The sequence below is a fragment of the Vibrio sinaloensis genome (assembly GCF_023195835.1).
GTDB lineage: Bacteria > Pseudomonadota > Gammaproteobacteria > Enterobacterales > Vibrionaceae > Vibrio > Vibrio sinaloensis_C.
This window is the reverse complement of the sequence record NZ_CP096199.1, coordinates 749429-980114: the sequence shown is the minus strand read 5'-3', so window position 1 is coordinate 980114 and position 230686 is coordinate 749429. Positions and strand designations below refer to the sequence as shown.

Genomic DNA, 230686 nt, shown 5'->3' with positions numbered 1-230686 from the left:
ATTTCATTCACCAGGTTCTGATCAAGTACCCCTTCAGAAATGGAGATGTCGTAGTCGATAATTTGTGCCAGCACTTTTTCAACGTCGATAATTTCGACAATCTCTTTTTGCTTACCGTCTTTAATTTGTGTGATCGCAGTGAGGTAGTTAGAGCGTCCGGCCGTTTTAGGCGGCGGCTGGATTTCTGTCCATGCAGTATTCACGATGTTACGCACTTGTCCCACCAAGAAGCCCTGTATAGTCCGGTTATACTCAGTGATGATGAGATTCTCTTCTTGATTTTCAAGCCGTGATGGAGGAAAGCCAATCGCTGCTCTTAAGTCGATCACTGGGACAGACACACCGCGTAATGAGGCGACACCGGTGATGTGGTGATGCGAACCCGGCATTTTGGTCAGCGGTGGGACTTTAATCACTTCACGCACTTTAAACACGTTAATCGCGAATAGTTGCCTGCTGTTTAGACTGAATAACAACAACTCTAGGCGGTTTTCGCCCACAAGGTTTGTTCGTTGGTCGACGGTATTTAAAACTCCAGACATACTATTTCTCAACCGGTGTAGATATAACAAAAATAGTCTATTGCGAGACTAAGATAAAAAATAAACCCATATATCAAGTAAGATTATATGGGTTTATTACAAAGATAAAGGAGAGCTACTACTCAGAAAACATTATCCTTCGATAACCTTCATCAGCAACAGGCCATCATACAGAGCTTGCTTAATCAAGGCTGCACCTGGCATTGTCGCCTGTTTGTAGAAACGAGATTCAACCAGATCTAAATCTTGGTGATACACAGGTAAGCTCTGTTCTTCGATACAAGTTTGAATCGCAGGATATAAGACCTCTTTGGCCTGATTGATCACCCCGCCGATGAGCACTTTCTCTGGGTTGAACAGATTGATTACGATGGCGATGGCTGAGCCTAAGTAGCGACCGAGCTTTTCTATCACATCCACAGCAAGCGGATCACCGTTGGCGGCGGCTTCACAGATATCTTCAACCGATACCTCTTCGATTGCGGCCAGAGAAGACTCCTCACCTTGTGCAATACGTTCACTGACTTCATTGCGGATCGCTTGTGAGCTGGCCACCGTTTCTAGGCAGCCTCGATTACCACAGTGACAACGTTTTCCGTTCGGATCGATTTGGATATGGCCCAATTCGCCAATGTTCCCGTGTCGCCCTTGCAACACACGGCCATCAAGCACAATGCCTGCTCCCAAACCGTGGTGAATCGAGATCAGAACAGAGTTTTCGTTCTCTTGTGAGTGACCAAACAGTTTTTCAGCCAATGCCCAAGCACGGGTGTCATTGGCGATGAAAACAGGCAAGCCTGTGGCTTTGTAAATTTCAGGTCCGAGGGGTAAATTCTCGACATTGTAGTGCGGCATTTGCAGCACCACCCCTTGCTCAGAATTGACGAGGCCAGGCAAGGTAATCGCGATACTGGTGACACGATCAAGTTGATCAGAGTAAGTTTGAAAAAACTCGTCAATTTCATGCAGCAAACGCGCAAGTACGTCGTCTTGGTCCACTTCATGAATGTCGATTTTGGTATCGATCAGTACATCACCACCGAGCTCATGCAGTGCGATGGTCAGGTAGCCGCGCCCAAGGCGCATGGAAAGAAACTGCCAACCTTCGTTATTGACCTGCAATCCAACCGCAGGTCGGCCACGACTGGTCGCCTCTTGCACTGTCGTTTCATGAATCAGATGCGCCTCAATAAGCTCACGAGTAATTTTAGTGATACTCGCAGGCGCAAGCTCACTCTGCTTCGAGAGATCTATTCGAGAAATAGGACCTTTTTGATCAATGAGTTTATATACACGGCCAGCATTGACCTGCTTGATGTGATCAATATGGCCAGGTTGAGCCATGTACATAGAGTGCTCCGAATATCAACAACATGGTAATTTTTTTACTTTGCGAAGTAATTGTGAAGAGCTTTGATGAATCGCCGTGACAAGTGTCACGTATAAACATGTTTGTTTGTGTTCCGAATCAAATAGCGGACTCTTAATCACAAATCACATAGTATTTTTTTGCGTAAATAATTATGTCCCAAATCACGCTTCGCCAGACCGTCTAACTAATTTAAAAGCGAGCGGCTGACACGGGTATATACTTAATCTAACCGACCGATTGCACTCGCTGGACAATTCAGTGTACCTCGACCGTCACTGATACGGCATAGATTCATATCAAGGAGAACCGAATGACTGCCATTCAACGAAGAACAAAAATTGTTTCAACACTTGGACCTTCAACCGACAAACCCGGTGTACTTGAATCTATTCTCGAAGCTGGCGTAAACGTGGTACGAATGAACTTTTCTCACGGTACCGCCGACGATCATCGCCAGCGCGCCACCCGCGTACGCAATATTGCCGCTAAGCTCGGTACCCATGTGGCGATTTTGGGCGATCTGCAAGGGCCTAAAATTCGCGTATCGACCTTTAAAGAAGGTAAAGTACAGCTCAATATCGGCGATGTGTTTACCTTAGATAGTGCTCTGCCTGCTGGACACGGGGATAAAGATGCCGTCGGGCTTGACTATAAAGCCCTGCCCGACGATGTTTCAACCGGCGATGTTTTGCTGCTCGATGATGGGCGGGTCCAACTTCAAGTGATTGGTGTCAACGGCACTCAAGTAAGAACAAAAGTGATCATCGGTGGCGTGCTATCGAACAATAAAGGCATCAATAAAAAAGGGGGCGGTCTTTCCGCAGCGGCGTTGACCGAAAAAGATAAGCTCGACATCAACCTTGCCGCCGAAATCAAGGTCGACTACTTGGCGGTCTCTTTCCCACGTAATGGCGAGGACATGAAATACGCGCGTCGCCTCGCCACCGATGCAGGCTTGCAAGCTCGGCTGGTGGCCAAGGTAGAACGTGCTGAAACCGTCGCCACTCCCGAAAACATCGATGATATCATTCTTGCTTCCGATGCTGTCATGGTGGCCCGCGGCGATCTTGGGGTCGAAATCGGCGACCCTGAGTTGATTGGTGTACAGAAACAGCTGATACGCCGTGCCCGTTCGCTCAACCGCACTGTGATCACCGCGACTCAAATGATGGAGTCGATGATGGAAAACCCGATGCCCACCCGTGCTGAGGTGATGGATGTGGCAAATGCAGTTCTCGATGGCACCGACGCAGTGATGCTGTCAGGAGAAACCGCCGCCGGTAAATACCCGCTCGAAACCGTTCGTTCAATGGCAGAGGTATGTCTAGGGGCGGAAAAAATGGCAGCGATAAATCGCTCTGGTTATCGAATGGATTCGGTGTTTGAAAGTGGCGAGGAAACCATTGCAATGTCGACGATGTTTGCCGCCAATCACATGCGTGGCGTAAAAGGTATAGTGACTCTCACTGAGTCGGGACGTACCGCGTTGATGATGTCACGTCTTAGCTCAGGATTACCTATTTTTGCTCTGTCGCGTAACGAAAGCACTCTTAATCTTTCCGCGCTGTACCGCGGCGTGTTTCCGGTCTTTTTCCACGACAAATCGGATACGGGGCTCGCGACAGCGCAAGCGGCGGTTGCCACGCTTAAACAGCGAGGCCTTCTTGATGATGGAGACTTAGTGATCATTACCCAAGGCGATGTGATGGATGTGGTGGGTTCAACCAACTGTATGCGTATATTGGCCGCCTAAACACAGCCTTCACTAGGTCAAAAGGGAGCGGTCGCTCCCTTTTTTACTGGCTGATATCAACCTAAATAAGTATCTGTTCACCTAGGTATCCAGATTGGTGTAACAATCGTTTGTCATCGACACCGGTGGCGACGCACACTGCGAGAACACTTCGACAAAGCGATACCCAGCGTCTAAGCCCAACTGATAGTCGTGAAGTAAATCGGCCGTATCACTCATGAGCGAGCTCGATTTAAGTGCCTGTTCAGGACGAATCTGAATAATGTAGCAATCATCTGGCGGGGAGTTGAGAAAGTCTTGGGTCAAGGAATAGGTTTGATAATGCACCATCAGCATATCGGCTAAAGTCGAGTCAAATTTGTCACCAAGCAAATGACTAAGACGGTAGATCTCGTCAGCACCGAAAAGCCAACGCCCCCCGTTGAGTGACTCTGCTTTTCCGTCTTGATTTTTCTGTTGAATAGCCCGTTGCATCTGATAGTTAAAAAACGCGCCCCAGTCCTGCTTCCATTGGCCAATTTTTTCTTGCCACTGCTCCTGAATTACATTGAATGAATCTCTAAGCCAGGTCACTGGAGGCTCTTGATTAACCTCGACGGTTCCTGTTGCCAAATCATGCCCTTCGGTACGGATGACAACAATACAGCGCGCTTCACGTCGCCACGCTTCTTGTACCGGGATAGAAGCAGAGACACCACCATCAACATACTCGCCATGCGAAAAGCGTACAGGCTCGGCATACAAGCGGGGGATGGCACAGGTCGCCACCAACACTTGTTTCCAATCTTGGCCTAACATCGGCAAATAGTGATCGTGCAGCCGGGTGGTATCAGTAACCGCAGCAAAAGCCTGACGTCCGGCTAACATCTTTCTGCCCATATCAATATCAAGGCGATATGGGTAGTCGCTGATCTTATCCAGAGCCCAATCTAAGCCGAGGAACTGCTTACGTCTGATATAACGGAAAAGCTGAAAGAACTCGGGGTCAGTCGTCAAATCGAGAATAAAGGATCGGCCGATACCCCGTTGACGACACAAAAAGGCGCATAAGTTGAGTGCACCAGCTGAGGTGCCGTAGAAAGAGTGAAAAGGGTCGAAATTAGAGAGAAGAAATGCATCGAGTACGCCTGCGGTAAAAATCCCCCGCTGGCCACCACCTTGAGCGACCAGGGCATTTTTTCCGCCAGTGTACTTTTTAAGACGTTCAGTATCGAGATGTACAGCAGCGTTGCTAATAACACCGCAGTTCTTCATGCCAGTCCCTAGGCCGCAGTGACCGCGGTGATCGCGAATCCAAGCAGTACGGCAAAGGCGGTCGCAGTAATAACCAGAGCGAGCTTAAGATCGTTATTCATAAATGATCTCCTTAATGTGTAACAAAGTAATAACATCAGCGTGAAGCTTCTTCAAGATATAGCCTTTTTTCGTGCGAAATTATGGCGTTAGCATCACAATTAGTCATATACGCACAGCTGGAGTACACAAAATGAAGAGGATAACTCTATTATCACTGGCGATCACATTGCCTACTATTCACCCAGCAGCCGGCACCGAGCTTTATCTGACACCTTGGTTCGGTTACAGCGTTGGCGGAAGTGTCGAGGACCAAAACCAAAATGAGTTTGACTTAAAAGGCTCACAAACCTTTGCCGTTTCGATCGAGAGTCAATTTGACACTGGACGAGTGGGTCTGTTTTACGCCGGACTAAGTACCGACATTGAACAGCTAAATTCGGGTGTTAAGCTGCATTACCTGCACTTTCAAAGCAGTGTTTACTATCCAGTGCAAGACACGTTCTCTTCTTACTTGGGGATTGGAGTTGGCGGCTCATACATCGATGCCAACTGGGTAGGCAATGAGCTCGGATTTTCGGCCAGTGTTTTTGGTGGCTTCGAGTATCAAATCAACGATGCGCTCGCCGTCAACTCGCAACTGCGCTGGTTAGGTACCGTGGTGGATAACGATACCAGTGGTGTCTGCAACTTACCGACCAACGGCCAAGACTCGTGCATTGTGAAATTTAAAACCGATTGGATGAACCAGTTTTCTGCCAATATTGGCCTAACCCTGCGTTTTTGACGATTCTCAGCGACAAATCGAGGGGGTTTAGAAGCTGTATGTCATCCCTAAGGCACCACCGATTTGCAGCTCAGGTCCGCGGTACAAGTTTAGCTCAGGGTGCAGTTGTCCATACATGCTCCAGCCTTTACTAATATCCATGGTCAAACCTAACGGTACACGTGCGCCGAAGTCGTTCCCATCCCATTCACTCCAAGCACCCGCACCGACATACCAACTCACGGGAATTTCACTGTCAAACTGACCACGAGTAATGATGTAATCAAACGCGCCGCCATCATTACCGATTGTGAAACGGTATTGATGGTCAAGCTCGGCCACAACGCTTAACCCCTGATCAAGCGCCATACCCAAAGCGATCGGAGTCGCTTGCTGAGCCAACGCTGCGCCACTGACCATAAAGCCTAAAATGACACTTGTCTGTTTAATCATGATAATTATCCCTACAGATGTGAAAACAGGGACAAATTATCCAAACGTTGCAATCAACGATGTCATGACTAAGTCAGAGCCCAGAAAAACCAACATCAACAGAACGCAAAAAGGAGGCCGAAGCCTCCTTAGATATAATGGATAAGTGAGAATTAACCGTGGTTACGGATCCACTCGTCCATTTCAGTTTTTAGGTTGTCAGACTTAGTACCGAAAATGGCTTGCACACCACCCGCTACTACGACAACACCAGCCGCACCAAGTTGTTTCAGTTTAGCTTGGTCAACTTGAGCTGTGTCTGCAACGGCTACACGTAGACGTGTGATACATGCATCTAGACCAGTGATGTTGGCTTTACCACCAAACGCTGCCACTAGCTCGCCTGCCATGTCTGAACCAGAAGCTGCCGCAGCTTCTTCAGTTTCGTCTTCGCGACCCGGTGTTTTTAGATCCATCGCTTTGATCACTGCGCGGAATACTACGTAGTAAACCACAGCGTAAACAAGGCCAAGACCTACCATCAACAGCATGTTCTGCGCGTTACCTGAAAGAACAGTGAAGTCGATTAGGCCGTGCGAGAATGAAGTACCGTGTACAATTCCTAGCGTATTAGTTAGGAAGAACGCAGAGCCCGCTAGTAGAGCGTGGATAGCGTAAAGCACAGGAGCAACGAATAGGAATGAGAATTCGATTGGCTCAGTGATACCCGTTAGGAACGAAGTCAATGCCGCTGATGCCATGATACCCATTACTTTCGCACGGTTTTCTGGCTTAGCAGAGTGAGCGATAGCGATAGCCGCAGCAGGTAGACCGAACATCTTGAACATGTAACCACCAGCAAGTTGACCGAAGCCGTTACCCGCAGCGCGAGATGCTTCGTCAGCAGATAGGTAACAAGTCAATACGCCGTTTAGCGCGTCGCCATTTGCGTTCACACATGAACCCGCTTCGAAGAAGAAAGGTACGTTCCAGATATGGTGAAGACCGAATGGGATTAGAGAACGCTCAACGATACCGTAGATACCAAATGCCACTGTTGGGTTTTGGTCTGCAGCCCAGTGAGAGAAGCCACTGATCGCTGCGCCGATTGGCGGCCAAACGATAGAAAGAACGATACCAAGGCCGATCGCCGCGAAACCAGTGATGATTGGCACAGCACGCTTACCAGCGAAGAAACCAAGGTACTCTGGAAGTTGGATTTTGAAGAAACGGTTGAATGCCCATGCAGCAAGACCACCGACCAAGATACCACCTAGGACACCTGTGTCGATTTTTTCAACGCCCATAACACCTGCCATAACGCTAAGCGTTGCAGCCATGATGCCGTAACCGACGATAGCAGCAAGACCCGCTACACCATCGTTGTTAGTAAAGCCAAGTGCTACACCTACAGCAAATAGCAGTGCCATTTGACCGAATACTGAACCACCGGCTTGTTCCATTAGGTTAGAAACGATATCTGGAATGAAACCGAGGTCGGCAGCACCGACACCTAGTAGGATACCCGCAACAGGAAGTACTGATACTGGAAGCATCAGAGACTTACCTACCTTTTGCAGGCTTGCAAAAAGGTTCTTAAACATGTTTATGCTCCTGATAAGTTATAAGAATTATTGGGTTCTAACGGCACACCCCCGTAGCCTTTAATGTTAGCACCCAAAGAAAATGTAACCACGTATGACAGTATATTTTCTGCTTCTAAATATATATTGCGTGTCATCAAACTTTCTAGCCAGTTACGAAATTTAGTTTCAAACTAATATATAGATCACAATCCAGTTTCAGTTTTGAAATGCATTTCACGCCCTTAATCTATTGATTTAATTGAAAATAATATTATCGACTATTAATTTTGATGGGTGAATAAAATAGATCGGATTGTTATTTTATGTAACAAATTTACAGACAGCCAAATTTCGCTCTCAACTTCAACAATTTTGGTAAACACCTACTGATTTTTGATCTAATGCGATTTTTTGCACAAAAAAAAGGAGCAAGCGCTCCTTTTTTATCCAAATTTCATTTTTTATCTCAAAAAAAGATTTCTGAAGTTTTCGCTGGTTTTCTGCCCAACCTCGTGTAGGGGACACCCTTTAAGCTGCGCGATATATGCTGCAACCTCAACCACATAAGCAGGTTGATTCTGCTTGCCACGATGTGGCACCGGAGCCAGGTAAGGTGAATCGGTTTCAATCAACAAGCGTTCTAGCGGCAGCGCCTTCACTACCTGCTTCAGCTCTGTGGCTTGCCTAAAGGTCACTATCCCGGAGATAGAAATATAGAACCCCAGCTCCATCGCGGCTTCGGCAAACGCCAAATCTTCGGTGAAACAGTGAATCACCCCTCCACAGCGTTGTGCTTGGCCATTGCGCAAAATGTCGAGCGTATCTTCGCGAGCATTGCGAGTATGGATAATGAGCGGCTTGTTGAGTTTAACCGCAAGATCAACCTGCTGCTCGAAACGCAGTCTTTGTAACTCTGCGGTTTCAGGCTGGTAGTGATAGTCAAGCCCTGTTTCTCCGATCGCGACCACACGTGGGTGTGATGCGTATTCGTTGAGCGTATCTAAGGCAAAGTCGCTATCGACATCAAGTGGGTGAACACCACATGACGCATAGACATTATCGTAAGGTTCGATCATCTCCAGCATGTTGGGAAAAGAATCTAGCGTCACCCCAACCGAGAGCAGTTCCGTCACGTTTGCCGCTTTGGCTTTGGCTATGACGTCTTGGATGCCGTTGTGAAGTTCTTGATAATCCAGTTTGTCTAGATGGCAATGAGAGTCTACGAACATGTTTCCTCGTGAAATTTAAATAACCAATCTAAGATTAGCAGCTCCGCATTCAACCCCGTATGCAGACGAAGCTGCTCAAGTAAGGCAAGCAGTGCTTGTGATTGAGAGTATAGACGCTGATAGTCGAGCAAGTGGCAAAGCGATTGTGCTCCGGGAGTAAAAAAGGGCATCACTATACCGTAATGTACTTTCTGGGCATCGGTGAGCAAATACCACAACCACTGGAGGTGTGTAATAGGCTCTACTGAAAGCTCTTTCGCCAGTTTAAGCGCATCGCCACGCTGCTGACACCACTCAAGTAGCTGGGCCTCTAGTTTTAGATAGCCACTCATTTGATCTTGCTCAATAAAGGCGAGCGTCGATAACGGGGCGTTGGCATTAATATGCGCGGCATAAGCAGGGACCGCGCCGGCCAACTGCTCGCTAAGCCAACTGGCGACTGATTCTGACTCAGGTGCCGTTAAATGCCATTGCTGACAACGGCTGGTAATAGTAGGCAACAACCCATTGGCGCGGTGACTGACGAGCAAAAACAGGCAGTTGGCAGCAGGCTCTTCAAGTGTTTTTAATAACGCATTGGCCGCGGATTCGTTCATTGCTTCCGCAGGTTCAATCACAAACAGTCTCAACCCAGAAAGCTGTGACGATTCCTGAGCCAAGCGATTACATTGGCGAATCTGGTCAACGGTAATCGCCTTGCCCTCTTTCTCAGGCTTAACAAGATGAAAGTCGGGGTGGCTCGCAGAATTCATCAACTGACATCCATGACAAAAGCCACACGCCTCCGCTGGGTAGTTTTGACACATCACGGCACGACTAAAATGCTCCACCAACTGTTCTGAACCCATTCCAGGCTCGGCAATCAGCAAAGAAGCATTGGCAAAGCGTTCAGCCTCAAGACTAGATTGCCACTCTCGCCATAATGGTTTAAGCCAAGGATACAACTCACTCATCGTTTATCCGTTTAACCATTGTTCAAGGACCTGGCGAATATCTGCTGTCACCTGAGCGATCGATTGGTCCGCATTGACCACCACTATCGAGTCATCTTCATTGGCCAACTCAAGGTAACGCTCTCGAGTTCGGTCAAAAAAGCTCATGTCCATTTTTTCGATTCGATCAAGCTCTCCTCGACCGCGTGCACGCTCCAATCCAACGCGAGGATCAATATCGAGGTAAATGGTTAAATCAGGCTTAAACGTTCCTAGCGTGGTCTGTTTTAACGCCTGCATCGTAGAGCGGGCAATCTGACGACCTCCCCCTTGGTATGCTTGCGACGATAAATCGTGACGATCACCCACCACCCAAACACCCTCAGCCAAGGCAGGCTTGATGACATTTTCGACTAACTGGACGCGTGCTGCATACATCAACAGAAGCTCCGTCATATCTTGCAGTTGCTCACCTTCATGCTCTTGCTTGACCAAGGTACGTAGTTTTTCGGCAAGTGCTGTGCCACCAGGCTCGCGAGTGTGCTTAATCTGATGAATTCCGGCTTGATGTAAAGTATCAAGTACTGCGTTGATTGCGGTACTTTTACCGGCCCCTTCTAAGCCTTCAATCACGATAAATTGTGCGTTTTTCATTGTTTACTTCTTAATGTCTTGAGGTAGGCGCGAACCGCTCGATTGTGCTCGGCCAATGATTTAGAAAACACGTGTCCACCGTTACCACTGGCGACAAAATAGAGGTAACTACTTTGCTCTGGGTTAACCGCCGCCCTGATTGAGGCTTCGCCAGGCATAGCGATTGGCGTCGGGGGTAAGCCGAAAATGGTGTAGGTGTTGTAAGGCGTTGGAGTGCGTAAGTCTTTTTTGCGGATATTACCATCATACTTGTCGCCCATTCCGTAAATCACCGTCGGATCGGTTTGCAAACGCATACGTTTATTCAAGCGATTAACGAACACTGACGCCACGCGCTCGCGCTCAGATTCCACTGCCGTTTCCTTCTCGATGATCGACGCCAGAATCAGCGCTTCATAAGATGATTTGAGCGGCAAGTTGTCTTGACGCTCTGCCCAGTGCTTCTCTAGTACGTTGCGTAATTTCTCGCCGGCACGCTCGAGAATATCAAGGTCTGATGTGCCAAACGTATAGTGGTAGGTCTCGGCCAAAAACAGCCCTTCTAACTTCTGCTGCTCTAGCCCAAGCTTCTGACCAATCTCTGTCTCACTAAGCCCTTGCAGTTCATGCTCAAGATAAGGTGCGCTTGCCAGTATCTCTAACCACTCTTTAAATGTTGAGCCTTCGACAAAGGTAATCGCAAATTGATGCTCTTTTCCTTGCTTAAACTGCTCAAGCGCTTGGTTAAGAGTGAGCTCTGGTTGTAATAAGTATGTACCTGCGCGCAGTTGAGTCAGTTTAGGATGAAAACGGCGCACAAGTTTTACCCAGTCACTTGGGTTTACCCACCCTGCCTCAGTCAAATCGGCTAGCACGCGATTAAAACTGGTCCCCGACTTTATAGTAAAAATTTGCTCTTGTTCGAGCTGCAAAGGTTGGGTTATGTACTGCTCCACTTGTTTAGCTATGTAGGTATAGCTTGCCGTCAACATAACGGCGACAAAGAGCAACAAGAGAGCGATTTTTTTTATCACGACGCGATCAACTCCTGGATTCGTGTTGTTATTGTTCCAATATCAAAGTTATTTTGTTCTATTCGGCGTATCGGCGCTACGCCAAGCAAGCTGTTAACGATAAACACTTCATCAGCGTTCATCACTTCAGACAGATGATAGTCACCCACATTCACCAGGATACCGTGCTGCTCGGCCACCTTTAATACGACTCTTCGCATTACCCCGGCCACACCGCAACGGCTAAGATCTGGGGTATATAAGGTTTGATCATTTACCCAAAACAGATTAGCCATAGTGGTTTCGATGACACGCCCGTCAAGATCAAGCGCTAGCCCATCCTCAAATCCACGTTGTTCCATTTCGGCTTTTAACATCACCTGCTCTAGGCGGTTATTGTGCTTATGCCCCGCCAGTAGTGGGTTGTGTCCCAAGCGAGCGTCACACACACCCAGTGCAACCCCTTTACATCTCCATTGTTCATAGTGAGCAGGATAGTTAAAGTCGCTTATCGTAACATTTGGTGACGTCACTTGAGTAGGGCTATAACCTCGCCCACCCTCGCCACGACTAATGTGGAGCTTGAGTCCCGCCTTCGGAGCAGGTTGTGCCACGCGAAGCAGCCACTGGTGCACGAGCGTCCAATCAGGCTTGGTGATCTGCAACACCTCGAGACAGGCGTTCATACGTTCGATATGCATTGGCCAATGTTCAATCACACCGTGACGAGTCAACATAGTGGTAAAACAGCCGTCTCCATATTGAAACGAGCGATCGGTTAAACCTATCGAGTCGGCGGAAACACCATTGAGTAGTATCATACTGACTAAGCCTTTGCTCTATAAACAATCTGAGGTGGTATTAAATAACAAAACGGCTTAGTGCCAAAGCAGTAAGCCGTTTTTTTATCTTGTCGTTGAAGTCTAATTAGATCTTCTTAAACACAAGCGAACCGTTCGTGCCGCCGAAGCCGAATGAGTTACAGATGGCGTATTCCATCGATACCTCTTTGGCGGTGTGCGGTACTAAGTCGATATCTAGACCCTCTTCAGGGTTATCCAGGTTGATTGTCGGTGGGACAATTTGCTCAACCAAAGACATCACGGTAATAATCGCTTCGACAGAGCCTGCAGCTCCGAGTAAGTGGCCTGTCATCGATTTGGTGGAAGAGACCTTCACTTGCTTCGCACCTTCTTCGCCAAGTGCACGCTTCACACCTTTGATTTCTGCTACATCACCTGCTGGCGTGGACGTACCATGAGCATTGACATAACCCACCTGAGTACCTGTGATACCCGCATCGCGCATTGCCGCTTCCATCGCAAGCGCGCCGCCTGAGCCATCTTCGCTTGGAGACGTCATGTGGTAAGCATCACCAGACATACCAAAACCAACTAGCTCAGCGTAGATCTTGGCACCACGCGCTTTCGCCTGTTCGTATTCTTCTAGAACCATCATGCCTGCACCATCGCCTAGTACAAAGCCATCGCGGTCTTTGTCCCAAGGACGTGACGCTTTCTGAGGTTCATCGTTACGAGTCGACAAGGCTTTGGCCGCACCAAAACCTGCCATACCAAGTGGCGTCGATGCCTTCTCAGCACCACCCGCTACCATAGCATCAGCATCGCCATAAGCAATCATGCGAGCAGCATGACCGATGTTATGAAGACCTGTAGTACACGCCGTCGAGATCGCGATATTAGGACCGCGAAGACCACGCATAATAGATAAGTTACCTGCAACCATGTTTACGATGGTCGAGGGTACGAAGAATGGACTCACTTTACGCGGACCTTTTTCAACCAGCGCAGTATGACCAGCTTCGATAAGATCAAGGCCACCAATACCTGAACCGATGGCGACACCAACACGTGCAGCGTTTTCTTCATTAATTTGTAAACCAGAGTCATCTAGCGCTTGAATACCCGCGGCAATGCCGTACTGGATAAAGAGATCCATTTTACGCGCATCTTTCTTAGACATGTATTCAGTACAGTCAAAGTCTTTGACTAGGCCTGCAAAGCGAGTAGAGAAATTTTCGGTGTCAAAATGCTCGATATTCACGATACCACTTTGACCAGCTAGCAGGGCTTTCCAAGATGATTCTACAGTGTTGCCTACCGGTGACAACATACCCATGCCAGTGACAACAACACGACGCTTGGACACGATTTTATTCTCCGGAAATGAAATGATTCTATGGAAGGATAGAAGGGTTAAAAAGAACACAGGCGGCCAGAAGGCCGCCTGGGAGAGATATTACTGAGCGCTGTTTACGTAGTCGATAGCAGCTTGAACAGTAGTGATTTTCTCAGCTTCTTCGTCTGGAATCTCAGTGTCAAATTCTTCTTCTAGAGCCATTACTAGTTCAACAGTGTCTAGAGAATCAGCACCTAGATCATCAACGAATGAAGCTTCGTTTTTAACTTCAGCTTCGTCTACACCTAGCTGTTCAACAATGATTTTCTTTACGCGTTCTTCGATGTTGCTCATTTTTTCTTTTCCTTTACAGATTTCGCTCAATGCGATGATTCCGTAGTTTATTAGAACTACTGAAAGTTGCAAGTGGGACCTTGCTGGTCAAACCACAATTTTAGCGATTTTAACCGAAATTCAATACATTTTTGACTTAAATCATGCACAAATGTTGCGCATTTCTCTGTCGATAATCACAAACTATAGGCCATTTTTATGACAATAAGTAGCCCAGTTAGCGACATTATGGACAAATTCACTTCAGTTGCAGAAATTTGAGTGAAAATTAATGAAAAAGTTCACCGTTTCTGCACGAAAGCGATTTACACCATGTACATACCACCATTTACATGCAAAGTTTCGCCGGTAATGTATGCAGCCTCTGGAGAAGCGAGGAAAACAACCGCAGAGGCAATCTCACGTGGGTCACCAAGACGACCTGACGGAACGTTCGCTAGCGTTGCTGCACGTTGCTCTTCGTTGAGCGCTTTTGTCATATCAGTTTCGATAAAACCTGGAGCAACTGTGTTAACGGTCACGCCGCGAGAAGCCACTTCACGAGCCATGGATTTAGTAAAACCAATCACACCCGCTTTCGCTGCCGCATAGTTAGCTTGACCTGCGTTACCCATAGTACCGACAACAGAGCCAACGTTGATAATGCGACCAGCGCGTTTCTTCATCATGCCACGCAGTACGGCTTTAGACATACGGAAGATTGGCGTCAGGTTGGTATCAATGATGTCATCCCACTCAGAGTCTTTCATGCGCATTAGCAGGTTGTCACGAGTGATACCCGCGTTGTTCACCAGAATATCGATAACACCGAACTCTTCATTGATGGTTTTCAGCGTGGCTTCAATCGACTCAACGTCAGTCACGTTTAGTGCTAAGCCTTTACCATTGTCACCCAGATATTCGCTAATCGCTGCAGCACCGCTTTCAGAAGTCGCTGTGCCGATAACCGTTGCACCACGCTCAACAAGCAGCTCAGCAATCGCTCGGCCAATACCGCGGCTTGCACCGGTAACTAGGGCAATTTTGCCTTCTAGATTCATCATCTTCGTTATTCCTTAAGTTCTTATTTACTTAGCAGCGTCTAGAGATGCGGCGTCATTCACCGCTGCGCCGCTTAGCGTCTTAACAATACGTTTAGTCAGGCCGGTTAGAACTTTACCAGGGCCAAGCTCTAGTAGTTTCTCAACGCCTTGCTCGCTCATCAGTTGCACGCTTTCAGTCCAACGAACTGGGCTGTATAGCTGACGTACAAGCGCATCTTTGATTTTCGCTGGATCCGTTTCCGCGATCACATCAACGTTGTTGATAACAGGGATCTGAGGCGCGTTGAACTCGATCTCTTCCAGAGCGAGCGCAAGCTTATCTGCTGCTGGCTTCATTAGCGCACAGTGTGAAGGCACTGATACTGGTAGAGGAAGTGCACGCTTAGCGCCCGCTTCTTTACATAACGCACCAGCGCGCTCTACTGCATCTTTGCTACCAGCGATAACAACCTGACCTGGAGAGTTGAAGTTTACTGGAGAAACAACCTCACCTTGCGCCGCTTCTTCACACGCTTTAGCGATTGATTCGTCATCAAGACCAATGATGGCATACATCGCACCAGTACCCGCTGGAACCGCCTCTTGCATCAGTTGACCACGAAGCTCAACCAGTTTGATCGCAGCTTTAAAATCGATAACGCCCGCACACACCAACGCTGAGTACTCACCAAGGCTATGACCAGCAAGGTTTGCTGGCTGCTCTAGACCTTGCTCTTGCCATAGACGCCAAATCGCGACAGAAGAGGCAAGCAAAGCGGGTTGCGTCCTGTGAGTTTGGTTTAGGTCTTCTGCTGGGCCATTTTGTACTAAGGCCCAAAGATCGTAACCCAGTGCTTCAGACGCTTCTGCAAAAGTCTGTTTCACGACGTCATGCTGTTCACCAAGTTCAGCGAGCATGCCCACAGTTTGTGAGCCTTGACCCGGAAATACGATAGCAAACTTACTCATTTTCTTTTCCTTAAACTGGATTCTTTAAATAAAAGAAGAAAGAAAAGATGCCCTCACAGGCATCTTAATTTTGAATTCTATTTAGAACTTAACGAGCGCAGAGCCCCAAGTGAAGCCGCCACCAAAGGCCTCGAGCAGTAGAGTTTGACCACGTTGGATACGACCATCACGTACCGCCTCATCAAGTGCTGTCGGTACTGTGGCTGCGGATGTATTGCCATGGCGGTCTAGGGTCACCACAACTTGTTCCATTGACATCGCTAGTTTCTTAGCGGTCGCTGAAATGATGCGTAGATTCGCTTGATGCGGTACTAACCAATCAAGTTCAGATTTGTCCATGCCATTTTCTTTCAGCGTTTCTTTCACCAAGCGTGAAAGCTGAGTGACTGCCACTTTGAACACTTCGTTGCCTGCCATGTGCAACCAACTGTTAATGTCTTCGCTGTGCTCTGATGCGCTAGGTAACTTCTCATGACGATCAGGGAATTTAAGGCTAAGCAGCTCACCGAAACGACCGTCAGCGTTGATCGTGGTAGACAGAATACCCGGCTCTTCACTCGCGCCAACAACAACGGCCCCCGCTGCATCTCCAAACAAGATGATGGTTGAGCGGTCATTCGGATCACAAGTCTTAGACAAGGCATCTGCACCGATCACTAAGATATTCTTACAATGACCGGTTTTAATGTATTGATCGGCGACCGACAGCGCATAGATGAAACCCGAACATGCCGCTGCCATGTCAAAGGCTGGACAATGCTTAATTCCGAGCAAAGCTTGCACTTGACAAGCTGCAGATGGGAAAGCATGAGAACCACTGGTGGTCGCTACAAGAATCATATCGATATCGTTGTTGTCGATACCTGCCATCTCGATAGCATTCTTCGCCGCTTGATAACCCATATCTGCAACTGTTTCGTTTTCAGCTGCAATGCGGCGCTCTTTAATACCCGTGCGAGTGACAATCCACTCATCACTTGTATCTACCATTTTCTCCAAGTCTGCGTTTGAACGCACCTGAGATGGCAGGTAGCTGCCAGTACCTAATATTTTGCTATACATGAAGACTAATAATGCCTCTCGAGTAAAACCGCTTCCAAACGATCACTAATACGGGTGGGTACTTGTCGTTTGACCTCATGCAGTGCTTCACCAATCGCGTTGATGACTGCGTCTACATCAGCACTTCCGTGGCTTTTTATGACAATGCCGCGCAATCCTAGCAAACTTGCGCCATTATACTGGTCGGGGTTCAATGTTTTTAGCTCATTAAATAAGCCAGAAAATAATTTTCTTGCAATCCAACCCTTTATCGAAGAAGCCATCATGCTTGATTTCATCTTCTCAATAAAGAGCTGAGCCGTACCTTCACAAGCTTTTAAGCAGACATTGCCCACAAAACCATCACAGACAACAACGTCGGCGGCATCATGGAGTAATTGATTGCCCTCAATATAGCCAACAAAGTTGACAGATTGAGTCTGAGACAGCATTTCTGCACAGCGCTTGACAAGATCGTTGCCTTTTATTTCTTCAGCGCCAATATTCAAGATAGCAACACGAGGTGCTCTTTGCAGATACTGCTCAGCATGTGCACTTCCCATAACGGCAAATTGGAACAGAGAATCAGCGTCGCTCGACACATTCGCGCCCAAATCCAGCATCCATGTACGGCCACCAGAAACGGTAGGTAAGGCGGAAATCAACGCCGGACGCTCGATACCAGGTAGCAACTTCAGTTTGAAACGAGACAGTGCCATCAATGCGCCGGTATTGCCACCACTGACACAGGCATCAGCTTGGTTATCGGCCACCATTTCGATAGCGGTGCCCATCGAACTGCCGTGGCTGTTTCTCAATGCGAGAGAGGGTTTTTCTGAGTTGGAAATCACTCGGTCAGTATGCTCAATACTCAAACGAGTATCTGGCTGGTAACCAAGGGAAGATAATTGAGATGTGATCGCGGTTTGATCACCGACTAGGGTCACTTTTAGCTCTGGGAAATGCGACAGTGCCTGCACGGCGGCAGGCACTGTGACGCGAGGACCGAAATCCCCGCCCATTGCATCAAGTGCAACGGTTATATTATGCAAAGGTCAACCTTACTTGTTGATAACCTTTTTGCCACGGTAGTAACCTTCAGCAGTTACGTTGTGACGTAGGTGAGTTTCACCTGAAGTTGCGTCTACAGATAGTGCAGCTGTAGTTAGGGCATCGTGTGAACGACGCATACCACGCATTGAACGTGATTTCTTGCTCTTTTGTACGGCCATTGACCCTACTCCTATGTAAGTCCTTAAAGAATTACTTCTTTAAGCTTTTTAAAACATCAAATGGATTCGGCTTGTCTTCCACAATTTCTTCTGGGATCTCACCAAACACCATATTATCTGAATCAACGCTACAGTCCGCTTCATCATGCATTGCAATTTGAGGCAAGTTTAGAATGAACTCGTCTTCAACTAACTGTATTAGGTCTACTTCACCGTACTCGTTCAGATCTACCAAATCGTACTCTTCCGGTGCTTCCTCTTCAGTCTTTTCGCCGCGGTACGGCGTATAGGTGAATTGGACATCGCACTCATGTGCGAAAACCTCGTTACAGCGTTGACACTCTAAATCGACTACGATGTTAGCTTTACCAGAGATAACAACGAGTCGCTGCTCATCTAAGTCAAATGACAATGACACTTGAGCGTCGCGTTTTACGCCTTCGACCGATTCCTCTAAGCGCTTAAAGAGACTAACTTGAATGATACCTTCAAAGTCGAGTCGCTTCTGAGCAGCGCGTGCGGGATCAACCGTTCGCGGTATTTTTACCTTTTGCATAGGGCGCGAATTCTATCTTCCAAATCGTTTATAGTCAAAGAAAAAGGGCAAAAAGTTGTACTTTTTTTCCTTATCAGCGAGAGAGCTAGTATCACAACCATAATATCGATTAAGCTCACACTAACCCGCCGTTAGATTGTAAATTAAAATGCAGAATTACCAACTAGTTTTAGCCTCAACCTCACCATACCGCAGACAACTGCTCAACAAACTAGCAGTCGAGTTCGTCACCGAATCGCCCGAGTTTGATGAAACTCCACTCGAAAATGAAAGCCCAATCGAGCTCGTCAAACGCCTCGCTAAAGGCAAAGCGCAGTCGTGCCCACTAACGAAGCCAAGTTTAGTGGTTGGTAGCGATCAAGTTTGTGTGATCAACGGCAAAATCATCGGTAAACCTCACACGCGCGAAAAAGCCATTGAGCAGCTCACTCAACAAAGTGGTCAGTCGATCCAATTTTATACTGGTTTAGCCCTGTATAATTCGCACACCAATGAAACTGAAGTAAAAGTTGATACCTTTACCGTCCATTTTCGCAAGCTTTCTGCCGCGCAAATCGCCAATTATGTGGATAAAGAACAGCCATTCTTTTGCGCTGGTAGCTTTAAAAGTGAAGGGTTAGGCATCGCGCTGTTTGAGCGATTGGAGGGCAAGGATCCAAATACTTTGGTTGGACTGCCGCTGATCGACTTGATTGATATGCTCGAGGCACAGGGATTTCAGGTGCTTTAGCGAGATGCGAGATGCGAGATGCGAGATGCGAGAAAGTCGCGGAAGGCTTGACTGTATACGTCAAGCCTCTTTTCAAATTCAGACAATTAGAATTATAAATCAGCCAGCACTGCCTGCAATTATCGGCTAACTAACCACAAGAATCTCTCGCAGGACGAAGTCCGATCTCGATTCTCGAAGCGCAGCGTTCTAGCATCTCAGAGAACGGAGTCCGCCTTAAAGCTTACGCAACCCTGCCAACGCTTTCTCCAACTTTGGCTCCATCGGTGCGTTGATCTCCATCCACTCATCATTGGCTGGATGCTGAAACTTGATGTTGGCAGCATGGAGAAACAGTCGGTCTAGCCCTACTTTTGCCGTGTAGGCATCAAAACGACGATCACCGTAGCGGTCGTCCCAAGCAATAGGGTGCCCGGTGTACTGGGTATGGACGCGAATCTGGTGCGTTCGGCCAGTAATTGGGCTGGCTTGAACCAAGGTCGCATCGGCAAACTTCTCGACAATTTTAAACCGCGTCTCAGAGGGTTTTCCGTTTGGGTTAACGCGAACAATACTGTTCACTTCGTTTTTCAACAACGGCGCATCCACTTTTTTGCAACTTGCTTTCCACTCTCCCATGACCAACGCAAAATAGTATTTTTGTACCGTCTTCTCACGAAACTGAGCTTGCAGATGGCGCAGTGCAGAGCGTTTTTTTGCGACCAGAAGTATTCCCGACGTGTCGCGGTCAATACGATGAACCAGCTCTAGGAATCGTGCTTGGGGACGCAATGCACGCAGGGCTTCGATTGCCCCAAACTTTAGTCCACTGCCACCATGTACTGCGGTGCCGGACGGTTTATTTAGAATCAGCATATGCTCATCTTCATAGATGATCATATGTTCAAGCTCTGCCACCTTATTAAGCTTAGTGCTCGGCGCGACTTCGTCTGCTTTTTCTTCAATCGTCACCGGCGGGATTCTGACGAGATCGCCCGCTTTCAGTTTGTACTCTGCTTTAACCCGCTTCTTATTTACTCGAACTTCACCTTTACGCAAAATTCGGTAAACCATACTTTTCGGGATGCTTTTCAATTGGTTGCGTAAGAAATTATCAATACGCTGACCCGCCATATCATCGTCAATATCGACAAATTGGACTTTTGTTCTAATTTCACTCATGCGTTTATTCTAACACTCAAAAGTGCGCACAATCACATTTTCTGCGCAACAAATTGGAAAATTGGCTTATAAGAATGGTTTGCAAATCCGCTACGAATAAAAATCCATCAATTTTCTTACAAATCTCAAAAACACCCTGAATTAAATCTATAAAACAGTCACTTACGAAAAATAAAATCGGCTTTTTTAGCGTTTTATTATAAAGCAGATTGCTGAGTTTAATGGGTGCTGCTATAGTTCACACCTGCAATATATGATTTGGTTGCATTTTAAACAAACCACCTCATATCAGAGCATGAAATTGAGTAGCCCGTTAATTTAACAAAATGCAGCAAACGGCGTAAGACATTTTCACAATTAACACTCTTATCGTTCTACTCATCGCTCATCATGTTGAGTGTTTACCGCCACTAATGCGGCTCACAAGCGACACGAGAATCGCTTGTGAGACTGAAGTGCCCGAGAGCATCCCTCCAGCCGGGAGGCTGCACAGATTAAGCCATGGGATCAGGCACCATGACAGCGACTACAACGATAAGAATCAAAAATAAAGAATGACAACGAGATTTATCAATGAAAAGAATGTTAATTAACGCAACTCAAAAAGAAGAGTTGCGTGTTGCTTTGGTTGATGGTCAGCGCTTGTACGATTTGGATATCGAAAGCCCTGGTCACGAATCAAAGAAAGCAAATATCTACAAAGGACGTATCACACGCATCGAACCAAGCCTAGAAGCGGCTTTTGTTGACTACGGTGCAGAAAGACACGGTTTCCTCCCTCTCAAAGAAATTGCCCGCGAATACTTCCCCGAAGGTTACACTTACCAAGGCCGTCCAAGCATCAAAGAAGTGCTCAAGGAAGGTCAAGAAGTTATCGTACAAGTTGAAAAAGAAGAACGTGGTAGCAAGGGCGCAGCTCTAACCACTTTCATCTCTCTTGCGGGTAGCTACCTCGTTCTGATGCCAAACAACCCTCGTGCAGGCGGTATTTCACGCCGTATCGAAGGGGACGAACGTACTCAACTCAAAGCGGCATTGAGCACGCTTGAACTGCCACAAGGCATGGGCTTGATCGTTCGAACTGCTGGCGTTGGTAAGAGCGCAGAAGAACTTGAGTGGGATCTGAACGTTTTGATTAACCATTGGGGTGCGATCAAACAAGCGTCAGACGCCAATGCAGCGCCTTTCTTGATTCACCAAGAAAGTAACGTCATTGTTCGTGCGATTCGTGATTACCTACGTCGTGATATCGGTGAAATCCTTATCGATAGCAACACGATTTACGAACGTGCTCTTGATCATATCCGTCTGGTTCGCCCTGACTTCGTTAACCGAGTCAAGAAGTACGACGGTGAAGTGCCACTATTTAGTCACTACCAAATCGAGAGTCAAATCGAGTCAGCCTTCCAACGTGAAGTTCGTCTTCCTTCTGGCGGTTCAATCGTTATCGACCCAACAGAAGCCTTAACCTCTATCGATATCAACTCCGCTCGTGCAACCAAAGGCGGCGACATCGAAGAAACGGCGCTCAACACCAACTTAGAAGCGGCAGAAGAGATTGCTCGTCAATTACGCCTGCGTGACCTAGGTGGTTTGGTCGTTATCGACTTTATCGATATGACACCCGTGCGCCACCAACGCGAAGTCGAAAATCGCTTGCGTGACTCTGTAAGAATGGATCGCGCTCGCGTTCAAATTGGCCGAATTTCTCGTTTTGGTCTTCTTGAAATGTCGCGTCAGCGTTTAAGCCCATCACTTGCTGAGGCCAGCCATCATATTTGTCCACGCTGTACAGGTACCGGTGTTGTTCGTGACAACGAATCACTTGCCCTTTCTGTATTGCGTTTGATCGAAGAAGAAGCACTTAAAGACAACACCGCTCAAGTGGTTGCGGTTGTGCCTGTGCCAATCGCCTCTTACCTGCTTAACGAAAAGCGCCGCTCAGTCAATCATATTGAGCGCATTCAAGAAGTTAAGATCACAGTTGTGCCGAACTCAGAAATGGAAACGCCTCATTTCGACGTGATTCGCGTTCGTGACGGTGAGCAGTTCGATCTTCTCTCTTACCTACTGCCGCAAAAAATTGAGGCAATGAAAGAAGCAGAAGGCAAAGAACCATCAGACAGCGAAGCGAAGCCGAAAAGAATTGAAGAGCCAGCTCTGAAAGGGTTCGCCGCACCGTCACAATCAGCGCCAGCACCGAGTGCGCCTGTCGCCGCGAAACCGGTTGAGACTAAAGCTAAGGCTGACGACGCGCAAGAGTCACAACCTGGCTTGGTTAGCCGCTTCTTTAAAGCACTAGGCAGCTTCCTGTTTGGATCTTCAGACAATGAAGAGAAACAAGAAGAGCAGAAGCCTAAAGAGCGTCGCGAAGGCAATCGCAACAACCGTAACCGTCGCAATCGCAACGACAACCGCCGCCGTAACAACCGCGATAGTCGCAACGAAAATCGTGACGACAAACGCGACAACAAGCGTAAGAGTGCACGAGACGAAGCGTCGAATGAAGCGAAGTCAAACGACCGTAAGCAACAAAACCGCAAGCCTAAGCAGGACCGCCGTAATAAGCGTGACGACGTTAAAGCAAGCAAGGTTGCTGAAGAAGGTCTGAAACTAGCGGCAGATGCTCAGCAAAATGAGAAACCTGAAGCGCGTAAAGATCGTTCTGAAGAAAAAGCCGCTAAAGTGAAAGAGCGTCGTCAGCGTCGCAAGCTTTCGAAGCAAGTTCGCGTTAAAGATCAAGTAGCGCAAGCCAAAGCGGAAGAAGAAGCGAAACAAGTAGCAGTGGAAGCCAAGGCCGAAGCCGTTGAAGATAAAGCGCAAGATGCTGAAGCAGAGAACGCTGAAGAGCAACCTAAGCAGCGCCGCAATCGTCGCTCGCCACGTCACCTACGTGCTAGCGGACAACGTCGTCGTCGCGGTCGTGACCGTCGCCCTAACCCATTCCGTCTTCGTAAAGGTGGGGTTGCTTCACCAGAAATGGCGATGGGTAAAGTGATGCCAAGTTACGGCATTACTAAGCCGACACCAAAGCACAAAGCCAAAGCGGATATGAATAAAGCAGAGGCTCAAGTTTCAGTGGTTCTAGGTGGCTTTGCTTGTCCTGAAATGGCAATGGGTAAAGTGATTGTTCGTCGTGACCTACCTGCTGTAACAGAAGTTCAACAACAACCAGTGGTCACAGAGCCAGCCGTTGAGCTAAACTTACAACAGCCAGTGATCGAACAGCCTCAAACTAGCGAAGCGCCTGCCGCTAAGCCTGAAGAGCCGCAAGTTGAGAGCCCAGCCGTTGTAGAACAGCCAGTTGAGCCAACCTCTACTAGCGAGACGGTTGACCCTGCACCTGTTGCAGCTGAGCAGACTCCAATTGCTGTAGCGAAAAGTGCCGGGCATGCCTTTGCACCTATGGCTAAGGCACCTGGCAGTACTGAGATGCGCGAGATAAAAGTTGTCGCAGCTCCACTCAAGGCTGAACGTTACCAACCTCGTGGCGCTGGTAGCCAAGTGGCTCGCAATCAAGCCGGCGCAAGCATGACCAAACCTCAGTTCTAATTGGTCCCCAATAGGAAAACAGCCCCTACTGTGTAGGGGCTGTTTTTTTATCGACTCCACTCTAGAATCACATAAACCAGCAGCAGTTTTTTTCTGCTATTGATACATCACAAATATTGGTCAAAACCTGTATCAATCTTGAACTTAATCACACTTTTCGGTAGCATGCGCCGATTCGATCTGAATTGTTACATTTAGTCTCTGCTCTTTTACATTGCATTTTGCCCACCGGCGACTAACTAACGTTCAGAAATCTTTTAAACTCTTAGCCAAACTGAGCAAATATGTTTGAATTTCCTCAATTTTCTAAACACTCTGTCAAGAACGACGTTCTTTCAGGCCTGACCGTAGCGCTGGCTTTGGTCCCTGAGGCCGTCGCATTCGCCTTTGTTGCAGGTGTCGACCCTATGGTCGGTCTCTACGCCGCTTTCATCGTTGGTCTCATTACCTCTATCTTTGGTGGTCGACCAGGTATGATTTCCGGCGCAACAGGTGCGATGGCGGTGGTTATGGTGTCGTTGGTTGCGATGCACGGAGTACAATACTTGTTTGCGGCCATCTTGCTTGCCGGCATCTTGCAGGTAGCTGCAGGGCTATTCAAACTGGGTAAGTTTATCCGAATTGTCCCACACCCGGTGATGATAGGTTTCGTCAATGGTTTGGCAATTGTTATCTTCCTAGCGCAATTGGGTCAGTTCAAAGCGCCAGACATCAATGGCATGTTGACCTGGCTACCTCAAGACCAAATGATGCTGATGCTTGGTCTCGTAGCGCTGACGATGGCCATTATTCACTTCTTGCCTAAGTTTACTACCGCGGTCCCGTCATCTCTGGTTGCAATTGTTACCGTCACAGCACTTGTCGTTGGACTGGATCTAGAAACTCGCACTGTGGTTGACTTCCTGCGCACTATGTCAGGTAATGAAGCGGCGACCCTAGCCGGATCGCTACCTACATTCTCTATCCCAGCGGTGCCACTCACGCTTGAGACTCTACAGATTATTTTGCCTTATGCGATCATCTTGGCTGCAATCGGTCTGATTGAATCACTACTCACATTGACCGTTCTTGATGAGATGACCAACACGCGTGGCCAATCTAACCGTGAATGTATTGGTCAAGGTATGGCAAACATGACCTGTTCAGTGTTCGGCGCTATGGGCGGCTGTGCAATGATTGGTCAATCGATGATTAACGTAAACTCAGGTGGCCGTGGGCGCCTATCAGGTATCGTTGCCGCCGTTGCTCTACTGATGTTTATCTTGTTTGCTTCTTCTCTTATCGAGATGATCCCACTGGCAGCGCTGGTTGGTGTTATGTTTATGGTGGTCATTGGTACCTTTGAATGGGCAACGTTCAAGCTAGCTCGCCGCGTACCAAAACAAGATTTCTTTGTTATCGTGTTGGTCACTGTGGTCACGGTACTGACTGACCTTGCCATTGCGGTGTTTGTTGGTGTTATTGCATCGGCACTTATGTTCGCATGGCAGCACGCAAAGCATATCTACGCCGACACAAGCATCAATGCTGAAGGCTCGAAAGAGTACAAAATCCACGGCCCTGTCTTCTTCGGCTCTGTCGCAAACTTCCTTGAGATTTTTGACGCACACAAAGACCCGAAAGATGTGATTGTCGATTTCGCCGATTCGCGCGTCACCGACCACTCGGCCATTGAGGCAATTGAAACTTTGGCAGAACGATACTCGGCGCAAGGTAAAACGCTTCATCTACGTCATCTAAGCCCAGACTGTCGTAAACTGCTCGACAAAGCAGGCAGCTTGGTTGAAATCAATGTCAAAGAAGACCCAAGCTATAAGGTCGCGACCGACGTATTAGCTGGCTAATCAGCGCGTAAACACAAAAAGGGCTTCCAATCGGAAGCCCTTTTTTCGTCTCTTTGTCATACCAAGCTGTATAAATAGGTGTTCAGATAGTTGCGCTATTTGCTATCACAGCAATTTGTTGAGTTTTTCACCCATCAACGACAAACGCCAGCCTTGCATGATGTCTGGAAGTTTGGCCGGATCGCGATCTTTCTTCCACACCCAACTGATGAGCTGATTAAGTTGCTTTTTCGACGCCAAAAACTCTGTGGCTAGACCGCTGGCTTGCGACGCTTTTTTCACCTCATCTTTCAACACTTTAAAGGTCTGCTTGTACCCGGGCAGATCCATCAAACGCTCAATCTTATCGGGGTAATCTTCTACCGCCGTCATTTTAGCGGATTTTACCAATGCAATAATTCGCGCACTGTGACGCTGTACTGCACGCAAATCCATCCCCTCTTGCTCCATCATCTGGCGGTTTTGGATACCTTTTTTGGCAATGGTCAGCAGGTCATTCTCTTTAAAAACAAAGTTCAGCGCGAGATCGCGACGCAACGCTTCTTTTAAGCGCCAGGTAGCCAGCGGTTTCAAAACAGCTAACTCTCTAGGTTTGAGCTGCCATGCGCCTTTAATATCAAGGTAAGCCTTGTCCGGATTGATGGTTTTTATGCGTTTACTCGCTAACAAGTCACTTTCCTGCTGAGCAGCCTGCCACCACCCCGCTTGAGTCACTTTTTCAAACAACTGCTGATACAAAGGTTCCAGGTAGTATACGTCTGCAGCGGCGTACTCTAACTGCTTTTGCGACAACGGTCTGGCAAGCCAATCGGTTCTTGATTCACTTTTATCTAGCTCGACACCTAAGTATTCTTCAACCAAAGAAGCAAAACCGGTCGATAAGCCATGACCGAGAAATGCCGCAATCAGCTGAGTATCCACCATAGGGTATGGCAAACAACCAAAGCTATTGTGAAACACTTCCAAATCTTCACCGCATGCATGCAAGACTTTAAGCACTGAGGTGTCTTGCAGCAGTTGCTTGAACGCACTCATATCTTCAATAACCGTCGGGTCAATCAAACTGAGCTCTTGGCCATCAAACAGCTGAATAAGACCCAGCTGTGGGTAGTAAGTACGGGTGCGGACAAACTCGGTATCCAACATCACAACATCGGCTTGACGAGCGCGGGCAATGACACTGTCGAGTTGTTCAGATTCGGTAATAATTTGATAATTCACTAACTTCTCACTATGAGCGATTTGGGCAGCATAAAAAAATGCCGGCTTGTTAGCCGGCATTCTATCACTAATCCTATCCACTTGTTGAGTGAACTCGGTTAAGCTTGTTCTGCTTTCGCTAGGTTGGCATCGTTTTCTTCACGAAGCACTCGACGCAAGATTTTACCCACGTTGGTTTTAGGCAAATCTTCCCTAAACTCAACCAATTTCGGCACCTTGTAGCCTGTTAGGTGCTGACGACAGTGGGCAATGATTTCATCCTTGGTCAAGCTTGGATCGCGTTTCACCACATAGACTTTAACCACTTCGCCGGAAACAGGATGCTCTTGTCCGATTGCCGCCACTTCAAGCACTTTTCCGTGTAGCGCGACCACATCTTCAATTTCGTTCGGGTAAACATTAAAGCCAGAGACTAGAATCATATCTTTTTTGCGGTCAACAATATGAATCAAGCCTTCCTCATCAAACTTAACGATGTCCCCTGTCGACAACCATCCTTCTGCGTTAATCACCTCTTTGGTCGCTTCAGGGCGTTGCCAATAACCTTGCATCACTTGTGGACCACGCACTTGTAGCTCGCCTACCTCAGTATTGGCTAGCGGTTGCCCTTCATCATCGACGATACGCACTTCGGTCGAAGGTACAGGCAGACCAATCGCTCCCGTATAGTCAGTAAGATCATAAGGGTTACCGGTCACCAGCGGCGAACATTCGGTCAGACCGTAACCTTCCAGTAGATGGATACCTGTGGTCTTTTTCCATTGCTCAGCAACCGCGCGCTGTACAGCCATGCCACCACCAACTGCCAGTTTCAGCTTGCTGAAGTTAAGCTCATGGAAGTCTTCGTTATTGACCAAAGCATTAAACAGCGTATTCACCCCTGTGATAGCGGTAAACGGATACTTCTGTAGTTCTTTGACAAAGCCTGGAATATCGCGTGGGTTGGTGATGAGTAGGTTCTGCCCTCCCATCTCGATAAACAGTAGACAGTTTACTGTTAGGGCAAACACGTGATAGAGCGGCAGAGCCGTTACCACCAGCTCTCGACCTTCTGACAACACCGGGCCGTAGGCGCCCTTGGCTTGCAGAACGTTGGCAATCATATTGCGATGAGTCAAGATCGCCCCTTTTGCCACCCCGGTTGTTCCGCCTGTGTATTGTAGAAAGGCGATATCGTCGCCCGACATAAACGGCTTCACATATTGTAGACGTCGCCCTTTGTGCAAAGCCTGACGCATAGAGATGGCCCCTGGAAGGTCATACTTAGGTACCATGCCTTTGACGTACTTAACCACAAAGTCCACTAAGGTGCCTTTGGCGCGCGGCAACATCTGACCAAGACTGGTCAAGACCACATGCTTCACTGGCGTGTTGTCGACGATTTGTTCAAGCGTGTTGGCAAAGTTGGAGACGATAACAATCGCTGTGGCGTCAGCATCATTGAGCTGATGTTCTAACTCACGTGGCGTATAAAGTGGGTTCACGTTGACTGCAATCAAGCCAGCACGAAGCACACCAAACAAGGCCACTGGATACTGAAGAAGGTTCGGCATCATTAACGCAACACGATCGCCTTTCTTCAACTTGAGTTCATTTTGCAAGTAGGCAGCAAAGGCACGACTACGCTCTTCCAGTTTTCGGAAAGTCATTACCGAGCCCATATTCATAAATGCAGGCTGGTCAGCGTACTTGTGTACTGACTGTTCAAACATCTCAACTAAAGATGGGTATTGATCTGGGTTGATATGCTCAGGCACATCACTTGGATAACGCGATAACCAAGGTTTATCCACGGTAAAACTCCTCGAAATTAACTGGCTGTCATCGACGTGAAAAGCTCTATTTTTTAAACTCGACTATTACAGCACAGAGCGGCATTTTGAGCACGGAACACTCAAACACTTGTTTAAATTTTGTTAACTAAGCCAAAAATTAGGCTAGATACTCTAGAAGGGGACTGTAAGTGACAGTGATGACCGCCATTGACTTGGACAACTTGGGTGGTATTTGCTTCATCCATTTGGATTGACTGCAAATAATCAAAACCCTCGTGACCCAGTATGATCAACTGCGGGCAAACTACTTGCTTGCGGATGGTCTCTGCGTGCTGAAAAGACATTCGATACAGTGACTGACTTTGCAATTTGTTGTCATGGCGCCACTGCCACCCCATCTCTCGTTGCTCAATACCTCGCAAGACGACAGGGGCAATCAAGTCAGCCTCAAGTTGGTTCACTTTGGCTCGCCGTTGCAGCGCTTGTTGAAGTGAGCTCATGCTTCGCTCCGGTTTACGACGGATTCTTTGGCGACTTAATACACCCTCTCGCAAACGAGACACACACTGGTCACTACTTTCTGCTAACGGTCCATATCCTTCTATCTGAACCAGTCCACTGACTTGCTCAGGAAAGGCGGCACTATAACAACTTGCAATCAAAGCACCAAGCGAATGCCCGACTAACACCAGTCTGTTTGGTGATAACTTAGCCAAAAGTTGGTAAACATCATCAATATAGTCGTGAAATGGATAGAAATTGTGGTCATCTTTATGGCTCGACAGACCATGCCCAGGTAAATCGATTGCGCAAAGGTGGAGATGGGGAGCAAGCTTGTGTAAGTCAGCCATCACTGTGTTGAAACTGGCCGCGTTATCGAGCCAACCGTGCAGAAAAACTAGCGTCACACTTGCGCTGCGTCTATTGCCAAACTCCATACAGGCGATAGCGCCGGACGCAATAGAATAACGTGTTTCAACCATGTCTAGCGCACTTCTTTAACCACTATCCCCGTCCCGCCACCAAAATCGGAGTCTCGGCAGTAAAGGCCAAAACAGGGCTCAAGATAACGGTTGACTTCGTGGACAATGACCCGCTCTTCAATCCGCCATAAATGCCAGCCGAGTGCGTTGAGTACTGGAAACTCATACTCGAAATCACCGACGGATCCTTTTTCCTTAGCTTGACTATAGCCTAGTACCGAGATTAACCGTCCTTCGGCCAAAGTAACGGGGTCGGCGAAGCCATCAATGTATACCACAAAGCGACCACTTGGCTCTTGGCGAATATCGGGCTTACCCGATGAGCTGATCGGCAAGTTCACCACCTCAACACGAGTCTTGTCCTCCAGGTTGGAGACATTAGCGATAACGCCGCCTAATCGAATTTGACTGGCAGTGTCTGAATTAACTTGCCAAGTTTGATAGTCAGAAATCAGATTAGGGTCTTCACTAGCGAGTGGTTCCGGCAAGGTACTGCAACCAAAAAGGCTCACAGACAAAAATAGCAGAAGTAGTTGCGGCAACTTGGTTAGCATCATAGTAAGTCTAGCTTGAATTAGATGTAAATATCGACACCGAGCATTTGGGAAAGTTCATCGCGCTTGGCTTGATTGAGTACGTCCATATACTCCTGCATCGCTTTGCGACCACGCCCTTCGGGTAAATCATATTGCACTTGTGCTTTGTGCAGATCGGACTCGCTGACATGGCGGATAGAATGGGCAACAGCATTCGCCACTTTACTCGGCTGACTAACGATTGCATTTTGCTGCGACTTATTGGTCTGCTTGTTCTTGTTGGCCTTATTGGCGCGATTTGGGCCAGGAACCGGACCGGGCAATCCATTTATTGAAACCATACTATCCGCTTTTAGTTAAACAATGAACTACTCGCGACCCGGCAGTTTTTTCCACGCAACGGTATCGCGTAAGTAAACAGGGCTCGCCTCTTCAACACTGACTGTATTGCCTTTTTGCAGCTCAAACTTAGCGAGCTGGACAATGTCTTGTGCATCGGGGAACAAAACCTCACTCGGCTGGGTTGCAAATGCAATGCCTTCCAGCTCAGCACTATAGGCTTGCCAACCTGTCCCTGCTCGATACCAAGACAGTGCATCGGCTTCGCTGTTTTGCGCCACTAAAAGAGGCGGTGTCACACACTCCTCATCGCGCACCAGCCAACTGCCATCTTCTTGACGCACATAACGAGCCCAATAGACTTCACTCATACGCGCATCAATCGCAGTTGCGACCTGCTCTGCACCGTGTATACGATATGCGCCTTGGGCCATCGCAGCCAACGTCGAAACACCAATCATAGGCAAATCTGCACCGAACGCTAAACCTTGTGCAATACCAATGCCAATGCGTACACCGGTAAAACTTCCCGGTCCGCGACCAAAGGCCAGCGCGTCCAAGTCAGTCAGCGTTAATCCCGCCTCCTGCAACACTTCATCCACCATAGGTAGAACTTTTTTGGTATGGTCACGCGGCGCAACTTCACTGCGCACATAGACTTTGTCGTTGACCAAAAGCGCAACCGAACAGTTTTCGGTTGCCGTATCTAGAGCAAGAATCTTTGCACTCATTGGTATCTCTAATTTTTGATGGGTCATTAATGTTCAAGGAATTCTTGTACCACAGCTAAATCTCTGGTGCGTGGTATCGGTGGCAAACTTGCCAAAAAAACACCGCCATACTCGCGGGTGACCAAGCGATTGTCACAAATGATCAATGCGCCTTTGTCTTTCTTATCGCGGATAAGTCGCCCAACGCCCTGTTTTAGGGTGATCACCGCATCAGGGATTTGGACTTGAGCGAATGGGTCTCCCCCTTTGAGCTGACAATCTTCAATCCGCGCTTTCAGCAGGGGATCATCCGGCGCGGTAAACGGCAATTTGTCGATGATAACACAGCTAAGCGCGTCACCTCTAACATCGATCCCTTCCCAAAACGCCCCTGTTGCCACCAGCAGCGCATTACCCAGTTCCATAAACTCTGCCAACGTTTTCTGTTTGCTGGTTTCGCCTTGCATCAACACCGGAACACTCAGTGTCTGCCTAAAACGTTCACCAAGCTCTTTCATCATGCTGTGAGAAGTACATAGAAAGAAGCAGCGTCCTTGGTTTTGCTCAATCACTGGACTGAGCATGGAGACAAGCTTATTGGCCATTCCCGGGTTATTGGGCTCGGGCAAATATCTAGGCACACACAAGCGCGCCTGGCTTTGATAATCAAACGGACTTGGTAGCGACATTTGCGCTTGTGGCTTGAGCCCGAGCCGAGAAGTAAAGTGACCAAAGTCATTGTTCACCGCCAAGGTCGCTGAGGTAAAAATCCAAGCGCCCTGCTTAAGTTCTATCTGCTCATGAAACTTATCTGCCACACTAAGCGGGGTAATATGCAGGCTGAAATGCCTAGGTGTGGTGTCGTACCAATAAGAGTAACCCGTTATTGAGACATCACACACTCTGTCTAGTCGGGCTTTAATGGTATTGGCACGTTCAAATGCACTATCGAGTAATTGACTGCGCCCGAGCGCAAGTTTGAGTACTTCAATGACAAACTCAAGCGCTTCTTCCAGTCTGCGCAGTTCACGTCCGATTGAAGGTGAGGTCAACGCTTCACGCCAATTACCGCGAAAACCAGGTTCACCCAATACGATTCTCAGGTCCATGGCGGTTTGCAGCAACTTCTCGCCCGCTTTTTGCAGCTGACGCATATCTTTGGCTTCAGTGCGATACGCAATCTCGATATCTTTGCTGAGCTCTTGAATCTGACGGCTCGACAACGACTGACCGAAATACTGACTGGCAATATCAGGCAGTTGATGGGCCTCATCAAAAATAAATACTTCGGCTTCTGGTATCAGTTCGCCAAAGCCAGTCTCTTTGATGGCCAAATCGGCCAGAAATAGGTGATGGTTAACCACCACCACATCCGCATCCATGGCTTTTTTGCGCGCTTTTAGCACAAAACAATCTTGGTAACTGGGGCACTCTTTGCCTAAGCAGTTGTCGTTGGTTGACGTAATGGTGGGAATAACCGGGCTGTCTTCGGCAATCGCATCACACTCTCCCAAATCACCGCTTTTGGTTTCAGATACCCAACTACGCACTTTAACCAATTGACTGAGTAGGCTCGGATCCGCGCTTTGATGATGGCTTTCGACCATCTGGCGGCTCAGCCTGTCCAAGCATAAATAGTTGGCTCGTCCCTTGAGCAGTGCGACCTGACCATAAAAGCCAAGCGCATCGGTCATCAGCGGCAGGTCACGATGGAACAACTGCTCTTGCAGGTTCTTCGAACCAGTACTAATGATGGTTTTTTTACCACTGAGCAGTGCTGGCACTAGGTAAGCAAAGGTTTTTCCGGTTCCGGTCCCTGCCTCGACGACCACTTGGGTTTGCTCTTTTATGGCTTTCGCGACCGATTCTGCCATGTCAACTTGCGCTTGCCGAGGTTGAAAACCGGCGATGGCTTTACCCAGTGCGCCTTGCGCTGAAAAGGTCTTTGAAATCATGAGACGGTAGAGGTTGAGACTAAGAAAGGACTAATTATGGCAGCTTTCGACGTGAGGCGCGAATAGGATTTTCGCGCCGTAGCCAATCGGGAGGTTAACGTTTATTGAGATAGCGACTGAGCCAAGCAGGGCCTGAAAAGCCATCTTGCTCCACTTCGGTCATCGCGCGTGCGGCTTCGCTAGGAGACGCTTTGTTTTCCCACATTTGATCGAGAATGTCTTCATCCAATGCCTTGCCACCAGTGAGCGCACTGACACGCTCGCCATATAATTTACGGGCTAATAGCTCTTTATCCATAAATACCACCTAGAAACACGCTAAAGAGGGCAAAAAATTCAATCAAATCGCTGAGCCAAACGGTTAACTCAGATTATTTGTTGAAACCTATTCGATATTAGTTTAATTGTAGCTTCAATAATGCGGGTGAGCTCACCGTTCGGGTTACCCCAAAAAATTCACCATACGAAAAAAATAATTCACGGAAGTTTTAATTAAATGGAAAAGAAAACACTGCTAACGCACTGTACAGACGCACCGGGGCTGATTTCAAAGATCACCAACATCTGTTACAAACACCAACTCAACATCATTCATAACAACGAGTTTGTTGATAACACCAGTGGCCACTTCTTTATGCGTACCGAACTAGAAGGCTACTTCAACGATGACACCTTTCTGGCCGATCTCGATCAAGCGTTACCGCAAGGCGCCAAACGCAAGCTCAAAGGATCGGACCGTAAACGCATCGTTATTTTGGTAACAAAAGAAGCACACTGTCTGGGCGACATTCTAATGAAGAACTATGACGGCAGCCTAGATGTCGAAATCGCGGCCGTGGTAGGCAACTATGATACCTTACAGGGTCTAACCGAAAGGTTTGATATTCCTTACCATCATGTGTCACATGAGGGACTCAATCGCGAAGAGCACGAAAAAGAGATGCTCAAAGTGATTGATCAATACCAAACTGACTATTTAGTTCTCGCCAAGTACATGCGCGTGCTCACACCTTCTTTTGTCGAGAAGTATCACCACAAGATCATTAATATTCACCACAGCTTCCTACCCGCTTTTATTGGTGCCAAGCCCTATCAGCAGGCGTACGAGCGCGGGGTGAAAATCATCGGCGCGACCGCCCACTTTGTGACCAATGATCTCGATGAAGGTCCGATCATTAAACAAGACGTGATTCCGGTTGACCACAACTTCAATGCCCAAGATATGGCGCAAGCCGGTCGAGATGTAGAGAAAAACGTGTTGAGCAAAGCGCTGAATAAGGTGCTCAACGATCATGTGTTTGTCTACGGCAACAAGACTGTTATCCTTTAACTCTCCTTCATTTAAAAGGCCTCCAAGTTGGAGGCCTTTCTGTTTCATTGCCAAGTGACTAGAGTTTGACAGCTAACTCGACACCTTGCTTAATCGCGCGCACCGCATCAAGCTCTCCGGCGTAATCAGCGCCACCGATGACGTGCAGCTTATCACCCAGTAAGTGCCACTGACTTTCAAACGGTCGAACCGACTCTTGCCCAGCACAAATAATCACCTTATCGGCTTCCAGCAGTTGCTGTTTGTTATCGATGCTAATATGCAAGCCTTGCGGATCTATTTTGTCGTAGCTGACACCACCGAGTAGATTGACTCCTCGTTTTTCCAACGTGCGTTTGTGAATCCAACCCGTTGTTTTTCCTGGCCCTTTACCGACACGACCTTTACGGCGCTGTAACACCCATACCGTCTTATCACTGACTGAGTCTGGGTAAGGATAGAGCCCGCCAGGATGGGCAATCTCTTTATCGATGCCCCACTCATGTAGCCAGTCATCTAGGTTGTGACCCGCTGGTTCGGTCAACATGGTCGCTACATCGACACCAATGCCCCCAGCCCCCACAATCGCTACCTTGTCACCGACAAAGGTTTTCTCTTTAATTAAGGTTTGATAGTCGACGACTTTCTCGGGGGTATCAATGCCCGGAATGTCGACTTTACGCGGTTCAACCCCAGATGCCATCACGACTTCATCGTACTCAGCGAGCAAGTCATAGTTGGCTTCGGTTTCTAAGTGCAGCTTTACCCCTGTTTCATCAATGCGATTGGCGAAGTAACGAATCGTTTCTCTAAATTCCTCTTTACCAGGAATCTGCATTGCTAAGCGGAACTGGCCACCGATACGGTCATTGCGCTCAAATAGGTCAACATCATGACCGCGCTCTGCCAGTGTCGTCGCACACGCCAGACCTGCAGGCCCAGCACCGACCACTGCGATGTTTTTCTTCACCTCAGCCGGGGTGACAACCAATTCTGTTTCTCGGCATGCAAGTGGGTTAACCAAACACCCAGCGCGTTTGCCCTTAAACACATTATCCAAACACGCTTGGTTACAGCCAATACAGGTATTGATCATCTGTGATTGGTTCTGCTCTGCCTTGATAACGAAATGCGGATCAGCCAAGAAAGGACGCGCCATCGACACCATATCTGCCTGACCGCTGGCCAAGATTTTCTCAGCTTCTTCTGGCGTATTGATTCGGTTACAAGTGACGATAGGTACATTCACATGAGGACGAACTTTGTCTGTGACCCAAGTAAACGCGCCGCGAGGCACTTGGGTCGCGATGGTTGGAATACGGGCCTCATGCCAGCCGATCCCGGTATTGATAATGGTCACGCCCGCTTTTTCTAGCTCCTTGGCGAGCATCACCACTTCATCAAATGTACTGCCTTCTTCGACTAAGTCGAGCATAGAGAGACGGAAGATGATAATAAAATCGTTGCCTGCCGCTTGGCGAATGGCTTTGACCACTTGTAACGGAAAACGAGTTCGGTTTTCGTAACTGCCCCCCCACTCGTCGTAACGGGTATTGGTACGCTTACAAATAAACTGATTGAGCAAGTAACCTTCAGAGCCCATCACTTCAACGCCATCATAGCCCGCTTGTTGCGCTAGAGTCGCGCTGTTGGCAAACGCTTCGATGGTGTTGTTAATCTGGCGGGTACTCATTTCACTCGGGGCAAAACGAGCAATCGGCGCTTTGATTGACGATGCACTTTGCGCAAATGGGTGCATCGCATAGCGGCCCGCGTGCAACAGTTGCAGTGCGATTTTACCGCCGTGTTTGTGTACGGCTTGGGTGACCACTTGGTGCGCTTTAGCGTGTTTTGGCTTACTAAATTCAGCACTAAATGGGTGTAAGCGACCGCGTAAATTAGGAGAAAAACCGCCTGTGACGATTAAGCCGACACCACCTTTGGCGCGCTCTTCATAGAAAGCCGCCAGCTTTCCTAGCCCCTCTTTATGCTCTTCAAGACCGGTGTGCATTGACCCCATCAACACTCGGTTGCGTAGCTGAGTAAATCCAAGGTCCAATGGTTTAAGTAGATTTGGGTACATGGCAGACATCACTAAACTCTTTTATTATTGTGGTCTGACCAGAATAAAATCAATGCAATCAAAAATCAAACAACTGTTTACATTTTTGTAACACCGATCAATCTCCGGTTGTTTGGGTATACTAGTTTAAGTAGGATGGTGATTATCTGATTTTGTAAGGTCTTACAGCGAATAAGCCTTTAACTGCGGTAAACGCAGCGGAGACACAATGAAAAATATTTTTAAGTTTATCGGCATGCTGTTCAAAGGAGTGTGGAAACTCATCTCCTTTATCCGTATCGCGCTCGTCAATTTGGTTTTTCTGGCGAGTATCGCCGCTATCTATTTTCTCTATACCAGTGCCGACACTCCCGTCCCCACGGTACCGACTAAATCGGCGTTAATCCTCAATATTTCAGGGCCGATTGTCGAACAATCAAGCTATGTGAATCCGATGGATTCGGTAACGGGCTCGCTGTTTGGGCAAGATTTACCAAAAGAAAATGTGTTGTTCGACATTGTCGAAACCATTCGCCACGCTAAGCAAGATGACAAAATTAGTGGCATCGTCTTAGCGCTTAGGGATATGTCAGAAACCAACCTAACCAAACTGCGCTATATCGCCAAAGCCTTAAATGAGTTTAAAGCCAGCGGTAAGCCTATCTACGCGATCGGTGACATGTACAATCAAAGCCAGTACTACCTCGCCAGTTACGCAGATAAAATCTACCTAGCGCCTGATGGTGCCGTGATGCTTAAAGGGTACAGTGCCTACTCTTTGTACTACAAAACCTTATTGGAAAACCTCGACGTCAACACTCACGTATTTCGGGTTGGCACCTACAAGTCAGCGATCGAACCCTTTGTCCGTGACGACATGTCAAACGAAGCTAAAGAGTCTGCTTCTCGCTGGTTAGGCCAACTTTGGGGCGCCTACATCGACGATGTCGCTGCCAACAGACAGCTGCAACCTGACGCGCTCACTCCCGATATGGATGAGTTCCTCACGCTGCTAAAACAAAATAACGGCGACTTAGCCGCCCTGTCGCTGAATATCGGTTTGGTCGATACCCTCGCCACACGCCAGCAAGTTCGTAAAGAGCTTATTGAGGTATTCGGCAGTAATGGCGAAGACAGTTACAACTATGTCGATTACTACGAATATCAAACCACTATGGTGCCAAAGCTTAATCTCGCCAGTGACGATATCGCCGTGGTGGTCGCCAGTGGGGCGATTATGGATGGCTCTCAGCCACGCGGAACTGTCGGTGGTGACACCGTAGCCGCTCTACTGCGCCAAGCACGCACTGACAGTGACGTTAAAGCGGTCGTTCTCAGAGTCGACAGCCCTGGCGGCAGTGCTTTCGCGTCTGAAGTGATTCGCAATGAAGTTGATGCATTAAAAGAGGCCGGCAAACCCGTGGTGGTCTCGATGTCTAGTTTAGCGGCCTCTGGCGGTTACTGGATCTCAATGAGTGCCGATCGCATCGTCGCGCAACCTACGACCTTGACCGGATCGATTGGCATCTTCAGTGTTATTACCACCTTCGAAAAAGGGTTGAACAAGCTGGGGATCTATACCGATGGCGTTGGCACCTCGCCGTTTTCAGATGTTGGCCTAACCACAGGTCTTTCAGAAGGCGCATCACAAGCGTTTCAGATGGGGATTGAGCATGGTTACCAGCGCTTTATTGGTTTAGTGGGGCAATCACGTAATATGTCTGTAGACCAAGTCGACGATGTTGCTCAAGGCCGCGTATGGACCGGACAAGATGCGCTTAAGTTTGGTCTGGTCGACAAAATTGGCGACTTTGACGACGCCGTGTTACTAGCCGCAGAACTCGCAAGTCTTGAAAGCTACAACTTGTACTGGGTTGAGGAGCCGCTTTCACCAGCGCAGCAATTTATTCAGGACTTTATCAATCAAGTTCAGGTAACGCTTGGGGTTGATGTCAGTAGCTATCTCCCACCGTCGCTTGCGCCACTGGCTCATCAAGTGATGGCTGATGCCAGCCTGTTACAGAGCTTTAATGATCCAAAAGGTCAGTACGCCTTTTGTCTCAACTGCCAAGTTCAGTAGCGATGGTATACCGCAGCGCTTAGCGCTTGTTCTACATCGCTGATGAGAGGGGGATTCCTGTGCGAGATCCCCTTTTTATTGGCTTCGATTAAGCTATAATCCTTCGCTCTGTTCCCCCTACAAAACAACTGGTTTCAAGCAATGGCAAGAAAACATATTTATATCGCGTACACAGGCGGTACCATTGGAATGCAAAAGTCCCATGACCACGGCTATGTTCCCGTCGCTGGTTTCATGGAAAAACAGCTCGCAAGTATGCCTGAGTTCCACCGCCCTGAAATGCCAGAGTTTACGATTCATGAATACGATCCTCTGATCGACTCTTCGGATATGACCCCTGCCGATTGGCAGCAAATTGCCGATGATATTCGTGATAACTACGATAACTACGATGGCTTTGTGATCCTGCACGGTACCGACACCATGGCGTACACTGCCTCTGCGCTGTCGTTTATGCTAGAGAACCTTGGCAAACCTGTGATTGTAACCGGCTCACAAATCCCTCTTGCAGAGCTGCGTTCCGACGGACAAGCCAATTTGCTTAATGCCTTGCATATTGCGGCTAACTACCCCATCAACGAAGTCACGCTGTTCTTCAACAACAAACTGATGCGCGGCAACCGCAGTACTAAATCTCATGCAGATGGCTTCAATGCCTTTACTTCGCCAAACCTACCACCACTGCTTGAAGCTGGGATCAATATTCAGATCAGCAGTGATGTACAAGTCGATGCGAAACCGCAAGGTGAATTTAAGGTCCACGACATTACCCCACAACCGATTGGCGTGATCACCATGTACCCTGGCATCTCTCATGAAGTGATTCGCAACACCCTACTTCAACCGGTCAACGCTATGATTTTATTGACCTTTGGGGTAGGAAACGCACCACAAAATCCAGAGCTATTAGCCCATCTAAAAGATGCCTCTGAACGCGGCGTGATAGTGGTTAATCTCACTCAATGTTTAGCGGGTAAAGTGAACATGGGCGGCTATGCCACTGGCTGTGCGTTAGCAGAAGCTGGGGTAATCAGCGGCTACGATATGACACCTGAAGCCGCGCTAGCTAAGCTGCACTACTTACTCAGCCAAGGCTTAAGCTACGAACAAGTAAAAGTGCAGATGCAGCAAGTGCTGCGCGGTGAAATGAGTATATAGGTGTTCACCGGAGAGAGGCCTCAGTATCATTAACGCGTCTCAGCAAGGCGGCCAGTCAGGCCGCCTTTTGGCGTTAGTTGGACGAAGCGGTCAACGTGACATCACTATAGGTAGAATATGCATCAAGCATAACGTGATAGGTCCCCGCAGCAGCTTGTTCAAAACGACAAGTTTCTGTATTGCCGTTGCGATAAGGTCTGCAGTCCCAGTTGGACTTGGATGCAGGAGAGCCGTACTTCACATACAAGTCAACGTCCCCACTTCCACCTTGTGTCGTTATGGTGAGATCTTTGACTGCACTCAACTCAAACGTATAGCTCTGCTGACTTGAACGCACACCTGACAAACCTATTTTGGGAACGCCATCCTCCAGAACGTTATCGTTTGGAGCGTCAATCGCATTGGCCATTTCAACCACATAAGACAATCCCAGTTTGGTAAACTTCACTGCGTGACCACCCGTTGGGTCGGAGTTTTGCAATGTGTCTTGCGACGTATGAATATTGGGATTGTAGTCGTTAAACTTGGACTCAAATGGCATTGCCGCGGAATAGCCCACTTTGTGCCAAGACGCATGATCAGAGCAAGCGTAACCACATTGGTCATAGCCATAAGTCAATTCAGGAATATACTCATCGATTAGGCTTGCTAAAAATTGAGTTAGATTGCTGTCGGTGTAATCGGTAATAAAGACGATATCTTCTGCTGAACCTTGATAGTTCGTCATATCCAACTGAAGAACCGAAACGACGTTTTTCCCCTCTGACTTGTAGCGATTCGCGATATCTTGCGAGCCTCTTAAGCCTACTTCTTCCGCCGCATAGGCCATAAAAGCGACAGAGCGTTTGGGCTGAAAATTGTTCTCTGATAGAACACGAATGATTTCACTAACACCCGCTATCCCTGAGGCGTCATCATCCGCACCAGGCGCTATAGACTGCTCATTGGTACGCGAACCAATAGTCGAATCTAAATGGCCCCCTACCACGACCCATTCATCAGGTTTCTCAGTACCTTCAATGGTTAACACTACCGATTTTTGATTGTAGCCGTTGTGAGCAATCTGCTCTACGTAGGCTTGAGCCATACCAGAAGTCAAACTGCGCCACTCATTCGCAATCCAGTCCGACGCTTGTGCCCCCGATGTGGTCGTGTAGAAGCGGTTGTTAAAACTGGTTAAGGAACGAATGGTGTTGGTTAATTCGCTAGCACTCACATAGGGCAACCATGTATTCAGCTTTGCCTGCTGAGTAAGTTCAGGTATCGAAAACTGAGAAAGGCTTTGTGGCATAACGCTCGCAGCCATCGCTCTTTGTGCAGACGCATGAACCATGTATCCCCCACAACGATGGTGCTCTTCGTGCATATTGTGTGAAAGTTGTGCAAGCTCCTTAACGTTAACTTCACCGACCCACACATCACCACTGCTTGCCAGTGAATGGGGTAATAATGGCTGTGCTCCTGACTGAGTCACAGTATGAGCGGCATCTGCGCCAATCGAGATCCAGACTTTTTCTTCTGCATAGACATCGCTATGAACTGAGATTAAAGCCAGTGCCACCAACGTTTTTGTATATTTCATTATCCTCTCCATGGGGTTAAAAGCCCTTACAAGTTAGGATAATTATTCTAGAAACGAGAAGTATTCACTTTCTCTCGAAGTGTAAGCACATTTTGTCACTAAATCATCAATAGACGAGCGCCTACTAAAAAGGCGACTCAATGAGTCGCCTTTTATCTATTTCATGTTTCGACCAAACGAACCTTTCGATTAACCGATATGGGTTGCGCCACCCATGTACTTCTGAAGAACGGTTGGGATAGCAATACGGCCGTCGGCTTGCTGGTTGTTCTCTAGAATGGCAACCATAGTACGACCAACCGCTAGACCAGAGCCGTTGAGTGTGTGTACAAGCTCAGGTTTCTTCTCGCCTTTACGACGGAAGCGAGCTTGCATACGGCGTGCTTGGAAATCCCACATGTTCGAACAAGATGAGATCTCGCGGTAAGTTTCTTGCGCCGGAACCCAAACTTCTAGGTCGTAAGTTTTACGAGCGCCAAAGCCCATGTCACCAGTACATAGCACAACTTTGCGGTAAGGAAGTTCGAGAAGTTGTAGCACTTTCTCTGCGTGACTAGTCAGCTCTTCCAACGCGTCCATTGAATCTTCTGGGCGAGTGATTTGTACTAGCTCAACTTTGTCGAACTGGTGCATACGAATCAAACCACGAGTATCGCGGCCGTAAGAGCCTGCTTCAGAACGGAAACATGGTGTGTGCGCAGTCATCTTAAGCGGCAGATCCGCTTCATCAGAAATCGTATCGCGAACCATGTTGGTCACCGGTACTTCTGCAGTAGGGATCAGCGACAGCTTGCGCGGCTCTTCGTCATTCACTTTCTCTTCTAGCGGCTCAGTATGGAACAGGTCTTTACCAAACTTAGGTAACTGACCAGTACCAAATAAGCTGTCTGAGTTGACTAGGTACGGGACGTACATTTCGGTGTAGCCATGCTCTTCAGTGTGAAGGTCAAGCATGAACTGCGCGATAGCACGGTGTAGGCGAGCAAATTGACCTTTCATCACGATAAAGCGTGCACCGGTAATTTTAGTCGCGCTTGCGAAATCAAGGCCACCGCCCATTTCACCGAGATCAACGTGATCTTTGAGCTCAAAATCGTAAGTTTTTGGCTCACCCCAACGTGAAATCTCTACGTTGTCAGCTTCATCTTTACCGTCAGGTACATCGTCAGCAGGCAAGTTGGGTACTGATAGAGTGATCTCTTCCAGTTTGGCCATCACAGCGTCAAGTTCAACTTTTTTCGCATCAAGATCGCTACCTAGAGAGCCAATTTGCTTTTTGATCTCTTCTGCGCCTTCTTTATCTCCAGCCGCCATTTTTTGACCGATCTGCTTGGAGATGGAGTTACGAGTGGATTGTAAATTTTCAACTTCGACTTGAATCGACTTACGTTGCTCTTCAAGGGTGCGGATTGTTTCTACGTCTAGCTTAAAGCCACGACGCGCTAGTTTTGCAGCTGTTTCATCCAGCTCTGTACGAAGTAATTTAGAATCCAGCATTGTTAATCCTATGCTTTTTTAGTTGTGAAGTGGCGCTTGAGCATCGTGCTCAAACGCTAAAAATATTAACCGAATAAATGTATCTAAAATGGAAGCTTATTCATAGCGCTTTTGTGGGCTTTTTGCGTCTAAACTAGCCAAGTAATCTAACTTTTCACCAATTTTGGTTTCTAACCCTCGGTTAGTCGGTTGATAGTAGCGAGTCTGAGCGATTTCTGGTGGGAAATAGCGTTCTCCAGCCGCATACGCGCCGGGTTCGTCATGGGCATAACGATACTCCGCACCGTAGCCTAAATCCTTCATCAGGCTCGTTGGCGCATTACGCAGATGTGGCGGCACCTCGTACTCTGGGAGGTTATGGGCATCGTTAAGCGCTTGCTTCCAAGCGGTATACACAGCGTTGCTTTTTGGCGCACAAGCCAAGTAAACAATCGCCTGAGCGATCGCTCGCTCTCCTTCAGCCGGGCCAACTCGGGTGAAGCAATCCCAAGCTGAAAGCGCCACCTGCATCGCGCGCGGATCCGCATTGCCCACATCTTCTGATGCGATAGCCAGTAAACGGCGAGCAATGTACAAAGGATCGCATCCCGCTGCGATCATTCTTGCAGCCCAATACAGAGCGGCATCTGGGTTAGAACCTCGAATTGATTTATGCAGGGCGGAGATTAAGTCGTACCAGATGTCACCTTTATTATCGAAACGCGATACCTTCTCACCCGCCACTTCCGCCAAAAGCGGTAACGTCAGTTGCTTGATGCCTTGTTGATCTTCCTCTGCCATATCATAGAGCAGCTCGAGATAGTTCAATGACATTCGCGCATCGCCATTGACCAGTTCCGCCAGACGGTCAAGCACATCGTCAACAAACTGCGCCGATACTGCGCCCAGACCGCGCTCTTTATCATTGATCGCTTGTTCAAGTGCTTGCCTGATGTCTTGACTGGCCAATGAGGTCAGTTTGTACACTCGGGCACGTGACAGTAATGCATTGTTCAGTTCGAACGAGGGGTTCTCTGTGGTCGCGCCGATAAAGGTCACTGTCCCATCTTCAATGTGCGGCAGAAAGGCGTCTTGCTGAGATTTATTGAAACGATGGACCTCATCGACAAACAGTATTGTTCGATGCCCTGCTCGTTTATTCTCACGCGCTCTCTCAATCGCGGCACGAATTTCTTTTACGCCAGAGGTCACTGCTGAAACCCGCTCAACTTCGGCATTGGCATAGTTGGCCGCGACTTCGGCAAGCGTGGTTTTTCCTGTTCCTGGTGGGCCCCACAAGATCATCGAGTGCAAATGTCCGGCCTCAAGCGCCCGTCTTAACGGCTTGCCCGGACCAACAATATGCTGCTGGCCTATATATTGGTCGAGCGTCTGAGGACGCATTCTTGCCGCAAGGGGGCGAAAATCTTCGTCTCCAGAGAAATCAAATGAGTAGTTACTCACAATCAGTTCCTTTGGTCATCAACCTCTACCCCTTGCGGGATGACAAACTGAAATCGCTCTGCATTGGGTTTAGTGAGGTTGATATTTTTGAAAGAAAAGTTGCTTTGCTGTCCATCTTGTTCGATGACACTAAAACCTTGGACTGCGCCCGAGGCGTCAATTTTTAGCTTGAACTGCCCCTGATTGCTATCAATTGCCGTCGGCGTTAAGGTGAAGGTGTCCCCTTGCTGCTCGACAGAATAGTTATCCCAATCACTGGCACGGTTTCGGGTTAACAACACAAACGGAGTTTGCTCCGTCGCCTGCTCTTGCCAGTATATACTCACCTGTTCGATAAAAGGGCTGTAGTACCATAGGCTCTCACCATCTGATACCAGTACGTTTTCATCCGGTGCGGTAGTGGTCCAGCGAAATAGGCTCGGCCGCGCAATCTCAACTTGCCCTTCTCCCTCCATCACAATGTCGCCGTCAGGGCTCACTAGCTGTTGGCTAAAGTCAGCACTGAACCCATCATTCATTTGCAATCTTTGGTTCAGTTCGTCTTTAGGTGCAGCCAGAGCAGTAAAGCTCATCATCAATAGGGCAGCGAATTTTTTCATGTTGTGATTATCCTAATTCAGCTCGTTCTACTTGTTTATATCTTGCTTTATCATCACGTTTGACCGAGAAAGGTCAACTTTGTTCGCTAGTCGATGTCATTAACCACAGCACTGCTTAAACTTTTTGCCACTGCCACAAGGACAAGAATCATTGCGGCCTATCTGCTTATAAGGATTCACACTCTGAGCTTTAGCGCCCACCATTGCTTCGTCGGCTGCTTGTGCCACCTCAGACATCATCAGATCAAGTTGAGGTAACAAATTATCCAACTCTGGCGGCTGCTCAACGCCTGCTTGGCGCATCTGCTGCTGGGTTTGCTCTTGGTCGATCGCCAACATAAACGTGGTGAGCATAGCCTGCAACATACGCATCGTTCCATCAGAGAGAGAAATCTTTGCCCATTGTGGTTCAATCTCTGGCCATAGGGTCATAAAACCTTCGGCAAAGTCCGCCAACTGTTCCTTGGACGAAGTAGGTTCCAGTAAACCTAGCAGTGAGTACTCGCTCGCTTTAAGAAACTGATATTGTTGAGTGATGTGCTGCTCAACCTCGGTTTTAACCGCACTGGCTTGGTCGCCAAAAATGTCGCTCAACCAAGTTTCAGGGGCTGTCGGTTTAGTCGCTAGGTTCGCAGCAAAAGTGACGCCCTCTAGGTAATAAGAGGTCTCATCGCAGAGAGGCTGTGCAAGGGTAAGAAGTGAGTAGTTCATGCGGTAATCTAGATTAACGTTGTTTTCGCTATTATAACCTGATGCAGTGCACAGGGTCACGGCATCTCTAGGATTAGGCTCAGAATCGCTTCTGCGTCATGAATAGGGATGACATTTTGCGGTCAAGCTTCTAAAATCACGCCTCCCGATTTGGAGACGTTTTATTATGCGAGTTGTTTTGGGCCCTATGGAGGGTGTGCTAGACCATTTGATGCGAGAGATCCTAACCGACATCAATGACTACGACCTTTGCGTGACAGAGTTTGTCCGTGTTGTCGATCAATTGCTGCCTGATCATGTGTTCTATCGTTTGTGTCCCGAGCTTCAACAGGGCTCGCAAACCAAATCAGGGGTGCCGGTCCATATTCAATTGCTTGGTCAAGACCCACACTGGATGGCACAGAACGCGATTCGCGCTGCGCATCTTGGCGCTCGCGGCATCGACTTAAACTTTGGCTGCCCTGCAAAGCTGGTCAACAAAAGTAAAGGCGGTGCGGCGCTACTGCAACACCCAGAACTGATCCATAACGTGGTGAAAGCGTGTCGTGATGCGGTCCCTTCATCCATCCCTGTCACAGCCAAAATACGTCTCGGCTGGGATAACCCTGAAGACTGTTTCGAAATCGTCGATGCAGTCCAGTCTGCGGGCGCAAACGAATTGACGGTTCATGCGCGAACTAAGACCGGGGGATACAAAGCCAGTGAGATCAAGTGGGACTATATCAACCAGATTCGCCAGCGATTTACCATTCCGCTGATCGCCAATGGAGAAATCTGGAATTATCAAGATGGTCAAGCCTGCATTGACACCACGGGCGTTGACTCGTTGATGGTCTGTCGCGGCGCCTTCAACGTGCCAAACCTAGGTAACGTCGTCAAACATAACCACGCCATCATGCCTTGGTTTGAGGTTGTGGAGTTGCTTTTGGTCTACTCGCAATACGAAATGAAGGGGGATAAAGGTTTATACTACCCTAACCGAGTCAAGCAATGGTTCTCGTACCTGCGTCAGCAATACCCGCAGGCAGCCGAGCTGTTTCGCGAGATCCGTACGTTCAACAAAGCCGCCCCTATCGTTGAGCACATCACCCGTTATCGTGATGAATTAACCAGCCACTAGGATCTGTTGACCATAGGCCTAAAATACAATCTGGTTTTTACCGTGGGTCTTGGCATGGTAGAGTTTTTCATCAGCGGCTTTAAACAAGCGCTCAAAGTTCAAGTGAGTGTCGCCGCTGACGATTTCCGCCCCGCCAGAAATGGTAAAGCCTAATTCCAGAACCTGAGTGGAATCTTCGCGCACTGCCTCTAACACTCTCTGCAAACCCACTTTAAGTGGCTCAATATCGCTGCCGGTCATAAAGATCACGAACTCTTCACCACCAATCCGCGCAGCAGCATCACTATTTCGAATGCAGGCACTGAGTTTGTTGGCCATGTAAATAATGACTTGATCGCCAACATCATGACCGTAGGTATCATTGATTGACTTAAAGTTATCAATATCAAATACCGCAAGAGCAATGTACGAGCCGGTATGCTCCATCGCCAAATAACTTTCTAACCCTCTTCGATTAAGCAGGCCCGTCATTGGGTCTTTTGCAGCAAGCTGCTTGAAGTACCGCCGTTCATGGCGAGTATTGATAAAAAATAAGATCACAACCAAGAAGAGATAAATGAAACCGCTGACCGCAAGACTATTGCGGTACTGAAAAAAGAAATGACGTAATTCTCTCGGCCAATCGGTCATGTAAAACACCATATAAGGCTCTGCTATCCCCTCAAAGGCAAATTGCTCCACCCTAAGCGCATTAAGCGGAAGCTCGGCTGCTGTCGAATCAATCAAGCCGATCTCTCCCGCGAGGCGATTATGATTGGCCAGAATCGTATTTGCGTCGATATCTAACGAGAGAATGCCTTGATGCACATCTTGATTGAACACCGCCATCGACAAGCCCATAACAGCTTGACTGGTGATGTCCACCTGAGCAGGTCCAGATAACGTGATCAGATCTCTATTGTGGCTAGTACGTTGCCAAAAGGGCCGCGCTTTAAGGGTTTCAAGTAATTGTTTGGTGATGGTTTTCGCGTAGGTATCTGGGGAGGACATAACATAGCCCTCACGATCGATATAGTGAATCCCCAACACAAATTCATCGATATCATGTAAAAATGATAGGACTGGCGCGAGCGAAACTTGGTTACTTATCCGCTGATACATGTCACTTTGTGGATCGCACAACTCCGCGTCCCCCACTAGCATGTAATTAATATCAATGGCAGGGATGTTACTTTTGCCATCTGCTCGCAACAGCGCATCAATTGGCCACATTTGACAGGTGCCTTCCACCACTTTTTTGTTGTGGTCGATTAACCAGATAAAGTTCGACTTAGCATAATTGGAAAAGCTGTAATCAATTGCTGACAGCACCCGAGCCGAACGAGAGAGTGCCGTGTGAATGCGCTGATACTCATCGTCCAACTCACGATTCATCGCATCGTTATGATTTTTGACCATCAGTGCCACAAATACTAATACCAGCGCCATTGGCATCAATAAAACGAACACGAGGCTAAAGTGCCGAGAAGCCTGCATTACCATCCTTATTGCAAAAACGCCTATCTATACTGCCATAGTATAGATAGGCATCACTCTAGTGAATAAGACTGAGTGTGACACAAACTATAGTTTGATAATCATTTATTACGTCAGCTATCGATCAATTTAACAATAAACTGTCATCCGCCAGCTCTTCGCCACGCACCTTGGAAAACATCTCCAAAAGATCAGGCACTTGCATATTGGCACGCTGCTCTCCTGCCACATCGAGTACAATCTCACCTTGATGGAGCATGACGGTACGATCGCCACAGGCGAGCGCATCTTTCATCGAATGAGTCACCATCATTACGGTCAAATTGAACTCGGCAACAATTTTCTTGGTCAGATCGATGATAAACGCTGCCATACGCGGATCGAGTGCCGCAGTATGCTCATCTAGCAACAGAAGTTTACTATCGGACAAGGTAGCCATCACTAGGCTTACAGCTTGACGTTGACCGCCTGAGAGCAGACCGATACTGTCGCCGAGTCTATCTTCAAGCCCTAAACCGAGTATGCTGATTCGCTCTTGAAACAACTTACGTCGCTGACTCGATAAAGATAAGCTCCAACCGCGAGATTTACCACGCATATAAGCCAGCGCCATATTCTCTTCGATGGTTAAGTCACCACAAGTGCCCGCTAGCGGGTCTTGAAACACGCGAGCGCACTGTTTAGCGCGCTGGTCTACGGTTTGCTTGGTCACATCAAACTCATCAATGATAACCTTGCCACCTACCATCGGGGTTTCTCCTGTAACTGCCCCTAACAAGGTGGACTTCCCCGCGCCGTTTGAGCCGATCACAGTCAAAAATTGATGCTCAGGTACCTCCAGTGTTACCCCGCGTAGCGCTCTGTTTTCTAATATCGTACCTGGATTGAATGTGACTTGAATATCTTGTAAACGTATCATGCGGTCTCTCCTGACTCTCTAGCCTGCTTCGCTGCCTCTTTACTCTGAGCAGGAGTACTACGCTTTTTTGCTTTTAGGTTGCCTTTGATCTTAGGCGCAATGAGGGCAATCGCCACAAGCACAGCCGTCACCAAATTCAAGTCAGAGGCTTGCAGGCCAAACATTCCAGTACTGAGTGCAAATGCCACTGCAAGGCGATACAACACCGAACCGACAATCACCGCGAGTACTGCAACCCAGATCTTGCGCCCGGGGATTAACGTTTGACCCAAAATAACCGCAGCAAGCCCTACCACGATAGTCCCCACCCCTGATGTCACGTCGGCAAAACTGTTAGTCTGTGCAAATAGCGCACCAGCAAAGCCGACAAAACCATTGGATAACGCCAAGCCAAAATAGGTATAAAACGCCGTGCTTGCTCCCTGAGCTGAGACCATACGTGCATTAACGCCAGTAGCTCGCAAACCAAGCCCGAAGTCACTGTTTAAAAGGCGCACCACCAGCCACGCGGAAACCAGTACCAGCAAACCGACCATCAATGGACGAACTAGCATAGGATCCCCTAAGGTTTCAAACGGAGTTAAGATGGTTTCTTCACCGAGAAGAGCGATGTTTGGTCGGCCCATGATGCGGATATTGATCGAGAAGGCGGCAATCATAGTCAGAATCGAGGCGAGCAAATGCAGAATGCCACAACGAACGGCTAGAAATGCGGTCACCCATCCCGTCGCAGCCCCTGCAATAACCGCCATAAACGTTGCTAGCCATGGGTTGATGCCCGCGACGATAGCGGTGGCGGCAACCGCTGCACCCATTGGGAAACTGCCGTCAACGCTTAAATCAGGAAAATCAAGAACACGGAAAGTGAGATAGACACCTAGAGCCACAAGGCCGTACAACAACCCGATCTCTAGCGCGCCAAAGAAAGCAAAAGCAGACATAACTACTCCCTAACTGTTAAAAACATGCTTTCAAGCCGAACATAGTTCGGCTTGAAAACGGGAGATTATTTAACGCTAGTCGCGCGATCGAGAACCGATTGAGGGATGGCAATACCAAGTTTCATCGCAGCACTGCTGTTAACCACCAAGTCTGAGCCTTTGGCAACTTTAACATCTAGGCTACCAGGTTCAGTGCCTTCAATGATAGCGGCCACATAGTCAGCGGTTTGCACGCCCACTTGGTAGTAATCAAAACCTAAACTAGCAATCGCACCTTTTTCAACGTAAGACGTAGCGCCGCCTAGAACTGGAGTTTTGGCCTGATTAGCCGCGACTATCATGCCTTCGATGGCACTGGCGACAGTATTATCGGTCGGGGCGTAAATCACATCTGACTTAGCCGCAATTGCTTGAGTGGCAGACTGTACATCTGCGCTCTTTAACGCAGTCGCTTCGACAACTTCTAAACCTTGCTCTTGAGCGCTCTGCTTGAGGAGTTCTACCAAAGTCACCGCGTTAGCTTCGCCAGGGTTAAACACCACACCAATAGACTTAACATCTGGCATGATTTCTTTAATCAACTGGACGTGTTGACTCACTGGAGAGAGATCCGAAAGACCGGTCACGTTTTTTCCTGGTTGCTGCATCGTTTTAACCAACTTAGCTCCAACCGGGTCGGTAACCGCAGTAAACACGACTGGAATTGAGCGAGTCGCTGAAACTAAAGCTTGCGCCGTAGGGGTCGCAATACCGACCAGCACGTCTGGTTTTTCACCGACGAACTGACGCGCAATCTGCACTGCGATCGCTGGGTTACCTTGTGCGGTTTTGTAGTCGAACTCAAGGTTCTTTCCCTGCTCATAACCTTTCGCTTTTAAACCATCGAGCAACCCCTGACGAGCCGCATCAAGTGCGGGGTGTTCGACAATTTGTGATACTGCAACTTTGGCGGTTTTAGCCATAATACTGGCTGAAGAGAGTAATGTGACACCTGCGAGTACGGCGGTTGCTATGACTGTTGCTGCTTTCATCTTAACTCCTTGATGTAATACCCAATCCTTTGAGGGTCCTGGCCAGGTATAAGCAAATTTATGTTGTGTTTATATCATCGTTATTACTGCACATTTTGTGTGCATAACAAATATTATTACCAGTTAGCTGTACAAAAGAAAAGCAGGTTTTAACATCAAAGTAACAAAAAGAGAGGCAGGTGAGCGTTTAGTCTTTCACGGCGTGGATCAATATGTTACGTGGGGTCGCCTCACGTAAGCAGAACTCAGATAGCGAAACTCGGTACCCGACATCTTGCAGGTATAAGACTTTATCGAGTGCTAGCCACAGCTCTAACACTCGGCGAAACGGTTGTTGAACCAAGCTAAGGCGCTCCATATGCCAAAATCGCTCAATACCCCGCTGATGGTAATCGTGGAAATCAACGGGCGGCAAAGCAAAACCTTTTTGTTCACTTGCCCACAGACAAAATGCCTCAAAGCCCTCAGATAGCTGAGACTTTTTAATGCTCGGCATCGGCTGGTAGTCTGTTTGGCCGAGAATCTCGCGCAAAAGAATATCCAGACCTAAACGATAGCTCATCTCATCGACTCGGTGGCGCTTGACTCGCTCTCCACCGGTCACCGTCTCTTGTAGCGGGATTCTAAGTTCCTGCTTGGTCAAGCTCAGTGATGATTGCCGTGCCTGTTTTGACAGAGGCCGATAGTGCTCGTCGTTGATGAGGTGATAACAACAAGGGGAAAAGCTAATGGCAGACAGTTGGTGTTGCACAGCCTGTTGGACCAGCGCCACGTGTAAATCACCACACGCGTGAAGCGCCACGGCATGTTGATGCGGATGAAACACCTCACTGGCTTGCTCAGAAAAGGCGTCACCTTGGACAAATTGCATCGCAAGACCAAGCTTGTCAGCCTCACTCTGCCCTGATTGACACAAATTTGGCTGGAATTCAAAACTGGTGACTCTTTGGCCAGTTTGACTGGCTAGAATTCTGCCCAAGAAGCCTTTGCCCGAGCACCACTCCAACCACTGTTGGCCATGATGGTCATCAAGCAAGGCCTCACCCATAGAGTAAATCTGCTCTAATTTGCGTCCAGGAATGCCGTTATCAAGCCCTCTAGGCAGATCTAAAGTTTGCTTTCGGCTAAGTGGTAATTGAGTCCAGAGACTGATGCATTGCAGTTGCGGCAAAAAGCGAGTTAATACATCCAACAAGGACGAGGTGTCTTGCTTGTACTCTTCTATCTGAGATTGAGTCAGAGAGGCTAACCAATCACACAGCAATGGATGGTGATCTAGCCAGGGGAAACAGCCTTGCTGACTAAGAAAAAATGGCTCGAAACGCCAATAATCTTGATTGTCGAGTAGAAATTGATCGAGTGTTTGGAATTGATTGAGCATGACTTCCCCCTAGCGCGTAGTGTAGAGGGAAGTGGATCAAGATGGTAGCCTTTAACGCACGGGTAAATCGATATCCTTAAACATCTCTTCGATTTCAGCGTTTGACTTAAGTGACAGCGCTTGCTCGACCACTGGGCGAGTCAAATGCGGAGCGAAACGCTCCATAAAATCGAACATGTAAGAACGTAAGAAGGTACCGCGTCTAAAGCCGATACTGGTGGTACTCGCGCCGAAGATATGGCTCGCATCAATCGCAACCAAATCAGTGTCTTGCTCTTGGTCAATCGCCATACTCGCAATCACACCCACACCGATGCCCATTCTGACATAGGTTTTGATCACATCCGCATCCGTGGCGGTAAACACAACCCTTGGGGTCAGGCCGTACTTATTAAAGGCCGTATCTAGCTCTGAGCGCCCAGTAAAACCGAACACGTAAGTCACTAATGGGTAAGAGGCCAAGTCTTGAATCGACACCTTCTCTTTTTGCGCTAACGGATGATTCTTCGGCACCACAATGGAGCGATTCCAGTGATAGCATGGCAACATAATGGCGTCTTGATAAAGATGCAGCGCCTCAGTGGCAATCGCAAAATTTGCCGTGCCCTTAGCGATAGCCTCCGACATCTGCGAGGGTGTACCTTGGTGCATATGCAGAGACACTTTGGGATAGCGAGCGGTGAAACCTTTGATCACATCGGGCAGTGCGTAACGTGCCTGAGTGTGGGTGGTAGAAATATTGAGCGTCCCCATTTCTGGATGGGTATGCTCGCCTGCTACGGCTTTGATGCTTTCAACCCGGGCGAGGATTTCTTGCGAGATACGAATAATGTCTTGACCAGCCCCAGTCACCTGGGTCAAATGCTTTCCGCTGCGCTCAAAAATTTGGATTCCGAGCTCATCTTCCAACAAACGAACTTGTTTACTGATCCCCGGTTGCGAGGTATATAAGCTCTCCGCAGTCGCGGAAACATTCAAGTTATGGTTGACGACCTCAACAATATACTTCAATTGTTGTAATTTCATTCTTGACCTCGTAATCCCTTAGCAAAGCCGCATAGCGAGCAGACATAGTTTATAATATTTAGTTATAACGTCTCTATCGGCAAATTGATAGTCCAATCGCATTCAAGCCTCAGAAAAGCGGTGTACTTTTCCTTTGAATGATGATTTTGCAAGCAATTACTCAGAATATGCGTTGTATTGATGTTTTTGATTAATAAAATTGATCTGTTAGGCGATAATACAAATTAGGTGCAGGGACTTTTACATATCATGTATGCTAACCTGCTAACCATTAAGAAAACATAAGATACGGAATTTATGAATATTGGGTTAATCATAGCTTTAGTTGCCATCTTACTCGTCTTGGTTCTTGGCTATAACATTATGCTGCAGTATAAGGTTAAAGCGGAAACCGCTCGCAAGCAGGAAAGCTCGCGCTACCTACAAATCATTGATGCGACTGAAGAATTGATCGGTCACGCTCACCACATGCCGTACAGCAAAGAGTTGTTACTCTGTCTTAATACCCGTATCTTGGATGCCCTGCAGAACATGCACGAGCTTGATCCCAAAAATAAGCAGCTTGAGCAACGCGTCATCAACATGAAGCAGCAAATTCAGCAGCTTAAGGACAATCATCCAGGCGAAGAAAGCACCTCGTTTAAGGTACCAAGTAGTGACAAGCAAGCCATTGTGATGTTGAAGCTAGTCAAGCGACTACGAGATACGATTCGTAGTGAGCACAACAAAGGCCGCTTTGAAACTCAAGCTTATGTGGCTGAGAACGCTCGTCTAGAAACCATTCAAATTCGCATTAACATTGAAAACGTCATTAAGCGTTCAAACGACGCCATTGTTCGTGGTCAACCTGGTACAGCAATCCAACTGCTCAAAAAGGGCCTTGATGCCTTAGCTACCAAAAATGACAACTATTCCAATCAAGCTCGCGAAAAGCTACAAACCATGTACGACGAGCTGGAATCTAAACGTCAAACTAAAAATGCAGAAGAGCTACACCAAATCGCAGAAGACCAACGCAAGAACGATATGGACGAACTCTTTGGTGAAAAGAAAAAGTGGTAATATAATCGCCCAATCTGATATTACAAAGGTCGCACTAGCGGCCTTTTTCTATTTATTTAGTAAAGTAAGTCCAAGATGATCGAATTAGAACAATACCAAGCACTACTCGAACCAATTAACGGCTTTCTACAGTGCTCAACTCCCGATGCATGGGTTGAAGAAGCTAGTAAGCCTGAAAACCTGAAAGTGGTCCTTATCGACCATTTATTGTGTGAGCTGAAAGCGGGTCAATCCGCTATGTACCTGATCCGAAAATACGCGGTAGATAAAGAGAGCGCTCACAGTTTACTCGATTGGTTTAAGCCCTATGAAGATTTTGCCTACCGCAAGAAAGGGAACTTACAAACCTTAAAAGGTAAGAGCAATATATCTAAGGCGATTATGGCTAAATCTGACTCTCCATATAGCCAGGATTTGATCGATAAAATGGTGTTACTAATCAAAGAAGAACTACACCATTTCTATCAAGTTCTCGAAATCATGGAGCAGCGTGGTATTGCTTACGAACCTGTTGAGGCGAGCCGATATGCCAAAGGGTTAATCAGTCACATGGCAACTCATGAACCACAAACTTTGATTGATAAGCTGATTATCGGCGCTTATATCGAGGCACGTTCATGCGAACGCTTCGCGAAGCTGGCGCCACATATGGACGAAGATATCGCAAAGTTTTACATTTCGTTGTTACGCTCTGAAGCGCGTCACTACCAAGATTATCTCACTCTCGCGCAAGAAATTGCTGGAGAGGATATCAGCGAACGTGTCGCCCATTTTGGACGCATCGAAGCACAACTTATCTCTTCACCAGACAGTGACTTTAAGTTTCACAGTGGCGCGCCCAGTTAGTAGGAAAACAAAAAAGGGTTGATAGCTATCAACCCTTTTTACGACCAGACGAATTGCTATACGTTCAAAGTGGCATTAATTTGCGCCAACACAGATGAAGGATCGTCAGCTTGCGTGATAGGACGACCGATAACCAAATAGTCAGAGCCCGCCTGGATGGCATCAACTGGTGTCATTATACGCTTTTGGTCACCTACCGCAGCGCCTGCTGGGCGAATACCTGGTGTAACAAGTTTGAATTGTTTGCCAAGCTCGTTCTTCAGCATCGAAGCTTCTTGAGCAGAGCACACAACGCCATCTAGGCCTGAGTTTTTAGTAAGACTCGCGAGACGAATCACTTGCTCTTGTGGGGCGATATCCAGTCCGATCCCTGCCAAGTCACTTTGCTCCATGCTGGTTAACACCGTAACCCCAATTAGCAGAGGGCGATCCTTTCCATAAGGCTCTAGAATTTCGCGAGATGCACTCATCATGCGCTCGCCACCACTGGCGTGTACATTCACCATCCATACGCCAAGTTCCGCGGCCGCTCGAACCGCTTTGGAACAAGTATTCGGAATATCGTGAAACTTAAGGTCTAAAAACACCGAAAAACCACGCTGGTGTAACTGCTTGACGAAATCAGGACCAAATAAGGTGAACATCTCTTTGCCAACTTTCAACCGACAAGAGCTTGGGTCGATTTTGTCCACAAAAGCGAGTGCGTCGGCTTGGTTATCATAATCAAGGGCAACAATTACTTTTTGGTCGATCATCTCATCTCCTAACATACTCATAGAATTCGAAAAAAAGCAGCGGGATCGCCGCTGCTCAATCTAACTTGGGGTATACCCCCACAAATTTATTCACCATCTAGCCCACGTATCGGCTTAATCGTTCCCCATCCCTTACATGATGGACAGTGCCAATACATAGCGTGCGTTGAAAACCCGCATTTTCGGCATCGATAATGCGGTTTTACTTTAAGCTGTTCTCCGACTAACTTCTGCAGTGTTCCTAGACTCGCTTTCGCTCGCCCTTCTTCTGCCTCTGCAAGATGATAATCCATCAAACGATAAAAACCTTTCATCGTCGGGTTCTTCACCAACTGACGTGTGAGCAGTTCCTGAGCCGCCCCTACTCCATCGTGTTTAGCGACCAACTGGGCAAGCATCAGCTCTGCCGATACGCCGGCTTTACTGACGATACATTGACGTAAGAAATTGAGCAGTTCATCTTCTTGACCAAGATGGTGGTAGCACTCGGCTAATGTGGGTAGCACTTCACTGACAAAGTCACTATCTTGATCAAGAACTTGCTCCAAATACTTGATGGTATTTTGATAATCTTCCGCCTCAAGATACAGTTTTCCAAGGGCGATGCTAGCGCGAACACATTTAGGGTCCTCTTCTAGTGCTCGCTTGAAGTGCTGTATTGCTAGCGTGTCGTTGTCGTCTGCCTTTTCTTGCATCGCCAATTCACACCAGAAGTGAGCGATACTCGCGCGCATTCGCTTACGGCCCATCTTAACCAATAGATTGGCATAGTGAATGGCTTTACTCCATTCACGAGTCTGCTGATAGATAGCAACCAGCTGTTGTAAAGCCGCTTCTTTATGATCGGGCTCTTCGATTAGTTGTTCAAAAATTCGCTCTGCGCGATCTAAAAATCCTGACGCCATGTAATCTTTGGCCAGTTGTTGCAAAGCAATATTCTTCTGATCGATAGTCAAACCGGAGCGAGAGATTAGATTTTGGTGAATGCGAATAGCGCGATCAACTTCTCCTCGTGAACGGAATAGGTTACCGAGCGCTAGATGAGTATCGATGGTTTCGTTGTCTACCTGCAACAGCTCGATGAAGTGATCAACGGCTTTGTCAGATTGATCAGACAATAGTAAGTTTAACCCCGTTACGTATTGTCGAGAGATCTGATGGGACTGCTTCTGCTTGTCTTGCTGGGCACTTCGATTACCCATATACCAGCCGTATGCAGCGGCAATTGGCAACAACAAGAAGAGAATTTCTAACATCGAGTAATAGCCTACCTAAAAACGTCTGTTAAGCTTTACCTTGAGTTGGTGTACTTGTTGAGGGAGAGAGCTTATTGATTTGTCGCTTGAGTTTGCGAACTTGAAGTTGGGACTTCAGATGTAAACTACCAAACACAAGCCATGCTACTGCGAAACCGGCAATAAACACACCGCCAAGCAATGTCGACAAATGGAAGTCGCCCTGAGCCAGCAAGTAGTTAAATGTCACTACAGCTTGGTTTTGAGAGCCTAATGCTAGAGCAACCAAAAATAGGGCCAGTACGAGAATGATTTTTATAATTTTCATAGTCCATCACCTAAGGTAAATTCCGCCGTTACGATTATGCAGGAAAAGCGGCAAACAAACCATGGTTATATCGGTAATTCGGATGATAAAAAAGCGGCATACTCAGAGCATGCCGCTTTTTTATCAATATTTTAACGCTCGTTAACCGATATTAACGCGCTCACGCAATTCTTTGCCAGGCTTGAAGTGAGGAACAAATTTACCTTCAAGTTCCACCTTTTCGCCTGTCTTAGGATTACGACCAACGCGAGGCTCGCGATAGTGTAAAGAGAAACTACCGAAACCACGAATCTCGATTCTGTCGCCATTCTCTAACGTTGACGCCATGTGCTCTAAAATATCTTTTACAGCATCTTCTATCTCTTTTGCAGAAAGGTGCGTCTGTTCAGCACAGAGTCTTTCGATCAATTCAGACTTAGTCATAATTGCCCTCATAGAGTAATTTATCACTTATTATAGTAAGTAATACCAGTTCCAACAAACACTTGCTTTAAATTTTAGACAATATTTGAGCAATATGTACAAAGAAAAAAAGCTTTTTTCACAGCAGGTTGCAGAGATTGGTATTACTACTAACTCAAACTTGAAACATAAAAAAGGAGCCTTGCGGCTCCTTTTTCTTAAAAGCGAATAAATTACTCGCCTTTAGCTGCTTTGAAAGCGTCAGCCATAGCGTTACCGAATGAAGCATCGTCTGCTTTGTTCAGTGAAGCCATTGCTTCTTGCTCTTCAGCTTCGTCTTTAGCTTTGATAGATAGGTTGATTACGCGGTTCTTACGGTCTACACCTGTGAACTTAGCTTCAACACTGTCACCAGCGCTTAGGATTAGAGAAGCGTCTTCTACGCGGTCACGAGAAACTTCAGAAGCGCGGATGTAACCTTCTACGCCTTCTTCAAGCTCGATAGTTGCGCCTTTAGCGTCTACTGCAGTTACAGTACCGTTAACTAGAGCACCTTTCTTGTTGTCTGCAACGTAAGCATTGAATGGGTCGTTTTCCATTTGCTTAACGCCAAGAGAAATACGCTCACGCTCTGCGTCTACTGCTAGAACAACTGCAGAGATCTCGTCGCCTTTCTTGTACTCGCGAACAGCTTCTTCGCCAGCAACATTCCAAGAAATGTCAGATAGGTGTACTAGACCGTCGATGCCGCCTTCTAGACCGATGAAGATACCAAAGTCAGTGATAGACTTGATCTTACCAGTTACTTTGTCGCCTTTAGCTTGCGCTTCAGCGAAAGACTGCCATGGGTTAGCTTTACACTGTTTCAGACCTAGAGAGATACGACGACGCTCTTCGTCGATTTCAAGAACCATAACCTCAACTTCGTCGCCAACATTAACAACTTTAGATGGGTGGATGTTCTTGTTAGTCCAATCCATTTCAGAAACGTGTACTAGACCTTCAACGCCTTCTTCGATTTCAACGAAACAGCCGTAGTCAGTTAGGTTAGTAACGCGACCAGATAGTTTGTGACCTTCTGGGTAACGCTTAGCGATTGCTACCCATGGATCTTCGCCTAGCTGCTTAAGACCTAGTGATACGCGAGTACGCTCACGGTCGAACTTAAGAACTTTAACTTGGATCTCGTCACCAACGTTTACGATCTCAGAAGGGTGCTTAACGCGCTTCCAAGCCATGTCAGTGATGTGTAGTAGGCCGTCAACACCGCCTAGGTCTACGAATGCACCGTAGTCAGTAAGGTTCTTAACGATACCTTTAACTTCTGCGCCTTCTTGTAGAGTTTCTAGAAGCTCATCACGTTCAACGCTGTTCTCAGACTCGATTACTGCACGACGAGATACAACTACGTTGTTACGCTTCTGGTCAAGTTTAATAACTTTGAACTCTAGCTCTTTGTTTTCTAGGTGAGCAGTGTCACGGATAGGACGTACGTCAACTAGTGAACCAGGAAGGAAAGCACGGATACCGTTTAGTTCAACAGTGAAACCGCCTTTAACTTTACCGTTGATGATACCAACAACAGTTTCAGCTTCTTCGCAAGCCTTCTCAAGTACGATCCAAGCTTCGTGACGCTTAGCTTTCTCACGAGAAAGTTGAGTTTCACCGAAACCATCTTCAACAGCGTCTAGCGCTACGTCTACTTCAGCACCAACTTCAACTTCAAGTTCGCCAGCAGCGTTCTTGAATTGTTCAGCAGGGATAGCAGATTCAGACTTAAGACCAGCGTCAACAAGAACGAAACCGTTCTCGATAGCTACTACAGTACCTTTAACGATGCTGCCTTGTTGGAATTCTGTTTCGTTTAGAAACTCTTCAAAGAGTTGAGCAAAAGATTCAGTCATTATTTAATCTTCAATAAATTAAAACGTCCACGGGTATCCTACCGCGTGGGGTTATTAAGTTCGCCGGTCATCATCCTTGCGACCAACGCTCTGACCTAGCCGCCTAGGCGACTAGCTTAGATTCGATATATTGTAGTGCCTTTTCTACCACTTCGTCGATACTCATTGTGGTTGAATCTAGCAACAGCGCATCCTCTGCAGGGCGTAAAGGCGCCACTGGGCGGTTACGATCTCGGTCGTCACGCTCTTGGATCTCGCTCAAAAGGTCGTCAAATTTAACATCTAACCCCTTGCCTTGCAACTGTTTCAGGCGGCGAGTCGCTCGCTCTTCAGCGCTGGCATCAAGGAAGATTTTCACTTCAGCTTGAGGGAAAACTATCGTCCCCATGTCACGGCCGTCGGCCACTAAACCTGCACCCTCGGCAAAAGCGCGTTGGCGTCGCAATAGCGCTTCACGAACTCTCGGCAAGGCAGCCACCTTCGATGCTGCCATGCCCGTTTGTTCTTTGCGTAACTCTCCTGAAACGTCTTCACCTTCTAAGATAACTTTCACTAAGTCACCTTCAGCGATAAATTGAACATCAAGGTGAGTAGCGAGTGGGACAAGCGCATCCTCCGACTCAAGATCAACACCATGATGAATCGCGGCAAGCGCTAAAACTCGATAAATTGCGCCAGAGTCCAGTAAGTGGAAACCTAGCTTTTTGGCTAGCAGCATACAAAGCGTGCCTTTGCCGGCACCACTCGGTCCATCAACGGTGACCACCGGTGTATGAGACGACATGTTTTACTCCAGGTTGGTTGCTGGTCTAGGCTCAATGACCTGACCTTGTTCGGCGAGAAATTATAGAGGGAAACAGATAGAGGTTCTAGGCGGGATAGCGACGAAATACAAAAAAGAGTGCTCGCGCACTCTTTGAAGCAATTACAATTGAATCCGGTGGCGATTTTTCTCTACGGTAGCGAGGCCAATACCTTTGACCGCAGTTAAACCATCGGCACTGCTAAAGTTACCGTTTTGCTCACGATAACTCACAATAGCTTGCGCTTTTTTCAGACCGATTCCCTGTAATAAATCTGCCAGTTCTTCAGCACTAGCTTGGTTAATATTGACGGTAATCTCAATCCCTTCATACTTGACGTTCTCCGTCTCCTGTTGTGCGAAGGTCATAGGCACGCTACATAGCAGAACGAGTATAAAAACTAACTGTTTTATCATTACATTTTCCTATCTGTGTGTTCGATGCTTTGAGCCTAAACGGATTTGCAAAATAGAAAACCAAGAGACCAAAAAAACAAAACGGACTGCCGAAGCAGTCCGTTATGACACATATATCAGTTACATCTGAGCTCAGATTAGTTCACGATATAGTATTCGATGTCTATCGTTTCGCGCAAAATACTCACCAGACCAGAGAGGTCCTGCTGTGCATTCACTTGCGTTATTTGTGCACCAATCTGCTGATTGTATTGCGGATCGAACTCAGAGGCTACGTTGACCAGTTCCACTATAACGATATCGCCATTGAGATCTTTCGCCTGTGCATACTGAGGTTGTTCCTGAGTTGGTTTCGCCATAGAGAATACCACATCAGCAAGCGGCGAACTGCGGTCTAACGTTTCAGTATCGGTAAACATCAGACCATTTTCATTGAGCGACGTTTTGTCACCTTGCTTGAGATCCGTAATCAAGGTTTGTGATAGTTGAATCGCTGCTTGCTCACCCTTAACGTTAGCCAAAGCTTGAGTCACCTGATCACGAACTTCATCCAGTGGTAGAACCGTTTCTTCGCGACTCTCTTCGACACGAACCACCACCACATGTTCTGGCGCAACTTCGATCACCTCTGAGTTCAAGCCATCTTCGTTGACTTCAGGGCTAGTAATCGCTTGCATAACAGCTGGCGTTTTAAGTAGCTCTGGCGCATCAAGTTGAGAGATAAAATCTGTGGTTTGAATCTGAGCATCGATGGCTTTTGCAGCATCGTCGAGTGAATCTGGGAACTCGAACGCAACACGCTCTAGTTCACTTTGTAGTTCATAGAACTTATCCACTGCGCGCTGATCTCGTAGCTCTTGTTTAATATCGTTCGCTACTTCTTGATACGGCTTAGATACTGAGCCTTTAAGCTCATCAAGTTTGATGATGTGGTAGCCAAAGTCTGACTTGACCAAGCCCGTTGTATCACCAACGTTTTGCAGCGCAAACGCCGCCTCTTCAAACGCTGGGTCCATCACATCACGTTCAATCCAACCTAAAGAACCGCCTTCCGATGCACTGCCGAAATCGTCAGATTTCTCTTCTGCTAACGCAGCGAAATCCGCGCCTGCAGTCAGTTGGTCAAGAATCGCTTGCGCTTTGGCTTCATCATCACCTTCAACCAAAATGTGGCTAACACGACGCTGCTCTTGAGAGGAGAACTTATCTCGATTCTGCTGATAGTACTGCTCCGCTTCTTCATCGGTAATCGTTAAGCTCTGTTTCAACTGTTGTGCAGATAGCTCAACAAACGAGACTTTAGCCTGCTCGGGACGAGTGTAGCGCTCGGTGTTTTGCTGATAATACTGTTCAATTTCTTGCTCAGACAGTTCTGCTTTCGCGGCAAAATCCGCCAGAGATAGAGTGATCTTGTTGATATCACGAGTTTGGGTGAGCAGCTTACTTTGAGTTTCCACTTCGCCAGGTAGAGCAAAGTCACTGGCTTGAATCGCAGTCAAAAGCTGAGTACGAATCAAATCACGACGCAAATATTGGGCAAAGCTTTCAGGGGAGAAACCGGCACGACGTAGAGCGGACTGGTAAATCTCTTGGTCAAACTGACCATCGACTTGGAACTGAGGCATGTCAAGAATCATAGTGCGGACTTGAGAATCGCTAACACGTAGCCCCAATGACTCTGCATGTTGCTCAATCAACACATCATCAATCATGCGATCAAGTACCGACTTGCGGAACGACTCTACGTAGCTTGGATCAGCGAGCAGATTAGCGAAGTAATCTCCAAGCTGTGCCTGCATACGATTACGTTCATTTTGGTAAGCTTGCTCAAACTCACCACGGCCAATCTCAACATTACCTACTTTAGCTGCTGAATTGCCTGAGCCACCCACAATGTAGCTACCGACACCCGCAAATACAAAAGACAGGATGATAAGCCCTAGGATAATTTTAACCGCGATGCTATTCACGCCTTCGCGTAATCGGTCCATCATACTTAAACTACTCTCCGCTTATACAGTTCGTGGGAGCCTTGCTGCCGGCGATCTGTATATTACTAAATTAAAATCTGGATAACGCGATAATATCAGAAAAAGAAATGCGCATCAGTAGGATGCGCATAATTTAAAAAGGTTCGAAAAAATGCGCCTAAGTGGCGATTTTTTGATTAGTTGCAAGAATCTTTGAGAGCTTTACCTGCTTTGAACGCTGGTACTTTAGCTTCAGCGATTTGAATCTCTTCACCTGTTTTAGGGTTACGACCAGTGCGAGCTGCACGAGTACGAACGCTAAAAGTACCGAAGCCAACTAGAGCAACTTGGTCACCTGATTGAAGCGTTTCGCCAACTGCTTCGATAAATGCGTCTAGTGCACGACCCGCAGAAGCTTTAGATAGATCTGCATTTTCTGCGATTTTTTCTACTAATTGTGTTTTATTCACTGTGATTCCCCTTTGCGCCACCTGGTTATTTTTTTATAGGTAGCTATACGTTCCATTTCGTTTCAAATTAGCGACAAACCCTTGCTATACAAGGCTTGAAGCTATAGTCGCTAACGTTAGCGCCCAAAAAAAACGCTGACAAGCCTTTTTGTGCTTATCAGCGTAATCTTTTACTTATTTTTGCTGCACATCACTATTTTTCGACGGCAAACTCAACACCTGACGGATCTTTTTCCAATGCAATTTTCAATACATCGTCAATCCAGCGCACAGGAATCACCTTAAGATCAGCGATAACATTGTCAGGAATCTCTTCCAGATCACGTTCATTATCTTTTGGAATCAACACCGTTTTTATGCCGCCACGGTGAGCCGCGAGAAGCTTCTCTTTTAAGCCACCGATCGGTAACACTTCACCGCGTAGTGTGATCTCACCCGTCATCGCCACTTCCGCCTTCACAGGGTTACCCGTGAGACTTGAAACCAACGCGGTGCACATCGCGATACCCGCACTCGGGCCATCTTTTGGTGTCGCACCTTCTGGCACATGAACGTGAATATCGCGCTTCTCGTAAAAGTCAGAGTTAATACCGAGCTTCTCAGCGCGAGAGCGCACGACCGTCATCGCAGCCTGAATGGACTCTTGCATCACATCGCCGAGTGAGCCGGTTTGAGTGAGTTTACCCTTACCTGGCATCGCTTGAGTCTCGATTGTTAACAAATCGCCGCCGACTTCAGTCCAAGCAAGTCCAGTCACTTGACCGATGCGATTGCTATCCTCGGCTTTACCGTAATCGTGACGCTGAACACCCAAATACTCTTTGAGATTCTCCATGGTCACCGTGACTTTCTTAAGCTCAGGATCGAGCAAGATGTTTTTCACTGCTTTGCGACAAATCTTCGAGATCTCTCGCTCTAGGCTACGCACCCCTGCTTCACGAGTGTAGTAGCGAATAATGCCGATGATGGCTGAGTCTTCAATCTCAATCTCACCCGTTTTCAAGCCATTGCGCTTGATCTGCTTTTCAACTAAGTGACGCTTAGCGATATTGAGCTTTTCATCTTCGGTATAGCCCGAAAGACGAATCACTTCCATACGGTCAAGCAGTGGACCTGGGATGTTCATCGAGTTCGAGGTCGCCACGAACATCACGTCAGACAGGTCGTAGTCCACTTCCAAGTAGTGGTCATTAAAGGCGTTGTTCTGCTCTGGATCGAGTACTTCAAGTAACGCAGATGATGGGTCACCGCGCATGTCCGAAGACATCTTGTCGATTTCATCCAACAAGAACAGTGGGTTTTTGACCCCTACCTTGGACATTTTTTGAATTAACTTGCCCGGCATAGAACCGATGTAAGTGCGGCGATGGCCACGAATCTCAGCTTCGTCGCGCACGCCGCCAAGCGCCATTCGAGTGTACTGACGACCTGTTGCCGCCGCTATAGAGCGACCAAGGGAGGTTTTACCCACACCTGGAGGACCGACGAGACACAGAATCGGGCCCTTGAGCTTGTTGATTCGGTTTTGCACCGCGAGGTATTCAAGAATTCGCTCTTTAACTCGCTCTAAACCGTAGTGATCTTCGTTGAGTACCTCTTCTGCCTTGGCTAAGTTCTTTTTAACTTTAGAACGTTTATTCCAAGGCACGCCCAACATCCAATCAATATAACCACGCACAACCGTCGCCTCTGCCGACATTGGCGACATCATCTTCAGTTTTTGCAGTTCTTGTTCGGTTTTCTCACGCGCTTCTTTTGGCATCTTAGCGTCAACGATTTTTTGCTGTAGAGCTTCAAACTCATCGACGCCATCTTCACTTTCGCCAAGCTCTTTCTGAATCGCTTTCATTTGCTCATTCAGATAGTACTCGCGCTGTGATTTTTCCATCTGCTTTTTAACACGGGTACGGATGCGCTTCTCAACCTGTAGCAGATCGATTTCTGATTCCATTTGTCCCATTAGGAACTCAAGGCGCTCTGTGACGTCTAGGAGCTCTAGTACCGTTTGCTTGTCAGCCAATTTTAGCGGCATGTGCGCGGCGATAGTATCGGCTAGGCGCGCAGCTTCATCGATACCATTGAGTGACGTCAGTACCTCTGGTGGAATCTTTTTGTTGAGCTTGATAAAGCCTTCGAACTGATTGATGGCACTACGAACAATCACCTCTTGCTCGCGTTCATCTAGCTCAGCCGTAGTCAAATATTGCGCCTCAGCATAAAAGAAGTCATTCTCAATAAAGTGATTGATTTTGGCGCGCTGCTGACCTTCGACCAATACCTTGACGGTGCCGTCCGGTAACTTGAGCAATTGTAGAATGGTCGCAACGGTACCCACTTCAAACATATCTGCCTGAGTTGGCTCATCAGTATCCGCTTCTTTTTGCGCTACTAATAATACTTGCTTGTTGTTATCCATAGCTGCCTCAAGACAGGCGATGGACTTTTCTCGACCAACAAACAAAGGAATTACCATATGCGGGTAAACGACTACATCTCTTAGAGGTAGTACGGGGATCTCGATACGTTCGGAACGTTCCAAGTTCATATGCTTCTCTCTTCCGCTTAGTCTTATGAGCAGTATATGGGGGCTAATTGGTTGGATTCAATGGAAGAATAAAAAAAAGGGAGTAAATGATTACCCCCTTTCAATTCGTCTCTAAATCTGTGATTTAGATTAAGATTCAGCGCCTGCGGCTTGATTGTCTGAATTGCTGTAAATGAGCAAAGGATCAGACTCACCTTTAATCACCGACTCATCAATAACGACCTTGCTTACGTCGTCCATTGAAGGCAGCTCGTACATGGTTTCAAGTAGCACGCTCTCTAAAATAGAGCGCAGACCACGCGCACCTGTTTTGCGTTCCATCGCTTTTTTGGCGATAGCACGCAGCGCATCTTCGCGGAATTCAAGCTCTGCGTTTTCAAGCTCAAACAACGCAGCATATTGCTTAGTCAATGCATTCTTCGGTTCACATAGAATCTGAATCAACGCATCTTCATCAAGCTCTGTCAGTGTTGTTGTGACAGGCAGACGACCAATAAACTCCGGGATCAGACCGTATTTTACTAAGTCTTCTGGCTCTACTTGAGTGAATAGCTCGCCGACCGTTTTGGTTTCGTCTTTTGAACGCACTTCGGCGCCAAAGCCGATACCGGTTCCTGTCGCGACACGCTGCTCAATCACCTTATCTAGGCCGGCAAATGCACCGCCACAGATAAATAAGATCTTCGATGTATCGACTTGAAGGAACTCTTGTTGTGGATGCTTGCGACCACCTTGTGGCGGCACAGAAGCAACCGTCCCTTCAATTAATTTCAATAGCGCTTGCTGTACACCTTCACCCGACACGTCACGGGTAATTGAAGGGTTTTCTGCTTTACGAGAGATCTTGTCGATCTCATCGATGTACACGATACCACGCTCCGCTTTCGCGACGTCGTAATCACATTTTTGCAGCAGTTTTTGGATGATGTTTTCTACATCTTCACCCACATAACCCGCTTCAGTTAGCGTAGTTGCATCTGCCATCGTAAATGGTACATCAAGGAAACGAGCGAGCGTCTCGGCAAGCAGAGTTTTACCGCTACCTGTCGGGCCAATAAGCAAGATGTTACTTTTACCAAGTTCAACACCTTCGCTGGTCGTATCTCCATTTCGTAAACGCTTATAGTGGTTATAAACGGCTACTGCTAACACTTTTTTAGCGTAATCTTGTCCGATCACGTAGTCGTCAAGGTGTTCACGAATTTCACGTGGCACAGGCAGTGCTTCCGATTGTTTCTTCGGTAGAACATCTTTAATTTCTTCACGAATGATGTCGTTACATAGATCGACACATTCGTCACAAATATAGACTGACGGACCAGCGATTAGCTTACGAACTTCGTGCTGGCTTTTGCCGCAGAAAGAGCAGTAAAGAAGCTTACTACTACCGCTCTCTTTGCTTTTATCTGTCATTCGCTAACCTCTTAGCCTTTACTGATATGATTTGAGTGTATATCAATATACCCCAATCTTGCTAGTTATTCGCCGCGATGAGTAAGAACTGCATCGACTAGGCCGTACTCTACAGCTTGCTCTGCCGCCATAAAGTTATCGCGATCGGTATCGCGTTCAATCACTTCCAAAGGCTGACCTGTATGTTCAGCAAGAAGCTTGTTCAGTTTCTGTTTGATAGTCAGGATTTCTTGAGCATGAATCTGAATATCTGACGCTTGACCTTGGAAGCCACCCAGTGGTTGGTGAATCATCACGCGCGAGTTTGGTAGCACGTAACGTTTACCCGGTGCGCCACCTGCAAGTAGGAAAGCACCCATAGAGCACGCTTGGCCCATACACACTGTGCTCACGTTCGGTTTAATGAACTGCATGGTGTCATAAATAGACATACCCGCAGTCACGCTACCACCTGGAGAGTTGATGTAAAGGAAGATGTCTTTATCTGGGTTTTCCGACTCTAGGAAAAGCAACTGTGCCACAACAAGATTGGCCATGTGATCTTCCACTTGACCCGTTAGGAATATGACACGTTCTTTAAGCAAACGAGAGTAAATGTCGTAAGAACGTTCGCCGCGGGAAGTCTGTTCAACCACCATGGGTACCAGCGCGTCTAAAATTGGCGACATTGCGTTTTTTTCTTGGTAGCTCATATTGTTATGTCCCTAAAATAAATGGCCCGGATGAAGTATTTCATACGGACCATTGTTAGCAGAATAGTTAACGCTAAGTCAACCTTCTAAGCACTATATTGCTTATTGTGCTGCTGGCTGCTGGTTCATTAGCTCGCTGAAGCTTACTGCTTTTTCAGTCACCTGAGCTTTAGCGATGATTGCGTCGATTGCTTGCTCTTCTAGGGCAACGTTGCGCATGTTGTTCATCATTTGCTCGTTTTGCTCGTAGTAAGCAACGACTTCAGCTGGATCTTCGTAAGCTGTCGCCATTTCTTCGATCAGTGCTTTCACTTTCTCATCGTCAGCTTTTAGCTCTTCAGACTTGATCACTTCACCTAGAAGTAGACCAACAACAACGCGACGCTTCGCTTGCTCTTCGAACAGTTCACGTGGAAGCTGCTCTGCTGCTTCTGGGTTGCCACCGAAACGTTGAGCTGCTTGCTGACGCAGCGTACCGATCTCTTGATCAACGAGTGCTGCAGGAACGTCAATGTCGTTCTCTTTCACAAGACCGTCTAGCGCTTGCTCTTTGATGCGGTTCTTCACAGCTTGCTTAAGTTCACGCTCCATGTTTTTGCGTACTTCAGCTTTAAGCGCGTCGACGCCGCCTTCAGCAACACCAAACTTAGCAACGAACTCGTCGTTTAGCTCTGGAAGCTCACGCGCTTCAACTTTGTTCACTTTGATAGCGAACTTAGCTGCTTTACCTTTTAGGTTTTCAGCGTGGTAATCTTCTGGGAAAGTCACGTCGATTTCGAATTCCATACCAGCAGTTTTGCCTGCGATACCGTCTTCAAAACCTGGGATCATGCGACCTGCACCCATTTCTAGTGGGAAGTTTTCAGCTTTACCGCCTTCGAACTCTTCGCCGTCGATAGAGCCAACGAAATCGATCGTTGCGCGCTTGCCATCTTCTGCTGCTTCTTCAACTTCAACCCAAGTTGCTTGTTGCTTACGTAGCGTGTCGATCATCTCTTCAACGTCTGAGTCATTCACTTCTGTTGTTGGTTTTTCAACAGTGATGTTCTCTAGACCTTTCAGCTCTACTTCTGGGTAAACTTCAAAAGTTGCGTTGAAAACTAGATCTTCGCCTTCTTTAGTTTCAACTGGAGCGAAAGTAGGCGCGCCTGCTGGGTTGATTTTTTCTTTCACAATCGCTTCGATGAAGTGACGTTGCATAACCTCACCCATTACGTCTTGACGTACTGCTTTGCCGTACATCTTCGCAACCATTTTTAGCGGCACTTTGCCTTTACGGAAACCATCGAAACGACGGTTCTTTGCGATGTTGCGTAGTTCTGCAGTAACAGCGTCTTCGATGTTTGCAGCAGGAACAGTAATGTTTAGACGGCGCTCTAGGCCCTCTAGCGTTTCAACAGTAACTTGCATTATTCATTAACCTCAAAACTGGCTCAGCTGGCTGAGCTTATGTGCCCGCTCTTTCGAGAGGACCCATCCTTGTTTGTACTCTATGAGTACTCTTCATAAATCGAGTATCGGCAACTAAGCATGGCTAGTTGCCGGACTAATCAGCGATATCTTCTCGACGTTTGGTCGTAAAAGGTATCTCCGATTAGCCTCAGGATTAAAAATTTAGACGCAGCATTCTACCGAGCGGATCGATAGCTGTCGAGCCGAACCCTAAGATCGCCTCACGATAATCCTAAAAACTCACTTAACTGCTAAAAAAAACACCAACTCAGTATTCTTTGTTCTCAGAAATGGGGACATTAAAGCCTTTTTCAAGAGAAAATAACGTTTTTTTTGAGTTTAAGAATAAAAGTCGATCTAAGTCCGGTTTTATCCCTCAAATTGTCAATATCACTAAACACATTTGTAACAAAAACCTTTACGCTATAGCCAGTTATACAGGCCTTTCAGGGATAGAGATGTTAACGTTTCGTCGCAGTAAGTTTTCTCTACTGGTGCTTTACATATTTGTGGTCACAGCAGGCTCAGGTTGGTTGTGGCAAGTAAGCGAAAACAACCAGTTGGCCAACCATAAAGAGCAGCTTGATCGATTTGCCGAGTATATTTCCAGCAAGCTCGACAAATACGCACATTTACCCCAACTGATTGCCCAAGACCCGTTGTTAATTGCCGCGCTGCACGCCCCGCAAAATAGCGCCCAAATAGAGCTGACCAACCGTTATCTTGAAGAGGTCAATCAGATCATTCAATCAACCGATGCCTATCTACTCGATGAGTTCGGCAATACCATCGCCTCAAGCAACTGGAAATTGGAGCGCTCTTTCGTTGGACGCAACTACGCTTGGCGTCCTTATTTTTCAAACGCCGTTCAAGGTCAGCCCAGTCAATATTTTGCGCTCGGCTCAAGCTCTAAACAGCGCGGCTATTACTTTTCGTACCCCGTCACCTACGCCGCTGAAGTGATCGGCGTGATAGTGATCAAGATGGATTTGACGGCAATCGAATCCAACTGGCAAAACCGCACCAATATTTTTGTTGCGACCGACCCTCACAACGTTATTTTTATGTCGAGCAACGACGAGTGGCTATTCAAGAGCTTAACCACACTCACTGAATCGGAACGTTTAGCGATTTTGAATAGTCGGCAGTACCTCGATAAACCGATTCGATCAATGAATCTAAGTGGTGACCTTTCCAAGGAACACAGCGAGCTACGCAACCTCAGCGCGTCTGGATTTGACCATGATTACTTAATCTCCTCTCGCGCTTTGCAGAAACATGACTTAACTCTGCGGGTGTTAACGTCGAAGTCGATTTTGCTGTGGAACTCACTCAGCTTCGCGCTGGTTGCCACCTTGTTGTTTGTCATTGCCTACCTCTCTTTACAGCTTGGTTATCAGCGCCAGTTGAAAAAGCGTCAGTTTGAGCAGCTCCAGTCCGAAGCCCGGCAAAAGCTGGAGTTTCAAGTGATGGAGCGAACGTCTGAGCTTCAAGCCGAGATTCACGAACGTGTCAAAACCGAGCAAGCACTGCGTCAAACTCAAAATGAACTGATTCAAGCGGCTAAATTGGCGGTTTTGGGGCAAATGTCAGCCAGCATTAGTCATGAGCTGAACAATCCACTCGCTGCCATCCGCAGTTTCGCAGACAACGCCAAACGCTTTCTGGCCAGACAAAGTTATGATCGGGTCGACGACAACCTTTCTCGCATTTCGTCCCTCACCGAGCGTATGGCCAAAATTAGTAACCAATTACGTTCATTTGCCAAAAAAAGCGACAGCAACGAGGTCAGTCTGCTCGATGTCGCTCCCCTTATCATCGCGGCGAAAGAGCTGCTCAACCCGCAATTTAAGGCGCAAATGACCGAGCTAACGCTTGAGCTCAGCCCTGCCCTGCCGCAAATTGAGCTCAACCCGATTCAGTTTGAACAAGTGTTAATCAATCTAATCACCAACGCGCTGCACGCTGTCGCCGAGCAGGAGCACAAACAGGTAGTCATTTCCACCCACATTGACCCACAATGGCTGTCTATCTATGTCGACGATAACGGTCCCGGTATTCCGTTTGACCAGCGTGCGCAGCTGTTTGAGCCCTTCTATACCACCAAGAAAAACGGCTTGGGGTTAGGGTTATCGATTTCTCAACAAATCATGCAGGCGATGAATGGCCGCCTGCAAGTGAATGAGTCTCCGCTTGGCGGTGCACGCTTTATCATTTCTCTGGCATTGAAACAGGACTAGAGGCACAAGGAACCCTATGTACGACGTAATATTTATCGATGATGAGAGCGATATTCGCCTGGCAATCGAGCAAAGCTTTGAACTTGAGGAGATATCGGCGCGATTCTTTGCCAGCGCCGAAGAAGCGCTGCTGGCCATCAAAGCCGACGGGTTGCCTAAGGTCGTGATCACCGACATTTGTCTGCCAGGTCTATCCGGAGAAAATATCTTATCCAGTATTTTGCACCAAGACCCTGAGATCCCGGTTATTTTGATTACTGGTCATGGTGATATTTCGATGGCGGTCAATGCGCTGCGCAATGGCGCGTATGACTTTATAGAAAAGCCCTTTGCCATTGACCGGTTGATCGACACCACCCGACGCGCGCTAGAGAAGCGGAGCCTAACAATAGAAAATCAGGCGCTGAAACGCAGTTTGAAAGCCAGTCAGGCACTCGGTCCTCGAATCATCGGCGACACCCCTTCAATTCAGCAGTTGCGCGATACCATCGTCCATATCGCCGATACCAATGCCGACATTCTGCTTTTTGGTGAAACAGGAACGGGTAAAGAGCTCTTCGCTCGCTCGATCCACGAACAAAGCCCTCGACGCGACAACAACTTCGTCGCTATCAACTGCGGTGCGGTGCCTGAGAACCTGATTGAAAGTGAGCTTTATGGTCACGAAAAAGGGGCATTTACTGGTGCAGACAGCCAGCGCATCGGTAAGTTTGAGCATGCCAATGGCGGCACGCTGTTTTTGGATGAGATCGAGTCGATGCCAATGCAAGCGCAAATCCGCTTGCTTCGGGTTCTGCAAGAGCGAGTGATTGAGCGAGTCGGCTCCAACGAGTTAGTACCCATCGACATCCGCGTAATTGCGGCAACCAAAGTCGACCTAAAACAAGCAGCCAGTGAAGGAAGTTTCCGCGAAGATTTGTACTATCGACTCAATGTGGTCACACTCGATTTACCTCCCCTTAGGCAGCGCAAAGAAGACATTCCAACGCTGTTCCACCATTTCTTGTTGGTCGCTGCTTCGCGTTACGGTAAATCGGCTCCGGCGATTGAAGCGGCGCAGATTCATCAGTTAATGAGCCATGACTGGCCTGGCAACGTGCGCGAGTTGAGAAACGCCGCTGAACGCTTTGTGTTGTTAGGTAAACTCAGCGCTTTCAACGGCACTCAAGATAGCGAGCCGCGTGAGATTGGCCTAGCAGAGCAAGTCGCAGAGTTTGAAAAAAGTCTGATTGAGCAAGCGCTCAGTCATCATCAAGGCAGCATAAAACTCACCATGAAACAGCTGCAATTGGCGCGCAAAACCTTATACGACAAGATGCAAAAACACGGTTTGGACAAAGAGAAGTACAAACCTTAATATCAATCAGGCATTCAGAAAGTGGGTGTAATTAGGAGCTAAGCATCAACTAAAAAGCCCCGAAGTGGAACCGCTTCGGGGCTTTTGGGATATCGATAGGCCAATTACTTAGTAATGATCTCTGGCCCCATCAAGGTGGTAGGCAGCCAAGTCGATACCCAAGGCACGTAAGTAACGATAATCAGGAACAGGAACATCACAGCGACCCATGGTAGCGCCGCTTTGACTACCTGCATCATCGACATCTTCGCAACCCCTGCGGTGACGAACAAGTTCAGCCCTACCGGTGGCGTTATCATACCTATCTCCATGTTCACCACCATCATGATACCCAAGTGAATCGGGTCGATGCCCAATGCGATAGCAATAGGGAAAACCAGCGGCGCAACAATAATGAGTAGCCCTGATGGCTCCATAAATTGACCACCAATCAACAGCAACAGGTTGACCACGATCAAGAAGGTGATCGGACCTAAACCTGCTGACAACATCGACTCGGTGATCATTTGCGGAATACGCTCCTCAGTCAGTACGTGTTTGAGGATCAATGCGTTGGCAATAATGAACAGCAGCATAATCGTCAGCTTACCTGCTTCATACAAGGTATGCTTAGTGTCTTTATGGAAGAAAGCCTCGACGATTTTCAACAGAGCGGGTCTGGTATTGTTTTTGTCGGCAAATGGGCCCATATCGCGATAAACAAAGTTGGCGATGAAGAAAGAGTAAATCGCCGCCACCGCTGCTGCTTCTGTCGGAGTAAAGATACCACCGTAGATGCCGCCTAAGATAATCACCACCAGCAATAAACCCCAGCTGGCGTCTTTTGCCGAGTCAAACATCTCTTTCCAACCAACAAATGGCTGTTTCGGCAGGTTTTTCACTCGCGCGGCGATATAAATAGCAATCATCAGCATCACACCAGCCAACAGGCCAGGAATCACGCCACCTAGGAACATACGACCAACCGACACATCGGTTGCCGCCGCGTACACCACCATCACAATCGACGGTGGAATCAAAATACCCAGTGTCCCTGCATTACAGATAACCCCTGCAGCAAAGTCTTTTGAGTAACCGTTTTTGACCATACCTGCGATGACGATACTACCAATCGCTACCACGGTAGCAGGCGAAGAACCCGACAACGCCGCAAACATCATACAGGCGACAACCGATGCCATCGCCAAGCCGCCACGGAACCAACCTACCATGGCAATCGCAAAACGGATGATTCGCTTCGCCACGCCACCTGTCGACATAAAGCTTGAAGCAAGGATAAAGAAAGGAATCGCTAGCAATGTGTAGTGACCAGCAAACGCATTGAACAGCGTTTGTGCAACCGACGCTAATGACGCATCGGAGTGAATCATTAAGAACAGAACACTCGATAGACCCAAAGATATCGCGATCGGCACCCCGATGAGCATAAAGCCGATCACCATGATGAAGAGAAATAGAATGTCCATGGCTTAGCTCTCCTTGCTGTTATTGTTATTTTTAGGCGCCATTGCCTCGCCCGCGTCTTTTAGTTCTTCTTTGAGCGCTTCGAGGTCTTCTTCGGCTTCATGGCCTGCAATCAATCTGTCTAGCTTACCTGTAGCAATTTGAACCGTGACTTGAGCAAAGCGGAACGTCATCAGTGCCATGCCAATTGGTAAAGCCATGTAGGGAATAAAGCGTGGCAGTTTCTCGTAGCGCTCTCCCTCGTTTAACCAATCAGAGAGGAACTGCAACATCTCAGGCATCGGAATATCATCGGTCTCATACCAAGCGCGCTCAGTGGCGAACGGGTACCAGTAGTTCCATGAACCAATCAAGAGTAAAATTGAAAAGGTGAGACAGCATGCCGCCGCCACCAATGCGTACACTTTACGCATTTTCTCTGGTGCTAGGTTGATCACCACATCCACACCAATGTGGAAGTGTTTTTTCACGCCGTACGATGCTCCGACCAGCACCATCCACGCGAACATAAATACGGTAAGTTCCAACGCCCACAAAATGTTGTCGTTGAACACATAGCGAAACACGACGTTGGCAAACGTGAGCAAGGTCATTGCTCCCAAGAAAAACGCGATGAGAGTCTCCTCTATTGCGTCTGTCACGTTACCGATCTTGGCAAAAATAGACTGTTCCATATATTTCTTCACTTTATCGCCGATAAAAGAAAGGCCCTCCTCCCGATCGGAGGGCCAATAGTTGGGGGATGCTTATAGTTATTGTTGGAGTATTACTGGATGTAATTACTGGTTTGACGCAAGCGCCGCTTCAATTAGGTCAGAACCGATATCCTTCTCGAACTTCTTCCATACTGGTTGAAGTGCTGTGACCCACTCTTGGCGTTGCTCAGGCGTTAATGTGCGAACCACACCACCTGCTTCAATGATGTTGTTTTTGTTCGCTAGGTTAACTTTGGTGGATTCAGAGTTACGCTGTTCAGTGACTTCTTGAATAATGGTATTCAACTGACGGCGCTGATCTTCAGGAAGCCCTTTCCAGAAGTCTTTAGAGGTCACAACCAGGTAATCAAGAATACCGTGGTTGGTCTCAGTAATGCCGTCTTGAACTTCGAAGAACTTCTTACCGTAGATGTTTGACCAGGTGTTCTCTTGACCATCGATAACCTTGGTTTGCAAGCCGCCGTATACCTCTTTGAACGACATTTTTTGTGGATTCGAGCCTAGCTGCTCAAACTGAGCCACGAGAACATCGGATGCTTGTACACGGAACTTTAGACCTTTCGCATCTTCAGGAGAGATAAGCGGTTTGTTGGCCGACATCTGCTTCATACCATTGTGCCAAAATGCCAAACCCTGAAGGCCACGACGGCGCATTGCATTCTTAAGCTTTTCGCCCGCTTCTGAGTTTTGGAAGCGGTCAACCGCCGCAACATCTTCAAACAAGAATGGCAAATCGAAGATACGGTACTTCTTGGTGAACTTTTCAAACTTTGATAGAGAAGGGGCAGCGAGTTGCACGTCACCATTGAGCAGTGCTTCAAGCACTTTGTCATCATCGTAAAGTGTAGAGTTAGGGAAAACCTGCATACACATTTTTCCGTTCATCTCGTCGTTTACACGCTGTTCAAGTAGAGAAGCCGCAATACCTTTTGGGTGTTTATCCGTGTTGGTCACGTGGCTAAACTTGATCACAGTTTCCCCTGGATCACAGTTCGCCGCAGCGTTAAAACTGGTGACAGCAACAATGGCAGCAGATAGTAGGGTCAATGGCTTAAACATTATTATTCTCCTTGTTAAATGAACAACCCCATCACTGGGTGTTGATATTTCTATAAGGGCAATAACTAAGCCAAGTTTGATCACCACATTTTAATCACACTAAATCAATAACTTATTTATAAGTCGTAATTTACCTTAAGGATCAGGTTCACACTTACCAACAGAAATGGGTGGATTTCCCCCCAACACTTTGGGGTAAATGAGTGAGTTTACACATATTTAACAAGTGCCGATTTTCGCCAACAAATGAAAAAACAAATGGCAGCCATCTGGCTGCCATTTTCGCTACTCGAGATAAGGTGAGTAATAAGGAGACGTGATTACCCGCCTAAACTCACTTTCGCATGAGACTTATTTCATGCATTGATTTAATCATAGTCGTTCACGCCGATTTTACTAATAAATTTATCAACAAAGTCGCTCATTAACGAAACTCAATACGTTGCTCGGTTTGGGCATCAAAAAATACCGCCTTCGACAAGTCAAAATGCAGCGGGGCGATTTGACCTGCGGTGACATCAAACTCTGGAGAGAGTCGACACGCCACCTCTTGCTCGTTGACTTTGATCATCGCAATCGTATCTGGGCCGGTAGGTTCAAGAACCTCTAACATCAAGTCCAGTTTGGTGGTCGCACTAGAATCACTGTTTTCACTGTCGGTAATGTGCTCTGGACGCAGACCAATCACAATCTCCTTGCCATCTTGCTCTCGCATTGAAGCCGGCAGGTTAATATGATGCTCCTGACCATTGCCCCCAGTAACTTTAATCACCGGCTGGTCTTGGTCATTGAGATCGACCATGGTTTTAATAAAGTTCATCGACGGTGAACCCATAAACCCAGCCACAAACATGTTGTTCGGCTTGTTGTAGATCTCTTGCGGCGTGCCCAACTGTTGAAGCTCACCATCTTTCATCACCGCAATGCGGTCGGCTAAGGTCATGGCCTCAATTTGATCATGGGTCACATAGACAATGGTCGTGTTGAGCTGCTGATGCAGACGCTTAATTTGATGGCGCATTTCAACACGCAACTTAGCATCCAGGTTCGACAACGGCTCATCAAATAGATACAACTTCGGACGACGGGCTAACGCTCGCCCCATGGCGACACGCTGGCGTTGTCCACCAGAAAGTTGCGACGGTTTACGATCGAGCAGGTGGTCAATTTGTAGCATCGACGCCACGCGTTGGACTTCTGCATCAATATCCGCTTGCGGCATTTTGCGAATTTTCAGGCCGAATTCGATGTTGCCTCGCACTGTCATGTTTGGGTACAGCGCGTACGACTGAAACACCATCGCGATGTCGCGGTCTTTGGGTTCAACGTTCGATACGTCGTTGCCATCAATCACGATTTCTCCAGCACTGATGTTCTCAAGACCCGCAATGGTGTTCATTAAGGTCGACTTGCCACAACCTGACGGGCCAACCAAAATCAAAAACTCACCAGAGTCGATGCTGATATCGATTCCCTTTAAGGTTTCTTGCTCCGCTTTCGGATAGGTTTTACGGATCTGTTTAAGTTCGAGTGTTGCCATGATAATTATCCTTTTACCGATCCAGCCGTCAGGCCGCGAACAAAGTATTTTCCTGCTAAGACATAAACTAAGAGAGTGGGCAGTGCCGCTATGATGGCTGCTGCCATATCGACGTTATACTCTTTCACCCCAGTACTGGTGTTGACGAGGTTGTTGAGCGCGACCGTGATCGGCTGAGTTTCTGAACCCGAGTAAACCACTCCAAATAAGAAGTCATTCCAAATCGCGGTGAACTGCCAAATCACCGTCACCATGATGATCGGGGTTGAGATAGGCAGCAGGATCTTGAAGAAGATAGTGAAGAAGCCTGCGCCATCCAGTTTGGCGGCTTTAACCAGCTCATCCGGAATACTGATGTAAAAGTTACGGAAGAACAGTGTGGTAAATGCCATACCGTAGATCACGTGTACAATGACGAGGCCCGCGGTGGTATTAGCCAGCCCGAGCTTACCGAGTACGGTAGCCATTGGTAGCAGCACCACTTGGAATGGGATAAAGCAGCCGAACAGAAGCAAACTAAAGAACAAGTTAGAACCACGGAACTGCCACTTGGTCACAACGTAACCATTAAATGCGCCAAGTAAGGTCGAGATAGCAACCGCTGGGATCACCATTTGGAAAGAGTTCCAAAAGTACCCTTTCACCCCTTCACATTTCACCCCAGTACAGGCGCTGTCCCACGCTTTAAACCAAGCATCGAGGACCCATTCAGTCGGCAAACTCATCAAGTTACCCGCTTTAATATCTGGCAAGGTCTTGAATGAGGTAATCACCATCACAAACAGCGGCATCAAATAGATGAAACAAAAGAAAGCCAGCACCGCGTAAATAAACAGTCGAGAGACGTTAATGTTCGCCATCATGATTTTTTCTCCCTCAGTTCAGAGTACAAGTAAGGCACCAAGATGGCTAAGATCCCGGCCAACATCATCATCGCACTAGCCGCACCTAAACCAATTTGGCCACGGGTAAATGAGTGCGCGTACATGAACAGAGCGGGTAAATCAGAAGAGTAGCCCGGACCACCTGCCGTCATAGCGGTGACAAGGTCAAAACTCTTGATTGCGATGTGCGAGGTGATGATCACCGCGCTAAACACCACAGGACGAAGACAAGGCATAATGATGCGCCAGTAAATCGTTGGCAAACTTGCGCCATCGATTTGCGCCGCCTTGATGATCGATGAATCAATGCCACGCAGACCGGCCAAGAACATCGCCATCACAAACCCTGAAGACTGCCAGACCGCAGCGATCACTAAGGTGTACACCGCCATATCTGAGTTAACCAGCCAATCAAATTTAAATTGGCTAAAGCCCCAGTCTTGCATCAGCTTCTCTATGCCTAGTCCTGGGTTAAGAATCCACTTCCAGGCAGTACCCGTTACGATGAACGACAGTGCCATCGGGTAGAGGTAAATAGTTCGAATTGCGCCCTCTTGACGAATGTTTTGGTCAAGAAGAATGGCAAGCCCAACGCCCAGCACAATCGCCACTAGCATAAATAGCAGGCCGAAAATGCCGAGGTTTGAAATTGAGGTGAGCCAACGGTCGTTTTCCATGAGCTTTTGATATTGAGCAAAGCCGACAAAATTAAAGCTAGGAAGAAAACGGGAGTTGGTCATTGATAACGCCGCCGTCCAAAAGATGTAGCCATAAATACAGACCACAGTAACGAGAACGGTCGGGGCAAGAACGATTTTTGGCAACCAGTGCTGGAGTCTGTCCGCTAAGCTTGGCTTAACTTGCGACTTTTTTTGGTACCGTTTTGCAACGTGCTCCATAACGAATCCTTACGTCTAACAACCTAATCATCATTGTGACTAGGCCTTAAAGGAAAGGGCGTGCAGGCTCCCCACAAGCCTGTACGCCCTTTGGGGTGTGACTATTGATAGCCGATTAGATGGCTGCTTTTACCGCTTTAGCCAGCTTCTCTGCTGCCTGTTTTGGATCCGCATTGCTGTCATTGAAGAAGTTGGTCACAACATCATAGATAGCGCCTTGCGCGTAACTGGTGGTCGACAAACCGTGCGCCATACTTGGCACAAGGTCGCCAGACGCGGCACTCGCTTTGAAGGTCGCCATTGAGTCTAGTGCACACTGGTCGAACTTCGCCATGTCCATATCTAAACGTACTGGAATTGAACCTTTGTTGAGGTTAAACACTTCTTGGAAGTCTTTGGTCAAGATAGTGCGGGCTAGATCTTGCTGCGCTTTTTGATTCTCGGCATTGCTTAGCTCAAAGAACGCAAAGCTATCGATGTTAAAGGTGAACTGGCCGTCCGTACCTGGTGCTGGTGCACAGATATAGTCTTTACCTGGCACTTTGCCTGCCGCGGTAAACTCACCTTTCGCCCAGTCACCCATGATCTGCATTGCTGCTTCACCATTGATTACCATAGAGGTGGCCACGTTCCAGTCACGACCTGGGGAGTTAGCGTCAATGTAGTCATGCATTTTCTTGAACTTGGTGAACACTTCGACCATTTTGTCGCCAGCCAGCACATCCATATCTAGGTCAACGAAGGCTTTGTTGTAGTCTTCACTGCCCAGTACATCCAGTGCAACCGCTTCAAAAACGGTCGCGTCTTGCCAAGGTTGACCGCCATGCGCAAGAGGAATGAAACCAGCCGCTTTGATTTTCTCTGCTGCAGCAAAGAACTCATCTAGCGTGGTTGGTAATGCGACACCTGCTTTGTTGAGCACTTCTGGGTTAGCCCATAACCAGTTAACACGGTGAACGTTGACTGGCACCGCCACGTACTCGCCATCAAACTTCATCACCTTGGTGACAACAGAAGGTAGGATATCGTCCCACTTCTCTTGGGTTGCCGTGCCATCCAGTGAAGTTAGAAAGCCTAGACCACCCCACTCTTGAATGTCGTGGCCTTTGATTTGCGCCGCAGATGGTGGGTTACCAGACACAGCACGGGTTTTAAGTACCGTCATCGCAGACTCACCGCCACCACCAGCAACCGCGAAGTCTTTCCAAGTGTGGTTGCGCGCTTCAAGCATTTCTTTCAGTACGGCAGCAGATTTTGCTTCACCGCCTGAAGTCCAATAGTGAAGTACTTCAACTTCCCCGGCATTGGCAAAGTGAGCAGCAGACAAAAGAGAGAGGGTAAGTAGGGTTTTATTTAGTTTCATTATTATCTTCCATGTATTGGATTAGACAGTTAGGCCGACTACGTTCTGGCCCTAAAGGTTCGTGCTTGAACTATGCTGAGTCTATCCAACTGGAAAATTTTGATTGAAACAAACCGTAAACACAATGTAACAACAATGTTACATTACACTTCAAGTGTAGGCGGAACAAAGACTTGCGCGCGAAGCCCCTTAGTTGGCAAGTTATCAATAATGAGATCTCCGCCAAGTCCATGTAAGATATTTCGGCAAATCCCTAAGCCCAGACCGTGCCCTTTATCGTCATCAGCCAAACGGTAGTAGGGCTCAAATACCGCTTCAAGCTTGTCTTCAGGAATGCCCGGACCGCTATCACAGATGGTGATCATCAGCCACTCTTCACTCACATTGACCGTTATGTCTGCACGCTGGCCATACTTGACCGCGTTATCCACTAAGTTGCCAATCACTCGCCTCATCGCCAACGGCTTAGCCACTATCGGTTCAAGTGACTGAGCAGTATAGGTCACCAAAGTGTGTTGCTGATTGTAAGGTTCAATCGCACTCAAAATCATCTCATTGAGATCGATGTAGGCATTGTTTTCATGCAGATCGGTATCACGTACACATTGCAGCGCCCCTTTGACCATCATCTCTAGTTCATCAAGATCGCGGTTAAACTTCTCGCGTTTGATGTCGCTTTCAAGTAGCTCTGCACGCAGGCGTAAGCGCGTGATCGGGGTCTTTAAATCGTGGGATATCGACGAAAACAGATGCTCACGGTCGGCAACATAGCGACGAATACGTTGTTGCATGCGGTTGAACGCCCGTGTTGCTGTGATCAGCTCACTCGCACCCTCTTCTTGAATCGGCGCCTGATCAATATCCATACTCATCTCGTTGGCGGCCTTAGCAAGCCGTTTCAGTGGCTTAACTTGGCGACGCACTAAAAGATAGGTGAGGAACAGTAAGATCGTAGTCGAAAAAATCAAAAACAGAACCTGCTCTCGACCGATCAGCGTATCGTCCAATGTGACATAAGGTGCGGGTAGCAAAGCAGCAATATACAGCCACTCGTCGCTCGCGAGTTCGATTTGCACCACCAGAATAGGGGGATCGATAGGTTTGAGCGTCAAGGTATGATGCGCCCACGAACGGGGTAAATCACTTAAGTAAATATCATTTTTAAGTAGGCGCAGATTCTCCGGCAGTGAAAAATCCACATCAATGGTTTGTGCTTTGGGAATTTTTTTAGCCAGCACGCTTTGTATGGCTTCGACCGACGCCAACTTAAGTGGCGTTGCTTTGATCGAGTCGACCAGCAACTTCTCTTTGTTAAAGGAGACAAAAAAGCGGGTTCCGCCCATGTTGCGGATCTGGTCGAGCACGATATGTCGATAATTGACTGGCAGAGACTGGAAAAAGTTAATCGTCGAAGCGAACATATTAGCCATACTCTGCGACGCATCCCGAATACCCGCCAGTTCCTTGTGCTTTGACTCGGTGTACCAGATAGAGGTCGCGACCCCTTGAGCGAGAATAACCGCCAACAAGGTGAGGCCAAGAGTGCGACTCACCAATGAGTTAAATTTGAAGGTGCGAACGACTCGCCACCAGCGTTTACTCATAGGTCACCGGCACCGATAGTACATACCCATTGCCGCGCATGGTCTTGATATAGTGAGGGTACTTAGCACTGTCACCAAGCCGTTGCCGTAGTCGGCTCAACTGAACATCAATGCCGCGCTCAAACGGCAATGCCTCTCGCCCGCGAGTGGCAAAAGAGATGGTGTCGCGATCCAGTATTTCATTGGGCCGTTGGAGAAAGAGCATCAGCAGGGCAAAGTCACTGCCCGATAAGTCATGTGATTGCTCACTATCCAGGTGGGTAATACGGTGAGCCAATGTATCCAACCGCCAATCTCCAAACACAATCGATTTGGCACTGTCACTGGCTAAAGGCTCCTCCGCACCGCTGTTCACACGTCTGAGTACGGCTTTAATCCTTGCATTCAAATGACGAGGGTTAAATGGCTTGGCGATGTAGTCATCTGCACCGATTTCTAAGCCGATAATTTGGTCGGTATCATCCGACACCGCGGTTAACATAATGATTGGCACAGAAGAGCTGCGGCGCACAAACTGACACAGTGCAAAACCGTCGTCACCCGGTAACATCACATCCAATAGAATCAAATCTGGGTATCCGTGCTTATCGAGGTACTGCTTCATCGCAACCCCATCATTGACGGCTGAGACGCTATAGCCTTGTTTTGTCAGATATTCTTCCAACAACTCACAAATTTCTTGATCATCATCGACTACCAGAATTTTCGCTGACATATCTCCATCCATTTCAGCAAGTAAATCTTATCACCTGCGAGTGTAATCCCTTAAAAAACCGATTCTTATTGAATAATTACCAGAATTTGAACCCCTTGCGGATTCAGCTCACATCTTATTAACAAAAGTCGCACTAAGAAGAGCAACTGATCTCCATCTTTTTGCCCCACTGCGGCGGCAAGTTGGCATACGCCTCCATCTCCGGTTGTTCATCAAACGGCTTAGATAACAGCATAGCCAACCGTTCGACTTCACTAAAGTCGCCCTGCTCGGCTTTATCAATCGCAAGTTGAGCAAGATAGTTGCGCAATATGTACTTAGGATTCACTAGACGCATCTGGGCGCAGCGCTGCTCAATGGTCACAGGTTGTCCGTATTGATCGACTTCTCGTTCGCAGCGCGCCAAATACAGCGTTAACCACTGGCGCGCAGGTTCACGATCTACAAACAGATCCAGCACCGCCGGCAGACCTTTATTGTCGAGCGAAGAAAGCTCACGTAGGAACCGGGTATAGTCAACACCCTGCTGATTAAGCAATTCAAACATTGAGGCGAACAGTTGTGTGTCATTGGGTTGCTGGCTGATAAGCCCCAACTTAGCCCTCATTAATTGGCTAAAACGTTGCCCTAGTCGAGTTTCAAACTGGGCTAATGACTGTTCCAAATCTTCCCGTTCGATCAGCGGCGATAGACTGTGCGCCAAAGCCGAGAGATTCCACAATGCGATACGAGGCTGCTGGTCAAATGCGTAACGACCTTGATAATCCGAATGATTGCAGATGTAGCTCGGCTCATAATCATCCATGAAACCAAACGGGCCATAGTCAAAAGTCTCACCCAAAATCGACATATTGTCGGTATTCATTACCCCATGAGCAAAACCATACGCCTGCCAATAAGCGATCATCTCAGCGGTGCGCGCCACAATTTCAGCAAACATAGCCGCATAAGGCTGCGCTTGTTGTGCGCAGTATGGCAAATACCACTCAATCACCTTGTCGGCCAAAAGTTGCAACGATTCCATCTGATTGGTGTAGAAGAAGTGTTCAAAGTGGCCAAAACGAATATGAGTGCGTGCCACACGAAGCAGCAGCGCGCCTTGCTCTTGCTTTTCTCGATAGACAGGCGTGTCACTCACCAACATTCCCAAAGCGCGAGTGGTTGGAATACCCAGTGCCGCCATCGCTTCACTGCATAAGTACTCGCGGATGGTCGAACGCAGCACCGCACGCCCATCACCCATTCGCGAATAAGGGGTCAGACCCGCCCCCTTCAAATGCAGATCAAAATAGTCACCGTGAGCGTCGCGCATCTCGCCAAGCAACAGACCACGGCCATCGCCGAGTTCAGGGTTATAAACACCAAACTGATGACCAGCATATTTCATCGCCACAGGGGAAGGACCGTCAAACAACGACTCGCCACTTAACTGCTGCTTTAACACCCCTTGCGGCGCTTCAGAAGGCAAATCAAAACGCTGTGCCAACGCAGAGTTCCAAGCGACCCAGCGAGTGTACGTCAAAGGCTGTGGAATGACAGACGAGTAAAATTGATGAGGAAGTTGAGCAAATCGATAACTGAGAGAAAAGGCCATACAAGGATACAAACCATTAACCAAGTGAATACATTGACGCTAGCACACTCAATGAGTGTGCGCTAGCTATTGGCCGGTTAAAACTGCAATCTAATGTAAGTATTTACTCTCACAGAAACCATTATATTATAAAGGTTTTTGTAACTACAAAATCGCAAAGATGGTAATAATTGTCAGCAATGAAAACAGGCAAGTACGGCTGATTACCCCGAAATTGGAATGTACAATCATTTCTTGATGCTGCATAGGCACTCTCCTTTTTGTTACACAGTCATTACAATATGATGAACTTTACCCCCTCTCTCAATCATTTTTTTGATGAATTTTTTATGACAAAACCGCCACTTGACCACACAACTTTCATGGAAAAAGACTCTTTATAAACACTGTTTCACATCAAAATGGGTTGCGCTCGTCTACAATTGGAGCAATAAAAACAACAACCCTAGGTCAGGAGGCTCGCTATGCAGGCGGTCATGAAACGGTTTTCACTACATCACATTGTTATGGTTCTTGCCGGAGTACCACTACTACTCGCCCTCGTAATGGCAGTAGAACTATCACTGCATCAAAATAAAACTCTCTCTGATGCCAATCGTGACCAAGAGGCCATTGAGCTTACATTGCTTTACGACAATCTAGCGCACAATCTCGCTGTAGAACGCGGGCTCACGGCGGGCGTGCTCGGTAGCAAGGGCGCAGCCGAACAAGTAGCAAAACTACAGCAACAACGTCTTCAAGCAGACCAACACATTGCGGCATTTAAGCAGTTTGCCCCCACCTATTTAGACAGCGCACTCACCAACCAACTGAAGCAAAGCGTGATCAAAGAACTGGACCAGATCAAACAAGTACGTAGCGGAGTCGATCAATTGAAACCTCTGCGCTCTCCATTTGCTTACTATTCAAATCTTAATCAGTTGGCGATCGACAATGCCTTGTTGCTGGTGTCCGGTATTCACAACGATCAAATCACCAAACTCGGTAACTCTTTGACTGCATTGATGGTCATCAAAGAGCGTGCGGGGCAAGTTCGCGGCGCACTCAACGGGGCTTTTGCACGCAAGTCCTCGTCAACGGGTCAATACACAGCGATCGAGAATTATCTTAACTCTGGCAAGTACAGTGAACGGATCGCAACAATGACCATGCCGAACGACTACCTCAACGCACTGCAACAAGCCAAGAACAGCACGACATGGCAACAAGTAGAACAAATCCAACAGCAATATCTTGACCAGAAAAGTAGCTTAGATAACTTGCAAGGCCCTTCCGCTCTTGTCTGGTTTGCCGCCGCCACCGACCGTATTAAGTTAGTCAACGGGATTCGTAATGACTTAGTCAAAGAGATGATTACTGTCGTCACGAATGAGTCCGAACGAGCGGCGGCTCAAATGAGCTTAGTGTTAGCGACAAGCCTTTGTTTAGGCATACTTTTGTTAGTAGCACTAGTAACATCGCTAACTGGCCTCAAACATCGAGTAACGGACCTCACTCAAAAACTGGCCGATATGTCGAAAACCAACAACTTAGCTGTTGTGTTACAGGTGGAAGGTAAAAATGAGCTGTCGTACATTTCAAGCAGTGTAAATGGACTAGTCTCCAGTATAAAAAATCTACTCATAAAAGTGACTGAAACTAATGATCACAGCAATCAACGTCTGGATCAGATGGTAAAAGGTGCGGACGATCTCGGTGATAGCAGCCAAGCTACCGCCGACAAATGTACCGCCATCGCTACCGCCATGACCGAGTTATCACAATCTAGCCTTGAGATCGCTTCATCATCAGAGCGGGCGCTCGAAGAAACCGAGCAAATGACCAATAAGGTGCTCGCTTGTCAACAGCAAAGCCAAGAGTCATACGACATTGTCAAAGCGCTGGTTGATCAAATCGAACAAACTCAATCGTGTATGTTGCAGTTGGAACAAGACGCTTTGAGCGTCAGTAAGATTGTTGACACCATTAACGGTATTTCTGAGCAGACTAACCTACTGGCTCTTAACGCGGCAATTGAAGCAGCAAGAGCGGGTGAACATGGCCGCGGCTTTGCCGTGGTTTCTTCAGAGGTTCGCGATTTAGCACAGCGCAGCAAAGAGGCAACCGAGCATATTTCTCAATTACTGGCCAATATCAGTAGTAATACTCAAACCGCAGTTAGCAACATGCATAAAAGTCGCGAAGCCACTGATAGCACGTTTAATTCAGTATCAGGAGTGAACCAAAGCGTATCTCAATTGGAAGTATTGATAGAAACCGTTAATGAGCACATCAACAGCATCGCCAACTCAACCATTGAACAATCGAAAGCCAGTGAAGCAGTAGACAGAGACATTGATGTATTGACCGAAATTGCCCAGCATACTGGTGAACTGGCAGACAGCATGAACCACATTGTCACTAGCTATCGGGGCGAAGTGAGTGAGGTCAATCAACGGCTGCAGCAGTTCAAGCTAGCGTAGGCATACTCAGGGGAAAGTGGTCCCAACCACTTTCCCAACCACATTATTTACGTAAGCTCAATGAAATACGGACGAAGTCACCATCTTCAAATTGGACCTGATGATCAAACAATGAAGAGGTATAGATGGTTCTAAGGAAAGTGTGCTTCTCGCCATGTGTGCCACGAAATAACATCGAAATGTCACTAACAAGACGATTTCTGTTGTTAAAGTGCGCATTCAAATCTTGAGACAAGACGCAGAGCAAGCAACCCTTGCTATTGTGTTTTAGATCTACCGATTCCGGACTCGAGACTAACACCGTGGTGTTGAGCTCTTTCTCCAGCATGTTAACCAACAGAAGAAAACTATCGAGGTGTGGCAACTCATCCCCTGCAACGGGTGTCAGCAAGTTGGCAAGCATCCCTTCCATATCAAGACGTTGAGCTCGAGCATGACTGACCAAAGCCCGCACCTTCTTTTTGAACGGCTTGTACTTCTTAGTGTTGGCCGCCTTGTTGAGCCACGCGCTCAAAATATCATTGATATCTGAACGGGACTTACGTGACAACACTTTGCTCGAGTGATTAGTGCGCAGGTGAAGCAAAGCATGAAGAGCAAGCTCGGCCAACAAAGGCTCAAATTCAGGTTTGATTTTGGTGTGGATACTGCGCATGTTTTACAGATAGGTACTCGGTACGAACAAAGATACATAGGTATCGATAAGGGACCGATATGCTACCGAAAACCTTTGCCTATGTACAGCAAGCAGTTTTGTATTAAACATTGCCAACAATTGCGGCACCACAGAAACGACAAAGCCCAGACAATTCATTGAATTATCTGGGCTTTTAAGAATAAATGGCACGCCCTGTAGGATTCGAACCTACGACCACATCCTTAGAAGGGACGTGCTCTATCCAGCTGAGCTAAGGGCGCGCTACAGGGACAGAATTATACGAGTTCAATCTTTTAACACAAGGGCTTTTCTTAACAATCTGATCTGAATGAACAAAAAAAGGCCACCAAGTTATTAATTGCTTAAATTTACCACGAAGCAAACGTTTGCTTATAGATGTTCATCAAATAATTTGCGACAATGCGCAGCAAATAAGTCGCCATTCATTGCTTAAGGAAAGTCATGTCAGCTCAAAATATCGATGGAACTCTTATTTCTCAAACTGTGCGCTCAGAAGTAGCTGCACGCGTCAAAGCACGTAAAGAAGCTGGACTCAGAGCGCCAGGGCTTGCAGTGGTATTAGTCGGAGAAGACGCAGCATCGCAGGTGTATGTCGGCAGCAAACGTCGCGCTTGTGAAGAAGTGGGCTTTGTGTCTAAGTCATTCGATTTAGCGGCAAACACCACAGAGCAAGAGCTGCTATCTTTGATCGATGAGCTCAATGCCGATGCCGAGATCGACGGTATTTTGGTGCAACTACCCCTTCCAGCGGGCATAGATGCGACCCATGTGTTAGAGCGCATCCACCCAGAGAAAGACGTCGACGGCTTCCACCCTTACAATGTGGGTCGCCTTGCACAGCGCATTCCTAAACTGCGCTCTTGCACCCCTAAAGGCATCATTACCCTACTTGACCGCTATAATATCGAGCTGCGCGGCAAACACGCCGTAGTGGTTGGCGCCTCCAACATTGTTGGTCGCCCTATGACTTTGGAGCTGCTGCTTGCGGGCTGCACCACTACCACATGTCACCGTTTTACTAAAGATTTGGAAAGCCACGTCCGTCAAGCGGATCTGGTAGTTGTCGCGGTCGGTAAACCCAACTTTATTCCGGGCACCTGGGTCAAAGAAGGTGCGGTTGTGGTCGATGTAGGTATTAATCGTCTTGAGTCAGGTAAGTTGGTGGGTGACGTGGACTACGCCAACGCCAAAGAGCGGGCGAGCTTTATCACTCCCGTACCTGGCGGTGTTGGCCCGATGACGGTAGCAAGCTTGATTGAAAATACCATGTTGGCTTGCGAACAGTTTCACACTAAGAAAGGTAGTTAAGGGATAGTGGCCTACTACGCCAATTGTCAGTGACATAAAACAAAGGAGCTCAATTGAGCTCCTTTTCGATTTTTTCTACATATTGATTCGATCAGCCAAATGACTGACGGCTAGCGCAAAATAATAAGAGCGGTTCCACTTCATCAATACATTGTAATTGTTGTAAACCAGATAAACTCGACCATTCGCATCATCAGGTGCGATTAACCAAGCCTTGATATCCTCATCTAACTTAGGCAGAGGTCGACCGTCGTAGCGCGTAATACCCATCTTTGCCCATTGCTGTAGGTATTTGCCTTTCTCTTCGCTGCGCCCCTGGATACTGGTATCAAAACCGGCAGGCAGCTTAACTTGTCTCCCCCAAGTATAGGTATCGTTCCACCCTGATTGACTCAGGTAATTAGCGGCAGAAGCGAACACATCCGCTTCGCTTTGCCAGATATCTTTCTTACCATCTCCGTTACCATCTGCGGCGAAGGTCAGGAATGAGCTAGGCATAAACTGGCACTGCCCCATCGCGCCTGCCCAAGAGCCTTTAAAGCGTTCAAACTCGATATGACCCTCTTCCAGTATTTGCAAAGCCGCCATCGTTTCTTTGCGGAAAAACGCTTCGCGGCGCCCGTCATAAGCTAAGGTCGAAAGTGCATCAATTACCGGAAAATTGCCGGTAAACTTACCGAAGTTACTCTCAACCCCCCACAGTGCAACAATAAATCGCGGTTGTACGCCGTACTGCTCGCCAATCCGAGTCAACTCTGAGTAGTGCTCCTGGTAAAGGTCTTTGGCTTGTTTCACTTTCCAATCCGGCACGGCTCGTGGAATGTATTCATCCAATGTAAGACGTTTTTCCGGTTGGTTTTTATCTGCTTTAACGGCACGCGGCTTGTGGGTGACATCGGCAAACGCTTGATTCAACACTTGATCTGAGATGCCTCTTTCGCGCGCCTCTTGCTTTAGCCCTTCGACATATTGATCAAAGCTCAACGAGTTAGCATAAACTGAGCAAGAAAATGTCACACCTAATACGACTGACAGTAGTTTTTTCACATTGCCCTCCTTGAGCAATAGAATAAGCAATCCAAATTGAGGTTATTATTGTTCAGACTGCTGACGAGCTTGTTTTTGCTCTTTGTATTCATCTAACAAATTCTTAGGCGGAGGTGGAAGTTGTAAAAAGAAGCCGTCGTCTTTGAGTGATTGCTTCACTTTTTCTACGTCCACTTGCGCCAATTTGCGCCCATCCAATTTGACCACCATAACCATAGTTGGTTTGCCAAACATCTGCATTAATGTGTCAGGAACCTGTGAAAAATCATCCTTTTTCGGGATGTAAAGGTAGGCACCTTCTTTTTTAGAACTCTTATAGATTGCACAAAGCATGGGAAGCCTTTAGTCCGTTTATTTGGTGGAACGTTAATGTTTCGCAATTTTTGAGAGCAAAACAGTCAATTGAACGCAAGATAACTTGCTGAGCTTATAATGGGAATATAACATGACACCCCTAGTCTCAAGCAACGCCCTTAAGAGGTTGTAAGTAAAAGATGTCACACACTCCAGACCTAAAAGGCAGTAGCTTTACTTTGTCAGTTTTGCACCTTTCTGACAATGATGTCGATAAAACTATCCATTTTCTACAACAAAAGGTAGAACAGGCACCGGCGTTTTTTGCTCAAGCACCCGTTGTTATCAATATTGAACAAGTAGCCGGGGATATCGACTTTACGAGACTCAAACAAGGAATATCTCAGGCAGGGATGATCCCTGTTGGGGTAACAGGCTGCAAAGATAAGCGAACCCAAAACCTTGCCTCTCAAGCCAAATTTGCGGTGATGTCAGCCAGCAAATCCCCTAGCCAAGCGCCAGCCACCATGGCGCCTACCAAAGTTATCCGCACTCCCGTTCGCTCTGGCCAACAAATCTACGCCAAAGATTGCGATCTGGTGGTGCTCAATCACGTCAGCGAAGGTGCTGAAGTGATCGCTGATGGTTCTATCCACATTCATGGCACACTTCGTGGCCGCGCGATTGCCGGTGCGAGTGGCAACCAATCGGCGGTCATCATTTGCAACAAACTCAATGCAGAACTGATGTCAATTGCTGGCCACTATTGGCTAACCGAGCAATTCCCCGAACAGTTCTGGCAACAAAAGATAATGTTCAGTTTGGACAACGACTCGCTCAAGTTTGAGTTGTTAACGATTTAGAAAAGAATAAGGAACAGATAATGGCACGCGTTATTGTTGTCACCTCAGGTAAAGGCGGCGTGGGTAAAACCACCTCTAGTGCCGCAATCGCTTCTGGTCTCGCGGTGAAAGGAAAAAAAACCGCCGTCATCGACTTTGATATCGGCTTACGTAACCTCGACCTGATTATGGGTTGTGAACGTCGAGTGGTTTACGATTTTGTTAATGTCATTAATGGTGAAGCGACGTTGAACCAAGCGATGATCAAAGATAAGCGCACTGACAACCTCTTCATTCTGCCCGCCTCGCAAACTCGTGATAAAGACGCATTAACCAAAGAAGGTGTGCGCCGCGTTCTCGATGAACTGGATGGAATGGGATTCGACTTTGTTATTTGTGACTCTCCGGCAGGGATCGAGCAAGGCGCGCTAATGGCGCTATACTTTGCAGATGAAGCGATTGTGACCACCAACCCAGAAGTCTCTTCTGTACGCGACTCAGACCGCATCTTAGGTATACTCGATTCAAAATCTCGCCGCGCAGAAGAAGGGCTAGATCCAGTGAAGCAACACCTGCTACTCACGCGCTACAATCCAGCGCGAGTCAACCAGGGCGAAATGCTTAGCGTAGAAGACGTAGAAGAGATCTTACACATCGATTTGTTGGGCGTGATTCCAGAGAGCCAAGCCGTACTCAATGCCTCGAACAAAGGCGTACCGGTGATTTTTGACGAGCAATCAGATGCGGGTATGGCGTACAACGACGCCGTCGAACGTCTGTTAGGTCAACAAGTGGACTTTCGCTTCCTGACAGAGCAGAAGAAAGGCATTTTCAAACGACTATTCGGAGGCTAACACGGCATGTCACTACTTGAGTTTTTCCGCCCACAAAAGAAGACCTCGGCCAACTTAGCGAAGGAGCGTTTGCAGATCATTGTCGCTGAGCGCCGCAGTCAAAGTGACCCTGCTCCCTCCTACCTACCTCAACTGAAAGAAGATATTCTGAAAGTGATCGGTAAATACGTCGCGGTTGACCCCTCAATGGTCGACCTATCGTTTGAACACAAAGATGACGATATCTCGGTTCTTGAGCTGAACGTTAAGTTACCTGACGACGAGAAGTAGCGAGAAGCGAGAAGCGAGAAGCGAGAAGCGAGAAGCGAGAAGCGAGAAGCGAGAAAACCCTGGAAGGTTGACGTTAAGGCGTCAACCTTTTTTCTGTCTTTTGAACGTAAGTTCCCAGCAAAAAGCTCTGGTTCAGATATCTGCCCAGTCACGATAACGCGCACCTCCCGAAGGACGAAGTCCGAACTCGATACTCGGAACGAAGTGCTCTCGTATCTCAAAAAAAAGCCCCAGTCTTGCGACTGGGGCTTGTTCTTTTTCCCGATTTCTAGGTTTCGTGCTAGCGAAAACCTATCTCAAACGAAGTCTTACTTATGCTTCAGCTTTCGCTTTCTTCGCTTTTGGTTCAGCTTTTGCTGCTTCTTGGTCTGCTTTCTTCTTGATAACTGTTGTACCTTCGAAAGTTTCACCTTCAACAAACGCTTTACCGTAGTAAGAAGCTTTTAGAACTTCTTTTAGCTCAGTGATTAGAGGGTAACGTGGGTTCGCACCAGTACACTGGTCATCGAACGCTTCTACCGCTAGCTCATCAAGCTTAGCTAGGAAGTCAGACTCTGCAACACCTGCCGCTTGGATAGACATTGGGATGTCTAGGTTAGCTTTTAGTTCATCCAACCATGCTAGTAGACGTTCGATCTTCTGAGCAGTGCGGTCACCTTCTTGGCTTAGGCCTAGGTGGTCAGCAACTTCAGCGTAACGACGACGTGCTTGTGGGCGGTCGTATTGAGAGAACGCAGTTTGCTTAGTTGGGTTGTCGTTCGCGTTGTAACGTACCACGTTTGAGATTAGTAGTGCGTTCGCCAGACCGTGTGGTAGGTGGAACTCAGCACCAATCTTGTGCGCCATAGAGTGACAAACACCTAGGAATGCGTTCGCGAATGCTACACCAGCGATAGTGGCTGCGTTGTGTACTTTTTCACGAGCGATTGGGTCGCCTGCACCGTTCGCGTAGCTTGATGGTAGGTACTCTTTAAGCATCTTAAGTGCTTGTAGAGCTTGACCATCTGAGTATTCGTTCGCAAGAACAGATACGTAAGCTTCTAGAGCGTGAGTAACGGCATCGTAACCACCGAACGCTGTTAGAGACTTAGGCATGTTCATCACTAGGTTAGCATCAACGATAGCCATGTTTGGCGTGATTTCGTAGTCTGCTAGTGGGTACTTAGCACCAGTCTTGTCGTCAGTAACAACCGCGAATGGTGTAACTTCTGAACCCGTACCTGAAGTAGTCGTGATACATACAAGCTCAGCTTTTTGGCCCATTTTAGGGAACTTGTAGATACGTTTACGGATGTCCATAAAGCGCATTGCAAGTTCTTCGAAGTGCGTGTCTGGGTGCTCGTACATAACCCACATGATTTTCGCAGCATCCATCGGAGAACCACCACCTAGTGCGATGATAGTGTCTGGCTGGAAGCTCTTCATTGCTTCAGCACCTTTCTCTACGACAGATAGCGTTGGATCCGCTTCTACGTCGAAGAAAGTTTGAACTTCCATACCTTGAGCTTTAAGCAGGCTAACTACGTCATCCGCGTAACCGTTGTTGAATAGGAAACGGTCAGTAACTAGGAATGCGCGTTTCTTACCTTCTAGGTCGCTAAGAGCGATTGGAAGGCTACCGCGACGGAAGTAGATAGACTTAGGTAGTTTGTGCCACAACATGTTTTCAGCTCGCTTCGCTACAGTTTTCTTGTTGATTAGGTGCTTAGGACCTACGTTCTCAGAGATAGAGTTACCACCCCATGAACCACAACCTAGAGTTAGAGAAGGTGCAACGTTAAAGTTGTACAGGTCACCGATACCACCGTGAGTAGTCGGGATGTTGATTAGGATACGAGCCGTCTTCATCTTGTCACCGAAGTAACGGATGCGGTCTGCGTTAACGTCTTGGTTAGTGTATAGACCAGACGTGTGACCGATACCACCGATCTCAACCATAGTTACCGCTTGAGCCACTGCGTCTTCGAAGTTGTCAGCACGGAATAGACCTAGAGTTGGAGATAGTTTCTCGTGAGCAAATGCGTCATCGTAAGACACTTTACCTAGACCTTCACCTACAAGAACTTTAGTGTCTGCTGGAACTTTAACACCTGCCATTTCAGCGATTGCTGGCGCTGGCTGACCAACGATTTTCGCGTTTAGCGCGCCGTCGATAAGAAGTACTTTACGCACTTTCTCAGCTTCAGCTTTGCTTAGTACGTAAGCTTTGTGAGAAGCGAAACGCTCTTTCACTTCGTCGTACACTTCGTCAACAACGATTGCAGCCTGCTCAGAAGCACATACTACGCCGTTATCGAAAGTCTTAGACATTAGGATAGAAGCGACTGCACGTTTGATGTCAGCGGTTTCGTCGATAACAACAGGAACGTTACCTGCACCTACACCGATTGCTGGCTTACCAGAAGAGTAAGCAGCTTTAACCATGCCTGGACCACCAGTTGCAAGGATAAGAGCGATGTCATCGTGCTTCATTAGAGCGTTAGAAAGCTCTACAGATGGCTGGTCAATCCAACCGATGATGTCTTTTGGAGCACCTGCTGCTACTGCTGCATCTAGAACCAGTTTAGCTGCATCGTTAGTTGAGTTCTTCGCACGTGGGTGTGGCGAGAAGATGATACCGTTACGAGTCTTCAGAGAGATAAGAGATTTGAAGATTGCAGTAGAAGTAGGGTTAGTGGTTGGGACGATACCACAGATGATGCCTACAGGCTCTGCGATAGTCATAGTACCTAGGTTGTCATCCTCTTCTAGGATGCCACAGGTTTTTTCATCTTTGTATTTGTTGTAGATAAACTCAGAAGCGAAGTGGTTCTTGATTACTTTATCTTCAACAATACCCATACCAGATTCTTCAACCGCTTGTTGAGCTAGCGGGATACGAGCTTGGTTAGCTGCAAGAGACGCAGCGCGGAAGATTGCATCTACTTGCTCTTGAGAGAAAGTAGCGAACTCTTCTTGCGCTTTCTTAACGCGAGCAATCATTGCATCTAGTTCAGCCATATTAGTTACAGGCATAGGGGTTCTCCTAAAATTAACAAATATTAAAAACTTTTTATTAAGCGTATTGGTCATTGTTGGTACTGTTTGCCAGTGCTCGCTTCAACAACACTCTTAGTAAATTGCTTTCAGAGCTGAGTATAATATTTCACAGTATGAAAAAAATTGACATGGATCAGTTCTCAACCGTGATCTATCAACTTCCTCGTGGTTTACCACAATGGCACAACCTAAATCATTGAATTATTTACACAATAACGAAAACAATTACTGAACAAAAAAGAAGCAAACAAACAATATAATCAGAAATTTTCCAACAAACTGTAAAAAAGTTTCATTTTTTGACCACAAACTTACATGTAGTTCATAAACCTTGTGCTACTGAGAGTATATCTCACCACCCATTTCCTCTACTACCACAGACTTTTTTTATCGAAAATGTGCGAATGTTAACGTTTGTGTAAATCGATGCCGTGTTAGAGCGACATTGTACGTAACAAAGTATGTCATTTGTATTTACGATTTCTTTAAGTATAAGGTTTTCTCAGTAATGAAATCTGTTTGAAGTTAGTTTTTTTCATTCGTGTGTTGCCATGATTTAGACTATATTTCGCCCATCACCTGTTCCCTATGTTCCCTTGTTGTGGATAACGCTAATGCAAACCTTTGAAATCGCAATTTTCTTGCAGTTTTTTCTCGGCTTAGTCGCTGCAGTCAACCCAGTCGGAATCATGCCGGTTTTTGTCTCTCTGACCGGTCACATGACGCAAGAAGAGAAGAATAAAACCGCGGTGACCGCCAATCTAGCGGTGGCCATCATTCTTGTGGTTTCCTTAATGGCTGGCCAAATGCTGCTGGATATGTTCAGTATTTCACTCGATTCGTTTCGCGTCGCTGGTGGTTTATTGCTACTGAGTATCGCGTTTTCGATGATGAGCGGTAAGCTTGGTGAAGACAAACAGAACAAGCAGGAAAAAACCGAATCCATTAGCCGCGAGCAGATTGGTGTGGTTCCCCTTGCGATGCCGCTAATGGCAGGGCCAGGTGCGATCAGTTCGACCATCGTTTACGGCTCACGTTATCCTGGCATGTTCGATACCATGGGCATCATCTTTACTATTGTTGTGTTTGCTTTGTGCACGTGGCTACTGTTTCGTTCAGCACCTTTGATCGTCCGTTTTCTCGGACAAACCGGCATCAACGTCATTACGCGTATTATGGGTTTGATCCTCGGTGCACTAGGGATTGAGTTTATTGCCAACGGTCTGCGCAACCTCTTTCCGGGGTTAGCCTAATCTGGAGATTAGAGTATGATAGAGTAACCAAAAACAAGCTTGCTCTATCATGCCTAGACACTCTTTAAAGCATCATCTATACATCATCATTTTTGGCACTCACACCAAAGCGGGTCGCGCTTTCGACATTGCGCTTATTGTTGCCATTGTTTCATCACTGATCGTGTTACTTTTAGAGTCTATTCCCTCTATTCGCTCTCACTTGGGAACCGAGCTGAGGTATATAGAATACAGCTTCACCGCTCTCTTTACCGTGGAATACCTGCTCAGGTTGTACTGCTCACCACGTCCAGTTGCCTACGCAAAGAGTTTTTATGGTGTGGTCGACCTACTCGCCATACTTCCTACCTATCTGGCGATCTTTTTTCCAGGTGCGTCGTTTATGGGGGTGATTCGGGCTTTAAGGATCATGCGCATTTTCCGAGTGCTAAAACTGGTTCGCTATTTACAAGATTCCAATCTACTGTTGCGCTCACTGCTGATGGCGAGACGCAAAATTTTTATTTTTTTTAGTACCGTAGCTATTTTGGTCACGATTTTTGGCGCACTCATTTATGTGATTGAAGGACCAAAGAATGGCTTTACCAGTATTCCTCAGAGTATTTACTGGGCCATCGTTACCATCACCACAGTGGGTTACGGTGATCTCGTCCCACAAACACCGCTTGGCAAGGGCGTGGCTGCGTTAACTATGCTGCTAGGTTACTCCATAATAGCGGTTCCCACCGGAATCATTACAACCGAACTCACCCAAGAGATGAACTCGCATAAAACCTTGGTCAAGTGCCCAAATTGTTCTAAATCTGGGCATGACCCCGATGCGATGCATTGTAAACATTGTGGAAGTGAGCTTGCGGATCCCGATAAACGCGTTGTGCCTGCCAACAAATAACAAACCGACTTAGTTGAAGAGATGAGGCTGTGAATCTAACCATTTCACCATTAACCAGCCTGCGCAAAGTGCACTAAACCAGCAAGCCAGAACTAGCCCACTAAACCCTGTGGTAATGACCAGTGCACTTGCGGCGACCATGCCTAAAACGTAAGTCACTCTAGAGACTCTGTATATGTCGGCTTTACCCACCCATGCCGCCGCACCTATGGTGGCCATCGCAGAGAGCCCGACACCGAATACCACAAAAGTGCGAGACACATTGCTCCACCAGCTAACGTGGCACTCACCGCCGCTGCCAAGTCCCTCTGGGCATATGAGTATCGCTGTCACTAGCAGCGCTTTTTCAACCAACACATGAGTCGCAAGCCATGCGAGCAAAGCGGCTAAGGCGGCAAATAGTATTCTTGAAGCGCTCATCCCTCTCCCAAAAAATCTAAAATAAAAAGACCCTACTAAAAATAGTAGGGCCCTTTTTTAAAGCTAGGCAAGTTTACTTCAGGTTATGCCTTTTCATTTAAGATAATGCGCAAGGTACGACGCAAAGGTTCAGCGGCACCCCAAAGTAGTTGGTCACCGACGGTGAATGCGTTTAGGAAGTCATCGCCCATTGCCATCTTGCGTAAACGACCAACCGGGATAGAGAGTGTCCCAGTGACTTTAGCCGGAGTGAGCTCTTGCGCTGTGATGTCTCGATCGTTTGGAATCACTTTCACCCAATCATTGTGTGTTGCGATCATCTCTTCGATCTCATCCATTGGCACGTTCTGCTTAAGCTTAATGGTTAAGGCCTGAGAGTGACAACGCATCGCTCCGATACGAACACAGGTACCATCAATTGGCACCGGTGCATCCTGGAAGCCTAAAATCTTGTTCGCTTCGACTCCCGCCTTCCACTCTTCTTTACTTTGACCATTTTCGCGCTTCACATCAATCCAAGGGATTAATGAACCCGCCAAAGGAACGCCAAATTTGTCGGTTGGGAACTGAGCTGAACGCATCGTATCAGCCACTTTCTTGTCGATATCCAAAATCGAACTTGATGGATTAGCCAGCTCGCTGCTGACTGAGTCATTAATCACACCCATCTGAGAAATCAGTTCACGCATATTTTGCGCACCGGCGCCTGAAGCAGCTTGATAGGTCATGGCACTCGTCCATTCCACCAGGCCTTTTTCAAACAGGCCACCCAGACCCATTAACATTAGGCTCACTGTACAGTTACCACCGACAAAGGTGTTCGTACCGGCGTGAATACCTTGCTGAATCTGAGCTAGGTTAACGGGATCTAGGGTGATGATTGAGTCTTGGGCCATACGCAGTGTCGACGCGGCATCGATCCAATATCCTTTCCAACCTGCCTGACGCAGTGCTGGGTAGACTTTTTCTGTGTAGCTGCCACCTTGACAGGTGATAACGGCATCGAGTTGCTTCAGGCTCTCAATATCAAACGCGTCTTGCAGTAGGCCCGCTTCTTTGCCCAAGTTTGGCGCTGGAATACCGACCTGAGATGTGCTGTAAAATACCGGTTCAATTAGGTCGAAATCTTTTTCTTCTACCATGCGCTGCATTAGGACCGACCCCACCATGCCACGCCAACCGACTAAACCTACTCTCATTCTCAACTCTCCATGTAATCATATTCAAAAGGGAATACGTCAATATTCATTGTTCGCAGTAAAATCTCAAGGAAAATCGTGTTAAATGGTTAATTTTTACACACGCAAGGGAGCTATCTTGTTTTAAAGCCACTTTTCGAACGTGATTCATTGCCAAGCAAAGAGCTCTCAACACTGAACCATAATAAAAACATGTGCTACAAATCATTCACACCCAGAAAACACTTTGCTTTGCTAAATTTAACCCTTAGAAAAACAATACGCCAATTTAAAAGAAAAAGTTAGACACAAAACAAAGTAAATGCAGTTTAATTCGAAATAATCCACTTATTAATATAGAGTGCGCACCATTCCTATAAAAAAGCTGTCCACACCTTTTTAACCCTTGGTTTATTCGTGTGCGTTCATAACTATCATTAGAGGCCCCCTTATGACACAACAATCCCCGCGCCTGCCAAGCTTATTGCAGGTGGTTGTCTCACTTGGATTATTTCTGCTGCTGGCATTTTCTTTCACCGCAAAGCTTAATCTCCCAATTCAACTGGCCCTATACATTGGCTGGTTCATTATCATGCTACTTGGCATCCATTTGGGTCACCAATACAAGCAGCTAGAGAAGGCTGCGCTCAACGGCATTTCTAACGGTCTAGGGGCGGTATTGATTCTGCTTGCCGTTGGGGCCTTAGTGGGTACTTGGATATCTGGCGGTATCGTTCCAACCATTATTTACTATGGACTTAACGCCATTCACCCCTCCATTTTCCTGCTGGCGACGATGATCATCTGTTCACTGACTGCCTTAGCCACAGGGACTTCTTGGGGAGCGGCGGGTACCGCTGGCATTGCCATGATGGGGATCGGTCAAGGATTAGGTGTACCCGCTCCTATCACTGCTGGCGCGGTTCTATCTGGTTGTTACTTTGGCGACAAACTGTCGCCGCTTTCCGACTCCGTCATTTTGGCCTCTTCGATGTCAAATGTTGAAGTAATGGAACACATCAAAGGCATGCTGCCGATAGCGTTAATCAGCTACATAATCACGGGCATTATGTTTACCGCGTTTGGATTTCACTACGCTGGCAACGTCGATATGTCGCAAGTGCAGTCAGTGATTCAGGCGATGGAACAACAGTTCTACATTACGCCTTACTCATTTGTTCCTGTGATTATTGTCCTCGGCCTACTTGCGATGCGCATGCCTTCGTTCCCTGTTATCAGCTTTGGCTCGTTACTCGGCATTATCTGGGCAGTAATGATACAAGATGTCGACTTCCTGCAAGCATTCAACACGGCTTGGGCGCCATTTGAGATTGAGTCAGGCGTGAGCTTTATCGATTCGATTTTGAATCGTGGCGGCATGTCATCGATGCTCGGCTCAGTGGCGGTGATTGTCTTTGGTCTTGGCTTTGGTGGGCTTTTGGATAAGGTAGGACTGCTCGAAACGATTGCAAAGCTGTTTGAGCGTCGCGTACAGAGCGCGGGCTCGTTGGCAACGAGCACCATAGGTACCGCATTTATGGGTAACGTATTTGGTTCGGCGATGTATGTTTCGCTGATCCTCACGCCCAAAATATGTGCGAAAAACTACGACCGCTTGGGCTACCAACGTAAAAACTTATCGCGCAATGCTGAGTTCGGCGGCACCTTAACATCGGGCATGGTCCCTTGGAGCGACAACGGCATCTATATGGCTAGTATCCTCGGTGTTGCCACGCTCTCCTACGCGCCATTTATGTGGCTAAGCTTTATATGCATCATAGTGACTATCGTGACCTCATATATGGGTTGGTTCGTCGATAAATGTGAACCTAGCGCGCCGTCATGCCAACCAGAGCCTCAAGCACAACTCGCTAAACAATCTGCTTAATTAGAAAGCGCCTCAAACGAGGCGCCTTTTTAACCTATTGCTGTCGCTGTAAAAACTCCGCAGCCTGAACGATGGCTCGATCGAGCCGTAACTTCAGCTCGTTCATGGTGTCTGCTGTGGGCGTCTGGCCCGATTTTATCGCCGCTTCAACTTGGCTCGCACTATCACGCAGTTTCATCGCACCGAGATTGCCGCCCACACCTTTTAAACTGTGTGCTTTGCGCTGAGCCTCCTGAGGCTGCTGCGCTTGGAGCAGTTGTATTATGTTGTCAGCATCGCCAGTGTGATCTTCAATAAACACCTCTAACAACATACAGACAGACTCCAAATCGCCACTTAGAGATTCAAGCATCCTATCGAAATCGATCTCCATCTCCACTTTTGCTTCTGCCATGACACTGCTCTCCACTTGTTGTTGTTTTGGTTCAGGCTGACTGTCCTTTAGGTTATCCTCAGATGCATCGCTAACTTGGCTTGCTGGCGCTTTTGAACGGCTGAACACCATCATCAGTCCAGCCAACAAACAGAGCGCCAGTAGGCTTACTGCCACGCCCATGAGTACATAGCTTGTCAATAGTTGGTTGAACTGAACACGCATGGTATTAATTTGCGTGTGCACATCGTGATTAAGCAGTTTTTGCAGGATGTACTGGGCTTGCGCATAGCTGCTCAGCACTCGCGACACCTGAGCCAACACCGACTGTAAATCATCCGCTTGGTGCGATGGTAGTGTTTCGCTCTGGACAAAAATTTCATCCAATTCTCGGTAAATATCTGGGCTGGAATCACTATCGCTAAAAATGGCATCGAGTATGTTAGTCGACAAACGTAGATATAGTGCCGAAACCTCACTGTCAAACCGGTATTTTGCTCTCATCGCGCGCATGTTTTCGACCAGCGTCAGCAGTTGCAAGTTATTGTCTAGATAGATTTGGGTTTGTTCGATGAAGCGATCGGTGGTGAAGAACAGTTGTTGCGGAGCTGGGACAAACCAATGATTTTGGTAGTGGGTTTCAATTTGCAACCGTAGCGCGTAGACCAACTGCAAATCAAGGGATTGCTCATCAGCTCGTTGAACGCGCGAGGCCGTGTCGAGCGAAAAAACCTCGCTCACCCCTTGTAGCGCACTGCCAAGTTCATAGATGTGTTCTTTGGTTGTAAATGTGGCGCGGTAGCTATTACCGATCAAGACTACGCTCACCAGCCACAGCAGCACTATTGCTGCACCGAGTTTGAGTGTTTTGCCACCCATGCTGTTCCCTATCTACAAAGTCCCTGTAATACAAGCATATACATTGTGGCTGATAAGTGGAGGACTAACTGCACAAATGTTGCGGTTAGTCCTCGGTCGAGATGATTATTTGTTGCGAGTCAGTTGATCACGCAAGTTAGGTGGGGTTCCTTTAATGGTGAGAGTGTCGGTTTCTGGATCGTAAAAAACTCGTTCACCCATTAGCAAACTATCAAAACTGATGTTAAGACCGCCACCTGCGCCAACATATTTAGTCAGTTTGCGCACAGTAGTTCGATCGGCAGGAAAACTCTCTTCGAGCTGGTAGCCTTGCTCTTGCGTGTAATCAAGAAAACTGGTGCCATCTTGAGACGGTGGTAGTTCACCCGACAGTTCACGAACCTGTACTTCGTCGCCACTTTTAATTTGCTCATTGCAGTAGTCAGCCACTTGCTTCTTGTAGCTGATCACTTCGTCTTTTTCGAGTTTCGAATCTGCACAAAAATCTTCGACCGCCTGCATTAAAACTTGGTTTTGCACTTTCGCATCCAGACCGACTTCTGCTTGAAGAAAGTCGAGGAAAAAGTCGGCCACTTTACGCCCAACTCGACCCTTAATGTAGGCCAAATAGCGGTTGGACTCTTTATCTGTCTCGTAACTGGTCAAGTCAATGCGCGCCGCAATATCCATTTTACTCAAATCCAGATAATCGGTCGCACTGATATCTAAGCCCTCTGTGACTTTGAGGCTTTGATTGGAAGGAATAATGGCAACAAAAAGATAATCAGTCGCAAGCGATTGATACTCGGCAATCACCAAAATGCCTTCGTCGGCAAAGGGGTATTTCGCCAACTCATTTTTGAGGCGATTGGCGCTTAACTGGGAAAAATCGTAAAAACTTTGATTTCCTTGACGTAGATCTTGCAACCACTGCTGGAACTCGCTGTCAGACTTAAAGCAACCAAAGCCTTTGCCCGCTTTTGAGTTAAAGACACGATGAAGCTCTGCAACTAGGTTTTCAGTAGACGTGTCGTTGGCCAATGATTCAGCACGAAAGTTAACAATCAGCTCATCTGCGTCGTTTTTTTGTAATTGATGAAGGATAACGTTAGATAGATGGAGGCTCATGATGAAATTTATCGCTGCGTAGGTTTCAGTTGCGAGGCATTGTAGGTTATCATAAGCCGCTTTACTATCATCATTAGAGTCTTTATGCCGATTACATCTAAATACAGCGACGCAAAAGTAGAACAGATCCTAGCTGAAGTAGCCGCAGTACTTGAAAAACATTCAGTTGGTCCAGATCTTGCGTTAATGATCGCAGGCAATATCGCTACCAATGTCTTAAATCAAGACGTTGCTGCTTCACAACGTAAAGCAATTGCTGAAAAATTCGCACAGGCACTTGTATCTTCAGTTGAAGATAAAAAACACTAAGAATAATAACGGATAATAGAACACATACATGGTCGATAACGGAAACACATACGGCGAACGCGTGTCGCGTTTAGTAGGATGGGGCCATTGGTTTGCCTTCTTCAACATCATCGCGGCAATGCTAATCGGAACCCGTTATATTACTCAGTCACCATGGCCTGAGACGCTACTTGGTCAATTCTATTTAGCCGTTTCCTGGGTGGGGCACTTTGGCTTTCTGGTTTTCGCTCTCTATCTACTGGTTCTATTTCCTCTGACCTTTATCATACCGTCACGCAAGTTATTTCGACTGGTGGCGGTCTGCTTCGCAACGGTCGGTCTGACCGTGTTATTGATCGACACTCAAGCTTATCAAACCGTGAATTTGCACCTCACCCCTGTTGTTTGGGAAGTGCTTTTTAGTGATGAAAGCTCGACTATTAGCGCCGATCTTCAGCATCTGTTCATTGTGCTACCTCTGATCTTCCTGATTCAACTGGCTCTATCTGAATGGGTGTGGCGAAAACTGCGTAAACTGTCGCACAAGCATGTAGGTCGTCCGATTGCGGCACTGTTCTTTGTTAGCTTTATTGCCAGCCATTTGATTTACGTATGGGCAGACGCTTATTTCTACAACCCGATTACTGCACAGCGAGCTAACTTCCCGCTTTCTTATCCAATGACCGCCAAATCGTTTATGGAACGTCATGGTCTGCTTGACCGTGAGGAGTACCTGCAACGTCTACAAGAAAGCAAAGACAATGTTGAACTGGTTCGTTATCCACTTGAGAAAATCGAGTTTAATCGCCGTGCCAACCCGCTCAACATTGTAGTGGTTAGCGTGAACAATTTACGTAGCGACGTAATGACTCAAGAGTTCATGCCCGCGACGTACCAATTTGCGACAGACAATCAAAACTTCACCAATCATTACAGCTCTAGTAACGACTCTTTCGGCATTTTCGGGCTATTTTACGGTCTACCGAGCAGTTACGCATCGAGTATTAAAACCCAAGGTTCCAAACCGATTCTTGTCGACACGCTGATCGATAAAAACTATCAGTTTGGTCTCTTTAGTGGTGACAACTTTGATGAGCCTTTGTATGGCGAGACGGTATTTCGCGGCATGAACTTTACCGGTATTGCCTTCAATGATACCGCGTCGACCGATTCACAGGCCATTGAAGCTTGGTCACAGTGGGCTGCACAACAAGGTGACAAGCCATGGTTTAGCTACATTGAGTTAACCACCGTCGACAACTTTAGCGCTTACACCAGCAGCAATGAGCATCAATCTGCCGAGCAAAAACTCAAAGCGGGCTACCTTAAGTCTGTCGCAACGGCTGACGAAGAAGTCGGGTTAGTGTTGCAACAAGTCCAACAGCTGGGCTTGGAAGATAATACCGTGGTGATTATCACTTCGAATCACGCCACTGAGTTTAACGAAACGGGCAGCAACAGCTGGGGCTCTAATTCCAACTACAGCTCTTACCAGCTCAAAGTGCCTATGGTTATTCAATGGCCAGGAAAAGTGGCAGGCGTCTACCAACATCGAACCAGTCACCTCGATCTATCGGTTACCCTGCTGCAGGACTTGCTCGGAGTGTCATCCAATCCTTCAGACTTCAGCAGCGGACGCAATCTGTTTGATGAGCGAGACCGCCGCTGGATACTAGCGGGCGACTCGCGCGAACTGGCGCTAATCACTACCAAAAACACCACCGTGATTGATAAGTTTGGTAACTACAAGTTGTACGATGCCAACTATCAACGCCTCAAGGATGAAAACCCGACTTTACCTGTGTTAATGCAAGGTCTTACTGAACTGCAGCGTTTTTACGCTAAAAGTAACTAAATCATAATGTTAGGGGATTGACCCCAAGCGTATTTATGTTTAAATTACGCATATCGGACTGTAGCGCAGCTTGGTAGCGCACCGTCATGGGGTGTCGGGGGTCGCTGGTTCAAATCCAGTCAGTCCGACCATTACACCTAGAAAGAGAGAGCTTCGGCTCTCTTTTTTGCTATGTACATCGAGCAAAGCTTTGATAACTGGTCTTTGTTAGCGTTTTTTGGCTTAAATGCTCATAAATAAAGCAAACAGTAATCGTAGGGGTTTACAAGCCTAAGTAAGCCTTATATTATTCAGACCATACGGAGAGATGGCTGAGTGGTTGAAAGCACCGGTCTTGAAAACCGGCATACGTTAATAGCGTATCTAGGGTTCAAATCCCTATCTCTCCGCCACATTCAAAGATTAAACCGCTGTTTTTACAGCGGTTTTTTCGTTTTATTCGCCTAAGATTATTCTGTTCAGTTCTCACCCTCACTTTCACCACAAAAGTTGACAGCGCAAACAAAAACGCATCTTTGTTAGGCGTGTCTGCTACCAATATTTGAATCCATATCTCATAATTGATATCAATATAAATAACTAGACAGAGCATCCGTTTGTATAAACAAAAGCGTCTTGAATTCGAACTCTACTCGAACGCCAGTGGTACTTTGTACTCTCACTCTCTGTTCGGGCTTATCGCCGTTATTCTTATCTGGCCATATCAAGATTCATGGTTACTGTTAACTTGGTTAGGGTGTCTGTGGAGTAATATCACCATTCGAGGACTGTTTGTTTGGCGTTGGTTGCGCGCCACTAAAGCAGAACGCAATCCACCTCGCATGGCGCTCATGTCGAAGCTGACTTCATTAGTCAATGGGATCATTTGGCCCATCTACCTTCTGTTTCTTGACTTGGCGCTTTACCCCGTTGAATCCATGGTCGTCGTTATCGCCATCATAGGTCTTGCTGCCGGTTCCGCATTCTATGCTAGCTTTATGCTGTCAGCTTTTTATATTTCAACCACTGCCTACCTGCTCAGTCTGATGGTCTTTTTTGCGCTACAAAACCAAGTCTATGGTTATTTGGCAGCAATCGGATTGGCAACGACTTGGTTAATGCTTCGGTCACACGCCAAACATTCACATGATGTTTACCAAAAGTACCTGAGCAACGATGAAAGAAACCGTGAACTAGTGGCTCGCCTTGAAAAACTCAGCCTGACAGACCAAGTCACGCAACTCAACAATCGACATTTCTATGAAAAGATTTCGGAAAAGATTTGGTTGCAACATGCCAGACATCAACAACCTATTTCGTTCTTAATGGTGGACCTCGATAACTTTAAACGCATCAATGATGTTTACGGCCACCGAGTGGGCGATGAACTGCTCAATCAAGTCGCACAAACTCTCAGACAAAACACCCGTCGGACCGACTATCTGTTTCGCTGGGGAGGCGATGAGTTTTTAGTCATTCTTCCTTGCACTGATAGCGAGGAATCACTGCTGATTGCTGAAAATATAAAGACTGCACTCGAACACTGTTGCCATTCTGTCAATACTTCTGACATCACTGTCACCGCCAGTTTAGGCGCTTACAGCAGCTTACCGGAACTTGGCGGAACGATTGATGCGGCAATAGACTTCGCGGACTTAGCGTTGCTTCAAGCCAAAAATTCCGGCCGCAATACCATCACAAGCTACCAATCAACCAATCCAACACCTGTGAGCAGTGGGCACACTCAATAATTAAGGCTATAGCTGGTTAATGTCTTCTCGAATACCTTGGACATAACTGCCAAGGTGATTGGAAAACTGGCCAGCTTCAATCAAATCCAGCAGTTTCCCTTTGAGCTCTTTGGGGTAAATGCGCATATCTTCGAGCAGCGGAATGGGCACCCAGTCAAGCGCTTGAATATAGTTTTCATCATTGAGGCCAACTAGGTTACTGAGATGAGGAACGCCTTGATAGTCATCGATAAGATAGAAAAACTCGGCGTTATAACGATCTAAATGGGTTTCATAGAACTCGCGCACACAGATCAGCTCTCCCACCTCAACAATCAGACCCGCTTCTTCTCTAAACTCCCGAATCAAGCATTGCTTAGTGCTTTTATCTTCTGCTTCTAGGCCGCCACCGGGCGGGATCCAGTACTCTCCGCTGAAGTCTTTGACTCGTAGTAACAACATGGCTCCGTCTCGAATTAGCACCCCGGCAGCGCGAATACGGTGTTGCATAATTTATTCCTCAATTGATACCAAACAGCGTAAACATCTAATCAGCTATTTATCCCTTTGGGTATAACCATGTACGTCAAAAGCCGCCTCAAGCAACTGCATGTGAATGGGAACCAATTGGTGATGTTCGTTGCGATAACCGCCACCAACCACACAAGCGATGGGTAACTGCTTCTGTTTCGCCAACGAGAACATAAATCGATCTCGTTGGAATATCGCCTCGCTCGTCACATTGAAGTAACCCAACTCGTCTTGTTGATGAATGTCGACGCCCGCATCATAAAGAATAATATCTGGCTGATGCACATTTACCGCCATAGTGACAACGTCTGTAAACGCCGACAAGAACTCCTCATCGCCGGTTTCACGCGGCAAAGCGACATCCAGATCAGAGTCTGGCTTGCGCGCTGGAAAGTTCTTATCGCAATGAAATGATAAGGTTACAATCTGGTCCACATCATTACATAGTGTAGCTGTCCCATCTCCATGATGCACATCGCTATCGACAATAAGCACCTTGTCGACCTCGGGATGCTGCAATGCTCGTTTTGCCGCGAGGACCAAATCGTTAAACAGACAGAAGCCACTACCAAAATCATAATGAGCGTGGTGATAACCACCACTTAGGTGGATAGCCACGTCACTCTCCAACGCTTGGGCAACCGTCTGACAAGTGCCACCTGCTGACTTTAGCGTGCGTTCTATCAGTTGCGGGCTCCACGGAAAACCAATTCTGCGCATCTTGGCTGCTGGCAACTGCCCGCTGACCAGCGCCTCGACATAGTGGCGACAATGGGTTTGCGCCACCTCTTGTACCGAAAGTGACTGCGGAGAGAGAGTCTTAAACAGCTCTCGCCAAGCCGCATCGTCAGCTCGTCGCTGCTCAATGGCTTGAAACAACAAACGATACTTATTGATCGGATAACGATGTCCCTCAGGCAGAGGCAATTGTGAGTATATGGGATCGTAGACGAGTGGAATCATAATGCACGTAATCGAGAACTCAGAGCACAAATAGTATCACAGTGATGGTAGAAATCATGATTCCAGCGGGATAAGGTTAACCTCTCTACTAGCATCACCATGCTTGGCGTTTTAATTTCAGTCACTAACCCTGGTGAGCGATTGGAGCCTTTGTTACGTACTAATCAAGCGAACTATAAACCAATGCAGTGAGGGATAAATGCTTGTGAGACGGCCCATTTTTCTGATTATTGTCTCAGTCTGGGGACTGATAGGCTGTCAACCGAACAATCCAGGCTCGATGTTTGACGACTACCTAACCAGAGTCGCTCGAGTGCAAGATGCGCCTATCGTTGACGCGGAGGCGAAAGATGACTTCGCCCTTCCCCGCAAGCGTGAGCTCTACATCGAAATACCAAGCTTATCCATCGGCCTATTAGACAGTTATCAACTGCGACAGTGTGGACTGTTCAATCTTATTGCGGAGAGAAACTCGGTATTGGGCAAGGTCGCTGATGAGTTTCACAACTACGACTACCAGCGCCAGATACTCACTGGACTATCCCGTTGCCTGGCGCATGATGATATTGAACAAACGCTTAAGCTTACCTTGGCCGACATCGCCCAACAAAAACGCAGCCAACTAACACTGCATCAGTGGAACCTCACCTACACCAGCGCAGCCATGCAAAATCAGCTCAAGGGTTCACAATGGCTAACAGGCGATCTTGGCCAAAGTGTTACTGAAGTGAATCAAGCGCTTAAACAACTGAACTCAGCCTTCACCGGTAGCGATCAGACGGTTATTCAAGCTCAAGAAATATTGGACAAACAGCCCATCCTCGGTCGACTCAACTACTCTTTGGTACATGCCACTTGGCATTTAGATCAAGTCACACGCCAACTGTACGCGCACGACCCACAAATCCTATGTGAAAAGAATCGCGATAAAACTAAGTTTAACTATTTGAACAATGTGTTTGAGCAGCAGTATGTTGCCAAGGTGCAACCTTACATGGCGCAACTTGATGGCTATTACCAAACGTTATCGGGGAACTTGCCTCTATTTGAGCCAAAGCCAAACATTCACCACTATGTCTATCCGTTAGCGCGACATCACCGTGAGTTTCGCCAAGCCACTCGTCGCCACGTAGAGTATTGGCAGCAGTTGTTTAAACGTTGTGGGCGTAAAGTCGGTTAACCGCGCTTAGCCGTTGACTTATTCGACGCTTTTTTACGATAGCCTCCTTTCTTGCGCTTGAAAGCCGGACGCTCAACTTTAGGTAAATGGCGTAATGATTCAGGCACCGCCCCATGTCGAACTTGGTTCATCAAGCCATCAATCCTTTGCACTAGTGCCTGCATGAACGGCTGATAAGCTTGGTTGCGTTCCGCCATGCCCTGCAACTGATGCTCCCAGTTGGCCGTCATGTCCGGATAAGTTGACTCAGAAGGTAACGCATGAATAAGCCCTCGCCCTGCGGCAGAGCTGAGTATCGATTTGCCTTGCCGCACCAACAACTGACGTTTAAACAAGGTATCCAAAATACCGGCTCGAGTCGCTTCAGTGCCCAGTCCATCGGTCTCTTTGAGAATTTTTTTGAGCTGTTTGTCTTCGACAAAACGGGCAATCCCTGTCATCGCTTGCAGTAGAGTGGCTTCAGTAAAGTGCTTAGGTGGCTCCGTTTTTCGGTCTTTAATCTCACCTTCACGGCAGGTTAGTACTTGCCCTTCTGATAACGGTGGGACGGCATCTACCGCTGCATCCTCATCATCCGCTTTACCCATCAACACTTTCCAACCCGCCGAAACAAGCTGTCGCCCCTTAGCGATAAAGGTACCACCAGCGATATCGAACACCAGTTTTGCCTCTGCATAGACCGCCGCTGGGTAGAATTGCATCAAATACTGACGCGCGATCTGCTGATAGATCTTCATCTCATTGCCAGACAGCGCGTTCACTGCGGCCTTTTTCGGCGTAGGGATAATGGCATGGTGTGCATCGACCTTTTTGTCATTCCACCCTTTCGATTTTAGCGACAGTGAAGCTCCTTGTACCGCCGGCAGCAATTCCTTGGCATTATTCCCGACAGCGTCACACACACTTTGTGCTTGTGCGTAGTGCTCCATCGGTAAATAGCGGCAATCTGAACGTGGGTAAGTGATCAGTTTGTGTTTTTCGTACAAAGATTGGCAGGTATCGAGAACCTGTTGAGCGCTCATCCCAAAACGCTTGGCGGCATCAATTTGTAACGCTGACAGCGAGTAAGGCAGGGGCGCAGATTGCTTGGTTTGCTTTTGCTCTGATTCGGTTACCTTAGCGGGCTGATTAGTGATTCGATTTGCGACATTCTCAACCAACTTTCGATTCAGTACCCGCCCCTCTTCATCCTGCCAAGGCTGACAAGCTTCGCTAGGCTTCCAGCGCGCTCGGATATCAAACTGCCCAAACTCGCCTTGATATGGAATTAGAGCATCAAGAGTAAAATAGTCGCGCGCAACAAAATTTTCGATCTCTTCATCACGGCGCACAACTAAACCCAGTACCGGTGTTTGCACTCGCCCGACCGATAAAACACCTTGATAGCCCGCCTGCTGACCAAGCAAGGTATACGCGCGCGACATGTTCATCCCATAGAGCCAATCGGCACGCGAGCGCGCCAACGCAGAGACAGAAAGAGGGATGAAATCGCGATTGCTGCGCATTTGACCTAAGGCACGTTTTACCGCAGGTAAGTTAAGGTCACTGATCAAAAGTCGTTGCGCCGCCTCTTTTTTAGCTTTGCTGACTTTGCAGTAATCGAGCACTTCATCAACCAGCAACTGTCCTTCGCGGTCTGGATCGCCTGCATGGATGATATGCTGACTCTCTTTAAGTAACTTGCGCACCACACTCAGCTGTTTACTCGCTGACTTCCTTGGCCTAAGTTGCCACTGCTCAGGCACAATCGGCAAATCCGCTAAATGCCACTTTTTATAGCGCTCATCGTAAGCATCAGGCTCGACTTGCTCGAGCAGGTGGCCTATGCACCAGGTCACCACATCACCATTGCCACAACGGATAAAGCCTTGTTCATTTTTCTTAGGTCCAGGCAGTGCAGCGGCAATCGCTCGGCCTAGGCTGGGTTTTTCGGCGATAAAGAGACGAGACATAAAGTAAAAACAGTCAGATACAATAAGGGCCACATTATCGAATGTGGCCCTTACAAATCAAGAAAAACTGTAAATATAAACAGTATTGTTACTCTTCAGAAGCTGAACGCTCGGCCGCTTCTTTGATCAAAGGCTGAAGTTCACCTTTTTGGAACATCTCGATGATGATGTCACAACCACCAATCAATTCACCTTCAACCCAAAGCTGTGGGAAGGTTGGCCACTGTGCGTAAGCAGGTAGCTCAGCACGGATATCTGGGTTTTGCAGAATATCAACGTAAGCGAACTTTTCACCACAAGCCATCAACGCCTGCGCTGCTTGAGAAGAGAAACCGCAGCTTGGAAGTTTTGGTGAGCCTTTCATGTAAAGAAGGATCGTGTTCTCTGCGATTTGTTGTTTAATTTTGTCGATCGTTTCCATTGCTTCCTCTTAATGGAGTTTTTGCAAATTTGTGGACATTCTAAACCATTAGCACAGAATAAAAAGCCTAATATCTGTATGGTTATGGCGGCTTAGACAGTTTTGAGATCAATCACCACTGACTAATAAAGAAATTTCATATAGAAATTTACCACCGACGCTTTTAATAAAGTAAAAACTTGCTAAACTATAGCGCAAGTCAGCAAATCATTCATAGCAAAACGATTTGCCTATGAAGAATAAATACACTGGAAGCAATCGAAAGAGAATCCTCTTTCATACAAATGGAGAATCGAGCAATGGCATTTGAACTACCAGCTCTTCCTTACGCGAAAGACGCACTAGAACCACATATCTCAGCAGAAACTCTAGATTTCCACCACGGTAAGCACCACAACACTTACGTTGTTAAGCTAAACGGTCTTATTCCTGGTACTGAGTTTGAAGGTAAGTCTCTAGAAGAGATCATCAAAACTTCAACTGGCGGTGTGTTCAACAACGCAGCTCAAATCTGGAACCACACTTTCTACTGGCACTGTCTAGCGCCAAACGCAGGTGGTGAACCAACAGGTGCAGTTGCAGACGCGATTAACGCCGCTTTCGGTTCTTTTGAAGAGTTCAAAGCAAAATTCACCGATGCAGCAATCAACAACTTCGGTTCATCTTGGACTTGGCTAGTTAAGAAAGCAGACGGCTCACTAGAGATTGTAAACACTTCTAACGCTGCAACGCCTCTAACAGAAGAAGGCACTACACCACTTCTTACTGTTGACCTATGGGAACACGCTTACTACATCGATTACCGTAACGTTCGTCCAGACTACATGAACGGTTTCTGGGCGCTAGTTAACTGGGACTTCGTTGCAGAAAATCTAGCAAAATAATTCTTCCCTAGGATTTAGTATTTAGTCGATTAAAAAGCCAGCATTCGCTGGCTTTTTTACTGCTTGTCATGCTGAATTTTCTAAAGTTTTTTCTTGCTGAGTCGTTATAAAGGCATCACAAGAGAGGCATCATGCAAATTCATACTTTAGACAAAGCAGCAATTATTAACGAACTTCAGTTCGGTGTTGGTATCAACCATGCCGTTCATGAAGGTCGCCGTGCTGATTTTGCGCTAATTTTATCGATGTTCTCCGGTGATGTGCGCGACAACACGCCGCTAGAAAAGATCGATGAAGTCGATACCAGTGAGCAAGCGCTGCGAAAACGGTTTGAATTACAAGCCCCCCAACAACTTCGCTCGGATCAAAGTTCCTATCAATACTCTGCGCAACAAGCTGATCTGTTTCACAGTGCCGGCTTACCGAGCGCGAAGCTAAGCCATTACCTCACTCCCGACGCATTGGCTTACTTACCCGAAGAGACCTACGACCTCCCTGAAGAGGTGTATCATAACTTATCTGGTCATCAACGTAGGCGGCTTGAAGAGCAGGAGCCGAAACAAATGATGCCGATTGACCTGTATAACCAACTAGTCAAAGCACAACGAACTTTTCAGCTTCAGGCGCAGGCTTGATTAAGCTAAAAACAACGCAAAACGATCACTGCAACGCAGCAAAAAACTGCAAAGGATCGTTGCGATCACAATTCATTCGTCTCATTTGTTGAACAAAGAAAACATATTCGATCGAGAGTGTGAATGATGCCATAAATTCGCACATTAACTGAGTAGCAGACAAGGTTATTTGACCTTATTCACAACTAAGCCACAGTTAATCTACCATGCTATGTAAGCGCAATCGTGCGCAAACATTGCTTATGGGGGATAAGCCAATGGACATAAAAAACGCTGTAATATTAGTTACTTCCGCAAGTTCGCAAATTGGAAGCACGCTTGCCTATCACTTCGCCTCACTCGGTGCGACTGTGATATTGTGTGACAAAAGAACTCAGCAGCTAACCCAAGCTTATCAACAGTGCCGCGAGATTTCTGATCAGGTGTTTCAGTTTGCTATTGATGACCACTCTCTGGATTCAATCCAAGATTTGTTTACGTTCATTGATCAACAAGTGCAGCGTTCCCCCGACGTTTTGATCAATGCGTTAACCGCTGAGGCCATGCCGCATATTTTCGATCAGAGTGCGAGCGATCTGTTCACCCAGCGATTATCACTGATGGCGACCACCCTGTTTAGTTTTGGTCAAGCGACCGCAGAAAGAATGCGTCAAGAGAAGAAGAATGGCGTTATTGTCAATGTGATTGCTCACGCTGACTATCAGGATCTATCAGGGTTTGATAACGCCACTTCTATGGTTGCGGGCTTTACCCAAAGCTGGGCTAAACAACTGACCCCATTTAATATCCGAGTTGGCGGTGTGGTCCCTGCGGTTGAGCATGACGATTCTCACTGGGCAGAGATACAAGACGAATTGATCCGCAATGCCGAATACATAGTTTCAAACGACTACTTTAGTGGTCGGGTGATGGCGGCCTAATAGGCCACCAATCGAGTGCACAACTAAAGTGAATCGAGCAAGTTATCTGACGCTTGCTCGACTAAATCGAGCACCAACTCAAATCCTTGCTCACCACCATAGTAAGGATCGGGAATCTCGTCGTAATCTGCGTCGGCATAGCTCAAGAACAGTTTTACTTTATGCTGCAAATGACTTGGACACTGCGCCAGCAGATCCGCTAAGTTGTCTCGGTCTGCCGCTAGAATGAAATCAAAATGGTCAAAGTCGTCGACCATCACTTTTCGCGCGCGAATTCCTTTAAACGAGTAACCTCGATTTTCGCCCGCCTCCTTGGCACGAGGATCGGGCGGATTGCCTTGGTGGTAACCAATCGTTCCAGCAGAATCAACCTCGATGTCTATGCCTCTCTGCTTCGCCTTGGCTCTGAGGACCGCCTCGCCGGTCGGTGAACGACAAATATTGCCCATGCACACCACTAACACTTTTGTTTTCATACTTCTCCCTAGCCCGAGTTTCCCTATAGAAGATAGGTATTTACCTGACAATGATTAGGCTATCATAGCCACAGTTTGATGAGATAAAAAAGGAATTCCCATGACGTCTGAAACCAATAAAGAAGCGCGTCACAAAGCTCGGCAGCAAAAAGTAAAAGAACAAGTGGATGCGCGCGTCGCAGCGGCCCAAGAAGAAAAAGGGCTGTTGTTAGTCATCACCGGCAATGGTAAGGGCAAATCAACCTCTGGGTTTGGTACCATTGCACGTGCAGTTGGTCATGGGCTCAACTGCGCCGTCGCACAGTTCATTAAAGGGACCTGGGACAATGGTGAGCGCAACCTTTTGGAAAAACTTGGGGTTGAGTTCCAAGTGATGGCCACTGGTTTTACTTGGGATACCCAAGACAAAAAAGCCGACACTGAGGCAGCCCAAGTCGTATGGCAACAGTGTAAACGAATGCTTCAAGATGAGAACATCGATGTGGTGCTGTTTGATGAGCTTACCTACATGGTCAGCTATGGCTACATTGAACTAGAAGAAGTGGTAGATGCGTTAAACAATCGCCCCAAAATGCAGTCGGTTATCATCACTGGTCGCGGCGCACACCGCACGCTTATCGAAATGGCCGACACCGTCTCCGAAGTCAAAAATGTCAAACACGCTTTTGAGTCCGGGGTAAAAGCGCTTAAAGGGGTTGATTGGTAATCTCCGCTCTCGCCGAATAGAAAAAACGCGCTTCGAAACAGCGCGTTTTTATTTATTGGCAAACTACGAGTTTTCCTGTGTTGTCAATCAGTTAAACAAGCCTTTAATTAAGCTATTAACGGCTTCTTTGGTTTTCTCATCTTTAATCTTATCGCCCAACTTTTCATCGAGCTTTTTCAAGCCTCGGTCAATTTCTTTTGCCGCTTTCTGTTTGAGTACATCATCAAATATCAGCTTGAACTTAGGCTCAGACCAAGTGCCGGAAATATTGATGGGTATGGTCACATCTTTGAGCTCATCAATGTCTTTGCCACCTTGCCCTTCAAGCGAGCCCACCACCGACGTGCTAACAGTAAAGTCGACGGTTTGATCGAGGTAATTGGCCCCACCCTTACCACGAATGCGTAGCAGGGGTGATTGCATCGTGAGATCGTCAGTCGAGACATTGCCCTTATTCAGTTTCAACGTCGCCTTCAGCGCACTGAAATCGGTCTTCTGCACTTCGTTTGAGGCTTCTACTTTCTCACCCTTAATTTTGGCGTAGTTTTCTCGAATCAGTTGCGCTACGTTAATGCCATTCACCGCACCGTCGGCAAAGTTGACGACCATAGTACCCACAAGGTTCTTTTGGATTCCGGTTGGCGTCAGGCTGCTCCCTTGGATATCGACATCGATATTACCCGTGCCTTCTAACTTGTCGTTATTCGCCACATCGACTAACAGAGGTTGTACTTTCACCCCTTTGATTCGCTTGGTTGCTGTATACGTGGCAGGTGTTTTACGCGCGTCTAAGCGAGCGCTCGCGTCTATCGAGCCTTGATACAAGTCGGAGGTAAACGAGTTCAGTTCTGCAATGCCGCGGTTAACCGAGAAGCTGGCTTTTACGTTCTGCATTTTGGCATTGTTCGCCTTAAACTTGTCGAACGTCACGTCACCTTTCACATCAAGTGTCTTCAATGCAGAGAGATCAGGCTCAACTTCTTGAACCGGAGGCTTAGGTGACGTTTGCGACGGCTGCTGCTCAGTTTCACCGGCGCTGCTCGGCGGCGGAGTATCGCTGGTACTTGCTTGACCAAGCCCCAAGAACTCATCTAGGTCAATATTCGGGCTATGCAGTGCGAAGCGCACCTTTGGAATCTCAGCGAGTGTGACATCGGCTTTACCATCAAACTGCAAAGCGTTGGCTGTCAGCTTTTCCAACACAAAGCTTAAGTGGCTCTTGGTCAAATCAAACGACAGATCTGATGCCATATCGACTTTCATCGGCGACTGAGGAAGTGCATCGCCAATAAACTGTGCGTCTAACACCAACTGATTCATCAATACCTTGCTAATCGCCTTATCCACCACTAGTGAAGCCGAGCCTTTCATATCGATATCCAGCGCGGCAGCGTTTCCTACCACTGAGTAGGTCATCGCATTGGCTTTATCAAACTCAAAGGTCTCTAACGCCAATTGCGCACGTTCAATATGGGTCCCAGGCTGGTTGAAGCTGGCATCAAGGTTAATGTTACGCAGGCTAGACTCGGTCAATCCTTTCGCCAGTTTAAACTCGGCCTCACCCTTGGCGCTGAATACCTGTTGGTTGGTTTCACCTTTTGCCGCGAAGTTGGCTTGAGTCCAACGTTCAAGGGCAAACTCAGAGAGAGTTAAGGAGACATCATAAAGCTTGGTCGATGAGCCAGCTTGCTTATCGATAATGTCGACTGAGGCGTTGGATATGGTCACGCCCGCTAAGTTAATTGTCCAAGCAGAGCGGCTCTCCGCTGCCGCGCTAGGCTCGGCCTGTTGTGACGGTGCAGCAGCACTGGCGTCGGCTGACGCGTCACTAGACTGACCCTGCTGAGTTTGGGCTTGAGTTAAGGCATCAATGTTTTTGCGACCATCTTGAAGAGTTTCAAGTGTAAAAGACGCGCCATCTAGAGTTACGTTGCCAATCTCGAGTTGCTGGCTAAACAGCGGCATCACAGAGACATCAATCCCCACACTCTCGACCTTAAACAAGTTGACGGCATCGAAGCCTTGCGGGTTGCGCAGCGCCGTTTGCCCCAGTTCAAAACCAATCGACGGAAAGAACTGCCAACTAATGTCGCCGTCAATCACCAGCTCTAAACCAGTATGCGTTTTGGCTTGCTCGACAATAAGAGGCTTAAATTGGTTGGGGTTGACTAAAGTAACCAGTGCGATCAGCGCACCAAGGATAGCGACCACAGGGATGGCTATTATCAGGAACAGTTTTTTCATCAGCATTATCCTTGCTTGGTGAGGGGTGCTCGTTATCTCGAGTTCCGCTCCAAGTATAAATTATCTGGGAAGTTTTTATGGAGAACATAAAAAAAGTGGCACTAAAAGTGCCACTTATCTCATAAAAAATAAAGCTTTATGCTATCAATCATCGCTAAGCTTTCAGAAGTTTTGCAATGTGAGCTTTCAGTACATCGATCGCAATGCGGTTTTTACCACCACGCGGCACAATGATATCGGCGTACTGTTTAGACGGTTCAATAAACTGCATGAACATAGGGCGAACTGTCTTTTGGTACTGTTTTAGTACCGACTCCATTGTACGGCCTCGCTCTTCGACATCGCGTTTCACTCGGCGTAGCAAACAGATATCTAGCGGCGTATCCATAAATACGGTGGCATGCATGATGTCGCGTAGACGAGGGTCGGTGAGCAACAAGATCCCTTCCAAAATGATCACTTTTTTCGGCGTCATAGTGGTGGTGTTTTCAGTACGTGTATGCTCTGTGTAGCTGTACTCTGGCACTTCAACCGACTCACCTTGAACCAGTTGCTCAAGATGTTGACATAGCAAGTCATGGTCGAGTGCGCTCGGGTGGTCGTAGTTGGTTTTTACACGCTCTTCCATGCTCAAATGACTTTGATCGTTGTAGTAGCAATCTTCCGTAATCACACCAATTTGATGATCGCCTACTTTGGCACGCAGTTCATTATAAATAGTACTCGCGATTAAGCTTTTTCCAGAAGCAGACGCGCCAGCAATACCGACGATGACGCATTGATTATTATCAGACATTATTCTTGCACCCGATGATTGAGATTGGTGTCATATGCTAATACTAGCAGTGCTCAAGGGGTTGAGCTCTGAGCATTAGGACAATTTTAGATAAACCGCCTGATTATAGGGAGTTCATGTCGCTGTTACTAGTCACGAATGAACGGATTTGGCGAAATAGAATAAAACAGCGCAGCGCAATCGATTACACCGTATAAGAGAAAAAAGAGCGTGCTCGACACGCTCTTTCTCCAGGCAAAAAAGTACGCAACAGAGCGCTATTCAACCATAGTAAACAGGATTGAATCCGGTTTTGCTTTGCCATGCCAGTAGAGCCTCGAACTCACCGCTTGAGCCAACGACAGATAGATCTGTGCATGTTCTGACTCTGGTCTGGCCGCAACGGTCGGGGTTCCATTATCAATATCTTGGCGCATATCAATGTGCAGCGGCACTTGCGCGAGAAGGTCAAGACCATAATCAGCGGCAAGCTTTTCTCCACCGCCCGCGCCAAAGATATGCTCTTTATGTCCGCACTGACTGCAAATGTGATAGCTCATGTTTTCAACTAAGCCAACCACTGCAACATCCACCTTGTTAAACATCGCCGCGCCTTTACGAGCATCGGCAAGGGCTAAGTCTTGTGGTGTGGTGACAATCACCGCGCCAGTCACAGGCACTTGTTGCGCTAGGCTCAATTGAATATCGCCAGTTCCTGGTGGCATATCGATGACCAGATAATCAAGTTCAGGCCAATCCGTTTCGTTGAGTAGCTGCGCCAACGCTTTGGCTGCCATCGGGCCACGCCATATGGCCGCTTCATCCTTGGCCACTAAGTAACCGATGGAGTGAGTATAGATGCCGTGCGCCTCGATAGGTTGCATCCACTTATTGTCGCGAACTTGTGGATGTGCGTCGCTCTGACCCAACATCAGCGGGACTGAAGGCCCATAAATATCCGCATCGAGTAAGCCGACTTTGGCCCCTGATTTGGCAAGGGCCAAGGCTAAATTCACCGAGGTTGTGGACTTACCAACGCCACCTTTGGCCGAGGTGACCGCAATGATGTTCTTGACCCCTTTGATCTTTGCAGAGACATGAGTTTCAAGCGCTTTAGGCTGAACGGTTATCGTGTAGGAAAAGCGTGCCACCTCACCGGATTGCTGAGCACTTTCTATCCACTGCGTCAACGCCTCAACTAAGGTGTTCGCCGCGAATGGAATCTCTATATTGAATTGGTCTGTGGCCACTGACACTAGATTGGGCACACTTGCCCACTCGGGCGCCAAATGGGGGTGCTCAAATTGGTTTAACCAATCACAAAAATCTTGCTTTGAACTGAATTGACGCATAGGTCCTCCTTATGCATCTCATCCTATCACTGTGCAACGGGATACTGAACCCTGAAAAAACTAAGGTAATCGCGTCGTTCCGACCTTGGAGTCACTGGTGGGATAAGGTAGTATTACTCTCTATTTTTTTATACCTATCTAGAAGCGAATATTAAGTATGGCAAACGATCCAAGACCTCTTTCTTCGAGAAAAATGCTGGTAACTTGTGCCCTTCCGTACGCTAACGGTTCGATTCACCTAGGTCACATGCTTGAGCACATTCAAGCGGATATCTGGGTGCGCTACCAACGCCTACGTGGCAACACTGTAAACTTCATCTGTGCTGACGATGCTCACGGCACGCCAATCATGCTTAAAGCACAACAGATGGGTATCACGCCAGAAGAGATGATCGCTGCTGTCAGTGAAGAGCACCAAAAAGACTTTGCTGGGTTCGATATTAGCTTCGACAACTACCACAGCACCCACTCAGAAGAGAACCGTGAGCTAGCATCACACATCTATCTAGAGCTTAAGAAAAATGGCTTTATCTCCAGCCGCACCATTTCTCAGTTGTTTGACCCTGAAAAAGAGATGTTCCTGCCGGATCGTTTCGTAAAAGGGACTTGTCCTAAGTGTAAGTCAGAAGACCAATACGGCGACAACTGTGACAACTGTGGTGAGACCTACAGCCCGACGGAACTGATTGACCCTAAATCAGCCGTCTCTGGTGCCACCCCAGTAATGAAAGATTCAGAGCACTTTTTCTTCGACCTGCCTCAGTTTGAAAGCATGTTAAAAGAGTGGACTCGCTCTGGCTCGCTGCAAGCAGAAACCGCGAACAAGATGCAAGAGTGGTTTGAGTCTGGTCTGCAACAGTGGGACATCTCGCGCGACGCGCCATACTTTGGCTTCGAGATCCCAGGTGAAAAAGACAAGTTCTTCTACGTGTGGCTAGATGCACCTATCGGCTACATGGGTTCATTTAAAAACCTATGTGATAAGCGTGACGATCTAGACTTCGACGAATACTGGAAAAAAGACAGCACCACTGAGCTTTACCACTTTATCGGTAAAGACATTGTTTACTTCCACTCGCTATTCTGGCCTGCGATGCTTGATGGTTCGGGCTTCCGTAAACCCGACAATGTGTTCGTACACGGCTACGTAACGGTAAACGGTGCCAAGATGTCTAAATCGAAAGGCACCTTCATCAAGGCGGCAACTTACCTCGATCACCTAGATCCAGAGTGTTTGCGTTACTACTACGCAGCCAAACTAAACAGCCGCATCGACGACCTAGACCTTAACCTTGAAGACTTCACTCAGCGCGTAAACGCTGACGTGGTCAACAAGATAGTTAACCTAGCTTCTCGTAACGCTGGTTTCATCACTAAGCGTTTTGAAGGCAAACTATCAGCGCAGTTCGCAGAGCCTGAGCTGTACAACGAATTTGTTGCCGCTGCGGATCGCATTGCAGAGCTGTACGAAACACGTGAGTTTGGCCGTGCAATCCGTGAGATCACTGCGCTAGCAGACAAAGCCAACCAATACGTTGATGAAAAAGCGCCTTGGGTTGTCGCCAAAGAAGAAGGTAAAGACCAAGAGCTGCAAGATATCTGCTCTGTGGGTATCAACCTGTTCCGCGTGTTGATGACTTATCTCAAGCCAGTTATGCCAGAATTGGCTGCACGTACTGAAGCCTTCCTAAACCAAGAACTCACTTGGGAAGGTATTGCAGCGCCACTCACTGGTCACGAAATCACTAAGTTTAAAGCACTATTCAACCGCATCGACCCGAAGAAGGTAGAAGCAATGGTTGAAGCTTCAAAAGAAGATGCTGCCGCTGAAGTTGCAGCAAAAGAAGCGGCAGAAGCTGCCAAGAACAAAGCCAGCCAAACGGAACTAGACAAAGATCCAATCGCTGAAGAGATTGAGTTCGACGCGTTCGCAGCCGTAGACATGCGTATCGCCCGCATCATCTCTTGTGAAGAAGTGCCAAAAGCCAACAAACTGCTTAAGTTCCAATTGGACATCGGTGGTGAAACTCGTCAGGTATTCTCAGGCATCAAGTCTGCGTACAAACCTGAAGAGCTAGAAGGCAAGCTAACCGTCATGGTTGCAAACCTTAAGCCACGTAAGATGAAATTTGGCATGTCTGAAGGCATGATTCTAGCCGCTGGCCCTGGTGGCAGCGAGCTATGGATTCTTGAACCACATGAAGGCGCTCAGCCAGGAATGCGCGTAATGTAATCTCGCTGAACGCCAGAAAGCCCCGTGACGACCACGGGGCTTTTTTGTGTCCAAACTCACACTTTCAGTGCTTATCCGCACCACATTGGAGCATAGCTAGCCAGCCTAAATTCATAAGCATATGTTTTATATAACAAAAAAATATGGCATCAAATCTGCTCTACCTAGTTAGTAGTACACATTAACAAGGAGTAAAGTTATGTTTGTGCTGATTTCTTTGGTTGCCTCTTTACTGATTTTGCTGAGCCTATTTTATTTTTCAAAACAGCGTCATAGCGGTCTTGAGCGCAAGTTTGATATCTTAATTTCATTGCGACAAATTCTGCTACTCAGTCGTCAACACCGCTCGATTACCCATCAAGCCTTGAGCAGTCATCACTTCGAGATTCATCAAGCCCAGCTCGAACAGACATTTGATGAAATGATGGACTGTTCTAATCAGTTGATCGCCAACGCACACTTTGACAACAAACCCATGTATCGCATTTTGCAGCTCAAACTCAAGGCGTTGCACAAAGAGTGGCAGCAGCGTTCAGTGGCTCGTAACCAAGTGATTCATGGTAAAACCATTCGCCACTGTATGTTTCTAATGGATGAAATCGCGATTGCATGGCTGATTGAATCAGGTCGTGAAGACATTAGCGACGAATACCACATGAACTGGCAGCAAGTCCTCGACAGTATGGAAGTGTTAACTCAATTACGAATTTCGATTCAAGACGCGCACTACCCAGAAGGCATGCTGAGAGTGAAGTACTATTGCGATAAAATGCGTCGCAAGCTCAACCAGCTTTCGATCATCAGCCCGCTTTCGGTAGCATCCCCCTTGAGTTCCAAAGCAATGCATACGCTAACCGAACTCAATGCCAGCGATGAACTGACACTCGGCAGTGAAGACCTTTATCAGCTCACGACCGACATTTCGTTGGTCATCTCTCAAGTGTACGATCAGATGCTGTCAGATATGACGGAAAGCTTGTACCAACCTTTGCCCAAGATTGCATTCAACTAGCGCCAACGCGCTAACATAAAGGCCGGCAAATCCGTGTCGGCCTAAGCATTTATAGAGCCAAGCAAACCATTAGTCATCACTATCGTCACGATAAAAATTATTCACTTCCTTTTCATGGCTTAAGGCTTGCGTGCAAGGGGTGATGCTTTTACTATCACCTCGCTTCTTGATGATAGCCAATCCGAGTACATCACAGCAGTTTTGTGGCAAGGCGATAGAGCAACTATCCAAGAGTGACTTTGACTGCGCTCTGCGCATTTTTTGACGCTCCACGTTTCGATATCACTGTTTGAAACGTGCCTTTAACTTGTTGGAGATGGCCATGGCTATTGCTCACTCTGTACTCGACTTTCGCTCTTTTTCTGCAGGTACCTTGTCTACCTCTGAGGCTCAACTTATTCAATCTTCGGTTGAGCAGTTTGGCGCACCTTTGCTTCTGCTTGATTGTGATGTGGTTCGCCAGCAATACCGCGCCTTAAGCCGCGCGCTACCGAACGTCACCCTACACTTTGCATTAAAGCCACTGCCTCATCCTGCGGTAGTACAAACTTTACTTGCTGAAGGCGCCAGTTTCGACCTAGCGACTAGCGGTGAAGTTGAACTAGTGGCTGAACAAGGTGTGCCTGCTGAGCGCACAATTCATACCCACCCAATCAAACGCGACCGCGATATTCGTGATGCGCTGGCGTATGGGTGTCGCGTGTTCGTGGTTGACAACCTCAACGAGTTAGAAAAGTTCATTGCCTACAAAGATGAGGTAGAGCTTTTGGTTCGCTTGAGTTTTCGTAACTCCGATGCGTTTGCCGACTTGTCGAAAAAATTTGGTTGCTCACCAGAGCAAGCGCTAAAGTTGATTGCACAAGCACAGCAGTGGAACATCCGCATTAAAGGTCTATCGTTTCACGTTGGCTCACAAACGATGAACCCTCAAAAGTATGTCGATGCGATTCACACCTGTCGCACTGTTATGGAACAGGTTGTGGCGCAAGGTTTGCCTGCGCTTAGCACACTAGACATTGGTGGCGGCTTCCCAGTGAGCTACAACAGTCAAGTGATGCCAATCGAGCTCTTTTGTCAGCCGATCAACCAAGCACTGGCGCTGCTACCAGACACAGTACAAGTGATCGCCGAGCCTGGACGCTTCATTGTTGCTCAGGCGATGACCAGTGTCGCATCAGTGATGGGTCAAGCCGAACGTGATGGTCAGATTTGGTACTATCTTGATGACGGTATCTACGGCAGCTTTAGTGGTTTGATGTTTGATGACGCTAAATACCCGCTGACCACGTTAAAGCACGAGGGCGACTATTTGCCAAGCGTGCTGGCAGGCCCGACTTGCGACAGTATTGATGTTATTGCCGAGAATATTATGTTGCCTAAACTAAGCAACGGTGATTTAGTGGTCGGGCGCATGATGGGCGCCTACACCAGTGCCACCGCGACTGACTTTAACTTTTTTAAGCGTGCTCAAACGGTCTTGCTCAATGAGCAAGAAATCGACCAAGTTCGAATGCTTGGCTAAGAATCTCGACAACGGCTCCCACGGGAGCCGTTTGCTTTAGGGCTCTTATACGTTAGACCACCTCTCCAAACAAGCGACTTTCAGCTAAACTTATCCTGTTGGATGATTCAAAGGAGCCTGCATGATAGGCGTGCGTACCCTAGTGGTTATACTGCTGTTTTCTGCCACCGCTCTAGCACAAGAGCAGCGAGTTAGATTCGCTATCGGTGAATGGCCGCCCTACACCACTGCGGCCAATCTGCCACAAAACCAGGTTGCGCAGCGGGTGGTAAAAGAGGCGTATGAAAGCCAAGGCTATCAAATCGAGTTCGACTATTTCCCTTGGTCTCGAGCGTTCAAACTGGCGAGTGAAGGAGAATACGATGGCACCTTTCCTTGGATTAAGAATGATGAGCGCAGTGAGTTATTTCTCTACTCAGAGGCGATATTCACCCAAACCGTGGTATTTTTCTATCACCAAGATATGGCGTTTAGTTGGAAAGAAATAGATGACCTCAAGCAGTACAGCATAGGTGGGACGCAAGATTATCAGTCGGTATTTTTTCTCAATCAGTATGGAATAGACCAAACCCTATCGATTGATGAGCAAGCCAGTTTTAACAAACTCCTCAAGCGACGTATCGACGCCTACCCAACCGGCAAAATCCGCGGCCAATACTTGCTTAACAACCTGTTAAGTGACAACGAAGCCAGCCAAATTAAATTCCATAGTAAACCCCTATTTGAAGACGACATGCATATCCTATTGCCAAAACACAATACCGAACGCAGCCAGCTGCTCATAGAAGTGTTCGCACAAGGACTGGCAGAGTTGCTTACCAGCGGCCGTTATCAAGAAATCATGATAGATAACAACCGCATAGATTAAATCGACCTCGCTTAAATAACAAAGCCCCGCTTGTTACAGCAGGGCTTATAGAGATTGAATAAGCGATGTTGCTTAGATCGACAATGCAGCTATTACAGCATTTTACGCGCCGCTTCTACCACAACTTTGATCGAACGCGCTTCTGTCTCTTTCAAGGTCGAGTGATCAGGAATCTCTTTCTGAGTACGGTTAATGATAACGCCAGCGACACAACCCGCTTTCAAGCCAGAGCTTGCACACATAGTCAGTAGCGTTGCTGATTCCATTTCAAAGTTGAGAACACCCATGTCTTGCCACTCTTGCATTGAGCCTTGGAAGCGCTTAACGACGCGACCTGAGAACGTATCGTAACGCTCTTGGCCTGGGTAGAAAGTATCGCTCGAAGCAGTAACACCCATGTGTACTGTCGCGCCTGACTCTTCTACTGCCGCTTTCATTGCGGTCGCAATTTCGAAATCAGCGACTGCTGGGAACTCCATAGGTGCAAAGTGCAAGCTCGCGCCATCAAGGCGAACAGAGCCAGTGGTCACGATCATATCACCGACATTGACATTTTGTTGAATCGCACCGGTAGTACCGACACGAAGGAAAGTACGCACACCAAGTTGAGCCAGCTCTTCGACCGCAATCGAGGTAGAAGGACCACCAATACCCGTTGAGCAAACCACAACAGGCTTACCATCGAGCTCAGCACGGTATAACGTGTATTCACGGTGACTGGCTAGAAAAACTGGGTTTTCCATTTCTTCTGCAATTTTTTGCACGCGCGCTGGGTCACCTGGGATGATCGCTAATGTAGCACCAGCCAAATCAGATTCAGTAACACCAAGATGGAATACAGCTTGAGACATAGGGGAACTCCTTATTGTGGCGTAGTCGCGTCGACGGTCGACTTGTACGCTCTAAAATTCATCGGGTACCAATATACTGTAACGAACATACCAAACTCTTATAGTGACAATCGTCACAACAATGATCGCAACAAATATCACCATTGCACATAAAAACGGTTTGCGTCACACTTTTACGCAAATTAAACCCATACGTTGCATAAAAAACCGCCTGCACCTTGTTTTGGGCTCTGGCCGTTCTAGTGTAGTTCGTTTAATCCTGCTTTGAGCGAAATTTGAGTAAACGCAATGCGTTCAAGGTGACAATGGCGGTCGCACCACTGTCTGCTAACACGGCTAGCCAAAGCCCAGTGATTCCCAACAGACTCGTCACCAGAAACACCCCTTTCAACCCCAATGCCAATACAATGTTTTGACGAATAATGGCTAATGTCGCACGCGATAACTCGATCATGCCCGCCAGTTCGGTAAGGCGGTTGTGGGTCAAAGCCGCATCGGCGGTCTCCAGCGCGACGTCCGTTCCCCCGCCCATGGCAATACCGATATGCGCTGCCTTCATTGCTGGTGCGTCATTGATGCCATCGCCCACCATCGCCACATGGCGATCTTGACTGAGGCTCTGTACATACTGCACCTTGTCTTCGGGCAATAAGCCCGCTTTGTAGTCGATGCCAATCAGAGTGCCAATTGCCTTCGCGCTGCGAGGATTGTCACCGGTCAGCATCATTGCGTTGATCCCGAGCGATTTCAGTGCCTGCACCGCCTGAAGTGAATCGCTGCGCAGCGTATCTTGCCAAGCGATCAGGCCAATGATCTTCTCTTGTTGAAGGGCAAGAACTACCGTTTTCCCTTGCGCTTCCAGCGCTTGTACTTGGCGCTCTATCGGTTGTTCAATCTGGCTCTGAGCTTTACTCGGTGCGATGACTTGGTATTGCACACCATCAATAAAGCCAAGTACTCCACTGCCAACCAACGCTTGCTTGTGCTCCGCTTCAGCTAGGTTGAGCCCCAACTGTTTCGCTTTCGCAACCACCGACACGGCTAACGGATGACTAGACCCAACTTCAATCGCGGCAACGGACGCCAGTAATTCGTCGTGGCTCCATCCGTTCAGACCAATCACGTCGGTTACCTGCGGTTTTCCCTCAGTGAGCGTACCCGTTTTATCAAAGGCGATGGTTTCAATATTTCCAAGTTGCTCTAGCGCAGCGCCGCCTTTTATCAAAGCGCCGCGTCTCGCCGCCGCTGCTAAACCGGAGGTGATCGCCGCTGGTGTCGAGATCACCAAAGCACAAGGACAAGCGATCAACAGCAATGCGAGGCCGCGATAAACCCAAGTTTCCCAAGGCTGGGCAAACATCACTGGTGGCACTACCACTACCAACAGCGCCACCAGCATCATTAAAGGGGTATACCAACGACTGAATTTATCCAGAAAGCGTTCCAGTGGCGCTTTGCGCGATTCTGCCTCTTCAATCAGATGTAGAATACGATCGATGGCATTTTCACCTTGTTTTGAAGTTATGCTCACGCGAGTGACTCGATCCACAGCAACCGCGCCGGCCATAACTGAGTCGCCTTGATGACGCTCAACCGGTATCGACTCGCCAGTTAGAGCACTCTCATCGAATGTCGCTATCGGTTGGGCTAGCTGTCCATCAGCAGGAAGCCGACCTCCGGGCGACACCTCGATCATATCGCCAGGTTGCAACTCACTCGCCTGAACTTGCTGGCGCTGACCATTGACTAGCTTGGTCGCATGTTCAGGGACCAATTGCATTAACGCTTGCACCCCCTGACGTGCTCTGGACGCAGCGAAAGCCTCCAGCCGCTCACCAATCAAAAACAGCAGCAACACCATGGCGGCTTCAACGGTTTCACCCAAATAAAGTGCACCGAGCGCAGCAACACTCATCAAGGTTTCGATAGCGAAAGGCGTGCCCGATTTAGCCAATGCAATGGCTTTTCGTCCTATTGGATAAAGCCCAGCCAAGCAGGTTAAAACGAAAATCCAGTGGCTAAGTTGCGCAAATGAAGACTGAAGTGATGCGGCCACCAACATGGCCAAGCCAATCGCGATGATGTTGCCACTGCCCTTAAGGGAGTTGTTGAGATTGGATTCTGGCACACTCGATGGGCTTGAGTGAGACGACTTGGCATAGCGAAACCCACTATCGATAACCGCTTGTTCCACCAGTTGAGCCACCCCTGCTGAAGCCGCTTGGATGACTAACTTCTCGGTCGCGAACAGCACTTTGGCGTTGAGCACGCCGTCGACCCGAGTAACCGCGGTCTCAACTTTACGTGCGCAGGATGGACAGTCCATCCCCTCTATCTGCCAGCTAAAGCTGAGATGTTGGCTGGAGCTGGGATCACTATCCTCATCATTGGGATCGTTGCCGCTCAACTTATCACTGGTATTACAGCAAGTTGAACCTGCCTCTCCCTCAATAGAAATAGATGTGACTTTGGGGCTTGAGCATGAGCCAAGTTGTGAAGGGTTTAACGCCACTTTTTGCGAGCGGCACGCTTGGTGTTTGGTGCACATAGATTCATCTCCATTCATCGTACACCTTGAGTGTAAACCTTGGAGTCAACTCCAAGGTCAAACACTATTTTCTATTTGTGATAGCCTGAGTGACTAGACCGGATGTTTGAAGCAATCGTTGATATTTTTACCAATGGCGCGCAGAACATCTCGACGAGTGATTATCCCAACTAATTTACCACTGTCGATAACAGGGTAGACTTTGGGCTTACCAACTTTCATCATTTCGGCCAGTTCGATAATCGACGTTTCAGACGTGACAGAAAGCACTTCCGGATGCATACAATCGGCGACTGTATGGCTGTCTTGGCAGTAGTAACTCACGTTAATCAGTTTCTCTAGCAAATCTTGGCCAGATAAGAAACCAATCACTTCGCGGCGCTCATTGACAACAGGCCCACCTAAGTAACGGGAGTTCATAACTTTGTCGAGTGCGGCACTGAGCGACATTTCTGGGGTAAAGGTGACCGCTTGCAGGGTCATGTAATCTTTGACTTTGAGTGATTCCATTTGAGTCTCCTTACTTGCAAGCCAAGCTGCGTATATTGTAAGTGTTGTCTAATTTCTTGATTTTACTAAATGGAAATCAACAATTTTTCCGATAGGCGTTGTCTATCAGCAAAAGTCCGAACGGATTAACCCGTTAAGACGCATCTCGCTGAGCAAGCCATGCACTAAAGAGTGACACCGCAAAAGGAACCGTGTACGTCAGCAGCAACTTAACCCAATTGGGCGACTCACCACTGAATAGCGCATCATACTGATTGATGATATTGAGTACGGTGCCAACCACGACGGCGATGATCAGCGCTCGTTTTAATGCTCGTTTGCCCATTTTATCAACCTGAGTACCATACCGATTTCGTATTCACTGTCTAAACTATAGATAACAATGAAACGATAACTTAGGCATATCACGGTGAATTCGACTTTCTCTGCTCATCTCGCTCAAAACCCCGATTTGATGCACAGCGTGTTTGAAGCGCTGCCAGAGCCGACCTTTCTAATCGATAAGTCGGGCACCTATGTTGAGGCTTGGGGTGGACAAGATAAAACACGACATCATGATCCTGCGTCATTAGTAGGGCTCAATCAATATCAAGTCCTCCCTGCCGACAAGGCGATCTGGTTCAGCCAAGTGATCGTTGATGTCATTGACAGCCAGCAAGCCTCAGAGCTCGAGTATAGCCTTGATCCTAAAGCGCTCCACTGTTTCGATGGTGTAGACGGCCCGGAAGAAATGCAGCACTTTAGTGCGTTAGTGATTCCACTCCCAGATACCTCGTTAGTGCTTTGGACTGTCAGAAATATCACTGAATACAAAAAAGCCCTAGAAACCATGACCGCACAACAACTCGAGTTGGAGAAGCTGACCTACGTCGACCACCTCACTCAAGTCTACAATCGTTATGCGCTGGATGCCTTGTTGCCCGATGCCATCGAACTCGCCAAGGTCAAACTCACTGGCTGCGCCGTTTTAATGATCGATGTCGACTGTTTTAAGGAGTACAACGATCATTATGGTCACCTCAAAGGAGACGACGTTCTCAAAGCCATCAGCCATGCAATCATTCAATGGTCATCTGGGGGAGATCTGTGCTTTCGCTATGGTGGTGACGAGTTTTTGGTTTTTATGCCCAAGGTATCTCAATCGCAATGTTTGAACCGAGCCAAAGCGCTACAGCAGGCCGTGAACGCGCTTGCGATTCAACACCATGCTTCCTCTGTTAGCCAGTGCCTTACCGTGACGATTGGGGTGCAACATTGTCATTTAGTGCCGTCACATATGGATGCCGCGCAACTGATCGCTATTGCGGACAAAGCCTTGTTTTACGCCAAAAGCCAGCAAAGGGGATCGATTCATCAATTGAGCGAAAACTAAAAAGCTCCCTTGATTTGGGAGCTTTGGATTGAGAAACATTGGGTATGTACTTGTTAAGACTGCCAGCGCTCAGCCGCTTGCGCATCAGACTCACGCGATTCAACCCAGCGAGACGAATCCGTGGTGCGCTCTTTTTTCCAAAACGGTGCTTTGGTTTTTAAATAGTCCATAATGAACTCACACGCTTCGAACGCCGCGCCGCGATGTGCACTAGATACACCGACAAACACAATTTGATCGCCAATGTCTAAATCACCAATCCGATGGATGACCCGCGTTTGAAGTAACGGCCAACGCTGCTCAGCTTGGTCGCAAATCTCATTTAAAGCTTTTTCAGTCATCCCCGGGTAATGCTCTAGTGACAAACCAGTGACACTGTCGCCTAAATTCATATCGCGCACTTTGCCGACAAAGGACACCACTGCGCCCGCAGAGCTGCCCTCAGCTAAAGCGTCGTACTCGTCGCCGACATTAAAATCATTACCAGATACCAACACTCGTTGCCGCATTTCAACCTCCAGTGACAGGAGGGAAAAAGGCCACTTCGTCACCTGACTTCACTGCATGTTCAAGAGGCACAATCGATTGGTTCACCGCTGCGAGTAACTTGCCAGGCTCTAACGCCAAATCCCATTTTCCTGGTTGTTGCGCTAAGTGATGACGAACCTGTTCAACGCTTTCAAAGTGATCGTTAAGCTCGAGCTCATCGACGCCCACCAGCTCACGGGTTTGGGCAAAAAAAAGAACTTTTATCATGCTTCTACCTTAAAATGGCCTGACTTGCCGCCAGTTTTCTCTAGTAAGCGCACCTGACCAATAACCATGTCTTTCTGTACCGCTTTACACATATCATAAATCGTCAATGCAGCAACAGAGGCGGCGGTCAGCGCTTCCATCTCAACACCGGTTTTTCCCGCCAGCTTACATACCGACTCGATACGCACCATATTTTGTGCTTCGATGGCTTCCAGTTGTACTTCGACTTTTGACAACAGCAATGGATGGCAAAGCGGGATCAAATCCCACGTTTTTTTCGCCGCTTGAATCCCTGCGATTCGAGCCGTGGCAAACACATCGCCTTTGTGATGTTGCCCAGACACTATCAATTGCAAAGTTTCTGGCGCCATATGCACAAACGCCTCAGCACGAGCCTCGCGCACGGTTTCTGCCTTGGCTGACACGTCGACCATGTTAGCCTCGCCAGACGCATTGATGTGGGTAAAGTTACTCATCGCTGGCTCCAATTACACCGCTAGATGGGGCATAAAATTACAAGGACGATGGCTTGCATCCAGTTGCTGCTTAATGATCTTAGTCCACCCAGTACGACACGCTCCGGTCGAGCCTGGCATAGCAAAGATGACCGTATGGTTGGCAAAACCTGCTATCGCCCGAGATTGAATGGTAGAGGTGCCAATTTCTTCGTATGACACCATACGGAACAACTCACCAAACCCTTCGACTTCTTTATCGAACAAGGGTTTTAGTGCCTCTGGTGTACTGTCACGTGAAGTAAAGCCAGTTCCACCAGTAATCATCACCGCTTGAACATTTTCATCCGCAATCCACTGTGACACTATGGCGCGAATCTTATACATATCATCGATAACAATCTGTTTATCTACCACCTTGTGGCCTGCCTCTTTGGCTTGCTCAACAAGGTAACCACCCGAGGTGTCGTTCTCTTCAGTACGTGTATCTGAAACCGTTAATACTGCGATGTTTGCTGGCTGAAATTTGCTTTCTGCGTGACCCATTTGTTCACCTATCTTATTCAAAGGAATCGCCTTTAAACGCTATGTTTAAAAGCCTTAATTTGTTCATGCTTGGTGTTAACCGCCAATCGATGCTAAGTGGGGCGTCATACCTGAGTTACCATCATGCAGGAAATGACTGACCGATTTGGTTTGCAGCTGCGCTTGGATTCGTTCGATCAGCTCTCTCTGTTGTTGATCGTGCTCAAGCAAATCGCGCAGCTCAACGCCTTGCTCACCAAACAGGCACAAATGCAATTTACCTATGGCCGAGACTCGTAGACGGTTGCAGCTGGCACAAAAGTCTTTTTCATAGGGCATGATTAGACCTATCTCGCCTTGATAGTCGGGGTGAACAAACACTTGAGCTGGGCCATCGTTATTGGCACGAACCTTAAGCAACCAGCCGTTGGCAATCAGTTGATTGCGAATCGCTACGCCGGAAACATGATGACGCTGAAACAGCTCGTCCATCTCGCCGGTCTGCATCAGCTCAATAAATCGCAGTTGAATCGGTCGGTCTTTGATCCAATTGAGGAACGCCGGCAGCTCATGGGCATTGAGATCTTTCATCAACACCACATTGACCTTCACTTGCTCGTATCCGACTTCAAAAGCGCGGTCAATTCCCGCCATCACCTGAGAGAATTTGTTTTCACCGGTGATCTGATGGAACATGCGCGGGTCTAGGCTATCGACACTGACATTGATATGAGTTAGCCCAGCCTCTTTCCACTGAGAAACCTGCTTGGCCATACGATAACCATTGGTGGTCGTAGCCACTTTCTCGATACCCGGAGTTGAGGCAACCGTCGCGATAATCTGGTTAAAATCTTTACGCAGGCTCGGCTCGCCGCCGGTAATACGCACTTTTGACGTACCACACTCCGCAAACGCGCTGACCACGCGTTGGATTTCTGCTAGCGATAAGAATGACGAGTTTTTTTGCCCAGAAGGTCGGTAACCATCAGGCAGGCAATATGTGCATTTAAAGTTACAAACGTCTGTAACGGAGAGTCGCAAGTAATAAAACTTGCGATGGAATCTATCTTCGAATTGTTGCGCCACGGAACACCTTTCCAAACACGGGAGGCATAATCATTTCCAATTATGCCCTTGTGACAGTATGTCACTGGCTCAATCAGCTTATCCGATATGGACTTAGCCTACTGAGCTCGGAGCTATGGCAACTACCTATTCGCGGTAGCAGCTGTTCATTAAAATACTTAATAATTATGTGTGATTCCAGCCCGCGAACGAAAAAATCGTGCTCAGGGCGCAAATTACCCCATATTGAGTATTTAATATGAATACAATATTCTAAATTGTAGTTGGTTATGACAAAAATAGAAGCTCAGCATGACACTTTACGCTAGCAAAAAAGTGGTCGCCGTTGGCGGAGGCCACGGCCTTGGTCGGATGCTCGCGGCCCTAAAAGACTTTGGTTCCAATGCCACTGGCATCGTCGCAACGACCGATAATGGCGGCTCAACGGGGAGAATTCGTAACTGCCAAGGCGGCATCGCTTGGGGAGACACACGTAACTGTATTAACCAGTTGATCACGGAGCCCTCAATAAGCTCAATGATGTTTGAGTATCGCTTTAAAGGCACCGGTGAACTCGACGGTCACAATCTTGGTAACTTGATGCTCACCGCACTGGATAATCTCTCGGTTCGTCCACTCGATGCCACCAACCTTATCCGCAATATGCTCAAAGTCGATGTCAATATTATTCCTATGTCTGAGCACCCCTCAGATCTTAAAGCACTTGCGGACAACGGTCAGTGGGTAACGGGGGAAACCAATGTCGATGAAATGCCCGATAAGCTTATCCGGCTAGATTTAGAACCTGAAGTCCCCGCCACCAAAGAGGGGGTAATGGCCATCGAACAAGCAGATGCCATCATTCTTGGTCCGGGGAGTTTTCTGACGAGCATAATGCCACCGCTATTACTTCCAGAAGTCGGCCGTGCTGTGGCGAATAATCGTAAAGCGATGGTGATTTTCGTCGAAAACTTATCACCCGAATTTGGGCCTGCTGGCAAGATGAGCCTAGAAGAGAAACTGGATTGGTGTGAGCGCGCTTGCCATGGTCGTCAGATAGACGTAGTACTAGGCGACAAGCCCCATCCTGAGTTACAAAAATGGAACTGTGTCACCACGCCTCTGGCTTCACCAAATCGTGACTGGCGCCACGATCGAACCAAGTTGCAGCAAGCGATTGAGAGCTTACTTACCGACTAGCTGTTGGTATCTCTGCTCTGTTTGCTGCAGCAACGACAACATCTGCTGTTTGTCCTGGTCCGAGCTAAGGGGTTCACCGGTCTTAGCTCGTGAGTCCAGCTCAACTGAAAAACTGCGCAGCGCTTCAGCACCAAAACTGGCAGCGCTGCTCTTTAACGCATGGCTAATTTCTTGTAAGTATGCGTCTTGGCTTTGACTCTCCTTAGTGGATAAGTTGGCAATATAGTTTCTTAGTTCACCAAGAAATATCTCCAACAAGACTGGAACGTTTTCTTGGCCAATCTCATTGGCCAATCGGTTTATCTTCTCTTGCTCTAATATATCCACTATTGCGCTTCCTTCGCGTTCCAAGATTGTAGTTTACGATAGATGGTCGATGGGCTGACATCCAAATATCCCGCCGCTTTAGGAATATTGCCATCACATGCTTTGATCGCTTGTTCTATCGCATTTTTTTCTGTCAGCCATAATGGAAATATATCCTGAACAGAGACAGTATCACTCGGCGTGAGTGCCACTCGAATTTCATTTTTGGCAGGCTGATTCAAAGGGGGTGGCAACATATCCAGGGTAATTTCACGACCATTATTGAGCACTACCACATTGCGCAGCACATTTTGTAACTGGCGAACGTTACCCGGCCACTCATAACGCGCAAAACGCTCGACCACTTCAGGCGCTAAGCGAACAAAGTCTTTGCCTTCTTCTTTCGACATATACCCGAGCAACGAATAGGCTATCTCAATAATGTCATCCCCGCGCTCCCTCAAAGGAGGTAAATGCAGAGGGATCACGTACAGCCGATAGTAAAGGTCTTCACGAAAACGCCCTTCTTCGACCTCTTTCCAAGGGTCTCGGTTGGTGGCGCAGACAAAACGGACATCGACACTTTTCATCTTCGATGAACCCACTTTTTGGAAGGTACCGGTTTGGATAAAGCGCAGCAGCTTCGTCTGCAGATCTAAATCCATCTCACACAGCTCATCTAAGAACAGCGTACCGCCATCGGCGAGCTCCGCCGCGCCCTGCCTGTCTGTAGCAGCGCCAGTAAACGCCCCTTTAACATGACCAAACAGTTCACTCTCGATTAAGTCTTTGGGAATAGCCGCACAGTTGATCGCGATAAAGGGCTTGTCACCGCGTTTACTGGTGGCGTGAATCGCCTCTGCGCACACCTCTTTACCGGTACCACTCTCACCGGTGATGAAGATGCTGGCTTTGCTGCTCGCGGCAGAGTCGATGGTACGATACACTGCTTGCATCGTCTGACTACTGCCGATAAACCCTTGATAGCCCTGACTTCCGGAGTTATCAGCGTCATTCTTGAGTTTATTTGCTTTACGCAGCGCGTTATTGACGGTGACGCGCAATCGGTCAGCTTCACAAGGTTTGATTAGAAAATCTTGCGCCCCATGACGCATCGCTTCAACCGCAGTATCGATAGAGCCATGCGCAGTCATAAAGATCACCGGCACATCGGGATTTTTCTCTTTTACCGCGTGGAGCACATCCATCCCCGTCATATCGGGTAGACGTAAATCGAGGAGGATCAGATCAGGCGTGCGAAAGTTGAGACTCTCAATTGCGTCACGTCCCGTACCGACAATATTGATGTCTATTTGCAGCGGAGTGAGATACGAACGGTACAAGGCCGCCACTGACGCTGTATCTTCTACCATCAACAAATATTTTGCTTTTTGAGCATCGAGTACTTGTTGCATAACCTAGCCATTTTTATTTGCATTCTGTACAAATGATTGCATTCGGCTTTGCATTTTGCAAACATTTCGCACAAAAAGGCAAAAATTGCCCGGCAGAGCACCAATTTCGAGCCTATTTTCGCTGGCACACTCTATGCAGTTTTTCCATTGACCCTTCTGGGTCACCTAGCCAACTGACGTTGTTAGTGAACTTAGTATTCACAAATAACAGCCAATAGAAAATGTTTCTATTGGCTATTTTTTTACTTACAAGGTTGGGCGATTAACCCTAACTATTGGCTATAAACCGCTGCCGCAGCTGATCGATTTGGTCGCGCTTCTCTGCCGCCAACTCGAACTCTAAATCTTGTGCGTGCTGATACATCTGAGCTTCCAGTTTACGAATCTCTTTATCCAGCTCTTGTGGCGACATCACTTGATAATTTTGCGAGGGCTCAGCCACTTTAGACAGTGGTACAGTTTTGCTCGCTCGCTGCTTCTTACTCTTGGTGATATCACCCAGCTCCATGATATCTTTAATGTTGCGTTTCAGCGCTTGCGGCTCAATTCCCATCTCTTGGTTGTATGCCTGCTGCTTTTCACGACGTCGATTGGTTTCATCCATCGCCTTTCGCATCGATTTGGTGACATTGTCGGCATAAAGAATCGCCTTGCCCGCCACGTTTCGCGCTGCGCGGCCAATGGTCTGGATCAGCGAGCGCTCTGAGCGTAAGAAGCCTTCTTTATCGGCATCCAATATCGCGACCAAAGACACTTCTGGCATATCCAACCCCTCACGCAATAAGTTGATGCCCACCAGAACATCAAACTCGCCCAAACGTAGGTCTCGGATGATCTCTACACGTTCGACCGTATCAATGTCAGAGTGCAGATACCTGACCTTTACCTCATGTTCCGTCAGGTACTCAGTGAGGTCTTCTGCCATGCGCTTGGTCAGCGTGGTTACCAGTACACGTTCATCTTTAGCGGCACGAATTCGGATTTCAGACAACAAATCATCGACTTGAGTGGCCACTGGACGAACTTCTAACTCAGGATCAAGCAGCCCGGTTGGACGCACGACTTGATCCGCAATATCACCCGATGATTTCTCCAACTCATAGTTACCAGGCGTCGCTGAGACAAAAATCGTTTGCGGCGCTAATGCCTCAAACTCTTCAAATTTCAATGGACGGTTATCCAAAGCGGATGGCAGGCGAAAGCCGAACTCAACCAGTGTCTCCTTGCGCGAACGGTCCCCTTTATACATGGCACCAATCTGCGGCACAGTAACATGAGACTCATCGATAATCAGCAGGCCGTCATGGGGCAAGTAATCAAATAGTGTTGGCGGCGGCTCACCCTCATTTCGCCCGCTTAAGTAACGCGAGTAGTTTTCAATCCCTGAACAGAAACCCAGCTCATTCATCATCTCGATATCGAACTGAGTTCGCTGAGAAATACGCTGCTCTTCTAGCAACTTATTGTTATCAAGCAGATGCTTTTTGCGCGACTCCAACTCTATCTTTATCTGTTCAATCGCTTCTAACATGCGATCGCGTGGGGTCACGTAGTGCGTTTTAGGATAAATCGTATAGCGGGCCAGATCGCGCTGTTTGACAACTCCGGTTAGTGGGTCAAACACGCTTATACAATCGATCTCATCATCAAACATTTCGATGCGCACCGCGTCTTGATCCGACTCGGCAGGAAAAATGTCAATCACCTCACCACGTACTCGAAACTGACCACGCTCGAATGCGACATCATTGCGGCTATATTGCAGCTCGGCCAAACGGCGCAAGATATCACGCTGGTCGATCATGTCGCCACGTCGAATATGCAACATCATTTTTAGATAGGACTCAGGATCACCCAAACCATAAATCGCTGATACAGAGGCAACAATAATGGCATCTTTACGCTCCAATAATGCTTTGGTAGCGGAAAGACGCATCTGTTCAATGTGTGCGTTAACTGACGCGTCTTTTTCAATAAAGGTATCGGTGGTCGGAACGTAGGCTTCTGGTTGGTAATAGTCGTAGTAAGAAACAAAATACTCGACCGCATTGTTGGGGAAAAATGACTTCATTTCACCATACAGTTGCGCGGCTAGTGTTTTGTTCGGTGCAAGCAAAATCGCTGGACGCTGAGCATTCGCGATCACATTAGCAAGAGTGAAAGTCTTACCTGACCCGGTTACCCCCAATAAAGTTTGGTGGGCGAGTCCGGCATCAAGCCCTTCGATTAATTGCTTTATTGCGCTAGGTTGATCACCAGCTGGCTGATAATCCGAGACCAAATCGAATACTTTACTCATCATTTCTCTCTTACTTGAAGCGGCGGCTGATACTCTATTGTGACTGTATAGATATACAGACTCAAGAGTCTAAGATAAAATTAATCGCTGTTTTTCATTTAGTCGTACTTAGTAGCTAGATCAATCATTTTAATCCTGATATCATGCCTGCCCTCGCTAGGTTTTTCGCCCGAAAAAGTTAAGAATATCACCCACAAGATATTCACATTTTACCTAAAATACACCCGTCACTCACAATTCAGCGATAATTTGTTTGATCAAGCTTGTGCCATAAAAAAACCATTCAAGACCATGATTTAACAGCTATTTACTAGCAAAAACTCGTTAAACCCACTCAGTCACTAAAAGTGCAGTTCAATTCAAACCAAAGATACCCCAGATCAATGCACACACTTATCCACAATTTTAGTGGATAAGTAAACAGAGCCCTTACCCGATAAGGGATACAGAAAAGTAAAGCAAAAAAGTAGAGTTTTTTTTACTTAATTACTTGATAAAATATTGACACTACCCAAGCTGCTGGCTAATATTCGCCTCGCTAAAGCAATTCCCCCTTAGTTCAGTTGGTAGAACGGCGGACTGTTAATCCGTATGTCGCAGGTTCGAGTCCCGCAGGGGGAGCCAAATTCAGAAAAAAGCTCAATCGAAAGGTTGAGCTTTTTTCGTTTTCAACTGCGACTTGCTTGTTCCAAGCAAATGTCTCAGAGCTAGCCGCCCGCGTTCAGTCCCGCAGGGGGAGCCATATTCAAGAAGCCAAGTCGGAAGACTTGGCTTTTGTCGTTTTCGATGCCTCGAGCTGGCGATACCTGTTGGCTTACTGACCCGCTAACAGCGACACCACTTCATCCCCTCTTCACTATAAAAGACGCAACAAAAGCTGACCTGCCAATCCATGCAACTCAACTTTTTCAGTACAATTTCGTATATTTATCATGCAACAACATAAAACCTTATCTTTCCTTGGTTGTTATTGGGTGAGCAAAGCGGGATAATATTGAGATCGGATTCTTTACTATAAAAAACTATGACCGAATATCTTTTGTTGTTGGTGGGCACTGTGCTGGTCAACAACTTTGTACTGGTGAAGTTCTTGGGCTTATGTCCATTTATGGGTGTTTCAAAAAAACTGGAAACAGCCATCGGAATGGGGTTGGCGACAACGTTCGTCTTAACTCTCGCTTCCGTGTGTGCGTATCTGGTCGAAAGCTACATATTAGAACCACTTAACCTTCAGTATCTGCGAACCATGAGCTTTATCTTGGTGATTGCTGTGGTGGTTCAGTTCACTGAAATGGTTGTACATAAAACCAGCCCGACACTTTATCGCCTGCTAGGTATTTTCTTACCCCTGATCACCACTAACTGTGCCGTTTTGGGTGTTGCCCTACTCAACATTAATGAAAACCATAACTTTATTGAGTCAATCATCTATGGTTTCGGCGCTGCTGTCGGGTTTTCTTTGGTATTAGTGCTGTTCGCTTCAATGCGTGAGCGAATTGCTGCCGCCGATGTTCCTATGCCCTTCAAAGGTGCCTCTATTGCCATGATCACGGCGGGCTTGATGTCTCTTGCCTTTATGGGCTTTACCGGCTTGGTGACGTTGTAATGAGTTCAATTTTAATCGCGATTATCGCCATTGTGGTATTGGCCGCTATTTTTGGCGCGGCACTGGGCTTCGCTTCGATTCGTTTCAAAGTGGAAGCAGACCCGATTGTTGATCAAATCGACGGCATTCTTCCTCAAACCCAGTGTGGTCAATGTGGATATCCGGGGTGTCGTCCTTACGCCGAAGCGATCGCCAATGGCGATGACATCAATAAGTGTCCTCCCGGCGGCCAAGCAACGATTGAAAAATTAGCTGATCTTATGGGTGTAGACGCCCCCGACTCGGCGCATGATTTAGAAAACGCAGTGAAAACAGTGGCATTTATTCATGAAGACATGTGTATTGGCTGTACTAAGTGCATCCAAGCCTGCCCTGTTGATGCGATTGTTGGTGGCACCAAAGCACTGCACACCGTCATCAAGGACGAATGTACAGGCTGTGACTTATGTGTGGCACCGTGCCCAACCGACTGTATTGAGATGATCCCAGTAGCGACCACTACTGAGAACTGGAAGTGGCAAATGAACGCCATTCCTGTTGTTGATATTACCGATTCTGCCAACAAGCAGAATAGCGTGAATTAAGGACTGGTATGTTGTCATTAATCGAACAAATTCAATCAGGTGCACTTTGGGATTTCCCTGGTGGTATACACCCTGCAGAAAACAAAGCCCAGTCGCTAAAAAACCCAATCAGTCAGGCAAGCATCGCCGATGAACTAGTGCTACCCATTAAACAGCATATTGGCAAACCAGGGATGCTCACGGTGAATGTGGGGCAACACGTTCTTAAAGGTCAGGCGCTGACCAAGTACGATACCAGCTTTATGCTACCGGTCCATGCCCCAACCTCTGGCACCATAGTCGCGATTGAACCAAGAACCACCGCTCACCCTTCAGGGTTGAGTGAAACCTGTATCGTGATCAAGCCAGACTTTGAAGACCAATGGGTTGAACGTGACCCATGGCCAAATTTTCGTGACCATACCCCCGATGAACTAATAGAGAAAATTCGCCAAGCAGGCGTCTCTGGTCTGGGTGGGGCAGGTTTCCCTACTGCCAAAAAAATTCAAGCCGGACTTGCTCGAACCGAAATACTGATCGTGAACGCCGCAGAGTGTGAACCCTATATCACCGCCGATGACAGCTTAATGCGTGAGCATGCACAAGAGATCATTCAGGGTATTGATATTGTTGAGCATATCCTCAAGCCCAAGCTGACTGTGATTGGTATTGAGGACAACAAACCGCAGGCGATCCAAGCTCTACAAAAGGCCGCACAGGACAAGGATGTGATCATCCGTGTCATTCCGACCAAGTACCCTTCCGGCGGTGAAAAGCAACTGATCAAGCTGCTGACCAATAAAGAAGTGCCCAATGGCGGCATACCCGCAGATATAGGTTTACTGGTACAAAACGTCGGCTCATTGCATGCCATCAAGCGTGCCGTTTGTGACGGCGAACCACTGGTTGAACGAGTAGTTACCTTAACTGGCAATACGTTCAAACAGCCTCGCAATGTTCGCGCATTATTGGGTACGCCGGTGCAAGCGCTGCTCGCAGAGTTTGGCTATAAGGCCGATAAACGCCTGCCACGTTTGATTATGGGCGGACCCATGATGGGCTTCACTCTGCCACACGCAAACGTGCCAATCACCAAAACCTCTAACTGTATTCTGGCACCGACGCGCAGCGAGATAGCGCCGAGTGAATACGAAATGGCATGTATTCGTTGTGGTCAATGTGCTGACGTCTGCCCGGCTTCTCTGCTACCACAGCAATTGCAATGGCACGCCAAGGCTGAAGAGTACGAAAAGTGTGAAGAACTCAATCTGAAAGATTGTATTGAGTGTGGCGCCTGTGCCTTTGTCTGTCCAAGTGAAATTCCGCTGGTTCAGTATTATCGCCAGGCCAAAGCAGAAATTCGCACTCGCAAAGAAGAGGCCGAAGCCGCTGAACGCGCCAAAGTGCGCTTTGAAGAGAAAAAGGCGCGATTAGAACGCGACAAAGCACAACGTGAGAACCGCTTTAAGAAAGCCGCTGAAGATCGTCGTAAAGAGATGAAGATAGCGGGTAATGACGACGCGATTGCTGCCGCGATTGCGCGTGTCAAAGCGAAAAACGCAGATAATGAATCTTCTGCTCCTGAGGTTAAACCTGCCGTCGCTGCCGCGATTGCCAAAGCTAAGGCCAAACAAGCGGCCGCTTTAGAGCAAGGCAGCGCAGAGCCTGACAACTCTGAAATGGCGAAGCTTCGTGAGGAGCGCAAACGTCAGGCTCGCGAGCGCAAAGCAGCAAAAGAGCAGCAGGCAGATGCCTCTAGCGACGATAAAAAAGATGCTGTCGCCGCGGCGATTGCCCGCGCCAAAGCACGCAAAGCGCAGCAGACGCAGCAAGATAGCGACAGCGCAGAGCCAGCAAGCGAATCACAAGCTGAAGACGGTAAGAAAGCCGCCGTCGCCGCTGCCATTGCCCGCGCCAAGGCACGCAAAGCGCAACAGACGCAGCAAGATAGCGACAGCACAGAACCAGCAAGCGAGCCACAAGCTGAAGACAGTAAGCAAGCCGCCGTCGCCGCGGCGATTGCCCGCGCCAAGGCACGTAAAGCAGAGCAGGCGCAGCAAGATAGTGACAGCGCAGAACCAGCAAGCGAGCCACAAGCTGAAGACGGCAAGAAAGCCGCCGTCGCCGCAGCGATTGCCCGTGCCAAAGCACGTAAAGCAGAGCAGGCGCAGCAAGATAGCGAGGGCGCAGAGCCATCAAGCGAACCACAAGCCGAAGACGGCAAGAAAGCCGCCGTCGCCGCGGCGATTGCCCGTGCCAAAGCACGTAAAGCAGAGCAGGCGCAGCAAGATAGCGAGGGCGCAGAGCCAGCAAGCGAACCTCAAGCCGAAGACGGCAAGAAAGCCGCCGTCGCCGTTGCCATTGCCCGCGCCAAGGCACGTAAGGCGCTGCAGGCGCAGCAAGACAGCGAAAGCGCAGAGCCAACAAGCGAACCTCAAGCCGAAGACGGCAAGAAAGCCGCTGTCGCTGCGGCAATTGCCCGCGCCAAGGCACGTAAAGCCGAAAAAGAACAACAAAAACAATTTGAGGAGAAAGAGTAGTGGCCTTCTTTATTGCCAGCTCACCCCATGCGCATAATCGCAGAAGCACTCCTGATCTCATGAAATGGGTAGCCCTGTGCGCCCTGCCAGGTCTCTTCGCGCAGATCTACTTTTTTGGTTGGGGAACCCTGATCCAATTGGTGTTCGCCGTCATTATTGCGCTAAGCCTTGAAGCATTAGTCATGCTGGTGAGAAAGCGTCCTCCAATGTCTGCATTGAGAGATAACAGTGCGCTTGTGACAGCATGGTTACTCGCCATTGCGATTCCCCCTCTTTCACCATGGTGGGTGTTGGTGATTGGTTTGGTATTTGCCATCGTTATCGCCAAACACCTGTATGGCGGGATCGGCCAAAATCTATTTAATCCAGCCATGGTCGCCTATGTCGTTTTGCTGATCTCGTTTCCAGTGCAAATGACCAGTTGGATCTCACCGTTCGAGTTGCAATCAACCACCATATCGAGCGGCGATGCATTCTCATTGATCTTTACTGGATTCAACCTCGAAGGCTTGTCATTACAGCAACTTAGAACCGGTATTGATGGCGTCACCATGGCAACGCCGCTTGATGCGCTTAAAACCTCAATGCGCGCGGGCAGCACAATGAGTGAAGCGATGTCCGCACCTCAGTTTGGCGGATTAGCTGGTATCGGTTGGGAATGGGTTAACCTCGCCTATCTCGCCGGTGGGCTCATGCTGATCAAGTTACGTGTGATCAGTTGGCACATTCCTGTTGGATTCTTGGTTGGTTTAGGTCTGTTAAGCAGCGTGTTTATGCTAGTCGCGCCAGGCACCACCGCATCACCGGTCATTCATCTGCTGTCTGGGGCTACCATGCTTGGTGCTTTCTTCATTGCCACAGACCCTGTGTCGGCGTCCACCACGGTGAAAGGCCGAGTGATCTTTGGTCTCTTTATTGGTGTGATGGTCTTTATCATCCGCAGCTGGGGCGGATTCCCTGATGGTGTGGCGTTTGCCGTCTTGCTCGGCAATATGTGTGTCCCTCTGATTGACTACTACACCAAACCGCGAACATACGGACACTAAGGAGCCTTTATGATCAATGCGATTCGAAAAAACGGCCTTGTTCTTGCGGTTTTTGCCTGTGTGTCAACGGGAGTCGTGGCGCTCACCCACGCCCTCACTGAGGATCAAATCCGTTTGCAAGAGCAAAAACAGTTGCTGTCGGTATTAAACCAAGTGATCCCCCATGAGCTACACGACAACGAGCTCTACCAGGCCTGTACATTGGTAACTGCGCCAGCACTTGGCACTGATCAACCTATGCCGGTGTATTTGGCGAGTTTAAACGGTGAGCACTCTGCCTTAGCCATCGAGGCCATCGCACCCGATGGCTATAATGGTGCGATCAAGATTATTGTTGGGATTGACCAAGCCGGCACCATTACCGGAACTCGAGTGCTAAACCACCAAGAGACACCGGGGTTAGGCGACAAAATTGATTTACGAATCACCGATTGGATTTTGAGCTTCGTCGGCAAACAAGTCAGCGAAGCTAATCTTACTCAGTGGGCGGTACGTAAAGATGGTGGGCAGTTTGATCAATTCACTGGCGCAACCATCACACCGCGTGCCGTGGTCAAGGCGGTTAAAAATACCGTGCAATATGTCAATGACAACCGAGAGCAGATTCTCGCCCAACCACTAAATTGTGGAGGCAACAATGAGTGATCATAAAACCTTAATTAAAAATGGCCTTTGGGATAACAACCCTGCCTTAGTGCAACTGCTAGGCCTATGTCCGTTACTCGCCGTATCATCAACCGTCACTAACGCGCTAGGATTAGGGATTGCCACCTTGTTGGTTTTAGTCGGCTCAAACGTCACTGTCTCTCTAGTGCGAGATTACGTGCCGAAAGAAGTGCGTATTCCTGTATTTGTCATGATCATTGCTGCGCTGGTTACCTGCGTGCAGTTATTAATGAACGCCTACGCCTATGGTCTCTACTTATCGCTTGGTATTTTCATCCCACTGATCGTGACCAACTGTATCATCATCGGCCGCGCCGAGGCGTTTGCCTCGAAAAACAACGTGCTCCCTGCAGCGCAAGATGGATTCTGGATGGGACTCGGTATGACCAGCGTTCTGGTCGCATTGGGCGCCATGCGTGAGTTAATCGGTAACGGAACACTGTTTGACGGTGCCGAGTTATTGCTTGGCCCTTGGGCGCAATCGCTACGCATAGAGGTGTTCCAGTTCGACAACAGCTTCCTACTCGCGCTATTGCCGCCTGGGGCGTTTATCGGTGTCGGCTTACTGATCGCCGTGAAAAACGTCATAGATAAACAGATCGAAGCACGTCAGCCGAAGAAAAAACAGACCATAGAACGTGCTCGTGTTACCAACGCCTAGCCGAGCTATCATAAATCGGCATTTGCACTGGAAGTCAGCTTCACATGAATAAAGAAAAACGAAGACTCATATTGGAACGCCTGAGAGAGCATAATCCCAATCCACAGACCGAGCTCAACTGGAGTACCCCATTCGAGCTGTTGATCGCCGTCTTATTGTCGGCACAAGCAACAGATGTGAGCGTGAATAAAGCGACCGATAAACTTTATCCAGTCGCGAACACGCCACAGGGGTTGCTTGATCTTGGTGTCGAAGGGGTAAAAGAGTACATCAAGACCATTGGGTTATTTAACTCCAAAGCGGAGAACGTTATCAAAACCTGCCAGATCCTCATCGACCAGCACGGCGGCGAAGTGCCCGAAGATCGAGATGCGCTGGAGGCTCTACCAGGTGTTGGGCGCAAAACCGCCAACGTGGTGCTCAACACTGCGTTTGGTTGGCCGACCATCGCCGTCGATACCCATATCTATCGTGTTTCAAATCGCACTAAGTTTGCCATGGGCAAAAACGTCGATCAGGTTGAAGAGAAGCTGCTCAAAGTGGTGCCAAAAGAGTTCAAGTTAGATGTCCACCACTGGCTTATCCTACACGGACGCTATACTTGTGTGGCGCGTAAGCCACGTTGCGGCAGCTGTATTATTGAAGATCTTTGCGAGTACAAAGACAAAGTATACCCAGAAAATTAGGAGAGCAAGACAATGTCAAACGGCAGAATTCTACATACAATGCTTCGAGTTGGCGATCTGGACAAATCGATCCAGTTCTACACTGAAGTAATGGGCATGCAACTACTGCGCACCAATGAGAACAAAGAATATGAGTACACTTTAGCGTTTCTTGGCTATGGTGATGAGTCTCAGGGCGCGGTGATTGAGCTCACCTACAACTGGGGCAAAACCGAATACGATCTGGGTACTGCATTTGGCCACATAGCGATTGGCGTCGACGACATCTACTCGACTTGTGATGCTATCAAAGCCGCGGGCGGCAATGTGACTCGCGAGCCGGGCCCAGTCAAAGGTGGCACGACTCACATCGCCTTCGTGAAAGATCCAGACGGCTACATGATTGAGCTGATCCAAAACAAGCAAGCGACAGCCGGCTTGGAAGGATAAGCCTACCAGCACAAAAGGAGCAGTCTGTAGCTGCTCTTTTTATTTGCCCTTTACATGATAATGATTATTAATTAACCTCAGACATATCGAATGGAGGAGATAATCATGGCCATTAATGACTGGGAAAAGCATACGCTTATCGCTGACTTTGCGATGCAAGACGGGGACCACCTGCGAAGTGTTCTCCACTACCAACAAGCGTTAACCTTGAGTGAAGAGATTCGCGATAATCCACAAATAGAGTTGGAAGAGCGCTTGGTGATTTCGGTGATTTCCTGCCATAACATGGCTGGGTTTTGGCGAACTATCGGCGATACCAAGTACGAACTCAAATACCTACAACTCGCCTCAGAAAAAGTACTCACACTCCTGCCACAATGCCCAAACACACATTGTGATGCCTTTGTAGATTCTCTCGGCTGTTGCAAAAAAGCCTTAGTTGAATTTATTAAACGTCACCCTAATCCAGAGATAGCACGCTTAGTACAAGATTTCGATAGTGCGGCAAACTGCAATCTTATCGCCAAGTTTCAACTCAACTAACAAAGAAAAAGCCAGCGGACGCTGGCTGTGGATAGAGAAGAATTTAGACCTGAGTCCGCCCTAGTGAGATGACCACACGACGGTTTTTGTCTCGACCCAACGGCGAAGCGTTATCATCAATTGGGCGACGCTTGCCATAGCCCTGAACCTGAATTCGGTTTTCCGGTAGACCAAGAGACTTGAAGTAATTTTGTAGCACCTCGGCTCGTCTTTCTGACAAACTTTGGCTAACACTTTTACTGTCCACCGCGTCGGTGTAAGTGGATACCAAGACCAAATCAATATCTTGGTTGTGCTTTATATACTCGGCTATCTGCGCCAAACGCTTTTGCGACTGTTTGTTTAACTCAACACTGGTTCGATCATAGTGCAAAATGGTAAACGCGATGTCTTCAAAGCTGTACGGCAGTAAGTTGGCAATACAATCACTGAACACATTGTAGGATGGCTGAAACAACACCGATGACAGCCCGACCTCAATCCGCTCATCACTGCTGCGCCACTCTTGATAACTGAACGTAGGGTAACGTCCCTTCTCTAGCTCACTCAAAATGTTCCAAGCGGTTTGTCCGCCCACATAACCATCAAACTGCTGGAAGAAACGAATCGTGGTTAATCGATCTGCCCCCTCTCCAGGACGCCAAGCCGGTGGCATCGACACTAAACTCACATCACGAGTTTTGCCCATCGGACGCTTCATTTTAAGCTCGAAATCGAGATTAATTTTTTTGCTGGCATAAGAAGAAAAAACCGCATCGCCATAGTTAGGGATAGGGTGGACTAAACGGCACTCTAACGGGGTATTGGCAACCATTTGCCACGTCGATTGCGTCGGCTTGGCGACATAGTGCTTATCCAACGCCAAGGCGTTGACACTCAATGACGCTAATACGGTCGCGATTGTGGTAGCAAACAACTTCTTCATACTGCACTTGATCTCTTTACTCGTCTGAGCCGCTCAATTTTGCCGCTCGATTCTCTGCTTTCATAAGCAAGCAAAATCTACGCCAATATATTTGTATAGTACAAATTACCAGTGATTCTTTTTCAATCAGGATTAACGGTTTTTCTTAGGTAAAGAATCTGCAATAATGCCACCCCCGTCACACAAAATGAAGCACACATGACTATTGAAAACGAGGCTTTGACGCTCAAAAAACGATTTCGTGGCTACTTTCCTGTAGTTATCGATGTTGAAACCGCAGGCTTCAACGCCAAGACTGATGCTCTACTCGAAATCTGCGCGATCACACTGAAGATGGACCAAAACGGCGATCTCTCACCGGCGTCAACCCTTCACTTTCACGTAGAGCCTTTTGAAGGTGCCAACTTAGAGAAAGAAGCACTCGAGTTCAATGGCATTCGTGACCCTTTCAGCCCACTTCGTGGCGCCGTGACAGAATCTGAAGCATTAAAAGAAATCTATAAGCTGGTGCGTAAAGAGCAAAAAGCCGCAGACTGCAGCCGTGCGATTATCGTCGCTCATAATGCCAACTTCGACCATAGCTTCGTTATGGAAGCCAGTGAGCGCAGCAAGCTAAAACGAGTCCCATTCCATCCCTTTGCCACCTTTGACACCGCAGCCTTAAGCGGGCTCGCCTACGGTCAAACGGTCCTGGCAAAAGCTTGTAAAGCGGCGGGGATGGAGTTCGACAACAAAGAAGCCCACTCAGCCCTATATGATACTCAAAAAACGGCTGAGCTCTTTTGCGGCATCGTCAATAAGTGGAAAGCCCTCGGTGGCTGGCCGCTTACTGACCAAGATGCCGAATAACATCAATAAAAGTAAACACAACACACGAGAATATTATGAACCCTGTTGTCATCTCTGTATGCATTATGCTGGCATTGGCCCTAATGCGGGTGAATGTCGTCGTGGCACTGACATTCAGTGCCATTGTCGGCGGTTTGGTCTCCGGAATGGACTTAAATCAAGCGATTGCTTCTTTTGAAAGCGGCCTTGGCGGTGGCGCCACCATTGCTTTGAGTTATGCCATGCTTGGCACATTCGCCGTTGCAATTTCGCGTTCAGGCATCACTGATTTACTTGCGAATAGTGTCATCAAGCGCATTCACGGCAAGGAAAACGCTCATGCATCCAATGGCCTGAAGTACGCGGTTTTGGTCGCGTTAGTGCTCGTCACTATGTCATCGCAAAACGTCATTCCAGTGCACATCGCTTTCATTCCAATTTTGATTCCACCTTTGTTGGGCGTGTTCGCTAAACTCAACCTTGACCGTCGCATGATCGCGTGTGTTCTAACTTTTGGTCTTGTTACCCCATACATGGTATTGCCAATTGGCTTTGGCGGTATCTTCCTTAACAATATTCTGCTGAAAAACCTGCACGATAATGGCTTAGAAAATGTCGTCGCGAGCCAAGTGCCTGTGGCTATGCTGCTTCCAGCGGCAGGTATGGTGTTTGGCTTGGTCACGGCGATTTTCTTTAGCTATCGTAAGCCGCGTCATTACCCAGAAACCGAGTTGACTCACGTCGAGGAAGACACCAACGCTATCGACAAGAAAAACGTTGTGGTTGCCGCTGTGGGTATCATTGTCGCTCTGAGCGCTCAGCTGTTAACCGGATCGATGATTGTTGGCGGCTTGGCTGGTTTTATGGTGTTTACCTTTGGTGGCGTCATAGCATGGAAAGAGACCCACGATGTGTTTACCAAAGGCGTCTACATGATGGCGATGATTGGCTTCATCATGATTGCTGCCGCCGGTTTTGCAGCGGTGATGAAGCAGACGGGTGGCGTCGAGTCACTGGTTGAAGCCTTGTCCACCAGCATTGGTGATAACAAGCCGCTTGCTGCGCTATTAATGCTGGTTGTCGGTTTACTAGTCACAATGGGCATCGGTTCATCGTTTTCAACCATCCCTATTCTGGCGACGATTTACGTTCCACTCGCCGCGGCCTTTGGTTTTTCACCAATGGCGACCATCGCGTTGGTCGGTACGGCGGCCGCTTTGGGAGATGCAGGGTCACCGGCCTCAGACTCGACTTTAGGTCCAACATCGGGCCTTAACGCAGATGGTCAACACGAACATATTTGGGAAACGGTGGTACCCACCTTTATCCACTACAACATCCCGCTAATCATCTTTGGTTGGATTGCCGCTATGGTGTTGTAAGCTTAGCCAGTGTTTTCAGGCAATAAAAAAGCTGACCTAATGTCAGCTTTTTTGTTTGTATTGGACTTTATTCAGCTTGCTTGTCTGCTGTCGCCACTAAAACCGGCACCATGTCTTCCAAGAACTTCTCTTCTACCGGCTTACCAGACGAATCGGTAATATTGATTGACGTACGATTGCCTAAATCACCAAACAGGAATGTATAGCTGCCGGGTGGCAAAGCTATCGGCTCAACACCAATTTCAGTCCAAAACTCATCACCTGGTTCTGCATATTTCGCCTTGACTGTACCTTGTGATTGGTTGCGTTCCTCAAGGGTAAAGCCAATCTCTGGCAGCAACTCTGGCAAGCGATTCCACAATACATTGTATGACGTGCGAGCAATAATAACCGGGAACCCACTGCGGTCTGAGCCCATGGTAATCGGTATACGTTTGACGAGTTGCTGAGCTTGACGAGCCGCTTCTTCGCGCAAGTCTAGATCATAACGGGCCGTTACAAGGTTGGTCATAAGCGCGTTGTAACGCTCCTTGTTGGTCATCGATACAGGTACCACCTTGCCTGCTTCACGCCAGTCGATCAGCGAAATACGGAAACCGTATCGTCCACCGGCAGCGACACGGTCGATTTGGTAGCGTGCACCCAGTTCTACATCCTCATCTTCCGATACCCAAGTCACCCAGTCGGTTTCCATATGCGTTTCGGTTTGCTCTCGGATCGCAATGTTTTCTTCTTGGGTCATTTTCAGTGCAGTTTGCCACACTTTTTCTGCTTCATCTTCGCGTAACAACCAAAGTGTTGTCTCACCTTGTTTGCGTTCTGCTCTTGCACCAGGAATCAGTTCCAGCACTTGCTGAGGAGGACGAATGTCCACTTCACGGCCGATGCCACCCAAAAACTCACCTTGCGGGATTTGGTAGTTAGGATAAAACTGTGGCTCTGCATCGGCGGGCAACTTCCACTGCTGCATTTCTGGCGTGTTCAAATACTCAAAGTCATCCTTCGCTTGACGACGCTGAGTGGCGCTACCAGAACACGCACTCAAAACAAAAACAGCTAGCGAACTGAGAACTAGCTGGTGAGAAAATTTCATTGAAACTCCTGATAATCATTTGCCGAGCAGCGCTCGGCAATGTGTCCAAAACTTAGTAAATGCAAGCCTCTGTCATCGCTTGTGCAACGATAGGTCTGGCTTGTTCTGACAATTCAGTCAACGGCAAACGTAAACCACCATGCTCAATCAATCCCATCTTATGAGCAGCCCACTTAACCGGGATAGGACTCGACTCGATAAACAGGTTGGTATGCAATGGCATCAAACGTTGGTTGATGATTTCTGCCTCTTCAAACTTACCTTCACTGGCCAAACGGAACATTTTTGCCATATCTTCAGCGGCAATGTTGTTGGTCACAGAGATCACACCTTGACCACCTTGTTTGACAAAATCGAGGCCGGTCGAGTCATCACCACTTAGTAAGATAAAATCTTCGCCACAAAGTTCACGATGGATGGCAATTCTACTGAGATCTCCTGTCGCATCTTTGAGCGCAACAATACTGTCGATTTCAGCGAGACGGGCAACCGTCTCTGGCAATAGGTCTACCGCGGTGCGACCTGGAACATTGTAAAGGATTTGCGGAACGTCGCTCTCTTCAGCTATCGCTTTGTAGTGCTGGAACAATCCTTCTTGCGTCGGTTTGTTGTAGTAAGGAGTCACGCTCAGACAGCCTGCAATGCCCGAATTATTCAGTAAACGGCTAAAAGTGACAGACTCGTGAGTTGCGTTTGCACCGGTACCCGCAATCACAGGGATACGACCATCAGCAAACTCGACCGTTTTCATGACCACTTTGACATGCTCTTCGATTGTTAGCGTTGATGACTCACCTGTCGTGCCTACCGCTACAATACCGTCGCTGCCTGCTGCCACATGGTATTCAACCAGCTTCTTCAGGCTGACGTAGTCTACCTCTCCGTCGAGATTAAACGGTGTAATTAACGCTACAATACTTCCTGAAAACATGTCCTTCTCCCTAAAATAGTTACTCATCGCATGGTACTGTAAGGCGATTGAAAAAGACAAGCGCTTAACGCCGCTTAAATCACCTAAATGAATGAATATTTATCAGATGTTAGATATCTGGCAAATTACGCTTCTTATTTGCTGCTGTGTCAGTTTTGGGTAAGAACAATTTAGCCTTGAGCGGGATTGGGTAAAATCCCGTCACAATAGGGCCTGTTGACCTTTCGCGGTTAAATTTTGTTCGGATGGGGACGCCTAGTCAGAATCGTTTTAGGCGCGGCAAGGAGTATGTAGCCTAGTCACTCTAAGTAAACACTTCTTAACAAAGCGTAAAACGATTCTTGCGGGGGCGCCCAGCTCGAACCCTTTGGGCAGCCTTTGTGGTTCATTTCTACTGCGTTATCGGCTTTTTATGTAGGGGAACTACACTTTAAAGCCTCTGTCTTGTATAAATTTCCCACAAAGTGCTGCAAAAATCAGCTCGAACGGTCAACAGGCCCTAAACAAAAGCGGGTTGCCATCATTTTTATCTGCGTCTTCTGTGCTAAGCTAACTGATTAATAAACATAACTTTGAAAAGAGTGAAACTATGACTCAACATCTGGTGATTACAGCGGTTGGAACCGATCGCCCAGGGGTATGCAATCAAGTGGTACACCTGGTCACGCAATCTGGATGCAATATTGTTGATAGTCGTATCGCTTTATTCGGCAACGAATTTACCCTAATCATGCTGCTCTCGGGGACCAATGCGGCGACCACCCGCGTAGAGACAACGCTGCCACTTCTTGGCCAAGAGCATGATCTGATTACTATCATGAAACGTACATCTCCCCATGCCTATCTCGACCACACCTACACATTAGAAGTATTTGTAGAGTCTGAAGATAAGCCAGGGCTGACGGAAAAGTTCACTAACTTTTTCGCCGAGAAAGAAATTGGCCTCTCTTCACTGAGCGCACAAACCATTGATAAGGGTAAAGTGGGCTCCGAAACTGACCAGTTTCATATAGCTATTACGGCAACCGTTGAATCGGAATGTAACCTGATGCAATTGCAAGAAGAGTTCGATACGCTCTGTCGCTCTTTGGCCGTACATGGCTCACTTAACTTTATAAAAAACAGTCAATAAAAAAGGAATCTTCATGAACACTCTGACAGCAGGCACTCCCGCTCCTGAGTTCTCTCTTCTTGACCAAAATGGCGAAACCGTCACGTTAAGCGATTTCAAAGGAAAGAAGGTCCTATTTTACTTTTATCCTAAAGCCATGACCCCTGGTTGTACCGTTCAAGCCCAAGGACTTCGGGATATCAAAGCCGAGTTAGATAAACACAACGTGGTTGTACTGGGTGTCAGCATCGATCCGGTTAAACGCTTGGGTAAATTCATTGAGCGTGATGAGCTCAACTTCACCCTACTATCCGACGAAGATCACGCCGTCGCAGAGCAGTTCGGTGTTTGGGGTGAAAAGAAATTTATGGGCAAAGTGTACGACGGCTTGCACCGCATTAGTTTCTTAATCAATGAAGAAGGTGTGATTGAGCACGTGTTCAACAAATTCAAAACGAAAGACCATCATCAGGTTGTGTTGGATTATCTCAATCAATAATCTTCGAGTATAAAAAAACGCCAGCGACTATGCTGGCGTTTTTCTTTGCGGTTTATATCTACACGATGAACTTGTTCAAAATCGCATCTTGCTCGCGCACATTCTCGGTTTGCGCTTGCATCGCGATGTTCGAGTTATCAGCCGAGTCAGCTACCTGAGTAGAAAGGTCTTTGATCTTAACTGTGTTGCTGTTGATCTCTTCAGCAACCAAGCTTTGCTCTTCTGCCGCAGACGCAATTTGCATGTTCATATCGCTGATGCGCTGAATCGCCTCACGAATACGTTGCAATGCACCATCCGCTGCTTGGGCTTTATCTACCGCATCAATTGCAGTGGTTTTACTCTCGCTCATCGCTGCTGACACAGAGCTTGCTCCCGCTTGAAGCTGCTCAATCATGCTACGGATTTCCGTAGTTGACTCTTGTGTTCGCTGAGCCAAAGTGCGTACTTCATCCGCAACGACGGCAAAGCCACGACCCGATTCACCCGCACGAGCCGCCTCAATCGCAGCATTGAGTGCGAGCAAGTTGGTTTGATCGGCAATGTCATTAATCACTTTCAAGATGGTTTCAATGTTAGACGTTGCCGACTCTAAACCATGCACCTCTTCTACCGCTTGGTCGATGCGGGCAGCTAGGTTGCCAATCGATGCCGTGGTATCACTCACAACTGATGAGCCGTCTTGTGTCGCTTCATCCGCCTCTTTAGCGGCAGCAGCGGCGCCCTGAGCATTGTTGGCCACTTCTGTCGCCGTAACCGCCATTTCATTCATTGCTGTGGCTAATTGCTCGAGCTCTTCAAGTTGGCTACGCATCGCGGTTGCTGACTCTTGAACGCCAGCTACGGTCATTTCCGTGCCACGTAGGATCTCAGCACCAATGGCTTTAGATTGCTGAATCTGTTTCTGCAGTGTTTCGGTAAAGGTATTGAACCCTTCAGCCAATTCAGCAAACTCTTTATCGGTATTAGTGTCTAGACGCTTGGTCAAGTCGCCTTGCCCTGACGCCACATCTTTAATCGCTTCGTTCAACACCGCTAACGGACGCATCAGCGCTTTAATCAAGAAGCTCAGTACCAACACACTCAACACCACGCCAATCACAACATAAATGATTGAGCTATTGCGCATGTCAGCAATGGCCGAGAATGCGATATCTTCATCAACCACTGCGCCGATATACCAGTTTTCTGAAGGGACTTCGGTAAAGTGAACCAATAGCTTTTTACCGTCTTGTTCAAAACGTTGATTACCGGTTTGAACTTTGGCTTGAGGTAGGTATTTGGTTAAGTTTTCCCCGTTGTTCGCTGCGTCGGGGTGGGCGATAGTGGTTCCATCCGCGGTAACGATGAATAGGTAGCCCGCATCAAGTAAGTTCACGCTGTTTACCAGGTCAGCAAGGCCACCGAGTTCGAGATCGTAAAACATACCGGCCATGAACTTGCCGTTTTCTTTCACCGGAGTACCGATTGAGATGATCACCTTTTTAGACGACACGTCAATATAGGGAGCGGTAACCACCAAAGATCCTTTCGCTTTAGCATCTTTGTACCATGGGCGAACTCGTGGGTCGTAATCAGGCCCTGCTTCCCATCCGTCATCATTCTCGACAACAAAACCATCGGTTTCATAACCAAAACCAACGGCTAAGAAACTGCCTTTAAGTTCAGGTTTTTCGAGTATCTCTTTAACTCGATTGCGATTTTGCGGGTCGAGCTCTATCACTTCTGTCGTCGACTTCGCTAAAGACTTCTTACTCTGCATCTCAGATGCAACCGTATTTTTTACCCCTTTAACCATTTCTGTCAGGCTGGTATCCACCAAGGCCTCGACTTCCTCTTTCACTGTACTCAATTGTTGAATAGACAACAGAGTCACAGTGACCAAGAGTAATCCAGATGAAGCCGCAACGATTTTTTGGCTAAATTTCATAGTATCCCTCAAATTAGTCAGCAAGCTTTATTGTTATAATAGTCAGTATTGTTATCGCCCAGACCAACGTTTTCTTAAGAATTATTTTCCTTTTCATGGTTAAGTAAATTCCATTGCTCCCAGTACTGTCAACTAATTGCTAAACAAAAAGCCCCAAAACTAGAGCTTTGGGGCTTTATATGCAGTGAATTGCTTTATTACTAGTTATTATTCAGTGACTTCTTCTTCATGACTTGGAAGTGCATTCCAAACCGCCTTAACCAAGGTGGCAAGAGGAATAGCGAAGAATACGCCCCAGAACCCCCACAAGCCTCCAAACACCAGTACCGCCACTATGATTGCGACAGGGTGCAAGTTAACGGCTTCAGAGAACAGCACTGGCACCAGTACGTTGCCATCTAAAGCTTGAATAATGCCGTAGGCAATCAGCAACCAGTAAAAAGGAGGAGTAAGCCCCCATTGGAACAAACCAACAATGGCCACGGGTACGGTGACAGCAGCAGCGCCAATGTAGGGAATCAGTACCGACAAACCGACCGCGACCGCCAATAATACCGAGTAACGTAAGTCGAGAATGGCAAAGGTAATGTAACTCACTCCGCCAACAATCAAGATCTCCATCACTTTGCCTCGGATGTAGTTCGAGATCTGTTCGTTCATTTCGTGCCATACCTTGTTCGCCAATCGACGGTTGCGCGGCAAGATACCGCTTGCCATGTCGATCATCTCTCGCTTGTCTTTAAGCAAAAAGAACACCAGCAAAGGGACCAAAATCAAGTAGACCGCCAGAGTAGCCAGGCTCACTAACGAGGCGAGCGAACCTTTCACCACGGTTTCTCCCATACCGATCACTTGGTTTTTAGCATTGGTCACGAGCGACTCAACAATCTGCAAGTTCTCAAGCTCAGGATAACGGTGTGGCAACTGGGCGATGAAGTTTTGCAACCCCACATACATATTTGGGATATCGTTGATCAGGTTACCAACTTGGTGCCAAATGGTGGGTACTAGGCCAAACACAGCTATCAACATCAAGCTGAGAAAGCCCAAGATAACCACAATTACTGATAGTGTGCGCGGAATACCAATACGCCCCAGTTGCACCACTGGCCACTCGAGCAGGTAGGCCAACACGATCGCGACCAACAATGGGGCGATCAAGTTGCCGAAAAAGTAGATAGTGATAAAGCCGAACAGAAGAATCGCAACAAGACTTACGGCGTGCGGGTCGGAAAAACGTCGCTTATACCAGCGACTCACCATTTCAAACATTCAACAAGATTCCTTAGTGACTTGCATACAATAGTAGCCTTCTGCCTCTTCACAACTCAGCGCATACGCCTGCTGCTGAAGATAACGTGTGATGTCTTTCATCGAGCTTGGATCCGAGATTAGAATTTGAGTCTGCTCACCTGACGCCAACAGATTGGTGTGGCGTTTAGCCAACAGCAAAGCTAATGGACAGCCTTGACCACGCAAATCCAAAATATTCGATTCCATTCTTTCGCTCAATGCATATTATTACCGTTGGATATTGTATAGTGTTTTTTTCTGAGCGTCAGTGCAAATCGTGACAGCTTCACACTGTTCTGACCAATTTTGACCACGGGCTCAAATAGGCACTTGTTCAACATTGTTGGACAGAGGAAACCTTTACTATGGTATGGTGTCAAAAGCCTAGACCCATATCGGCATTTGCCATTGTATGATGGAAAAACTCAAGGGAGCATCATCGTTCATCTATGTTTAAACGCACGCGTTCATTGGTCTGTCTTTGTGTAGCAGCCGCGTTAAGCACCCCTGTGCCGACCCAAGCTAACAGCTTAGATCTACCCGACATTGGTACCACTGCCAGTAGCACCTTGACCATAGCTCAAGAGATTCAATACGGCGATGCCTACATGCGCATGCTGCGCAGTAGCCAGCCTATCGTCAACGATCCTGTGCTTAACGAGTATATTGATAGTCTTGGTCATCGATTGGTGGCCAATGCCTCAGACGTCAAAACCCCCTTTACCTTTTTTATGATTCGCGACCGCAACATTAACGCCTTCGCTTTTTTTGGCGGCTATGTGGCGTTGCATTCTGGTTTGTTTCTACATGCGCAAAGTGAGAGTGAGTTAGCATCGGTGGTGGCCCATGAAATTGCGCACGTCACTCAGCGTCACCTTGCGCGCAGCATGGAAGAGCAAGCGCGTCGCTCCCCTGCCACCATGGCGGCCTTGGTGGGCTCATTATTATTGGCCATTGCCGCTCCAGAAGCCGGCATGGCAGCCGTTACCGCCGCCACAGCGGGCAGCATTCAAGGCCAAATCAACTACACCCGCAGTAACGAGAAAGAAGCAGACCGTTTTGGCATCAGCACCCTGGCAAGCGCAGGGTTTGACGTCAACGCTATGCCCCGCTTTTTCGGCCGCTTAGCTGACGAGTACCGTTATGCAAGCAAACCGCCGCCAATGCTACTGACCCACCCGCTACCAGAAGATCGCGTTACCGATAGCCGAGCGAGAGCGCAAAATTATCCTGCGCGCCGCGTGGACCCGTCTCTCGATTACAACCTCGCGCGCGCGCGTATCGTTGCACGGTACGCTGGGATTGATGGAAAAGCGGCCAATGACTGGTTTGAACGTACAGAGAAGAAAGCGGCACCAGCGGTGAAAGCTGCGTTTCAATACGGCAAGGCTCTGGTGCTACTCGACAACAAACAGTATCAGCCAGCGCTTGAAATTTTGAGTAAGTTACTTCAGCAAGACCCAAACAATCGCTTCTATATCGATGCTATATCCGATGTCTATCTCGGACTCGATCAAGCTCAACAAGCAGAGAGCCTACTCAGCAATGCTCTAAAATCGGCACCAAACAATGCGGTTTTAACCATTAACTATGCCAATGTCCTGCTCAAGCAAGACAAGAACGAACAAGCGATCAAAGTATTGCAGCGCTACACCCATGACAATCCAAACGATATTAATGGTTGGAGCTTACTGTCAGAAGCCAATATCGGCCTAGGGATCAGCGATGAAGATTTGGCTGCACGAGCGGAAATTCTTGCCCTGAAAGCCAACTGGAATAAAGCGATTCAATACTATACGCAAGCCAGTCAAATCGCAGAACTTGGAAGCTTAAAACAAGCCAGATATGATGCACGCATCGATCAGTTAATGGTTCAACGCGACCGTTTCTTAGCACTACAATAATAATCAGGAGATCTCCTATGTCAGTCGTGATTTATCACAACCCTCGCTGTTCTAAAAGCCGTGAAACTTTGGGGCTACTTGAAGAACGAAACATTCAGCCACAGATCATCAAATACTTAGAGACGCCACCCAGTGTTGACCAACTTAAAGCGCTAATGGCGCAGCTTGAACTGACTCAAGTTCGTGACATGATGCGCACCAAAGAAGCGCTCTACAAAGAGCTAGAACTCGGCTCGGCAGATGATGAAACCCTGTTTAAAGCCATGGCGGAAAACCCAAAATTGATTGAGCGCCCGATTGTTGTCGCCAATGGCAAAGCGCGTCACGGTCGCCCACCAGAGCAAGTGCTCGAGATTCTATGACCTGCAAAGTTGTCGTCCTTTACTATAGCCGTCATGGCACCACTCAAGCGCTAGCACGGCAAATCGCTCGAGGCATTGAGTCCAACGCCAACTGTGAGGCGTTGCTGCGTACGGTGGCCGAGATAGAAGGTGACCATCAACCGAGCGACCCGGTGATTTCCATTGAAGAGTTGAAGCAGTGTGACGGTTTGGCCATGGGCAGCCCAGTGTGGTTTGGTAACATGGCAGCGCCGCTTAAGCATTTCTGGGACAAAACAACGTCAGTTTGGTTGAGTGGTGACTTAATTGATAAGCCTGCCTGTCTGTTTAGCTCATCATCCACACTGCATGGCGGCCAAGAAACCACCTTGCAGAGCATGATGTTGCCGCTGTTGCACCACGGCATGATGATTCTAGGCATCCCATACTCTGAACCCAAACTACATTCGACTCAATCTGGTGGCACCCCCTATGGCGCGACATCGGTTGCCCATCATCATGGCAACAGTCTCAGCGCAGACGAAATAGAATTGGCGCAACAACTCGGTAAACGGTTGGCTCAAACCGCATTGAAAATGAAGGACAATTAAATGCAACAGATGCAATCAACCACCAAACTTTTCCGACTGCTGGCCCTGTTTGGTAACCTTGCCCTACTTGCCTGGGTGACACTGTGGCAGTTGTCACTATCCCCGCACCCGCACATCAGTAGCACCACCTTAGCGATCGCTTGGGCGATTCCACTACTACTGCCGCTGCCGGGGATCTTGGCCGGTAAGCCCTACACGCATGCATGGGCTAACTTTGTGTTAATGCTCTACTTCTTGCACGCCTTTACCATTCTCTACGTGGATGATGGTGAACGTTGGTTGGCCGCCATTGAGCTGATGCTTACCTCTTTGGCTTTCTTAGGCAACATTCTCTATGCTCGCGCGAGGGGAAAAGAGTTAGGCTTGAAGCTTAAGCGCCTGTCTAAAGTCGAGAAAGAAGAGAAGTCGCGGTTTGAGTCTTAGCCTCTGTTTTCTAACTGGAAACCAATAAAAAAGGTCTGGCACTGCCAGACCTTTTTATTGGTGATTGCGAGTTTACTGAGTCAGTACGCTTTGACTCTCACTCTGTTCTGAAGCGCTAGGAAGCTCAGCTTCAGGTTGGGGCGCAACATAAGGCTGACCTTGCCATTCAAAGACCAGTACCATCTCGGTAGGAATAACATTCGCCTCTGGCTGCACATCAACCACTAAACCATTATCGACTAGATCTTGCTGCTGACTGCCGTCAGTCAATGGCGTTGGCTCAGGCAGTGTTGCTGGTAAGCTGACTGGCGGGACTTCACTGACACTCTCAAGCTGCTGCACATCTTTAACACTACGCATTTCCTGCTCAAATTCTTGCTCTGAAGAGAGAAGATGTATCTTAAACGTTACTTGGTTGCCTTGTATCTTCAAGATCTCCAATGACGCCACTGAGCTGAGTGATTTGAGCTGGTTCTCTAGGGTAAAGAAACTGACTGCGTCGTTAAGCTCGGTAAAACGTGCTTTCACCGCTTGAGATGATTCGCTCGCGACTAGAACCGCACTCTTCTTGGCATAGTAATCGCTAATCTGCTCAATCATCTTACTCGCGGCATCGCTGCCATTATTCGAACCTGCAAGCGGTGCCTGGCGAGTGACGCCTATGGTATTTGGCTTTTGGTCGTAGAGTGTCCAGCGGACGTTGTTGCCCTGAGCTTTGACCACCAGCACTGCGTCAACAGGATAACGCTGACTCGCCTCTCCAACCGGCTGAATGAAACCGCCCCATAAATCGGAAACCGCCACACCGGTAATGTCATCGAAATCTCCAACAGGGACAGTCAACGGCAAACCGCGCTGTTCGGCTTTACGCTTCATCTGTTCTAACACAGCAGAAGGTGAGTGCTCCCAGACAATATTACGTTCATTTTGCTCTTCAACTAACCACACCAATAGATTGGCACGAGCGGCAGGCCAAACAGGTAATTGTGCCTGACTTAACAAAGAACGGATGTGCGGCGCACTAAACACCATTCTCAATGTTTGCTGCCCCTCAGATTGGCCATAACTCAACTGTGTTAAATACTGAGCGCTTTGCCCGAGTGCTTTAGCAACCACTGGGTTATTAGGCGCACTGACATCGCCAGAGGCGCGGATGATCACCTCTTTCATCCCTTCAACCCGTGCAGTGGTATCGGCATTATCTGACGACTGGTCGATCACCACTTCACTGCGGTAAAGATCAACATTGGTCAGTGCCATGGCGGGAAGAGCAACCAACCCTAAAACAAACAGTGCTATATGACGCATAGATTTCCTATGTTCCGTTCCATTAAAACGTGAGAGGTCGATGATAAGCAACTATCGCCAGCGGAGCAACCAAAGCCAGAACGAAGCGTTAAACCAAATGCCTTTTTGCTCACATCTATTGAGGCCAGCAATAGATTATACCTAGAATATTTGATCTAGTTCAGATTGCAATCGTTTGCCAGGGTGATAAAATCGCGCGAATTTTATTTTCATCGAGCAAGGTTTTGCTCTAAGACTCGCCATCTAAAGGAATAACAAAATGAAAAATGCCATTCAAGGTGCACAAATGCTGTTCGTTGCATTCGGCGCATTGGTGTTGGTGCCTCTGCTGACCGGACTCGATCCTAGTGTTGCACTATTCGGTGCTGGTGTCGGTACCCTTCTCTTCCAAGTGATCACTCGTCGCAGCGTCCCTATCTTCCTCGCCTCTTCTTTTGCCTTTATTGCTCCCATTTTATACGGCGTACAGACTTGGGGCGTGCCTGCCACTATGGGTGGTCTAATGGCGGCTGGTTGTGTTTATGTCGCGATGGGGGCCCTGATCAAAATTCGTGGTGTCGAAATCATCCATCGCCTACTTCCACCCGTGGTTGTCGGGCCGGTAATCATGGTGATTGGCCTAGGTCTAGCACCGGTTGCAGTCAATATGGCACTGGGTAAAGTGGATGGCGCTCAAGTGATTGATGCCAACGCGTCGCTGGTTATCTCGGTGGCTTCGCTGCTCACCACTATTGCCCTGAGCGTTTTTGCCAAAGGTTTCCTCAAACTCACCCCAATCCTTGGTGGCATTGTGGTCGGTTACTGCTTGAGCCTAGGTTATGGAATTGTCGACTTTACTCCTGTCCAACAGGCGGCATGGTTCGCACTGCCAAACTTCACCTTCCCTGAGTTCAACATCAACGCGATTCTATTCATGATTCCGGTGGCTATCGCGCCTGCTGTAGAGCACGTTGGCGATATGCTGGCCATCTCTAACGTAACTGGCAAAAACTACGTTAAGAAACCGGGACTACATCGCACCATCACTGGTGACGGCGTGGCAACCATTGCCGCATCCATGGTCGGTGCTCCGCCAAACACCACCTACTCTGAAGTCACCGGAGCGGTGATGCTAACAAAAGCATTTAACCCAGTGATCATGACTTGGGCGGCCGTGTCTGCCATCGTCCTAGCCTTAGTGGGTAAGTTAGGCGCTGCGCTGCAAACCATCCCAATGCCAGTTATGGGCGGCATTATGATTTTGTTGTTCGGCTCTATTGCGACTGTCGGTCTGAATACCTTAATCAAGAATAACGTTGACCTGCATAAGTCACGCAACCTTGTCATTGTGGCCATTACCCTAGTATTTGGTATCGGCGGCATGGCATTCGGTGTTGGCGAGTTCAGCCTTCAAGGCGTGAGCCTATGTGGTATTGTGGCAATTATTCTTAACTTGATCCTACCTAAAGACCTAGGTGAGAACCACGTGGTCGACAACGCACAAATGGAAGAAGAAGTTAAGAGTTAACAGCTACGAGTTACGAGTTACGAGTTACGAGTTACGAGTTACGAGTTACGAGTTACGAGTTACGAGTTTATGTTGAGGGTTGGTGTGTACACATCAACCCTTTTTATTTGAGACAAAGCTCAACAAATTGCGCCCTAGTGAGTTGTGCTAGGTCTTTGGGGGCGAGCTCAATCTCTAAGCCGCGCTTACCCGCGCTTACACAAATTGTCTCGTTCTGCAGCGCGCTGCTATGAATAAAAGTCGGCAAGGCTTTCTTCTGCCCTAACGGACTAATCCCCCCCACCACATAGCCTGTGGTTTTCTGCGCGATTTCTGGATCGGCCATTTCTGCTTTCTTCGCTTTAGCTGCCTTTGCTGCGAGCTTAAGGTTGAGCTTGTGAGCGACGGGGATAATGGCAACAGCTAGATTCCGCGCTTCGCCATTAAGACTGAACAGTAACGTTTTGAAAACGGTGGCAGGATCTTGACCCATAACCTCCGCTGCTTCGAGTCCGTAACTCTCAGCGCGCGGGTCATGCTCGTACTGATGAATGGTATGCGCCACTTTTTTCTTTTTAGCAAGGTTGATTGCAGGAGTCATGCTCCCTCCGGTTCGAACAGAAAAACAAAAACGCTACTCCGAAGAGTAGCGCTTTAGCTTAATAATATTAATAAGTTGCCGTCAACTTACTTGTAGACCATCTCACCTGATGGCGCGTACTCGTTAACATCAACTGGGCTGTTTGCTTCTAGGTACTCTTTCAGTACTTCTGCATCGACGAAACCAGTGTTAACGTGACCTGGGTGGTCAGTCAGTTTAGGGTAACCGTCACCACCCGCCGCGTTATAGCTTGGCACTGTGAAACGGTAAGTTTCGTCTAGACGAAGTTGTTTACCACCGATGAACACGTTAGACACCTCACCGTTTGCAACCGTCATAGAGATACCCGCGAACTGAGCATAAGCACCTGAGTCGACAGGTTTGGTTGCCACTACGTTCAAGTAGTCTAGGACTTCTTGGCCCGACATATCCGTGTAAGTCAGGATGTTAGCAAATGGTTGTACTGTCAGTACGTCTTTGTAGGTTACGTCGCCCGCTTCGATTGAGTCACGTACGCCACCTGAGTTCATGACTGCGAAGTCGGCTTTTGCACGCTCCATGTGAGCAGTCGCAATTAGTCGGCCTAGGTTAGTTTGCTGGAAGCGAACTACGTTACGATCACCTTCAAGCTTACCGTTGGTCTCAGCGATCTTAACGTTAAGCTGAGCTTGACCTTGCTCTTGGAATGGACGTAGGAACTCAAGCAGTTCTTGGTCTTGTGCGATCTCATCTTCGATCAAGACACGCTGACTCTTACCATCAACTTTGATTTTCTTCTTCAAGTTAACTGGGATCAAGTCGTAGCTTACCATCTCTAGCTCGCCGTTACGGAATTCGTAATCAGCACGGCCAACGTATTTACCCCACTCGTGAGCCTGAACGATGTAAGTGCCATTTTGCATGTCTGGTTTACATTCGTCAGAAGGCTTGAAGTTTTTCTTAACAACGTTTGGCGCTTCCATACAAACTGGCTCTTGCGAGTGACCACCAACGATCATGTCAAGTGAGCCTTCATTTAGGTAGCGAGCCAGAGCAACATCACCAGGTGCGTTAACACCACGCTTGCCATCTTCGTAGTGACCCATGTGCGTTACCGCGAAGATAAGGTCTGGTTTTTCTGTTTTCTCCAGTTCTGCGATCAGCTTTTTCGCTTCTTCTTTCGGATCGCGGAAGTCGATGCCACCGATGAACTCTGGGTTACCGATTTTCTGCGTATCTTCAGTGGTTAGACCGATAACAGCAACTTTAATCCCTTGTAGATCGAACATTTCGTAAGCCTGGAACATGCGCTCGCCAGTTTGCTTGTCATAAATGTTTGCTGAAAGCATTGGGAAGTTTGCCCACTCTTTTTGCTTCATTAGCACGTCTAGCGGGTTGTCAAATTCGTGGTTACCTAGAGCCATGGCATCGTAGCCAATTTTGCTCATACCTTTGAAGTCAGGCTCTGCATCTTGAAGGTCAGACTCTGGTACGCCAGTGTTGATATCACCACCAGAAAGAAGTAGCGAGCTACCACCTTCAGCCGCGATCTCAGCGCGAAGTTCATCGATGAGAGTTTTACGAGCAGCCATGCCGTACTCGCCATATTTATTCTGCCAAAAACGACCATGATGGTCATTGGTGTGAAGAACGGTCAACTTATACGTTTTATCTGCTTCCCACTCATGCTGAGGAGCCGTTGCACAACCAGCGAGAGTTGCAAGAATTGCTGCGCTAATGGCGCTTTTTACGATCAGGCCTTGCTTCATTGTCATACCTTTTGAACTTATGGGGATTTCCACTGCTTTTTCTTACTGCTCTTTATGAATAGACGGACTTAGCAAAAAAGTTCGAACAGAGCAGTAAAACTTGAACTAGTTTAAATTAACATTCATAACCTGACAGGCGGATTTCATATTTATGTCGGATAGATCACCATAAAATCCCCCCAAATGTGTAACAAAGCGTCAAAATTGCACTTCGATAAATAGAGGATCACAAGCAATCGTTTTACTGTGAAGTGAGGCAAGGCGGGCTGGGACTGTGACAGTTAGCGTTTACTCAACAGAGTTAGATAACATGGTCAAATTTCTGACGAAATAGCAACAAAAAAGGGCCAATCGACTTGGCCCTTTTATGGTCACTATATTATTTGATATCGATATGTTCGAAGCTCTTGATCAGGTCGTCTAGTGCTTTCATTTGTACTAGGAATGGCTCCAATTTATCCAATGGTAGCGCCGATGGACCATCACAACGCGCTTGATCTGGATTTGGATGCGCTTCAATAAACAGTCCCGCGATTCCTGTTGCCAAGCCCGCTTTCGCTAGCTCAACGGTTTGCTCACGACGACCACCCGATGCGGCGCCCGACGGGTCACGCATTTGCAGTGAATGGGTCACGTCAAAGATGATTGGGCTGCCATTTGAGGCTTTCTTCATCACACCGAAACCGAGCATATCAACCACTAAGTTATCGTAACCGTGACAGGAACCACGCTCACACAAGATGATGTTGTCGTTGCCACACTCACTAAACTTGTCGACGATGTTTCCAACCTGACCAGGGCTCATAAATTGCGGTTTTTTCACGTTGATCACCGCACCCGTTTTGGCCATGGCTTCGACCAAGTCGGTTTGACGCGCTAAGAAAGCCGGTAACTGAATCACATCAACCACATCTGCCACTGGTTGAGCTTGGGCTTCAGTGTGTACATCGGTAATGATTTTCACGCCGAACGTCTGTTTCAGCTCCTGAAAAATCTTCATCCCTTCTTCCAGGCCCGGACCACGGTATGAATGAACAGAGCTGCGGTTTGCTTTGTCAAACGATGCTTTGAATACGTATGGAATACCGAGCTTCTCTGTGACTTTGACATAGTGCTCACAAATCTGCATCGCAAGATCACGCGACTCGAGCACGTTCATCCCTGCAAACAGGGTAAATGGCTTGTCATTCGCTACTGGAATATCACCCACGTGAACAATTTTCTGTTCCATTTTATTCTCTCTATTTCGATGTGATGCCATCCGCTAAAGGATGGACTTAATGTAAGGTCACCTGAGTCGAACTCATGGCAGTAACTTGATTCTTTAATAACTCTGACGCAGGGTCATCGGGGCACTGGTCAATAAAATATTGATAATCCGACAACGCAACTTGATGACAATCCAACTGCTGATAGATAAAGCCACGATCGCGTATTTCGTACGGGTCATCCGGAACGAACGTCAGTGCAAGGTCGGTGCATCTTAGTGCCAAAGTATAGCGCTCTTCGCGTAGTAAGGCACTTTTGAGTAGCGCCAGCCAACGGCCAATCACCGTGGGATTGTCTGCAGGTTGTAAATGTTGAGGTTTTAACTTAGCGAGCGGTCCTTTGTGGCCAATCAACCAAGCGCGCAGCGTATGCTCCGAGACGTATTCACCGTTAAATGGGTTCACGTACAACGGCTTACCATCATACCACTCTAGCTTCAGTAAAAACTGCGTAGGAAAGGTCACACCGATCAACGGGAAACCGAGCTTGCGGGCAATGTACAGAAGAACAGCGCCCAAGCTGACAGGGATTCCTTTGCGGTTCTCAAGCACTTTATCGACAAAGCCATTCTCGGAGTGAAAGTAGCTTTCACGATCCCCATAAAAGCCCCATTGATGGTAGAAGAGGCGTATCAATGCATCAAAACGCTGTTGTTCATCGCCTTCATTGACCAAGGCGAGTTCTGCCTCTTGCACCAGTCGATTAAGCTCAGCTTGCGCCCAGTGGACTTGGGTTTGAGGATTGATCGCTTTATTAAGAGCTAACGCCCCTTCGGCGAGCTCCATGGCATCAAAGTCTTCATCAAATAACTCAAACATACGGTTTTCGTTACCTCTTAAACCGGTTTAACCAAAAAACATTGGCGTTTTGGTTACCGCGACTTTACCTGCCATCGCCAACCAGCCTAAAGCGCCGAAGAATGAGAAAGTTCTGAGCAATTTGTTTTTGCCCAATTTAAGCGCGAAAAAGCCCAGTGCGATGTAGGCCAAGACACAAGTAATTTTTTCCGTTAGCCACGGCGCGGCAGCGGTAAAAGGAATAAAACCCGTCACGACAATTAGGTAGATACCTGAGATAAGCAGAAACGTGTCGTTAATGTGAGGCGCCACTTTAAAAAACTTTTTATCCAACAGTTTTGAATTGGCCATCATAAGTGCAAAACGGACAGATAACAGGGTGGCACTAATCACAATCGTTAACAGGTGGAAGTGCTTTAAACCTTCATACATGAGTATTTTCTCTCTTACATTTGTGGTGAATATTGACCGAGAGTAACACGGTCGTTATCCCCATAATCCTTGTAGGTGGCTACCTCTTGGTAGCCAAGTGAAACGAGTAACTGTCGCACTGCTGCACCTTGTTCAAAGCCATGCTCAAACATCAACCACCCCTGTTCAGCCAGGTAGTCGCGCGCTTGCGTGGCAATGTGTTTAATGTCTGCAAGCCCCTTTTCATCGGCGACTAATGCCGTTAGAGGTTCAAAACGCACGTCACCTTGCCCCAAGTGCGGATCATCTTTTTCGATATAAGGTGGATTGGAAACAATCAGTGCAAACTTTGTACCAGCAGCCAATGGCTCAAACCAGCTACCACATAAGAACTGAGCGTTAGCAATCTTGAGCGATTCTGCGTTGGACTGCGCCAGTTGCTGGGCCTCAGGCTGCAGATCGACGCCCCATACCTGCCTATGTGGCAGCTCGGAGGCCAGTGCAAGTGCAATCGCGCCAGTCCCGGTGCCTAAGTCAAGAATATCGCCCTCATGCAACGCGGCCTTTTCAAGGGCCAGTTCCACCAAGCGTTCTGTGTCAGGTCTTGGAATCAAAGTGCTCGGAGATACTTTCAGTGGCAGTGACCAGAACTCGCGCTCACCAATAATGTAGGCGACAGGCTCCCCTTTCAAGCGACGTTCGAGCAAGCTTTGAAAACGCTCACGCTGCTCATCGGACAGAACTTTCTCCGGCCAAGTAAGCAAAAACGAGCGCGACTTGTCTAGCGCGTGGCAAAGCAATACCGCAGCATCAAGAGAAGGCGAATCACTGCCGCTCTCTATCAACTGCTGAGCGGCCTTGTTAAGCATCTGCTCGACGCTGTATTCAGCCGACATTGAATTAGTGGCTCTCTGCCAGTGCCGCGAGCTGATCGGCTTGATGCTCTTGGATAACAGGGTCAATCAGGCTTGCCAAATCCCCTTCCATCACTTCGCTCAAGCGGTAGATTGTCAGGTTGATGCGGTGATCAGACACGCGACCTTGTGGGTAGTTATAGGTGCGAATACGGTCACTGCGATCTCCAGAACCCAACAGGTTGCGACGGGTATCAGATTCTTCTGCTGCACGTTTCGCCTCTTCTGCCTGGATAATACGCGCCGCAAGTACCGCCATCGCTTTAGCTTTGTTTTTGTGCTGTGAACGTTCGTCCTGACATTCAACCACTGTGCCGGTTGGCAAGTGGGTAATACGGATTGCAGAGTCGGTGGTGTTAACGTGCTGACCACCCGCACCTGATGCGCGGAAGGTATCAATCTTAAGGTCTGCCGCTTTGATTTCTGGGATTTCTGCTTCTGGAATTTCTGCCATCACTGCCACCGTACAGGCAGAGGTGTGCACGCGACCTTGAGACTCCGTTGCTGGCACGCGTTGCACGCGATGACCGCCAGATTCAAACTTCAGGACACCGTAAGCACCGTCACCCGATACTTTGGCGATCATCTCTTTATAACCGCCGTGCTCCGACTCGTTTGACGACATCACTTCAACGCGCCAGCCTTTTTTCTCGGCAAACTTGCTATACATGCGGAATAAGTCTCCGGCAAAAATACCCGCTTCATCGCCACCGGCACCTGCGCGAATTTCGAGGAAACAGTTGCGGTCATCGTTTGGATCTTTAGGTAGCAACAATATTTGCAGCTCGTCGGTCAGGCGCTCGATGGTCGCTTTGGCTTCTTTGATCTCTTCCTGAGCCATCTCACGCATTTCTTCGTCGTCTTCGTTAGCCATATCTTCAGCGGCCAGCAGATCTTCTTGCGCTTGCTGGTAGGCTTGGAAACACTTAGTGACTTCCTCGAGCTGAGAGTACTCTTTCGATAAAGCACGGAATTTATCTTGGTCGCCGATCACATCAGGATCGCCAAGTAGGTGTTGAACTTCTTCGTAGCGTTCAACCAGTGTTTCTAGCTTGGTTAAAATAGAGGCTTTCATAGTTTTCTTTAACTCAGGGGGTTAATAAAGTTGGCCGAAGACAACGCTAAGCGTTTTCTAGACCTAAACTTTGACGAATAATGGCAAGCTTTGCGGGCTCTCCTTTCTCGGCAGCACTTTGCAATGCACGAGTAGGGGCATGAATAAGCTTGTTGGTCAGCTTGTTGCTCAACTCTAACAGCACTTGTTCGGCGTCAGCGCCTGCTGTCAGAGCTTGTAAACTTTTATTAAGAAGCTCTTCGCGAACTTCGTTGGCCGATTGGCGATATTCGCGAATACTGTCAACCGCTTGCAATGAGCGCATCCAAGACATAAACGCCGCGCTCTCTTCACTGACAATCGCTTCTGCTTGAATCGCTTCGATTTTGCGCTGCTCAATGTTGCTGTCAACAATCGATTGTAGATCGTCCACTGTGTACAGATAGGCATCGTTCAGATCGCCAACTTGCGACTCGATATCTCGCGGAACGGCAATATCGACCAACAGCATAGGTTGGAATCGACGCGCTTTGAGCGCCGTTTCTACCATACCTTTACCTATGATAGGCAAAGGGCTAGCGGTAGAGCTGATCACAATATCCGCTTTGGCCAATTGATCAGGTATCTCAGGCAAACCAATGATGTGGGCGCCAAACTGCTCAGCCAATGGCAGCGCACGCTCCTTGGTTCGGTTAGCCACGATCATCTTAGTACAGCCATTGCCCGCCAGGTGTTTGGCAACCAGTTCAATGGTTTCACCAGCACCGACCAGCAATACCGTCGAGTCTTCAAGCGACTCAAAGATATGCTTCGCAAGGGTACACGCTGCATAGGCGACAGAGACGGCATTACCACCGATATCCGTCTCAGTGCGAACGCGCTTCGCCACTGAGAACGCCTTTTGAAACAGTTTTTCTGTCGCAGAGTCCACCGATTTACACTGTCTCGAGTCGGCATAAGCTTGTTTGACTTGACCGAGAATCTGCGGTTCGCCCAACACTAATGAGTCCAGCCCACAAGCGACTCGCATCAGATGGCGAATCGCCGCTTGTTCTTCATGAACATACAGGCTTGGTTTCAGTTCTTCTGGGGTCACTTGATGAAATTGGGATAACCACTCGACGATTTTACTTTTGCCGCCGTTTTTAACGTCACAGTAGATCTCGGTGCGATTGCATGTCGAAATGATCACACTGCCGTTAACGGTTGGGTTTTGGTTCAATTGCTCTAGTGCTTGCGGCAGTTTTTCGGGACCAAAAGCGACCTTCTCACGCAGCTCAACGGTGGCCGTATTATGGTTGATACCTATAGCAAGCAAAGACATGAATGATGTTTTCTCTGATTCAAGCGATGGACAAATAAGGTCGGAATTTTACTTGATGGCCCCGTTTAATGAAAGGGGAAAGCGGATATGATTTCTTGAGTTCGTGATTTCAATGATATAGTGAGCACCGACTTAGGGCAAAACTGGATAATTTATCAGCAATGACTCGACTTATACGCGTGCTATCGGTTTTTCTTTCTGTAGCCATCTTGCTTTCAGGCTGTACGACGCTGGAAAGCACCACTAATGTGGAGTGGCAAACCCACCAGTTGCGGTTGGCCAATATTCATCATTATCAGAGTGTGGGAAAACTGGGCTATATTTCGCCGCAGCAGCGCCAGTCGCTCAATTTTCAATGGTCTTACGCACCAGACAACACTCAGTTGAGACTCACCACCTTCCTCGGCCAAACCGCCCTCAATCTCAATGCAAACGCCACGGGCGCCTCCGCAGAGACTTATGATGATCAAAGGTTCGAAGCGAATTTTGCCCAAGATCTTATCAACCAACTTACCGGTTTGAACTTGCCGGTCGAACCTCTCAACGAATGGTTACTTGGTCGTCCTACCGATGCCGATGAGTACAGTCTCAATGATACCAATACTCTGGCCTGGCTAAGCAAAAACGTGGCAGGTCAAAACTGGCGTTTAGAGTATCTTTCTTACCAAGATGTCCAACATCAAGGTAGCGCGCTGCCTGTGCCGAAAAGAATCAAACTGACCCAAGGCGATATCACCATCAATATCATGATTACTAAGTGGACGTTAAACCCATGATCACAGAAACAACGCATTGGCCCTCTCCCGCTAAACTCAATCTGTTTCTTTACATTACCGGACGTCGTGACAACGGATACCATGAGCTGCAAACCCTGTTTCAGTTTCTCGATCACGGCGATGAGTTAACCATCACCGCCAATCAGAGTGGCGTCATTACTCTTTCCCCTGAGATTGCTGGGGTGGCTGTGCATGACAACCTTATTTGGAAAGCCGCACGGGCACTGCAACAAGCGACCAACACTTCCTTTGGCGCTGATATTGAACTGAAAAAAGTCTTGCCGATGGGCGGCGGGATTGGCGGTGGTTCTTCGAATGCCGCTACAACTTTGGTCGCGCTGAATCATCTGTGGCAGACCGGATTAAACGAGCAGCAATTGGCCGATATCGGCTTGACGCTTGGCGCCGATGTACCTGTGTTTACCCGCGGCTTTGCGGCCTTCGCCGAGGGCGTCGGAGAAAAACTGACCAAAGCGAACCCTGAAGAAAAATGGTACTTAGTGGTTAGGCCAAATGTTTCTATTGCGACTGTGGATATTTTCACCCACCCGCAACTGACGAGAAACAGTCCAAAACGTGACCTGGCAACACTTCTTGACAGCGCATACGGAAACGATTGCGAAAAAATTGTCCGAATGCTGTACCCAGAGGTTGATAAGCAACTTTCATGGCTGCTACAATACGCGCCGTCGCGGTTGACCGGGACAGGATCGTGTGTTTTTGCTGAATTTTTGAGCCAAAATGACGCTGAATCTACCCTCGGGAAACTGCCAGACACTGTCTCCGCTTTTGTGGCAAAAGGCAAAAATGTCTCTCCTTTGTACGAGACATTGGCTAACTATCGATTAGCCCACTCACAATCTATTTAAAAACTGGACGCAACCCTGAGGTTTCCACCGTGCCTGATATGAAGCTATTTGCTGGTAACGCTACACCTGAACTAGCCCAACGTATTGCTGATCGTCTATACATCTCTCTTGGTGATGCTACTGTTTCTCGTTTTTCTGATGGCGAAGTCGCTGTTCAAATCAACGAAAACGTACGTGGTAGTGATGTTTTCATCATCCAATCTACTTGTGCACCAACTAACGACAACCTAATGGAACTAGTAGTGATGATTGACGCAATGCGCCGCGCTTCAGCGGGCCGTATTACAGCAGTTATCCCTTACTTTGGCTACGCACGCCAAGACCGCCGTGTTCGTTCTGCTCGTGTGCCAATCACTGCTAAAGTTGTTGCTGACTTCCTTTCTAACGTTGGTGTTGACCGCGTTCTTACTATCGACCTGCACGCAGAGCAAATCCAAGGCTTCTTCGACGTACCTGTTGACAACATCTTTGGTACGCCAGTCCTACTTGAAGATATGCATGCACGTGGTTTAGAAAACCCAGTCGTTGTTTCACCAGACCTAGGCGGTGTTGTCCGCGCTCGCGCAACCGCAAAAGCACTCGGTGACATCGACATTGCCATCGTTGACAAGCGTCGTCCACGCGCCAACGTTTCTGAAGTGATGAACCTTATCGGTGATGTTGAAGGCCGTGACTGTGTGATCGTCGACGACATGATCGATACCGGTGGTACACTTTGTAAAGCCGCTGAGGCGCTTAAAGAGCGCGGTGCTAAGCGCGTGTTCGCTTACGCAACTCACGCTGTGTTCTCTGGTAACGCCGCACAAAACATCGGTAACTCAGTCCTAGACCAAGTCATCGTGACTGACTCCATCACGCTTCCTAAAGAGATGGAAGCGACGGGCAAGGTCACCTGCCTAAGCCTATCTCGTATGCTAGCGGAAGCGATTCGCCGCATCAGCAACGAAGAGTCAATCTCAGCAATGTTCAACTAATCGAACAGCGCGAACCGACTGACAAAACACCCCTTTCTTGGGGTGTTTTTTTATTTTCGCCGCTCAGCCCTGCTCTCACCTCGCCCGACAGCAGGTTTGTGTGCTATCATACTGCGCTTTTTGAGATTCCAAGAGAGATCCGAACCTTGAGTCAGCCAATAAAACTTCTTGTCGGCCTTGCTAACCCTGGGCCTGAATATGCCAAAACTCGGCACAATGCAGGTGCTTGGGTAGTAGAAGAACTCGCGCGTATCCATAATGTCACGCTAAAAAACGAGGCCAAATTCTTTGGCTTAACTGGGCGTATTGTGGTCAATGGTCAGGATCTCCGCTTACTCATTCCAACGACCTTTATGAACCTTTCAGGTAAAGCGATTGCTGCGATGGCAAAGTTCTATCAAATCAAGCCTGAGGAAATCATGGTCGCTCATGATGAGTTGGACTTACCCCCAGGCGTCGCTAAGTTTAAGAAAGGCGGTGGGCATGGAGGCCACAACGGACTGCGTGACACCATAAGCAAACTTGGTAATTGCAAAGATTTCTATCGTCTACGGATTGGTATCGGCCATCCGGGACACAAAGATAAAGTCGCCGGTTTTGTGTTAGGCAAAGCGCCGGCAAAAGAGCAAGAGCTTCTTGATGCAGCAGCCGACGAATCTGTTCGCTGCTTAGACATTCTGTTAAAGGATGGCTTATCAAAGGCACAAAACCGTTTACACACGTTCAAAGCTGAATAAGGTTACTATCATGGGTTTTAAATGTGGCATCGTTGGTCTGCCAAACGTCGGTAAATCAACTCTGTTTAACGCACTCACTAAAGCTGGCATCGAGGCGGCTAACTTCCCGTTCTGTACTATCGAGCCAAACACAGGCGTTGTTCCTGTGCCGGATCTACGACTAGATGCTCTAGCCAAGATCGTTAACCCGCAAAAGATCCTCCCAACAACAATGGAGTTTGTGGATATCGCGGGCCTAGTTGCGGGTGCATCACGTGGTGAGGGCTTAGGTAACAAATTCCTAGCCAACATCCGCGAAACAGACGCTATCGGTCATGTGGTTCGCTGTTTTGAGAACGAAAACATCGTTCACGTTGCAGGTAAAGTATCACCAATCGAAGATATCGAGGTGATCAACCTAGAGCTTGCAATGGCTGACCTAGATTCTTGTGAGCGCGCGATTCAGCGTAATGCTAAGAAAGCCAAAGGTGGCGACAAAGACGCTAAGTTCGAACTGACCGTCCTTGAAAAGCTACTCCCTGTGCTTACAGAAGGTGGCATGGCTCGCACTGTCGAGCTATCGAAAGAAGAGCTAGCGGCAATCGGATACCTCAACTTCCTTACGCTTAAGCCAACCATGTACATCGCGAACGTTAACGAAGATGGCTTCGAAAACAACCCATATCTTGACGCGGTACGTGAGTACGCTGAGAAAGAGAACAACGTAGTGGTTGCTGTGTGCGCGGCGATTGAATCAGAGCTGTCAGAACTCGACGACGAAGATCGTGAAGAGTTCCTTGCCGACATGGGTATTGAAGAGCCTGGTCTTAATCGCGTCATCCGCTCTGGATACGAGCTACTGACTCTGCATACTTACTTCACGGCAGGCGTTAAAGAAGTACGTGCATGGACAATCCCGGTTGGGGCAACTGCGCCACAAGCTGCGGGTAAGATCCATACCGACTTCGAGAAAGGCTTCATTCGTGCTGAAGTGGTTGGCTATGACGACTTTATTCAGTTCAACGGTGAAAGTGGGGCGAAAGACGCCGGTAAATGGCGTTTAGAAGGTAAAGATTACATTGTAAAAGATGGTGATGTTGTTCACTTCCGTTTCAACGTGTAATTTATCGCCAAGTTATTGACTTTAAAAGCCAGCAGTTTTGCTGGCTTTTTTATTTCCAGCCAACAAACTTAACGATTAACTCTCGAAAAACGTGCCACTTTGTTATCAGTTTTCGATCATTAACACACCTCTTTGTTTAAAAAGAAACCGAACAGTTGATTTCTGAGGATTTATTCAAAAAAACTGTTGACGGCTCTGCCTCAACTTCGCATAATGCGCGCCGTTCCCGACGATAAGGCATGCCTTCTCTGGGAACAAAAATAAGGTTTGGCTACGTAGCTCAGCTGGTTAGAGCACATCACTCATAATGATGGGGTCACAGGTTCGAATCCCGTCGTAGCCACCATTCCTAAACGTTTTTACTTGAGAACGATTAGGAATAGATGCGGAAGTGGCGGAATTGGTAGACGCACCAGATTTAGGTTCTGGCGCCGCAAGGTGTGAGAGTTCAAGTCTCTCCTTCCGCACCATTATTTAGGAACACTCGTTGTTCTCTGCAGGGCTATCGCCAAGCGGTAAGGCAGCGGCTTTTGATGCCGCCATTCCCTGGTTCGAATCCAGGTAGCCCTGCCATATTCTAAAAAGGTTCAATGATATAGAGCATCTGATGCCCCATTCATTGTCTCAGGTTAGGCTCTCGTAGCCTACCCTTTTAAAAGTGTTAAGCCTTTCACAAAAAGGGCTTGTCACTAAGAGCGCGAAGGTTTATATTGTCTCGCTCACGAGTGGCTACGTAGCTCAGCTGGTTAGAGCACATCACTCATAATGATGGGGTCACAGGTTCGAATCCCGTCGTAGCCACCATTAATACAATCTAAATAAGATTCTCCAATTATCTTGTTTAGTACAGAATAAGTTGCGGAAGTGGCGGAATTGGTAGACGCACCAGATTTAGGTTCTGGCGCCGCAAGGTGTGAGAGTTCAAGTCTCTCCTTCCGCACCATTATTTAAGAACACTCGTTGTTCTCTGCAGGGCTATCGCCAAGCGGTAAGGCAGCGGCTTTTGATGCCGCCATTCCCTGGTTCGAATCCAGGTAGCCCTGCCATTTTTTATGATTCTAGTGGCTAAATACCAGTCGTTAGGATCCCTAGACTAAACCTCTAGGAACTAGGAACTACCTCCTAGGCACTGATTATGCGGAAGTGGCGGAATTGGTAGACGCACCAGATTTAGGTTCTGGCGCCGCAAGGTGTGAGAGTTCAAGTCTCTCCTTCCGCACCATTATTTAGGAACACTCGTTGTTCTCTGCAGGGCTATCGCCAAGCGGTAAGGCAGCGGCTTTTGATGCCGCCATTCCCTGGTTCGAATCCAGGTAGCCCTGCCATTTTTTATGATTCTAGTGGCTAAATACCAGTCGTTAGGATCCCTAGACTAAACCTCTAGGAACTAGGAACTACCTCCTAGGCACTGATTATGCGGAAGTGGCGGAATTGGTAGACGCACCAGATTTAGGTTCTGGCGCCGCAAGGTGTGAGAGTTCAAGTCTCTCCTTCCGCACCATTATTCAAGAACACTCGTTGTTCTCTGCAGGGCTATCGCCAAGCGGTAAGGCAGCGGCTTTTGATGCCGCCATTCCCTGGTTCGAATCCAGGTAGCCCTGCCATTCTTTTGAATGGTTGATCATCTAACTGGTCAGGCATACAACGTTAAGTGAGTTATACCAATGACTCTCTTAGCCATAAATTAAGACGCGGAAGTGGCGGAATTGGTAGACGCACCAGATTTAGGTTCTGGCGCCGCAAGGTGTGAGAGTTCAAGTCTCTCCTTCCGCACCATCTTAATTTAGCTTTTGATGGCTACGTAGCTCAGCTGGTTAGAGCACATCACTCATAATGATGGGGTCACAGGTTCGAATCCCGTCGTAGCCACCATTAATACAATCTAAATAAGATTCTCCAATTATCTTGTTTAGTACAGAATAAGTTGCGGAAGTGGCGGAATTGGTAGACGCACCAGATTTAGGTTCTGGCGCCGCAAGGTGTGAGAGTTCAAGTCTCTCCTTCCGCACCATTATTTAGGAACACTCGTTGTTCTCTGCAGGGCTATCGCCAAGCGGTAAGGCAGCGGCTTTTGATGCCGCCATTCCCTGGTTCGAATCCAGGTAGCCCTGCCATTCTTTGAATGGTTGATCATCTAGCTGGTCAGGCATACAACGTTAAGTGAGTTATACCAATGACTCTCTTAACCACAAATTAAGACGCGGAAGTGGCGGAATTGGTAGACGCACCAGATTTAGGTTCTGGCGCCGCAAGGTGTGAGAGTTCAAGTCTCTCCTTCCGCACCATTATTTAAGAGCACTCGTTGTTCTCTGCAGGGCTATCGCCAAGCGGTAAGGCAGCGGCTTTTGATGCCGCCATTCCCTGGTTCGAATCCAGGTAGCCCTGCCATTCTTTGAATGGTTGATCATCTAGCTGGTCAGGCATACAACGTTAAGTGAGTTATACCAATGACTCTCTTAACCACAAATTAAGACGCGGAAGTGGCGGAATTGGTAGACGCACCAGATTTAGGTTCTGGCGCCGCAAGGTGTGAGAGTTCAAGTCTCTCCTTCCGCACCATCTTAATTTAGCTTTTGATGGCTACGTAGCTCAGCTGGTTAGAGCACATCACTCATAATGATGGGGTCACAGGTTCGAATCCCGTCGTAGCCACCATTAATACAATCTAAATAAGATTCTCCAATTATCTTGTTTAGTACAGAATAAGTTGCGGAAGTGGCGGAATTGGTAGACGCACCAGATTTAGGTTCTGGCGCCGCAAGGTGTGAGAGTTCAAGTCTCTCCTTCCGCACCATTATTAACAAACCCAGCCAATGGCTGGGTTTTGTTTTATCTGCTATCAGTGTTTTTAACCAGACACATCAACCACCTATTTATTGTGCGACTGGTATGATCGCTAAACGAAAAAAAATCCAGCCGAAGCTGGATTTTTGCTTTAAGTCATGACTTTATAGTGTGCTAAAAATCAACTTTTTAGCCTAAAAGCCCCAACGCTGAGTTGGGCGCTTGCTTTGCTTGGGCAAGAACAGAACTCGACGCTTGAGTCAGGATCTGAGACTTAGTCAATGCCGTGGTTTCTTTGGCAAAGTCTGTGTCTTTGATTCGGCTCTTCGACGCATTCACGTTTTCGTTGATGTTATCTAAGTTGTTAATCGCATGGTTGAAGCGGTTTTGGAAAGCACCAAGCTCAGCTCGGTGGCTGTCTACAAATTTCAGAGCGGCATCGACAATCGCCACCGACTCTTGAGCCCCACCCACTGACGTAACATCAATGGTATCAACAGTGACAGCTTTAGCTTCACCAATGCTTAGCTCTCCAGCCAAGCTACCACCAAATGTCGCGACGCCATCGACATTATTATTGTCAGTAAACAGTTGCAATTGACCATCTTCGTCAACCGATGCTTTAACAAGATCAGTTTGACCATTGATATAGGTCGCAAGCTCTTCGATATCGTCGCCTACTTTGGCATTGATCGTGACATTCTGCTCTTGGCCAAATTTGTCAGTCAGCGCAATAGTTAAGTCGTTGGCGCCCTCTTGCACTGCCCAGTCTTTACCTTGACCATTAGCCGCAACGTAGCTGTTACCACCCATCATCGTATTATCGCTGCGCATGTTGTTCATAGTGAGCATCACAGCTTCACCATTATCTGCACCGATTTGGAACGACTTAGTAGCAAAAGTTCCGTTAAGAAGCTTGTTGCCACCAAATGACGTGGTTTCAGCGATACGATTAAGCTCATCATTCAAAGCCGTGATTTCTTCTTGAATCGCCACTCGCTCTGATTTCGAGTTGGAACCGTTCGCCGATTGCAATGATAGATCACGCATACGTTGTAAGATGTTGGTGGTTTCATTCATGGCACCCTCTGCGGTTTGTGCCATCGAAATACCATCATTTGCGTTGCGTACCGCGACATCTAGACCACGACTTTGGACATTCAAACGGTTTGATATTTGTAGACCCGCAGCATCATCTTTGGCGCTGTTGATCTTAAAACCGGAAGAAAGTCTCTCCATCGACGCTTGTTGAGCGGATGACGCGCTATTGAGATAGCGTTGGGCCGTCATTGCTGCAACGTTTGTATTTACATTAACCGCCATAGTGGTTTCTCCTATTGATTTCCGTAGACCGGAGTTGAGGTTTCCGACGTCTCGGCAAACCAGTAGTTCTCTCAAAGTAACCTTATTAACGACTAAAAACTGATTAACTTTAGAGCTATTTGGTCATAAAAGGAGAAAATTAGCGGGGATTAAATGCAACTTGATGAACTTAGCAACTATGAAACAAATTGCTAAAGAATTGATGAAATCTGTCGATATAGCGCGCTTACTTACACGGACAGGAACCGTCCATGATAGCAGATGGTTTTTGTACATGAAAAAGAAAAGCCCCTTTTCCTTTGAGAGAACCGGGGCTATTTTGGTAGCCAAACCAATTGGAGATCGAGAGAAATGATCTTGGCTTGGCCGCCTGCTACATAGATGACTCCAGCAATGGAGCAGGTGAGAGAGAGAACTCCATAACCTTATCACCTATGTTTGCCGTCACACCTCCACTAACCCTACGTCTAGGTTAACGTTAGTGAAGCCGTTGACCACTACTGCAATAGCGACATTGCAGAGTTTGGCAACTGTTTTGCTTGAGCAAGTATCGACGTACCCGCTTGTTGCAGAATTTGCGCTTTCGTCATCGCTGTGGTCTCTTTCGCGAAGTCAGTATCGCGGATTCGACTGTTCGATGCTTCTACGTTTTCTTGGATGTTCGCCAAGTTGTTAATGCTGTGGCTGAGACGGTTTTGTTTCGCACCTAAATCTGCACGCTGAGAGTCAACGTATTGCAGTGCTGCATCAACAATACCTACCGCATTCTGAGCGCCACCCACTGAGCGAACATCAATATTTTGTACTGTGGTTTTCACGCCTGGGCCGCCTTCTAGGCCGAGTTCACTGGCTAGTCCACCCGAAATATTAAGGTTACCCTCTAGGTTCGGCTCAGCGGCAAAGATTTGCAGTCTACCATCTTGATCAACCGACGCTTTCAGTTTGTCAGTCTGACCATTAATGTAGGTAGCCACTTCCTCGATGTCATCACCCTCTTTTGCGATGATATCAAGAGTAATCGCTTCACCATCTTTGGTGGTAAATTCGAACTTAAGATCTTTTGCGGTCGCAGGTACGCCCCAGTCTTTATCTTTTGCCTTTTCAGGGTCAGAGATAAAGGTCTGTCCACCCATGCGCGGCTCATCAGCACGAACACTGGTTAAACCCATGATGATCGCTTCACCCGAGCTAGCACCAATCTGGAATGATGCTTCACCAAACGAGCCGTTGAGTAGCTTACGGCCACCGAATGAGGTCGTTTCTGCGATACGGTTCAATTCGTCTTGCAGGGCCGATACCTCTTCATGCAGCGCTTGGCGCTCAGAAGCTGAGTTGGTACCGTTGGCCGATTGCAACGACAAGTCACGGATACGCTGTAGAATCGAGGTCGATTCGTTCATTGCACCCTCTGCGGTCTGTGCGATCGAAATACCGTCATTGGCGTTACGCATCGCGACGTCCAAGCCACGAGACTGCGCGGTTAAGCGGTTCGAAATCTGTAGACCTGCAGCATCATCTTTGGCGCTATTGATCTTTTGACCTGAAGACAAACGTTCCATCGAGGTATTAAGATCACCGGTCGCTTTGTTCAGGTAACGTTGAGCGGTCATCGCTGACACGTTCGTGTTTACATTAATGGTCATAGTTTGCTCTCCTATTGAGTTCGCAAGTGCTTGCGAAGCGGCCAGCTATGTCTCATTTGGAAGCACTGACCGTGAATGCCTTGCTAAGCAGGCTCAAGACCTGCTTAAAACTTGTTTGTTCAACTCTGCACTAACTAATTCAAGTTGTGTGCCAATTTTAAGAAACCAATCGGAAAAATTAAAATTTCCACATATATTAGTCACTTATGTAACATGTTCAGGCTTTATTCGGATTGAATATTTTCTGTTCAAATCCGGCGGCAACCTGATTGCCGCTTAATTGCCACTCTTTTGCCACCCGGTGGCATATCTTCTATCTCGCACATATGGCATTAGCACATAAGGCATTGAGCTTAGATGTAATTAAATAGAGTGAGATCTTTTGTTTTACCAAACGCTTGCTGCGATGCCTGCAACGCGCGCGAGTTTTCATTAAATTCGATAATCGCTTCGGCATAGTCCAAATCTTCAAAATTACTCTTCGACTTTGCCAACGTCATCTTGAAGTCTGCATGTTGCTCTTCTTGAATATCGAGCGTATTTAAACGAGCACCAACATCGGTGCGCGCTTTGGTTAAGTGAATAAACGCAGAATGAAACTCTTGAGTGATCTGATGCAACTGCGCGGTGTTAGATGCGTCTGATACTGAGCCCTCAGATAGCCTCATTGCATCTTTGAACGTTTCAAAAATACTGTAGCTACGACGAGGCTCTAATGTGATCTCATCACCTCTGGTGATTTGCCCTTTCACTTGAATCGACACATCTTCGTATTTGATCCCTTTGGTCGGGTCAAACGTGTCAGCCTGGACTACAGAACCATCACGCTCCAACTGATACCCGTACTGACCGTTTGGCATATCGACAAACGTTACCTTATAAGTCGAGTTGTCATCTGGGTTCAAATTAATGGCGCGCTCAAGCAGCAGTTCAGACGCTTCTTGCAAATTGTATTGAGGGGAAAAATCGCCAAACGGATTATCGATTTCCATAAACAGCTTACTGCCAGGATCGTTGATTGGCATTTCAAGGCTGTTGGAGATCTTCATCTTGCGCTGGTAATCGTCGCCCGCATAAACCACATCGCCGTTTCTATCTCTAAAGAAAGGCTGATTCTTCGGTTTGGTGCCGGCAAAAATATAGTTACCCGATTCGTCTTGTACATTAACCAAGTTAAGGAAATTCGCGGCAAGCTCTTGAATCTCGCGACGCTTGGCCAAGCGATCTTCTGGAGATAACGCACCGTTGATCATTTCCATCACGGTTCGCTTAGCCTCATCAGTAAACTGTTCGGCGTTAGAAATGATCACTTCATGATGCTCAAGACGGTTTCGAGTCAGAACAATCGCATCGGTATATTGGCGCAACTGCTCTTTCTGTTGACCGATATTCTGGATGTAATGTGTCGCCAATGGATCATCACTGGCTTTCATCAGTTTCTTACCCGAAGCCAACTGCGCTTGGTTATGATGGACTTTCGCTTCTTGGCGACGAAGATCGTTTTGTACCGACTGATAGTTGTGGAAGCTGGAAATACGGTTCATGATTTACGCCTCCTATCTCAATGCCAAAATCGTATTGAAGGTATCATTGGCGGCTTGCATGATCCGCGACGACGCCATATACGCTTGCTGAAATTTCATCATATTGGCCGCCTCTTCATCGAGGTTAACCCCGGCAATTGACGCAACGCGTTCTTGCGCGGCCTCTTTCTCCAAACGAGACACATCGGTCAGACGCGATGCGGTCGACATTTGCAGCCCCACATCGGTATTGAGGTTGTGATAAATGTCCAAGATGGTCGATTCACCATCATTGAGTTTCTTATCGGTCTGAATGTTCTGCATCTTTCTCAAGTTGCCGTTATCGCCTTCTGATGGGACAAGGTTTGCCGTAAACTTATCGTTCGGCAAAGCGCCATCCGTTAGCTCGAAACTTGTGCCTTGGACCGTCACCACACCTGATGGTGGATAGGCCTGCGGTTGCAACAGTATGTTGCCTTTGGTATCGGTTACGGCAAATTGAGTGCCATCTGGAGAAATCACCACTTCAAACTCACGCAACGCCCCCGCTGCTTCGATGCGGAACTTAGCCTTACCTTGAGCAAAGGTGGTCGACGCTTCATAGCTCTGTGCGGCGATATCACTAGGGTCATTGGTCTCGAGCTTCATCTGCGCTGCGCCACTGCGGGTAGGACGCAGAAGTACCCGTTCACCGGATTGTAAACCTTCGCGAATTTCAATGCGTAGACCATCGATGCTGATTGCATCATCCACGACCGGCACCACGAACTGCTCTCCAGACGGACGAGTAATATAGTAATCGCCATCGTTGTATTGCAAGGAGTACTCACCACCAACGAGATCAGCGGTGTTTTCTATATATACCGCGAGATCGGCAGTAGAATTAGAAGCCGTGACGACACGAGATTTAGCCACAATGTCAGAGTTGACGTCGGTAAACATCAATCCGCCAATGTTGCCACGCAAATCCAGGCCTTGTGACTGTAGCTTGTTGACTTCATAAGAAAAAGAGGTAGCCAACTTACCCAACTCATCCATTAACTGCGGGATTTTTTCATCACGCATTGAGAGCATGGCACCAATTTTTCCGTCAATGTCTTTGGTGGTAATGGCTTTGATCCCTTTCCCCTCAATCATCGCAAGGCGACGTTGATGAACATCGGGATAACCATCAATCATTTTAAGTTCACTGGCTTCGGTCCCAGACACGAGTGTATGGCCATTGCCGATATGAATATTAAAGCCTTCAGCATTTTTACGCGGCGTCACTGTTACCTTAGTGTACTCAGATAGCTCTGCCACCAGCTTTTCATGGGTGTCCATCAAGTCGTTATGCGGGCCAGGTGTACGCATCATCAAGCGATGCAAATCTCGAATCTCTAGCGCCAGTTGGTTAACGCGCTCGATACCCAAATCCAGTTTTTTATTGGTGACATCAGACTGACGACGGATGGTCTCATGGAAATCGTTGAGGTTTTGCGTGATCAGTTCAGCCTTTTCTAGCACCACTTTACGCGCGCCGACATCATTAGGACTATCCGCCAATGACTTCACGCCATCAAACCATTCGTTGAGGTTTTCTGGGATCTTTTTCGATGCAACCGACGAGAGCATATTGGATAGCATCTCCAAATTCTCTTCGTTATCGACTTTGTTGGCATAATTGGTGGTGGAAAGATTCAACTCATTAACGGCAAATTGATCCCAAGAGCGGCGAACTTTTTCCACGTGGACACCCATACCGTAGGTTTCCCCACCGTATTGGCGCGGCATATTTGTGCCTTGTATCACCGACTGACGGCTATAACCCTCTGTATTCACATTAGAGATGTTATGACCTGTGGTGTTCAGTTGTCTCTGAGCCGTCAGCACACTTTGTGCACCAAGATTCAGAAGATCAGACGCCATATTGCCCCCAAGAAACCTTTAAAAATCAGTAAAAACTGAGTATCTGTATGAGAAATTGCAATATGTGTGCCAAATCGAGAAGCGAGAAGCGAGAAGCGAGAAGCGAGAAGCGAGAAGCGAGAAGCGAGAAGCGAGAAGCGAGAAGCGAGAAGCGAGAAGCGAGAAGCGAGAAGCGAGAAGCGAGAAGCGAGAAGCGAGAAGCGAGAAGCGAGAAGCGAGAAGCGAGAAGCGAGAAGCGAGAAGCGAGAAGCGAGAAGCGAGAAGCGAGAAGCGAGAAGCGAGAAGCGAGAAGCGAGAAAATCTTGGAAGGTTGACCATGCATGTCAACCCTTTTCCTTTAAATTCAGACGATTAAGCTTAAGTTCCGTCCAGCTTAGCCTGCCACTTTCGACTCGCTCATTAAAAGCCCTACTCGAAGGGCGCAGCCCGTTCTAAATTCTCGCAGGACGAAGTCCGATCTCGACTCTCGGAGCAAAGCGAACTCGACTCTGGTAGCGCTACGCTCAGACTACATCTGATCAATACGCTGCTTCACGCGCAGCACTTTATCGGCATAGGCAGGGTCGGTCGCATAACCGGCTTGATGGATGCCGCGAATAAAGGCTTCATCATTGCCACCATGACGCAGTGCCATGGTATAACGTGGGTTCTGATTGAGGAAACGAACGTAATCGTTGAAGCTCTCTTCGTAACTTGAGTATGAACGGAACGCTGCTTGCTCTTTGACCGGAACACCCTGGTGGTACTCTAGGGTTTGCGTCGCAACTTTGTCGCCATCCCAACTTCTGTCAGCTTTGATATTGAACAAGTTGTTACTGCTAACACGAGCATTATTGACTACCTTTTGCCCCCAGCCTGTTTCGAGCGCCGCTTGAGCAAGCAGTAACGATGAGTCGACACCTAAAGCGCGCGCTGCTTTTTCGGCATAAGGCTTCATCGAGGTAACAAAAGACTCGGGTGAGTCAAAGCGAGAACGTGATACTGGCTCTGCGTGCTCAACCGTGGTCGCCTGCGCGCGTTCGTTACGCACCGCATCTACTTTAGTCATTATTGCTTCAAAATCGGTGCTACGGTTGTTGGCGTTCTGATTTTCAATACTGCCTGATGAAAGCTGCGCAACGATCATATCTGCCAACCCTAATGAGCCTGAAGCGCTCAATTCTGATGACATCTGCTCGTCCATCATTTGGCGGTAGAATTGCTGATTTTGGCTGTCCATTAAACCCGATTCGAACGTAGAGTTCGCATCGCGCATGGATTTAAACAGCATTGACGTAAAGATAGCTTCAAACTGTTTCGCGGCTGCGGTCAATGCGGCTTGTTCACTGCCTTCTTCACCATTGACCGCCTGCTTACGTAGCTTATCTAAGCTCGAAATGTCGTGAATAAAACCAATATCGTTGCCATTGTTTATCATCTTCGCATTCCTTAGATAACGATCAGTTGTCCTTCAATCGCACCTGCCTGCTTCAGCGCTTGCAAGATGGCCATTAAATCCGATGGAGCTGCGCCCACTTCGTTCACTGCGCGGACAAGATCATCCAGCGTTAAGCCAGGTTCAAACTTAAACATTTTGCCTTGCTCTTCAGTAACCTCAATATCCGAGTCGGGCACCACAACCGTTTCGCCACCACCAAACGCATTTGGCTGACTAACATTCAGATTCTCTTTGATAGCGACTGTCATGCCACCGTGCGTAACCGCCGCCGGTTTTAAGCGCACATGTTTGCCGACCACTATGGTACCCGTACGCGAATTAACGATGATTTTGGCGGAACCATCAGCAGGGTCAAACTCTATATTTTCTATCGCAGACAGAAACGCAACTCGTTGCGTCACATCACGAGGAGCGCGCACCTTGACCGATGTAGCATCAACCGCTGAGGCCATTTGTGGACCGAGGAAATTGTTGACCGCGTCCGCCATGCGCTGAGCGGTAGTAAAATCTGACTCAAGTAGGTTGAAGGTAATGTAATCACCGCGACCAAATGGCGATGGGATTTCTCGCTCGACAATGGCGCCGTTGGAGATCATCCCTGCAGTTGGGTTGTTCCCCACAATTTTTGAACCATCGGCACCGGTAGCACTGAAGCCGCTTACCACAAGGTTACCTTGCGCTACGGCATAGATTTGCCCATCGAGACCTTTCAACATGGTTTGCATCAAGGTGCCACCACGTAAACTCTTGGCCGCACCAACAGAAGAGACCGTTACGTCTATGGTTTGCCCCTGCTTGGAAAACGCTGGCATTTCAGCGGTCACAATCACAGCGGCAACGTTTTTAGTCTTAGGCTTAGTGCCGGGTGGCAATTGAATGCCAAACTTTTGCAACATGGCATTAAAGCTTTGATCGGTAAAGGGTGTTTTCTCACCCGTGCCCGGCAATCCGGTCACTAAGCCGTAACCGACTAATTGGTTACTACGTACGCCTGCCACTTGCGCGACATCCTTAATTCGCGCGGCATGCGCGGTTGTTGCGATTAACAACCAGCTTGTTATTAGGATCAAACACTTTTTCATAATCGTACCCATTCTCTTACCTGAGCCACCGATAATGCACGCCAAAAAAGCGGCATCAGATGGTATTAGAGAGAGACATTAAAGAATCGTGCCAAGAACCCAGGTTCTTGCATATCTTGTTGTGTTCCAGTGCCTGAATATTGGATTCTTGCATTCGAAATACGGTTTGAGGCAATGGTATTTTCGTAGTCAATGTCGTCTGGCCGAATCGTCCCGCTGAGGCGGATGTACTCGTCACCAGTATTGAGTGTTAACCATTTCTCGCCACGGATCACTAGATTGCCATTGGCCAATACTTCAATCACTTCCACCGTGATCGACCCCGAAATGCTGTTACTCTGATTGGCCGCCGCACTGCCACTAAATTTGTTGTCGTTACTTAAATTGTATGAAAAATTGTAGTCGCCGAGGTTAAGCTGTTGTCCACCGACTTCCAGTGGGTCCATCGACGCATCGTTGTTTTTTGACAAGTCGGCGTCTGAACTCTTAGCCGCTTTGGTCTGCTCGTTTAGTCGCACCGTAATGATGTCACCAATGCCTCGCGGTTTGTAATCATCGTATAAGCTGTTGCTCATTGCCGCGTTAAACAGAGAGCCCGTTTCTGCCGCATAGTGCTCCGGCTTATGCTTAGGGTGAATCGGTGCCCAAGCTGGGTCCCCAGCAACCGGGTCGGCTCTGCCGCGAAGCGTATCTATGATACCGCCACCTTCTTGCTCAGATTTGTCTCCCTCCACCGCATCAACATTAGTGGTACCCTGAACGACATCCGGAGTTTCGATAGGCGTCTCTAACATAGAACAGCCAGACATTACTGCCATTATCAATAACGCAAGTAATCGATTCATTATATTATCCTCGCCCGTTTAGAGTTGCTGATTGACAAAACTCATCATTTTGTCGACCGCAGAGATCACTTTTGAGTTCATCTCATACACACGTTGAGCTTCGATCATGTTGACTAACTCTTCGGTCACATTGACATTGGAGGTTTCAAGCATCGACTGTCTTACTTCACCAAAGCCATCTAAACCGGGGACCCCCTCTTGAGGATCACCACTAGCACCTGTCGGCAAGTAAAGGTTTTGACCTATCGGCTCTAGGCCGCCTGGATTGATAAAATCGACCGTGGCAATTTGACCAACAACTTGGTTATCTTGCTGGCCTCGAACCCGCACTGAAACTTCGCCATCGTTGCCAACCGTAATGCTAATCGCATCAGCTGGGATAGCAATTTCAGGCTCTAGCGCGTAACCGGCGCCTGAGGTGACAATGACTCCCTCATCATTGACCGTAAACTGACCATTACGGGTATAACCTATGTTGCCATCAGGCATTAGAATTTGGAAAAAACCATCACCTTCAATCATCATATCTAGGCTGTTATTGGTCGTCTGGGTATTACCTTGAGTGTGAACTTTCTGTGTTGCCACCACCTTGGCACCCGCACCGAGCATAAGGCCACTAGGCAACTCGGTATTTTGCGAAGACTGACCGCCAGGTTGGTTAATGTTTTGATAAAACAAGTCTTCAAACACCGCACGGCTTTTTTTATAACCAACGGTGGAAGCGTTTGCCAAGTTGTTTGAAATGGTGGAAATATTGGTTTGTTGGGCATCTAAGCCCGTTTTACTTACCCACAATGCCGGATGCATAACCTTCTCCTAACTATTATTAGCTCATACGAAGCAGAGAGTCGGACGCTTTGTCCATCTCTTCTGCGGTGCTCATCATTTTCACTTGCATCTCAAATTGGCGTTGCAAGTCGATAAGGCTGGTCATCTCGCCAATCGCATTGACGTTACTCCCTTCAATCGCCCCAGTGAGCAGTTTGACACCGGCATCCGCTTCGTATGCCGCATTAGGATCTTTTGCACGGAACAAGCCGTTAACATCTTTGAATAGTGATTGATTATTGGTGCGCGTCAGTTTAATTCGGTCTACGACTTCAATCGCATCCGCGGGCGCCCCTTGAGGAACGACGGAGATGGTACCGTCATTGCCGATTTCGACTTTACTGATCGGTATCGGCAAAGTTATCGGCGCGCCGGTCTCGCCTAACACCAGATTGCCATTGCCGTTGGTTAGTAGGCCGTTGGCATCGATATTTAGGTTACCGTTACGCGTTAGACCTTCCTTGCCGGTTTTATCTAATACTGCAATCCAGCCATCACCTTGGATAGTGACGTCAAGATCTCGGCCAGTGGTGATCACGCTACCTTGTTGGAAATCATGTCCCGGACGCTCTGTCATGCTAAATACCCGGCTTGGTAAACCCTCGCCATAAGCCTGCATTGAGCGAGCTTGCGCCAAATCAGCACGGAATCCCGTAGTGCTGACGTTGGCTAAGTTGTTCGCTCTAAGCTGCAATGCCTGCATATTTTGCTTGGCGCCGCTCATAGCGAGAAACAGTGCACGATCCATAATTTGCTCCAAAAATCACAATTCACAGTGATATAAGCAATAGATATGCCAAAAATAAAAAAGTCTATTTTTCAATAATTTGAAAAGGATGCGGCAAAGAAAGAGAGGAAAGAATAGATGAGGGAATTTGCCACAGAGGCAAAGGAGTAAGCGGATGTTTGCCACCCACTTACTCCCGTTATCGCTATCGTTAATGGATTAACGAATCTGCAAGATGTTTTGCTGAGTTTGATTGTGAACTTCAAGAGAACGAGAGTTCGCTTGGAAGTTGCGTTGTGCTGAAATCAAATCGACCAGCTCTTGCGTCATATCGATGTTAGATTGTTCAAGAACACCACTGTTAATAGTACCAAATGAACCTTTGTTCGACTCACCCCAGACTTTCGCGCCCGACATTTGAGTAGAATCCCACTGGGTGCCACCTTTCTTATCTAAGCCCTGCTCATTGGCAACACGCACCAAGGCAACACGGCCCAGAGTGTTCGCTTCACCATTTGAATAGGTACCAAGAACGCTACCGTTTTCATCGATGTCAACTTTGGTCAAGAAGCCTGTTGTCGCACCGTCTTCATCAAACTTAGTTAACTCGAATGGTGCGGCAAACTGAGTGGCACTATCAAGCCCGAACGACAGAGTTTGATTGACGTCTGCGCCGTTGAGGTCGACAGGGTTTGCTCCCGCGCCCAGTGGCTCAGATACAATGTTTTGTCCATTGTTCAAGCTTGCTAGTGTGCCGTCATTGTTAAAACGCATAGTATGACCGATGTGCCCAGTAGGACTTGTCGCATCACCACCCACAATATTGATCGGTTTCTCACCCGCACTGTCGGTAACAGTGTAGTAAGTTTGCCACGTATTCGGCTGATTTTGATCTTTGAGGTAGTAAGTGGTCAGCTTGTACGATTGACCCATAGAGTCATAAATCGTTGATGACGTAGAACGGTTGTACGTTTCTGGATCGGTATAATCAAACAGTGCCGGATCTTTGAGATCGCCATTGGCAGGTAGGTTAACACCAACCTCTATATTCGACGTTTGCTTAGGCTTACCGAACTCTTTTGGAATGTTGATCGGAGACGGCTCGTAGGAGAGCACATCACCGGTGTCCGGGTTCACTTGGTAGCCAAGTAAGAACTCATCATTGGCCGTTACCATGTAGTTATCTTTATTGAGGTGGAATGCCCCATTTCGAGTTAACTCATTGGAGGTCGGTGTGAGTCTGTCTTTAGCGACAGCAAAGAACCCTGTGCCAGACACTCGCAAGTCCATTGGGTTGTTGGTATAAATACTTGAACCTTCGTGGAACTGTTGAGCAACCTGCGCCGCTTGAACACCTTGCCCAGGCGTAGTTTTCGCATGAGTAAAGAGTGAATTTGAGTAAACATCGCCAAACTCTGCACGTGACTCTTTAAAGCCGAACGTGTTTGCGTTCGCGATGTTGTTACTGGTGGTATTCAGATCTAACTGAGCTGCGGATAAACCGCTTAGTGCAACATATGACATTCCAAAATCTCCTATCTAGCTAGCATATCTACTTAAGAGTTACGCTTTGCCAACTTCTAGTACTTCAGCAAGTCGAACTGGCGACTCAAAGCCAGCCAGATTGAGTAGTACGTTACCATCACCTTTACCTAACAGGACGCTATTGACGTTTGCATAGGTCGAAACCTCAAACTCTTTCGCTGTCCCATCTAGCAAGCCCGAGGCTTTCACCTTGTATTTGCCAGCCGGCAATGGATTACCGTTCTGATCTTTGCCGTCCCATTCAACGCGACTGTCACCCGAAGGTTTAGCGCCGACGTCGAAGGTGCGAACTAGCTGCCCCATTTGGTCTTCGACTCTCACCATCAAGTTGTCTACTGATTGTGGAAGCTTAACCATAGCAGCCATACTGCCGTCATCTTGTTTAACGCCCGCCGCACCTGGAACCAGTACATCACGCCCTACCAATGAAGACGCTTGCAAAGCCTGGTTTGAGGTCATTGATGCATTAAGCGTTTCGAACTGATTGTTCATTTTGCCAATACCATCAACGGTTGCGAAAGACGCCATTTGCGCAATCATCTGGTCATTACTGACCGGCTTAAACGGGTCTTGCTGAGCGAGCTGCTTAGTGAGTAAGGATAGGAAGTCTTCTTGTTTAAGATCTTGCTTACCCGTGGTCTCATTGGGCTTATTCTTCTCTTGAAGTTGTTTAAGCTGGTCAATATAGGACAAGCCGTTTTGACCAACATTATTAATGTCTCCGGCCATACTCTATCTCCTATTGACCCATCTGCAGCGTACGCAGCAGCATTTGTTTACTAGCATCTGCTACTTGAACGTTAGTTTGATACGAACGAGAAGCAGAAATCATATTGGCCATTTCTTCCATCACGTTGACGTTAGGTTTGTAGATATACCCTTCGTCATTCGCGAGCGGGTGCTCAGGGTTGTACTCCGCGCTCAGCGGTTTATCACTTTCGATGATGCCCATCACCTTCACTGGCACCGTATGGTCGCGGCCATACTTTGCCTTACTTAACTCAGCACCGAATACCGCGTGGCGAGCTTTGTAGGTGTCTTTAGCGGAGCTAGAAACACTGTCTGCGTTTGCCAGGTTACTCGAGGTCGTATTTAGACGAACAGATTCAGCGCTCATGGCAGAACCAGTTACATTGAAAACGTTAAATAAGCTCATCTAGTTACTCCCCTTTATCGCTTTCGTTAAGTTCTTGAATTTACTTCCTAAGAAGTCAAGTGAGGCTTGATGACGGATTTGGTTTTGCATAAACAAGTTACGTTCTAAATCCACATCCACCGTGTTGCCATCACCCGTGTCAGGCTGTGTCGGAAGACGATACATGACTTCACCTGTCACCCGAGTAGAGGCAGGAATATGCCGACTGTCAGTGCGGCTAAGTCCAATACTTGCCCCTGATGTTGCCGCCTGCAATGCCTTTTGAAAGTCCATCCCTTTAGACTTATAGCCAGGCGTGTTCGCTTGAGCAATGTTGGTGGAAATCACCTCAGCATTGCGCTCACGTACGCCCACCGTGTGCTGGTGGATACCTAATGCGTTGTCAAAAGAAATAGCCATGTTGACCTCTACTAAAAGAACTGACCGTTACTCTAAAAGTAAAAGCAATTTGCGTACCAACTATAAAAATCTTCTTCAATTTGCTTTCGAGATTGATTGAGCAATAACTAAGCCAACTTGATTGACTTGACTATTAACTGCGAGTTTGGAATGACTCATCGCTAGTATAGTTGCAAAGCAGAGAGGGATACAAAAACGCCCAGCAGGATTGCTGGGCGTAAACAGAGTCTAGAACGAGTTACTTGAGTTTGTAGATGATACCTGGGTTACAGCGCACCATCTCGAACCTGTCGGTCAATCCGGTCAAGGATTCTGATGCCCCCAGCAGTAAGTAGCCACCGGGGTTTAAACTATTGGCCATCTGATTTAAAACCTGAGATTTCATATCAGGCGAGAAATAGATCAGCACGTTGCGGCAGAAGATAATGTCAAACTTACCTAGCAACGCATAGCTATCCATCAAGTTCTGAGGGCGGAAGTTAACCAAACGCTTCACGTTGTCTTTCACCTTCATTCTACCGTCACCAGCGTCTTCAAAGAAGCTGCGTCGACGCTCGGGAGACAAGCCGCGCCCTAGGGCCAGGTTATCGTAGACACCAGCGCGACACATATCCAACATACTAGTAGAGATGTCAGTGGCCGTGATCGATACGCTAGGTAGCATCCCAGGTTTACGTTGCTGAGTTTCTAAAATTGTCATCGCCATCGAATATGGCTCTTGACCAGAAGAACTTGCCGCTGACCAGATTTTGATCGGGCGTTTATTTGCCGCCACTTCCGGCAGCAATTTATTGGCTAAAACTTCAAACGGGTAAGTATCACGAAACCAGAGCGTTTCATTGGTTGTCATTGCATCCACGGCAGCAACGCGCAACTCTCGGTTACGCCCAGTAACAACATCTCTGAGCAAGTCTGACAATGAGCCCAACTTAAACTTAGTAACCAGTGGGCTCAAGCGACTTCTTACCAAGTATTGCTTACTGTCTCCCAGTACAATACCGCACTGTGACTCCAAAAAGCGGCTGAAATCACGATACTCTTGATCGCTTATAGTTATCGCTGTCATTAACGTCTCTTTTATTTTGTAAGTGCAGCTTTTACCGCATTACCAAGCTCATCTGGATTGAATTTGGCGATAAACGAATTCGCGCCAACTCGCTCCACCATTGCTTGGTTAAACACCCCACTCAGTGAAGAGTGAAGAATAACATAAAGGTCTTTCAGATCCGGATTACGTCTGATCTCTGCAGTTAATGTATAGCCGTCCATCTCCGGCATTTCAATATCGGAGATAACAAGTGAGATTTGATCATAGATACTGCCCTCGGCGGCCATTTCCATCAACTTTTCGTAGGCTTTTTTGCCATCAATGACTGACACGGCTTCAAAACCTAGCGAAGTAATGGCTCGCTCAACCTGTTTACGCGCTACCGTCGAGTCATCGGCAATCAATATACGACGAACAATTTCTTTCTCGGTTTCGGCCTGCGCTATCTCTTCACCGATCGACGCATCCATAGTTTCATCAACTGGTGCGATTTCTGCAAGGATCTTCTCGACATCGAGGATTTCGACCAACTCGTTATCGATATTGGTGACCGCGGTGAGGTAGTTCGACTTACCCGCGCCTTCTGGCGGCGGCAAAATCGCCTCCCAGTGCATATTGATAATACGCTCTACCGACGTCACCAAGAAAGCTTGAATGGTACGGTTGAACTCGGCAATCACCACAAAGGCCTTATCGACATCAGTAGTCGGTCTGCCGCCGACAGCCAAGCTTAAATCGATCACCGAAACGGTATGGCCACGAATGTGCGCAACCCCTTTAACTAGGCGGTGTAGATTTGGCATTGAGGTGAGCTTAGGGCACTGAAGAACCTCTTTTACTTTAAATACGTTAATCCCGTAACGTTGACGCCCCATCAGGCGAAACGTTAAGAGTTCTAATCGGTTTTGACCGACGAGTTGCGTACGCTGATTCACCGAATCAAGAATACCCGTCATAAGCTCATCTCCATCTCAAACTTGGTGCAAAAAAATGGTAGTCTACCCTACGTGATGAAAACAGATGAGAAACAGAATGCAATATCCTAAATCACCCTTCTGCTCGTTTTCCATAACTAATTGTAGAGCTTTCTATAAAAAGTTTTATAAGTCTATCGGCTTTTTCTTGTTTTTCTTTAGTTTTTCAGCGACATCTGCAACAGAAAGCCAAATCGAAAATATTCAACTCGCTGCAGAGGAGTACATACTTTCGACAATTGAGTGGCCACCTGGTGGTACGCTAGAAGCCACAGCGGCGAACATCGACACTCGGATTTTTACCACTGATTGCCCCACAGGACTATCAACCTCTTCTTCATCTGTTAATCCTAGTGCAAGTAACATCACTGTGCTCGTGGAATGTCCAGACGACGATTGGCGTATTTATGTTCCGGTACGTTTGACTCGAACTGGTCCACAAGTGGTGCTAACGACAGCACTATCACGCGGACAGCTTATCTCAGCGCAAGACGTCACTGTTAGTATGGTAGACCTGCAACGCTTTAGGCGGCAAGGGTTTTCCTCAATAGACGCGGTTGTGGGCGCAAAAACCAAGAAAAACTTACGCGTGGGAGAAGTCATCGAGCAACGCGATATCTGCGTGGTGTGTCGCAATGAAACCGTGACTATTAAGGCGACAAACTTGGGCATGACTATCACCACAAAAGGGGTAGCACTGACAGATGGTTCACATGGTGAACAGATAAGAGTGAAAAATAGTAAATCCAACCGTATAATTGAAGGACGCGTGACTGGAATTTCTGAAGTAACTGTGGTGTTTTAACTGATTGCAAAAAAAGTTAAAGTTTCCGCTAGTATGGTCGATATTGACAGTACAAGTATCTATCTAATTAAAAGGCTCAACTATGGCAGGTATCGATAACATACGCTCGGGACAACCGCTCTCGACTTCGACACGAAGTTCCGTGCGCAATGAAAGCAGTGCGACCAGCGGCTCTGACTCAGCAAAAAAGTCGAGTGTCGCTCAGGATGCAGTGTCACTTAGCTCACAGGGTAAGGCGATGGGAGAAATGCATACTCAGATGGCAGCTAAGCCAAGCTTTGACCAAGCAAAAGTGGCAGCGATTAAAGAAGCTATCGCCAATGGTTCTTATACCGTCAATCCAGAGAAGCTCGCTGATAACATGATGAAGTTCGAAAAAGAACTCGGCGGACTGTAAGCACGAGATTTAGTTTATGGCAGCACTACTAGGATTAGTTCAGTTTCAGCACAAAAACGCCCAACAGTTGAGTGACGTCCTTGATCAAGAAAAGCATGCCATAGCGAGCCGAGTCTCGAAAGATATCGAGCAATGTGCCAAACAAAAAATCACTTTGATCGAACAATTGCAAACCACAGACGAACGAATTCGTCGTCATCCTGACGTTGAAGATTTAAATTCCGATCCAGAGTTGAGCCCTCTGGTTGACGAAATCCGACAACTAGTTAGTGAGTGTCAGCAAAAGAACGATATCAATGGTCAAGCCTTGCAACGTGCGCAGTTGAGTTTCAATAAGCTCAACAACCTGATGCAGCAATCTCAAGGCAAACTCGGCATGACCTATACCGCCGAGGGGCAAACCAAAAATGTGACTACCTTGGGCACCAATATCAAGGCGTAATCGGTCAAACATGAATAGAAAAAGCGGCAATCATACGATTGCCGCTTTTTGTTTGCAGTCGGAGTAGAGTGAAACTATTAGAACAGAGTTTGCTGCCTTTTCTCTGGCACCTGTTGTACCTCACCGTAGTCACGCAGCTTGTTCATTTTTTGGATATCAAGGCGCAGTTCAGTAACATAACTGTCACCAACTTTGTAGCTCCTGACTACTTCCGCACCACGAATCACACCATCTACAGCCCCTGAGGTGCGTTCAGTGCCGAGTCGTTGATCTTTGAGATCAGCGCGGCCACTGACACGCATACCGTAAACTTGCTCGGCTAACTCGCGGTACGCATCGATTTTTGAGGCACGCATGGCTCGTACTTGTTTCTCTTCTTCATTGCGGCCGATTTGTTCGCTAATGCTGGCGTAACCTACCGCCGTGAGCCAGTCATCAGGACGCATAGTATTGAGCGGCTGACATCCAACCATCACCAACGCCACCGCTAGGAGTAATAGCTTTTTCATGTGTTCTCCCTATGGACGCAAAATAACCGTGTATGGTTGGGTCATCGTCGGGTCTGAACGAATCAGCACACCGTCTTGAGTTCGAATACTGTTAAGGGTATCGAGATCTCGGCCGATACGATCTGCTGGTAAGAAACCTTGAGCGGTTGCTACAACCACACGCGATTGCATTCCAACCACTCGAGCATTGACCAATACCCCACCCTCTTGGCGCAACATAGTGCCCGTCAGGACATACTGGATATCTTGCTCTTGCGCCAAATCTTTCCAATCTCGGCTAAAGGCAAAATCACCTTGATGCGTCACTTGAATCGAACCCGTGGTTTTAAAGTCGACCACTTTAAATCCGCGGCGCTGAAACTGATGAATAAACCCTTCGGATACTGAGTTGCCCAGCCAGTTGGTTGCATCCATATTTTGCAGATCAACAAAGGAGGTCACCGCTATCGGCGTACGTGCGGAGACACTGGTATTTGAAATCATTAAATCCTCTGTCATGCTCTCGACAAAGAAGTCAAGAGTATGACGCGGGCTTTCCATCAACATAAACTGCGAACCTGAGTAAGGTTCTTTACCGTTATAAATTGGCGCATAGGCACAGGCAGTGAGAAACACCACGGGCACTAGCGATAGCCATCTTTTCATTCTCTAATCTCCGATACATTAAGGCGTAAAATGTCGAATCTTTTAGCTCTCTTCTAAAAGTGGAACATTCTTTGCTTTTCATCCTGTGCAATCATTTTAAAAAGCAACACCCGAATCCGCTAAGAATTATTAAGCAAAAAATGAACCAACTTGGTAAATAAACATGAAAAAGTCTCTACTTGTGTTGTTATCTACACTCTGCATCAGTTTGTGGAGTCATGCTGTCTCTGCGGGCTGGTATGAAGTCACAGGTTCTGCCACGGTTGTCTCTTCCGAGGAGGTCGCGCGCATTCATGCTTTAGAAGATGCACTCTATAAAGCAGTCAGTTTTGCCGGCGCCGACATCGGCAGCATCGCCAATCTGAGGCCACTACTAGAAAGCAACCGTAAAGAGTATCAATTTACCAATAGCGAAATTCGCTACATCGTCGTTGATGAACAGGAAGTAAGCCAGGGGGTTATGCTGGTGAAAGCCAGAGTCGACATCTACCCATCGGCAACAGGTTGCCATGTTAACCAATATAAAAAGACATTTTTGGTCGGCAATGTCGATATTGCCTCTCCCCAACAGGCTGTCATGGGCCAGATATACGACGTTGGTGACGATTTTGCCGGCATCATCAACCGTCAGTTAGATCAAGAGTCGGTGAACTTTGTCTCCGTCGGTACCACAGATTTCGAGATTAATAAGCGCTACCCTGAGCGACTAAAAATGATCGCCGAAGACACTGGTGCCCAATACATCATCGGCGGCGTTATTACCGACTTAACCGCAACAATAGAGAGCAAGTTGTTGTCTGATGACATTATCAATCGTCAGTTCGCCTTAGAAATGACGGTATTTGACGGCAAAACCGGCAACGAAGTATACAATCGCAATTACCGCGAAGTTGCCCGCTGGCCGTTTGCCAAAACCAGCCAAGTAGACACTCGTAGCGCACGTTTTTGGTCGTCGACCTATGGCACTATGATGTTGCGCGTAAGCCGTAACATTATGCTCGACCTTGAGTCTGAACTGTCATGTAAGATTACGCTGCCAGAAGTGGTGGCAAAATGGGGCAATACCATTACGATCGACTTAGGTCGCATCCATGGGGTCCAACAAGGTGACAAACTGCAGTTGTGGCACACGGGATCATTTATCGACCAACGGGGTCTCCCTCGTAACAAGGTCACCGAAACCGATATCACCCTGACTGTATCACGTGTGTATGAAAACGAAGCTGAGCTGACTGTCGATCAAGCAGAGCTTGCCGGCAGCATCCAAATTGGCGATGTTATGCACAAACAGCTGTGATCACTGATACCAAACGGGATAAATAGGTGATCAGATAATTGTGCAGGAAAAATCGCTGAGAGCAAGGCATAGATTGCAGCTAGCTAGTTGACCTACCTACACCATTCCTTGCAAACATAGCTATAACGACGCTATAAGCGATTTTAACCAGCAAGAATGACCAGATATTTATGCTGTTTGGTATGAATTTGATACTTAACTTCTCGCTAAGTATCAGTATCATATAGGTATGCTCCCGTGGCACAGCTGGATAGCGCGGCCCCCTCCTAAGGGGCAGGTCACAGGTTCGAATCCTGTCGGGAGCGCCAGATATTAGAGCTATAGCCGTTCATCGGTTGTAGCTCTTTATTTTTTGTTGTCTTCACGATTCGGCTAGTTTCATCTAAAATATCTATTAACAAAGTTATAGATAACCCGGTTATGAAGAAGAGTAATCTAGAAACCAATACTGGCCATCGCTTTATTTCTAAGGCCAAGACCGCATTCAAAATCCATATCCACACCCCAGATGATAAGGTGCTGCATCGTTCGGTGGGTTACATCCGTATCGGTGAAAAAAAAGGATTAAAAAAGGCCATTAAGCTGCGCAACGAGCTAGGCAGTGAAATGTGGGGCAAGTTTTGGCGCAGACTACTCAAAGATCCTTATCTGATGACTCGCCTTCCGCACTCTTTAGAGCCTAAAATCATTTTTAAACCCAGACCAACCAAAGAAAACCCAGACGCAAAAGATGAATGCTACATTGCCGCGTGGCGTAACTATGATGAGAATGGCAAGCTTATATACCGCAGTGTGGTTTGCTCAATCAAAAAACATGGTCGGTTAGCGGCCTACTCTAAAACCAAGAAAGCATTATTAGCGGCCAATAAAGAGAACTTAGAGATTCTTGAGTTTATGGGCCGCTTAAACAGTATCGATCTAAAGTAGCCGAAGCATTAAGTAGAAAGCCCTGGATGTTCACCAGGGCTTTACGGTTTTTATCAAAGAAAAGAGTCGTTACTCTTGGTACTCAAAGCTCGGTACCACGATCTCTACTCGACGGTTTTTCGCTCGGCCCTGCGGACTATCGTTGGTTGCGATAGGGTTGTTTTCCCCTTGGCCTGTTGCGGTAATGCGCTCTGGAGCAATACCTTGTTCAATCAACGCAGCAGCTACCGATTGAGCTCGTTTCTCAGAGAGCTTTTGGTTGTAAGCGGCTGGACCAGACGAATCCGTGTAGCCCGTCACCTCAACTTTAGACTGTGGGAATTGCTTCATAAAGCTCGCAAGTTCGGTGATCGCTGGCTGGCTTTCGGATTTGAGCGTCGTGCTATCATGGGCGAATGCGCCAGAATCGATAACTTTAGCTTGGAAAGTTTTGACCACTGGTGCTGGTGCGACCTCAGGCTTCACCTCTTCTACCATTGGTTGAACCACTTTTTCTTCCATGACGACCGGTTCAGATACCGACTGCGGACTAGCACCAAATTTATACACAAAACCTAGTGTAGCGCTATTCACTGCTGCCTTGGCCCAAGGGTTACTTACGTCGGTGAGGCGTTGATACTCTAGCCGTACGGTAACATTTTTATGGGAATCCAGTTCAAGACCTACCGCACCAAGAAAAGAGCTATCGTTATAGCTTCCATACTCAACACGGGCACCACCAAACTTACCGTATAGAGACCAATCTTCGTTTAATGCCAAATTGAGCTTGGGTGCTAGGGTGTAAGCTTTGACTTTTTCATCATTTAAACCGGCTGCGCTAAACTCTCCTAAATAGTCATAACCAGCCTCAAGCGACAGAAAATCAAAAAATTCGTAGCCTGCAAGCAGACCAGCGGCAATCGACTCATCATCGCAAGTTGCCGTTACCGCTGTGCAAGCATCATCCAACCACGATGTCCCGACTTTACCACCAAGATAAAATTGCGCATTGGCGCCGGCTGATGCGAGCACTAGTGCACTAGAAACCATCACTGCTAACTTATTCATCTCACTTCCTACCTTATTTGTTGTTTTATCAAGCCATACTGAGCTAATGGATTGTTACCAATTGGTAATCATCGATAAGCACCACCATCAGGCTGCCACGCAAATATACACAAAAACACCAGCAATGCGATGCAGTTAACAAAATATTGACTCAAAGCCCAAATTAAATAACCTCGTCTCATTTTTAAAACATTAACAGGCAAAAAAAAAACCGCAGCGTTTAAGCTGCGGTCTTGTTTCAGAAAGGTCTGTTAGGCGTTGGCTTCGCGCTCGGCGATGAAAGCCAGTGCCATTTTGATTCGAGCAATACAGCGCTCTTTGCCGACTAGCTCCATCACTGCATCCACTGACGGCGATTGACCGCCACCCGTCACGGCAACACGAAGCGGCATACCAATTTTACCCATGCCAATTTCTAGCTCTTCACACACAGCGGCAATTACGCCCTGTTTGATGCTATCTGTTGACCAATCAGCCAGTGCTTCCGCTTTGGCCAGCGCCAGCTCAAGCGGCTCTTTCGCCACACCTCGTAGGTGTTTCTTCGCTGCGCCCGCCTCAAACTCAGCAAAGTCTTCGTAGAAATAGCGAATTTGCTGCGCAAGTTCAACTAAGGTATTGCAGCGCTCACCCACCAGCTTGATCACTTGGGTAATCGCAGGACCATTTGTGGTATCCAGCTTCTGGTTGTCTAGGTGCCACTGAAGATGCTCAGCCACGTACTCAGGCTGTGATGTCTTGATGTAGTGGTTGTTTAACCACAACAGCTTTTCTGTGTTGAACGCAGAGGCCGATTTAGAAATGGCATTCAAGCTGAATAGGTCAATCATCTCTTGTTGCGAGAAGATCTCTTGATCACCGTGAGACCAACCTAAACGCACTAGGTAGTTGTTCAATGCATTCGGCAAGTAACCTTCATCACGGTATTGCATCACTGAAACCGCGCCATGACGCTTAGACAGCTTGGCACCATCATCGCCTAGGATCATCGCACAGTGTGCAAAAGTCGGTACAGGTGCGCCTAGCGCTTTGTAGATATTGATCTGACGTGGGGTGTTGTTGATGTGGTCTTCACCACGGACAACGTGGGTAATGCCCATATCCCAGTCATCAACCACGACAACAAAGTTGTAAGTTGGTGAGCCATCAGTACGACGAATGATCAAATCGTCGAGTTGATCGTTACCAATTTCAATGCGACCACGAATTTGGTCATCAAAGACAACACTACCCTGTTTCGGGTTACGGAAACGGATCACACAAGGGTCACCCTCTTTGGCTGCCGCATTGGCTGCAACAATCTTAGGATGTTGCGCATCATAACGTGGCATCTCTTTGTTCGCTTCTTGCTCTGCGCGAATCTCATCAAGCAGCTCTTTAGACGCATAACATTTGTACGCTTTATCTTCCGCCAGCAGCTTATCAACCATCTCGTTGTATCGGTCAAAACGCTTCGACTGGAAATACGGGCCCTCGTCCCACTCTAGCCCCATCCATTGCATACCTTCAAGAATGGCATCAACCGCTTCCTGAGAGTTACGTTCTAGGTCTGTATCTTCAATACGTAGAACAAATTCACCACCTTGGTTCTTGGCAAACAGCCATGAGTAAAGTGCAGTGCGCGCACCACCAACGTGTAGGTAGCCTGTTGGGCTTGGAGCAAAACGAGTTTTAACCGTCATGTAAAATACCTTGATTGTCTAAATGACCGCACCTGACTCATTTATCGAGCGGTGCCAAAATTGCGCGTTATTTTAGCACCGATATGCAAATCTACAATCCATGAGATGGATGTTTTATTAGTTATTCAGGTGTTGAACAGCCCAAGCGACAAACGCTTGCCGCTCCTCTAGTGGCAGAAAGAGAAAATCTTGCTCTAACGCGGCGCGAGTTGTGACCGAGCCAGTTGGCTGCTGTGCCTCGGAATGATGCAGGGGAACGCTTTGTTGTGCTGTTACTGCGGCAATGCCTCCTTGCTGGTTATACTCCGCCATCGCCGCTTCGAGGTCGTTGAACGGTGAAATGCCTTTGACATGCAATAAATCAACTTGGTAATCCACAGGGTTGCCGTGAGAATCTAGCAATGAGAAATCCAATGCGTTGCGGAATTTTTTCGCTTGCTCGGCGTTGCGGAGGACTGGGTAACTGAGAGTGACTGGATCTGACGCTAGGTCAAATCTGATGATGACTGTCGGAAAAACCAATTTGTTACGACGCCCATCCTCAACAACCAATTGATCAAGGGCGAATACGAGCTGGTTTTGACCCTCTTTCAAGTTTATCACTTGAGCACTTTTATAATCATTACCAGTCAGCTCTTTACCGTTGAGCACTAACGGCTCGATTTCATTAATAAACGAAAGTTCAGTAGCGTACACTGGTAATGCCATCGCACCGATAATAAAGGCGGATATGAGTTTTTTCATAGATTCCTCGACGTCACAGAGAAGAGTAAACGACTAAGGGCGGCAAGTCGCCGCCCAGACAATGTTCACCAGTATTAGAACCAGTATTCGATACCGACAGACGCTTCATTAAAGCTGTCCGACTTCCAACGACCTTGATAGCCTTCGCCAGTTTTACCGGTATTTTCTAAATCATTCATTGCGTAACGAGCGTAAACAACCGCATTGGTATCAACGGAATACATTAGCTGCATAGAGGTTACTTTGTCTTTGGTACCGTCAATGTCTTTGCCATCGACTTCTAGACCAAGGTTTTCAGCGTGTGCGACCTTCGCTTGCCACTTGTTACCTTCACCAAAATTGTATGTCACACCGACAGAGTAAGAGTGTTCTGCTTCATCACTGCCTTTCGTATCTTGCGCTTCAGCAATCCGGTAGTATGCAAAGTAGCCTAAGCCATTTGAGAAACCACCCTGAGAGCCGACGAGGTAAGTCTGATTATCCCAGTACTTTTCGTTATCGCCTTCCACTGTGTCGTAGTTCATTTCATAGGCTAGGTCAAACTGGATCCACCCCCAATCACCGCTGAACTGCTGATGTGCTGCCATACCGTGCCAGTAGTTGCTACCGGCTTTAGTGCTGTCTGTAGCACCGGCACGGTCTTGACCCGCACCGGCGGCGATATCCATGGTGAAGCCTTTCCACAGTTCATTGGTATCCCAACGAATGGTGTCGGATTGACGATCATTAAAATTGTTGCCGCCAATATTACCGCCCCAGTCCCAAACGTTCCCCATTCCCGGGTTGGTTGCAGGCCAATCTATCAGTTCATAAATGGGCGTTAACACACGACCTACACGAACTTTACCAATAGTGTCATGCTCAAAACCGACGAAGGTATCACGACGACCTAAATAGCCGTTGCCGCCATTTTCACCGGCAAATGACTCATCGACATAACCTGACTCAATTTGCCACAAAAAAGTCCAGTTATCCCAGCTATCGAACTTCGCCGTACCACGCCAACCGAGACGAGACTCGTTGTTGAACTGAACACCATCGTTTTGTGGTGAGTTGTCGTAATCACGATTTGCCACCTGCATAGCAATCAAACCATAGATACCTTGCTCATATTTTACTTCTGCTGGATTCAGGTTCGTATCTGCGACGGCCAAGCCAGACAAAGCGAGTACAACAGTCGAAACCGCTGCGCCAACAAGAGTTTTTTTAAAGTGAGACATAAGAATTACCCTATACATTTATTTGAATTTCATTCCCTATCCAGCAGGGCTAACTCGCTGTTTCAAGGGAGTTATTTATGGACAGGGGCATAGTGGCAAACTTTTTTTCTTTCAAAAACTAACTCAAATAATTCTCTGATCAAGCTCAAATCAAAAATAACCAAAATATTTATAATCATTACAAATCAATAACTTAATTGAAAACAAAAAGATTCAAAAACGTCAAAAATCATCTCCGGAGCGTTATCTGCGCGAAATTAGCCATCAATATGTAACTCAAATCACTTTCACTTGATACAGATTGAGAGTTCTTGATTATTTCTGGCTAGGAAGTTTGAAATGACTCGCAAGCTCGACTCCGGTCTCGGCATCGAAAAGCCAGTTTTTAACGTTTGTCATTTGTCACTTGACCTTACCCTTGCGGTAAGGTTTACGCTTAGCAACACTAGCAATGCGAGGTGTCGACTATGGCAAGGTATGAAATTCCCCTTTCAGGATTAAACTGCATGGGATGTGCGCGCAAAGTAGAAAACGCGTTGAATCAGCAACATCAAGTCACCATACTTGAGTTATCTCCGACTCTGGTTACGTTGGAAAGCGACAGCTCGTTGCCTGCCTTGGCTCAAACTATCGAATCTCTGGGCTACCAAGCAGGAAATCGCTTTCACTTCCACTTAAGCGGACTTAACTGCGGCAAGTGTGTTACCAAACTCAATCAAGCGCTAGAACAAGACCAAAGCAACATCCGCTTTGAAGCGTCCAAGTCAGAGTTGACGATTATTACCCTACACTCTGCACAGACAATTAAACGTCAGGTCGCCGAGTTAGGCTACCAAGCTAGCGACGAGCGCCCGGAAGATACGCTCAACATGGCGCAACCTGACAGTGAAACAGAGGCGCAAACACCGACATCATCGGATCAGCCCCTCGCGACAGTGCACCTGCTCATTTCAGGAATGACCTGCGCAAGCTGCGTCTCTTCGGTTGAAAAAGCGCTCGCTTCTGTTCGTGGCGTCGAGCGCGTGCAAGTCAATCTCGCCGAACAAAGTGCTATGGTTTTTGTTTCTACACAACCGAATCAAATCGTCGAGAAAATTGTCGAGGCAAGCACGCAAGCAGGTTATCAAGCGAGTATCGTGGACGATCCCGCCACTCAACAGCAGCAGCAACTTAAACAGCAGCAAACGATTCAACGTCATCATAAAAATAGCGCCATTAGTGGTATGCTGGTTGGTGGCCCACTTATGCTGTGGGGCGTATTTGGCGGTAACATGATGATTCGCAACAGCCAAGAACAGTGGGCATGGGGACTGGTTGGGGCTGTCTGTTTTTGGTTACTGGCCACAGCGGGTCGTTCGTTCTTTACTAACGCATGGCAAGCTCTCACACACAAGCGAGCGACTATGGATACTCTGGTGGCGCTTGGTACCGGCGCTGCGTGGCTATTCTCTATGTTAGTGGTCGCATTTCCACAGTGGTTTCCCGCAGCTTCACGACACGTCTATTTTGAAGCCAGTGCGATGATTATCGGCTTGATTTCACTCGGCCACTACATTGAAGCCAAAGCCAAGGCGAAAACCACTCGCTCTCTACAAGCATTAATCAATTTACAGCCACAAACCGCGACGCTGGTTGGCGAAAATGGTGACAGTGAAATCGCGATCGATGCCATTACTGTCGGTATGACGTTACGAGTGAGACCGGGAGAAAAGATCCCAGTTGATGGTCAAGTGATCTCCGGTGAATCTTACCTTGATGAGTCAATGCTCACCGGTGAACCCTTACCTGTGGCGAAAGCGGCTGGTGACACTGTCTCTGCAGGCACGATTAACCAAGATGGTTCGTTGTTGTTTAAAGCGACAGGAGTAGGCAGCGACACTATGTTGTCGCGCATTATTACTATGGTCCGCGAAGCGCAAAGCAGTAAACCCGCCATCGCTAAATTGGCCGACCAGATATCTTCGGTATTTGTGCCTGTTGTGGTCGCCATTGCCTGCCTATCTGCCGCGGTTTGGTTCGCTGTTGGCCCTGAACCCAAAGCCAGCTACATGTTGGTTGTGGCCACCACTGTGCTGATTATTGCCTGCCCTTGTGCTTTGGGTTTAGCAACCCCGCTATCGGTCACTGTCGGCGTAGGGAAAGCCGCTGAAATGGGGATTTTAATTAAGGATGCCGATGTTTTGCAGTCTGCAAGTCGCATCGATACTGTGGTATTTGATAAAACCGGCACTTTGACGCAAGGCAAACCCGCGGTTGAAGACCTGTTCGCCATCGACGGTGATAGTGAGCGATTACTCGCTGTTGCTGCTTCGGTAGAGAAGCACTCCGAACACCCATTGGCAAAAGCCATCGTCGAAAAAGCTAACCAGCAGCAACTGACTCTTCTCGAAGTTAATCTGTTCGATAACCGCCGCGGCCAAGGGGTAATGGGTACCATTGATGGCCAGCAAATCGCGATTGTTTCGCTCAACTATGCCAAGCAACAAGCATGGGATTTGTCAGGCATAGAATCAGTGATTGAGCGTTATCTAGACTCAGCATGGACCCCTGTCGTAGTGAGCAGTGACGGAAATGTCTCTGGGGTAATTGCTATCGCCGACCCGATTAAACAGGATGCCAAACTGGCGGTCCAGCGCCTAAAAGCCAGCAATATAACTCCGATTATGCTCACGGGTGACAATCAAACCGTGGCCAAAGCGATTGCCACGCAGTTAGGTATTGAACAAGTGATTGCACAGGTACTGCCCGATGAAAAAGCAGGCCATATAACGGAGCTACAGCAACAGGGACGTCGTGTAGCAATGATTGGTGACGGAGTGAACGATGCACCTGCCCTAGCACTGGCCGATATTGGTATTGCTATGGGGAGCGGAAGTGACGTAGCGATTGAAAGCGCGCAGATGACGCTGCTCAACTCTTCTCCGTTAGCTGTGGTCAACGCCATTGAGCTGTCCAAAGCCACTGTGCGTAATATGAAACAGAACTTATTTGGTGCCTTTGTCTATAACTCATTGGGAATTCCGATTGCGGCTGGGGTTCTTTTCCCCAGTTTCGGCTTTTTGCTTAGCCCAGTTGTCGCAGGCGCAGCAATGGCACTATCATCCATAACAGTCGTTAGCAATGCTAATCGCCTGAGACTCTTCAAAACTTCGTAGAGGTTACTATGAAAATACAAACCCTGGCACTGACTGCTTCTCTATTTATCTCCGGGACCGCATTGGCGACCGACGTACTCAACCATAAGTCTCCGTACTGTGGCTGCTGCACTGAGTGGACTAAACACATGCAAGAAGCAGGCTTTACTGTCGAAGAGAAACTGCATGAGAACATGAACCCGATCAAACAACAATTAGGCATCACTCCTGAGCTTGCCTCGTGCCACACGGCTGAAATTGATGGTTATGTGTTTGAGGGGCACATCCCCGCTGAAGACATCAAAACCTTTTTAGCTAACCCGCCTCGCAACGCCAAAGGCCTAGCGGTTCCGGGTATGCCAATGGGCTCGCCGGGAATGGAATATGGCGACAAGCAAGATGAGTACTCGGTGTTTGCCTTTAACGAAAAAGGCCAAGTATTTGAATACCGCCACTACGAAGCGAAGTAACAACAATTAAGCCCAAGCAAATTGCTTGGGCTTTTTCATAACCGACAGGATTAAGAGTGGCTTAGAAGCCGTAAGATGCACCAAATACGAATGCTGTGTTTTCTTTCTTATCACTGCCATCTGTATTTTTGGCGCCATGACCTTGGCTACGTAGCTCAAAGTATGGTTGAACGCCTTCGCGAGTCCAAGTGGCACGAAACTCGTGGTCCATCGTATTGGCTGATTTGTCGTTACGTACGTAAACGTTGTTGTAAGCTAGAGATAGAGGCATATCAGCGACTGCGTAACCGATGCGGTTATCGAAACGTAGTTGGTCATTGTCACCATTTTTCATATCGTGGTAACGAGTACGATTGCTGAGCGCTAAACCATTGTCGAAGTTGTAGCCGATTTTCACCAGTGGGCGATGTTGCACGGTTTTACCATCATTTAATAGGTGGTGATAACCAACAGCAACCCATAAGTTATCATTGATAGCGTAACTCTGCTCAATACCTAACGTAATGAATGGCGTCGCCTTAGCACCGGTGTAATTATCTTCGTAGCTACCTAGTGAAATGCCATCAAACTCTGTCAATAATGTCGTGCCGGTATCGAACGTATGACCAGCTTCTAGCGTTGACGTTACGTCCGGATTTTTGTTTTCAGAGTGGAATTGAACGTTACCAGTAACGTATGAAGAAGCCGCGAAAGCGGAAGAAGTTACAGCAAGAGAAAGTGCGCTAAAAGTAATTAATTTTTTCATGTTCATCTGCCTATTTTAAAGTGAGCTGTATTGACTTGGAGCCATTGCTCTCTCAACACAGCGGCCGTCCTTCCTAAAAGTGTTGCTATCAACGAGGACTTAATTCTCATTGAAAAATAAATTACAGAATAGTGCAACTTGGCTCGTTGTAAAAAAACATAACCTTAATTATTTCTTTTAAAACAAGGCAATAAAAGAAAAGAACGATTACAGGGTTACGCATTTCGTGACCCAGAGCAATAAACTAAAGTCCAGCGACATACAAAACGAGAGTCGGCTCACCACTATTTGAGTTCTTTTTAGGAAGGCACTCACACAAACTGCGACAGGTATCACTTACACAGCCACTTTGAATGAGGTGGCGTCGTGTTTAAGAAGGGATTAACGAATGAACAAGACCAGAAGATCTGGCCTTGTATTAGTAGGTTGGGTTGCTGAGGAACTAAGCTTTGGTCAATGCCGCCATCATTTCGATATGAGTGTCATCGTCATTGAGACATGGGATGTAGGTAAATGACTCGCCACCATGTTCAAGGAAAATCTCTTGGCACTGCTCAGAAATCTCTTCCAATGTTTCCAAGCAATCGACAGAAAACGCTGGAGCAATGATATCGAGTTTCTTAATGCCCTTACCTGGCAGAGTCTCTAAGGTTTTATCTGTGTATGGCTTGAGCCACTCCTCACGACCGAAACGAGACTGATACGTCATACCGATTTGCTCTGGCGTTAAATCAAGTTCACGCGCCAGAAGCTCGGTAGTCTGCTCACAGTGCTGAGGGTAAACATCGCCATTGTCAGCGAAACGCTTCGGAATTCCGTGGTATGAGCAGAGCAAGTAGTCCCCTTTGCCTTTTTCCTGCCACGATCTCTTGACACTGGCCGCCAACGCTTTGATGTAAAGAGGATGCTGATAGTAATCGCGGATAAAGTGGAAACCGGGCATCACTGGCAACTGTTTGAACGCCTTAGTCAGGCCATCAGACACCGCCGCTGTTGTGGTACCAGAATATTGAGGGTATAGCGGCAGCACGATCACATCTTCGACACCTTGATCAAGCAAGGCTTGCAAACCCGTTTGCAAACTTGGATTACCATAGGTCATGCCCAATTCAACGGGCATCTCTAACTTCGCCTGTAGCTTATCTGCTTGTTGTTTTGAGTAGACCATCAATGGCGAGCCACCTTCCATCCATACACTTTGGTACAGTTTGGCGACTTTGGGCGCACGAATTGGCAAAATTACCCCATGAAGAAGAGGACACCAAAGCCAACGTGTCATATCAACAACGCGGTGATCGTGGAGAAATTGACTCAAAAATCGTTTGACCGCAGGGGCTGTGGCTGCGTCCGGCGTCCCTAAATTGACCAACAACACACCCTGTTTTTTATTATTTTGCATAGCTACCCATAGACACTGAAATAGAGATTTACGTAGCGTTTGATCAGAATGATCAACACCTTGCAATAAAAAAAGCGACCTAGTCAGGTCGCTTTTCACTATAACAAATTTTCAAATTTCACGGTAAGCGAATTATGCTAGTGCTTTCTCGATATCGGCACTGACTTCAGCCACTTGCTTAGTACCATCAAACTTGAGGTACTTAGTGTTGCCCGCTTCCGCTTCTTTACCGTAGTACTCAATGAGCGGAGCAGTTTGATCATGGTATACACCTAGACGCGCACGAACGGTCTCTTCTTTGTCATCATCACGAACAACAAGATCTTCGCCAGTCACGTCATCTTTGCCTTCCACTTTTGGCGGGTTGTATACAACGTGATAAGTGCGACCAGAAGCAAGGTGAGCACGACGGCCTGCCATACGCTCAACGATCACATCATCTGCAACGTCGAATTCGATAACATAATCGACATCAACACCCATCTCTTTTAGGCCATCTGCCTGAGGGATAGTGCGAGGGAAGCCATCGAGTAGGAAACCTTTTTCGCAGTCATCTTGAGCAATACGCTCTTTGATTAGGCCAAGGATGATTTCATCAGAAACTAGCTGACCAGCGTCAATCACAGCTTTCGCTTGTTTACCAAGCTCTGTACCAGCTTTGATAGCAGCACGTAGCATGTCACCAGTAGAGATTTGTGGAATACCGTACTTCTCCATGATAAATTGAGCCTGTGTGCCTTTACCTGCACCTGGAGCACCTAGAAGAATGATGCGCATGTTGAATCCTCTTAAGATAATGATGATTTATACCGAAGCTCACTATATTTCACATATAGCCTAAAGGTCTCACACAGAGCTTAATGCGACCAATGCGCACGGTAAGTTTCGGTATAACTGTTTACTGTTAGCAATAAAAGAGGCGTGCACATTACACGCCTACTCATTCGGTTTCAAGGTTGCATTCTACCACACAAATCATCGGGCGAGAGTGAATTACGACTAAAGAATGCTGAACGACTCATTATTCGCTGCAACATCTCGACATTTCATTGCTGATTAATGCAAATAAACCAAAAAGCCCGCAAGATGCGAGCTTTTTGGTTCTTTTTAACTATTAGCCCTTAGTCAAAAGCGTGTTAATGGCGCCCAAGAACTGCGAAGGATCTTCCATCGAACCTCGCTCTGCCAACATCGCTTGGCCTAGAAGCACTTCGACCCAGCGGCCAAACGCTTGTTCATCGGCTTCATCTGCCATACGTTTAACCAACTCATGCTCAGGGTTGATTTCAAAAATGTACTTCACTTCTGGTGCAGCCTGACCCGCAGCTTCAAGCAGCTTGGCCATTTGCGTGCCCATTTCAAAGTCATCAGTGACCACAACCGCTGGCGTTGTCGCTAACTTGAAGGTGGTACGCACATCTTTCACTCGGTCACCCAAGTACTCTTTAGTGCGCTCAACCACTGACTTGAACTCTTCTTCGGTCTCTTTGCGTTTTTCTTTCTCTTGCTCGTCTTCAAACTTGCTCAGATCCAGACCCGCTTTCGTGATCGACTGGAATTGTTTACCATCAAATTCAGTCAGGTAATTCATCAACCACTCATCGATGCGATCGTACATCAAGATAACTTCAATGCCTTTTGCCTTGAATTGCTCAAGGTGCGGGCTGTTCTTCGCTGCCGCGTAGCTATCCGCCGTGAGGAAGTAGATCTTATCTTGACCTTCTTTCATTCTCTCAACGTAAGATGCCAAGCTAATGGTTTGTTCCGCAGAGTCGACTTCGGTAGACGCAAAGCGCAATAGACCCGCCACTTTCTCTTTGTTTGAGAAGTCTTCAGCCGGCCCTTCTTTCATGACGAGACCAAACTCTTTCCAAAACGCTTGGTACTTCTCTTCGTCGTTTTTCGCCATACGCTCTAGCATAGTTAACACACGCTTAGTACACGCATTGCGCAGAGATTGAGTGACCTTGTTGTCTTGCAGGATTTCGCGTGACACATTCAATGGCAGATCGTTGGAATCTATCAAACCACGTACAAAGCGCAGGTATGAGGGCATGAACTGCTCAGCATCATCCATAATGAATACGCGCTGTACGTACAATTTCAGACCTGATTTATGGTCGCGATTCATCATATCCCATGGCGCTTTTGATGGGATGTACAGCAAGCTTGTGTAGTCGTTCTTACCTTCTACTCGGTTATGGCTCCAAACCAAAGGATCAGCAAAGTCATGAGAAACATGCTTGTAGAATTCTTGATACTCTTCTTCTGTAATATCGGATTTATTGCGGGTCCACAACGCTTGCGCCTTGTTGATCTGTTCCCACTTCTTCTCGCCGGTTTCTTTGCCTTCGTCATCGCGCTCTGCCGTCTGGATCGACACAGGAATACCGATGTGATCTGAATACTTGCTGATCACTTCGCGTAGACGCCATTCGTTGAGGAACTCTTTGCCCTCTTCGCGCATATGCAAGATGATGTCCGTACCGCGCGACTCTTTGTTGATGGTCTCGATGGTGTATTCACCCTCTCCTGCCGAGTGCCATTGTACCGCCTGATCTGACGCTAGGCCTGCTGCGCGAGTACGCACAGTGACCGCATCGGCAACAATAAACGCAGAATAGAAGCCAACACCAAACTGGCCGATAAGCTGTGAATCTTTAGACTGCTCTTCAGACAGTTTTGAGAAGAACTCAGCCGTACCTGACTTAGCAATCGTGCCGAGATGCTCAATCACATCGTCACGGCTCATACCGATACCGTTATCGGAAATAGTCAGAGTGTTGGCGTTTTCATCAAACGATAACTTGACCCCTAGGTCTGCATCGCCTTGATACAAATCAGGATTTGAAAGCGCTTGGAAACGCAGTTTGTCAGAAGCGTCAGAGGCATTAGAAATCAGCTCGCGCAAGAAAATCTCTTTGTTTGAGTAAAGAGAGTGAATCATCAAATGAAGTAGTTGTTTGACTTCAGATTGAAAGCCGCGAGTTTCTTTATTTTGGGTAACTGTTTCGCTCATGATAACTCCATAAGTTCTATACTTATCAAGCCAATAGATTCATACTGTCAATGCTATTTGGCTGTAATCTGCCAAATAAGATGAGGGTGACAAATGTAAATTCAAGGTCAACAAACATAAAAACAGTGTTTTTTTGCTTTTATTTTGACTATTCTTGACACCCTTAAAAATCAAAAACTATAAACTGGCATCTGCTTGGTTTATCAGCAATGCTCGGTAAGTGCTTGCTCCCCCGAAACTTTTAATAAAATGGCTACCGATTGATGAGTAACATAGGTACTAAGTTTAATCTTGCAAATAGATTTACCTTTGACCCAAACACTAACTCTCTTACGGACAGAGAGAGTGACAACGAGCTTATCCGTCTAGGAAGTAACGAAAGCCGTATCCTGCTTTTATTATGTGAAAAACCGAGTGAAATCGTGTCGCGCAATGAGCTACACGACTTTGTTTGGCGCCGCCAAGGCTTCGAGGTTGATGACTCAAGCTTAACTCAAGCGATTTCAACGCTAAGAAAGCTTCTCAATGACTCGACTAAATCACCAATGTATGTCAAAACTGTGCCTAAACGCGGTTATCAGCTGATTTGTAGCGTCGAGCGTGTCACGCCACTTTTGAGTGGCAACGAAGAACCGCAAGAAGAACCAACCGAAGCGTCGCTAGAGACAGAAACGCCAGCTCAAGAGCCCGCCAATGTCGACGCACCAACAGTGCAGACTGAACCGGCTCCCATCACCCGCTCTTCACCTGTCAAAGTTTCGACCAGTTGGGGCACGAAACTGCTGCTATTAGCGGCATTACTACTGCCTATCTGTGTGCTTCAATTTACTAACCCTGCTGAGTCTGAATTCAGACAACTGGGCGTATACGACAAGGTTGCAGTCAAAACTCCGCTCAATCACCCAGATCTAACTGAGTGGTACCCTTCAATTGAGCAGTGTGTGAAAAGTTACAACGAAACTCACACTGGCGATAAGGCCCCAATTGAAGTCATAGCAACCGGCGGACAAAACAGCCAATTGGTACTCAACTACATTCACTCGCTTGCAAATTCAGGGGAAAGCGTCACGCTCAGAATCGTGACGGAGCAAACTGATCTCGGCACCGTCTGCAACTAGGAACCTACGATGAACCAAAAGTACGCGATTATTTTGTTGATTGCTTCCGCTCTATTTAGTAGCTGGCTCTACTGGGGTAGCGATCTGAAAGTTGAACAGACACTCACATCTAAAGAGTGGCAGTCAAAGATGGTTACTGTCATTACCGAACAATTACAGGAAGAAACCGAAGAGGCCGTAGGACCACTTCGCCGCGTCGATGTTGTCTCTAATGTGAAGTACCTACCCAACAACACATACATTCGTGTTTCCAACATGCGCCTCTACCCTCTCAATGGCTCCACTGAAAGCGTGATTAATATTTCCGAAACGGGAGAATGGGATATCAGCGACAACTACTTGTTGATTTCGCCGACAGAGTTCAAAGATGTCTCATCACCACAGAGTAAAGACTTTACTCCGCAACAACTGCATATCATCACTCAGTTCTTTAAACTGGATGCTCAACAGAGCCGCCGTATTGATATCGTTAACGAGAAGACCCTACTCCTGACTAGCTTAAGTCACGGCTCTACGGTACTGTTTAGTAACTGATATCACTAGAAGGGGCATGATGCCCCTTTTCTATACTATGGACTGGATAAATTCTTTAGGCCTACTATTAGGCTCTCTCATCGCTAACACCTTGGCATCCCTGTCTGGCGGCGGAGCTGGCTTGTTGCAATTTCCCCTGCTGATCTTTTTTGGTCTGCCGTTTTCAGTCGCGCTCGCTACTCATAAAATCGCCAGCGTTGCCCTTGGGCTTGGCGCCGCCTATACCCATATCAAACAGCGCAGCTTTAGTGTTAAGGTGGCGCTTTACTTAGTCGCTACAGGTAGCTTAGGCGTTGTTGTTGGCGCCAATATGGTGCTACTGATCCCGGCAGATATCGCCGAGAAACTGCTCGGCGCTATGATACTCGCCCTCGGCGTCTATTCGCACTTCAAAAAGCAACTTGGCCACAGCGAGGTGGCACTAAATAGAGACACTAAAGGTTGGCTGCTTGGCGGCATCATTATTGCCCTGATTGGGGTGATTAATGGCTCATTAACTGCGGGTTCTGGGTTGTTGGTGACCCTATTCCTAGTACGCTGGTTTGGTTACAGCTACAAACAAGCGGTCGCACTGACGATGCTGTGTGTGGGACTGTTCTGGAACGGTCTTGGCGGGGTAGCCATTGTGCAAGCAGGCGCGACCGTTTACTGGCCTTGGCTTCCCATTTTGTTGCTCGGTTCCTTTGCTGGAGGAAGTTTAGGCGCTTACCTGTCGACTCGCTACAGTAACCGGGTGATTAAACTCTGTTTTGAAATTCTGACCTTTGCGGTCGGATTAAAATTGCTGTTATGAAGGTTTGCTATGAACAAAGCCAAAATCGATATTTATTACTGTCGCCAATGCAACTGGATGTTGAGATCAACATGGCTATGCCAAGAGTTGCTGCACACGTTTAGTGAAGAGATAGACACCGTCTCGCTTCATCCTGATACCGGTGGTCGTTTTGAAATCTGGTGTAATGACAGACAAATTTGGGAACGCAAACAAGATGGCGGCTTCCCTGAAGCCAAAGTGTTAAAACAGCGCGTACGCGACCTGATAGATCCAGAGCGCGATCTCGGCCACTCGGATAGCAAATAGAAGAGCAAGCAGAGGTCACCCTCTGCTGCTTTAAAGCTCAGTTTGGGCCAACACCTCGCCTTCAAAAGTGATGACTTGCAAACGCCCTTGCTCAAGTAAGCCGTAGCTGGCGGTAAAGCCATCGCGCGGGAAGGTCACCGAACCTGGATTAAAAATGATCTGCTGTTGTTGCCACTGCGCCACTGGAATATGAGTGTGGCCATGAGCGATCACGTCTCCCGAGCGCAGTGGAGGTCTGTTGTTGCTATTGTAGATATGACCATGAGTGAGAAAAAGGCGTCGGCCGCCTTCTAGAAGCACCCAAGCGTAGTCCATCATCATAGGAAAGCTGAGTAGCATCTGGTCGACTTCACTGTCGCAGTTACCTCTAACAGCAATAATATCCTGAGCATATTGATTCAATCGCTCACTCACAGCTTGAGGGTTATACCCTTCCGGGACGGGGTTACGTGGCCCGTGATTGAGTATATCCCCTAGCAAAATCAAATGCTCAGCGCCTGATTGGCGATATTGGCTGAGCATAGCTTCAGTGGCAGGCAAACAGCCATGTAGGTCGGAGGCAAAAAACAATTTCACGACATCATCTCCCAGTAAATAGAGAGCGATTTTAGCAAAATTGACAGACTATTCATCTCGAATCATACCGTTGATCACGATATTGTTGTAGCTCACCATGCCGACAATCTTGCCATCATCAATCACTGGCGCTCGGCTGATACCAAAGCGCTCAAATAGGCGCGCACAATACTTCACATTCATTTCAGGTGACACCGATAGCGCAGGTTTGGTCATGATCTCGTAGATATTGGTTCGCTCTGGAGAGCGATTTTTTGCCAGCACTTTTTTAGCAATATCATTCATTAACACCAAGCCGTATTCATCATCGTTGTTACGCTTATCGACCACCAGAGCTTTAACTTGGTGGCTCTTGGCGAGCTGGATACCCTCTTTTACTGTGGTCAACCCATCAATCACAACGTAGTTGCTAGTCATTACATCGCGCACTCGCACTTTAATGTGTTCACTCATAACTCGTCCTCTACGACTTTGGTTAGCTTCTCGACTTGATGAGCCACCCCCACGGCATCTTCAATATCGATCTGAATGGCAATGCCTTGGCCTGACTCTTGGTCAAACTCGCCGACATCATTGATAGTTTCTAAAATATGCCGAGATAAGTGCTCTTCAACCACAAACAGCAGCACATCTTTTTGCACATCGAGTGTCAGTCCAAAAAAGGTCCGCTTTTGGTTTAAACCTTCACCGCGAGCATTGTTAATCACTGTGGCTCCAGTAGCCCCTGCTTTTCGAGCGGCATCTAGCACCACGTCAGTTTTACTATCTTCGACAAAAGCCAATAGTAATTTAAAGCGCATTTTCTTCATCCTCCCGCTCAGTCTCTTTATTGAGCCACTGAGTTATTTGTGCATAGCCCATGACCGATATCATCGGAAACAGACTGGCAAATGCGATCAAGCCGAAGCCATCGATCATTGGATTTCTTCCCGGCACTGTCGATGCCAGGCCCAACCCTAAAGCCGCCACCAGCGGTACTGTTACCGTGGATGTCGTCACCCCGCCAGAGTCGTAAGCCAACGGAATAATCAGTTTCGGTGCGTAAAAGGTTTGCACCACCACAATGATGTAACCCACGATAATGTAATAGTGAATTGGGTCGCCGACTACAATCCGATAGCTACCCAATGAGATGCCTATCGCCACGCCAAGAGCCACGGCAATTCGTAAGCCGTTGACGCTGATACTGCCCCCGGAGACTTGATTGGCTTTAATCGCCACTGCAATAAGCGAAGGCTCTGCAATCGTGGTGCTAAACCCAATAAAGAAGGCAAACAGATACACCCAGTAATAATCCATCCAAGTGAATGCACCACTGAGTGACAGGCGAAATTCGGTGATAAAATCAGGCGCGGTGAGTTGAGTGGCCATCGTTTCCCCTAAAGGAAACAGCGCCAAATCGAGACCGATAAGAAACAGAGATAAGCCAAGAATGACATAGAAGAAGCCCAAAATGACTTTGGGTAGATTCGTCACTGGACGGCGAAGCACGGCAAACTGAAAGCCAAAGATGATCGTCGCAATCGGCAACACATCGGTAATGGTGCCAATAAAGGTATCGACAAAATGGGCCCAATCGATCATGCCACCACCATGCCATAAACCATCACAAACATCATAGGCAACAAAGAAGCAAAGGCGATAAGTCCGAACCCGTCAATCATAGGGTTTCGCCCTTTAATCGCCGACGCCAACCCAACGCCTAACGCCGTGACTAGAGGTACTGTAATGGTTGACGTTGTTACGCCTCCAGAGTCATACGCCACACCGATAATGCTCTGCGGCGCAAACATAGTGAGCACCACTACCCCAACATAACCGCCAATGATCATATATTGAATCGGCCAACCTTTGAGTATGCGTAATACCCCAAGCAAAATCGCCATGCCAACAGACAAAGCGACGGTATAACGTAGTCCATCAGCGTAACCCTCCATAGATTCTGAGGTGTTGGCGATCATCCCCCCTTCCGCCGCGACTTCAGCGGCCTCTGAGGCAACGGCCGTCAGAGCAGGCTCTGCCACTGTGGTACCAAAACCCAAACAGAATGCGAACACTAAAAGCCAAAACACGCTACCTTTGCGAGCAAAGGCTTGGGCCATACTTTCTCCGATGGGAAACAGCCCCATTTCTAGGCCAAAAATGAAGAAAGTTAAGCCAAAAATGACTAACACTAACCCGAGCAGAATTGAAACTAGGTTGGGCAGTGGCTCTTGCAAAACCACTAACTGGAAAAAGGCGATCACCACAATAATAGGAACTAGATCTCTTAAGCTTCCCAATAGCGCTTTCATCAGCGCGATAACTGCTCCCACTCCGCCTCCTAGCATGTTGCACACGGTTTGCACCCAACTAAAGCATGACAAACAAAATGGCTCGCTGATGTGATTCCTACGACGTCGCTGCGGATAAAAGTAACAAAATATGAATTTTGTGATATTGCCACATGTGATCACTTTTAACGCTAAGTCGCTATAATTAGTAACAATAGTTGACTATCGTTAGTGGCTAGCTCCTCAAAAAATATAAGGATGGAAAATGAAAGTACTGCTGACCGGAGGTTCGGGGTTCATCGGGCGCGAACTGCTCAAGCACTTGACCACCCATGATATCGTGCTCCTTACTCGTAACCCCGAGGCCGCAAAGCAGGCACTAAATCATACCGATATGGGAAATGTGACGTACATCACCGACCTCGAATCATTCCATCACCTCAATGACTTCGACGCTGTCATTAACCTTGCTGGAGAGCCAATCGCTGATAAGCGCTGGACCAACACGCAAAAAAAGGTGATTTGCGATAGCCGCTGGCTGCTTACCGAAAAACTGGTGGAGCTTATCCATGCCAGTACCAATCCACCTAATGTGTTTATCAGTGGCTCAGCGGTCGGCTACTACGGCGATCAACAACATCACCCTTTCGATGAAACACTCAACGTGACCGATCATGGTTTCCCCCACCACGTCTGCGCCACTTGGGAGCAAATCGCCAACCGTGCGCGCTCTGAAATGACGCGAGTGTGTTTACTCAGAACAGGCGTGGTACTGGGAATCGATGGGGGCGCATTGCAAAAAATGTTGCCGCCGTATCGATTGGGGTTAGGTGGGCTATTAGGAAGTGGTCGTCAGTATATGCCTTGGATCCACATGCTCGATATGGTGCGCGCTATCGTTTATCTGCTTGAGACACCGCATGCTCATGGCGAGTTTAATCTCTGCGCTCCTCATCCAGTCACGAACAAAGAGTTCAGCCAAAGCCTCGCTAAAGTGCTTAAGCGCCCCCATGTACTCCGCACCCCAAAATGGGTGATGCGATTAATGATGGGAGAGAGTTCGGTACTGCTGTTTGATAGCATTAGAGCGAAACCCAAGAAACTGACTGAGCTTGGATTTCACTTTAGTTATTCACGAATCGAACCCGCATTAAAAAATTTACTGCAGCATCGTGACTAAACCGTTGACGATGCATTTGGAACAATAATGATAAAGACCATTCTCATTACCGGTTGCTCTACCGGCATCGGGTACACCTGTGCCCACGCTCTGCAACAAAGAGGCTACCAAGTGATCGCTTCTTGTCGTCACCAAGACGATGTCGAGCGACTGCGCGCCGAAGGGCTCACTACAATTCAATTGGATCTCAACAACTCGGAGAGCATAGACCAAGCCGTTGAAGAAACTCTCAAGCTCACTGATGGCCGACTCGACGCGCTGTTTAACAATGGCGCTTACGGTCAGCCCGGTGCTCTAGAAGACTTACCCACACAGGCACTGCGTGAGCAATTTGAAAGTAACTTTTTTGGCTGGCATCAACTCACCAAACGCGTCCTGCCCATAATGCGTCAACAAGGCTACGGCCGCATCATTCAGAACAGTTCGGTGCTGGGGTTTGCAGCGATGAAATATCGCGGCGCATACAACGCATCAAAGTTTGCAATTGAAGGTTGGAGCGACACCCTGCGTCTTGAGCTAATGGGTAGCGGCATCCATATTTCACTGTTGGAGCCCGGCCCTATCGAAACGCAATTCCGGGCCAATGCCCTGCTCGCTTTCAAAAAGTGGATTACTATCGAGGGAAGTGTTCATCAAACACAATATCAGCAACAGATGGCAAGACTCGACAGTGATACCTCGAGTAAAGCGTTTGTCCTACCTACCGAAGCATGCATCGCGCCAGTGATACATGCGCTCGAGTCCCCCAAGCCTAAAGCGCGTTATAGAGTGACCACACCAACAAAAGTGTTTGCGGTGTTGAAGCGGGTACTGCCGACTCGATTACTTGATCGCATTTTGAATCAAGCCGCATAAAAAGTGTAACGGTGTAATTTTTTCGTAACAATAATACGCTAATTTGATACTCGGGGTTTAGCCCTAACAATTTCAAGCGCTACATTCGGAATAATAATATGACCCTAAACCAGTTGAACTGGCTGAGTGTGGGTGTTGCGCTAACTCTGTTTATCGTTTTATAAACACCTTCGCTTCGCAGTAACGAACGCCCTCATTGGTTAAAACCAGTGGGGGCGTTTTGATTTTCAGCGTCAAGATATCAATCTCAGCCCCTAGTTATCCCGCTTGCTAAGACTTGAAATTCCGACTTCTCGCCCACACTTGATAAACAAAGACAACCAAACAAGGAAAGGCTAAATGCAATCGCCATACATTGTTGAGCTTAACGAACAAAACTTCCGTCAAGTCCTAGAAGGCTCGATGCAAACCCCGGTACTCATTCACTTTTGGGCGCCGATGAGTGAAGAAAGCGCTCAAATTATCCCTGAGCTGCAAATGCTCACTCAGCAGTATAATGGTGCCTTTACCCTCGCGCTGCTTAACTGTGAGCAGGAGCAGATGATTGCCAGCCAGTTTGGTGTCCAAGCTTTACCGACGATTGCCTTGTTTGTAAACGGTCAAGCTGTCGACGGATTGGGCGGGCCACAAGCCATCGGCGCGGTGCAAGATATGCTCAACAAACACTTGCCAAGTCAAGATGAGCGGCAAGCCAAACAAGCGCTAGAGATGCTGCAGTCAGGGCAACACACTCAAGCTTTGGCGCTCCTCCAAGCTCTTAGTGCAGATTGGCAGCAAAAAGCCGAAATTAAACTCGCACTGGCAGATTGCCACCTTGAGCTGCAAGACTTTGCTCAAGCTAAGGCACTGTTGGCACATATCCCGCTTGAGTACCAAGACAACTATTACAAAGGTTTAGTCGCTAAGTTAGAGCTGCATGAACAAGCTGCAGATAGCCCCGAGATCCAAGCACTTGAACAAGCGCTAGCGAGCACACCGACCGATCTAAAAATCGTCAACGAACTGGCGCTGAGCTATCATAAAGTAAAACGTGATGAAGAGGCACTAGAGGTATTGTGGAACACGCTTCGCACTGATCTCAACGCTCTTGATGGCGAAATCAAAAAGTCTTTTATGGATATTCTCGCGGCACTAGGTCAAGGAAATGCCATCGCTGCGAAGTACCGCCGACAACTTTACTCCGTCCTGTACTAGCCAATCATAGTCCCCAATGAGAGCCGGTCACATCCGGCTCTTTTTCTATTAAAAACAGAGTCAAAGTCTCATTTCTACCATTGTTAAGCTGATTTAATGGAGCAACAATAAAGCAACTACTCTCATAAGGAATCCCCAGATGGCTATTGACTCATTGGTGACTATCGGCGTTTTTATTTTTGCTATCATAGCGGTCATCGTTGCTGCGGTAAAAACTGTCCCACAAGGCAACAACTGGACCGTTGAACGTTTTGGTCGCTACACACACACGCTCAAGCCAGGCTTGAACATCATCATTCCCTTCATCGACAGAATTGGCCATAAGATTAATATGATGGAGCGTGTATTAGACATACCTGCTCAAGAGGTCATTTCCAAAGACAACGCCAATGTCACCATAGACGCAGTCTGTTTCGTTCAGGTGATCGATGCAGCTCAAGCAGCTTATGAAGTGAGCAATCTTGAACACGCTATCCGCAATCTTACTCTGACTAACATTCGTACTGTACTAGGCTCAATGGAGCTTGACGAAATGCTCAGCCAGCGCGATATGATCAACACCAAGCTGCTCTCTATCGTTGATGAAGCAACCAACCCATGGGGTGTTAAAGTCACCCGAATTGAGATTAAAGATGTTCAGCCCCCAGCTGATCTTACCGCTGCGATGAATGCGCAAATGAAAGCCGAGCGAAATAAACGTGCTGAGATTCTTGAGGCTGAGGGGATTCGTCAGGCTGAAATATTGCGAGCAGAGGGTCAGAAACAGGCTGAAATATTAAAAGCCGAAGGCGATAAGCAAGCGGCGATACTACAAGCAGAAGCGCGCGAACGTGCGGCAGAAGCAGAAGCGCGCGCAACCACTATGGTATCGGAAGCGATAGCGCAAGGTGATATGCAAGCCGTAAATTACTTTATCGCGCAAGGCTATACCGACGCACTGAAAACCATTGGTCAGGCTGAAAACGGTAAAATCATCATGCTGCCGCTCGAAGCGTCTGGATTAATGGGCTCGGTGGCCGGTATTGCTGAAATGTTCCAACACTCGAAACCGAGTAAGTAGAGGTCGCTATGATTGAGTTGTTGCAGAGTGTCAATTATTGGCATTGGCTAGCGTTTGGGTTGGTATTGTTAGCCAGTGAGCTGCTCGGCACGGCCGGTTACCTACTTTGGCTTGGGCTTTCGGCCATAGTGGTCGGAGTGCTAATGACTTTTCTGCCACTTAGTTGGCAACTGCAATGGGTCGCGTTTGGTGTCTTTTCTCTCGCCACCACCTGGCTATGGTGGCGCCGACAATATCAATCAGACACCGAGAGTGACAGTAATCGTCAACTGAATCAAAAACACAAGCAGTTAATCGGCACTGTTATCGTCCTTGAAGAAGACTTACAGCCAGGTCGTAATCGTATCAAGCTGGGCGATACCACATGGGCGGCAGAGACTCCGATTGAGATGAAGAAAGGGGAGCGTGTGGTCGTCGAGTCAGTAGAAGGGATTCTTCTGCATCTCACACGACATATCGAGACCGGATCGTAATCAAACGCTTATCGCCACCACTGTTGCAGATTGTTACAAAATCAACGCAACTCTTTGTCGTAAAACTTAGTCTAAAATTAGGTGTAATTCACTGGAAATCGTGGAGGTGTTATGAAGCGCATACTATTCGCGGCTGTCACGCTACTACTTGCTTTTGGTGCGTTGGCTAACGCAGGCAATAGCTCTCAGCTAGGTCCTTTTGTCGACTGTCAACTGCCTAATGGTCAGACAGATTATTTACCGAGTATGATATGCAAAAGCAAGGGCGGTAGCCCTAAGTAGCCCAATTAAATACCGAGAGCAACGTCGTTGCTCTCGGCTCGGGTATTTGGTTACTGGCTTACAAGCCAAGCAAAGATAGCTTTGCGCTCGCCCGCATCTGCCTCGGTGTACCAGTAGCTCATCATTTCAAGTGGTTTTGAGTCACTGTCTAGCGCTTCTAGTTGCTGCTGCTTACGATTGGCAAACGCCCACTCAACAAACTGCTCCTTATCTACTGGTTGTGCTTTTTCATACCAATACTGAACCATAGATTGAGCCGACGAGGGTTGTGCAGACTGAATGGCCGACTGAGATTCAACGGCCGTTGCTGCTACCATGCCGGGTACAACAATGCCGTTGGCCTTATTAAACTTGGCCAGTTCTTTTTCATAGTCACGTGTCACCCCCATAGAAGCGGGAAGGATCGCCTGCTGGTAGTCGAGTTTTTGCCCAGTTGAACTGGTAATTTTTAAACTTGGGTTAGCGTCAAACGCCGTTGCGTGTTCTTTACGCGTGATAGTCATTCCAGGTTCAATCAGAACTTGTTCATTACTTGCATCAAAACTAACCACAAGTACTTCTGAATTGAACTTCTCTTTTTCACCTTGCTTGTCTACTAATTTCGACACTCTCAGAACGATTTGCGACTGACCATCTTCGAGTTGGTAGGCGCTTTTATTAAACAAAGAAAAACCGACTTCTTCGCCCTGAATAATTAAAGGTGAAATATCTCTGTGAAACGTTAAGTCTACTTTTGCCATAGGGGCAAATGAAGTAATCACAGCACCAACAATACCAACAGTTTTTATCATCTTCATTCATGTTCCCTTATGTACAACGAGCACCCAACTAGGGTGCTCGTAGTTAATGACTTACTCAATTTTGGTTGATACCAAATTAGAAGTAGTACTCAGCACCAACTAAGATTTGGTGAGTCCAATCTTTGTTGTTCCACTTGTTGTCTTTGTGGCTAACTTTTGAGTTACGAGAGTCGATGTACAGGTAAGCGCTTGGTAGTAGGTAACCTAGACGAGCTGTAACAGCTTTGTCTGCAGAGTTTTCCATTTTCGAACCGTCTTTCGCTGTTGCATCGTCTGTAGCCGCGTAGCCTGCTTTCAGAACCCAAGTGCCATCAATCACGTGCTGCGCAGTTGCTGAGAAAGCGTTTTGTTTAGCTGCACCAAACTTCATCATCTTGTAGCCAGCGGTTAAAGTAGTGTTACCTAAGAAGAAACTACCACCGACAATAGTATAGCTTTGCTTATCTACCGTTTCGAACTTAGCAGATCCGCCATTAGACCAAGCAGTCCAATCTGGGTTGATAGCGACAGTACCGGTATTTTGGTCTACGATCCACTTAGTCGGCTCATCTACACCTTTGCTATGTGCTTTCTGTTGGTAGTAACCAGCATGTAGACTAAACATATCGGTAGTATATGAAGTACCTAAACTTGCAACCATACGCTCAGTTTCTTGCTCCATACCACTTAGTGTTGCTTGGAAGTTGAAGCCATTGAAGCTAGCAGAATCAAAACGGAATACATTGTCAGCACGATCTTGGTAAGACGCACCAATATCGTTGTGCCAGTCAAATACACCGCCCAAGCCAGGGTTAGTGTGTGGCCAGTCAACGTAGTTGTATGCTGCAACTAACTGACGACCAAATTTAAATGTGTTGCCATTTGCAAACGACAAACCTAGGTAAGTATCGCGAGCACCAAGCTGGCCAGATTTAGCTGAGTTGTCAGCGTTGCCACCTTCAATTTGCCACACCAAATCAGGGCCGAAATCTTCAAATTCTACTGTGCCACGGAAACCAATGCGAGACTCGATTACACCACCAGCACTGGTAGTCTCATCAACATTGTTATCTGCAACGATCATGAAGCCTGCTGCTTGACCGTAAAATTGTACTGCATCGCCTGCTAGTTCAACTGCTGCATTTGCAGAACCAGACATAGCAGCGGTCGCCACTGCTGCACCTAAAAGTGTACGTTTAAACATTTTGTCCATGGAAAAACTCCTAAAAATGGATATAGCTGTTTTTTGTTTTTTCTCACCTTAAGTTGGCCGCCGAAGGGAGAAATCATTTCCTATGTCGAAAATCATCAATTAATCATTAACCGTAGATTTTCTATTTCCTGCATACACACCGTGTATCCATGGCTCTAAGACTAACTTCGCAACGAAAAACATCAACAGGAACTTAATTTCCGAATAAAAAAATATGAGCTGCCACAAATTTTTATCAAGTTAGTGATCAAGATCTTGTTTAGCAATGGAACTTACGCCTTCCTAATTTAAATGCATACAAAACAGTAACTTATACTTTTTAGGATTAACAATTTATTGAAGTGCGTCGCATTGATCGCGACGATATTCGAGCGTTATTGAGATAGGAGATCGTTATCACGGAAATTAACAAACGACATTTTGAGCAAATTAGACAGGGTTATTTTAAGAAAAAAATAAAACCTCAAAATAGTCATTTTGAGGTTTTATTAGCTTTGATATTGGTCAGAATGAACTTAGGATTGAATCAGTGCGATGATATCAGCTTCCGTTTTGACCTCGATACCTAACTCTTGTGCTTTAGCCAGTTTAGAGCCCGCATTATCGCCAGCAAACAATAGGTCCGTTTTCTTCGATACACTGCCGGTTACTTTAGCACCAAGACGTTCTAGAGCGGCTTTGGCGTCTGAACGAGTCAATTGAGAAAGTGAGCCAGTAAGCACGACAGTTTTACCTGCAAGCGGCTGTGGAACACTCTCATCGACCTGTTCGATCTCAGGCCAATGTATCCCCTGCTCCAGCAAATCCGCGATCACCGACTTATTTTTATCCTCTGCAAAAAAAGCAGTTACATGGCTGGCTACAATCGCGCCGATATCCTGAACTTCAATCAGCTGTTCGTGGGTCGCCGCCATCACCGCCTCTAGGTTTTGGAAGTGTTGTGCCAAATTGGCAGCAGTCGCCTCGCCAACCTCGCGAATGCCCAGTGAATAGAGAAAACGCGCTAACGTGGTCTGCTTAGATTTGTTCAAAGCTTCCACCACATTTTGTGCCGACTTAGGTCCCATTCGCTCCAGCACGGTCAACACCCCAGCGGAGAGCTTGAACAGGTCCGCTGGCGTTTCAACCATTTCACGGTCAACAAGCTGCTCAATCACTTTATCGCCCAAGCCGTCTACGTCGAGCGCTTTGCGCGACACAAAGTGCTTCAAAGCTTGTTTGCGCTGAGCCTGACAAACTAGTCCTCCGGTGCAGCGAGCAACCGCTTCACCTTCGACACGCTCAACCTCTGAGTGACAAACCGGACACTGGGTGGGAAATACAATCTCACGCGCGCTCTCTGGGCGGCGATCTTTGACTACTGAGACCACTTGAGGGATCACATCACCCGCTCGGCGAATCACTACGCAGTCACCAATCATGACACCCAGTCGTTCAATCTCGTCGGCATTGTGCAGCGTGGCGTTACTCACCGTCACGCCTCCAACAAACACAGGTTCAAGCTTTGCCACTGGGGTGATTGCGCCAGTTCGCCCGACTTGAAACTCAACATCATTGAGCAGCGTCATCTCTTCTTGTGCAGGAAACTTATAAGCAATGGCCCAGCGAGGCGCTCGAGCGACAAAGCCTAACTGCTGCTGTTGCTCTATCGCATCGACTTTAATGACCACGCCATCAATCTCATACGGTAATTGATCGCGCCTAGCAAGAATATCCTGGTAATAGGCTTTCACTTGTTGCATCCCTTCGACCAGTTTGGTTTCTGGACACATAGGTAAGCCCCAGCTTTTTAGCTGTAAAAAGCGTTGGTAATGACTGTCGGAAAGCGTAGCTCCCTCAACCACCCCAACGCTATAAGCATAAAAGTTTAGTGGCCTAGTGGCAGTGATGCGTGAGTCTAGCTGACGTAAACTGCCCGCTGCAGCATTTCTCGGATTGACAAAAACTTTCTCGCCTTTCTTGAGCGCGGTTTGGTTCAGCTTCTCAAAGCCGGCTTTTGGCATAAAGACTTCGCCGCGGACTTCCAATCGGGTTGGCCAGCCGCTGCCATAAAGCTTGAGCGGAATAGACTTGATGGTGCGCACATTTTCTGTGATGTTTTCACCGGTCGCGCCGTCGCCACGAGTGGCAGCTTGAACCAACACACCATCTTGATAAAGCAGGCTCACCGCCAATCCATCAAGCTTAGGCTCACAACAAAAATGGCTAACGGTTTGACCATCTAAACGGTCACACATACGCTTGTAGAAACTGTCAATTTCACTGTCATCAAACGCATTATCAAGCGACAACATGGGAATTTGATGCTGGACCGATTCGAAACCACTTAAAGGCATACCACCGACTCGCTGACTGGGTGAGTCAGGTGTGACCAAATCTGGATACTGAGCCTCAAGCTCGATCAGCTCGCGCATTAAACGGTCGTATTCTGCATCCGGAATTTCCGGGTTATCTTCAACGTAGTACTTAACACCATGATGGTGAAGCGTCTCTCTTAACTGATTAAGTTGTTGTTGGATATCTTGCGACATAAGGCACTCTGTTACTGATTAGGCGGAATCTCCGCTCAAATTGCATCTAGCAAATGAGGGAAGTATGGCGCTCCATGGACTTGGGCGCAATACGGCGGTAATCATCCCGACCATAAAATAAAAAAGGCC

The 230686-nt window shown here is 47.6% G+C and carries 215 protein-coding genes, 24 tRNA genes and 1 riboswitch (1 of these 240 only partly in view); of the genes, 99 read left to right on the top strand and 140 right to left on the bottom strand.

Annotation, left to right across the window (positions count from 1 at the left end; translation table 11 throughout):
- Positions 1-542: the 5' portion of a chemotaxis protein CheV gene (locus MTO69_RS04700; protein ID WP_248331566.1), read on the bottom strand. Its footprint begins 403 nt before the window's first position; only the first 542 of its 945 coding nucleotides appear in the window; it begins with the start codon at positions 540-542; its stop codon lies off the left edge, out of view.
- Positions 543-674: 132 nt separating this feature from the next.
- Entirely contained in the window at positions 675-1892 is a 1218-nt protein-coding gene (mlc, locus tag MTO69_RS04695) for a sugar metabolism global transcriptional regulator Mlc (RefSeq protein WP_248331564.1), read from the bottom strand.
- Positions 1893-2224: 332 nt separating this feature from the next.
- On the opposite strand from mlc, the gene pyk reads away from it, so the two are divergent.
- A complete protein-coding gene (gene pyk / locus MTO69_RS04690) occupies positions 2225-3667 on the top strand; it encodes a pyruvate kinase (protein WP_248331562.1) in 1443 nt (480 codons plus the stop codon).
- 81 nt (positions 3668-3748) lie between these two features.
- Here the strand turns inward: pyk and MTO69_RS04685 are convergent, their stop codons facing one another.
- Both MTO69_RS04685 and MTO69_RS04680 read right to left on the bottom strand, forming a co-directional pair.
- Complete coding sequence (locus MTO69_RS04685; protein WP_248331560.1) at positions 3749-4921, bottom strand: patatin-like phospholipase family protein; 1173 nt, start codon at positions 4919-4921, stop codon at positions 3749-3751.
- An 8-nt stretch (positions 4922-4929) separates the two neighbouring features.
- Entirely contained in the window at positions 4930-5022 is a 93-nt protein-coding gene (locus MTO69_RS04680; protein ID WP_248331558.1) for a YnhF family membrane protein, read from the bottom strand.
- A 131-nt stretch (positions 5023-5153) separates the two neighbouring features.
- Here MTO69_RS04680 and MTO69_RS04675 point away from each other — a divergent pair, with 131 nt between their 5' ends.
- The gene (locus MTO69_RS04675) at positions 5154-5747 is read left to right on the top strand and encodes a porin family protein (RefSeq protein WP_248331556.1); all 594 of its coding nucleotides are present in this window, start codon (positions 5154-5156) and stop codon (positions 5745-5747) included.
- Positions 5748-5774: 27 nt separating this feature from the next.
- On the opposite strand, the gene MTO69_RS04670 is transcribed toward MTO69_RS04675, so the two are convergent.
- The 15 genes from MTO69_RS04670 to yceD all read right to left on the bottom strand — a co-directional run bounded on the left by MTO69_RS04670 (position 5775) and on the right by yceD (position 18864).
- Entirely contained in the window at positions 5775-6146 is a 372-nt protein-coding gene (locus tag MTO69_RS04670; protein ID WP_432715651.1) for a hypothetical protein, read from the bottom strand.
- Positions 6147-6331: 185 nt separating this feature from the next.
- Positions 6332-7762, bottom strand: coding sequence for a PTS glucose transporter subunit IIBC (ptsG, locus tag MTO69_RS04665; protein WP_248331552.1), 1431 nt, complete (start codon positions 7760-7762; stop codon positions 6332-6334).
- Positions 7763-8205: 443 nt separating this feature from the next.
- Positions 8206-8973 (bottom strand): TatD family hydrolase, encoded by a 768-nt coding sequence (locus MTO69_RS04660; RefSeq protein WP_248331550.1) that lies wholly within the window; start codon positions 8971-8973, stop codon positions 8206-8208.
- Complete coding sequence (holB, locus tag MTO69_RS04655; RefSeq protein WP_248331548.1) at positions 8964-9926, bottom strand: DNA polymerase III subunit delta'; 963 nt, start codon at positions 9924-9926, stop codon at positions 8964-8966. The genes MTO69_RS04660 and holB overlap by 10 nt, the downstream gene beginning before the upstream one ends.
- 3 nt (positions 9927-9929) lie before the next feature.
- Positions 9930-10559, bottom strand: a complete 630-nt coding sequence (gene tmk / locus MTO69_RS04650) for a dTMP kinase (RefSeq protein ID WP_248331546.1) — start codon at positions 10557-10559, stop codon at positions 9930-9932.
- On the bottom strand, positions 10556-11572 hold the full coding sequence (mltG, locus tag MTO69_RS04645; protein ID WP_248331544.1) for an endolytic transglycosylase MltG: 1017 nt from the start codon (positions 11570-11572) through the stop codon (positions 10556-10558). The genes tmk and mltG overlap by 4 nt, the downstream gene beginning before the upstream one ends.
- A complete protein-coding gene (pabC, locus tag MTO69_RS04640) occupies positions 11569-12372 on the bottom strand; it encodes an aminodeoxychorismate lyase (protein ID WP_248331542.1) in 804 nt (267 codons plus the stop codon). Before pabC ends, mltG begins: the two co-directional genes overlap by 4 nt.
- Before the next feature lie 106 nt (positions 12373-12478).
- A complete protein-coding gene (fabF, locus tag MTO69_RS04635) occupies positions 12479-13720 on the bottom strand; it encodes a beta-ketoacyl-ACP synthase II (RefSeq protein WP_248331540.1) in 1242 nt (413 codons plus the stop codon).
- Positions 13721-13810: 90 nt separating this feature from the next.
- Complete coding sequence (gene acpP / locus MTO69_RS04630; RefSeq protein WP_004406112.1) at positions 13811-14044, bottom strand: acyl carrier protein; 234 nt, start codon at positions 14042-14044, stop codon at positions 13811-13813.
- A 305-nt stretch (positions 14045-14349) separates the two neighbouring features.
- Positions 14350-15084, bottom strand: coding sequence for a 3-oxoacyl-ACP reductase FabG (fabG, locus tag MTO69_RS04625; RefSeq protein WP_248334380.1), 735 nt, complete (start codon positions 15082-15084; stop codon positions 14350-14352).
- A 27-nt stretch (positions 15085-15111) separates the two neighbouring features.
- Positions 15112-16035 (bottom strand): ACP S-malonyltransferase, encoded by a 924-nt coding sequence (gene fabD, locus MTO69_RS04620; RefSeq protein WP_248331538.1) that lies wholly within the window; start codon positions 16033-16035, stop codon positions 15112-15114.
- Positions 16036-16116: 81 nt separating this feature from the next.
- Positions 16117-17097: a beta-ketoacyl-ACP synthase III gene (locus tag MTO69_RS04615; RefSeq protein ID WP_248331536.1), complete on the bottom strand. Its 981-nt coding sequence runs from the start codon at positions 17095-17097 to the stop codon at positions 16117-16119.
- A gap of 5 nt (positions 17098-17102) precedes the next feature.
- Positions 17103-18128, bottom strand: a complete 1026-nt coding sequence (gene plsX, locus MTO69_RS04610; RefSeq protein WP_248331534.1) for a phosphate acyltransferase PlsX — start codon at positions 18126-18128, stop codon at positions 17103-17105.
- Between the two features lie 9 nt (positions 18129-18137).
- Positions 18138-18308, bottom strand: coding sequence for a 50S ribosomal protein L32 (rpmF, locus tag MTO69_RS04605; RefSeq protein WP_004414666.1), 171 nt, complete (start codon positions 18306-18308; stop codon positions 18138-18140).
- 31 nt (positions 18309-18339) lie between these two features.
- On the bottom strand, positions 18340-18864 hold the full coding sequence (gene yceD, locus MTO69_RS04600; protein WP_176288185.1) for a 23S rRNA accumulation protein YceD: 525 nt from the start codon (positions 18862-18864) through the stop codon (positions 18340-18342).
- Positions 18865-19012: 148 nt separating this feature from the next.
- On the opposite strand from yceD, the gene MTO69_RS04595 reads away from it, so the two are divergent.
- A complete protein-coding gene (locus MTO69_RS04595) occupies positions 19013-19594 on the top strand; it encodes a Maf family protein (protein ID WP_248331532.1) in 582 nt (193 codons plus the stop codon).
- Positions 19595-19810: 216 nt separating this feature from the next.
- On the opposite strand, the gene rluC is transcribed toward MTO69_RS04595, so the two are convergent.
- Complete coding sequence (rluC, locus tag MTO69_RS04590; protein ID WP_248331530.1) at positions 19811-20755, bottom strand: 23S rRNA pseudouridine(955/2504/2580) synthase RluC; 945 nt, start codon at positions 20753-20755, stop codon at positions 19811-19813.
- A 573-nt stretch (positions 20756-21328) separates the two neighbouring features.
- Between rluC and rne the strand changes: the two genes are divergently transcribed.
- On the top strand, positions 21329-24307 hold the full coding sequence (gene rne, locus MTO69_RS04585) for a ribonuclease E (RefSeq protein WP_248331528.1): 2979 nt from the start codon (positions 21329-21331) through the stop codon (positions 24305-24307).
- Between the two features lie 284 nt (positions 24308-24591).
- Entirely contained in the window at positions 24592-26151 is a 1560-nt protein-coding gene (locus MTO69_RS04580; protein WP_248331527.1) for a SulP family inorganic anion transporter, read from the top strand.
- Between the two features lie 105 nt (positions 26152-26256).
- Here MTO69_RS04580 and rnd read toward each other — a convergent pair whose 3' ends face one another.
- The 8 genes from rnd to MTO69_RS04540 form a co-directional block, all read right to left on the bottom strand.
- Positions 26257-27372 carry a ribonuclease D gene (gene rnd / locus MTO69_RS04575; protein ID WP_248334371.1) on the bottom strand — a complete coding sequence of 372 codons (1116 nt, stop codon included), beginning with the start codon at positions 27370-27372 and terminating at the stop codon, positions 26257-26259.
- 98 nt (positions 27373-27470) lie between these two features.
- Positions 27471-29165: a long-chain-fatty-acid--CoA ligase FadD gene (gene fadD / locus MTO69_RS04570; RefSeq protein ID WP_248331525.1), complete on the bottom strand. Its 1695-nt coding sequence runs from the start codon at positions 29163-29165 to the stop codon at positions 27471-27473.
- Between the two features lie 113 nt (positions 29166-29278).
- Positions 29279-30130 (bottom strand): alpha/beta hydrolase, encoded by an 852-nt coding sequence (locus MTO69_RS04565; protein ID WP_248331523.1) that lies wholly within the window; start codon positions 30128-30130, stop codon positions 29279-29281.
- A 2-nt stretch (positions 30131-30132) separates the two neighbouring features.
- Positions 30133-30684 (bottom strand): Slp family lipoprotein, encoded by a 552-nt coding sequence (locus tag MTO69_RS04560; protein ID WP_248334363.1) that lies wholly within the window; start codon positions 30682-30684, stop codon positions 30133-30135.
- Between the two features lie 20 nt (positions 30685-30704).
- A complete protein-coding gene (locus MTO69_RS04555; RefSeq protein WP_248331521.1) occupies positions 30705-31007 on the bottom strand; it encodes a chromosome partitioning protein ParA in 303 nt (100 codons plus the stop codon).
- A 27-nt stretch (positions 31008-31034) separates the two neighbouring features.
- Entirely contained in the window at positions 31035-31736 is a 702-nt protein-coding gene (gene tsaB, locus MTO69_RS04550) for a tRNA (adenosine(37)-N6)-threonylcarbamoyltransferase complex dimerization subunit type 1 TsaB (protein ID WP_248331519.1), read from the bottom strand.
- A gap of 26 nt (positions 31737-31762) precedes the next feature.
- Positions 31763-33670 carry an ATP-dependent DNA helicase gene (locus tag MTO69_RS04545; protein ID WP_248331517.1) on the bottom strand — a complete coding sequence of 636 codons (1908 nt, stop codon included), beginning with the start codon at positions 33668-33670 and terminating at the stop codon, positions 31763-31765.
- A 94-nt stretch (positions 33671-33764) separates the two neighbouring features.
- Entirely contained in the window at positions 33765-33968 is a 204-nt protein-coding gene (locus MTO69_RS04540; protein ID WP_248331515.1) for a hypothetical protein, read from the bottom strand.
- A 198-nt stretch (positions 33969-34166) separates the two neighbouring features.
- Here MTO69_RS04540 and purU point away from each other — a divergent pair, with 198 nt between their 5' ends.
- Positions 34167-35000, top strand: a complete 834-nt coding sequence (gene purU / locus MTO69_RS04535; protein ID WP_248331513.1) for a formyltetrahydrofolate deformylase — start codon at positions 34167-34169, stop codon at positions 34998-35000.
- Positions 35001-35058: 58 nt separating this feature from the next.
- On the opposite strand, the gene MTO69_RS04530 is transcribed toward purU, so the two are convergent.
- Positions 35059-37071 (bottom strand): NADPH-dependent 2,4-dienoyl-CoA reductase, encoded by a 2013-nt coding sequence (locus MTO69_RS04530; protein ID WP_248331510.1) that lies wholly within the window; start codon positions 37069-37071, stop codon positions 35059-35061.
- A gap of 199 nt (positions 37072-37270) precedes the next feature.
- On the opposite strand from MTO69_RS04530, the gene sppA reads away from it, so the two are divergent.
- Complete coding sequence (sppA, locus tag MTO69_RS04525; RefSeq protein ID WP_248331508.1) at positions 37271-39121, top strand: signal peptide peptidase SppA; 1851 nt, start codon at positions 37271-37273, stop codon at positions 39119-39121.
- 141 nt (positions 39122-39262) lie between these two features.
- On the top strand, positions 39263-40279 hold the full coding sequence (ansA, locus tag MTO69_RS04520) for an asparaginase (RefSeq protein ID WP_248331506.1): 1017 nt from the start codon (positions 39263-39265) through the stop codon (positions 40277-40279).
- A 73-nt stretch (positions 40280-40352) separates the two neighbouring features.
- Here the strand turns inward: ansA and MTO69_RS04515 are convergent, their stop codons facing one another.
- The 5 genes from MTO69_RS04515 to MTO69_RS04495 all read right to left on the bottom strand — a co-directional run bounded on the left by MTO69_RS04515 (position 40353) and on the right by MTO69_RS04495 (position 46111).
- Positions 40353-41861, bottom strand: coding sequence for a M28 family metallopeptidase (locus tag MTO69_RS04515; RefSeq protein WP_248331504.1), 1509 nt, complete (start codon positions 41859-41861; stop codon positions 40353-40355).
- A 189-nt stretch (positions 41862-42050) separates the two neighbouring features.
- Complete coding sequence (gene serS, locus MTO69_RS04510; RefSeq protein WP_248331502.1) at positions 42051-43358, bottom strand: serine--tRNA ligase; 1308 nt, start codon at positions 43356-43358, stop codon at positions 42051-42053.
- Positions 43359-43454: 96 nt separating this feature from the next.
- Positions 43455-44801 (bottom strand): replication-associated recombination protein A, encoded by a 1347-nt coding sequence (locus MTO69_RS04505; RefSeq protein WP_248331500.1) that lies wholly within the window; start codon positions 44799-44801, stop codon positions 43455-43457.
- Positions 44802-44803: 2 nt separating this feature from the next.
- The gene (lolA, locus tag MTO69_RS04500; RefSeq protein WP_248331498.1) at positions 44804-45400 is read right to left on the bottom strand and encodes an outer membrane lipoprotein chaperone LolA; all 597 of its coding nucleotides are present in this window, start codon (positions 45398-45400) and stop codon (positions 44804-44806) included.
- A 99-nt stretch (positions 45401-45499) separates the two neighbouring features.
- Complete coding sequence (locus tag MTO69_RS04495) at positions 45500-46111, bottom strand: SEC-C metal-binding domain-containing protein (RefSeq protein ID WP_248331496.1); 612 nt, start codon at positions 46109-46111, stop codon at positions 45500-45502.
- 166 nt (positions 46112-46277) lie between these two features.
- On the opposite strand from MTO69_RS04495, the gene dusC reads away from it, so the two are divergent.
- Positions 46278-47231, top strand: coding sequence for a tRNA dihydrouridine(16) synthase DusC (gene dusC / locus MTO69_RS04490; RefSeq protein WP_248331494.1), 954 nt, complete (start codon positions 46278-46280; stop codon positions 47229-47231).
- A gap of 18 nt (positions 47232-47249) precedes the next feature.
- Here the strand turns inward: dusC and MTO69_RS04485 are convergent, their stop codons facing one another.
- The 6 genes from MTO69_RS04485 to cysB all read right to left on the bottom strand — a co-directional run bounded on the left by MTO69_RS04485 (position 47250) and on the right by cysB (position 54005).
- Positions 47250-48707, bottom strand: coding sequence for a GGDEF domain-containing protein (locus MTO69_RS04485; RefSeq protein WP_248331492.1), 1458 nt, complete (start codon positions 48705-48707; stop codon positions 47250-47252).
- A gap of 124 nt (positions 48708-48831) precedes the next feature.
- The gene (locus tag MTO69_RS04480; RefSeq protein ID WP_248331491.1) at positions 48832-49626 is read right to left on the bottom strand and encodes an ABC transporter ATP-binding protein; all 795 of its coding nucleotides are present in this window, start codon (positions 49624-49626) and stop codon (positions 48832-48834) included.
- Entirely contained in the window at positions 49623-50567 is a 945-nt protein-coding gene (locus MTO69_RS04475) for an ABC transporter permease (RefSeq protein ID WP_248331489.1), read from the bottom strand. Before MTO69_RS04475 ends, MTO69_RS04480 begins: the two co-directional genes overlap by 4 nt.
- 65 nt (positions 50568-50632) lie before the next feature.
- Positions 50633-51598, bottom strand: coding sequence for an ABC transporter substrate-binding protein (locus MTO69_RS04470; protein ID WP_248331487.1), 966 nt, complete (start codon positions 51596-51598; stop codon positions 50633-50635).
- 187 nt (positions 51599-51785) lie between these two features.
- On the bottom strand, positions 51786-52979 hold the full coding sequence (locus tag MTO69_RS04465) for a methyltransferase (protein ID WP_248331485.1): 1194 nt from the start codon (positions 52977-52979) through the stop codon (positions 51786-51788).
- A 51-nt stretch (positions 52980-53030) separates the two neighbouring features.
- A complete protein-coding gene (gene cysB / locus MTO69_RS04460) occupies positions 53031-54005 on the bottom strand; it encodes an HTH-type transcriptional regulator CysB (protein WP_248331483.1) in 975 nt (324 codons plus the stop codon).
- A 297-nt stretch (positions 54006-54302) separates the two neighbouring features.
- Here cysB and MTO69_RS04455 point away from each other — a divergent pair, with 297 nt between their 5' ends.
- Both MTO69_RS04455 and miaE read left to right on the top strand, forming a co-directional pair.
- Positions 54303-55067: a DNA repair protein gene (locus tag MTO69_RS04455; protein WP_248331481.1), complete on the top strand. Its 765-nt coding sequence runs from the start codon at positions 54303-54305 to the stop codon at positions 55065-55067.
- Positions 55068-55142: 75 nt separating this feature from the next.
- Positions 55143-55913, top strand: a complete 771-nt coding sequence (gene miaE / locus MTO69_RS04450) for a tRNA isopentenyl-2-thiomethyl-A-37 hydroxylase MiaE (RefSeq protein WP_248331479.1) — start codon at positions 55143-55145, stop codon at positions 55911-55913.
- Between the two features lie 56 nt (positions 55914-55969).
- Here the strand turns inward: miaE and pyrF are convergent, their stop codons facing one another.
- The 13 genes from pyrF to tig form a co-directional block, all read right to left on the bottom strand.
- On the bottom strand, positions 55970-56668 hold the full coding sequence (pyrF, locus tag MTO69_RS04445; protein ID WP_248331477.1) for an orotidine-5'-phosphate decarboxylase: 699 nt from the start codon (positions 56666-56668) through the stop codon (positions 55970-55972).
- 86 nt (positions 56669-56754) lie between these two features.
- Positions 56755-57924, bottom strand: coding sequence for a lipopolysaccharide assembly protein LapB (gene lapB, locus MTO69_RS04440; protein WP_248331475.1), 1170 nt, complete (start codon positions 57922-57924; stop codon positions 56755-56757).
- A gap of 28 nt (positions 57925-57952) precedes the next feature.
- Positions 57953-58231, bottom strand: a complete 279-nt coding sequence (locus tag MTO69_RS04435; protein WP_248331473.1) for a LapA family protein — start codon at positions 58229-58231, stop codon at positions 57953-57955.
- 141 nt (positions 58232-58372) lie between these two features.
- On the bottom strand, positions 58373-58654 hold the full coding sequence (ihfB, locus tag MTO69_RS04430; protein ID WP_248331471.1) for an integration host factor subunit beta: 282 nt from the start codon (positions 58652-58654) through the stop codon (positions 58373-58375).
- 212 nt (positions 58655-58866) lie between these two features.
- Positions 58867-60537 (bottom strand): 30S ribosomal protein S1, encoded by a 1671-nt coding sequence (rpsA, locus tag MTO69_RS04425; RefSeq protein WP_248331469.1) that lies wholly within the window; start codon positions 60535-60537, stop codon positions 58867-58869.
- Positions 60538-60640: 103 nt separating this feature from the next.
- On the bottom strand, positions 60641-61321 hold the full coding sequence (gene cmk, locus MTO69_RS04420) for a (d)CMP kinase (protein ID WP_248331467.1): 681 nt from the start codon (positions 61319-61321) through the stop codon (positions 60641-60643).
- Positions 61322-61462: 141 nt separating this feature from the next.
- Positions 61463-61756 (bottom strand): ComEA family DNA-binding protein, encoded by a 294-nt coding sequence (locus MTO69_RS04415; RefSeq protein WP_248331465.1) that lies wholly within the window; start codon positions 61754-61756, stop codon positions 61463-61465.
- A gap of 137 nt (positions 61757-61893) precedes the next feature.
- On the bottom strand, positions 61894-63750 hold the full coding sequence (gene ppiD / locus MTO69_RS04410; RefSeq protein ID WP_248331463.1) for a peptidylprolyl isomerase: 1857 nt from the start codon (positions 63748-63750) through the stop codon (positions 61894-61896).
- Between the two features lie 173 nt (positions 63751-63923).
- Positions 63924-64196, bottom strand: a complete 273-nt coding sequence (locus tag MTO69_RS04405) for an HU family DNA-binding protein (protein WP_038172935.1) — start codon at positions 64194-64196, stop codon at positions 63924-63926.
- Positions 64197-64389: 193 nt separating this feature from the next.
- Complete coding sequence (lon, locus tag MTO69_RS04400) at positions 64390-66741, bottom strand: endopeptidase La (RefSeq protein ID WP_248331461.1); 2352 nt, start codon at positions 66739-66741, stop codon at positions 64390-64392.
- Between the two features lie 129 nt (positions 66742-66870).
- On the bottom strand, positions 66871-68154 hold the full coding sequence (gene clpX / locus MTO69_RS04395) for an ATP-dependent protease ATP-binding subunit ClpX (protein ID WP_248331459.1): 1284 nt from the start codon (positions 68152-68154) through the stop codon (positions 66871-66873).
- A 65-nt stretch (positions 68155-68219) separates the two neighbouring features.
- Complete coding sequence (clpP, locus tag MTO69_RS04390) at positions 68220-68846, bottom strand: ATP-dependent Clp endopeptidase proteolytic subunit ClpP (RefSeq protein ID WP_045975254.1); 627 nt, start codon at positions 68844-68846, stop codon at positions 68220-68222.
- Positions 68847-68948: 102 nt separating this feature from the next.
- Positions 68949-70256 (bottom strand): trigger factor, encoded by a 1308-nt coding sequence (gene tig, locus MTO69_RS04385; protein WP_248331457.1) that lies wholly within the window; start codon positions 70254-70256, stop codon positions 68949-68951.
- Positions 70257-70756: 500 nt separating this feature from the next.
- Between tig and MTO69_RS04380 the strand changes: the two genes are divergently transcribed.
- Together MTO69_RS04380 and MTO69_RS04375 are read left to right on the top strand one after the other, a co-directional pair.
- Positions 70757-72538, top strand: coding sequence for a sensor histidine kinase (locus tag MTO69_RS04380; protein ID WP_248331455.1), 1782 nt, complete (start codon positions 70757-70759; stop codon positions 72536-72538).
- Between the two features lie 16 nt (positions 72539-72554).
- Positions 72555-73895, top strand: a complete 1341-nt coding sequence (locus MTO69_RS04375; RefSeq protein WP_248331453.1) for a sigma-54-dependent transcriptional regulator — start codon at positions 72555-72557, stop codon at positions 73893-73895.
- 104 nt (positions 73896-73999) lie between these two features.
- Here the strand turns inward: MTO69_RS04375 and MTO69_RS04370 are convergent, their stop codons facing one another.
- From MTO69_RS04370 to MTO69_RS04325, 10 genes are all read right to left on the bottom strand, one after another.
- Positions 74000-75361, bottom strand: a complete 1362-nt coding sequence (locus tag MTO69_RS04370) for a TRAP transporter large permease (RefSeq protein WP_248331452.1) — start codon at positions 75359-75361, stop codon at positions 74000-74002.
- 3 nt (positions 75362-75364) lie between these two features.
- Positions 75365-76033 (bottom strand): TRAP transporter small permease, encoded by a 669-nt coding sequence (locus MTO69_RS04365; RefSeq protein WP_248331450.1) that lies wholly within the window; start codon positions 76031-76033, stop codon positions 75365-75367.
- Between the two features lie 105 nt (positions 76034-76138).
- On the bottom strand, positions 76139-77134 hold the full coding sequence (locus MTO69_RS04360) for a TRAP transporter substrate-binding protein (protein ID WP_248331448.1): 996 nt from the start codon (positions 77132-77134) through the stop codon (positions 76139-76141).
- 424 nt (positions 77135-77558) lie between these two features.
- Positions 77559-78674: an ABC transporter ATP-binding protein gene (locus MTO69_RS04355; protein ID WP_248331446.1), complete on the bottom strand. Its 1116-nt coding sequence runs from the start codon at positions 78672-78674 to the stop codon at positions 77559-77561.
- A gap of 5 nt (positions 78675-78679) precedes the next feature.
- Positions 78680-79537, bottom strand: coding sequence for a carbohydrate ABC transporter permease (locus MTO69_RS04350; protein ID WP_248331444.1), 858 nt, complete (start codon positions 79535-79537; stop codon positions 78680-78682).
- Entirely contained in the window at positions 79534-80457 is a 924-nt protein-coding gene (locus MTO69_RS04345) for a carbohydrate ABC transporter permease (protein WP_248331442.1), read from the bottom strand. The genes MTO69_RS04350 and MTO69_RS04345 overlap by 4 nt, the downstream gene beginning before the upstream one ends.
- 115 nt (positions 80458-80572) lie before the next feature.
- Entirely contained in the window at positions 80573-81820 is a 1248-nt protein-coding gene (locus MTO69_RS04340) for an ABC transporter substrate-binding protein (RefSeq protein ID WP_248331440.1), read from the bottom strand.
- 143 nt (positions 81821-81963) lie between these two features.
- Complete coding sequence (locus MTO69_RS04335) at positions 81964-83424, bottom strand: ATP-binding protein (protein ID WP_248331438.1); 1461 nt, start codon at positions 83422-83424, stop codon at positions 81964-81966.
- Positions 83417-84139: a response regulator gene (locus tag MTO69_RS04330; RefSeq protein WP_248331436.1), complete on the bottom strand. Its 723-nt coding sequence runs from the start codon at positions 84137-84139 to the stop codon at positions 83417-83419. Before MTO69_RS04330 ends, MTO69_RS04335 begins: the two co-directional genes overlap by 8 nt.
- Before the next feature lie 133 nt (positions 84140-84272).
- The gene (locus MTO69_RS04325) at positions 84273-85733 is read right to left on the bottom strand and encodes a protein adenylyltransferase SelO (protein WP_248331434.1); all 1461 of its coding nucleotides are present in this window, start codon (positions 85731-85733) and stop codon (positions 84273-84275) included.
- 464 nt (positions 85734-86197) lie between these two features.
- On the opposite strand from MTO69_RS04325, the gene MTO69_RS04320 reads away from it, so the two are divergent.
- Positions 86198-88195 carry a methyl-accepting chemotaxis protein gene (locus MTO69_RS04320; protein WP_248331432.1) on the top strand — a complete coding sequence of 666 codons (1998 nt, stop codon included), beginning with the start codon at positions 86198-86200 and terminating at the stop codon, positions 88193-88195.
- Between the two features lie 43 nt (positions 88196-88238).
- Here MTO69_RS04320 and MTO69_RS04315 read toward each other — a convergent pair whose 3' ends face one another.
- A complete protein-coding gene (locus MTO69_RS04315; protein WP_248331430.1) occupies positions 88239-88850 on the bottom strand; it encodes a DUF2913 family protein in 612 nt (203 codons plus the stop codon).
- A gap of 186 nt (positions 88851-89036) precedes the next feature.
- A tRNA-Arg gene (locus MTO69_RS04310) sits at positions 89037-89113 on the bottom strand.
- Between the two features lie 202 nt (positions 89114-89315).
- On the opposite strand from MTO69_RS04310, the gene folD reads away from it, so the two are divergent.
- Positions 89316-90182: a bifunctional methylenetetrahydrofolate dehydrogenase/methenyltetrahydrofolate cyclohydrolase FolD gene (gene folD, locus MTO69_RS04305; RefSeq protein ID WP_248331428.1), complete on the top strand. Its 867-nt coding sequence runs from the start codon at positions 89316-89318 to the stop codon at positions 90180-90182.
- Positions 90183-90257: 75 nt separating this feature from the next.
- Here folD and MTO69_RS04300 read toward each other — a convergent pair whose 3' ends face one another.
- Together MTO69_RS04300 and MTO69_RS04295 are read right to left on the bottom strand one after the other, a co-directional pair.
- Complete coding sequence (locus MTO69_RS04300; protein ID WP_248331427.1) at positions 90258-91229, bottom strand: lytic murein transglycosylase; 972 nt, start codon at positions 91227-91229, stop codon at positions 90258-90260.
- Positions 91230-91274: 45 nt separating this feature from the next.
- A complete protein-coding gene (locus MTO69_RS04295) occupies positions 91275-91562 on the bottom strand; it encodes a YcgL domain-containing protein (protein ID WP_248331425.1) in 288 nt (95 codons plus the stop codon).
- Positions 91563-91723: 161 nt separating this feature from the next.
- On the opposite strand from MTO69_RS04295, the gene minC reads away from it, so the two are divergent.
- From minC to minE, 3 genes are read left to right on the top strand one after another with little or no spacing between them, the layout of a single operon-like run.
- Positions 91724-92386 (top strand): septum site-determining protein MinC, encoded by a 663-nt coding sequence (minC, locus tag MTO69_RS04290; RefSeq protein WP_248331423.1) that lies wholly within the window; start codon positions 91724-91726, stop codon positions 92384-92386.
- 20 nt (positions 92387-92406) lie between these two features.
- Complete coding sequence (gene minD, locus MTO69_RS04285; protein ID WP_248331421.1) at positions 92407-93219, top strand: septum site-determining protein MinD; 813 nt, start codon at positions 92407-92409, stop codon at positions 93217-93219.
- 6 nt (positions 93220-93225) lie between these two features.
- Positions 93226-93489: a cell division topological specificity factor MinE gene (minE, locus tag MTO69_RS04280; RefSeq protein WP_248331419.1), complete on the top strand. Its 264-nt coding sequence runs from the start codon at positions 93226-93228 to the stop codon at positions 93487-93489.
- A 312-nt stretch (positions 93490-93801) separates the two neighbouring features.
- On the opposite strand, the gene adhE is transcribed toward minE, so the two are convergent.
- Positions 93802-96504: a bifunctional acetaldehyde-CoA/alcohol dehydrogenase gene (adhE, locus tag MTO69_RS04275; RefSeq protein WP_248331417.1), complete on the bottom strand. Its 2703-nt coding sequence runs from the start codon at positions 96502-96504 to the stop codon at positions 93802-93804.
- Between the two features lie 638 nt (positions 96505-97142).
- Here adhE and MTO69_RS04270 point away from each other — a divergent pair.
- Both MTO69_RS04270 and MTO69_RS04265 read left to right on the top strand, forming a co-directional pair.
- On the top strand, positions 97143-97781 hold the full coding sequence (locus MTO69_RS04270; RefSeq protein WP_248331415.1) for a YchE family NAAT transporter: 639 nt from the start codon (positions 97143-97145) through the stop codon (positions 97779-97781).
- Positions 97782-97830: 49 nt separating this feature from the next.
- Entirely contained in the window at positions 97831-98673 is an 843-nt protein-coding gene (locus MTO69_RS04265; RefSeq protein WP_248331413.1) for an ion transporter, read from the top strand.
- A 9-nt stretch (positions 98674-98682) separates the two neighbouring features.
- On the opposite strand, the gene MTO69_RS04260 is transcribed toward MTO69_RS04265, so the two are convergent.
- Together MTO69_RS04260 and asd are read right to left on the bottom strand one after the other, a co-directional pair.
- Positions 98683-99093 (bottom strand): hypothetical protein, encoded by a 411-nt coding sequence (locus tag MTO69_RS04260; RefSeq protein ID WP_248331411.1) that lies wholly within the window; start codon positions 99091-99093, stop codon positions 98683-98685.
- Between the two features lie 83 nt (positions 99094-99176).
- Positions 99177-100292 (bottom strand): aspartate-semialdehyde dehydrogenase, encoded by a 1116-nt coding sequence (asd, locus tag MTO69_RS04255; RefSeq protein ID WP_248331409.1) that lies wholly within the window; start codon positions 100290-100292, stop codon positions 99177-99179.
- A gap of 430 nt (positions 100293-100722) precedes the next feature.
- On the opposite strand from asd, the gene nhaC reads away from it, so the two are divergent.
- Entirely contained in the window at positions 100723-102159 is a 1437-nt protein-coding gene (nhaC, locus tag MTO69_RS04250; protein ID WP_248331407.1) for a Na+/H+ antiporter NhaC, read from the top strand.
- A gap of 34 nt (positions 102160-102193) precedes the next feature.
- Here nhaC and MTO69_RS04245 read toward each other — a convergent pair whose 3' ends face one another.
- Both MTO69_RS04245 and yejK read right to left on the bottom strand, forming a co-directional pair.
- Positions 102194-103411 (bottom strand): Hpt domain-containing protein, encoded by a 1218-nt coding sequence (locus MTO69_RS04245; protein WP_248331405.1) that lies wholly within the window; start codon positions 103409-103411, stop codon positions 102194-102196.
- A gap of 105 nt (positions 103412-103516) precedes the next feature.
- Positions 103517-104518 (bottom strand): nucleoid-associated protein YejK, encoded by a 1002-nt coding sequence (yejK, locus tag MTO69_RS04240; RefSeq protein ID WP_248331403.1) that lies wholly within the window; start codon positions 104516-104518, stop codon positions 103517-103519.
- Positions 104519-104602: 84 nt separating this feature from the next.
- Between yejK and MTO69_RS04235 the strand changes: the two genes are divergently transcribed.
- The 5 genes from MTO69_RS04235 (at position 104603) to MTO69_RS04215 (ending at position 108391) form a co-directional block, all read left to right on the top strand.
- A complete protein-coding gene (locus MTO69_RS04235) occupies positions 104603-104827 on the top strand; it encodes a YejL family protein (RefSeq protein WP_176288258.1) in 225 nt (74 codons plus the stop codon).
- 28 nt (positions 104828-104855) lie between these two features.
- Positions 104856-106661, top strand: a complete 1806-nt coding sequence (locus MTO69_RS04230; protein ID WP_248331401.1) for a DUF3413 domain-containing protein — start codon at positions 104856-104858, stop codon at positions 106659-106661.
- 54 nt (positions 106662-106715) lie between these two features.
- Positions 106716-106792, top strand: a tRNA-Pro gene (locus MTO69_RS04225).
- 170 nt (positions 106793-106962) lie between these two features.
- Positions 106963-107053: transfer RNA gene (locus MTO69_RS04220), tRNA-Ser, on the top strand.
- A gap of 204 nt (positions 107054-107257) precedes the next feature.
- Positions 107258-108391: a GGDEF domain-containing protein gene (locus tag MTO69_RS04215; protein ID WP_248331399.1), complete on the top strand. Its 1134-nt coding sequence runs from the start codon at positions 107258-107260 to the stop codon at positions 108389-108391.
- Positions 108392-108397: 6 nt separating this feature from the next.
- Here the strand turns inward: MTO69_RS04215 and MTO69_RS04210 are convergent, their stop codons facing one another.
- Positions 108398-108880, bottom strand: a complete 483-nt coding sequence (locus tag MTO69_RS04210) for an NUDIX domain-containing protein (RefSeq protein WP_248331397.1) — start codon at positions 108878-108880, stop codon at positions 108398-108400.
- Between the two features lie 45 nt (positions 108881-108925).
- Positions 108926-109864, bottom strand: a complete 939-nt coding sequence (locus MTO69_RS04205) for a histone deacetylase family protein (RefSeq protein ID WP_248331395.1) — start codon at positions 109862-109864, stop codon at positions 108926-108928.
- Between the two features lie 199 nt (positions 109865-110063).
- On the opposite strand from MTO69_RS04205, the gene MTO69_RS04200 reads away from it, so the two are divergent.
- The gene (locus MTO69_RS04200) at positions 110064-111044 is read left to right on the top strand and encodes a DUF3080 domain-containing protein (protein ID WP_248331393.1); all 981 of its coding nucleotides are present in this window, start codon (positions 110064-110066) and stop codon (positions 111042-111044) included.
- Here MTO69_RS04200 and MTO69_RS04195 read toward each other — a convergent pair.
- Together MTO69_RS04195 and MTO69_RS04190 are read right to left on the bottom strand one after the other, a co-directional pair.
- The gene (locus tag MTO69_RS04195) at positions 111041-112996 is read right to left on the bottom strand and encodes a DNA topoisomerase III (protein WP_248331391.1); all 1956 of its coding nucleotides are present in this window, start codon (positions 112994-112996) and stop codon (positions 111041-111043) included. The two genes, MTO69_RS04200 and MTO69_RS04195, sit on opposite strands and share 4 nt — an antisense overlap.
- Positions 112997-113084: 88 nt before the next feature.
- Entirely contained in the window at positions 113085-113417 is a 333-nt protein-coding gene (locus tag MTO69_RS04190) for a Grx4 family monothiol glutaredoxin (RefSeq protein WP_248331389.1), read from the bottom strand.
- A gap of 299 nt (positions 113418-113716) precedes the next feature.
- Here MTO69_RS04190 and sodB point away from each other — a divergent pair, with 299 nt between their 5' ends.
- The 3 genes from sodB (at position 113717) to MTO69_RS04175 (ending at position 115856) form a co-directional block, all read left to right on the top strand.
- On the top strand, positions 113717-114301 hold the full coding sequence (sodB, locus tag MTO69_RS04185) for a superoxide dismutase [Fe] (protein ID WP_248331387.1): 585 nt from the start codon (positions 113717-113719) through the stop codon (positions 114299-114301).
- 131 nt (positions 114302-114432) lie between these two features.
- Complete coding sequence (locus MTO69_RS04180; RefSeq protein WP_248331385.1) at positions 114433-114936, top strand: VC2046/SO_2500 family protein; 504 nt, start codon at positions 114433-114435, stop codon at positions 114934-114936.
- A gap of 257 nt (positions 114937-115193) precedes the next feature.
- Positions 115194-115856, top strand: coding sequence for an SDR family oxidoreductase (locus tag MTO69_RS04175; RefSeq protein WP_248331383.1), 663 nt, complete (start codon positions 115194-115196; stop codon positions 115854-115856).
- Positions 115857-115879: 23 nt separating this feature from the next.
- Here the strand turns inward: MTO69_RS04175 and MTO69_RS04170 are convergent, their stop codons facing one another.
- A complete protein-coding gene (locus MTO69_RS04170) occupies positions 115880-116332 on the bottom strand; it encodes a low molecular weight protein-tyrosine-phosphatase (protein WP_248331381.1) in 453 nt (150 codons plus the stop codon).
- Positions 116333-116432: 100 nt separating this feature from the next.
- On the opposite strand from MTO69_RS04170, the gene cobO reads away from it, so the two are divergent.
- Positions 116433-117038 carry a cob(I)yrinic acid a,c-diamide adenosyltransferase gene (cobO, locus tag MTO69_RS04165; RefSeq protein WP_248331379.1) on the top strand — a complete coding sequence of 202 codons (606 nt, stop codon included), beginning with the start codon at positions 116433-116435 and terminating at the stop codon, positions 117036-117038.
- Between the two features lie 87 nt (positions 117039-117125).
- Here cobO and MTO69_RS04160 read toward each other — a convergent pair whose 3' ends face one another.
- From MTO69_RS04160 to apbC, 3 genes are all read right to left on the bottom strand, one after another.
- Positions 117126-119282, bottom strand: coding sequence for an AsmA family protein (locus MTO69_RS04160; protein ID WP_248331377.1), 2157 nt, complete (start codon positions 119280-119282; stop codon positions 117126-117128).
- 154 nt (positions 119283-119436) lie between these two features.
- Positions 119437-120078: a uridine kinase gene (gene udk, locus MTO69_RS04155; RefSeq protein ID WP_248331375.1), complete on the bottom strand. Its 642-nt coding sequence runs from the start codon at positions 120076-120078 to the stop codon at positions 119437-119439.
- 257 nt (positions 120079-120335) lie between these two features.
- Entirely contained in the window at positions 120336-121409 is a 1074-nt protein-coding gene (gene apbC / locus MTO69_RS04150) for an iron-sulfur cluster carrier protein ApbC (RefSeq protein ID WP_248331373.1), read from the bottom strand.
- A gap of 157 nt (positions 121410-121566) precedes the next feature.
- On the opposite strand from apbC, the gene metG reads away from it, so the two are divergent.
- The 4 genes from metG to MTO69_RS04130 all read left to right on the top strand — a co-directional run bounded on the left by metG (position 121567) and on the right by MTO69_RS04130 (position 127044).
- Positions 121567-123642: a methionine--tRNA ligase gene (metG, locus tag MTO69_RS04145; protein ID WP_248331371.1), complete on the top strand. Its 2076-nt coding sequence runs from the start codon at positions 121567-121569 to the stop codon at positions 123640-123642.
- 199 nt (positions 123643-123841) lie between these two features.
- The gene (locus tag MTO69_RS04140) at positions 123842-124654 is read left to right on the top strand and encodes a hypothetical protein (protein ID WP_248331369.1); all 813 of its coding nucleotides are present in this window, start codon (positions 123842-123844) and stop codon (positions 124652-124654) included.
- Positions 124655-124976: 322 nt separating this feature from the next.
- A complete protein-coding gene (locus tag MTO69_RS04135) occupies positions 124977-126176 on the top strand; it encodes a type III PLP-dependent enzyme (protein ID WP_248331367.1) in 1200 nt (399 codons plus the stop codon).
- Between the two features lie 121 nt (positions 126177-126297).
- The gene (locus MTO69_RS04130) at positions 126298-127044 is read left to right on the top strand and encodes a substrate-binding periplasmic protein (RefSeq protein ID WP_248331365.1); all 747 of its coding nucleotides are present in this window, start codon (positions 126298-126300) and stop codon (positions 127042-127044) included.
- A gap of 92 nt (positions 127045-127136) precedes the next feature.
- Here MTO69_RS04130 and udp read toward each other — a convergent pair whose 3' ends face one another.
- The 4 genes from udp to nrtS form a co-directional block, all read right to left on the bottom strand.
- A complete protein-coding gene (udp, locus tag MTO69_RS04125) occupies positions 127137-127895 on the bottom strand; it encodes a uridine phosphorylase (RefSeq protein ID WP_248331363.1) in 759 nt (252 codons plus the stop codon).
- Positions 127896-128148: 253 nt separating this feature from the next.
- Positions 128149-130443 (bottom strand): zinc/cadmium/mercury/lead-transporting ATPase, encoded by a 2295-nt coding sequence (locus tag MTO69_RS04120; protein WP_248331361.1) that lies wholly within the window; start codon positions 130441-130443, stop codon positions 128149-128151.
- A 93-nt stretch (positions 130444-130536) separates the two neighbouring features.
- Positions 130537-130953 carry a CBS domain-containing protein gene (locus tag MTO69_RS04115; protein ID WP_176288287.1) on the bottom strand — a complete coding sequence of 139 codons (417 nt, stop codon included), beginning with the start codon at positions 130951-130953 and terminating at the stop codon, positions 130537-130539.
- 133 nt (positions 130954-131086) lie between these two features.
- Positions 131087-131278: a nitrate/nitrite transporter NrtS gene (gene nrtS, locus MTO69_RS04110; RefSeq protein ID WP_248331358.1), complete on the bottom strand. Its 192-nt coding sequence runs from the start codon at positions 131276-131278 to the stop codon at positions 131087-131089.
- An 84-nt stretch (positions 131279-131362) separates the two neighbouring features.
- Between nrtS and MTO69_RS04105 the strand changes: the two genes are divergently transcribed.
- The gene (locus MTO69_RS04105; protein WP_248331356.1) at positions 131363-132325 is read left to right on the top strand and encodes a sensor domain-containing diguanylate cyclase; all 963 of its coding nucleotides are present in this window, start codon (positions 131363-131365) and stop codon (positions 132323-132325) included.
- A gap of 53 nt (positions 132326-132378) precedes the next feature.
- Here the strand turns inward: MTO69_RS04105 and moaE are convergent, their stop codons facing one another.
- The 5 genes from moaE to moaA all read right to left on the bottom strand — a co-directional run bounded on the left by moaE (position 132379) and on the right by moaA (position 135147).
- A complete protein-coding gene (moaE, locus tag MTO69_RS04100; RefSeq protein ID WP_248331354.1) occupies positions 132379-132834 on the bottom strand; it encodes a molybdopterin synthase catalytic subunit MoaE in 456 nt (151 codons plus the stop codon).
- A gap of 1 nt (position 132835) precedes the next feature.
- Positions 132836-133081: a molybdopterin synthase sulfur carrier subunit gene (gene moaD / locus MTO69_RS04095; protein ID WP_248331352.1), complete on the bottom strand. Its 246-nt coding sequence runs from the start codon at positions 133079-133081 to the stop codon at positions 132836-132838.
- Entirely contained in the window at positions 133078-133557 is a 480-nt protein-coding gene (gene moaC, locus MTO69_RS04090; protein WP_248331350.1) for a cyclic pyranopterin monophosphate synthase MoaC, read from the bottom strand. The genes moaD and moaC overlap by 4 nt, the downstream gene beginning before the upstream one ends.
- A gap of 12 nt (positions 133558-133569) precedes the next feature.
- Entirely contained in the window at positions 133570-134082 is a 513-nt protein-coding gene (moaB, locus tag MTO69_RS04085; protein ID WP_248334348.1) for a molybdenum cofactor biosynthesis protein B, read from the bottom strand.
- Positions 134083-134157: 75 nt separating this feature from the next.
- Entirely contained in the window at positions 134158-135147 is a 990-nt protein-coding gene (gene moaA / locus MTO69_RS04080) for a GTP 3',8-cyclase MoaA (RefSeq protein WP_248331348.1), read from the bottom strand.
- Positions 135136-135272: riboswitch (molybdenum cofactor riboswitch) on the bottom strand. It overlaps the preceding gene by 12 nt.
- A 166-nt stretch (positions 135273-135438) precedes the next feature.
- Here moaA and MTO69_RS04075 point away from each other — a divergent pair.
- Positions 135439-136326, top strand: a complete 888-nt coding sequence (locus MTO69_RS04075; protein ID WP_248331346.1) for a YvcK family protein — start codon at positions 135439-135441, stop codon at positions 136324-136326.
- Here MTO69_RS04075 and luxU read toward each other — a convergent pair.
- From luxU to uvrB, 3 genes are all read right to left on the bottom strand, one after another.
- On the bottom strand, positions 136312-136656 hold the full coding sequence (gene luxU / locus MTO69_RS04070) for a quorum-sensing phosphorelay protein LuxU (RefSeq protein WP_248334336.1): 345 nt from the start codon (positions 136654-136656) through the stop codon (positions 136312-136314). The two genes, MTO69_RS04075 and luxU, sit on opposite strands and share 15 nt — an antisense overlap.
- Positions 136653-138047, bottom strand: a complete 1395-nt coding sequence (gene luxO / locus MTO69_RS04065) for a quorum-sensing sigma-54 dependent transcriptional regulator LuxO (protein WP_248331344.1) — start codon at positions 138045-138047, stop codon at positions 136653-136655. The genes luxU and luxO overlap by 4 nt, the downstream gene beginning before the upstream one ends.
- Positions 138048-138315: 268 nt before the next feature.
- Positions 138316-140346: an excinuclease ABC subunit UvrB gene (gene uvrB / locus MTO69_RS04060; protein ID WP_248334333.1), complete on the bottom strand. Its 2031-nt coding sequence runs from the start codon at positions 140344-140346 to the stop codon at positions 138316-138318.
- A gap of 548 nt (positions 140347-140894) precedes the next feature.
- On the opposite strand from uvrB, the gene MTO69_RS04055 reads away from it, so the two are divergent.
- The 10 genes from MTO69_RS04055 to MTO69_RS04010 all read left to right on the top strand — a co-directional run bounded on the left by MTO69_RS04055 (position 140895) and on the right by MTO69_RS04010 (position 149086).
- Positions 140895-140970 (top strand) — tRNA-Asn (locus MTO69_RS04055).
- Between the two features lie 400 nt (positions 140971-141370).
- The gene (gene rsxA / locus MTO69_RS04050) at positions 141371-141952 is read left to right on the top strand and encodes an electron transport complex subunit RsxA (protein WP_176288301.1); all 582 of its coding nucleotides are present in this window, start codon (positions 141371-141373) and stop codon (positions 141950-141952) included.
- The gene (gene rsxB, locus MTO69_RS04045; protein ID WP_248331342.1) at positions 141952-142536 is read left to right on the top strand and encodes an electron transport complex subunit RsxB; all 585 of its coding nucleotides are present in this window, start codon (positions 141952-141954) and stop codon (positions 142534-142536) included. Before rsxA ends, rsxB begins: the two co-directional genes overlap by 1 nt.
- Positions 142537-142544: 8 nt before the next feature.
- A complete protein-coding gene (gene rsxC, locus MTO69_RS04040) occupies positions 142545-145055 on the top strand; it encodes an electron transport complex subunit RsxC (protein WP_248331340.1) in 2511 nt (836 codons plus the stop codon).
- Positions 145055-146101: an electron transport complex subunit RsxD gene (gene rsxD, locus MTO69_RS04035; protein ID WP_248331338.1), complete on the top strand. Its 1047-nt coding sequence runs from the start codon at positions 145055-145057 to the stop codon at positions 146099-146101. The genes rsxC and rsxD overlap by 1 nt, the downstream gene beginning before the upstream one ends.
- A gap of 9 nt (positions 146102-146110) precedes the next feature.
- Positions 146111-146746, top strand: a complete 636-nt coding sequence (gene rsxG, locus MTO69_RS04030; protein ID WP_248331336.1) for an electron transport complex subunit RsxG — start codon at positions 146111-146113, stop codon at positions 146744-146746.
- A complete protein-coding gene (locus tag MTO69_RS04025) occupies positions 146739-147428 on the top strand; it encodes an electron transport complex subunit E (RefSeq protein WP_248331334.1) in 690 nt (229 codons plus the stop codon). Before rsxG ends, MTO69_RS04025 begins: the two co-directional genes overlap by 8 nt.
- A 44-nt stretch (positions 147429-147472) precedes the next feature.
- Complete coding sequence (gene nth / locus MTO69_RS04020; RefSeq protein ID WP_248331332.1) at positions 147473-148114, top strand: endonuclease III; 642 nt, start codon at positions 147473-147475, stop codon at positions 148112-148114.
- Positions 148115-148126: 12 nt separating this feature from the next.
- A complete protein-coding gene (gene gloA, locus MTO69_RS04015) occupies positions 148127-148543 on the top strand; it encodes a lactoylglutathione lyase (protein ID WP_248331330.1) in 417 nt (138 codons plus the stop codon).
- 105 nt (positions 148544-148648) lie between these two features.
- On the top strand, positions 148649-149086 hold the full coding sequence (locus MTO69_RS04010; RefSeq protein WP_248331328.1) for a DUF2753 family protein: 438 nt from the start codon (positions 148649-148651) through the stop codon (positions 149084-149086).
- Positions 149087-149129: 43 nt separating this feature from the next.
- Here the strand turns inward: MTO69_RS04010 and motY are convergent, their stop codons facing one another.
- Positions 149130-150011: a flagellar protein MotY gene (motY, locus tag MTO69_RS04005; RefSeq protein WP_248331326.1), complete on the bottom strand. Its 882-nt coding sequence runs from the start codon at positions 150009-150011 to the stop codon at positions 149130-149132.
- Positions 150012-150209: 198 nt separating this feature from the next.
- On the opposite strand from motY, the gene rnt reads away from it, so the two are divergent.
- Both rnt and MTO69_RS03995 read left to right on the top strand, forming a co-directional pair.
- On the top strand, positions 150210-150860 hold the full coding sequence (gene rnt, locus MTO69_RS04000; RefSeq protein ID WP_248331324.1) for a ribonuclease T: 651 nt from the start codon (positions 150210-150212) through the stop codon (positions 150858-150860).
- 35 nt (positions 150861-150895) lie between these two features.
- Positions 150896-152221 carry a Na+/H+ antiporter family protein gene (locus MTO69_RS03995; protein ID WP_248331322.1) on the top strand — a complete coding sequence of 442 codons (1326 nt, stop codon included), beginning with the start codon at positions 150896-150898 and terminating at the stop codon, positions 152219-152221.
- Positions 152222-152288: 67 nt separating this feature from the next.
- Here the strand turns inward: MTO69_RS03995 and bamC are convergent, their stop codons facing one another.
- Positions 152289-153314 (bottom strand): outer membrane protein assembly factor BamC, encoded by a 1026-nt coding sequence (gene bamC, locus MTO69_RS03990; protein ID WP_248331320.1) that lies wholly within the window; start codon positions 153312-153314, stop codon positions 152289-152291.
- A 52-nt stretch (positions 153315-153366) separates the two neighbouring features.
- A complete protein-coding gene (gene dapA, locus MTO69_RS03985; RefSeq protein WP_248331318.1) occupies positions 153367-154245 on the bottom strand; it encodes a 4-hydroxy-tetrahydrodipicolinate synthase in 879 nt (292 codons plus the stop codon).
- A gap of 589 nt (positions 154246-154834) precedes the next feature.
- On the opposite strand from dapA, the gene MTO69_RS03980 reads away from it, so the two are divergent.
- A complete protein-coding gene (locus MTO69_RS03980) occupies positions 154835-155377 on the top strand; it encodes a glycine cleavage system protein R (protein ID WP_248331316.1) in 543 nt (180 codons plus the stop codon).
- A gap of 13 nt (positions 155378-155390) precedes the next feature.
- Positions 155391-155855, top strand: coding sequence for a thioredoxin-dependent thiol peroxidase (gene bcp / locus MTO69_RS03975; RefSeq protein ID WP_248331314.1), 465 nt, complete (start codon positions 155391-155393; stop codon positions 155853-155855).
- Between the two features lie 58 nt (positions 155856-155913).
- Here the strand turns inward: bcp and MTO69_RS03970 are convergent, their stop codons facing one another.
- The 3 genes from MTO69_RS03970 to MTO69_RS03960 form a co-directional block, all read right to left on the bottom strand.
- Positions 155914-157785 carry a methyl-accepting chemotaxis protein gene (locus MTO69_RS03970; RefSeq protein ID WP_248331312.1) on the bottom strand — a complete coding sequence of 624 codons (1872 nt, stop codon included), beginning with the start codon at positions 157783-157785 and terminating at the stop codon, positions 155914-155916.
- Positions 157786-157992: 207 nt separating this feature from the next.
- The gene (locus MTO69_RS03965) at positions 157993-159057 is read right to left on the bottom strand and encodes an AI-2E family transporter (protein ID WP_248331310.1); all 1065 of its coding nucleotides are present in this window, start codon (positions 159055-159057) and stop codon (positions 157993-157995) included.
- Complete coding sequence (locus MTO69_RS03960) at positions 159058-159285, bottom strand: sulfurtransferase TusA family protein (protein ID WP_248331308.1); 228 nt, start codon at positions 159283-159285, stop codon at positions 159058-159060.
- 242 nt (positions 159286-159527) lie between these two features.
- Between MTO69_RS03960 and MTO69_RS03955 the strand changes: the two genes are divergently transcribed.
- The 4 genes from MTO69_RS03955 to MTO69_RS03940 are packed head-to-tail and all read left to right on the top strand — an operon-like array spanning position 159528 to position 162336.
- On the top strand, positions 159528-160982 hold the full coding sequence (locus tag MTO69_RS03955) for a beta-barrel assembly-enhancing protease (RefSeq protein WP_248331306.1): 1455 nt from the start codon (positions 159528-159530) through the stop codon (positions 160980-160982).
- 17 nt (positions 160983-160999) lie between these two features.
- On the top strand, positions 161000-161344 hold the full coding sequence (gene arsC / locus MTO69_RS03950) for an arsenate reductase (glutaredoxin) (protein ID WP_248331304.1): 345 nt from the start codon (positions 161000-161002) through the stop codon (positions 161342-161344).
- Positions 161341-161913 (top strand): NAD(P)H:quinone oxidoreductase, encoded by a 573-nt coding sequence (gene wrbA, locus MTO69_RS03945; RefSeq protein WP_248331302.1) that lies wholly within the window; start codon positions 161341-161343, stop codon positions 161911-161913. Before arsC ends, wrbA begins: the two co-directional genes overlap by 4 nt.
- Positions 161914-162336, top strand: coding sequence for a DUF2069 domain-containing protein (locus MTO69_RS03940; protein WP_248331300.1), 423 nt, complete (start codon positions 161914-161916; stop codon positions 162334-162336).
- 72 nt (positions 162337-162408) lie between these two features.
- On the opposite strand, the gene MTO69_RS03935 is transcribed toward MTO69_RS03940, so the two are convergent.
- Positions 162409-163644 (bottom strand): DUF2066 domain-containing protein, encoded by a 1236-nt coding sequence (locus MTO69_RS03935; RefSeq protein ID WP_248331298.1) that lies wholly within the window; start codon positions 163642-163644, stop codon positions 162409-162411.
- Positions 163645-163903: 259 nt separating this feature from the next.
- Between MTO69_RS03935 and MTO69_RS03930 the strand changes: the two genes are divergently transcribed.
- Positions 163904-165151 carry a uracil-xanthine permease family protein gene (locus MTO69_RS03930; protein WP_248331295.1) on the top strand — a complete coding sequence of 416 codons (1248 nt, stop codon included), beginning with the start codon at positions 163904-163906 and terminating at the stop codon, positions 165149-165151.
- 103 nt (positions 165152-165254) lie between these two features.
- Here the strand turns inward: MTO69_RS03930 and ybaK are convergent, their stop codons facing one another.
- From ybaK to hemA, 8 genes are all read right to left on the bottom strand, one after another.
- Positions 165255-165731, bottom strand: a complete 477-nt coding sequence (gene ybaK / locus MTO69_RS03925) for a Cys-tRNA(Pro) deacylase (protein WP_248331293.1) — start codon at positions 165729-165731, stop codon at positions 165255-165257.
- An 86-nt stretch (positions 165732-165817) separates the two neighbouring features.
- Complete coding sequence (gene ushA / locus MTO69_RS03920) at positions 165818-167479, bottom strand: bifunctional UDP-sugar hydrolase/5'-nucleotidase UshA (RefSeq protein ID WP_248331291.1); 1662 nt, start codon at positions 167477-167479, stop codon at positions 165818-165820.
- A 379-nt stretch (positions 167480-167858) separates the two neighbouring features.
- Complete coding sequence (gene kdsA, locus MTO69_RS03915) at positions 167859-168710, bottom strand: 3-deoxy-8-phosphooctulonate synthase (protein WP_248331289.1); 852 nt, start codon at positions 168708-168710, stop codon at positions 167859-167861.
- A gap of 46 nt (positions 168711-168756) precedes the next feature.
- Entirely contained in the window at positions 168757-169566 is an 810-nt protein-coding gene (locus MTO69_RS03910; RefSeq protein WP_248331286.1) for a SirB1 family protein, read from the bottom strand.
- Between the two features lie 27 nt (positions 169567-169593).
- The gene (locus MTO69_RS03905; protein ID WP_248331285.1) at positions 169594-169977 is read right to left on the bottom strand and encodes a SirB2 family protein; all 384 of its coding nucleotides are present in this window, start codon (positions 169975-169977) and stop codon (positions 169594-169596) included.
- Between the two features lie 14 nt (positions 169978-169991).
- Positions 169992-170852, bottom strand: coding sequence for a peptide chain release factor N(5)-glutamine methyltransferase (prmC, locus tag MTO69_RS03900; protein ID WP_248331283.1), 861 nt, complete (start codon positions 170850-170852; stop codon positions 169992-169994).
- A gap of 4 nt (positions 170853-170856) precedes the next feature.
- Entirely contained in the window at positions 170857-171945 is a 1089-nt protein-coding gene (gene prfA, locus MTO69_RS03895; RefSeq protein ID WP_248331282.1) for a peptide chain release factor 1, read from the bottom strand.
- 46 nt (positions 171946-171991) lie between these two features.
- Entirely contained in the window at positions 171992-173248 is a 1257-nt protein-coding gene (hemA, locus tag MTO69_RS03890; RefSeq protein WP_248331281.1) for a glutamyl-tRNA reductase, read from the bottom strand.
- Positions 173249-173409: 161 nt separating this feature from the next.
- Between hemA and lolB the strand changes: the two genes are divergently transcribed.
- The 24 genes from lolB (at position 173410) to MTO69_RS03770 (ending at position 180500) form a co-directional block, all read left to right on the top strand.
- Positions 173410-174024 carry a lipoprotein insertase outer membrane protein LolB gene (gene lolB, locus MTO69_RS03885; protein ID WP_248331280.1) on the top strand — a complete coding sequence of 205 codons (615 nt, stop codon included), beginning with the start codon at positions 173410-173412 and terminating at the stop codon, positions 174022-174024.
- On the top strand, positions 174021-174893 hold the full coding sequence (gene ispE, locus MTO69_RS03880) for a 4-(cytidine 5'-diphospho)-2-C-methyl-D-erythritol kinase (protein WP_248331279.1): 873 nt from the start codon (positions 174021-174023) through the stop codon (positions 174891-174893). The genes lolB and ispE overlap by 4 nt, the downstream gene beginning before the upstream one ends.
- Before the next feature lie 29 nt (positions 174894-174922).
- Complete coding sequence (locus MTO69_RS03875; protein WP_248331278.1) at positions 174923-175867, top strand: ribose-phosphate pyrophosphokinase; 945 nt, start codon at positions 174923-174925, stop codon at positions 175865-175867.
- A 146-nt stretch (positions 175868-176013) separates the two neighbouring features.
- Positions 176014-176604, top strand: coding sequence for an aminoacyl-tRNA hydrolase (gene pth, locus MTO69_RS03870; RefSeq protein WP_248331276.1), 591 nt, complete (start codon positions 176014-176016; stop codon positions 176602-176604).
- 10 nt (positions 176605-176614) lie between these two features.
- Positions 176615-177706 (top strand): redox-regulated ATPase YchF, encoded by a 1092-nt coding sequence (ychF, locus tag MTO69_RS03865; RefSeq protein WP_248331274.1) that lies wholly within the window; start codon positions 176615-176617, stop codon positions 177704-177706.
- A 269-nt stretch (positions 177707-177975) separates the two neighbouring features.
- Positions 177976-178052: transfer RNA gene (locus MTO69_RS03860), tRNA-Met, on the top strand.
- 39 nt (positions 178053-178091) lie between these two features.
- A tRNA-Leu gene (locus MTO69_RS03855) sits at positions 178092-178176 on the top strand.
- A 28-nt stretch (positions 178177-178204) separates the two neighbouring features.
- Positions 178205-178279, top strand: a tRNA-Gln gene (locus MTO69_RS03850).
- Positions 178280-178433: 154 nt separating this feature from the next.
- A tRNA-Met gene (locus MTO69_RS03845) sits at positions 178434-178510 on the top strand.
- 54 nt (positions 178511-178564) lie between these two features.
- Positions 178565-178649, top strand: a tRNA-Leu gene (locus MTO69_RS03840).
- Positions 178650-178677: 28 nt separating this feature from the next.
- Positions 178678-178752, top strand: a tRNA-Gln gene (locus tag MTO69_RS03835).
- Positions 178753-178843: 91 nt separating this feature from the next.
- Positions 178844-178928, top strand: a tRNA-Leu gene (locus MTO69_RS03830).
- Positions 178929-178956: 28 nt separating this feature from the next.
- Positions 178957-179031, top strand: a tRNA-Gln gene (locus MTO69_RS03825).
- A 91-nt stretch (positions 179032-179122) separates the two neighbouring features.
- Positions 179123-179207, top strand: a tRNA-Leu gene (locus tag MTO69_RS03820).
- A 28-nt stretch (positions 179208-179235) separates the two neighbouring features.
- Positions 179236-179310, top strand: a tRNA-Gln gene (locus MTO69_RS03815).
- 87 nt (positions 179311-179397) lie between these two features.
- A tRNA-Leu gene (locus MTO69_RS03810) sits at positions 179398-179482 on the top strand.
- A 19-nt stretch (positions 179483-179501) separates the two neighbouring features.
- Positions 179502-179578 (top strand) — tRNA-Met (locus MTO69_RS03805).
- Positions 179579-179632: 54 nt separating this feature from the next.
- A tRNA-Leu gene (locus MTO69_RS03800) sits at positions 179633-179717 on the top strand.
- Between the two features lie 28 nt (positions 179718-179745).
- Positions 179746-179820: transfer RNA gene (locus MTO69_RS03795), tRNA-Gln, on the top strand.
- Positions 179821-179906: 86 nt separating this feature from the next.
- Positions 179907-179991: transfer RNA gene (locus MTO69_RS03790), tRNA-Leu, on the top strand.
- Between the two features lie 28 nt (positions 179992-180019).
- Positions 180020-180094: transfer RNA gene (locus MTO69_RS03785), tRNA-Gln, on the top strand.
- Between the two features lie 86 nt (positions 180095-180180).
- Positions 180181-180265 (top strand) — tRNA-Leu (locus MTO69_RS03780).
- A gap of 19 nt (positions 180266-180284) precedes the next feature.
- Positions 180285-180361, top strand: a tRNA-Met gene (locus tag MTO69_RS03775).
- Between the two features lie 54 nt (positions 180362-180415).
- Positions 180416-180500, top strand: a tRNA-Leu gene (locus tag MTO69_RS03770).
- A 179-nt stretch (positions 180501-180679) separates the two neighbouring features.
- On the opposite strand, the gene MTO69_RS03765 is transcribed toward MTO69_RS03770, so the two are convergent.
- The 4 genes from MTO69_RS03765 to flgK all read right to left on the bottom strand — a co-directional run bounded on the left by MTO69_RS03765 (position 180680) and on the right by flgK (position 186887).
- Complete coding sequence (locus MTO69_RS03765; RefSeq protein WP_176288369.1) at positions 180680-181813, bottom strand: flagellin; 1134 nt, start codon at positions 181811-181813, stop codon at positions 180680-180682.
- A 497-nt stretch (positions 181814-182310) separates the two neighbouring features.
- Positions 182311-183456 carry a flagellin gene (locus tag MTO69_RS03760; RefSeq protein WP_248331272.1) on the bottom strand — a complete coding sequence of 382 codons (1146 nt, stop codon included), beginning with the start codon at positions 183454-183456 and terminating at the stop codon, positions 182311-182313.
- 353 nt (positions 183457-183809) lie between these two features.
- Entirely contained in the window at positions 183810-185003 is a 1194-nt protein-coding gene (flgL, locus tag MTO69_RS03755) for a flagellar hook-associated protein FlgL (RefSeq protein ID WP_248334329.1), read from the bottom strand.
- 9 nt (positions 185004-185012) lie between these two features.
- The gene (gene flgK, locus MTO69_RS03750; protein WP_248331270.1) at positions 185013-186887 is read right to left on the bottom strand and encodes a flagellar hook-associated protein FlgK; all 1875 of its coding nucleotides are present in this window, start codon (positions 186885-186887) and stop codon (positions 185013-185015) included.
- Positions 186888-186934: 47 nt separating this feature from the next.
- Here flgK and MTO69_RS03745 point away from each other — a divergent pair, with 47 nt between their 5' ends.
- Positions 186935-187201 (top strand): hypothetical protein, encoded by a 267-nt coding sequence (locus tag MTO69_RS03745; RefSeq protein ID WP_248331268.1) that lies wholly within the window; start codon positions 186935-186937, stop codon positions 187199-187201.
- A 194-nt stretch (positions 187202-187395) separates the two neighbouring features.
- Here MTO69_RS03745 and flgJ read toward each other — a convergent pair whose 3' ends face one another.
- The 11 genes from flgJ to MTO69_RS03690 all read right to left on the bottom strand — a co-directional run bounded on the left by flgJ (position 187396) and on the right by MTO69_RS03690 (position 196911).
- Complete coding sequence (flgJ, locus tag MTO69_RS03740) at positions 187396-188304, bottom strand: flagellar assembly peptidoglycan hydrolase FlgJ (protein ID WP_248331266.1); 909 nt, start codon at positions 188302-188304, stop codon at positions 187396-187398.
- An 11-nt stretch (positions 188305-188315) separates the two neighbouring features.
- Entirely contained in the window at positions 188316-189407 is a 1092-nt protein-coding gene (locus MTO69_RS03735) for a flagellar basal body P-ring protein FlgI (RefSeq protein WP_248331264.1), read from the bottom strand.
- A gap of 65 nt (positions 189408-189472) precedes the next feature.
- The gene (flgH, locus tag MTO69_RS03730) at positions 189473-190252 is read right to left on the bottom strand and encodes a flagellar basal body L-ring protein FlgH (RefSeq protein ID WP_248331263.1); all 780 of its coding nucleotides are present in this window, start codon (positions 190250-190252) and stop codon (positions 189473-189475) included.
- An 18-nt stretch (positions 190253-190270) separates the two neighbouring features.
- A complete protein-coding gene (gene flgG / locus MTO69_RS03725; protein WP_248331261.1) occupies positions 190271-191059 on the bottom strand; it encodes a flagellar basal-body rod protein FlgG in 789 nt (262 codons plus the stop codon).
- A 19-nt stretch (positions 191060-191078) separates the two neighbouring features.
- Positions 191079-191828 (bottom strand): flagellar basal-body rod protein FlgF, encoded by a 750-nt coding sequence (gene flgF, locus MTO69_RS03720; protein ID WP_248331259.1) that lies wholly within the window; start codon positions 191826-191828, stop codon positions 191079-191081.
- Positions 191829-192026: 198 nt separating this feature from the next.
- Complete coding sequence (gene flgE, locus MTO69_RS03715) at positions 192027-193331, bottom strand: flagellar hook protein FlgE (RefSeq protein WP_248331257.1); 1305 nt, start codon at positions 193329-193331, stop codon at positions 192027-192029.
- A 39-nt stretch (positions 193332-193370) separates the two neighbouring features.
- Positions 193371-194081 carry a flagellar hook assembly protein FlgD gene (gene flgD, locus MTO69_RS03710; protein ID WP_248331255.1) on the bottom strand — a complete coding sequence of 237 codons (711 nt, stop codon included), beginning with the start codon at positions 194079-194081 and terminating at the stop codon, positions 193371-193373.
- A 10-nt stretch (positions 194082-194091) separates the two neighbouring features.
- Complete coding sequence (gene flgC, locus MTO69_RS03705; protein ID WP_248331253.1) at positions 194092-194508, bottom strand: flagellar basal body rod protein FlgC; 417 nt, start codon at positions 194506-194508, stop codon at positions 194092-194094.
- Complete coding sequence (flgB, locus tag MTO69_RS03700) at positions 194509-194907, bottom strand: flagellar basal body rod protein FlgB (protein ID WP_248331251.1); 399 nt, start codon at positions 194905-194907, stop codon at positions 194509-194511.
- A 238-nt stretch (positions 194908-195145) separates the two neighbouring features.
- Positions 195146-195973 carry a protein-glutamate O-methyltransferase gene (locus MTO69_RS03695; RefSeq protein WP_248331249.1) on the bottom strand — a complete coding sequence of 276 codons (828 nt, stop codon included), beginning with the start codon at positions 195971-195973 and terminating at the stop codon, positions 195146-195148.
- An 11-nt stretch (positions 195974-195984) separates the two neighbouring features.
- Entirely contained in the window at positions 195985-196911 is a 927-nt protein-coding gene (locus MTO69_RS03690) for a chemotaxis protein CheV (RefSeq protein WP_248331247.1), read from the bottom strand.
- Between the two features lie 76 nt (positions 196912-196987).
- On the opposite strand from MTO69_RS03690, the gene flgA reads away from it, so the two are divergent.
- The 3 genes from flgA to MTO69_RS03675 all read left to right on the top strand — a co-directional run bounded on the left by flgA (position 196988) and on the right by MTO69_RS03675 (position 198573).
- Positions 196988-197734, top strand: coding sequence for a flagellar basal body P-ring formation chaperone FlgA (gene flgA / locus MTO69_RS03685; RefSeq protein ID WP_248331244.1), 747 nt, complete (start codon positions 196988-196990; stop codon positions 197732-197734).
- Positions 197735-197816: 82 nt separating this feature from the next.
- A complete protein-coding gene (flgM, locus tag MTO69_RS03680; protein ID WP_248331243.1) occupies positions 197817-198131 on the top strand; it encodes a flagellar biosynthesis anti-sigma factor FlgM in 315 nt (104 codons plus the stop codon).
- A gap of 16 nt (positions 198132-198147) precedes the next feature.
- Positions 198148-198573 carry a flagella synthesis protein FlgN gene (locus MTO69_RS03675; RefSeq protein ID WP_248331241.1) on the top strand — a complete coding sequence of 142 codons (426 nt, stop codon included), beginning with the start codon at positions 198148-198150 and terminating at the stop codon, positions 198571-198573.
- A gap of 77 nt (positions 198574-198650) precedes the next feature.
- Here the strand turns inward: MTO69_RS03675 and flgP are convergent, their stop codons facing one another.
- Both flgP and MTO69_RS03665 read right to left on the bottom strand, forming a co-directional pair.
- Positions 198651-199082: an LPP20 family lipoprotein gene (flgP, locus tag MTO69_RS03670; protein ID WP_248331239.1), complete on the bottom strand. Its 432-nt coding sequence runs from the start codon at positions 199080-199082 to the stop codon at positions 198651-198653.
- A 9-nt stretch (positions 199083-199091) separates the two neighbouring features.
- Complete coding sequence (locus tag MTO69_RS03665) at positions 199092-199727, bottom strand: FlgO family outer membrane protein (protein WP_248331237.1); 636 nt, start codon at positions 199725-199727, stop codon at positions 199092-199094.
- A 163-nt stretch (positions 199728-199890) separates the two neighbouring features.
- Here MTO69_RS03665 and MTO69_RS03660 point away from each other — a divergent pair, with 163 nt between their 5' ends.
- From MTO69_RS03660 to MTO69_RS03650, 3 genes are all read left to right on the top strand, one after another.
- Entirely contained in the window at positions 199891-201024 is a 1134-nt protein-coding gene (locus tag MTO69_RS03660; protein WP_248331234.1) for a flagellar assembly protein FlgT, read from the top strand.
- Positions 201025-201255: 231 nt separating this feature from the next.
- A tRNA-Arg gene (locus MTO69_RS03655) sits at positions 201256-201332 on the top strand.
- 112 nt (positions 201333-201444) lie between these two features.
- Entirely contained in the window at positions 201445-201951 is a 507-nt protein-coding gene (locus tag MTO69_RS03650; protein WP_248331232.1) for a Fe3+-citrate ABC transporter substrate-binding protein, read from the top strand.
- A gap of 69 nt (positions 201952-202020) precedes the next feature.
- On the opposite strand, the gene MTO69_RS03645 is transcribed toward MTO69_RS03650, so the two are convergent.
- From MTO69_RS03645 to MTO69_RS03630, 4 genes are all read right to left on the bottom strand, one after another.
- Positions 202021-202998, bottom strand: coding sequence for an OmpA family protein (locus tag MTO69_RS03645; RefSeq protein ID WP_248331230.1), 978 nt, complete (start codon positions 202996-202998; stop codon positions 202021-202023).
- 251 nt (positions 202999-203249) lie between these two features.
- Entirely contained in the window at positions 203250-204677 is a 1428-nt protein-coding gene (gene gltX, locus MTO69_RS03640) for a glutamate--tRNA ligase (RefSeq protein WP_248331228.1), read from the bottom strand.
- Positions 204678-204794: 117 nt separating this feature from the next.
- Positions 204795-205421, bottom strand: a complete 627-nt coding sequence (locus MTO69_RS03635) for a YccT family protein (protein WP_248331226.1) — start codon at positions 205419-205421, stop codon at positions 204795-204797.
- A 74-nt stretch (positions 205422-205495) separates the two neighbouring features.
- Positions 205496-206641: a porin gene (locus MTO69_RS03630; protein WP_248331224.1), complete on the bottom strand. Its 1146-nt coding sequence runs from the start codon at positions 206639-206641 to the stop codon at positions 205496-205498.
- Positions 206642-207108: 467 nt separating this feature from the next.
- On the opposite strand from MTO69_RS03630, the gene MTO69_RS03625 reads away from it, so the two are divergent.
- The gene (locus MTO69_RS03625) at positions 207109-209796 is read left to right on the top strand and encodes a heavy metal translocating P-type ATPase (RefSeq protein ID WP_248331222.1); all 2688 of its coding nucleotides are present in this window, start codon (positions 207109-207111) and stop codon (positions 209794-209796) included.
- A gap of 8 nt (positions 209797-209804) precedes the next feature.
- Positions 209805-210245: a DUF411 domain-containing protein gene (locus MTO69_RS03620; protein WP_248331220.1), complete on the top strand. Its 441-nt coding sequence runs from the start codon at positions 209805-209807 to the stop codon at positions 210243-210245.
- A 61-nt stretch (positions 210246-210306) separates the two neighbouring features.
- Here the strand turns inward: MTO69_RS03620 and MTO69_RS03615 are convergent, their stop codons facing one another.
- From MTO69_RS03615 to htpG, 4 genes are all read right to left on the bottom strand, one after another.
- Positions 210307-210990, bottom strand: a complete 684-nt coding sequence (locus MTO69_RS03615; protein ID WP_248331218.1) for an oligogalacturonate-specific porin KdgM family protein — start codon at positions 210988-210990, stop codon at positions 210307-210309.
- Between the two features lie 442 nt (positions 210991-211432).
- Complete coding sequence (hemH, locus tag MTO69_RS03610) at positions 211433-212389, bottom strand: ferrochelatase (protein ID WP_248331216.1); 957 nt, start codon at positions 212387-212389, stop codon at positions 211433-211435.
- Positions 212390-212521: 132 nt separating this feature from the next.
- The gene (adk, locus tag MTO69_RS03605; protein ID WP_248331214.1) at positions 212522-213166 is read right to left on the bottom strand and encodes an adenylate kinase; all 645 of its coding nucleotides are present in this window, start codon (positions 213164-213166) and stop codon (positions 212522-212524) included.
- A gap of 337 nt (positions 213167-213503) precedes the next feature.
- Complete coding sequence (gene htpG / locus MTO69_RS03600; RefSeq protein WP_248331212.1) at positions 213504-215408, bottom strand: molecular chaperone HtpG; 1905 nt, start codon at positions 215406-215408, stop codon at positions 213504-213506.
- A 263-nt stretch (positions 215409-215671) separates the two neighbouring features.
- Here htpG and MTO69_RS03595 point away from each other — a divergent pair, with 263 nt between their 5' ends.
- Genes MTO69_RS03595 through MTO69_RS03580 form a run of 4 tightly spaced genes read left to right on the top strand, consistent with a single transcriptional unit; the run spans position 215672 to position 218141 of the window.
- The gene (locus MTO69_RS03595) at positions 215672-216526 is read left to right on the top strand and encodes a winged helix-turn-helix domain-containing protein (protein ID WP_248331210.1); all 855 of its coding nucleotides are present in this window, start codon (positions 215672-215674) and stop codon (positions 216524-216526) included.
- A gap of 9 nt (positions 216527-216535) precedes the next feature.
- Positions 216536-217060, top strand: coding sequence for a regulatory protein ToxS (locus MTO69_RS03590; RefSeq protein WP_248331208.1), 525 nt, complete (start codon positions 216536-216538; stop codon positions 217058-217060).
- Positions 217061-217097: 37 nt separating this feature from the next.
- Complete coding sequence (locus MTO69_RS03585; protein ID WP_248334325.1) at positions 217098-217853, top strand: sulfite exporter TauE/SafE family protein; 756 nt, start codon at positions 217098-217100, stop codon at positions 217851-217853.
- A gap of 9 nt (positions 217854-217862) precedes the next feature.
- Positions 217863-218141 (top strand): SelT/SelW/SelH family protein, encoded by a 279-nt coding sequence (locus tag MTO69_RS03580; protein ID WP_248331206.1) that lies wholly within the window; start codon positions 217863-217865, stop codon positions 218139-218141.
- Between the two features lie 30 nt (positions 218142-218171).
- On the opposite strand, the gene yfcE is transcribed toward MTO69_RS03580, so the two are convergent.
- Genes yfcE through MTO69_RS03555 form a run of 5 tightly spaced genes read right to left on the bottom strand, consistent with a single transcriptional unit; the run spans position 218172 to position 221032 of the window.
- A complete protein-coding gene (yfcE, locus tag MTO69_RS03575; protein WP_248331204.1) occupies positions 218172-218717 on the bottom strand; it encodes a phosphodiesterase in 546 nt (181 codons plus the stop codon).
- Between the two features lie 48 nt (positions 218718-218765).
- Entirely contained in the window at positions 218766-219170 is a 405-nt protein-coding gene (locus MTO69_RS03570) for a CBS domain-containing protein (RefSeq protein WP_248331202.1), read from the bottom strand.
- A complete protein-coding gene (locus MTO69_RS03565) occupies positions 219167-219517 on the bottom strand; it encodes a P-II family nitrogen regulator (RefSeq protein ID WP_038175510.1) in 351 nt (116 codons plus the stop codon). Before MTO69_RS03565 ends, MTO69_RS03570 begins: the two co-directional genes overlap by 4 nt.
- Entirely contained in the window at positions 219507-220301 is a 795-nt protein-coding gene (locus MTO69_RS03560; protein ID WP_248331200.1) for a DUF1538 domain-containing protein, read from the bottom strand. Before MTO69_RS03560 ends, MTO69_RS03565 begins: the two co-directional genes overlap by 11 nt.
- Complete coding sequence (locus tag MTO69_RS03555; RefSeq protein WP_248331198.1) at positions 220298-221032, bottom strand: DUF1538 domain-containing protein; 735 nt, start codon at positions 221030-221032, stop codon at positions 220298-220300. The genes MTO69_RS03560 and MTO69_RS03555 overlap by 4 nt, the downstream gene beginning before the upstream one ends.
- 223 nt (positions 221033-221255) lie before the next feature.
- Here MTO69_RS03555 and MTO69_RS03550 point away from each other — a divergent pair, with 223 nt between their 5' ends.
- The 6 genes from MTO69_RS03550 to MTO69_RS03525 all read left to right on the top strand — a co-directional run bounded on the left by MTO69_RS03550 (position 221256) and on the right by MTO69_RS03525 (position 226034).
- On the top strand, positions 221256-222170 hold the full coding sequence (locus MTO69_RS03550; RefSeq protein ID WP_248331196.1) for a TIGR01777 family oxidoreductase: 915 nt from the start codon (positions 221256-221258) through the stop codon (positions 222168-222170).
- 27 nt (positions 222171-222197) lie between these two features.
- Complete coding sequence (locus tag MTO69_RS03545; RefSeq protein ID WP_248331194.1) at positions 222198-223025, top strand: SDR family oxidoreductase; 828 nt, start codon at positions 222198-222200, stop codon at positions 223023-223025.
- Between the two features lie 339 nt (positions 223026-223364).
- On the top strand, positions 223365-224219 hold the full coding sequence (locus MTO69_RS03540) for a thioredoxin family protein (RefSeq protein ID WP_248331192.1): 855 nt from the start codon (positions 223365-223367) through the stop codon (positions 224217-224219).
- Positions 224220-224358: 139 nt separating this feature from the next.
- Complete coding sequence (locus MTO69_RS03535; protein WP_248331190.1) at positions 224359-225279, top strand: SPFH domain-containing protein; 921 nt, start codon at positions 224359-224361, stop codon at positions 225277-225279.
- A gap of 8 nt (positions 225280-225287) precedes the next feature.
- Positions 225288-225752 carry an NfeD family protein gene (locus MTO69_RS03530; protein WP_248331188.1) on the top strand — a complete coding sequence of 155 codons (465 nt, stop codon included), beginning with the start codon at positions 225288-225290 and terminating at the stop codon, positions 225750-225752.
- Positions 225753-225863: 111 nt separating this feature from the next.
- Positions 225864-226034, top strand: a complete 171-nt coding sequence (locus MTO69_RS03525) for a hypothetical protein (protein ID WP_248331186.1) — start codon at positions 225864-225866, stop codon at positions 226032-226034.
- A gap of 50 nt (positions 226035-226084) precedes the next feature.
- Here MTO69_RS03525 and MTO69_RS03520 read toward each other — a convergent pair whose 3' ends face one another.
- The 3 genes from MTO69_RS03520 to ligA form a co-directional block, all read right to left on the bottom strand.
- The gene (locus MTO69_RS03520) at positions 226085-226831 is read right to left on the bottom strand and encodes a YccT family protein (RefSeq protein ID WP_248331184.1); all 747 of its coding nucleotides are present in this window, start codon (positions 226829-226831) and stop codon (positions 226085-226087) included.
- A gap of 79 nt (positions 226832-226910) precedes the next feature.
- A complete protein-coding gene (locus tag MTO69_RS03515) occupies positions 226911-228026 on the bottom strand; it encodes a porin (RefSeq protein ID WP_248331182.1) in 1116 nt (371 codons plus the stop codon).
- A gap of 515 nt (positions 228027-228541) precedes the next feature.
- Positions 228542-230557, bottom strand: coding sequence for an NAD-dependent DNA ligase LigA (gene ligA, locus MTO69_RS03510; protein WP_248331180.1), 2016 nt, complete (start codon positions 230555-230557; stop codon positions 228542-228544).
- Positions 230558-230686 lie beyond the last annotated feature (129 nt).

What these genes read in the sequence shown, in the direction of transcription:
- mlc (WP_248331564.1), bottom strand. Translation starts at nt 1,892, where the DNA reads ATGTACATGGCTCAACCTGGCCATATTGATCACATCAAGCAGGTCAAT.
- pyk (WP_248331562.1), top strand. Translation starts at nt 2,225, where the DNA reads ATGACTGCCATTCAACGAAGAACAAAAATTGTTTCAACACTTGGACCT.
- MTO69_RS04685 (WP_248331560.1), bottom strand. Translation starts at nt 4,921, where the DNA reads ATGAAGAACTGCGGTGTTATTAGCAACGCTGCTGTACATCTCGATACT.
- MTO69_RS04680 (WP_248331558.1), bottom strand. Translation starts at nt 5,022, where the DNA reads ATGAATAACGATCTTAAGCTCGCTCTGGTTATTACTGCGACCGCCTTT.
- MTO69_RS04675 (WP_248331556.1), top strand. Translation starts at nt 5,154, where the DNA reads ATGAAGAGGATAACTCTATTATCACTGGCGATCACATTGCCTACTATT.
- MTO69_RS04670 (WP_432715651.1), bottom strand. Translation starts at nt 6,146, where the DNA reads ATGGTCAGTGGCGCAGCGTTGGCTCAGCAAGCGACTCCGATCGCTTTG.
- ptsG (WP_248331552.1), bottom strand. Translation starts at nt 7,762, where the DNA reads ATGTTTAAGAACCTTTTTGCAAGCCTGCAAAAGGTAGGTAAGTCTCTG.
- MTO69_RS04660 (WP_248331550.1), bottom strand. Translation starts at nt 8,973, where the DNA reads ATGTTCGTAGACTCTCATTGCCATCTAGACAAACTGGATTATCAAGAA.
- holB (WP_248331548.1), bottom strand. Translation starts at nt 9,926, where the DNA reads ATGAGTGAGTTGTATCCTTGGCTTAAACCATTATGGCGAGAGTGGCAA.
- tmk (WP_248331546.1), bottom strand. Translation starts at nt 10,559, where the DNA reads ATGAAAAACGCACAATTTATCGTGATTGAAGGCTTAGAAGGGGCCGGT.
- pabC (WP_248331542.1), bottom strand. Translation starts at nt 12,372, where the DNA reads ATGATACTACTCAATGGTGTTTCCGCCGACTCGATAGGTTTAACCGAT.
- acpP (WP_004406112.1), bottom strand. Translation starts at nt 14,044, where the DNA reads ATGAGCAACATCGAAGAACGCGTAAAGAAAATCATTGTTGAACAGCTA.
- fabG (WP_248334380.1), bottom strand. Translation starts at nt 15,084, where the DNA reads ATGAATCTAGAAGGCAAAATTGCCCTAGTTACCGGTGCAAGCCGCGGT.
- fabD (WP_248331538.1), bottom strand. Translation starts at nt 16,035, where the DNA reads ATGAGTAAGTTTGCTATCGTATTTCCGGGTCAAGGCTCACAAACTGTG.
- MTO69_RS04615 (WP_248331536.1), bottom strand. Translation starts at nt 17,097, where the DNA reads ATGTATAGCAAAATATTAGGTACTGGCAGCTACCTGCCATCTCAGGTG.
- rpmF (WP_004414666.1), bottom strand. Translation starts at nt 18,308, where the DNA reads ATGGCCGTACAAAAGAGCAAGAAATCACGTTCAATGCGTGGTATGCGT.
- yceD (WP_176288185.1), bottom strand. Translation starts at nt 18,864, where the DNA reads ATGCAAAAGGTAAAAATACCGCGAACGGTTGATCCCGCACGCGCTGCT.
- MTO69_RS04595 (WP_248331532.1), top strand. Translation starts at nt 19,013, where the DNA reads ATGCAGAATTACCAACTAGTTTTAGCCTCAACCTCACCATACCGCAGA.
- rluC (WP_248331530.1), bottom strand. Translation starts at nt 20,755, where the DNA reads ATGAGTGAAATTAGAACAAAAGTCCAATTTGTCGATATTGACGATGAT.
- rne (WP_248331528.1), top strand. Translation starts at nt 21,329, where the DNA reads ATGAAAAGAATGTTAATTAACGCAACTCAAAAAGAAGAGTTGCGTGTT.
- MTO69_RS04580 (WP_248331527.1), top strand. Translation starts at nt 24,592, where the DNA reads ATGTTTGAATTTCCTCAATTTTCTAAACACTCTGTCAAGAACGACGTT.
- MTO69_RS04565 (WP_248331523.1), bottom strand. Translation starts at nt 30,130, where the DNA reads ATGGTTGAAACACGTTATTCTATTGCGTCCGGCGCTATCGCCTGTATG.
- MTO69_RS04560 (WP_248334363.1), bottom strand. Translation starts at nt 30,684, where the DNA reads ATGCTAACCAAGTTGCCGCAACTACTTCTGCTATTTTTGTCTGTGAGC.
- MTO69_RS04555 (WP_248331521.1), bottom strand. Translation starts at nt 31,007, where the DNA reads ATGGTTTCAATAAATGGATTGCCCGGTCCGGTTCCTGGCCCAAATCGC.
- tsaB (WP_248331519.1), bottom strand. Translation starts at nt 31,736, where the DNA reads ATGAGTGCAAAGATTCTTGCTCTAGATACGGCAACCGAAAACTGTTCG.
- MTO69_RS04545 (WP_248331517.1), bottom strand. Translation starts at nt 33,670, where the DNA reads ATGATTTCAAAGACCTTTTCAGCGCAAGGCGCACTGGGTAAAGCCATC.
- MTO69_RS04540 (WP_248331515.1), bottom strand. Translation starts at nt 33,968, where the DNA reads ATGGATAAAGAGCTATTAGCCCGTAAATTATATGGCGAGCGTGTCAGT.
- purU (WP_248331513.1), top strand. Translation starts at nt 34,167, where the DNA reads ATGGAAAAGAAAACACTGCTAACGCACTGTACAGACGCACCGGGGCTG.
- MTO69_RS04530 (WP_248331510.1), bottom strand. Translation starts at nt 37,071, where the DNA reads ATGTCTGCCATGTACCCAAATCTACTTAAACCATTGGACCTTGGATTT.
- sppA (WP_248331508.1), top strand. Translation starts at nt 37,271, where the DNA reads ATGAAAAATATTTTTAAGTTTATCGGCATGCTGTTCAAAGGAGTGTGG.
- ansA (WP_248331506.1), top strand. Translation starts at nt 39,263, where the DNA reads ATGGCAAGAAAACATATTTATATCGCGTACACAGGCGGTACCATTGGA.
- MTO69_RS04515 (WP_248331504.1), bottom strand. Translation starts at nt 41,861, where the DNA reads ATGAAATATACAAAAACGTTGGTGGCACTGGCTTTAATCTCAGTTCAT.
- serS (WP_248331502.1), bottom strand. Translation starts at nt 43,358, where the DNA reads ATGCTGGATTCTAAATTACTTCGTACAGAGCTGGATGAAACAGCTGCA.
- lolA (WP_248331498.1), bottom strand. Translation starts at nt 45,400, where the DNA reads ATGAAAAAATTCGCTGCCCTATTGATGATGAGCTTTACTGCTCTGGCT.
- MTO69_RS04495 (WP_248331496.1), bottom strand. Translation starts at nt 46,111, where the DNA reads ATGAACTACTCACTTCTTACCCTTGCACAGCCTCTCTGCGATGAGACC.
- dusC (WP_248331494.1), top strand. Translation starts at nt 46,278, where the DNA reads ATGCGAGTTGTTTTGGGCCCTATGGAGGGTGTGCTAGACCATTTGATG.
- MTO69_RS04485 (WP_248331492.1), bottom strand. Translation starts at nt 48,707, where the DNA reads ATGCAGGCTTCTCGGCACTTTAGCCTCGTGTTCGTTTTATTGATGCCA.
- MTO69_RS04480 (WP_248331491.1), bottom strand. Translation starts at nt 49,626, where the DNA reads ATGATACGTTTACAAGATATTCAAGTCACATTCAATCCAGGTACGATA.
- MTO69_RS04475 (WP_248331489.1), bottom strand. Translation starts at nt 50,567, where the DNA reads ATGTCTGCTTTTGCTTTCTTTGGCGCGCTAGAGATCGGGTTGTTGTAC.
- MTO69_RS04470 (WP_248331487.1), bottom strand. Translation starts at nt 51,598, where the DNA reads ATGAAAGCAGCAACAGTCATAGCAACCGCCGTACTCGCAGGTGTCACA.
- MTO69_RS04465 (WP_248331485.1), bottom strand. Translation starts at nt 52,979, where the DNA reads ATGCTCAATCAATTCCAAACACTCGATCAATTTCTACTCGACAATCAA.
- cysB (WP_248331483.1), bottom strand. Translation starts at nt 54,005, where the DNA reads ATGAAATTACAACAATTGAAGTATATTGTTGAGGTCGTCAACCATAAC.
- MTO69_RS04455 (WP_248331481.1), top strand. Translation starts at nt 54,303, where the DNA reads ATGAATATTGGGTTAATCATAGCTTTAGTTGCCATCTTACTCGTCTTG.
- miaE (WP_248331479.1), top strand. Translation starts at nt 55,143, where the DNA reads ATGATCGAATTAGAACAATACCAAGCACTACTCGAACCAATTAACGGC.
- pyrF (WP_248331477.1), bottom strand. Translation starts at nt 56,668, where the DNA reads ATGATCGACCAAAAAGTAATTGTTGCCCTTGATTATGATAACCAAGCC.
- lapB (WP_248331475.1), bottom strand. Translation starts at nt 57,924, where the DNA reads ATGTTAGAAATTCTCTTCTTGTTGTTGCCAATTGCCGCTGCATACGGC.
- MTO69_RS04435 (WP_248331473.1), bottom strand. Translation starts at nt 58,231, where the DNA reads ATGAAAATTATAAAAATCATTCTCGTACTGGCCCTATTTTTGGTTGCT.
- ihfB (WP_248331471.1), bottom strand. Translation starts at nt 58,654, where the DNA reads ATGACTAAGTCTGAATTGATCGAAAGACTCTGTGCTGAACAGACGCAC.
- rpsA (WP_248331469.1), bottom strand. Translation starts at nt 60,537, where the DNA reads ATGACTGAATCTTTTGCTCAACTCTTTGAAGAGTTTCTAAACGAAACA.
- cmk (WP_248331467.1), bottom strand. Translation starts at nt 61,321, where the DNA reads ATGTCGTCTCATACACCGGTGGTCACCGTTGATGGACCGAGTGGTGCC.
- MTO69_RS04415 (WP_248331465.1), bottom strand. Translation starts at nt 61,756, where the DNA reads ATGATAAAACAGTTAGTTTTTATACTCGTTCTGCTATGTAGCGTGCCT.
- ppiD (WP_248331463.1), bottom strand. Translation starts at nt 63,750, where the DNA reads ATGATGGACCGATTACGCGAAGGCGTGAATAGCATCGCGGTTAAAATT.
- lon (WP_248331461.1), bottom strand. Translation starts at nt 66,741, where the DNA reads ATGAACTTGGAACGTTCCGAACGTATCGAGATCCCCGTACTACCTCTA.
- clpX (WP_248331459.1), bottom strand. Translation starts at nt 68,154, where the DNA reads ATGACAGATAAAAGCAAAGAGAGCGGTAGTAGTAAGCTTCTTTACTGC.
- clpP (WP_045975254.1), bottom strand. Translation starts at nt 68,846, where the DNA reads ATGAGCTACCAAGAAAAAAACGCAATGTCGCCAATTTTAGACGCGCTG.
- tig (WP_248331457.1), bottom strand. Translation starts at nt 70,256, where the DNA reads ATGCAAGTTACTGTTGAAACGCTAGAGGGCCTAGAGCGCCGTCTAAAC.
- MTO69_RS04380 (WP_248331455.1), top strand. Translation starts at nt 70,757, where the DNA reads ATGTTAACGTTTCGTCGCAGTAAGTTTTCTCTACTGGTGCTTTACATA.
- MTO69_RS04375 (WP_248331453.1), top strand. Translation starts at nt 72,555, where the DNA reads ATGTACGACGTAATATTTATCGATGATGAGAGCGATATTCGCCTGGCA.
- MTO69_RS04370 (WP_248331452.1), bottom strand. Translation starts at nt 75,361, where the DNA reads ATGGACATTCTATTTCTCTTCATCATGGTGATCGGCTTTATGCTCATC.
- MTO69_RS04365 (WP_248331450.1), bottom strand. Translation starts at nt 76,033, where the DNA reads ATGGAACAGTCTATTTTTGCCAAGATCGGTAACGTGACAGACGCAATA.
- MTO69_RS04360 (WP_248331448.1), bottom strand. Translation starts at nt 77,134, where the DNA reads ATGTTTAAGCCATTGACCCTACTATCTGCTGCCATTGTTGCTGTCACC.
- MTO69_RS04355 (WP_248331446.1), bottom strand. Translation starts at nt 78,674, where the DNA reads ATGGCAACACTCGAACTTAAACAGATCCGTAAAACCTATCCGAAAGCG.
- MTO69_RS04350 (WP_248331444.1), bottom strand. Translation starts at nt 79,537, where the DNA reads ATGATGGCGAACATTAACGTCTCTCGACTGTTTATTTACGCGGTGCTG.
- MTO69_RS04345 (WP_248331442.1), bottom strand. Translation starts at nt 80,457, where the DNA reads ATGGAGCACGTTGCAAAACGGTACCAAAAAAAGTCGCAAGTTAAGCCA.
- MTO69_RS04340 (WP_248331440.1), bottom strand. Translation starts at nt 81,820, where the DNA reads ATGAAACTAAATAAAACCCTACTTACCCTCTCTCTTTTGTCTGCTGCT.
- MTO69_RS04335 (WP_248331438.1), bottom strand. Translation starts at nt 83,424, where the DNA reads ATGAGTAAACGCTGGTGGCGAGTCGTTCGCACCTTCAAATTTAACTCA.
- MTO69_RS04330 (WP_248331436.1), bottom strand. Translation starts at nt 84,139, where the DNA reads ATGTCAGCGAAAATTCTGGTAGTCGATGATGATCAAGAAATTTGTGAG.
- MTO69_RS04325 (WP_248331434.1), bottom strand. Translation starts at nt 85,733, where the DNA reads ATGGCCTTTTCTCTCAGTTATCGATTTGCTCAACTTCCTCATCAATTT.
- MTO69_RS04320 (WP_248331432.1), top strand. Translation starts at nt 86,198, where the DNA reads ATGCAGGCGGTCATGAAACGGTTTTCACTACATCACATTGTTATGGTT.
- MTO69_RS04315 (WP_248331430.1), bottom strand. Translation starts at nt 88,850, where the DNA reads ATGCGCAGTATCCACACCAAAATCAAACCTGAATTTGAGCCTTTGTTG.
- folD (WP_248331428.1), top strand. Translation starts at nt 89,316, where the DNA reads ATGTCAGCTCAAAATATCGATGGAACTCTTATTTCTCAAACTGTGCGC.
- MTO69_RS04295 (WP_248331425.1), bottom strand. Translation starts at nt 91,562, where the DNA reads ATGCTTTGTGCAATCTATAAGAGTTCTAAAAAAGAAGGTGCCTACCTT.
- minC (WP_248331423.1), top strand. Translation starts at nt 91,724, where the DNA reads ATGTCACACACTCCAGACCTAAAAGGCAGTAGCTTTACTTTGTCAGTT.
- minD (WP_248331421.1), top strand. Translation starts at nt 92,407, where the DNA reads ATGGCACGCGTTATTGTTGTCACCTCAGGTAAAGGCGGCGTGGGTAAA.
- minE (WP_248331419.1), top strand. Translation starts at nt 93,226, where the DNA reads ATGTCACTACTTGAGTTTTTCCGCCCACAAAAGAAGACCTCGGCCAAC.
- adhE (WP_248331417.1), bottom strand. Translation starts at nt 96,504, where the DNA reads ATGCCTGTAACTAATATGGCTGAACTAGATGCAATGATTGCTCGCGTT.
- MTO69_RS04270 (WP_248331415.1), top strand. Translation starts at nt 97,143, where the DNA reads ATGCAAACCTTTGAAATCGCAATTTTCTTGCAGTTTTTTCTCGGCTTA.
- MTO69_RS04265 (WP_248331413.1), top strand. Translation starts at nt 97,831, where the DNA reads ATGCCTAGACACTCTTTAAAGCATCATCTATACATCATCATTTTTGGC.
- MTO69_RS04260 (WP_248331411.1), bottom strand. Translation starts at nt 99,093, where the DNA reads ATGAGCGCTTCAAGAATACTATTTGCCGCCTTAGCCGCTTTGCTCGCA.
- asd (WP_248331409.1), bottom strand. Translation starts at nt 100,292, where the DNA reads ATGAGAGTAGGTTTAGTCGGTTGGCGTGGCATGGTGGGGTCGGTCCTA.
- nhaC (WP_248331407.1), top strand. Translation starts at nt 100,723, where the DNA reads ATGACACAACAATCCCCGCGCCTGCCAAGCTTATTGCAGGTGGTTGTC.
- MTO69_RS04245 (WP_248331405.1), bottom strand. Translation starts at nt 103,411, where the DNA reads ATGGGTGGCAAAACACTCAAACTCGGTGCAGCAATAGTGCTGCTGTGG.
- yejK (WP_248331403.1), bottom strand. Translation starts at nt 104,518, where the DNA reads ATGAGCCTCCATCTATCTAACGTTATCCTTCATCAATTACAAAAAAAC.
- MTO69_RS04235 (WP_176288258.1), top strand. Translation starts at nt 104,603, where the DNA reads ATGCCGATTACATCTAAATACAGCGACGCAAAAGTAGAACAGATCCTA.
- MTO69_RS04230 (WP_248331401.1), top strand. Translation starts at nt 104,856, where the DNA reads ATGGTCGATAACGGAAACACATACGGCGAACGCGTGTCGCGTTTAGTA.
- MTO69_RS04210 (WP_248331397.1), bottom strand. Translation starts at nt 108,880, where the DNA reads ATGCAACACCGTATTCGCGCTGCCGGGGTGCTAATTCGAGACGGAGCC.
- MTO69_RS04205 (WP_248331395.1), bottom strand. Translation starts at nt 109,864, where the DNA reads ATGATTCCACTCGTCTACGATCCCATATACTCACAATTGCCTCTGCCT.
- MTO69_RS04200 (WP_248331393.1), top strand. Translation starts at nt 110,064, where the DNA reads ATGCTTGTGAGACGGCCCATTTTTCTGATTATTGTCTCAGTCTGGGGA.
- MTO69_RS04195 (WP_248331391.1), bottom strand. Translation starts at nt 112,996, where the DNA reads ATGTCTCGTCTCTTTATCGCCGAAAAACCCAGCCTAGGCCGAGCGATT.
- MTO69_RS04190 (WP_248331389.1), bottom strand. Translation starts at nt 113,417, where the DNA reads ATGGAAACGATCGACAAAATTAAACAACAAATCGCAGAGAACACGATC.
- sodB (WP_248331387.1), top strand. Translation starts at nt 113,717, where the DNA reads ATGGCATTTGAACTACCAGCTCTTCCTTACGCGAAAGACGCACTAGAA.
- MTO69_RS04180 (WP_248331385.1), top strand. Translation starts at nt 114,433, where the DNA reads ATGCAAATTCATACTTTAGACAAAGCAGCAATTATTAACGAACTTCAG.
- MTO69_RS04175 (WP_248331383.1), top strand. Translation starts at nt 115,194, where the DNA reads ATGGACATAAAAAACGCTGTAATATTAGTTACTTCCGCAAGTTCGCAA.
- MTO69_RS04170 (WP_248331381.1), bottom strand. Translation starts at nt 116,332, where the DNA reads ATGAAAACAAAAGTGTTAGTGGTGTGCATGGGCAATATTTGTCGTTCA.
- cobO (WP_248331379.1), top strand. Translation starts at nt 116,433, where the DNA reads ATGACGTCTGAAACCAATAAAGAAGCGCGTCACAAAGCTCGGCAGCAA.
- MTO69_RS04160 (WP_248331377.1), bottom strand. Translation starts at nt 119,282, where the DNA reads ATGAAAAAACTGTTCCTGATAATAGCCATCCCTGTGGTCGCTATCCTT.
- udk (WP_248331375.1), bottom strand. Translation starts at nt 120,078, where the DNA reads ATGTCTGATAATAATCAATGCGTCATCGTCGGTATTGCTGGCGCGTCT.
- apbC (WP_248331373.1), bottom strand. Translation starts at nt 121,409, where the DNA reads ATGCGTCAATTCAGTTCAAAGCAAGATTTTTGTGATTGGTTAAACCAA.
- metG (WP_248331371.1), top strand. Translation starts at nt 121,567, where the DNA reads ATGGCAAACGATCCAAGACCTCTTTCTTCGAGAAAAATGCTGGTAACT.
- MTO69_RS04140 (WP_248331369.1), top strand. Translation starts at nt 123,842, where the DNA reads ATGTTTGTGCTGATTTCTTTGGTTGCCTCTTTACTGATTTTGCTGAGC.
- MTO69_RS04135 (WP_248331367.1), top strand. Translation starts at nt 124,977, where the DNA reads ATGGCTATTGCTCACTCTGTACTCGACTTTCGCTCTTTTTCTGCAGGT.
- MTO69_RS04130 (WP_248331365.1), top strand. Translation starts at nt 126,298, where the DNA reads ATGATAGGCGTGCGTACCCTAGTGGTTATACTGCTGTTTTCTGCCACC.
- udp (WP_248331363.1), bottom strand. Translation starts at nt 127,895, where the DNA reads ATGTCTCAAGCTGTATTCCATCTTGGTGTTACTGAATCTGATTTGGCT.
- MTO69_RS04120 (WP_248331361.1), bottom strand. Translation starts at nt 130,443, where the DNA reads ATGTGCACCAAACACCAAGCGTGCCGCTCGCAAAAAGTGGCGTTAAAC.
- MTO69_RS04115 (WP_176288287.1), bottom strand. Translation starts at nt 130,953, where the DNA reads ATGGAATCACTCAAAGTCAAAGATTACATGACCCTGCAAGCGGTCACC.
- nrtS (WP_248331358.1), bottom strand. Translation starts at nt 131,278, where the DNA reads ATGGGCAAACGAGCATTAAAACGAGCGCTGATCATCGCCGTCGTGGTT.
- moaE (WP_248331354.1), bottom strand. Translation starts at nt 132,834, where the DNA reads ATGCGGCAACGAGTGTTGGTATCTGGTAATGATTTTAATGTCGGCGAC.
- moaD (WP_248331352.1), bottom strand. Translation starts at nt 133,081, where the DNA reads ATGATAAAAGTTCTTTTTTTTGCCCAAACCCGTGAGCTGGTGGGCGTC.
- moaC (WP_248331350.1), bottom strand. Translation starts at nt 133,557, where the DNA reads ATGAGTAACTTTACCCACATCAATGCGTCTGGCGAGGCTAACATGGTC.
- moaB (WP_248334348.1), bottom strand. Translation starts at nt 134,082, where the DNA reads ATGGGTCACGCAGAAAGCAAATTTCAGCCAGCAAACATCGCAGTATTA.
- MTO69_RS04075 (WP_248331346.1), top strand. Translation starts at nt 135,439, where the DNA reads ATGACACTTTACGCTAGCAAAAAAGTGGTCGCCGTTGGCGGAGGCCAC.
- luxO (WP_248331344.1), bottom strand. Translation starts at nt 138,047, where the DNA reads ATGCAACAAGTACTCGATGCTCAAAAAGCAAAATATTTGTTGATGGTA.
- uvrB (WP_248334333.1), bottom strand. Translation starts at nt 140,346, where the DNA reads ATGAGTAAAGTATTCGATTTGGTCTCGGATTATCAGCCAGCTGGTGAT.
- rsxA (WP_176288301.1), top strand. Translation starts at nt 141,371, where the DNA reads ATGACCGAATATCTTTTGTTGTTGGTGGGCACTGTGCTGGTCAACAAC.
- rsxB (WP_248331342.1), top strand. Translation starts at nt 141,952, where the DNA reads ATGAGTTCAATTTTAATCGCGATTATCGCCATTGTGGTATTGGCCGCT.
- rsxC (WP_248331340.1), top strand. Translation starts at nt 142,545, where the DNA reads ATGTTGTCATTAATCGAACAAATTCAATCAGGTGCACTTTGGGATTTC.
- rsxG (WP_248331336.1), top strand. Translation starts at nt 146,111, where the DNA reads ATGATCAATGCGATTCGAAAAAACGGCCTTGTTCTTGCGGTTTTTGCC.
- MTO69_RS04025 (WP_248331334.1), top strand. Translation starts at nt 146,739, where the DNA reads ATGAGTGATCATAAAACCTTAATTAAAAATGGCCTTTGGGATAACAAC.
- nth (WP_248331332.1), top strand. Translation starts at nt 147,473, where the DNA reads ATGAATAAAGAAAAACGAAGACTCATATTGGAACGCCTGAGAGAGCAT.
- gloA (WP_248331330.1), top strand. Translation starts at nt 148,127, where the DNA reads ATGTCAAACGGCAGAATTCTACATACAATGCTTCGAGTTGGCGATCTG.
- MTO69_RS04010 (WP_248331328.1), top strand. Translation starts at nt 148,649, where the DNA reads ATGGCCATTAATGACTGGGAAAAGCATACGCTTATCGCTGACTTTGCG.
- motY (WP_248331326.1), bottom strand. Translation starts at nt 150,011, where the DNA reads ATGAAGAAGTTGTTTGCTACCACAATCGCGACCGTATTAGCGTCATTG.
- rnt (WP_248331324.1), top strand. Translation starts at nt 150,210, where the DNA reads ATGACTATTGAAAACGAGGCTTTGACGCTCAAAAAACGATTTCGTGGC.
- MTO69_RS03995 (WP_248331322.1), top strand. Translation starts at nt 150,896, where the DNA reads ATGAACCCTGTTGTCATCTCTGTATGCATTATGCTGGCATTGGCCCTA.
- bamC (WP_248331320.1), bottom strand. Translation starts at nt 153,314, where the DNA reads ATGAAATTTTCTCACCAGCTAGTTCTCAGTTCGCTAGCTGTTTTTGTT.
- dapA (WP_248331318.1), bottom strand. Translation starts at nt 154,245, where the DNA reads ATGTTTTCAGGAAGTATTGTAGCGTTAATTACACCGTTTAATCTCGAC.
- MTO69_RS03980 (WP_248331316.1), top strand. Translation starts at nt 154,835, where the DNA reads ATGACTCAACATCTGGTGATTACAGCGGTTGGAACCGATCGCCCAGGG.
- bcp (WP_248331314.1), top strand. Translation starts at nt 155,391, where the DNA reads ATGAACACTCTGACAGCAGGCACTCCCGCTCCTGAGTTCTCTCTTCTT.
- MTO69_RS03970 (WP_248331312.1), bottom strand. Translation starts at nt 157,785, where the DNA reads ATGAAATTTAGCCAAAAAATCGTTGCGGCTTCATCTGGATTACTCTTG.
- MTO69_RS03965 (WP_248331310.1), bottom strand. Translation starts at nt 159,057, where the DNA reads ATGTTTGAAATGGTGAGTCGCTGGTATAAGCGACGTTTTTCCGACCCG.
- MTO69_RS03960 (WP_248331308.1), bottom strand. Translation starts at nt 159,285, where the DNA reads ATGGAATCGAATATTTTGGATTTGCGTGGTCAAGGCTGTCCATTAGCT.
- MTO69_RS03955 (WP_248331306.1), top strand. Translation starts at nt 159,528, where the DNA reads ATGTTTAAACGCACGCGTTCATTGGTCTGTCTTTGTGTAGCAGCCGCG.
- arsC (WP_248331304.1), top strand. Translation starts at nt 161,000, where the DNA reads ATGTCAGTCGTGATTTATCACAACCCTCGCTGTTCTAAAAGCCGTGAA.
- wrbA (WP_248331302.1), top strand. Translation starts at nt 161,341, where the DNA reads ATGACCTGCAAAGTTGTCGTCCTTTACTATAGCCGTCATGGCACCACT.
- MTO69_RS03940 (WP_248331300.1), top strand. Translation starts at nt 161,914, where the DNA reads ATGCAACAGATGCAATCAACCACCAAACTTTTCCGACTGCTGGCCCTG.
- MTO69_RS03935 (WP_248331298.1), bottom strand. Translation starts at nt 163,644, where the DNA reads ATGCGTCATATAGCACTGTTTGTTTTAGGGTTGGTTGCTCTTCCCGCC.
- MTO69_RS03930 (WP_248331295.1), top strand. Translation starts at nt 163,904, where the DNA reads ATGAAAAATGCCATTCAAGGTGCACAAATGCTGTTCGTTGCATTCGGC.
- ybaK (WP_248331293.1), bottom strand. Translation starts at nt 165,731, where the DNA reads ATGACTCCTGCAATCAACCTTGCTAAAAAGAAAAAAGTGGCGCATACC.
- ushA (WP_248331291.1), bottom strand. Translation starts at nt 167,479, where the DNA reads ATGAAGCAAGGCCTGATCGTAAAAAGCGCCATTAGCGCAGCAATTCTT.
- kdsA (WP_248331289.1), bottom strand. Translation starts at nt 168,710, where the DNA reads ATGGAACAGAAAATTGTTCACGTGGGTGATATTCCAGTAGCGAATGAC.
- MTO69_RS03910 (WP_248331286.1), bottom strand. Translation starts at nt 169,566, where the DNA reads ATGTTTGAGTTATTTGATGAAGACTTTGATGCCATGGAGCTCGCCGAA.
- MTO69_RS03905 (WP_248331285.1), bottom strand. Translation starts at nt 169,977, where the DNA reads ATGTATGAAGGTTTAAAGCACTTCCACCTGTTAACGATTGTGATTAGT.
- prmC (WP_248331283.1), bottom strand. Translation starts at nt 170,852, where the DNA reads ATGTCGGCTGAATACAGCGTCGAGCAGATGCTTAACAAGGCCGCTCAG.
- prfA (WP_248331282.1), bottom strand. Translation starts at nt 171,945, where the DNA reads ATGAAAGCCTCTATTTTAACCAAGCTAGAAACACTGGTTGAACGCTAC.
- hemA (WP_248331281.1), bottom strand. Translation starts at nt 173,248, where the DNA reads ATGTCTTTGCTTGCTATAGGTATCAACCATAATACGGCCACCGTTGAG.
- lolB (WP_248331280.1), top strand. Translation starts at nt 173,410, where the DNA reads ATGACTCGACTTATACGCGTGCTATCGGTTTTTCTTTCTGTAGCCATC.
- ispE (WP_248331279.1), top strand. Translation starts at nt 174,021, where the DNA reads ATGATCACAGAAACAACGCATTGGCCCTCTCCCGCTAAACTCAATCTG.
- ychF (WP_248331274.1), top strand. Translation starts at nt 176,615, where the DNA reads ATGGGTTTTAAATGTGGCATCGTTGGTCTGCCAAACGTCGGTAAATCA.
- MTO69_RS03765 (WP_176288369.1), bottom strand. Translation starts at nt 181,813, where the DNA reads ATGGCGGTTAATGTAAATACAAACGTTGCAGCAATGACGGCCCAACGC.
- MTO69_RS03760 (WP_248331272.1), bottom strand. Translation starts at nt 183,456, where the DNA reads ATGACCATTAATGTAAACACGAACGTGTCAGCGATGACCGCTCAACGT.
- flgK (WP_248331270.1), bottom strand. Translation starts at nt 186,887, where the DNA reads ATGGCGTCTGATCTTCTGAATCTTGGTGCACAAAGTGTGCTGACGGCT.
- MTO69_RS03745 (WP_248331268.1), top strand. Translation starts at nt 186,935, where the DNA reads ATGAGAAATTGCAATATGTGTGCCAAATCGAGAAGCGAGAAGCGAGAA.
- flgJ (WP_248331266.1), bottom strand. Translation starts at nt 188,304, where the DNA reads ATGATAAACAATGGCAACGATATTGGTTTTATTCACGACATTTCGAGC.
- MTO69_RS03735 (WP_248331264.1), bottom strand. Translation starts at nt 189,407, where the DNA reads ATGAAAAAGTGTTTGATCCTAATAACAAGCTGGTTGTTAATCGCAACA.
- flgH (WP_248331263.1), bottom strand. Translation starts at nt 190,252, where the DNA reads ATGAATCGATTACTTGCGTTATTGATAATGGCAGTAATGTCTGGCTGT.
- flgG (WP_248331261.1), bottom strand. Translation starts at nt 191,059, where the DNA reads ATGCATCCGGCATTGTGGGTAAGTAAAACGGGCTTAGATGCCCAACAA.
- flgF (WP_248331259.1), bottom strand. Translation starts at nt 191,828, where the DNA reads ATGGATCGTGCACTGTTTCTCGCTATGAGCGGCGCCAAGCAAAATATG.
- flgE (WP_248331257.1), bottom strand. Translation starts at nt 193,331, where the DNA reads ATGTCATATGTTGCACTAAGCGGTTTATCCGCAGCTCAGTTAGATCTG.
- flgD (WP_248331255.1), bottom strand. Translation starts at nt 194,081, where the DNA reads ATGGCCGGAGACATTAATAATGTTGGTCAAAACGGCTTGTCCTATATT.
- flgC (WP_248331253.1), bottom strand. Translation starts at nt 194,508, where the DNA reads ATGAGCTTATTTAACGTTTTCAATGTAACTGGTTCTGCCATGAGCGCT.
- flgB (WP_248331251.1), bottom strand. Translation starts at nt 194,907, where the DNA reads ATGGCTATTTCTTTTGACAACGCATTAGGTATCCACCAGCACACGGTG.
- MTO69_RS03695 (WP_248331249.1), bottom strand. Translation starts at nt 195,973, where the DNA reads ATGACAGCGATAACTATAAGCGATCAAGAGTATCGTGATTTCAGCCGC.
- MTO69_RS03690 (WP_248331247.1), bottom strand. Translation starts at nt 196,911, where the DNA reads ATGACGGGTATTCTTGATTCGGTGAATCAGCGTACGCAACTCGTCGGT.
- flgA (WP_248331244.1), top strand. Translation starts at nt 196,988, where the DNA reads ATGCAATATCCTAAATCACCCTTCTGCTCGTTTTCCATAACTAATTGT.
- flgM (WP_248331243.1), top strand. Translation starts at nt 197,817, where the DNA reads ATGGCAGGTATCGATAACATACGCTCGGGACAACCGCTCTCGACTTCG.
- MTO69_RS03675 (WP_248331241.1), top strand. Translation starts at nt 198,148, where the DNA reads ATGGCAGCACTACTAGGATTAGTTCAGTTTCAGCACAAAAACGCCCAA.
- flgP (WP_248331239.1), bottom strand. Translation starts at nt 199,082, where the DNA reads ATGAAAAAGCTATTACTCCTAGCGGTGGCGTTGGTGATGGTTGGATGT.
- MTO69_RS03665 (WP_248331237.1), bottom strand. Translation starts at nt 199,727, where the DNA reads ATGAAAAGATGGCTATCGCTAGTGCCCGTGGTGTTTCTCACTGCCTGT.
- MTO69_RS03660 (WP_248331234.1), top strand. Translation starts at nt 199,891, where the DNA reads ATGAAAAAGTCTCTACTTGTGTTGTTATCTACACTCTGCATCAGTTTG.
- MTO69_RS03650 (WP_248331232.1), top strand. Translation starts at nt 201,445, where the DNA reads ATGAAGAAGAGTAATCTAGAAACCAATACTGGCCATCGCTTTATTTCT.
- MTO69_RS03645 (WP_248331230.1), bottom strand. Translation starts at nt 202,998, where the DNA reads ATGAATAAGTTAGCAGTGATGGTTTCTAGTGCACTAGTGCTCGCATCA.
- gltX (WP_248331228.1), bottom strand. Translation starts at nt 204,677, where the DNA reads ATGACGGTTAAAACTCGTTTTGCTCCAAGCCCAACAGGCTACCTACAC.
- MTO69_RS03635 (WP_248331226.1), bottom strand. Translation starts at nt 205,421, where the DNA reads ATGAAAAAACTCATATCCGCCTTTATTATCGGTGCGATGGCATTACCA.
- MTO69_RS03630 (WP_248331224.1), bottom strand. Translation starts at nt 206,641, where the DNA reads ATGTCTCACTTTAAAAAAACTCTTGTTGGCGCAGCGGTTTCGACTGTT.
- MTO69_RS03625 (WP_248331222.1), top strand. Translation starts at nt 207,109, where the DNA reads ATGGCAAGGTATGAAATTCCCCTTTCAGGATTAAACTGCATGGGATGT.
- MTO69_RS03620 (WP_248331220.1), top strand. Translation starts at nt 209,805, where the DNA reads ATGAAAATACAAACCCTGGCACTGACTGCTTCTCTATTTATCTCCGGG.
- MTO69_RS03615 (WP_248331218.1), bottom strand. Translation starts at nt 210,990, where the DNA reads ATGAAAAAATTAATTACTTTTAGCGCACTTTCTCTTGCTGTAACTTCT.
- hemH (WP_248331216.1), bottom strand. Translation starts at nt 212,389, where the DNA reads ATGCAAAATAATAAAAAACAGGGTGTGTTGTTGGTCAATTTAGGGACG.
- adk (WP_248331214.1), bottom strand. Translation starts at nt 213,166, where the DNA reads ATGCGCATCATTCTTCTAGGTGCTCCAGGTGCAGGTAAAGGCACACAG.
- htpG (WP_248331212.1), bottom strand. Translation starts at nt 215,408, where the DNA reads ATGAGCGAAACAGTTACCCAAAATAAAGAAACTCGCGGCTTTCAATCT.
- MTO69_RS03595 (WP_248331210.1), top strand. Translation starts at nt 215,672, where the DNA reads ATGAGTAACATAGGTACTAAGTTTAATCTTGCAAATAGATTTACCTTT.
- MTO69_RS03590 (WP_248331208.1), top strand. Translation starts at nt 216,536, where the DNA reads ATGAACCAAAAGTACGCGATTATTTTGTTGATTGCTTCCGCTCTATTT.
- MTO69_RS03585 (WP_248334325.1), top strand. Translation starts at nt 217,098, where the DNA reads ATGGACTGGATAAATTCTTTAGGCCTACTATTAGGCTCTCTCATCGCT.
- MTO69_RS03580 (WP_248331206.1), top strand. Translation starts at nt 217,863, where the DNA reads ATGAACAAAGCCAAAATCGATATTTATTACTGTCGCCAATGCAACTGG.
- MTO69_RS03570 (WP_248331202.1), bottom strand. Translation starts at nt 219,170, where the DNA reads ATGAGTGAACACATTAAAGTGCGAGTGCGCGATGTAATGACTAGCAAC.
- MTO69_RS03565 (WP_038175510.1), bottom strand. Translation starts at nt 219,517, where the DNA reads ATGCGCTTTAAATTACTATTGGCTTTTGTCGAAGATAGTAAAACTGAC.
- MTO69_RS03560 (WP_248331200.1), bottom strand. Translation starts at nt 220,301, where the DNA reads ATGATCGATTGGGCCCATTTTGTCGATACCTTTATTGGCACCATTACC.
- MTO69_RS03550 (WP_248331196.1), top strand. Translation starts at nt 221,256, where the DNA reads ATGAAAGTACTGCTGACCGGAGGTTCGGGGTTCATCGGGCGCGAACTG.
- MTO69_RS03545 (WP_248331194.1), top strand. Translation starts at nt 222,198, where the DNA reads ATGATAAAGACCATTCTCATTACCGGTTGCTCTACCGGCATCGGGTAC.
- MTO69_RS03540 (WP_248331192.1), top strand. Translation starts at nt 223,365, where the DNA reads ATGCAATCGCCATACATTGTTGAGCTTAACGAACAAAACTTCCGTCAA.
- MTO69_RS03535 (WP_248331190.1), top strand. Translation starts at nt 224,359, where the DNA reads ATGGCTATTGACTCATTGGTGACTATCGGCGTTTTTATTTTTGCTATC.
- MTO69_RS03530 (WP_248331188.1), top strand. Translation starts at nt 225,288, where the DNA reads ATGATTGAGTTGTTGCAGAGTGTCAATTATTGGCATTGGCTAGCGTTT.
- MTO69_RS03525 (WP_248331186.1), top strand. Translation starts at nt 225,864, where the DNA reads ATGAAGCGCATACTATTCGCGGCTGTCACGCTACTACTTGCTTTTGGT.
- MTO69_RS03520 (WP_248331184.1), bottom strand. Translation starts at nt 226,831, where the DNA reads ATGAAGATGATAAAAACTGTTGGTATTGTTGGTGCTGTGATTACTTCA.
- MTO69_RS03515 (WP_248331182.1), bottom strand. Translation starts at nt 228,026, where the DNA reads ATGGACAAAATGTTTAAACGTACACTTTTAGGTGCAGCAGTGGCGACC.
- ligA (WP_248331180.1), bottom strand. Translation starts at nt 230,557, where the DNA reads ATGTCGCAAGATATCCAACAACAACTTAATCAGTTAAGAGAGACGCTT.